The organism is Terrabacter lapilli (assembly GCF_039531305.1).
GTDB classification, from domain to species: Bacteria; Actinomycetota; Actinomycetes; order Actinomycetales; family Dermatophilaceae; genus Terrabacter; species Terrabacter lapilli.
On sequence record NZ_BAAAPU010000009.1, the window covers coordinates 209684 to 438269 of the forward strand.

At 71.7% G+C, this 228586-nt stretch carries 201 protein-coding genes, 6 tRNA genes, 1 other RNA gene, 2 pseudogenes and 1 riboswitch (1 of these 211 only partly in view); of the genes and pseudogenes, 84 read left to right on the forward strand and 126 right to left on the reverse strand.

The genetic code is table 11. The annotated features are described in order from the left end of the window. Positions 1-30 precede the first annotated feature (30 nt). From ABD241_RS15875 to ABD241_RS15930, 12 genes are all read right to left on the reverse strand, one after another. A complete protein-coding gene (locus ABD241_RS15875; protein WP_425580798.1) occupies positions 31-1692 on the reverse strand; it encodes a solute symporter family protein in 1662 nt (553 codons plus the stop codon). Continuing rightward, positions 1689-1976 (reverse strand): DUF485 domain-containing protein, encoded by a 288-nt coding sequence (locus tag ABD241_RS15880; RefSeq protein WP_142222073.1) that lies wholly within the window; start codon positions 1974-1976, stop codon positions 1689-1691. The genes ABD241_RS15875 and ABD241_RS15880 overlap by 4 nt, the downstream gene beginning before the upstream one ends. Before the next feature lie 205 nt (positions 1977-2181). Next, positions 2182-3891 (reverse strand): sodium/solute symporter, encoded by a 1710-nt coding sequence (locus ABD241_RS15885; RefSeq protein WP_344064731.1) that lies wholly within the window; start codon positions 3889-3891, stop codon positions 2182-2184. 13 nt (positions 3892-3904) lie between these two features. After that, entirely contained in the window at positions 3905-4315 is a 411-nt protein-coding gene (locus ABD241_RS15890) for a hypothetical protein (protein ID WP_344064734.1), read from the reverse strand. Continuing rightward, positions 4312-5076 carry a LytR/AlgR family response regulator transcription factor gene (locus ABD241_RS15895; RefSeq protein ID WP_344064737.1) on the reverse strand — a complete coding sequence of 255 codons (765 nt, stop codon included), beginning with the start codon at positions 5074-5076 and terminating at the stop codon, positions 4312-4314. Before ABD241_RS15895 ends, ABD241_RS15890 begins: the two co-directional genes overlap by 4 nt. Next, the gene (locus tag ABD241_RS15900; RefSeq protein WP_344064739.1) at positions 5073-6197 is read right to left on the reverse strand and encodes a sensor histidine kinase; all 1125 of its coding nucleotides are present in this window, start codon (positions 6195-6197) and stop codon (positions 5073-5075) included. Before ABD241_RS15900 ends, ABD241_RS15895 begins: the two co-directional genes overlap by 4 nt. A 123-nt stretch (positions 6198-6320) precedes the next feature. After that, positions 6321-7850: a GTPase ObgE gene (obgE, locus tag ABD241_RS15905; RefSeq protein ID WP_344064742.1), complete on the reverse strand. Its 1530-nt coding sequence runs from the start codon at positions 7848-7850 to the stop codon at positions 6321-6323. Between the two features lie 128 nt (positions 7851-7978). Then, positions 7979-8248 carry a 50S ribosomal protein L27 gene (rpmA, locus tag ABD241_RS15910; protein ID WP_030200289.1) on the reverse strand — a complete coding sequence of 90 codons (270 nt, stop codon included), beginning with the start codon at positions 8246-8248 and terminating at the stop codon, positions 7979-7981. 47 nt (positions 8249-8295) lie between these two features. Continuing rightward, complete coding sequence (rplU, locus tag ABD241_RS15915) at positions 8296-8604, reverse strand: 50S ribosomal protein L21 (protein WP_142186173.1); 309 nt, start codon at positions 8602-8604, stop codon at positions 8296-8298. A 121-nt stretch (positions 8605-8725) separates the two neighbouring features. Then, on the reverse strand, positions 8726-12184 hold the full coding sequence (locus ABD241_RS15920; protein ID WP_344064745.1) for an Rne/Rng family ribonuclease: 3459 nt from the start codon (positions 12182-12184) through the stop codon (positions 8726-8728). Positions 12185-12378: 194 nt separating this feature from the next. After that, positions 12379-13167: a TIGR03936 family radical SAM-associated protein gene (locus ABD241_RS15925; RefSeq protein ID WP_344064748.1), complete on the reverse strand. Its 789-nt coding sequence runs from the start codon at positions 13165-13167 to the stop codon at positions 12379-12381. Between the two features lie 48 nt (positions 13168-13215). Beyond that, positions 13216-13989, reverse strand: coding sequence for a lysophospholipid acyltransferase family protein (locus tag ABD241_RS15930; protein WP_344064751.1), 774 nt, complete (start codon positions 13987-13989; stop codon positions 13216-13218). A 79-nt stretch (positions 13990-14068) separates the two neighbouring features. Between ABD241_RS15930 and ABD241_RS15935 the strand changes: the two genes are divergently transcribed. The 7 genes from ABD241_RS15935 (at position 14069) to ABD241_RS15965 (ending at position 22631) form a co-directional block, all read left to right on the forward strand. Then, a complete protein-coding gene (locus tag ABD241_RS15935) occupies positions 14069-15382 on the forward strand; it encodes a DUF2207 family protein (protein ID WP_344064754.1) in 1314 nt (437 codons plus the stop codon). Positions 15383-15489: 107 nt separating this feature from the next. Then, positions 15490-18144, forward strand: a complete 2655-nt coding sequence (valS, locus tag ABD241_RS15940; protein WP_344064757.1) for a valine--tRNA ligase — start codon at positions 15490-15492, stop codon at positions 18142-18144. 111 nt (positions 18145-18255) lie between these two features. Beyond that, positions 18256-19038 carry a DUF4129 domain-containing protein gene (locus ABD241_RS15945; RefSeq protein WP_344064760.1) on the forward strand — a complete coding sequence of 261 codons (783 nt, stop codon included), beginning with the start codon at positions 18256-18258 and terminating at the stop codon, positions 19036-19038. Continuing rightward, positions 19035-19625, forward strand: a complete 591-nt coding sequence (locus tag ABD241_RS15950) for a hypothetical protein (RefSeq protein WP_344064763.1) — start codon at positions 19035-19037, stop codon at positions 19623-19625. Before ABD241_RS15945 ends, ABD241_RS15950 begins: the two co-directional genes overlap by 4 nt. A gap of 2 nt (positions 19626-19627) precedes the next feature. Beyond that, the gene (locus ABD241_RS15955; RefSeq protein WP_344064766.1) at positions 19628-20719 is read left to right on the forward strand and encodes an AAA family ATPase; all 1092 of its coding nucleotides are present in this window, start codon (positions 19628-19630) and stop codon (positions 20717-20719) included. A 6-nt stretch (positions 20720-20725) separates the two neighbouring features. Next, on the forward strand, positions 20726-22039 hold the full coding sequence (locus tag ABD241_RS15960; protein WP_344064769.1) for a DUF58 domain-containing protein: 1314 nt from the start codon (positions 20726-20728) through the stop codon (positions 22037-22039). A gap of 1 nt (position 22040) precedes the next feature. Further along, positions 22041-22631 (forward strand): hypothetical protein, encoded by a 591-nt coding sequence (locus ABD241_RS15965; RefSeq protein WP_344064772.1) that lies wholly within the window; start codon positions 22041-22043, stop codon positions 22629-22631. Between the two features lie 10 nt (positions 22632-22641). Here ABD241_RS15965 and ABD241_RS15970 read toward each other — a convergent pair whose 3' ends face one another. The 8 genes from ABD241_RS15970 to tig form a co-directional block, all read right to left on the reverse strand. Next, the gene (locus tag ABD241_RS15970; RefSeq protein WP_344064775.1) at positions 22642-23286 is read right to left on the reverse strand and encodes a hypothetical protein; all 645 of its coding nucleotides are present in this window, start codon (positions 23284-23286) and stop codon (positions 22642-22644) included. A 51-nt stretch (positions 23287-23337) separates the two neighbouring features. Continuing rightward, a complete protein-coding gene (gene clpX, locus ABD241_RS15975) occupies positions 23338-24615 on the reverse strand; it encodes an ATP-dependent Clp protease ATP-binding subunit ClpX (RefSeq protein ID WP_344064779.1) in 1278 nt (425 codons plus the stop codon). A gap of 317 nt (positions 24616-24932) precedes the next feature. Further along, a complete protein-coding gene (locus ABD241_RS15980) occupies positions 24933-25565 on the reverse strand; it encodes a hypothetical protein (RefSeq protein WP_344064782.1) in 633 nt (210 codons plus the stop codon). Between the two features lie 131 nt (positions 25566-25696). Beyond that, complete coding sequence (locus ABD241_RS15985) at positions 25697-25951, reverse strand: acyl-CoA-binding protein (RefSeq protein WP_344064785.1); 255 nt, start codon at positions 25949-25951, stop codon at positions 25697-25699. A gap of 115 nt (positions 25952-26066) precedes the next feature. Then, complete coding sequence (locus ABD241_RS15990; protein ID WP_142221916.1) at positions 26067-26720, reverse strand: ATP-dependent Clp protease proteolytic subunit; 654 nt, start codon at positions 26718-26720, stop codon at positions 26067-26069. A 33-nt stretch (positions 26721-26753) separates the two neighbouring features. Next, complete coding sequence (locus ABD241_RS15995) at positions 26754-27356, reverse strand: ATP-dependent Clp protease proteolytic subunit (RefSeq protein WP_344065332.1); 603 nt, start codon at positions 27354-27356, stop codon at positions 26754-26756. A gap of 265 nt (positions 27357-27621) precedes the next feature. Further along, positions 27622-27918: a hypothetical protein gene (locus ABD241_RS16000; protein WP_344064790.1), complete on the reverse strand. Its 297-nt coding sequence runs from the start codon at positions 27916-27918 to the stop codon at positions 27622-27624. A gap of 162 nt (positions 27919-28080) precedes the next feature. Next, positions 28081-29451: a trigger factor gene (tig, locus tag ABD241_RS16005; protein WP_344064794.1), complete on the reverse strand. Its 1371-nt coding sequence runs from the start codon at positions 29449-29451 to the stop codon at positions 28081-28083. 139 nt (positions 29452-29590) lie between these two features. Between tig and ABD241_RS16010 the strand changes: the two genes are divergently transcribed. Then, positions 29591-30106: a hypothetical protein gene (locus ABD241_RS16010; protein ID WP_344064797.1), complete on the forward strand. Its 516-nt coding sequence runs from the start codon at positions 29591-29593 to the stop codon at positions 30104-30106. 56 nt (positions 30107-30162) lie between these two features. Here ABD241_RS16010 and ABD241_RS16015 read toward each other — a convergent pair whose 3' ends face one another. Continuing rightward, positions 30163-30459, reverse strand: coding sequence for a DUF2087 domain-containing protein (locus tag ABD241_RS16015; RefSeq protein ID WP_344064800.1), 297 nt, complete (start codon positions 30457-30459; stop codon positions 30163-30165). Positions 30460-30585: 126 nt separating this feature from the next. Here ABD241_RS16015 and ABD241_RS16020 point away from each other — a divergent pair, with 126 nt between their 5' ends. Further along, entirely contained in the window at positions 30586-31536 is a 951-nt protein-coding gene (locus tag ABD241_RS16020) for a DUF1996 domain-containing protein (protein WP_344064803.1), read from the forward strand. A gap of 112 nt (positions 31537-31648) precedes the next feature. Here ABD241_RS16020 and ABD241_RS16025 read toward each other — a convergent pair. After that, positions 31649-31719 (reverse strand) — tRNA-Gly (locus ABD241_RS16025). 147 nt (positions 31720-31866) lie between these two features. On the opposite strand from ABD241_RS16025, the gene ABD241_RS16030 reads away from it, so the two are divergent. Further along, positions 31867-31940: transfer RNA gene (locus ABD241_RS16030), tRNA-Pro, on the forward strand. A gap of 81 nt (positions 31941-32021) precedes the next feature. Here the strand turns inward: ABD241_RS16030 and trmB are convergent. From trmB to ABD241_RS16050, 4 genes are read right to left on the reverse strand one after another with little or no spacing between them, the layout of a single operon-like run. Then, positions 32022-32792, reverse strand: coding sequence for a tRNA (guanosine(46)-N7)-methyltransferase TrmB (gene trmB, locus ABD241_RS16035; RefSeq protein ID WP_344064806.1), 771 nt, complete (start codon positions 32790-32792; stop codon positions 32022-32024). 52 nt (positions 32793-32844) lie between these two features. Beyond that, positions 32845-33960: a PP2C family protein-serine/threonine phosphatase gene (locus tag ABD241_RS16040; protein ID WP_344064809.1), complete on the reverse strand. Its 1116-nt coding sequence runs from the start codon at positions 33958-33960 to the stop codon at positions 32845-32847. Positions 33961-34006: 46 nt separating this feature from the next. Continuing rightward, positions 34007-34492, reverse strand: a complete 486-nt coding sequence (locus ABD241_RS16045; RefSeq protein ID WP_344064813.1) for a ribose-5-phosphate isomerase — start codon at positions 34490-34492, stop codon at positions 34007-34009. Positions 34493-34521: 29 nt separating this feature from the next. After that, on the reverse strand, positions 34522-35157 hold the full coding sequence (locus ABD241_RS16050; RefSeq protein WP_344064816.1) for a mycothiol-dependent nitroreductase Rv2466c family protein: 636 nt from the start codon (positions 35155-35157) through the stop codon (positions 34522-34524). Between the two features lie 150 nt (positions 35158-35307). Here ABD241_RS16050 and pepN point away from each other — a divergent pair, with 150 nt between their 5' ends. From pepN to ABD241_RS16070, 4 genes are all read left to right on the forward strand, one after another. Then, complete coding sequence (pepN, locus tag ABD241_RS16055; protein WP_344064819.1) at positions 35308-37881, forward strand: aminopeptidase N; 2574 nt, start codon at positions 35308-35310, stop codon at positions 37879-37881. A 208-nt stretch (positions 37882-38089) separates the two neighbouring features. Further along, positions 38090-39013 carry a mechanosensitive ion channel family protein gene (locus ABD241_RS16060; RefSeq protein WP_344064822.1) on the forward strand — a complete coding sequence of 308 codons (924 nt, stop codon included), beginning with the start codon at positions 38090-38092 and terminating at the stop codon, positions 39011-39013. 34 nt (positions 39014-39047) lie between these two features. Further along, the gene (locus ABD241_RS16065) at positions 39048-39434 is read left to right on the forward strand and encodes a globin (protein WP_344064825.1); all 387 of its coding nucleotides are present in this window, start codon (positions 39048-39050) and stop codon (positions 39432-39434) included. A gap of 82 nt (positions 39435-39516) precedes the next feature. Then, entirely contained in the window at positions 39517-40170 is a 654-nt protein-coding gene (locus ABD241_RS16070) for a hypothetical protein (RefSeq protein ID WP_344064828.1), read from the forward strand. Between the two features lie 53 nt (positions 40171-40223). On the opposite strand, the gene ABD241_RS16075 is transcribed toward ABD241_RS16070, so the two are convergent. Further along, the gene (locus ABD241_RS16075; RefSeq protein ID WP_344064831.1) at positions 40224-40631 is read right to left on the reverse strand and encodes an NUDIX hydrolase; all 408 of its coding nucleotides are present in this window, start codon (positions 40629-40631) and stop codon (positions 40224-40226) included. Between the two features lie 126 nt (positions 40632-40757). Between ABD241_RS16075 and ABD241_RS16080 the strand changes: the two genes are divergently transcribed. The 6 genes from ABD241_RS16080 to ABD241_RS16105 all read left to right on the forward strand — a co-directional run bounded on the left by ABD241_RS16080 (position 40758) and on the right by ABD241_RS16105 (position 47804). Continuing rightward, positions 40758-42560 (forward strand): glycoside hydrolase family 13 protein, encoded by a 1803-nt coding sequence (locus ABD241_RS16080; protein ID WP_425580800.1) that lies wholly within the window; start codon positions 40758-40760, stop codon positions 42558-42560. Positions 42561-42696: 136 nt separating this feature from the next. Then, positions 42697-43047 (forward strand): hypothetical protein, encoded by a 351-nt coding sequence (locus ABD241_RS16085; protein WP_344064833.1) that lies wholly within the window; start codon positions 42697-42699, stop codon positions 43045-43047. After that, positions 43044-45857 (forward strand): hypothetical protein, encoded by a 2814-nt coding sequence (locus ABD241_RS16090; protein ID WP_344064836.1) that lies wholly within the window; start codon positions 43044-43046, stop codon positions 45855-45857. The genes ABD241_RS16085 and ABD241_RS16090 overlap by 4 nt, the downstream gene beginning before the upstream one ends. Then, positions 45854-46423, forward strand: a complete 570-nt coding sequence (locus ABD241_RS16095; RefSeq protein ID WP_344064839.1) for a DUF2247 family protein — start codon at positions 45854-45856, stop codon at positions 46421-46423. Before ABD241_RS16090 ends, ABD241_RS16095 begins: the two co-directional genes overlap by 4 nt. A gap of 101 nt (positions 46424-46524) precedes the next feature. Then, positions 46525-46944 (forward strand): hypothetical protein, encoded by a 420-nt coding sequence (locus tag ABD241_RS16100; protein ID WP_344064842.1) that lies wholly within the window; start codon positions 46525-46527, stop codon positions 46942-46944. Between the two features lie 68 nt (positions 46945-47012). Continuing rightward, complete coding sequence (locus ABD241_RS16105; RefSeq protein ID WP_344064845.1) at positions 47013-47804, forward strand: glycerophosphodiester phosphodiesterase family protein; 792 nt, start codon at positions 47013-47015, stop codon at positions 47802-47804. Between the two features lie 16 nt (positions 47805-47820). On the opposite strand, the gene ABD241_RS16110 is transcribed toward ABD241_RS16105, so the two are convergent. Further along, positions 47821-48459 carry a DUF8185 domain-containing protein gene (locus ABD241_RS16110; RefSeq protein WP_344064848.1) on the reverse strand — a complete coding sequence of 213 codons (639 nt, stop codon included), beginning with the start codon at positions 48457-48459 and terminating at the stop codon, positions 47821-47823. Next, entirely contained in the window at positions 48456-48986 is a 531-nt protein-coding gene (locus ABD241_RS16115; RefSeq protein ID WP_344064851.1) for an acyl-CoA thioesterase, read from the reverse strand. The genes ABD241_RS16110 and ABD241_RS16115 overlap by 4 nt, the downstream gene beginning before the upstream one ends. A gap of 122 nt (positions 48987-49108) precedes the next feature. On the opposite strand from ABD241_RS16115, the gene ABD241_RS16120 reads away from it, so the two are divergent. Both ABD241_RS16120 and ABD241_RS16125 read left to right on the forward strand, forming a co-directional pair. Continuing rightward, positions 49109-51250, forward strand: a complete 2142-nt coding sequence (locus ABD241_RS16120; RefSeq protein ID WP_344064853.1) for a RecQ family ATP-dependent DNA helicase — start codon at positions 49109-49111, stop codon at positions 51248-51250. A 95-nt stretch (positions 51251-51345) separates the two neighbouring features. Beyond that, on the forward strand, positions 51346-52314 hold the full coding sequence (locus tag ABD241_RS16125; RefSeq protein WP_344064855.1) for an acyl-CoA thioesterase: 969 nt from the start codon (positions 51346-51348) through the stop codon (positions 52312-52314). 112 nt (positions 52315-52426) lie between these two features. Here the strand turns inward: ABD241_RS16125 and treZ are convergent, their stop codons facing one another. From treZ to ABD241_RS16150, 5 genes are all read right to left on the reverse strand, one after another. Beyond that, positions 52427-54247, reverse strand: coding sequence for a malto-oligosyltrehalose trehalohydrolase (treZ, locus tag ABD241_RS16130; protein ID WP_344064857.1), 1821 nt, complete (start codon positions 54245-54247; stop codon positions 52427-52429). After that, complete coding sequence (gene treY, locus ABD241_RS16135; RefSeq protein ID WP_344064860.1) at positions 54237-56669, reverse strand: malto-oligosyltrehalose synthase; 2433 nt, start codon at positions 56667-56669, stop codon at positions 54237-54239. Before treY ends, treZ begins: the two co-directional genes overlap by 11 nt. Further along, positions 56666-58837, reverse strand: coding sequence for a glycogen debranching protein GlgX (gene glgX / locus ABD241_RS16140; protein WP_344064862.1), 2172 nt, complete (start codon positions 58835-58837; stop codon positions 56666-56668). Before glgX ends, treY begins: the two co-directional genes overlap by 4 nt. Positions 58838-59097: 260 nt before the next feature. Further along, the gene (locus tag ABD241_RS16145) at positions 59098-59874 is read right to left on the reverse strand and encodes an SDR family oxidoreductase (protein WP_344064865.1); all 777 of its coding nucleotides are present in this window, start codon (positions 59872-59874) and stop codon (positions 59098-59100) included. Further along, a complete protein-coding gene (locus ABD241_RS16150; RefSeq protein WP_344064868.1) occupies positions 59874-61019 on the reverse strand; it encodes an acyl-CoA dehydrogenase family protein in 1146 nt (381 codons plus the stop codon). Before ABD241_RS16150 ends, ABD241_RS16145 begins: the two co-directional genes overlap by 1 nt. Before the next feature lie 97 nt (positions 61020-61116). Here ABD241_RS16150 and ABD241_RS16155 point away from each other — a divergent pair, with 97 nt between their 5' ends. Further along, entirely contained in the window at positions 61117-61770 is a 654-nt protein-coding gene (locus tag ABD241_RS16155; protein WP_344064871.1) for a TetR/AcrR family transcriptional regulator, read from the forward strand. A 3-nt stretch (positions 61771-61773) separates the two neighbouring features. Further along, positions 61774-62313, forward strand: coding sequence for a 2'-5' RNA ligase family protein (locus ABD241_RS16160; protein WP_344064874.1), 540 nt, complete (start codon positions 61774-61776; stop codon positions 62311-62313). Between the two features lie 3 nt (positions 62314-62316). Here ABD241_RS16160 and yczE read toward each other — a convergent pair whose 3' ends face one another. Continuing rightward, positions 62317-63033 carry a membrane protein YczE gene (gene yczE / locus ABD241_RS16165; RefSeq protein WP_344064877.1) on the reverse strand — a complete coding sequence of 239 codons (717 nt, stop codon included), beginning with the start codon at positions 63031-63033 and terminating at the stop codon, positions 62317-62319. 61 nt (positions 63034-63094) lie between these two features. On the opposite strand from yczE, the gene yczR reads away from it, so the two are divergent. Further along, the gene (yczR, locus tag ABD241_RS16170; protein WP_344064880.1) at positions 63095-64540 is read left to right on the forward strand and encodes a MocR-like transcription factor YczR; all 1446 of its coding nucleotides are present in this window, start codon (positions 63095-63097) and stop codon (positions 64538-64540) included. A 29-nt stretch (positions 64541-64569) separates the two neighbouring features. Further along, a complete protein-coding gene (locus tag ABD241_RS16175; RefSeq protein ID WP_344064883.1) occupies positions 64570-65589 on the forward strand; it encodes a magnesium transporter CorA family protein in 1020 nt (339 codons plus the stop codon). Between the two features lie 82 nt (positions 65590-65671). Here ABD241_RS16175 and ettA read toward each other — a convergent pair whose 3' ends face one another. The 6 genes from ettA to ABD241_RS16205 all read right to left on the reverse strand — a co-directional run bounded on the left by ettA (position 65672) and on the right by ABD241_RS16205 (position 73189). Further along, positions 65672-67354 carry an energy-dependent translational throttle protein EttA gene (gene ettA / locus ABD241_RS16180; protein ID WP_344064886.1) on the reverse strand — a complete coding sequence of 561 codons (1683 nt, stop codon included), beginning with the start codon at positions 67352-67354 and terminating at the stop codon, positions 65672-65674. Positions 67355-67496: 142 nt separating this feature from the next. Next, the gene (locus tag ABD241_RS16185; protein ID WP_344064889.1) at positions 67497-68099 is read right to left on the reverse strand and encodes a single-stranded DNA-binding protein; all 603 of its coding nucleotides are present in this window, start codon (positions 68097-68099) and stop codon (positions 67497-67499) included. Between the two features lie 147 nt (positions 68100-68246). After that, positions 68247-69947, reverse strand: coding sequence for a GTPase (locus ABD241_RS16190; protein ID WP_344064893.1), 1701 nt, complete (start codon positions 69945-69947; stop codon positions 68247-68249). Next, positions 69944-71653, reverse strand: a complete 1710-nt coding sequence (locus ABD241_RS16195) for an ABC transporter (protein ID WP_344064896.1) — start codon at positions 71651-71653, stop codon at positions 69944-69946. Before ABD241_RS16195 ends, ABD241_RS16190 begins: the two co-directional genes overlap by 4 nt. A 216-nt stretch (positions 71654-71869) precedes the next feature. Beyond that, positions 71870-71942, reverse strand: a tRNA-Arg gene (locus ABD241_RS16200). Positions 71943-71998: 56 nt separating this feature from the next. Continuing rightward, positions 71999-73189 carry a PrsW family intramembrane metalloprotease gene (locus tag ABD241_RS16205; RefSeq protein WP_344064899.1) on the reverse strand — a complete coding sequence of 397 codons (1191 nt, stop codon included), beginning with the start codon at positions 73187-73189 and terminating at the stop codon, positions 71999-72001. A 103-nt stretch (positions 73190-73292) separates the two neighbouring features. Here ABD241_RS16205 and orn point away from each other — a divergent pair, with 103 nt between their 5' ends. From orn to ABD241_RS16220, 3 genes are all read left to right on the forward strand, one after another. Next, positions 73293-73916 (forward strand): oligoribonuclease, encoded by a 624-nt coding sequence (orn, locus tag ABD241_RS16210; RefSeq protein WP_344064902.1) that lies wholly within the window; start codon positions 73293-73295, stop codon positions 73914-73916. A 159-nt stretch (positions 73917-74075) separates the two neighbouring features. Next, positions 74076-74151 (forward strand) — tRNA-His (locus ABD241_RS16215). A 516-nt stretch (positions 74152-74667) separates the two neighbouring features. Further along, a complete protein-coding gene (locus ABD241_RS16220; protein ID WP_344064905.1) occupies positions 74668-75387 on the forward strand; it encodes an SGNH/GDSL hydrolase family protein in 720 nt (239 codons plus the stop codon). Positions 75388-75452: 65 nt separating this feature from the next. Here the strand turns inward: ABD241_RS16220 and ABD241_RS16225 are convergent, their stop codons facing one another. Both ABD241_RS16225 and ABD241_RS16230 read right to left on the reverse strand, forming a co-directional pair. Then, entirely contained in the window at positions 75453-76055 is a 603-nt protein-coding gene (locus ABD241_RS16225; RefSeq protein ID WP_344064908.1) for a DUF1269 domain-containing protein, read from the reverse strand. A 950-nt stretch (positions 76056-77005) separates the two neighbouring features. Continuing rightward, the gene (locus ABD241_RS16230) at positions 77006-77665 is read right to left on the reverse strand and encodes a hypothetical protein (protein ID WP_344064911.1); all 660 of its coding nucleotides are present in this window, start codon (positions 77663-77665) and stop codon (positions 77006-77008) included. A 1-nt stretch (position 77666) separates the two neighbouring features. Here ABD241_RS16230 and ABD241_RS16235 point away from each other — a divergent pair, with 1 nt between their 5' ends. The 3 genes from ABD241_RS16235 (at position 77667) to ABD241_RS16245 (ending at position 81346) form a co-directional block, all read left to right on the forward strand. Then, a complete protein-coding gene (locus ABD241_RS16235) occupies positions 77667-78059 on the forward strand; it encodes a hypothetical protein (protein ID WP_344064914.1) in 393 nt (130 codons plus the stop codon). 209 nt (positions 78060-78268) lie between these two features. Further along, positions 78269-79861 (forward strand): MFS transporter, encoded by a 1593-nt coding sequence (locus ABD241_RS16240; protein ID WP_344064917.1) that lies wholly within the window; start codon positions 78269-78271, stop codon positions 79859-79861. Between the two features lie 228 nt (positions 79862-80089). After that, the gene (locus ABD241_RS16245) at positions 80090-81346 is read left to right on the forward strand and encodes a sugar ABC transporter substrate-binding protein (RefSeq protein ID WP_344064920.1); all 1257 of its coding nucleotides are present in this window, start codon (positions 80090-80092) and stop codon (positions 81344-81346) included. Positions 81347-81421: 75 nt separating this feature from the next. Here ABD241_RS16245 and ABD241_RS16250 read toward each other — a convergent pair whose 3' ends face one another. The 4 genes from ABD241_RS16250 to ABD241_RS16265 form a co-directional block, all read right to left on the reverse strand. Continuing rightward, a complete protein-coding gene (locus ABD241_RS16250; protein WP_344064923.1) occupies positions 81422-82276 on the reverse strand; it encodes an alpha/beta fold hydrolase in 855 nt (284 codons plus the stop codon). A gap of 388 nt (positions 82277-82664) precedes the next feature. Further along, complete coding sequence (locus ABD241_RS16255; protein ID WP_344064926.1) at positions 82665-83051, reverse strand: PLDc N-terminal domain-containing protein; 387 nt, start codon at positions 83049-83051, stop codon at positions 82665-82667. A 118-nt stretch (positions 83052-83169) separates the two neighbouring features. Then, complete coding sequence (locus ABD241_RS16260) at positions 83170-83448, reverse strand: hypothetical protein (RefSeq protein ID WP_344064930.1); 279 nt, start codon at positions 83446-83448, stop codon at positions 83170-83172. 68 nt (positions 83449-83516) lie between these two features. Then, entirely contained in the window at positions 83517-86111 is a 2595-nt protein-coding gene (locus ABD241_RS16265; protein WP_344064933.1) for a winged helix-turn-helix domain-containing protein, read from the reverse strand. 451 nt (positions 86112-86562) lie between these two features. Here ABD241_RS16265 and ABD241_RS16270 point away from each other — a divergent pair, with 451 nt between their 5' ends. After that, a complete protein-coding gene (locus ABD241_RS16270; protein WP_344064936.1) occupies positions 86563-86928 on the forward strand; it encodes a hypothetical protein in 366 nt (121 codons plus the stop codon). Between the two features lie 160 nt (positions 86929-87088). Here ABD241_RS16270 and ABD241_RS16275 read toward each other — a convergent pair whose 3' ends face one another. Then, positions 87089-87346 carry a hypothetical protein gene (locus ABD241_RS16275; RefSeq protein ID WP_344064939.1) on the reverse strand — a complete coding sequence of 86 codons (258 nt, stop codon included), beginning with the start codon at positions 87344-87346 and terminating at the stop codon, positions 87089-87091. Positions 87347-87626: 280 nt separating this feature from the next. Here ABD241_RS16275 and ABD241_RS16280 point away from each other — a divergent pair, with 280 nt between their 5' ends. Continuing rightward, complete coding sequence (locus ABD241_RS16280) at positions 87627-89243, forward strand: alpha/beta hydrolase (RefSeq protein ID WP_344064943.1); 1617 nt, start codon at positions 87627-87629, stop codon at positions 89241-89243. 533 nt (positions 89244-89776) lie between these two features. Continuing rightward, a tRNA-Lys gene (locus ABD241_RS16285) sits at positions 89777-89849 on the forward strand. Positions 89850-89999: 150 nt separating this feature from the next. On the opposite strand, the gene ABD241_RS16290 is transcribed toward ABD241_RS16285, so the two are convergent. From ABD241_RS16290 to ABD241_RS16340, 11 genes are all read right to left on the reverse strand, one after another. Then, positions 90000-90254 (reverse strand): DUF3618 domain-containing protein, encoded by a 255-nt coding sequence (locus tag ABD241_RS16290; protein WP_142186075.1) that lies wholly within the window; start codon positions 90252-90254, stop codon positions 90000-90002. Between the two features lie 25 nt (positions 90255-90279). Further along, positions 90280-90753 (reverse strand): thioredoxin-dependent thiol peroxidase, encoded by a 474-nt coding sequence (bcp, locus tag ABD241_RS16295; RefSeq protein ID WP_344064949.1) that lies wholly within the window; start codon positions 90751-90753, stop codon positions 90280-90282. A gap of 218 nt (positions 90754-90971) precedes the next feature. Further along, positions 90972-91055, reverse strand: a tRNA-Leu gene (locus tag ABD241_RS16300). Between the two features lie 100 nt (positions 91056-91155). Further along, a complete protein-coding gene (locus tag ABD241_RS16305) occupies positions 91156-92721 on the reverse strand; it encodes a molybdopterin-dependent oxidoreductase (RefSeq protein ID WP_344064953.1) in 1566 nt (521 codons plus the stop codon). After that, positions 92718-93338: an RdgB/HAM1 family non-canonical purine NTP pyrophosphatase gene (gene rdgB / locus ABD241_RS16310; RefSeq protein ID WP_142186066.1), complete on the reverse strand. Its 621-nt coding sequence runs from the start codon at positions 93336-93338 to the stop codon at positions 92718-92720. Before rdgB ends, ABD241_RS16305 begins: the two co-directional genes overlap by 4 nt. Continuing rightward, entirely contained in the window at positions 93335-94108 is a 774-nt protein-coding gene (rph, locus tag ABD241_RS16315) for a ribonuclease PH (protein ID WP_344064958.1), read from the reverse strand. Before rph ends, rdgB begins: the two co-directional genes overlap by 4 nt. 102 nt (positions 94109-94210) lie before the next feature. Continuing rightward, positions 94211-95080, reverse strand: coding sequence for an aldo/keto reductase (locus tag ABD241_RS16320; RefSeq protein WP_344064961.1), 870 nt, complete (start codon positions 95078-95080; stop codon positions 94211-94213). A 112-nt stretch (positions 95081-95192) separates the two neighbouring features. Further along, complete coding sequence (locus ABD241_RS16325; RefSeq protein ID WP_344064964.1) at positions 95193-95960, reverse strand: MBL fold metallo-hydrolase; 768 nt, start codon at positions 95958-95960, stop codon at positions 95193-95195. A 57-nt stretch (positions 95961-96017) separates the two neighbouring features. Next, the gene (locus tag ABD241_RS16330) at positions 96018-96728 is read right to left on the reverse strand and encodes a DUF2017 domain-containing protein (protein WP_344064967.1); all 711 of its coding nucleotides are present in this window, start codon (positions 96726-96728) and stop codon (positions 96018-96020) included. After that, entirely contained in the window at positions 96728-97033 is a 306-nt protein-coding gene (gene clpS / locus ABD241_RS16335; protein ID WP_344064970.1) for an ATP-dependent Clp protease adapter ClpS, read from the reverse strand. Before clpS ends, ABD241_RS16330 begins: the two co-directional genes overlap by 1 nt. Before the next feature lie 184 nt (positions 97034-97217). Continuing rightward, positions 97218-97490, reverse strand: a complete 273-nt coding sequence (locus tag ABD241_RS16340; RefSeq protein WP_344064974.1) for a hypothetical protein — start codon at positions 97488-97490, stop codon at positions 97218-97220. 13 nt (positions 97491-97503) lie between these two features. Here ABD241_RS16340 and ABD241_RS16345 point away from each other — a divergent pair, with 13 nt between their 5' ends. From ABD241_RS16345 to ABD241_RS16355, 3 genes are all read left to right on the forward strand, one after another. After that, positions 97504-98175, forward strand: a complete 672-nt coding sequence (locus tag ABD241_RS16345; RefSeq protein ID WP_344064977.1) for a polysaccharide deacetylase family protein — start codon at positions 97504-97506, stop codon at positions 98173-98175. 81 nt (positions 98176-98256) lie between these two features. Further along, the gene (locus tag ABD241_RS16350) at positions 98257-99570 is read left to right on the forward strand and encodes a nicotinate phosphoribosyltransferase (protein WP_344064980.1); all 1314 of its coding nucleotides are present in this window, start codon (positions 98257-98259) and stop codon (positions 99568-99570) included. A 3-nt stretch (positions 99571-99573) separates the two neighbouring features. After that, a complete protein-coding gene (locus ABD241_RS16355) occupies positions 99574-100185 on the forward strand; it encodes an isochorismatase family protein (RefSeq protein WP_344064983.1) in 612 nt (203 codons plus the stop codon). A gap of 105 nt (positions 100186-100290) precedes the next feature. Here the strand turns inward: ABD241_RS16355 and ABD241_RS16360 are convergent, their stop codons facing one another. The 3 genes from ABD241_RS16360 to ABD241_RS16370 all read right to left on the reverse strand — a co-directional run bounded on the left by ABD241_RS16360 (position 100291) and on the right by ABD241_RS16370 (position 103250). Next, a complete protein-coding gene (locus tag ABD241_RS16360) occupies positions 100291-101106 on the reverse strand; it encodes a DUF6299 family protein (protein ID WP_344064986.1) in 816 nt (271 codons plus the stop codon). A gap of 184 nt (positions 101107-101290) precedes the next feature. Next, on the reverse strand, positions 101291-101959 hold the full coding sequence (locus ABD241_RS16365) for an IclR family transcriptional regulator (protein ID WP_344064988.1): 669 nt from the start codon (positions 101957-101959) through the stop codon (positions 101291-101293). Between the two features lie 4 nt (positions 101960-101963). Next, a complete protein-coding gene (locus ABD241_RS16370) occupies positions 101964-103250 on the reverse strand; it encodes a homogentisate 1,2-dioxygenase (RefSeq protein WP_344064990.1) in 1287 nt (428 codons plus the stop codon). A gap of 81 nt (positions 103251-103331) precedes the next feature. Between ABD241_RS16370 and ABD241_RS16375 the strand changes: the two genes are divergently transcribed. Continuing rightward, entirely contained in the window at positions 103332-104192 is an 861-nt protein-coding gene (locus ABD241_RS16375) for a hypothetical protein (protein WP_344064993.1), read from the forward strand. Beyond that, the gene (gene fahA, locus ABD241_RS16380) at positions 104189-105445 is read left to right on the forward strand and encodes a fumarylacetoacetase (RefSeq protein ID WP_344064996.1); all 1257 of its coding nucleotides are present in this window, start codon (positions 104189-104191) and stop codon (positions 105443-105445) included. Before ABD241_RS16375 ends, fahA begins: the two co-directional genes overlap by 4 nt. Before the next feature lie 132 nt (positions 105446-105577). On the opposite strand, the gene ABD241_RS16385 is transcribed toward fahA, so the two are convergent. From ABD241_RS16385 to hppD, 3 genes are all read right to left on the reverse strand, one after another. Further along, positions 105578-107140 carry a DHA2 family efflux MFS transporter permease subunit gene (locus tag ABD241_RS16385; RefSeq protein WP_344064999.1) on the reverse strand — a complete coding sequence of 521 codons (1563 nt, stop codon included), beginning with the start codon at positions 107138-107140 and terminating at the stop codon, positions 105578-105580. A gap of 177 nt (positions 107141-107317) precedes the next feature. Further along, on the reverse strand, positions 107318-108145 hold the full coding sequence (locus ABD241_RS16390) for an RDD family protein (RefSeq protein ID WP_344065002.1): 828 nt from the start codon (positions 108143-108145) through the stop codon (positions 107318-107320). Positions 108146-108233: 88 nt separating this feature from the next. Next, a complete protein-coding gene (gene hppD / locus ABD241_RS16395) occupies positions 108234-109466 on the reverse strand; it encodes a 4-hydroxyphenylpyruvate dioxygenase (RefSeq protein WP_344065004.1) in 1233 nt (410 codons plus the stop codon). Positions 109467-109573: 107 nt separating this feature from the next. Between hppD and ABD241_RS16400 the strand changes: the two genes are divergently transcribed. Then, on the forward strand, positions 109574-110083 hold the full coding sequence (locus ABD241_RS16400; RefSeq protein ID WP_344065007.1) for an Lrp/AsnC family transcriptional regulator: 510 nt from the start codon (positions 109574-109576) through the stop codon (positions 110081-110083). 70 nt (positions 110084-110153) lie between these two features. After that, positions 110154-111464 carry an alpha-amylase family glycosyl hydrolase gene (locus ABD241_RS16405; protein WP_344065010.1) on the forward strand — a complete coding sequence of 437 codons (1311 nt, stop codon included), beginning with the start codon at positions 110154-110156 and terminating at the stop codon, positions 111462-111464. Positions 111465-111774: 310 nt separating this feature from the next. Here ABD241_RS16405 and ABD241_RS16410 read toward each other — a convergent pair whose 3' ends face one another. From ABD241_RS16410 to ABD241_RS16445, 8 genes are all read right to left on the reverse strand, one after another. Beyond that, the gene (locus tag ABD241_RS16410) at positions 111775-113625 is read right to left on the reverse strand and encodes a bifunctional metallophosphatase/5'-nucleotidase (protein ID WP_344065013.1); all 1851 of its coding nucleotides are present in this window, start codon (positions 113623-113625) and stop codon (positions 111775-111777) included. Positions 113626-113689: 64 nt separating this feature from the next. Beyond that, positions 113690-115450, reverse strand: coding sequence for a DEAD/DEAH box helicase (locus ABD241_RS16415; protein WP_344065016.1), 1761 nt, complete (start codon positions 115448-115450; stop codon positions 113690-113692). A gap of 124 nt (positions 115451-115574) precedes the next feature. Then, the gene (locus tag ABD241_RS16420; protein ID WP_344065019.1) at positions 115575-116564 is read right to left on the reverse strand and encodes a zinc metalloprotease; all 990 of its coding nucleotides are present in this window, start codon (positions 116562-116564) and stop codon (positions 115575-115577) included. A gap of 143 nt (positions 116565-116707) precedes the next feature. Next, complete coding sequence (locus ABD241_RS16425) at positions 116708-117019, reverse strand: DUF3039 domain-containing protein (protein WP_142186024.1); 312 nt, start codon at positions 117017-117019, stop codon at positions 116708-116710. Then, positions 117016-117867, reverse strand: a complete 852-nt coding sequence (locus tag ABD241_RS16430; protein ID WP_344065022.1) for a glutamate racemase — start codon at positions 117865-117867, stop codon at positions 117016-117018. The genes ABD241_RS16425 and ABD241_RS16430 overlap by 4 nt, the downstream gene beginning before the upstream one ends. A 2-nt stretch (positions 117868-117869) precedes the next feature. Next, positions 117870-118430 carry a YqgE/AlgH family protein gene (locus ABD241_RS16435; RefSeq protein ID WP_344065025.1) on the reverse strand — a complete coding sequence of 187 codons (561 nt, stop codon included), beginning with the start codon at positions 118428-118430 and terminating at the stop codon, positions 117870-117872. Between the two features lie 28 nt (positions 118431-118458). Continuing rightward, the gene (locus ABD241_RS16440; protein ID WP_344065028.1) at positions 118459-120732 is read right to left on the reverse strand and encodes a DEAD/DEAH box helicase; all 2274 of its coding nucleotides are present in this window, start codon (positions 120730-120732) and stop codon (positions 118459-118461) included. 288 nt (positions 120733-121020) lie between these two features. Further along, positions 121021-121389 carry a VanZ family protein gene (locus ABD241_RS16445; protein WP_344065031.1) on the reverse strand — a complete coding sequence of 123 codons (369 nt, stop codon included), beginning with the start codon at positions 121387-121389 and terminating at the stop codon, positions 121021-121023. A gap of 89 nt (positions 121390-121478) precedes the next feature. On the opposite strand from ABD241_RS16445, the gene ABD241_RS16450 reads away from it, so the two are divergent. Together ABD241_RS16450 and trxA are read left to right on the forward strand one after the other, a co-directional pair. Next, complete coding sequence (locus ABD241_RS16450; protein WP_344065034.1) at positions 121479-122099, forward strand: SIMPL domain-containing protein; 621 nt, start codon at positions 121479-121481, stop codon at positions 122097-122099. A gap of 39 nt (positions 122100-122138) precedes the next feature. Continuing rightward, a complete protein-coding gene (gene trxA, locus ABD241_RS16455) occupies positions 122139-122543 on the forward strand; it encodes a thioredoxin (protein WP_344065037.1) in 405 nt (134 codons plus the stop codon). Positions 122544-122669: 126 nt separating this feature from the next. Here trxA and ssrA read toward each other — a convergent pair. Then, positions 122670-123036, reverse strand: a transfer-messenger RNA (tmRNA) gene (gene ssrA / locus ABD241_RS16460). A gap of 206 nt (positions 123037-123242) precedes the next feature. On the opposite strand from ssrA, the gene ABD241_RS16465 reads away from it, so the two are divergent. Continuing rightward, positions 123243-123503 carry a biotin/lipoyl-containing protein gene (locus ABD241_RS16465; protein ID WP_425580802.1) on the forward strand — a complete coding sequence of 87 codons (261 nt, stop codon included), beginning with the start codon at positions 123243-123245 and terminating at the stop codon, positions 123501-123503. A 30-nt stretch (positions 123504-123533) separates the two neighbouring features. Here ABD241_RS16465 and ABD241_RS16470 read toward each other — a convergent pair whose 3' ends face one another. Next, positions 123534-124373 carry a winged helix-turn-helix transcriptional regulator gene (locus tag ABD241_RS16470; protein ID WP_344065040.1) on the reverse strand — a complete coding sequence of 280 codons (840 nt, stop codon included), beginning with the start codon at positions 124371-124373 and terminating at the stop codon, positions 123534-123536. Between the two features lie 53 nt (positions 124374-124426). On the opposite strand from ABD241_RS16470, the gene ABD241_RS16475 reads away from it, so the two are divergent. Next, the gene (locus tag ABD241_RS16475) at positions 124427-125644 is read left to right on the forward strand and encodes an MFS transporter (protein WP_344065043.1); all 1218 of its coding nucleotides are present in this window, start codon (positions 124427-124429) and stop codon (positions 125642-125644) included. On the opposite strand, the gene ligD is transcribed toward ABD241_RS16475, so the two are convergent. From ligD to ABD241_RS16550, 15 genes are all read right to left on the reverse strand, one after another. Beyond that, positions 125637-127268 carry a non-homologous end-joining DNA ligase gene (ligD, locus tag ABD241_RS16480; RefSeq protein ID WP_344065046.1) on the reverse strand — a complete coding sequence of 544 codons (1632 nt, stop codon included), beginning with the start codon at positions 127266-127268 and terminating at the stop codon, positions 125637-125639. The two genes, ABD241_RS16475 and ligD, sit on opposite strands and share 8 nt — an antisense overlap. 40 nt (positions 127269-127308) lie before the next feature. Continuing rightward, positions 127309-129234 carry a DUF2207 domain-containing protein gene (locus tag ABD241_RS16485; RefSeq protein WP_344065049.1) on the reverse strand — a complete coding sequence of 642 codons (1926 nt, stop codon included), beginning with the start codon at positions 129232-129234 and terminating at the stop codon, positions 127309-127311. A 247-nt stretch (positions 129235-129481) separates the two neighbouring features. Further along, a complete protein-coding gene (smpB, locus tag ABD241_RS16490) occupies positions 129482-129955 on the reverse strand; it encodes an SsrA-binding protein SmpB (RefSeq protein WP_142186001.1) in 474 nt (157 codons plus the stop codon). 145 nt (positions 129956-130100) lie between these two features. Next, positions 130101-131621, reverse strand: a complete 1521-nt coding sequence (locus ABD241_RS16495) for a peptidoglycan DD-metalloendopeptidase family protein (protein ID WP_344065054.1) — start codon at positions 131619-131621, stop codon at positions 130101-130103. Between the two features lie 137 nt (positions 131622-131758). Continuing rightward, positions 131759-132664, reverse strand: coding sequence for a permease-like cell division protein FtsX (gene ftsX / locus ABD241_RS16500; protein WP_344065057.1), 906 nt, complete (start codon positions 132662-132664; stop codon positions 131759-131761). Between the two features lie 24 nt (positions 132665-132688). Then, on the reverse strand, positions 132689-133585 hold the full coding sequence (ftsE, locus tag ABD241_RS16505) for a cell division ATP-binding protein FtsE (RefSeq protein WP_344065060.1): 897 nt from the start codon (positions 133583-133585) through the stop codon (positions 132689-132691). Positions 133586-133801: 216 nt separating this feature from the next. Next, a complete protein-coding gene (gene prfB, locus ABD241_RS16510) occupies positions 133802-134914 on the reverse strand; it encodes a peptide chain release factor 2 (protein ID WP_344065063.1) in 1113 nt (370 codons plus the stop codon). A 342-nt stretch (positions 134915-135256) separates the two neighbouring features. Beyond that, positions 135257-135715 (reverse strand): lamin tail domain-containing protein, encoded by a 459-nt coding sequence (locus ABD241_RS16515; protein WP_344065066.1) that lies wholly within the window; start codon positions 135713-135715, stop codon positions 135257-135259. A gap of 203 nt (positions 135716-135918) precedes the next feature. Beyond that, positions 135919-136401, reverse strand: a complete 483-nt coding sequence (locus tag ABD241_RS16520; RefSeq protein WP_344065070.1) for a pilus assembly protein TadG-related protein — start codon at positions 136399-136401, stop codon at positions 135919-135921. A gap of 23 nt (positions 136402-136424) precedes the next feature. Beyond that, positions 136425-136907, reverse strand: coding sequence for a pilus assembly protein (locus ABD241_RS16525; protein WP_344065073.1), 483 nt, complete (start codon positions 136905-136907; stop codon positions 136425-136427). Beyond that, on the reverse strand, positions 136904-137278 hold the full coding sequence (locus ABD241_RS16530; protein ID WP_344065339.1) for a TadE family protein: 375 nt from the start codon (positions 137276-137278) through the stop codon (positions 136904-136906). The genes ABD241_RS16525 and ABD241_RS16530 overlap by 4 nt, the downstream gene beginning before the upstream one ends. Before the next feature lie 185 nt (positions 137279-137463). Further along, the gene (locus ABD241_RS16535; protein ID WP_344065077.1) at positions 137464-137679 is read right to left on the reverse strand and encodes a hypothetical protein; all 216 of its coding nucleotides are present in this window, start codon (positions 137677-137679) and stop codon (positions 137464-137466) included. Positions 137680-137730: 51 nt separating this feature from the next. After that, entirely contained in the window at positions 137731-138696 is a 966-nt protein-coding gene (locus ABD241_RS16540; RefSeq protein WP_344065080.1) for a type II secretion system F family protein, read from the reverse strand. Then, positions 138693-139562: a type II secretion system F family protein gene (locus ABD241_RS16545; RefSeq protein ID WP_344065083.1), complete on the reverse strand. Its 870-nt coding sequence runs from the start codon at positions 139560-139562 to the stop codon at positions 138693-138695. The genes ABD241_RS16540 and ABD241_RS16545 overlap by 4 nt, the downstream gene beginning before the upstream one ends. Then, positions 139559-140797 (reverse strand): TadA family conjugal transfer-associated ATPase, encoded by a 1239-nt coding sequence (locus tag ABD241_RS16550; RefSeq protein ID WP_344065086.1) that lies wholly within the window; start codon positions 140795-140797, stop codon positions 139559-139561. Before ABD241_RS16550 ends, ABD241_RS16545 begins: the two co-directional genes overlap by 4 nt. 341 nt (positions 140798-141138) lie before the next feature. Here ABD241_RS16550 and ABD241_RS16555 point away from each other — a divergent pair, with 341 nt between their 5' ends. Continuing rightward, positions 141139-145641: an FtsK/SpoIIIE domain-containing protein gene (locus ABD241_RS16555; protein WP_344065089.1), complete on the forward strand. Its 4503-nt coding sequence runs from the start codon at positions 141139-141141 to the stop codon at positions 145639-145641. A gap of 164 nt (positions 145642-145805) precedes the next feature. Here the strand turns inward: ABD241_RS16555 and ABD241_RS16560 are convergent, their stop codons facing one another. After that, a complete protein-coding gene (locus ABD241_RS16560; RefSeq protein WP_344065092.1) occupies positions 145806-146732 on the reverse strand; it encodes a DNA-3-methyladenine glycosylase family protein in 927 nt (308 codons plus the stop codon). A gap of 147 nt (positions 146733-146879) precedes the next feature. Between ABD241_RS16560 and ABD241_RS16565 the strand changes: the two genes are divergently transcribed. Both ABD241_RS16565 and ABD241_RS16570 read left to right on the forward strand, forming a co-directional pair. Further along, positions 146880-147623, forward strand: a complete 744-nt coding sequence (locus ABD241_RS16565) for a DUF3105 domain-containing protein (protein WP_344065094.1) — start codon at positions 146880-146882, stop codon at positions 147621-147623. 111 nt (positions 147624-147734) lie between these two features. After that, complete coding sequence (locus tag ABD241_RS16570) at positions 147735-148181, forward strand: nitroreductase family deazaflavin-dependent oxidoreductase (protein WP_344065097.1); 447 nt, start codon at positions 147735-147737, stop codon at positions 148179-148181. 71 nt (positions 148182-148252) lie between these two features. Here the strand turns inward: ABD241_RS16570 and ABD241_RS16575 are convergent, their stop codons facing one another. Both ABD241_RS16575 and ABD241_RS16580 read right to left on the reverse strand, forming a co-directional pair. Beyond that, positions 148253-149242 (reverse strand): lysylphosphatidylglycerol synthase domain-containing protein, encoded by a 990-nt coding sequence (locus ABD241_RS16575; RefSeq protein ID WP_344065100.1) that lies wholly within the window; start codon positions 149240-149242, stop codon positions 148253-148255. A gap of 33 nt (positions 149243-149275) precedes the next feature. Further along, a complete protein-coding gene (locus ABD241_RS16580) occupies positions 149276-151489 on the reverse strand; it encodes a glycosyltransferase (RefSeq protein ID WP_344065104.1) in 2214 nt (737 codons plus the stop codon). Between the two features lie 160 nt (positions 151490-151649). Here ABD241_RS16580 and ABD241_RS16585 point away from each other — a divergent pair, with 160 nt between their 5' ends. Next, positions 151650-152381 carry a TIGR03089 family protein gene (locus tag ABD241_RS16585; RefSeq protein ID WP_344065107.1) on the forward strand — a complete coding sequence of 244 codons (732 nt, stop codon included), beginning with the start codon at positions 151650-151652 and terminating at the stop codon, positions 152379-152381. A gap of 12 nt (positions 152382-152393) precedes the next feature. Here ABD241_RS16585 and ABD241_RS16590 read toward each other — a convergent pair whose 3' ends face one another. After that, positions 152394-154298, reverse strand: a complete 1905-nt coding sequence (locus ABD241_RS16590) for a peptidoglycan-binding domain-containing protein (protein ID WP_344065110.1) — start codon at positions 154296-154298, stop codon at positions 152394-152396. A gap of 240 nt (positions 154299-154538) precedes the next feature. Between ABD241_RS16590 and ABD241_RS16595 the strand changes: the two genes are divergently transcribed. The 4 genes from ABD241_RS16595 (at position 154539) to ABD241_RS16610 (ending at position 160343) form a co-directional block, all read left to right on the forward strand. Beyond that, entirely contained in the window at positions 154539-155399 is an 861-nt protein-coding gene (locus tag ABD241_RS16595; protein ID WP_344065113.1) for a CoA transferase subunit A, read from the forward strand. Between the two features lie 3 nt (positions 155400-155402). After that, positions 155403-156050, forward strand: coding sequence for a CoA transferase subunit B (locus ABD241_RS16600; RefSeq protein WP_344065116.1), 648 nt, complete (start codon positions 155403-155405; stop codon positions 156048-156050). Between the two features lie 57 nt (positions 156051-156107). After that, positions 156108-158369, forward strand: coding sequence for a hypothetical protein (locus ABD241_RS16605; RefSeq protein WP_344065119.1), 2262 nt, complete (start codon positions 156108-156110; stop codon positions 158367-158369). A 96-nt stretch (positions 158370-158465) separates the two neighbouring features. Beyond that, on the forward strand, positions 158466-160343 hold the full coding sequence (locus tag ABD241_RS16610) for an N-acetylmuramoyl-L-alanine amidase (protein ID WP_344065122.1): 1878 nt from the start codon (positions 158466-158468) through the stop codon (positions 160341-160343). Positions 160344-160442: 99 nt separating this feature from the next. Here ABD241_RS16610 and ABD241_RS16615 read toward each other — a convergent pair whose 3' ends face one another. The 6 genes from ABD241_RS16615 to glf all read right to left on the reverse strand — a co-directional run bounded on the left by ABD241_RS16615 (position 160443) and on the right by glf (position 169378). Next, entirely contained in the window at positions 160443-162467 is a 2025-nt protein-coding gene (locus tag ABD241_RS16615; protein ID WP_344065126.1) for a SpoIID/LytB domain-containing protein, read from the reverse strand. A 144-nt stretch (positions 162468-162611) separates the two neighbouring features. Then, positions 162612-164588, reverse strand: a complete 1977-nt coding sequence (locus ABD241_RS16620; RefSeq protein WP_344065129.1) for a DUF6541 family protein — start codon at positions 164586-164588, stop codon at positions 162612-162614. Between the two features lie 28 nt (positions 164589-164616). Beyond that, positions 164617-165345 (reverse strand): ATP-binding cassette domain-containing protein, encoded by a 729-nt coding sequence (locus tag ABD241_RS16625; protein ID WP_142185929.1) that lies wholly within the window; start codon positions 165343-165345, stop codon positions 164617-164619. Beyond that, on the reverse strand, positions 165346-166230 hold the full coding sequence (locus ABD241_RS16630; protein WP_425580808.1) for an ABC transporter permease: 885 nt from the start codon (positions 166228-166230) through the stop codon (positions 165346-165348). It abuts the gene before it with no gap. A 5-nt stretch (positions 166231-166235) separates the two neighbouring features. Continuing rightward, complete coding sequence (locus ABD241_RS16635; protein WP_344065137.1) at positions 166236-168194, reverse strand: glycosyltransferase; 1959 nt, start codon at positions 168192-168194, stop codon at positions 166236-166238. After that, positions 168191-169378 carry a UDP-galactopyranose mutase gene (gene glf / locus ABD241_RS16640; RefSeq protein ID WP_344065140.1) on the reverse strand — a complete coding sequence of 396 codons (1188 nt, stop codon included), beginning with the start codon at positions 169376-169378 and terminating at the stop codon, positions 168191-168193. Before glf ends, ABD241_RS16635 begins: the two co-directional genes overlap by 4 nt. A 110-nt stretch (positions 169379-169488) precedes the next feature. Here glf and pseI point away from each other — a divergent pair, with 110 nt between their 5' ends. Continuing rightward, a complete protein-coding gene (gene pseI / locus ABD241_RS16645) occupies positions 169489-170559 on the forward strand; it encodes a pseudaminic acid synthase (protein WP_344065143.1) in 1071 nt (356 codons plus the stop codon). Here pseI and ABD241_RS16650 read toward each other — a convergent pair. After that, entirely contained in the window at positions 170543-172132 is a 1590-nt protein-coding gene (locus ABD241_RS16650) for a GNAT family N-acetyltransferase (protein ID WP_344065146.1), read from the reverse strand. The two genes, pseI and ABD241_RS16650, sit on opposite strands and share 17 nt — an antisense overlap. Next, positions 172132-172860: a cytidylyltransferase domain-containing protein gene (locus ABD241_RS16655; protein ID WP_344065149.1), complete on the reverse strand. Its 729-nt coding sequence runs from the start codon at positions 172858-172860 to the stop codon at positions 172132-172134. Before ABD241_RS16655 ends, ABD241_RS16650 begins: the two co-directional genes overlap by 1 nt. Positions 172861-172972: 112 nt before the next feature. On the opposite strand from ABD241_RS16655, the gene pseB reads away from it, so the two are divergent. From pseB to ABD241_RS16675, 4 genes are all read left to right on the forward strand, one after another. Then, complete coding sequence (gene pseB / locus ABD241_RS16660; protein WP_142185916.1) at positions 172973-173956, forward strand: UDP-N-acetylglucosamine 4,6-dehydratase (inverting); 984 nt, start codon at positions 172973-172975, stop codon at positions 173954-173956. A gap of 1 nt (position 173957) precedes the next feature. Further along, positions 173958-175088 carry an aminotransferase class V-fold PLP-dependent enzyme gene (locus ABD241_RS16665; RefSeq protein WP_344065155.1) on the forward strand — a complete coding sequence of 377 codons (1131 nt, stop codon included), beginning with the start codon at positions 173958-173960 and terminating at the stop codon, positions 175086-175088. Further along, the gene (locus ABD241_RS16670) at positions 175085-176566 is read left to right on the forward strand and encodes a lipopolysaccharide biosynthesis protein (RefSeq protein ID WP_344065158.1); all 1482 of its coding nucleotides are present in this window, start codon (positions 175085-175087) and stop codon (positions 176564-176566) included. Before ABD241_RS16665 ends, ABD241_RS16670 begins: the two co-directional genes overlap by 4 nt. Before the next feature lie 73 nt (positions 176567-176639). Continuing rightward, positions 176640-177284, forward strand: a complete 645-nt coding sequence (locus ABD241_RS16675) for a pseudaminic acid biosynthesis-associated methylase (RefSeq protein ID WP_344065161.1) — start codon at positions 176640-176642, stop codon at positions 177282-177284. A gap of 18 nt (positions 177285-177302) precedes the next feature. On the opposite strand, the gene ABD241_RS16680 is transcribed toward ABD241_RS16675, so the two are convergent. Both ABD241_RS16680 and ABD241_RS16685 read right to left on the reverse strand, forming a co-directional pair. Further along, positions 177303-178349 carry a hypothetical protein gene (locus tag ABD241_RS16680; protein WP_344065164.1) on the reverse strand — a complete coding sequence of 349 codons (1047 nt, stop codon included), beginning with the start codon at positions 178347-178349 and terminating at the stop codon, positions 177303-177305. 7 nt (positions 178350-178356) lie between these two features. Beyond that, entirely contained in the window at positions 178357-179499 is a 1143-nt protein-coding gene (locus ABD241_RS16685; protein ID WP_344065167.1) for a glycosyltransferase family 4 protein, read from the reverse strand. Positions 179500-179588: 89 nt separating this feature from the next. Here ABD241_RS16685 and ABD241_RS16690 point away from each other — a divergent pair, with 89 nt between their 5' ends. Genes ABD241_RS16690 through glfT1 form a run of 4 tightly spaced genes read left to right on the forward strand, consistent with a single transcriptional unit; the run spans position 179589 to position 182920 of the window. Continuing rightward, positions 179589-180272, forward strand: a complete 684-nt coding sequence (locus tag ABD241_RS16690) for a glycosyltransferase family 2 protein (RefSeq protein ID WP_344065170.1) — start codon at positions 179589-179591, stop codon at positions 180270-180272. Further along, positions 180269-180826, forward strand: coding sequence for a DUF2304 domain-containing protein (locus ABD241_RS16695; protein WP_344065173.1), 558 nt, complete (start codon positions 180269-180271; stop codon positions 180824-180826). The genes ABD241_RS16690 and ABD241_RS16695 overlap by 4 nt, the downstream gene beginning before the upstream one ends. Next, positions 180813-181985, forward strand: coding sequence for an LCP family protein (locus ABD241_RS16700; protein WP_344065176.1), 1173 nt, complete (start codon positions 180813-180815; stop codon positions 181983-181985). The genes ABD241_RS16695 and ABD241_RS16700 overlap by 14 nt, the downstream gene beginning before the upstream one ends. Then, positions 181985-182920, forward strand: a complete 936-nt coding sequence (gene glfT1, locus ABD241_RS16705) for a galactofuranosyltransferase GlfT1 (RefSeq protein WP_344065179.1) — start codon at positions 181985-181987, stop codon at positions 182918-182920. Before ABD241_RS16700 ends, glfT1 begins: the two co-directional genes overlap by 1 nt. Here glfT1 and ABD241_RS16710 read toward each other — a convergent pair. Beyond that, positions 182899-183708 carry a WecB/TagA/CpsF family glycosyltransferase gene (locus ABD241_RS16710; protein ID WP_344065182.1) on the reverse strand — a complete coding sequence of 270 codons (810 nt, stop codon included), beginning with the start codon at positions 183706-183708 and terminating at the stop codon, positions 182899-182901. The two genes, glfT1 and ABD241_RS16710, sit on opposite strands and share 22 nt — an antisense overlap. Before the next feature lies 1 nt (position 183709). Beyond that, positions 183710-184876, reverse strand: coding sequence for an acyl-CoA dehydrogenase family protein (locus ABD241_RS16715; RefSeq protein WP_344065185.1), 1167 nt, complete (start codon positions 184874-184876; stop codon positions 183710-183712). A gap of 164 nt (positions 184877-185040) precedes the next feature. Then, positions 185041-185160: riboswitch (SAM riboswitch) on the forward strand. 42 nt (positions 185161-185202) lie between these two features. Here ABD241_RS16715 and ABD241_RS16720 point away from each other — a divergent pair. Both ABD241_RS16720 and ABD241_RS16725 read left to right on the forward strand, forming a co-directional pair. Next, a pseudogene (locus ABD241_RS16720) lies at positions 185203-186576 on the forward strand (bifunctional o-acetylhomoserine/o-acetylserine sulfhydrylase); the annotation flags it as partial. Between the two features lie 61 nt (positions 186577-186637). Then, positions 186638-187675: an LD-carboxypeptidase gene (locus ABD241_RS16725; RefSeq protein ID WP_344065188.1), complete on the forward strand. Its 1038-nt coding sequence runs from the start codon at positions 186638-186640 to the stop codon at positions 187673-187675. 40 nt (positions 187676-187715) lie between these two features. Here the strand turns inward: ABD241_RS16725 and ABD241_RS16730 are convergent, their stop codons facing one another. From ABD241_RS16730 to ABD241_RS16740, 3 genes are all read right to left on the reverse strand, one after another. Further along, positions 187716-190163 (reverse strand): exo-alpha-sialidase, encoded by a 2448-nt coding sequence (locus ABD241_RS16730; protein WP_344065191.1) that lies wholly within the window; start codon positions 190161-190163, stop codon positions 187716-187718. Positions 190164-190347: 184 nt separating this feature from the next. Continuing rightward, complete coding sequence (locus tag ABD241_RS16735; protein WP_344065194.1) at positions 190348-192240, reverse strand: Na+/H+ antiporter; 1893 nt, start codon at positions 192238-192240, stop codon at positions 190348-190350. 96 nt (positions 192241-192336) lie between these two features. Beyond that, positions 192337-193356: an LLM class F420-dependent oxidoreductase gene (locus ABD241_RS16740; protein ID WP_344065197.1), complete on the reverse strand. Its 1020-nt coding sequence runs from the start codon at positions 193354-193356 to the stop codon at positions 192337-192339. 74 nt (positions 193357-193430) lie between these two features. Between ABD241_RS16740 and ABD241_RS16745 the strand changes: the two genes are divergently transcribed. Together ABD241_RS16745 and ABD241_RS16750 are read left to right on the forward strand one after the other, a co-directional pair. Beyond that, a complete protein-coding gene (locus ABD241_RS16745; protein ID WP_344065200.1) occupies positions 193431-193895 on the forward strand; it encodes a CoA-binding protein in 465 nt (154 codons plus the stop codon). 7 nt (positions 193896-193902) lie between these two features. Further along, the gene (locus tag ABD241_RS16750) at positions 193903-194589 is read left to right on the forward strand and encodes an alpha/beta fold hydrolase (RefSeq protein ID WP_344065203.1); all 687 of its coding nucleotides are present in this window, start codon (positions 193903-193905) and stop codon (positions 194587-194589) included. A gap of 17 nt (positions 194590-194606) precedes the next feature. On the opposite strand, the gene purE is transcribed toward ABD241_RS16750, so the two are convergent. From purE to ABD241_RS16790, 8 genes are all read right to left on the reverse strand, one after another. Then, on the reverse strand, positions 194607-195155 hold the full coding sequence (gene purE / locus ABD241_RS16755; protein WP_344065206.1) for a 5-(carboxyamino)imidazole ribonucleotide mutase: 549 nt from the start codon (positions 195153-195155) through the stop codon (positions 194607-194609). Continuing rightward, positions 195152-196348: a 5-(carboxyamino)imidazole ribonucleotide synthase gene (locus ABD241_RS16760; protein WP_344065209.1), complete on the reverse strand. Its 1197-nt coding sequence runs from the start codon at positions 196346-196348 to the stop codon at positions 195152-195154. Before ABD241_RS16760 ends, purE begins: the two co-directional genes overlap by 4 nt. 21 nt (positions 196349-196369) lie before the next feature. Further along, positions 196370-197020, reverse strand: coding sequence for a GtrA family protein (locus ABD241_RS16765; protein ID WP_344065212.1), 651 nt, complete (start codon positions 197018-197020; stop codon positions 196370-196372). A 101-nt stretch (positions 197021-197121) separates the two neighbouring features. Then, positions 197122-198141 (reverse strand): sensor histidine kinase, encoded by a 1020-nt coding sequence (locus ABD241_RS16770; protein ID WP_425580805.1) that lies wholly within the window; start codon positions 198139-198141, stop codon positions 197122-197124. A gap of 11 nt (positions 198142-198152) precedes the next feature. After that, a complete protein-coding gene (locus ABD241_RS16775) occupies positions 198153-198830 on the reverse strand; it encodes a response regulator (RefSeq protein ID WP_142185872.1) in 678 nt (225 codons plus the stop codon). A gap of 162 nt (positions 198831-198992) precedes the next feature. Beyond that, positions 198993-199832, reverse strand: a complete 840-nt coding sequence (locus ABD241_RS16780; RefSeq protein WP_344065218.1) for an enoyl-CoA hydratase/isomerase family protein — start codon at positions 199830-199832, stop codon at positions 198993-198995. Positions 199833-199920: 88 nt separating this feature from the next. Beyond that, positions 199921-201120, reverse strand: coding sequence for an adenylate/guanylate cyclase domain-containing protein (locus ABD241_RS16785; RefSeq protein ID WP_344065222.1), 1200 nt, complete (start codon positions 201118-201120; stop codon positions 199921-199923). Between the two features lie 7 nt (positions 201121-201127). After that, positions 201128-202024 (reverse strand): biotin--[acetyl-CoA-carboxylase] ligase, encoded by an 897-nt coding sequence (locus ABD241_RS16790; RefSeq protein ID WP_344065225.1) that lies wholly within the window; start codon positions 202022-202024, stop codon positions 201128-201130. Positions 202025-202048: 24 nt separating this feature from the next. Between ABD241_RS16790 and ABD241_RS16795 the strand changes: the two genes are divergently transcribed. From ABD241_RS16795 to ABD241_RS16815, 5 genes are all read left to right on the forward strand, one after another. Further along, positions 202049-203713 carry an acyl-CoA carboxylase subunit beta gene (locus tag ABD241_RS16795; RefSeq protein ID WP_344065228.1) on the forward strand — a complete coding sequence of 555 codons (1665 nt, stop codon included), beginning with the start codon at positions 202049-202051 and terminating at the stop codon, positions 203711-203713. Then, a complete protein-coding gene (locus tag ABD241_RS16800; RefSeq protein WP_344065231.1) occupies positions 203710-203943 on the forward strand; it encodes an acyl-CoA carboxylase subunit epsilon in 234 nt (77 codons plus the stop codon). The genes ABD241_RS16795 and ABD241_RS16800 overlap by 4 nt, the downstream gene beginning before the upstream one ends. Positions 203944-204012: 69 nt before the next feature. Further along, positions 204013-205863 (forward strand): protein kinase domain-containing protein, encoded by a 1851-nt coding sequence (locus ABD241_RS16805; RefSeq protein ID WP_344065234.1) that lies wholly within the window; start codon positions 204013-204015, stop codon positions 205861-205863. A gap of 60 nt (positions 205864-205923) precedes the next feature. Further along, positions 205924-207618, forward strand: coding sequence for a DUF885 domain-containing protein (locus ABD241_RS16810; RefSeq protein WP_344065238.1), 1695 nt, complete (start codon positions 205924-205926; stop codon positions 207616-207618). Positions 207619-207755: 137 nt separating this feature from the next. After that, the gene (locus ABD241_RS16815; protein WP_344065241.1) at positions 207756-208463 is read left to right on the forward strand and encodes a Maf family protein; all 708 of its coding nucleotides are present in this window, start codon (positions 207756-207758) and stop codon (positions 208461-208463) included. Here ABD241_RS16815 and ABD241_RS16820 read toward each other — a convergent pair. The 3 genes from ABD241_RS16820 to ABD241_RS16830 are packed head-to-tail and all read right to left on the reverse strand — an operon-like array spanning position 208454 to position 212461. After that, a complete protein-coding gene (locus tag ABD241_RS16820; RefSeq protein ID WP_344065243.1) occupies positions 208454-209761 on the reverse strand; it encodes a hypothetical protein in 1308 nt (435 codons plus the stop codon). The genes ABD241_RS16815 and ABD241_RS16820 overlap by 10 nt on opposite strands. Then, positions 209715-211286 carry an acyl-CoA carboxylase subunit beta gene (locus ABD241_RS16825; protein WP_344065247.1) on the reverse strand — a complete coding sequence of 524 codons (1572 nt, stop codon included), beginning with the start codon at positions 211284-211286 and terminating at the stop codon, positions 209715-209717. Before ABD241_RS16825 ends, ABD241_RS16820 begins: the two co-directional genes overlap by 47 nt. After that, positions 211283-212461, reverse strand: a complete 1179-nt coding sequence (locus ABD241_RS16830; protein WP_344065250.1) for an acyl-CoA dehydrogenase family protein — start codon at positions 212459-212461, stop codon at positions 211283-211285. Before ABD241_RS16830 ends, ABD241_RS16825 begins: the two co-directional genes overlap by 4 nt. 59 nt (positions 212462-212520) lie before the next feature. Here ABD241_RS16830 and ABD241_RS16835 point away from each other — a divergent pair, with 59 nt between their 5' ends. The 5 genes and pseudogenes from ABD241_RS16835 (at position 212521) to ABD241_RS16850 (ending at position 215239) form a co-directional block, all read left to right on the forward strand. Then, positions 212521-212910: a MerR family transcriptional regulator gene (locus ABD241_RS16835; protein WP_142185848.1), complete on the forward strand. Its 390-nt coding sequence runs from the start codon at positions 212521-212523 to the stop codon at positions 212908-212910. Positions 212911-212942: 32 nt separating this feature from the next. Further along, positions 212943-213821 carry a sulfurtransferase gene (locus ABD241_RS16840; protein WP_344065255.1) on the forward strand — a complete coding sequence of 293 codons (879 nt, stop codon included), beginning with the start codon at positions 212943-212945 and terminating at the stop codon, positions 213819-213821. Between the two features lie 25 nt (positions 213822-213846). Further along, complete coding sequence (locus ABD241_RS16845) at positions 213847-214302, forward strand: SufE family protein (protein WP_344065258.1); 456 nt, start codon at positions 213847-213849, stop codon at positions 214300-214302. 259 nt (positions 214303-214561) lie between these two features. Continuing rightward, positions 214562-214747, forward strand: a pseudogene (locus tag ABD241_RS20695) (helix-turn-helix domain-containing protein); the annotation flags it as partial. 63 nt (positions 214748-214810) lie between these two features. Next, complete coding sequence (locus ABD241_RS16850) at positions 214811-215239, forward strand: hypothetical protein (protein ID WP_344065260.1); 429 nt, start codon at positions 214811-214813, stop codon at positions 215237-215239. Positions 215240-215271: 32 nt separating this feature from the next. Here ABD241_RS16850 and kynA read toward each other — a convergent pair whose 3' ends face one another. Genes kynA through ABD241_RS16865 form a run of 3 tightly spaced genes read right to left on the reverse strand, consistent with a single transcriptional unit; the run spans position 215272 to position 217573 of the window. Then, positions 215272-216147 (reverse strand): tryptophan 2,3-dioxygenase, encoded by an 876-nt coding sequence (gene kynA, locus ABD241_RS16855; RefSeq protein WP_142185838.1) that lies wholly within the window; start codon positions 216145-216147, stop codon positions 215272-215274. 22 nt (positions 216148-216169) lie between these two features. Beyond that, positions 216170-216691: a DUF3806 domain-containing protein gene (locus tag ABD241_RS16860; RefSeq protein WP_344065264.1), complete on the reverse strand. Its 522-nt coding sequence runs from the start codon at positions 216689-216691 to the stop codon at positions 216170-216172. A 39-nt stretch (positions 216692-216730) separates the two neighbouring features. Further along, complete coding sequence (locus tag ABD241_RS16865; RefSeq protein WP_344065267.1) at positions 216731-217573, reverse strand: aldo/keto reductase; 843 nt, start codon at positions 217571-217573, stop codon at positions 216731-216733. A 118-nt stretch (positions 217574-217691) separates the two neighbouring features. On the opposite strand from ABD241_RS16865, the gene ABD241_RS16870 reads away from it, so the two are divergent. Continuing rightward, a complete protein-coding gene (locus ABD241_RS16870) occupies positions 217692-219473 on the forward strand; it encodes an acetyl/propionyl/methylcrotonyl-CoA carboxylase subunit alpha (protein ID WP_344065270.1) in 1782 nt (593 codons plus the stop codon). Positions 219474-219589: 116 nt separating this feature from the next. On the opposite strand, the gene ABD241_RS16875 is transcribed toward ABD241_RS16870, so the two are convergent. Continuing rightward, complete coding sequence (locus tag ABD241_RS16875) at positions 219590-220084, reverse strand: antitoxin (RefSeq protein ID WP_344065273.1); 495 nt, start codon at positions 220082-220084, stop codon at positions 219590-219592. 106 nt (positions 220085-220190) lie between these two features. Between ABD241_RS16875 and ABD241_RS16880 the strand changes: the two genes are divergently transcribed. Next, positions 220191-220412: a hypothetical protein gene (locus tag ABD241_RS16880; RefSeq protein WP_344065276.1), complete on the forward strand. Its 222-nt coding sequence runs from the start codon at positions 220191-220193 to the stop codon at positions 220410-220412. A 91-nt stretch (positions 220413-220503) separates the two neighbouring features. On the opposite strand, the gene ABD241_RS16885 is transcribed toward ABD241_RS16880, so the two are convergent. Beyond that, positions 220504-221916 carry an NAD(P)H-quinone dehydrogenase gene (locus ABD241_RS16885; protein WP_344065279.1) on the reverse strand — a complete coding sequence of 471 codons (1413 nt, stop codon included), beginning with the start codon at positions 221914-221916 and terminating at the stop codon, positions 220504-220506. Between the two features lie 113 nt (positions 221917-222029). Here ABD241_RS16885 and ABD241_RS16890 point away from each other — a divergent pair, with 113 nt between their 5' ends. After that, positions 222030-222863 (forward strand): purine-nucleoside phosphorylase, encoded by an 834-nt coding sequence (locus ABD241_RS16890; RefSeq protein ID WP_344065282.1) that lies wholly within the window; start codon positions 222030-222032, stop codon positions 222861-222863. Continuing rightward, entirely contained in the window at positions 222863-224548 is a 1686-nt protein-coding gene (locus ABD241_RS16895) for a phospho-sugar mutase (RefSeq protein ID WP_344065285.1), read from the forward strand. The genes ABD241_RS16890 and ABD241_RS16895 overlap by 1 nt, the downstream gene beginning before the upstream one ends. Before the next feature lie 18 nt (positions 224549-224566). Here the strand turns inward: ABD241_RS16895 and ABD241_RS16900 are convergent, their stop codons facing one another. Continuing rightward, positions 224567-225250, reverse strand: a complete 684-nt coding sequence (locus ABD241_RS16900) for a PH domain-containing protein (RefSeq protein ID WP_344065288.1) — start codon at positions 225248-225250, stop codon at positions 224567-224569. A 55-nt stretch (positions 225251-225305) separates the two neighbouring features. Between ABD241_RS16900 and deoC the strand changes: the two genes are divergently transcribed. The 3 genes from deoC to ABD241_RS16915 form a co-directional block, all read left to right on the forward strand. Then, positions 225306-226292, forward strand: coding sequence for a deoxyribose-phosphate aldolase (gene deoC, locus ABD241_RS16905; RefSeq protein ID WP_425580806.1), 987 nt, complete (start codon positions 225306-225308; stop codon positions 226290-226292). Positions 226293-226369: 77 nt separating this feature from the next. Further along, positions 226370-227854, forward strand: a complete 1485-nt coding sequence (locus ABD241_RS16910) for an aldehyde dehydrogenase family protein (protein ID WP_344065291.1) — start codon at positions 226370-226372, stop codon at positions 227852-227854. After that, positions 227851-228586: the 5' portion of an aldehyde dehydrogenase family protein gene (locus tag ABD241_RS16915; RefSeq protein ID WP_344065295.1), read on the forward strand. 152 nt of this gene lie beyond the right edge of the window; the window shows 736 of its 888 coding nt (coding positions 1-736); the start codon lies at positions 227851-227853; its stop codon lies beyond the right edge, outside the window. Before ABD241_RS16910 ends, ABD241_RS16915 begins: the two co-directional genes overlap by 4 nt.

Below are 228586 nucleotides of genomic sequence, written 5' to 3' on the forward strand. Positions count from 1 at the left end.
GCGCCCTCCTCAGGAGCCGGTTGGCTTCGGTCAGTGGTGCGTGGCCACCTCCGCGCCGTGGCCGGTCAGCGAGCGGACCTCCATCTCGGCGTACTTCGCGGCGTTGTACTCCTTGCTGGTCACCGTCCCGAGGTAGCCCAGGAGGAAACCGAGCGGGATCGAGATGATCCCGGGGTTGTCCAGCGGGAACCAGTGGAAGTCGACGCCCTGGAGCATGGACGGGCTCTTCTTGGTGGCCGGGTCGATCGGCTTGCCGGACACGACGGGGCTGAAGATGATCAGCGTGATGGCGCTGACCAGGCCGCCGTAGATCGACCACAGCGCGCCCCTGGTGTTGAACCGCTTCCAGAAGAGCGAGTAGAGGATCGTCGGCAGGTTCGCGCTCGCGGCGATGGCGAAGGCGAGCGCCACGAGGAAGGCGATGTTCTGCCCGAGGGCGAAGATGCCGCCGACGATGGCGACGGCGCCGAGGACGAGGGCGGCGATCCGCGCGACCTTGACCTCCTCCTCCGGCGTGGCCTTCCCGCCCTTGACGACGGTGTTGTAGATGTCGTGCGACAGGGACGCGCTGGCCGTGATGGTCAGGCCCGCGACGACCGCGAGGATCGTGGCGAAGGCGACGGCGGAGATGATCCCGAGCAGGATCTCGCCGCCGAGCTCGAAGGCGAGCAGCGGGGCGGCCGAGTTGACGCCGCCGGGCGCCTTCTTGATCGCGCTGGCGCCGACGAGCTCAGCCGCACCGAAGCCGAGGACCAGCGTCAGCAGGTAGAAGATCCCGATGAGCCAGATCGCCCACACGACCGAACGGCGCGCCTCGCGCGAGGTCGGCACGGTGTAGAAGCGCATGAGCACGTGCGGCAGGCCGGCCGTGCCGAGCACGAGCGCCATGGCCAGGGAGATGAAGTCGACGGGGTTCTTGTACTGCAGACCCGGCTGGAGCAGGTCCTTGCCGCCGGCGCTCTGCGAGACGCTCGTCGCCTCCCCGAGCAGCGTGGACAGGCTGAACCCGAACTTGCCGAGGACCCAGAGCGTCATGACGGCGGCTCCGATGATGAGCAGCACGGCCTTGATGATCTGCACCCACGTCGTGCCCTTCATGCCGCCGTAGATGACGTAGAAGATCATGATGACGCCGACGACGAGGATGACGACGCGCTGGCCCACGGCTCCCTCGATGCCGAGCAGGAGGGCGACGAGGCCTCCCGCGCCGGCCATCTGGGCGAGCAGGTAGAAGAACGAGACCACGAGCGTCGAGATCGCGGCGGCGATGCGCACCGGGCGCTGGCGCAGCCGGAAGCTGAGCACGTCGGCCATCGTGTACTTGCCGACGTTGCGCAGCAGCTCGGCGACGAGCAGCAGCGCCACGAGCCAGGCGACGAGGAACCCGATCGAGTAGAGGAAGCCGTCGTAGCCGTTGACGGCGATGGCCCCGGCGATGCCGAGGAACGAGGCGGCCGACAGGTAGTCGCCGGCGATGGCGATGCCGTTCTGGCGGCCCGTGAAGGCGCGGCCGCCGGCGTAGTACTCCGCGGCGCTGCGGTTGTTGCGCGAGGCCCGGATGACGATCGCGAGCGTGACGACGACGAACAGGGCGAAGATGCCGATGTTGATGGCCGGGTTGCCGACGGTCGTGCCCGCCGCCGGGGCGAGCGACGGCGCCAGCGACGGCACCGACGTCAGGAGCGCGCTCACTGGTCCGCTCCCATCTTCCGGGCGAGGGCCTCGGCCTCGGGGTCGAACACGCGGTCGGCCCAGCGGGCGTAGACCATCGTGATCGTGAAGGTGGAGACGAACTGCAGGAGGCCGAGGATCAGCCCCCACGTGATGTTGCCGACCACCCGCGTGCCCATGAAGTCCTTGGCGAAGACGGAGAGCAGGACGTAGAGGAAGTACCACGCGAGGAACAGCGCGGTCAGCGGGAAGACGAAACGGCGGAACTTGCTGCGCAGCTGGGCGAACTCGGGTGAGTCCTGCATGGCGACGTTGGCGTCGACGACGACGCGGTCTGGAGCCTCTTTGCTCACGGGCCACCTCCGGGGCGGTTCGGGTCGTGCCTGGCGTGCCAGGTGGGCAGCAGGTGCTGCGGCCGGCGACAGCAAAGGTAGGAGCGCTCCCGCCTCCTTGTCCGCCCCTGTCGGCGGCCCGTCGCCCAGCGGCGCAGACCCTTCGCCGTGCGCGGGATCAGCTGCGCCGAGCGGTCGTGCCCGAGCGACGAACGGCACCGTCGGTGCCGTCCCGGCCGGCCGCGCTCTCGGTCGCGCCCCTGCCGTATGCCGTCCCTGTCGGCCGGTGTGCCGGCCCGCTCCCGACGTCGCCGCCCACGCTCCCCTGCTCGGCTGCGCCTGCCCCCACCCTGGCTGCCCCGGCCTCGCGCCGCTCCGGGTGGAAGGAGCCCCGGTTGAGGTGCACGTCCTCGGGCGCGTGCAGCCGCACCATGGTGCGGCTCACGTGGTCGGGGCGTCGCGAGCGAGTCGCGAGCGATGCCGCCACCATCGTCGCGAACGACAGCGGCACGCTCACGGCGGCCGGCTGGGTCATGACGACGCCGAACCAGCCGCCGGTCGCGACGCCGAAGGTGGTCGTCACGACGGCGCCCATGGACAGGCCCCCGCCGACCACCATCCCGGCCACGGCACCGAAGGCGGTCAGCCCGCGCCACCAGATCCCGAGGAGCAGCATCGGGCAGAACGTCGATGCCGCGACCGCGAAGGTGAGCTCCACGGCGTGGGCGACCGGCACGCCGGCCGAGACGACGGTCAGCAGGAGCGAGACGAGCACGACGACCACGGTCGAGAGCCGGAAGGCGCGGATCCCCTGCCGGTGGCCGGCTCCCCAGCCCAGCAGGTCCTGGCTCAGCACACCGGCCACCGAGACGACGAGGCCGGTCGACGTGGAGAGGAAGGCCGCGAAGGCGCCGGCGGCGAGCAGCGCGGTCAGGCCCTCGGCGAGCGGTCCGTCGAAGACCCGGCTGGGCAGCTCGAGCACCACCGAGTCCGCCCGCCCGGCGGCCACGAGGTCGGACGCCACGTAGCGCCCCAGCACGCCGTAGGCGACGGGCAGCAGGTAGAAGCCGGACAGCAGCACGAGCACGACCAGCGTGGCCCGCCGCGCCGCCTGCCCGTCGCGGTTGGTGTAGAAGCGCACGACGACGTGCGGCAGCCCCATCGTGCCGAAGAAGGTGGCGAGGACGAGGGAGTACGTCAGGTAGAGGGCGTGCTCACCGCGCAGTGGCTCGACCCAGTCGGCGACGAGGACGGCACCGGTCCGCGGGTGGCCGGACCGGGCGCCGACTGCTGCGAGCAGGAAGAAGAGGGGCGTGAGGAGCGCGACGAGCTTGAGCCAGTAGTGGAAGGCCTGGACGAGGGTGACGCTGCGCATGCCGCCCGGCAGGACGTTGAGGCCGACGACGGCGGCCACCGCCAGCTGCCCCACCCAGCTGGGGGCACCGGTCAGGGTCCGCAGGGTCAGGCCGGCGCCCTGGAACTGCGGGATGAGGTAGAGCAGGCCGATCGCCACGACGAGCAGGCTCGAGGTGCGGCGGGCGACGACGGACTCGAGCCGGAGCTGGGCGAAGTCGGGAAGCGTGTAGGCACCCGAGCGGCGCAGTGGCGCGGCCACGAAGACGAGCAGGAGCAGGTAGCCGGCGGTCCAGCCGACAGGGAGCCACAGCATGTCGACGCCGCGGGCGAGGACGAGACCGGCGACGCCGAGGAACGAGGCGGCAGAGAGGTACTCGCCGCTGATCGCCGAGGCGTTGAGCACCGGACCGACCCCGCGGGAGGCGACGTAGAAGTCGCTCATCGTCCGCGAGAGGCGCAGCCCGAACGCGCCGACGGCCAGTGAGGTGACGGAGACGAGGACGAGGGCTGCGATGCTCGCCGAGTTGGTCACCGACGCACCCGCCTCACCGTCCGGCGAGCAGGTCGCTGAAGTCGGCCTCGTTGCGCTCGGACCTGCGCACGTAGAACCACCCGAGCAGGATGATCTCCGAGAAGGCCGCGACCGTCAGCAGCAGCCATGGCAACGGCACGCCGAGGAGCCGGATCTCGGCGACCGCCGGGACGGCGCGAAAGGCCAGCGGGAGCAGCCCGAGGGTCGAGGCGAGCACGGCCAGGACCACGACCGCGAGCCGCAGCTGGCTGCGCATGAGCGAGGAGATGTAGACCTCACCCAGCCGGGTCTGCTCGTCGATCTCCGACGCGATCGACACGCTGCGGGTGCGCGCCGCGGACGTGCGTGGGCTCGTCACCCGGACGCGCGCCCCGGCGCGTGCACCGGTGGGGTCGTCCGGCACGGGCCGGTCGGCGGCGCTCACGTCACCGACCGGCCGAGCGGCTGGGCGCGGCGGACGAGCAGGTCGCGCAGGGCGCGGGTGTGGCGGCGGCTGACGACGAGCTCGTGCCCGCCGACGACGACGGTGGTGCGCCCGCCCTCGGTGCGCCACTCGGTGATGTGGCCGAGCGCCACCAGCGAGGAGCGGTGGATGCGCACGAACCCGGCGTCTCGCCACTGGTCGGCCAAGGTGGTGAGGGGCACCCGGACCAGGTGGCTGCCGGTCGCCGTGTGCAGCCTGGCGTAGTCGCCCTGGGCCTCGACGAAGAGCACCTCGGAGCGCTGCACCAGCCGGCTCACGCCACCGAGCTCGACGACGATGCTCTCGTCGGCGGACGCGGCGGCCGGCTCCCGCCCGTGCAGCTGGCGCACGACCCGGCGCACCGCCTGGTCGAGCCGCTCGTCGCGCACCGGCTTCAGGACGTAGTCGACGACGTTGAGCTCGAACGCGTCGACGGCGTGCTGCTCGTGCGCCGTGACGAAGACGATCGGCGGCTGGGTGGTGAAGCGGGACAGCACCCGCGCAAGGTCGAGCCCGCTCAGGCCCGGCATCTGCACGTCGAGGAAGACGGCGTCGACCTGCTCCTCGTGGAGCACGCGGAGCGCCGCCTCGCCGGAACCCGCGGGCACCACCTGCCCGACGCACTCGTGACGGCCGAGCATCCAGGCCAGCTCGTCGAGCGCGGGCGCCTCGTCGTCGACGGCCAGCACCCGCAGCAGCGGGACGGCGGGAGAGGTGCTCACACGTGCACCCCCGGCCGGAACTTCGGCAACCGCACGACCACCCTCGTGCCCGCGCCCGGCGCCGTCTCGACCACGAGGCCGTAGTCGTCGCCGAAGGCCGTGCGCAGGCGCTCGTCGACGTTGGCCAGACCCACGGAGCCGCTGCTCGGGTCGCCGGCCAGCACGCGGCGTACGCGCTCGGGGTCCTCCCCCACGCCGTCGTCCTCGATCGTCACGACGCACTCGTGGTCGGCGTCCTGGGCCGTGATGCTCACCTCGCCGGCACCCGCCCGGCCCTCGATGCCGTGCTGGACGGCGTTCTCGACGAGCGGCTGCAGGCACAGGAACGGCACGACGACGGGCAGCACCTCCGGCGCCACCCGCACGGTCACCCGCAGGCGGTCCCCGAAGCGGGCCTTCTCGATGACGAGATAGGCCTCGATGGAGCGCAGCTCCTCGGCCAGCGTCGTGAACTCGCCGTGCCGCCGGAAGGAGTAGCGCGTGAACTCGGCGAGGTCGAGGAGCAGCTCACGCGCCCGCTCCGGGTCGGTCCGCGTGAACGACGCGATCGCGGTCAGCGAGTTGTAGATGAAGTGCGGGCTGATCTGGGCCCGCAGGGCCCGCACCTCGGCCTCCATGAGCCGGGTGCGCGAGGCGTCGAGCTCGGCGAGCTCGAGCTGTCCGGAGACCCACCGGGCCACCTCGTCGGTGGCCCGGACCAGGCTCGCCGACGCCAGCCCGGTGAAGACCTGCAGGGTGCCGACCACCTTCCCGTCGACGCCCAGCGGCGCCACGATCGCCTGACGCACGACGCACGACGACTCCGCGCAGGCCACGTCCGCCCTGTCCACGACGGTGGTGCGGCCGTGAGCGAGGGTGCTCGCGGCGATGACGCCCGGCTGGCTCGCGTGGTGGGAGCGCCCGCCGTCCCACGCCAGCAGCCCGGAGGTGTCGGTCATGGCCACCGCCGGCGCACCGAGCAGGGCACGCAGGTGTCTGAGGGACTTCTCGGCCGCTGCGGCGCTGAGCCCCATCCGCAGTGGCGGCGACGCCAGCAGGGCCGTGTGCAGGGTGCGGTACGTGGCGCGGTCGGCCTCGGTACCGAGGTGACCGCGACGCAGCAGTGCGCCCCACGAGCTCATGGCCACACCCTAGAGGGCCACCCCCGCGGGCCTCCGGAACGTCGAGTGGGCACTTTCCCGGGGAAAGTGCCCACTCGAGGTGGTGGACGACCGAGAACCCGGCGTCCGATTCGGTGCGTGCCCTCAGGCGTCGCCCTCGTCGGCGGCGTGGTGCCACAGGCCCGCACGGCGCTCGGCCTCGAGCTCCTCCTGCGTGGCAGCCCGGGCGGCGTAGCGGTCGCGCTGCGCCTCGCGCTTCTCGTCGCGGGTCGGGCGGGACGACTCCGACAGGCGCAGGTCGGTGCCGCGCGTGCCGAGCAGCTCGGCACCCGCCTGCAGCGTCGGCTCCCAGTCGAACACGACGGCGTCATCGGTGGAGCCGATGACGACGGTGTCGCCCGCGACGGCGCCGACCTTGTAGAGCTCCTCCTCGACGCCGAGGCGCCCGAGCCGGTCGGCGAGGTAGCCCACGGCCTCGTCGTTGCTGAAGTCGGTCTGGCGCACCCAGCGCACCGGCCGGTCGCCGGTGACACGGAAGAGCACCCCGTCGGGGCCCTCCTCGCGGGTGACCGTGAAGCCCTTGTCGTCGACAGAGCGCGGTCGCAGGACGACGCGCTTGGGCATCGCGGCCTCTGCCTCGATCTCCTTGCGGGCCTCTTCGACGTGGCGCGCCATGGCGAAGGTCAGCTCGCGCAGGCCCTGGTGGGCGACGGCCGAGACGACGAAGACCTCCAGGCCTCGCGCCTCGAGGTCGGGCTTGACCATCTCGGCGAGCTCGCGGGCCTCGGGCACGTCGGCCTTGTTGAGCACGACGATGCGGGTGCGCTCGGCGAGCGGCCGTCCACCGAGGTCGGCGTCGGGGACGTAGAGGGCCAGCTCCTGCTCGATGACGTCGAGGTCGGACATCGGGTCGCGGCCCGGCTCCAGCGTCGCGCAGTCGATGACGTGGACGAGCACCGAGCAGCGCTCGACGTGGCGCAGGAACTCCAGGCCCAGCCCCTTGCCCTCGTGCGCGCCGGGGATGAGGCCGGGCACGTCGGCGATCGTGAAGCGGCTCGAGCCGGCCGTGACCACGCCGAGGTTGGGCACGAGCGTCGTGAACGGGTAGTCGGCGATCTTCGGCTTGGCCGCCGACAGCACCGAGACGAGCGAGGACTTGCCGGCGCTCGGGAAGCCGATGAGGGCGACGTCGGCGAGCGACTTGAGCTCGAGCACGACCTCGACGTCCTCGCCCGGCTCACCGAGCAGGGCGAATCCGGGCGCCTTGCGCCGCGCGCTCGACAGTGCCTTGTTGCCCAGGCCCCCGCGGCCGCCGGCGGCGATGACGTGCTCGGTGCCCATCCCGACCAGGTCGACGATGATGTGCCCGGCGCGGTCCTTGACGACGGTCCCCTCCGGGACGGGCAGCACGAGGTCGTCGCCGTCGGCGCCGTTGCGCTCGTCACCGGCCCCGGGAGCGCCGTTGCCCGCCTTGCGGTGCGGGTGGCGGTGGTAGTCGAGCAGCGTCGTCGCCTGCGGGTCGACCCGGAGGATGACGGAGCCGCCACGGCCGCCGTTGCCGCCGTCGGGGCCGCCGAGCGGCTTGAACTTCTCGCGCTTGACGGAGGCGACGCCGTGGCCGCCGGCTCCGGCGCTGAGGTGCAGCACCACTCGGTCGACGAAGGTCACTGCCATGGGAGGTCACTCTTCCAGATCAGGTGGGCGGACGGCATACGGCGTATGCGGCCGGGCCCGGGAAAGGCGGAAGGGCGGGCCGCGCGGGCCCGCCCTTCCGGAAAAAGCTCAGTGCGTGATCGAGGCGATCACTCGGCGGCCGCGGTCTCCGGCTGCTCGATGTTGACCGTCTTGCGGCCACGCTTGGTGCCGAACTTGACGGCGCCGGCCACGAGGGCGAACAGCGTGTCGTCGCCACCGCGGCCGACACCCTCACCCGGGTGGAAGTGCGTGCCGCGCTGACGGACGAGGATCTCGCCCGCGTTGACCTTCTGGCCACCGAAACGCTTGACGCCGAGGAACTGTGCGTTCGAGTCGCGACCGTTGCGGGTCGAGGACGCACCCTTCTTGTGTGCCATGTCAGTTACTCCTTGAGGACGTTCTGTGCCGAGCCGTCAGGCGTCGATCACGCGGTGATGTCAGTGATCTTGACCTGGGTCAGCGGCTGACGGTGGCCCTGACGCTTGCGGTAGCCGGTCTTGTTCTTGTACTTCATGATCGTGATCTTGGGGCCCTTGGCGGCCTTGACGACCTCGGCCTTCACCGACACCTTGGACAGCTTGTCGGCGTCGGACGTGACCGTGGTCCCGTCCACGAGGAGCAGCGGCGTGAGCTCGATGGCATCGCCGGGCTGACCCGTCACCTTGTCGACGAGCAGGACATCGCCCACCGACACCTTCTCCTGGCGACCGCCAGCGCGAACAATCGCGTACACAGTGAAACTCACTTTCATCGGGGTTGGACACGCCGCTTTCGGCACCGGCCCGTCAACACGGGCCCGGTGGGCGCACCAAGGAACGAGATTACCGGCTGGGAGCTCGCAGCTCCAAACCGAGTCAGTCGGCCTGCGGGCCCTGCCCCTCCGGACCGGAGCCGGCGTGGGCGCGCGGCGGCCCGGCAGGGGCCACCACCCGACCCCGGCGGCGGCGGCCGCGGGCCGCGGGCTGGACCTCGACGGCTGCCTCGACCGGAGCACTGCCGGTGCTCTCGACAGCCACCTCCGGCGTGGGCTCGGGCGTCGGCTCGGGCGTCTGGGGTGTGGCGGGCGCCGCGTCGTCCGACTCGAGCTCGACGTGCGTCCCGCCCTGGGTCGCCTGCCCGTCACCCGGGTCGGTCGCGTGGGCGTCGTCTCCCGACCAGGGGCCGGTGTCCTCGGGGAAGGCGTGGGCGGAGCCCGAGTCCGAGCGAGGCTGGGACTGCGCCTCGGGCCGGGCGTCCGCTCGGGCCGTGGCCCGGACCTCGGCCCGGACCTCGGCCTGGACCTCGGCGACCGCCTCTGCGGCGGCCTCCCCCGCCGGCTGGCCGGACGCGCTCTTGAGCGCGGCGGCATGGGCCGCTGCAGCGATCTGCGCCGCCGTGGGACCCCCGCCCTTGGGCTCGGCGCCTGCCTGCGCAGGCGGGGTCGACGGTCCGGCGTTGGCGTTGGCGGTGCCGTTGCCGTTCCCGGTGCCGCCCTGGCCGCGTCCGCGGCGACGGGACGCGGTCCCGGCCGGCGGCTGGCTCGCCTCGTGGGAGTGGGCACCCTTGTCGACGGGCTCGGTGTGGATGATGAAGCCGCGGCCGTTGCAGTGCTCGCACGTCTCGGAGAAGACCTCGATGAGGCCCGAGCCGACGCGCTTGCGGGTCATCTGCACCAGGCCGAGCGAGGTGACCTCGGCGACCTGGTGCTTGGTGCGGTCGCGGCCCAGGCACTCGAGCAGCCGCCGCACCACGAGCTCGCGGTTGCTCTCGAGCACCATGTCGATGAAGTCGATGACGATGATGCCGCCGATGTCGCGCAGGCGCAGCTGGCGCACGATCTCCTCGGCCGCCTCGATGTTGTTCTTGGTGACCGTCTCCTCGAGGTTGCCGCCCGAGCCGACGAACTTGCCGGTGTTGACGTCGACGACCGTCATCGCCTCGGTGCGGTCGATGACGAGCGAGCCACCGCTCGGCAGCCACACCTTGCGGTCCATGGCCTTGGCGAGCTGCTCGTCCACCCGGTGGTGGGTGAAGAGGTCCTCCTCGGCCGTCCACTTCGTGACGCGGTCGGCGAGGTCGGGTGCGACGGAGGAGATGTAGGGGTGGATCTCGTTCCACGCCTGCTCGCCCGCGACCACGAGCTGCTTGAAGTCCTCGTTGAAGACGTCACGGATCACGCGGACCGTCAGGTCGGGCTCACCGTGCAGGAGCATCGGCGCCTGGCCGCCGTTGGCCGACCCGGTGCCGCCGTTCTTCTTCTTGCCCTTGCTCTTGCCGGCGCGGGGGGACGACGCCGCCTCGGCCTTGGCCTGGATGTCCTCCCACGTACGCGTGAGGCGCTCGACGTCCGCACGCAGCTCCTCCTCGCTCGCCCCCTCGGCCGCGGTGCGCACGATGACACCGGCGGACTCGGGGACGACCTCGCGCAGGATCTTCTTGAGCCGGGCACGCTCGGTGTCGGGCAGCTTGCGGCTGATGCCGGTCATCGAGCTGTTGGGCACGTAGACCAGGTAGCGGCCGGGCAGGGAGATCTGCGAGGTGAGCCGTGCGCCCTTGTGGCCGATCGGGTCCTTCGTGACCTGCACGAGGACCGTCTGGCCCGAGCTGAGCGCGTGCTCGATGCGCTTGGGCTGGTTGGCCTCCAGGCCCGCGGCGTCCCAGTTGACCTCACCGGCGTACAGGACCGCGTTGCGGCCCTTGCCGATGTCGACGAACGCGGCCTCCATCGAGGGCAGGACGTTCTGGACGCGGCCGAGGTAGATGTTGCCGGCCATCGACACGTTCGTGGCCTGGTCGATGTAGTGCTCGACGAGGACGCCGTCCTCGAGGACGCCCATCTGCGTGCGCCCTTCCTTGTTGCGCACGACCATGACGCGGTCGACGGCCTCGCGACGGGCGAGGAACTCGGCCTCGGTGATGATGGTGCGGCGGCGCCCGGCCTCTCGGCCCTCACGGCGACGCTGCTTCTTGGCCTCGAGGCGGGTCGAGCCCTTGACGGCGACCGGCTCGTCGTTCTGCGCGCGCGGCTGACGCACCCGCACCGACACGTTGGGGGTGTCGTCGGCGGAGTCGGCAGCGGACCCCGCCCGACGGCGCCGGCGACGACGGCGGCTCGAGCCGCTCGCGTCGTCCGACTCGGTGTCGGAGTCGCTGTCCGGCTCGGTGTCGTCGTCGGCGTCGTGGTCGGCCTCGCCCTGCGCGCCGCCACCCGCCGAACCACGCGACTCGCCGGTGGACTGCTTCGGCTCTCGTGCGTCGCCCGAGTCGGAGCCCTGCTCCTGCAGGTCGTCCTCGTCGTTGCTGCGGCCACGGCGGCCCTTGCCACCGCGGCGACGGCGTGAGCGGCGCGGGCCGCTCTCCTCGTCGAGCTCCTCGGTGCGCTGGTCAGCGCGGCTCTCGGCGTCCTCGGGCTCGTCGGCGCGCTGCGTCCGCCCGGTATCGGCAGTCGCCGACTCGTCGGCCTCCTCGGTGGCCTCGACGGCCTCGACCTGCGCGCCTCGGCGACGGCGCGTCGGCACCGCCTTGCTCGCGTCGGGAGCCTGGAAGAGGACGCTGAAGCTGGGGACGACCGGCCGGGGTGCCTCGGCATCGACCGCAGACCCCTCCGGCTCGGTCGGCTGGTCCGTGTCAGAGCCCTGGGCCTCGCCGGCGTCCTCGTCGGCGTCCTCGTCCTCGTCCTCGGCGGAGACGTCCGCCGTGACGGACGGCTGGGTCTCCTGGGTCTCCTGCGCCGCGCGGGGCTCGAGCAGCGAGTCGAGGTCCACGACCGCGGTGGCATCGGCAGCCGCGTCACCGCTCCCCGTGCCGGCGCCCGCGGCCACGGACTCGCCGTCGCCGGAGAGGACGTCGGCGACGAGCTCCTCGACGGCCGCGTCGGCGCGCTCGGACTTGGTGCGCGAACCGCGCCTCGGCGTCCGGCCCCTCGCCGGCGCACCCTCTGCGGGCTCGGCCTTCTTGCGTGCGGCGCGCTTGCGGGCGGGCCGCTTGGCCTCCTGCTCCTCGGCGTCGCCGCTGTGCGTTGCACCGGCCGCGCCGGCGCCCGCCTCGTCCCCGGTTGCCGTGGCCGGCTCGCTCGCCGACGCCGTCGCGAGCTCGGTCGCGGGTGCCGTGGTGGGGCTCGTCGTGGACTCGGGCGTCAAGCTCGTGCTGGGCGTCGGGGCGGACGCCTTCTTCGTGACGCGCCGGCTCGCTCGGCGGCGGGGCGCCGGGGCGCCGGTGGCCTCGGTGGCCTGAGTGGTTTCGGTCGCGTCGGCGGCGGGGGCGCCGCCCGCCTCGCTCCCCTGCTCGCCGCCGAACAGAGTCGCTTCGTCGCCGGTGGTGTCGTTGGATGCCATCAGGCAGCCTCCCGTCAGGTGCGGTGTGACCCACACGCGGCCGGGGCCGTCGACACCGCACGAGTGCGGTTGGAGTCGTCGCGCCGCGTCTGCGACGGGACGGAAGTCGTCTCGCTACACCCGAGGCCGGTTCGCGCTGGGCGCGGCCCCGTCCTCGAATGCCGTCGGCGTCCTGGTCGGCAACCGGTTCGCCGTCATGACCTGGCAGGCCATTCCAGCGGGTCGGTCACCCTCACGTTTGCGGTGTCGAGCGGTCCCTGCGCCAGTCGCGTCACCAGTGGGGGGCGCGGAGGCTGCAGGTCGGCGATCTCACGCAGCGCGGTCAGAATGTCGTCGGGGCGTACAGCAGGTGTGGTGTGCCGTACGACCATGCGCAGTATCGCACAGTCCGGCGTACCTGCGGCGGACGCGTCCACGCCCGACGCGCCCTCGCCCGGCTCGAGCACCCGGGCCGACACGATCGAGCCCCGCACGTCGAAGGTCCGCGGGCCGCTCTTGGTCAGGCGGGTCACCTCGGCCGTCTCGCGCTCCAGCAGCGCCGTCACGGCCGTGGCCAGCACGTCGTGCGGCACTCCGGCGAACTCCAGGACCCAGTCGCTGGCCTCGAGACGGTCGGCCAGGGCTCCGGGCGCGGCCTCGACGACCTGGAGGATGTCGATGCCCTCGGGCAGCGCCTCGTGGAGGGCGACCCTGACCGACTCGGGGTCGACGCGCTGCGTCACGGAGATCTCGAAGTACTCCGCCTCGCTCGCCGTGCCGGTGGCCGCCGCGTTGGCGTAGCTGATCTTGGGGTGCGGGTGGAAGCCGGCCGAGAAGGCCATCGGCACGTCGGCTCGGCGCAGGGCCCGCTCCAGCGCGCGCTGGAAGTCCCGGCTCGAGGTGAAGCGCAGCCGGCCTCGCTTGGTGTAGCGGATGCGCAGCTTCTGGACCGCGGGGTCGGGCGCCGGCCCTTCGGGGACGCGCTGACGTGCCTGACGAGCCATGCCGGAAGGGTAGCCGCTGGGCGGCTCGTGGCCGTACCCGCACCGGCCTCAGCGAGCTGCTCGGCCGCGCTCCTCGTCGGCGCGCCGCTGCCGCGCGGCCGCGTCGGCCTCGTCGAGGCGGGTCGCCTCCGCGAGCGTCGGCGCCGTGCCACCCATGCTGGCGGGCAGGTACTTCAGGTCCGCGCCCGTCAGCGGCTCGTAGGCCGCGCGGGCCACGGCCAGCAGGTCGGCCATGACGGTCTTGTACTGCTGCGTCACCTCGGCGGGGTCGGCGTCCGCCGCCACGGGGATCGGCTCGCCGACGTGGATGATGATCGGGATGTTCGTGCGGCCCAGGTGTCGCGGGTGGCCCTTGGTCCAGACCCGCTGCGAGCCCCAGATGACGACGGGCAGGATCGGCACGCCGGCCTCGATGGCCATGCGGGCAGCACCGGTCTTGAACTCCTTGAGCTCGAAGGAGCGCGAGATCGTCGCCTCCGGGAAGACGCCCACGATCTCGCCGGCCCGCAGCGCGTCGACGGCCGCTGCATACGACGCCGCGCCGGCGGTCCGGTCGACCGGGATGTGGTGCATCCCGCGCATGAGCGGCCCGCTGACGGGGTGGGAGAAGACGCTGTCCTTGGCCATGAACCGTACGAGCCGGCCCGAGCGCTGCGCCGCCAGGCCCGCGTAGGTGAAGTCCATGTAGCCGGTGTGGTTCACCGTCATCACCGCTCCCCCGGAGCGCGGGACGTTGTCGTCCCCGACGATGGTGAACTTCAGCCCCTGCATCGCGAACACCGCGCGGGCGAAACCGATGACGGACGAGTAGACGGGCTCCATGGGGGACACTCTGCCCTGCGTCGCTACGCTTCGGCACATCGATGCGCGGGACCGGCCGCGCCGTCGGACAGGGGAACGCGTGGGCACGACCGCAGCAGTGACGTTCGCCATGCCGTATGCCGTCACGCCGGCCCTCCTTCCGGCGCTCGTGGACAGGGACACCTTCGTCGGGGCCTCCGTGCTGGGGCTCGTCCCGCTGCTGCTCGCGGGTCTGGTCGTCCTGGTCAAGTGGTGGCGGGGCCGCGACGAGATGTTCGACGACCTGACCCCGGGGCTGCTGCCGGCGGACCCGGCGACGGCTCCGCGGCACCGGGTGCGAGGTGGCGAGTGGTCGGGCACGGTGGCGCCGGCGTTCTCCCCTCCGCGCGAGGTCCGGCCAGGGGTGCTCGGCACGGTCCTCGACGGCGTCGCCGACCCGCACGACGTCAGCGCGACGCTGGTCGACCTCGCCGTTCGCGGCTGGTTCCACATCGTCGAGGTCCGGGGGCCCGAGGGCGGCCAGGCCCACGACAAGGCCCGCGACAAGGCCCGCGACTGGGAGCTGCGACGCACGTCCGCCGACCCGGACGAGACGCCCACCGACTTCGAGCGGCTGCTCCTCGACCGAGTCTTCGACGGCCGCGACCGCGTGCGCCTGTCGGCCCTCAAGGGGTCCTTCGCGATGACGATGCGCGAGGCCCAGATCGGGCTCTACCGGGAGGTCGTGGACCGCGGCTGGTATGCCCGGCACCCTCGGGCCCGCAACGGCCGAACGCGGGCGGCGGGTCTCGCCGTCCTCGTGCCGCTCGTCCTCGTCGCACTGGTCCTCGTCGTCACCGGCCTGGCGCAGGCCCACGACTGGTCGCTCACCCCCGTGCTCGTGGGTCTCGTGGCGGCGCTGGTCGTCCTCGCCCGCTGGGGCGGGGCCCGCACGCCCCGGACCGCCGAGGGCACCGCCCTGCGCATCGAGGCCCTGGGCTTCCGCGAGTACCTCGCCACGGCGGAGGCCGACCGGCTGCGCTTCGAGGAGAAGCGGGCGCTGCTGTCCGGCTACCTGCCGTATGCCGTGGCGTTCGGGCTGACGGCGCACTTCGCCGACCTGCTCCGCGACCTCGCCAGGGAGAGCCACTGGGCCGACTACGTCGACGGCCTCGACTGGTACGACTTCGGCGGATCCGGCCCGGACGGCGGCGACCTCTCCCTCGGTGACGCGCTCGGCGACATCGCGGACACCTCCTCGTGGTTCACCGACCCCGGCGACGTGTTCGACGGCGTCGACGGCTTCGTCGACGCGAGCGACTCTCTCTTCTCCTTCCACGGGCTGCCCGGCTGCGGCGACGGCTGCGACCTGCCGGGCTGCGACCTCCCGGGGTGCGACCTGCCCGGGTGCGACCTGCCTGGCTGCGACTTCTGAGGGGAAGCGCCGAGCCCGCGGCACGGCATACGGCAGGGGCCCGGCGCACCCGCGGCTCCGCGGAAAGCCGGTCGAGGGCATCCCGACGGCCATGGAAGGATTGGCGCATGACTGATGCACCTGACACCACGACCTCGCGGATCCCCGAGCGGCCCACGCTCGACGGCCTCGAGGAGAAGTGGATGCAGGTATGGGCCGACGAGGGCACCTACGCCTTCGATCGCGAGCGGGCCCTGTCACTCCCCCGCGACCAGGTCTTCGCCATCGACACCCCGCCGCCGACCGCCAGCGGCAGCCTGCACGTGGGTCACGTCTTCAGCTACACCCACACCGACTGCATGGCCCGCTACAAGCGCATGCGCGGCCTCGAGGTCTTCTACCCGATCGGCTGGGACGACAACGGCCTGCCCACCGAGCGCCGGGTGCAGAACTACTACGGCGTGCGCGGAGACGCGAGCCTGCCCTACGAGGAGGGCTTCACGCCCCCGTTCCAGGAGGGCGTCGACGCCAGGGGCAAGGCCATCAAGCCCGCCGACCAGCGCCCGATCAGCCGCAAGAACTTCATCGAGCTGTGCGACGTGCTCACCGTCAAGGACGAGGTGACCTTCGAGTCGCTCTTCCGCCGGCTGGGCTTCAGCCTCGACTGGAACATCTCCTACCGCACCATCGACGAGCGCTCGCGCGCGGTGGCGCAGCAGGCGTTCCTGCACAACCTCGAGCGCGGCGAGGCCTACCAGAGCGAGGCCCCGGGCCTGTGGGACGTCACGTTCCAGACGGCCGTGGCGCAAGCCGAGCTCGAGGCCCGCGACTACCCCGGCGCGTACCACCGCGTGGCCTTCCACCGCGACGGCGGCGACCCCGTCTACATCGAGACGACGCGCCCCGAGCTCATCCCGTCGGTCGTCGCCCTCATCGCCCACCCCGACGACGAGCGCTACCAGCCGCTCTTCGGCACGACGGTCACCTCCCCGCTCTTCGGCGTCGAGGTGCCGGTGCTGGCCCACCGCGCCGCCGAGATGGACAAGGGCGCCGGCATCGCCATGTGCTGCACCTTCGGCGACCTCACCGACGTCATCTGGTGGCGCGAGCTGCAGCTGCCGATCCGCTCGCTCATCACCCGCAACGGGCGCCTGCAGGCCGAGACCCCCGAGTGGCTCGCAGGTGGTCCGGGCGAGGCGCTCTACGCCGAGTCGCTCGCGACGAAGACGACGTTCAGCGCGCGCGAGGCGGTCGTGGCCGCCCTGCGCGAGTCGGGCGACCTCGACGGCGAGCCGCAGAAGACCCAGCGCAAGGCCAACTTCTACGAGAAGGGCGACAAGCCGCTCGAGATCGTGACGTCACGCCAGTGGTACATCCGCAACGGCGGACGTGACGCCGACCTGCGGGCCGCGCTGGTGGCGCGTGGCGGCGAGGTCGACTTCCACCCGGCGTTCATGCGCTCGCGCTACACCAACTGGGTCGACGGCCTCAACGGCGACTGGCTCATCTCCCGCCAGCGGTTCTTCGGGGTGCCGTTCCCGGTGTGGTACCCCGTCGACGCGGACGGTGAGGCCGACTACGCCCACCCGATCACTCCCCCGACCTCGGCCCTGCCGGTCGACCCGCAGGCCGACGTGCCCGAGGGCTACACCGAGGACCAGCGAGGGGTGCCCGGCGGCTTCGTCGCCGACCCCGACGTCATGGACACCTGGGCCACCTCGTCCCTGTCGCCGCAGATCGCCGCCGGCTGGCCCGTCGGAGCGGGCGAGGGCCTGCGCAACGACCCCGAGCTGTTCGAGGCGGTCTTCCCGATGGACCTGCGCCCGCAGGCCCACGACATCATCCGCACGTGGCTCTTCGCCACGGTCGTGCGCGCCCACTACGAGCACGGCACGGTGCCGTGGACCAACGCCGCCATCAGCGGCTGGATCCTCGACCCCGACCGCAAGAAGATGAGCAAGTCCAAGGGCAACGCCGAGACGCCCGAGGACGTCGTCAAGGCCAACGGCGCCGACGCCGTGCGCTACTGGGCCGCCTCCGGGCGCCTGGGCACCGATGCCGCCTACGACACCGGCCAGATGAAGGTGGGGCGCCGGCTCGCGATCAAGGTGCTCAACGCCAGCAAGTTCGCGCTCGGCTTCGGCGACGTCGAGGGCGAGCTGCGGGCAGCCGTCACGAACCCGCTCGACCTCGCCATGCTCGCTGCGCTCGGTGACGTCGTCAACAAGGCGACCGCCGGCTTCGAGGCGTGGGACTACACCCGGTCCCTCGAGGCCACCGAGAGCTTCTTCTGGACCTTCTGCGACGACTACCTCGAGCTCGTCAAGGACCGTGCCTACGGCGGACAGGGCGCCGAGGGTGCCGCGAGCGCCCGCGCCGCCCTGCGCCTCGCGCTCGAGACGCTGCTGCGCCTGCTCGCCCCGTTCCTGCCGTACGCGACCGAGGAGGTGTGGTCGTGGTTCGGCGAGGGCTCGGTGCACCGCCAGACGTGGCCGACCCGCGACGAGCTGCCCTCCGGCGGCGAGCCCGCGCTGCTCACCTCCGTCGGCGCCGCCCTCGCCGGGGTGCGCAAGGTCAAGTCCGAGGCCAAGGTCGGCATGCGCGCCGAGGTGCGCACGATGACCCTCGTCGCGCCCGCCGCCTCGGTCGAGCACGTCCGGGCCGCCGAGGCCGACCTGCGAGCCACGGGGCGCATCAGCGAGCTGGCGTATGCCGAGGGCGAGGCCGTCGAGGTCCGTGACGCCGAGCTCGTCCCCGTCGAGAAGGCGCCCGCCCAGGCCTGAGCACACCGGACGCCGGCCGACGCCCGGTCGTTGCCGTCCCCCACGTCGCGGGACGGCAACGATCGACCGTCAATCCCGCCTGCGGCGACGTCCCGGGCATAGGGTCCTCGCATGTCGAGACGGGGGCTGGGCGTGACCATCGCGGGCGGAGTCCTCGTCATGGCCGCACTGGTCGTGGGAGCGACGGCGCAGCCCGTGCCCCTGATGTCCCGGTCCGTCGACACGGAGACCCGCCTCCCCATCCCGACCTTCACGTCGCTGCCGACGAGGACGGGCACATCCGTGCCCACCTCGACCGGCCAGTCGGCGCCCTTCCATCCCTCCCCGCTACTGGTCGTCCTGGTCCAGGTCGTCCTCGTCGTCACGGTGCTGATCCTGCTCGCCGTCCTGGCCCAGCTCGCCCGCTCGCTCCTGCGGCGCCGCCCGCACCTCGAGCTGCGCGAGGAGCCCGACTTCACCATCCCGCTCGTGCCCTCCGAGCTGCTCGAGGCCGCTCGCGACCGGCTCCGCGACCTCGAGACCGGGGAGCCGCGCAACGCCATCGTCGCCGCCTGGCTGGGCCTCGAGAGCTCGGCGGCCGCCACGGGGCTGGCGCGCCTGCCGGCCGAGACGTCCACCGAGTACACGCACCGCGTCATCCGGGTGTGGCCCGTCGACTCCGAGCGGCTCGACGACCTCGCCGCGCTCTACCGGGAGGCGCGCTTCTCGGTGCACGACCTCGGCGAGAGCCACCGCCGGCGCGCCGTGGAGGACCTCGGCGTCCTGATCGCCGACCTCGAGCACGTGGCGGCCCGGCAGGCGGCAGAGCGTTCGGCCGCGGCCGATGGACACGTCGCCGGTCGTGGTGCCGTGGCCGGCCGTGGGGGCGGACGGAACCGGGAGGAGGGGGCATGACCGGCCAGCCGGACGGCATACGCCCTCGGCCGCTGGCCCCGGGGTCCGTCCCCCAGGAGCCCACGCGCGTGGACGCGATGGGTGCGGCCCTGCGGCCGTGGCGCCGACGCCTCGTCGGACTCCTGCTCACGTGGGCCGGGCTGTCGCTGCTGACCGCCGTCCTGGGCCTGGAGCCCGACGTGCCCGTGCTGCTGGCCATCCTGCTGGCCGTGGCCGCGTTGGTCTGGCACCTCCTCGACCACACCGGGCCGCAGCACCTGACCGTGTGGCCGCTCGTGGACGGCGACTTCGACGGTCCCCGTCGGGGCAGCGACTTCCGCGTCACCAATCTCGCCGGCCGGCTCGAGGCCGCCGACACCCGCCGGGAAGGACGCGAGAGCCTCGTGCACGACCTCCACGTGCAGCTGCAGGTCCTCATCCGCGAGCGGCTCTTCGCCAAGCACGGCATCGTCGCGGAGGAGGAGCCCAGGTGGGCCCAGTCGGCCACCCCGCCCGAGCTGTGGGAGCTGCTCGTCGGCCTGCCTCCGCCCGACCTCTACCGCCCGCAGGTCCTCGACCCCATCCTCCGACGAATCGAGAAGTGGTAAGCATGACCGACCTGAGCCTGCACCAGGTGAGCGAGCTGAGCAGCGCCGTCCTCGACGAGGTCGACCGCGCCGTCGTGGGCAAGCGCGAGTCGCTCCGGCTCGTGCTCTCGGGCATCCTCGCCGGCGGGCACGTGCTGCTGGAGGACTTCCCCGGACTGGGCAAGACCCTCGCCGCCCGCAGCTTCGCCCAGACCCTCGGCCTCGAGTTCAAGCGGGCGCAGTTCACCCCCGACCTGCTGCCCGGCGACATCACGGGGTCGTTCATCTACGACCAGCGGGTCGGCGAGTTCGAGTTCCGGGCGGGCCCGCTCTTCACCGGGCTGCTCCTCGCCGACGAGATCAACCGCACGCCGCCCAAGACGCAGGCGGCGCTGCTCGAGGCGATGCAGGAGAAGCAGGTGACGGTCGAGGGGCGCACGTTCCCGCTGCCGCGTCCTTTCCACGTCCTCGCGACCGCCAACCCGGTCGAGTACGAAGGCACCTACCCACTGCCCGAGGCGCAGCTCGACCGTTTCCTCATGCGCATCTCCTTCGGCTACCCCTCGCTCGACGAGGAGTGGGAGATCCTCTCCAGCCGGATGGCGCGACAGCGAGAGGAGCAGCAGCTCGAGCGCATCGTCGATGCCGAGCAGCTCCTGGCGATGCAGGCGGCGGTCGAGGCCACCGTCGTCGACGAGTCGGTCGGGCGCTACTGCGTCGCGCTGACCGCCGCCAGCCGCACGCACGGCGACGTGCTCATGGGGGCCTCGCCCCGTGGCGCGCTCGGACTGCTGCTCTGCGCGAGGGCGTATGCCGTCGTCGACGGCCGCGACTACGTGACCCCCGAGGACGTCAAGGCCGTCGCCGTCCCCGTCCTGGCGCACCGGGTCACGGTCAAGCCGGAGCTGTGGATGAGCAACGCCTCCGGTCGCAGCGTCGTGGAGAGCCTGCTGCGCATCGTGCCGACGCCATCCGCCCGTGAGCACCTCGGCGTCCACCCCGTCGGGGCTGCAGCGACGGGACCCGGGCTGGGCTCGACGGCGGGTGAGGCAGGTCCGGCGGGCCAGGGCGGCCCAGCCGGCGCCTCGGGTCCGGCGCGTCCGGCGGCGGGCTGAGCCCCCATGCCCAACTGGAGCCCGCGACGGTCCGTCACCCGTGGTCTCGGGGAGTGGGAGCCGACGGCTGCCCACCAGCGGGCCGTCGTCCTGGCCGCCGCCGGCGCGATCGCCGCGGTCCTCGGCAGGCGACCCGACCTGCTCGTGATCGTGACCCCGCTCGTCGTCGCCGCGGCCTGGGGCCAGCTGGCACGTCCGCGCACGGACGTGACCGGGACAGCACGTCTCGGCGAGACGACCCTGCGCGAGGGAGGTGTGACAGGCCTGGAGGTCAGCATCGAGCCGCCGCTCGACGACGTCCACGGCATCGTGACCGTCGCGCAGGCCCCCTGGGTCGAGCGCAAGCCGGCGAGCGGGATCGTCCCGCTCGACGACGGCACCGCCTCCCTGGGACTGCGCACGACCCGGTGGGGGCGCCGGCGCGTCGGCACGGTGAGCATCGCGCTCGCCAGCACCTGGGGCGCCTTCCGCGCAGGACCCGTCGACCTGCCCGACCTCCTCACGGCCACGCTCCCGGTACCGGCCGCGTTCGACGCCCAGGCGCCCACCCCGCACCCGCGCGGCATCGTCGGGCTCAACCGCTCGAGCCGGCCCGGGTCCGGCACGGAGTTCAGCTCCATCCGGCCCTTCCATCCGGGCGACCGGCTGCGGCGCATCCACTGGCCCATCTCCATGCGCACCGGCGCGCTCCACGTCACCTCCACCTACGCAGACGAGGACGCCCACGTCTTCCTGCTCGTCGACTGCTTCAGTGACGTAGGCCCGCGCGAGGGGATCGACGGGCGACCCACGAGCCTCGACGTCACCGTTCGCGCCGCCGGCGCCATGAGCGAGCACTTCCTGCGCACCAGCGACCGGCTCACGTTGCGGACCGTCGGCGCGGCGAAGGTGCCCGTCCTCGGCACGGGCTCGGGCACCAACCACCTGCGCAGGGTCCTCGACACGCTCGCGGCCATCTCACCAGCCACCGACCGTCGCGACACGGGCGAGCAGGCCGTTCGCGGCATCGACCCGATGGCGCTGTGCCTCGTGCTCTCGCCGCTCATCGAGCCTGCGACGGTGGGCCTGGCCCACCGACTGGCCTCGCGAGGCATGACCGTCGTCGTGGTGGACACCTTTCCCGAGCACCTCGTCACCGACCCGACGAACGTCTACGAGTCGCTGGCCTGGCGCATCCGGCTGCTCTCGCGCGACGCCGAGGTGCACAGCCTGCGCCTGCGTGGCGTGCCCGTCGTGCCGTGGCGAGGCCCCGGTTCGCTCGACCTCGTGCTGCGCGACATCGCCCGCCGCGCCTCGGCGCCCCGGATGACAAGGCGATGACATGGACGGTCCCCGACGTCAGCAGGATGCCTCGACCCACCCCGGGGGCCCCGTGCGACGCACGCTGCACTTCGGCGCAGGTCCGGAGTGGTCGTTCAGCCAGCTCGGTGCCGCCGCAGCCGCGATGGGTGGGGTGCTGCTCTTCCTCGCGAGCCTCTACCTCGCGGCGGGCGGCTTCGCCGGTCCGTGGTGGGCACTGGTGCTGCTGCCCCTCGTCACGATGTCGTGGGCCGGCTCGGCCGCACCGCTGGTCTACTGGGCGCTGCTGCTCTACGGGTGGTTCACGCTCACCCCTGCCGGCAGCTTCTCCTGGTGGTCGCTCCCGGCGGCAGCCGGGTGCATCGTCGCGCACGCCGCGACGTCCGCGGCGGCGACCTCGCCGCCGGCTGGCTCGTTCACGGCCCGTGCCGTGTCCCGGTGGGGGCGCCACACCGCGGTCGCGTTCGCCGCGGCCGTGCCGGTGGCGGCCCTGACGGGGCTGCTGGCGACACGTTCGCTGGGACCGGCGCCCGCGGCATACGTGCTCGGTCTCGGTGGGGTCGCGGCAGGCCTGTGGCTCGTGCGCACGAGCCCGCCCGCCGAGCGGCAGTGACCGGCGGCAGTCAGCCGGTCGAGACGTCCCAGACGGCGGCCCACGGCTGGTCCCATCCACCGACGGCCAGGCGCCGGGCGACGAAGGGCTGCCGCGGCAGGTCCACCACCTGCCCGGCCGAGGGCTCGTAGACGTCGAGCTGGTGGTCCGCGGTCGGTGGCAGCACCAGCACGACGTGCCGGGGCAGCCAGGCGCTTCCGACGTAGAGCAAGGCAGGGCGGCCCCTTCGCACTCGGGCGCGGAGGGCGGCATACGCGTGCTCGAGGGAGGGACCGCGCAGCCGGCGCAGCCAGGCAACCCGGTAGTCGGCTCCCGGCTCGGAGGCCCCCTGCTCGAGCTCGGCCCGGGCACCCCACGGCGGCGTGCCGAGGGCCCGCGGCCACGGCAGCTGGAGACGGTGGCCGGGGCCGCGCAGCGTGTTGGTGCGCGACATCACCACCTGCTCGTAGGCGGCGAACCGCTGGGCCGGTGTGTGGCGGTCGGGCGCGGGCGCGCCGTCGTCGCGGGCGTCCTTCGGTATGCCGTCCCGGACCCACCGCGCGAAAGCGGGGTCGATGAGCATGCGGGCGACGGTCAGGGAGGCCGACCCGCAGGTCGTGCCCGACTGCTGCACCGGAGCCTGCTCCCCGGCAGAGAGCCGGAAGGGTTCGGTCATCCGTTCAGACACGCGTCACGGGTCGAGGCCCCGGCTGGGTGCCGGGCTCGGTCAGGCCGACTCCTTGCGGGGACGCCGGGCCCGGGGCTCGGCCTCGCGGCGCACGATGGTCGGGTTGACGTTGTCGAGGACGACCTCGCGGGTCACGACGACCCGGGCGATCTCGTCGTCGCTGGGCACGTCGAACATCACGGGGAGCAGGACCTCCTCCATGATGGCGCGCAGCCCGCGGGCGCCGGTGCCGCGCAGGAGCGCCTGGTCGGCGACGGCCGCGATGGCGTCCTCGGTGAACTCGAGATCGACGCCGTCGATCTCGAACATCTTCTGGTACTGCTTGACGAGCGCGTTGCGCGGCACCGTGAGGATGTTGACCAGGGCCTGCTGGTCGAGCGGCGTGAGCGTCGTCAGGACGGGCAGGCGGCCGATGAACTCGGGGATGAGGCCGAACTTCAGCAGGTCCTCGGGCATGACGTCCTGGAAGCTGTCGCCGAGGTCCTTCGGGTTGTGCAGCGGCTGGCCGAAGCCGAGACCCTTGCGGCCCGAGCGCGACTCGATGATCTTCTCGAGGCCGGCGAAGGCGCCGCCGACGATGAAGAGCACGTTGGTCGTGTCGATCTGGATGAACTCCTGGTGCGGGTGCTTGCGCCCACCCTGCGGGGGCACCGAGGCGGTGGTGCCCTCGAGGATCTTCAGCAGCGCCTGCTGCACGCCCTCGCCGGAGACGTCACGCGTGATCGACGGGTTCTCGCTCTTGCGGGCGATCTTGTCGACCTCGTCGATGTAGATGATGCCGGTCTCGGCCTTCTTGACGTCGTAGTCGGCGGCCTGGATCAGCTTGAGCAGGATGTTCTCGACGTCCTCGCCGACGTAGCCGGCCTCGGTCAGCGCCGTGGCGTCCGCGATGGCGAACGGGACGTTGAGCATCTTGGCGAGCGTCTGGGCGAGGTAGGTCTTGCCGGATCCGGTGGGGCCGATGAGCAGGATGTTGGACTTGGCGATGTCGACGTGGTCGTCGTCGCGCTTGACGCCCTCACCGGCCTGGATGCGCTTGTAGTGGTTGTAGACGGCGACGGCGAGCGACTTCTTCGCGACGTCCTGCCCGATGACGTAGTTCTCGAGGAAGGCGAAGATCTCGCGCGGCTTCGGCAGGTGGTCGAGGCCCAGCTCGCTGCTCTCGGCGAGCTCCTCCTCGATGATCTCGTTGCAGAGGTCGATGCACTCGTCGCAGATGTAGACGCCCGGGCCGGCGATGAGCTTCTTGACCTGCTTCTGGCTCTTCCCGCAGAAAGAGCACTTGAGGAGGTCTCCGCCTTCTCCGATGCGTGCCACCGATTCGCTCCTGGTTCGTCGGCGCCGAACGCTGGGTGCACCCGGCCGGCCCCGGGTGGGGCCGACTCCTATTAGACGACGGAGGAAGGGGCCCCCGCTCGCGCAACGCCGTTTGTCCGCTGATGGCTGACAAACGACCGGCGTGTCACTTGGACCGCGTTCCAGCCGACTCGGCCGGCCGCCGTGCCCTCCCGCAGCCGCCTCCCGCGCCCGCTCGGAGTCCGTCGAGGCCCAGCAACGCGCCACGTGGCGGGTTGTCGCGGCGAGAACCCGGGATCGGACACGACAGTCCGCGCGTGGCGCCGCGCCGAGGTCCGTCACGCCGGCACCGCCACGTCCTCGGGCAGGCGCGGGAAGTGCCGCCGCCACTCGTCCGACAAGCGCGGAACGCGCATCCCCCGGGCGCGCATGGCGGCCACGATCCGGCCCAGGGTGCGAGCCGGCGTCCGGTACACGTCCTTGGACCGCACGACGACGAGCACGCAGCCGGCCCGGACGAGTGAGTCGCCGAGGACGACGAGGTCGACGAGTCCGAGCTCGTCACTGAGGTCCACGAAGGTCGAGGCCGGCGTCGTCACGGGGATGCCGCGCACCGACGTGCCGCGCTGTCCGGGCTTCGGGCGGTGGGACTTCATTCCACTGCCTCTGGGGCGGCGGGGACAGGTCACGTGGACGAGGCCGTCGTCGGGCACGACACCGCCCCAGACCCGGGCCGCCGTCTGTTGCGAGACGACAGAGTCCGGCCCCGCGACCAGCAGACCGGCCTCGTCCATGACCAGCGGTGTCACCGGCGTTGTCGCCCCGACGTAGACGCCGCGGAGCAGGCGGCGGTAGCGACCCGAGCGCAGGTCCCAGGCGGTGATGCACAGGGGTGGGTCGACCGTGCGCCGACCCGTGGCGGGATCGGTCACGGTCCCGACGCGGAACGGTCGGCGGCTCGGAACGGGCACGGTACAGATCGTGGCTCAGTCGCTGGCGTGGCGTCGTCGCTCTTCCACAGGCCTGGGCGACCCGCCCGTTGCGGCAACCAGCCGGATGGTCAGTTGTCGTGCCGGGGTCGACCATCGCGACCGGGGAGACGTCAGCTGGAGGTGAGGTCGCGGACCAGGGCGACGTACTGCTCCTGCGCCGCCTCCCGCGAGGTGCCCTCGAACGTGGCCCAGGCGTCGTACTTCTGGCGCCCGACGGGGTTGGTGAAGCCCGGCCGCGACCCGCTCACGTCGCCCTCGGTCGCCTGCTTGTACAGGCCGTAGAGGCGCAGCTTCGCCTCGTTGCCCGGGTCGGTCGTCAGCTGCTTGACCGTCTGCGCCGCCTGCTCGAACTCCGCACTGGCCATGACTGCACCTCCACGCTCGATGTCGGGTTCGGAACCCATCCAAGCAGGTACGCCGAGGGCCGGGTCCCAGCGGAACCCGGCCCAGCGGCATACGTGCTCGAGAGCGAGCGGGACGTCAGACCTCCAGCGACGCCTTGCGCGAGGCGAGGACCTGGTCGATCAGGCCGTAGTCCTTGGCGTCCTCGGCGGACAGGATCTTGTCGCGCTCGATGTCGTTGCGGACCTGCTCCGACGTGCGGCCCGTGTGGTTCGCGAGCGTGTCCTCGAGCCAGGTGCGCATGCGCAGCACCTCGTTGGCCTGGATCTCGATGTCGGAGGCCTGGCCGTAGTCGCCGCCCGAGAGCGCCGGCTGGTGGATGAGGATGCGCGCGTTGGGCAGGGCGAAGCGCTTGCCCGGGGCGCCGGCGCCGAGGAGCACCGCCGCGGCCGAGGCCGCCTGCCCGATGACGAACGTCTGGATGTCGGGCCGGACGAACTGCATCGTGTCGTAGATCGCCGTCATGGCGGTGAAGGAGCCACCCGGGCTGTTGATGTACATGAGGATGTCACGGTCGGGGTCGAGCGACTCCAGCACGAGCAGCTGCGCGATGATGTCGTCGGCCGACGCGTCGTCGACCTGCACGCCGAGGAAGATGATGCGGTCCTCGAAGAGCTTGTTGTAGGGGTCGGACCGCTTCATGCCGTAGGAGGTGCGCTCCTCGAACTGCGGCAGGATGTAGCGGCTCGACGGCGCGGGGACCGCAAGGCGGTTGGTGGGTTCGATGTTCATGTCTGTGCTCTCCAAGTCCTGTTCAGGCCGCGGTCAGTTGTCGCCCTTGGCGTCGGCCTGGCCGACACCCGTGCCCTCGACCGCCTGGTCGGACCGGCTGAAGACGTGGTCGACGAAGCCGTACTCCTTGGCCTCCTCCGCGCTGAACCAGCGGTCGCGGTCGGAGTCCTTCTCGATCTGATCGACGGTCTGGCCGGTGTGCTCGGCGATGAGCTGGGCCATCTGCCTCTTGACGTAGAGCATCTGCTCGGCCTGGATCTTGATGTCGGTGGCGGTGCCGCCGATGCCGCCCGAGGGCTGGTGCATCATGACGCGGGCGTGGGGCGTGGCGTAGCGCTTGCCCTTCGTCCCGGCCGACAGCAGGAACTGGCCCATCGAGGCGGCCATGCCCATCGCGACGGTGGCGACGTCGTTGGGGATCCAGTTCATCGTGTCGAAGATGGCCATGCCGGCCGAGATGGACCCACCGGGGCTGTTGATGTAGAGCCAGATGTCCTTCTCGGGGTCCTCGGCCGAGAGCAGCAGCAGCTGCGCGGCGATGGCGTTCGCGTTGTCATCGCGGACGTCGGACCCGAGGAAGATGATCCGCTCCTTGAGCAGGCGGTTGTAGATGTGGTCGTCCAGACCACCCGGCATGCCGTTGCCGTTGGCGGAGGTCTCCGAAATCACCGTGTCTCCATCGTCGAAGTGGTCCAGCCTTCTGCCACTCGAGGTGGCGCCGGCTGGCTCGTCACTGACCCTAACGCCCGACCCCTCGGGCTGATTTCCCGAACCGCGCCGTGTTCGCCGTGAGCGCACAAACCTGAGCCGGTCCGACGCAACACCACGCATCCGCACGCGGGCCGACCGCCGAGAACCCCGCCCGCGTATGCCGCCGGGCGGGGTCCGTGGTCGGGTGCGGTCACTCGTTCAGGCCGTTGTCCTGCCCGGCGTCGGCCAAATCGGACTCGGCACCGTTCGACTGCTGCGTGGCGTCGTCGAAGGAGCCGTTGCCGCCAGTCTCGGAACCGGCCTGGTCGAGGGAACGGTCGCGCGGCTCGGCGACGGGGTTGCTGCCGTCGAGGTTGCCGCGACCCGCGTCGTCACCCGACGCGTCCTCGGCAGCGCTCTGGGGGTCGACACTGCCCGAGCCGTCGGGGTGAGTGCTGTTGATGTCGGTGTCAGCCATGCCGGTGCCCGACTCTTCGGTGTTGCTCATCCGTGGCTCCTCGCTCGTCGTGCGTGACGTCGTCGTACCGACGACGTCAGGTCCCTACCCGGGTGGCACGGCCGACAACCCGGGACAGCGGCCGGGCCCACGGATGCACGAAGGCCGGCTCCCGAGCGGGAGCCGGCCTCACGGCATTCGTGCTGATGACGCTCAGGCGTCGGCCTTCTCCGCCGAGGCCTCGTCGGTGCTCTCGTCGGTGCTCCCGTCGGTGCTCGCGTCGGCACCCTGGGGCGCCTCGTCCTCGTCGCCCTCGGTGCCCGGGACGGCCTCGTTCAGGTCGACCACGTTGCCGGCGGTGTCCTTGACGACGACCTTCTCGAGGACCGTGGCGAGCGCCTTGCGGCGGGCGACCTCGGCGACCATGGCGGGGATCTGGCCCTCGCGGTCGAGGGACTGCGCGAACTGGTTGGGGTCCATGCCGTACTGCTGCGAGCTCATGACGAGGAACTCGATGAGCTCCTGCTGCTCGACCTGGACCTCTTCCTTCTCGGCGATGGCGTCGAGGAGGAGCTGGGTCTTGAGGCCCTTGCGGGTGCTCTCGTCGACCTCGGCGCGGTGCTCGTCGTCCTCGAGGCGACCCTCGCCCTCGAGGTGGCTGTGCACCTCGGCCTCGACGATGCTCTCGGGGATCGGCACCTCGACCTTCTCCAGGATGGCCTCGAGGAGCTTGTCGCGGGCGGCGACGCCCTGGGCGAACTTGGCGTCGACCTCGGCCTTGGCGGTGAGGTCGGCCTTGAGCTCGTCGAGCGTGTCGAACTCGGAGGCCAGCTGGGCGAACTCGTCGTCGAGCTCAGGCAGCTCGCGCTCCTTGACCGCGGTGACGGTGACGGTGCAGTTGGCGTCCTGGCCCTGCTGGTCGCCGCCGGCCAGGGGCGCGGTGAACTGCTTGGTCTCGTCGGCCGTCATGCCGATGAGCGCCTCGTCGAGGCCATCGAGCATGTTCTTGCTGCCGACCTCGTAGGAGACGCCGGTGACCTCGTCGATCTGCTCGCCGTCGATCTCGGCGGACAGGTCGATGGAGACGAAGTCGCCGTCCTGGACGGCGCGGTCGACGCCCTTGAGCGTGCCGAAGCGGGCGCGCAGCTCGTCGAGGCGGCTGGTGACGTCCTCGTCGGAGACGGTGGCCTCGTCGACGGTCAGCTCGATGTCGCCGAAGTCGGGAAGCTCGATCTCGGGGCGCTTGTCGACCTCTGCGGTGAAGACGAAGTCCTGGCCGTCGGAGGCCGGGACCTGCAGGTCGGTGATCTCGGGCTGGCCGAGGGGGCGGACCTCGTTCTCCTCGAGCGCCTGGCCGTAGAACGTCGGGAGGGCGTTGTTGACGGCCTCCTCGAGGACGGCCGCGCGACCGACGCGCTGCTCGATGATGCGGGCGGGCACCTTGCCCTTGCGGAAGCCAGGCACCTGGATGTGCTCACCGATGTGCTTGATGGCCGCATCGAGGCTCGGCTTGAGCTCCTCGAACGGGACCTCGACGGTCATCTTGACCCGGGTCGGGCTGAGGGTCTCGAGCGCACTCTTCACTGCGGGTTACTCCATTGGGTGGTGCCGACGTGGTCGTCGACGGTGGACGGACGGGCCAGCGCACCATGCTATCGGGCCCGCGCCTGATGGCTAAATGCGCGGATCGGGGGTGGGCTCCCGGCGCCTATGCTCAGGCCCCATGAGCAGCCTGCCCGGCCCCTTCGCCTCGCCCGAGCACGCGACCCTCCGGCCGATCCAGCTCGTCTCGATCGCGGTCGGAATGGGGGCGCTCATGCTGAGCGCGGTGCGCATCCTCGTGGACCCGTCGGTGGCCATGCCGTCGCCGTGGGCGGTCGGTCTCGTGCTGGCTGCGCTCGTCGGCTCGGCGGCCCTCATCCGGTGGGTGGGGTATGCCGTCCCGTCCCTGCCACACGGCCTGCCGCGCGAGAACGCGGAGGCCACGAGTCTGCGCTACTTCACGTCGACGACGACGTTGCGCACAGCCCTCGCGGAGGCGCCGGTGCTCGTGGCGTTCGCCTGCTCGTTCGTGTTCGAGCCTCACTCGTGGCTGCCGCTGCTCATCGCGCTGCCCGGCGGCCTGGCGCTGTTCTGGGTCCACGGCTGGCCGTCTCCGCGCACGGCCGCCGCCGTCGAGGCGGGGCTCGAGGCGGACGGCGCAGAGAGCTGGCTGAGCGAGTCGCTCGGCTTCCGCTGACCCGGCGGCCCCCCGGGCACCCGACCTCTGCCGTATGCCGGGTGGCCGCCTCCCGGTCAGTCCACCGTGCCGCCGGCGCGCCAGTACTGCCCCTCGCCGCGGTCGAGGAAGCCCTCCTCGACGAGGTAGCGGCGCAGCGCCGCGACGTCGGGGTGGAAGGCCCGCAGGCGGTTGTTGACCTGGGTCTCGTCGTACCTCTCCCCCGGCTCGAACTCCTGGGCGAGCAGGTCGAGGACGACGAGCCGCTTGCGGATCTTCGTCGGGATGCTCGTCAGGGTGCCGTCGGCGGCGAGGAAGGAGCGCAGGACGGCGTCGCGGTCACGGAGTGCGTCCTGCAGGTCGGGGCGGAACATGCACCCCACCGTAGGAACGCGGAAGCCGCGGGTCCAGCCGTTTCCGTCCCGACAGGCCACGCCGTCACTCCCGGCCCAGACGCCACAAATCACCCGTTATCACACCATGTCGGGTAGCCTCCGCCCATGTCCCCTGCAACACCACCCACCTCCACTCCCAGCCGGCGAGTGCTCCTGCCGATCGGCCTCGTGCTCGGTCTGCTCGTCGCACTGGTGCTGCCCGCCGGCCAGGCATCCGCCCTGGGCAAGGTCAAGTGCGACGTGTCCGGGCAGCCGGCGGTGGCGGTCGGCTACTACGACCCCATCGTCAACCACAACGCCGCCGGCCCCTCGATGCACGAGCACCAGTTCTTCGGCAACATCGCCTGGCACTCCTTGGCCAACCCCAACGCCGCGAACTACAGCGACCTCGCCGGGAAGGCCAACAACTGTCGCAAGGTCCTCGACCTGTCCTACAGCGCCGACTCGGCCGGCTACTGGACCCCCACCCTGCGCTACGTCTCGGGCCCCAAGGCCGGCCAGCTCATCCCGGCGCAGCAGTTCACGGCCTACTACCGCAGCGCAGCCGGCACGACCTTCGGGGCGGCGCAGCCCATCCCCGCCGACACCCGCCTCATAGGCACTCGCTACAACTGGTCGTGCGGGATGAAGTCCGGCGCCCGCTCCGCACCCGTGCAGAGCATTCCCGACTGCACCGGCCTCTCGGGCAAGCCCGGCCTGACGCTGACCGCCCACATCGACTTCCCCTCCTGCTGGGACGGGGTGAGGCCGAGCCACACGGCAACCGAGAACGGCGACACCCGGGACAACGCGCACTACGCCTACGCGGTCGCGAAGAAGTGCCCGGCAACGCACCCGATCGGTGTGGCCGAGCTGCGGGAGACGATCCAGTTCCCCTACGTCGGCAACGGCACGGACGTGGCCCTGTCCTCGGACAAGATGATGGGCACCAGCGACGGCCGCTCCCTGCACGCCGACTTCTGGCAGACGTGGAGGGACAAGGAGTTCGGCGACTTCCTCAAGACGTGCGTCGTCTCCCAGACGGCCGCGTACAGCACCTCCAAGTGCGACCCGTGACCTGACCTCGACACGCACAGAGCCCCGTCCACCTCCGGGTGGGCGGGGCTCTCGTGTGCACGTCGCGTGGCGACTGCTGTGGCGCTGAACCACCGGGTGCTCGGCAAGTCGGAGCGGGCGACGAGAATCGAACTCGCGTGATCAGTTTGGAAGACTGAGGCTCTACCATTGAGCTACGCCCGCACGGCGCCGGTCGTGCCGGCGGCCCGCGGCGCTACCCTACTGGTTCGCGCCCGCTCCGCTGAAATCGGCCCGCTGGTGAGCGCCGACGGCGTCGTCGCTCCGCACGGACGAGAACCTGGCGACTCGTCCGCTACGATTCCGAGGCCACGGGGTGTGGCGCAGCTTGGTAGCGCATTGCGTTTGGGACGCAAGGGCCGCAGGTTCAAATCCTGTCACCCCGACCGTGTGATGTCGCAAGACATCGGGATGGGCCGGACTCGCCGAAGGCGGGTCCGGCCCAGGTGTGTGCAGCAGGGGTGTGGTCAGTCGGCAGCCGCCGGGTCGACCCGGGGCAGCAGGTCGAGGCGCAGCTCGTTGATCGTGCGTCCCGCAGCGATCCCCTTGGCCTCGAACCCGTTCCGCGGCCGCCACTGCGGCCGCTCGACCCGGTGCGCCTCGAAGCGCCGGTGGGCGGCGACCTCCTCGAGCACGTGGTCGGCGTAGAAGTCCTGGTCGGTGGCGACGAGGACGTGGCCACCGGGCTTGAGCACGCGCGCCAGCAGGTCGAGGTTCGAGGGGCTCACGAAACGGCGCTTGGTGTGCTTCTTCTTGCGCCACGGGTCGGGGAAGAAGAGGTGCACCGCGTCGAAGGTGGCATCGTCGACCCGCTCCTCGAGGAAGAGCACGGCATCGCCGATCTCGACGCGCAGGTTGGGCACACCCGCCTCGTCGGCGTTCGCCAGCATGCGGGCGACCCCGGGGGTGTGCACGTCCATGGCCACGACGTCGCGCTCGGGGAAGGCGGCGGCATACGCGATCGCGGCGTGGCCGTGCCCGCAGCCGATCTCGAGGACGACGGGGGCCGAGCGCCCGAACGTGGCGGCCGCGTCGAAGCGCCCCTCGGGCAGGGCACGCGACGGCGCAAGGCGCTCGACGCGGTCCTTGGTGAGCGAGGAGAGGCGGCCGCGGCGCACGAAGGAGCGCACCCGGGCGGGCGTCACGCCCGGCGGCAGGTCGGGCACGACGTGCTGCCTGCGATCAGCGGTACGGGTCGGGACGGCCGCAGAGTCGGCGGGGTTCGGCTGGTCACTCACCCCGGCATCGTAGTGAGCGCTGCGAGCCGGCCCCACCTCGGCGGCAGACGGCTCAGGTGCGCCAGATGGTCACGACGGCACGGTCGTCGCCCAGGCCCGCGGCCGCCTGGTCGCACAGGCGCTGGGCGAGCCCCTCGAAGCCGGTGCGCACGAACGACTCGGCGCGTCCGAGCATGCGGTCGATGCCGTCGCCGAGCGTCTTGTCGGGCGACTCGATGACGCCGTCGCTGTAGAGCACGAGGGCGTCGCCGCGGCGCAGGGTGCCCAGCTCGCGGGGGTAGACGGCGTGGTCGATCACACCGAGCAGCGGCCCCCGGCCACCCGAGAGCATCCGCCAGCGACCCGAACCCGCGGCGAACTGGGCCGCCGCCGGATGGCCGGCGTAGCCGATGGTGAAGTTCCCACTCTCGAGGTCGAGCGCGACGTGCACCGCCGTCGCGAAACCCTCGTGCCAGCGCAGGCGCAGCAGGTGGTTGTTGGCCGACTGCAGGAAGCTGTCCTCGCTCATCTCCCCGAGCAGGCCGCCGAGCGCGCCCGAGAGCAGCAGGGAGCGGGTGCCGGCGTCGCGGCCCTTCCCCGACACGTCGACCAGTGCTATCTCGAGCGTGCGGCCGTCGGTGGACCGGCTGGCGACGACGAAGTCACCCGCGAAGCCGTCGCCGTACGCGGACTCGAGGGCCACCTCGGCCTGCCACGACGGCGGCAGCGGCGGCAGCTCGCCCTGGGCGCGGAGCCGGTCGCGCATGTCGACGAGCATCGACTCGCCGCTGACTCCGACCACCCCGACCTGCGCCCGAGCGTGGGAGAGCCAGATCATCAGCAGCATCATCAGCACCGTGACTACCTGCGCCCCCGTGGTGGCGACCTTGCCCTCACCCAGGGCTGCGCCGGTGACGGCAAGGGCGAGGAAGAGCCCCACGTAGACGACGAGGAGGAAGCGTGGCTCGAGGAAGAGCCCCGCCGTGACCACGATGAGGCCGTACACACCCCACGGGACGGCGTTCGGCCAGGCGACGATGGCCGCGGTGGCCAGCGCGACGAGCACCAGGAAGCCGCCGACCATGGCCCAGGGTGCGCGGATGAGCCACGGCCCCAGTCGTCTGAGCCGGCGGATCGGCCCGGGAGCGTAGCGTGAACGGCGAGAGACGATGCTCTCGTTCAGGGCCACAGGCCTCCCTTGCGGCGGTAGGAACAGGGGGAGAGGGGCGGACGGCTCAGTGCACGTCGTCGGCACCCGGGATGTCCGGAAGCTCCCCTGTGCTCTCGTACGCGGTGACCATACCCAGACGGCGGGCGTGTCGCGGCTCCTCGGTGAAAGGGGTGGCCACGAACGTGTCGACGATCTGCTTGGCGACCTCGTCCGTCGTGAACCGCGCTCCGATCGAGACGACCTGCGCGTTGTTGTGCTCACGCGCCAGGCTCGCGAGCTCCGCGCTGTAGGCGAGTGCCGCCCGGATGCCGGTCACCTTGTTGGCGGCGATCTGCTCCCCGTTGCCGGAGCCGCCCAGGACGACACCGAGGGAGCCCTCGTCGGCAGCGACGGCCTCGGCCGCGCGCAGCACGTAGACGGGGTAGTCGTCCTGCGCGTCGTAGCCGTGCGGGCCGTGGTCGACGACCTCGTGCCCGGCCTCGCGCAGGTGGGTGAGGAGACTCTGGTGGAGGTCGTAGGCCGCGTGGTCGCCGCCGATGTGGATGCGCATGTCCGTCCTTGCTCGGGTAGTGGGGTGGGTCAGTCGAAGATGGGGCCCTCGGTGCGGCTGCGCTTGAGCTCGAAGAAGCCGGGCGTCCCGGCCACGAGCACACAACCGTCCCAGAGTCGCGCTGCATCCTCCCCCTTCGGCGCCGGCGTCACCACCGGACCGAAGAACGCGACACCGTTGACCGCGATGATCGGGGTGCCGACGTCGGTGCCCACGAGGCTGATCCCACGCTTGTGGCTCCGGTGCAGGGCCGGGTCGAACTTCTTGTGGTGGGCCTCCTTGGCGAGCGCCCCGGGCAGGCCGACCTCCTCGAGCGACTCACGGATGACCTGGTCGAAGTCGTTGATCCGGCGCAGGTGGATGCGGGTGCCCATGGCGTCGTAGAGCGGCTTGACCACGGCGGGACCGTGCGCCTCGGCGGCGGCGATGATCACGCGTACGGGCCCCCAGGCCTCGTCCATCCGGGCCCGGTAGGCGGCGTCGAGGTCGTGGCGGTGCTCGTTGAGCACCGCGAGGCTCATGACCGACCACGTCACCTCGATGTCGCGCAGCTTCTCGACCTCCATGAGCCAGCGCGAGGTCATCCACGCCCAGGGGCACATCGGGTCGAACCACATCTCGACGGCGTCGCGGCTGGTCTTCGGGGTGTCGTTCGCATCGGCCATGCCGCCCATCATGGCACTGTCGCCGGACGGCCGAAGACGGGGCAAATCCGGTGGTGGACCGTCCGGCCTTCCGTGCGAGGATGGCCCGCGACGACGCCGTCCGACCGATGCTGCGTCGCGCCCACAGCACCCTTCCCAGGAGGTCTCTACGTGCCCGGCAAGAACCTGACCCGCGACGAGGCGGCGGCCCGCGCCAGCATCCTGCGCGTCGACTCCTACGACGTCCGCCTCGACCTGACGACGGGTCCGGAGAACTTCCACACGGTCACCACGGTGCGGTTCACCTGCTCCGAGGAGGGCGCCGACACCTTCATCGACCTCATCGCGGACTCCGTCGAGCGGGTCACGCTCAACGGCACCGACCTCGACCCGGCCGAGGTGTTCGCGGACTCCCGCATCACCCTGCCCGGCCTCGCGGCCGAGAACGAGCTGACCGTCGACGCCACCGGCCGCTACACCAACACGGGCGAGGGCCTGCACCGCTTCGTCGACCCGGTCGACAACGAGGTCTACCTCTACACGCAGTTCGAGGTCCCGGACTCCCGGCGGATGTATGCCGTGTTCGAGCAGCCCGACCTCAAGGCCTCCTTCCGCTTCACCGTGACGGCGCCCGCGCACTGGAAGGTCATCAGCAACTCCCCCACGCCGACCCCGGAGGCGGCGGGCGTGGCGGACGGCATCGAGCGCGCCACGTGGACGTTCGAGCCCACCAAGCGCATCTCGTCCTACATCACGGCCCTGATCGCCGGTCCCTACGACGAGGTCCGCGACGAGGTGCAGACCCGCGGCGGCGTCGTGCCGCTCGGCGTCTTCTGCCGCAAGTCGCTGACGCAGTACCTCGACGCCGACAACATCTTCGACTGCACGAAGAAGGGCTTCGCGTTCTTCGAGGCGGAGTTCGACCAGCCCTACCCGTTCGAGAAATACGACCAGATCTTCACGCCCGAGTACAACATGGGCGCGATGGAGAACGCCGGCGCGGTGACCTTCGTCGAGGTCTACGTCTTCCGCTCCAAGGTCTCCGAGGCCAAGATCGAGCGTCGCGCCCTGACGATCCTCCACGAGCTGGCCCACATGTGGTTCGGCAACCTCGTGACGATGAAGTGGTGGGACGACCTGTGGCTCAACGAGTCGTTCGCCGAGTGGGCCTCGACGACCTGCCAGGCCGAGGCCACCGAGTGGACGAGCGCGTGGACCACGTTCGGGACCGCGGAGAAGGCGTGGGCCTACACCCAGGACCAGCTCTCCTCGACGCACCCGATCGCCGCCGACATGCGCCACCTCGAGGACGTCGAGGTCAACTTCGACGGCATCACGTACGCCAAGGGCGCGTCCGTGCTCAAGCAGCTCGTCGCGTACGTCGGTCGTGAGCCCTTCGTGGCCGCGCTGCGCGAGTACTTCAAGAAGCACGCGTGGGGCAACACGACCCTGGCCGACCTGCTCGGCGAGCTCGAGAAGGCCTCGGGCCGCGAGCTGACCGAGTGGAGCAAGCTCTGGCTCGAGACGGCCGGCGTCAACACGCTGCGCCCCGTCTTCGAGGTCGACGGCGAGGGCCGCTACAGCGCCTTCGCGATCACCCAGACGGCGACGGCGGAGCACCCGACGCTGCGTCCCCACCGCATCGGCATCGGGCGGTATGCCGTCCGCGCCGGCGAGGGCGGCGACGTGCTCGAGCGCATCGGCTACGACGAGGTCGACATCGCCGGTGAGCGCACCGAGATCGGCGAGCTCGTCGGTCAGGAGCAGCCCGACCTGCTCCTGCTCAACGACGACGACCTCGCGTACGGCAAGATCCGCCTCGACGAGCGCTCGCTGGCGACCGCGCTGGCGCTGCCCCGGGGCTTCCAGGAGTCCCTGCCGCGCTCGCTCGTGCTCGGCGCGACGTGGGACATGACGCGCGACGGCGAGATGCCGGCCCGCGACTTCGTCCGCTTCGTCCTCGAGTCCCTGCCCGGTGAGACGGACTCCACCCTCCTGCGGGTCCTGCTGGGCCAGGCCTCGACGGCCGCACGTCTCTACACCGCGCCCGAGCACCGCGCCGAGGTCTCGTCCCTGCTCGCCTCGTCGCTGCGCTCGCTCGCCGAGTCGGCCGAGGCCGGCAGCGACGCGCAGTTCCAGCTCGTCGAGGCCTGGGCGGGCACGACGGCCGACCCGGCCGACGAGGCGCGCCTGCGCGCACTCCTCGCCGGTGACGAGTCCCTTCCCGGGCTGACCGTCGACACCGAGCTGCGCTGGACCTTCACCAAGGCGCTCGCCGCGCTCGGGGCGGCCGACGAGCTCGAGATCGAGGGCGAGCTCGACCGCGACCCGACCGCCACGGGCAAGGAGCGGGCCGCCGAGGCCCTCGCGGCGCGCCCCACGGCCGCGGCGAAGGCCGACGCGTGGGCCAAGGCCGTCGAGCGCAACGACCTGTCCAACCAGATGGTCGAGGCGGTCAGCGCGGGCTTCCGCCGGAGCACCGACCTGTCGCTGCTCGAGCCGTACGTCGAGAAGTACCACGCTATGCTCGTCGTCGCGTGGGCCGAGCGCAGCGTCGCCATCGGCGAACGCGTCGTGGGCGGCTTCTACCCCTTCGCGCTCGCCAGCCAGGAGCTCAAGGACGCCTCGGACGCCTGGCTCGCCGAGCACGCCGACGCGGCCCCCGGGCTCGTTCGCACGGTGGCCGAGAACCGCGACACGATCGCCCGTGCGCTCGTCGCCCAGGAGCGCGACCGCCGCGGCTGACCCGGTGGGGGCGGCGCACCGGCGCCGCCCCCACCAGCCCGCACCAACGCCCCCGAGCACCGTGGGGGCCCGTTCGCCGCCTGACCGAAGAACCGACCACACCCCGATAGCTGTGAGCCACATCCTGACGAACCTGACTGCCCTCCTGTCCCCGGCCTCGACGAGCCCCACACCGCCTCCGAGCCCGTCCCCCACACCGGATCTGCCCGTGAACGTCTCCATGTCCGAGCTGCGCCAGCTCACGTGGAGCGGGGTCGGTGACTGGCTCGTGGGCACCCCGCTGCTCGTGCTGATCACGATCGTCATCGGCTTCGTCGCACTCTGGGCGCTGCACCGGCTCATCAACCGCGTCGTCGCGACCGCCGCCTCGAAGCGGGCCGAGCGTCTCGCGGGCCTCCTCTCCAACGGCCGGCGCGCCCCCACCTCGGTGGGCGCGGCCACCGCCCGTCACGTCCAGCGCACCCAGACCATGGGCGCACTGCTGAAGAGCATCACGACCTTCATCGTCTTCGGCGTCACCGCCCTGACCGTGATGTCGCTGGTCGGCATCCCGCTGACCCCCATCCTCACCTCTGCCGGCGTCGGCGGCGTCGCCCTGGCCTTCGGCGCCCAGAGCCTGGTCAAGGACTTCCTCTCCGGGGTCTTCATGATCGTCGAGGACCAGTACGGCGTCGGGGACGTCATCGACACCGGCGAGGTCGTCGGCACCGTCGAGAACGTCTCGCTGCGGGTGACCCAGCTGCGCGACGGCACCGGCATGACGTGGTACGTCCGCAACGGCGAGATCGTCCGGATCGGCAACAAGACGCAGGGCTGGTCCACGGCACTCGTGGACATCCCCATCGCCTACGACCAGGACGTCGAGAAGGCGATCTCGGTGATCCGGGAGGTCGTCAGCGCGATGGACGACGACGAGGCGTACAAGGACGTCCTGCTCGAGGAGCCGACCGTCGCCGGGATCGAGTCGATCGCCAACGGCGCCATCACGATCCGGATCACCGCCAAGACCGTGGCCAACGAGCAGTTCGGCGTCCAGCGCGAGATGCGCGAGCGGGTCAAGGTCGGTCTCGACCGGGCCGGCGTGCGCAGCCCGCTGCCCGTGATGCCGCCGTACGGCGGGGCACCGGTGTGACGAGCGCCTCTGCGCGCTCTGGGAGACTGAGCCGGTGACCTACTACGACGACTTCGGCGGCCGCGAGACCTTCACGAAGCTGGTCGCCGAGTTCTACCGCGGCGTCGCCGAGGACGAACCGCTGCGTGCGCTGTACCCGGAGGAGGACCTCGGGCCGGCCCAGGAGCGTCTGCGCATGTTCCTCGAGCAGTACTGGGGCGGGCCGACCACCTACTCGGAGCAGCGCGGACATCCCCGCCTGCGGATGCGTCACATGCCCTTCCAGGTCACCCCGGACATGCGCGACCGCTGGATCCTGCACATGATGAACGCCGTCGACACCCTCGGGCTCTCCCCCGAGGACGACGACCGGCTGCGCGACTACCTCACGCGGGCGGCATACTCCCTCGTCAACGCGCCCGGCCCGGACGGCACCTTCTGAGCGAACAGGCCGCCAGCGGACGTTTCTCACAGCAACTCACAGGTGGTTCACGGCCGGTGGCCCGGCGCCGTGGTGTTGCCTGATGGTGTCGTCCGAGTCGGTGACGGCGGCACAGCCGCCCGACGACGGGCGTCCCGACGACTCGACAGGGAGGACCCGCATGCTCTCGGCCAACAAGAAGGTGGTCGCCGTGGCTGCCGCCGGCGCGGCGGCTGCCGTCATCGGACTCGGCGTGTCCCAGGTCGCCCGCGCGGACGACGCCGGCAGCACGACCCAGACACCGACGTCCACGTCGACCACCACACCCGGAGGACCCGGGCAGGGCTGGGGGCCCGGCGGGCGCCACGGCGGCCGCGGCCTGGCGGGCATGCACGACGACCTCTCGGCCCTGGCCACGAAGCTCGGCGTCGACCAGGCGAAGCTCGCGGACGCGCTCAAGGCGGTGCGCGACGACCTGCGGTCCGGCCACGCCGCCAAGGGCACGGGCGCCAGGCCGGACCGGGCGGCCCTGCAGGACGAGGTGGCGACCAGACTCGCGGCCAAGCTGGGCATCGACGTTGCCAAGGTGAAGGCCGCGCTCGCCGCGGTCCAGGCCGAGCGCGAGGCCGACCGGCAGAAAGCGCTGGACGACCGGCTCGCCCAGGCCGTCAAGGACGGCACGCTCACCCAGGCCGAGGCCGACGCGGTGAAGAAGGCCGCCAAGGCGGGCGTCATCGGGATGCGAGGCGATCACTGACGCGGGCGCCGCAGCCCACCGGCTGACGCCGCGGGAGCAGACCGTCCGGTCGCTCAGCGGCGGGCCAGGAGCTCCCGCAGGTGCGGCACCACGTGGTTCGTCAGCAGCGGCGCGAGGTCGTCGGGCAGCTCACCCTCGATGCGGAGCCAGCGCTGCTCCGCGATCTCGGCGAGGGGCGCCGGCGCGTCGTCGTCGGCCAGGTGGGCGACGTAGACCATGGCGTCCACCCAGGCGCCCTCCTCGTTGGCGGCCACGTCCAGGAAGCGACCGAGTGGTTCGCCGGCCCCGGAGACGTCGACGCCCACCTCCTCCATGACCTCGCGGACGGCGGCCTCCTGGGCCGTCTCCCCGGGGTCGATCTTGCCGCCCGGCAGCATGAAGCGGTGCGAGCCCGCCTTGCGGACCGTCAGCAGCTGCCCGTCACGCAGGAGGCAGTAGGCGGCCGTCACGAACGTCGTCATGCCCGCACCGTAGCGCCAGGCACGAGGCGTGCCCCCAGGCCCCCCGAGCCGCCCCTGCGGCACGCGCTGCAAGAAGTTGCAGAACTTGCTTTGAGTTTTCGACTCGATGAGGAACGATGGTGGCTCGTGACGCCATCAGCAACCCAGACCTTGAACCACCCGGCGCAGGCCACGCAGATCCGCGAGGAAGCGACCCCCGTGCACGCCGCCGACAGCCCCGACGCCGCGTGGTGGCGCCAGGCCGTCATCTACCAGATCTACCCGCGCTCGTGGGCCGACGGTGACGGCGACGGCATCGGTGACCTTCCCGGCATCACCTCCCGGCTGCCCCACCTCCGGGCGCTGGGCGTCGACGCCATCTGGCTCTCGCCCTTCTACACCTCGCCGCAGGCCGACGCCGGCTACGACGTCGCCGACTACCGCGACATCGACCCCATCTTCGGCTCGCTCGCCGACGCCGACGCCATGATCGCCCGGGCCCACGAGCTGGGCCTCAAGGTCATCGTCGACATGGTGCCCAACCACTCCTCCGACGAGCACACGTGGTTCCAGGCCGCGCTCGCAGCGGGACCGGGCAGTGCCGAGCGCGAGCGCTACATGTTCCGCGAGGGGCGCGGCGAGGCCGGTGAGCTGCCGCCGAACAACTGGCAGTCCGTCTTCGGCGGCGCCGCGTGGACGCGGGTCACCGAGGCCGACGGCAAGCCCGGGCAGTGGTACCTGCACCTCTTCGACCCCAAGCAGCCCGACTTCAACTGGGAGCACCCCGAGGTGCGCGCCGAGTTCGAGTCGATCCTGCGCTTCTGGCTCGACCGGGGCGTCGACGGCTTCCGCGTCGACGTCGCGCACGGCCTGATCAAGGAGCAGGGCCTGCCCGACACCGAGGAGGAGCGGACCGTCATGCTCGGCCACGCCGAGCACGAGGACGAGGACCACCCGCACCACGGCCTGGCCGAGGACTCCCCTCGCATCGACCACACCAAGCGCAGCCCCATGTGGGACCAGGACGGCGTGCACGAGATCTACCGTGCGTGGCGCAAGATCCTCGAGTCCTACGGCACCCCGGACCGCATCCTCTGCGCCGAGGCGTGGGTCGAGCCCCAGGAGCGCGCCGTCCAGTACGTCCGAGCGGACGAGATGCACCAGGCGTTCAACTTCGACTTCCTCACGTCCTCGTGGGTCGCCGAGGACCTGCGGGCCGTCATCACCTCGTCGCTGCACGCTGCCGACTCGGTCGGGGCGCCCTCGACGTGGGTGCTGTCCAACCACGACGTCGTCCGCCACGCATCGCGTCTGGGCTTCGCTCCGGGCACCCCGCGCATGAACGGCATCTCGGCGACCGACCCGCAGCCCGACCGTGCGCTGGGCCTGCGCCGGGCCCGCGCCGCCACCGCCCTCATGCTGGCCCTCCCGGGCGGCGCCTACATCTACCAGGGCGAGGAGCTCGGGCTGCCGGACTCGACCGACATGCCGGCGGAGTACCGCCAGGACCCGACGTTCGCGCGGACCGACGGCGCGGAGACCGGCCGCGACGGGTGCCGCGTGCCGATCCCGTGGTCGGCCGACGGCCCGTCGCTCGGCTTCGGCCCGAGCGCGAGCACGTGGCTGCCGCAGCCGGCCGTCTACGCCGAGTACGCCGTCGACCGGCAGGAGGGCGTCGCCGGCTCGACGCTCGAGCTCTACCGCTCGCTCCTCGCCGCGCGCCGCGAGCTCTCCCTCGGGACCGGCTCGCTCACGTGGGTCGAGGGCTATGGCGCCGACGTGGTCGCGCTGACCAACGGCGCCCCGTCCCGCGACCGGGTGCTCGTCGTGGCGAACCTCGGCCCCGAGGCGGTGGCCCTGCCCGAGGGTGCAGAGGTCATCGTGTCCTCGGGCCCGCTCGAGGACGGCCTCGTGCCCACGGACACGACCGTCTGGGCCCGCTGGTCCTGACCCTCGCGGGCGGTCCTGAACCGCAGCGCACGTGAGGCCCCTGTCCCTCGGGACGGGGGCCTCACGGCATACGGCGCCCGGAAGGGCCTGTGGATGACGGGCGCTCCCTTCCGGCCTGCTTTCCTACCGTCGAGGCATGACGCGCTACTCGATCGACACCGAGGGGGTGTCGCGCGAGCGTCTCGCGCTGGCTCACGACCCGGATGAGCTGCGGCAGTGCGCGTCGGCCGTGGCCTCCGCGACGGCGGCTGCCATGGCAGCGGTGGGGTGCGAGGGCGCGGTCATCCGCACGGCCCTGGAGCGCTTCCGCCTCGTGCACGCACATGCTCTTGATGCCGTCGCCGACGCGGTCGGCGCCCTGGGGGACCGCCTCGACCGGTCGACGGCCGAGACCCGCTCCGTCGAGCTCCTCGTCACCGCCGGGCTCGCCCAGGTGGCACCTGTCGGGTCGGCCGGGTCGCCGCCGGTCCTGCCCGGTGCCCGATGAGTCGGGCGGAGCCGGGCGGGCACTCGGCAGCGGCCATTCCCGGGGAGGTGGCGCTGCCGCTGCCGTCGGGGGACCCACAGGCCCTGCGCCTCGCGGCCGGCTCCCTGGAGCGGGCGGCAGCCTGCGCTGGTGCGACGACGACGGTGCGCGGGACTCTCGCGCCCCGTCTCGACGCCGTCTGGTCCGGAGCGGCCGCCACGGCGGCACGCGACGAGGCGGACGAGCTCGGTCGGCGGTCCCGTCGGGTCGTGGAAGGGCTGTCCCCCACCGCTCGCTCGCTGAGGACGTATGCCGCCGCCCTGGAGCTCGCCGTCACGCGAGTGCGCTCCCTGCAGCGCCAGTGGGACGGCCTCGACGCCGAGCGGGCGCTGGCGTGCCTGCGCCTTGCCACCCTGCCCGACCCCTCCGGGGTGCTGGCCGCGCACGGGATCGAGCGCGCCCGGGCGGAGCAGGCGCTGGGTCGCGCCCGGCTCAGCCGGAGCTACGAGCAGGTGCTGGCCGAGCTGCGCGGATCGGGGCGCCGCTGCGCGCAGCTGGTCGCCGGCGTGACCGACGTGGTCTTCCCGTCCGCGGCCTCCCCCACCGGCGCGAGAGTGCGCTCGGTGGTGGCGGGTGGACTGTGGTTCGCCGAGGGGGCGGTCGCGGCGCGAGCCTCCCGTGACGCCGCCCTCTCGGACGGCGTCCTCGTCCGGCGTGTGATCGCTGCGAGCGCGGCACCCGACCCGTCGCTGGACGACGCTGCGGTCACTCAGCTGGCGGCACGGGTCCGCGCGGGGGCCCAGGACCCGGTCTACGCGCAGACGTTGCTCTCGGAGCTGGGCGCCGACGGGCTCGTATCGGTCCTCATGGCCGCCGGCGTGGCCCGCCGTGGATCCGGCGCACACGTCGACACCGTGCGCGACCTGCTCGGTGGGTTCGGCTCGCTGCTCCTCACCGCGACGAGCCACTCCACGCAAGCCGAAACCGACCCGCGCACCCGCGAGCAGCTCGCCTCCGGCGCCGCCCTGCTGGCGGACGACCTGGTCGCCGGCCTGGGACGCGTCCACGGTGGACCCGAGGAGGCTCGCGCCACCGGCGCATGGCTGCTCGGCCAGCTCCTGTCAGGCGCTCGTGCGGCCGGCGACGGTCGGCGGCTGCCGCCGCGACTCGCGAGACGAGCCGCCGCCGCAGCGGCGGCGGCCGAGGTCGCCGAGACCCGCGATGCAGATGCGCGGCTGCGGCACGGCACGACGCTGCCTGCCGGCGGCGACGACGCCTTTGCCTCGTGGTTCGACGACGCCTCGCGCACCGGCGATGCCCTCCATGTCCTCCTCGACCAGGTCGGCGACGACCCGGCCGAGCAGGCAGCGCTGCTCGCCGAGCCGCTACCGGACTCCGCGGTCGCGGGAGAGGCGCTCGCGAACTCCCGCGGCGACCGCCTGACTGTCGGCGAGCACCTCGTCCGTCGGTGGGTCACGCTGGAGGCCAGTGGGGTCGAGAGCCACCCCGACCTGCGGCTCGCGACCGACACCGACCTTCGTCGCCTCCTGCAGAGCGTGTCGAGCGATGCGTCCGGTGGTGCGGCGGAGAGCCGCGCCCGGGTCATGCTCGAGGTGTCGCGCACCAGCGGCCACGCCATGCGCGAGGCGTCGACCACGCAGATCTACTCGCGCGCCACCGCTCCCCTCGAGGGACACGTCGCCGACTGGCTCACCGCCATGCGCGAGAACGTGGACCGGGCTCTGGCACAGAGTCATCCGGTGCCCGCCGACGAGCCGTCGTACGCCGCCGCGACCTCCCGCGGGATGCAGCCGTGGCTCGATGCTCCGGAGCTGAACGCGGTCGTCGGGACGCTGGCCGCCGACACCGGCATGGGCCTGCACGCCAAGGATCCCGGCGCTGCCTACAACCGCCTCGTCGAGACCGAGCTCCGTGCGACGCGAGAGTCGGTGCACGCGGGTCACGATGCGGAGCCCGGCGTGGTGCGCATCGGGTTCTTCGACCAGGCGGCCTCGGCCGAGCTGGTCGCGTTGGCGAGGCGCCAGGACGGCCTCAACCGCTCCGCCCTGCAGTCGCTCGCGGAAGCGGGTCACGTCGTCGCAGAGATCCGCAGCGGCAACCTGACGGGGCTCGCCTCGACGGTCAAGACGTACGTCGACGGGGGCACGACGCGTACCGCGGCCGACGACCTCGTGATCGCGATGGTCCGTTCCGACGTGGAGCTGGCCCAGACGGAGCGCGACGACTCTCGTCGGGCCGAGCTGGCGGCGCGCCTCACCGCCCTCACCGGGGGCAGCACCGACGTGCGTTCATCTCTGGCCGCCGGCGCCCGGCGTGGGCCCGCCCTTCCTTCTGCGGAACAGCTGCGCACGGCGCGCCACGACGAGGTCGAGGCGGCCGTCATGGCGCTGCGCGACGAGAGGATCCAGTCCGTGGCCGAGTCCCGGATGGACGGCCTCAAGGACCGTGCCGGCGCACCGTACCCCTCGCACGTGATCAAGGCTCACTCCCCTGTCCCTGATCCCTCACCCGGCACGAGCCTGACGCCGGGGCAGGCGGCAGAACGTCTTCGTAGGAGCACGCCCACAGGAGCCGCCCTCAAGGCCGACGTGTTGCACCGCTCCGGCTCATGGGTTCTCGAAGATGTCCCCGAGAGGGGAAGGGTCTTCCCTCTGGTGGGCGGCGACGGTGTTGAACGCACCCTTGTCCAGATGCCGGGTAGCGTGAACGGCGTGGAGGGCCGGTTCGAGTGGATCCTCGAAGGCGATCGGATCACACATCAGCTGTTCGTACGCAACGGGAAGATCACAGGGGTGCCCATCAAGCCATGAACAGCGAATCCATCCGCCCGCTGCCCTTCTCGTTCGTCGACAGCCATGTCCACCTCCTACCTGCGGAACTCGCTGCCGGGTACCGCCTGGGGTACCTCGACGAGTGGACAGTCGTCAAGCTCGCCGAGCGTGTCTTTGCTGCGGGCAACTGCCAGGTGGCCGCCGTCGAGGAGCTGGCCCTGCTCCTCAGTGACGACCTCGATCGGGTGCCGGCACTCGTGGCAGAGGTCGAGGCCGATACGAACAGGACCCGTGCGGAGGAGCGTCGCGTCTGGCTGTTCCTGGTGCTTCAGTGGGTCTACGAGCATCGCGAGATCTCGGCAGATCCCATGGGCGATCTCGAAAAGGTGTACGCGGGCTTCGACTACCCGCAAGAGATGGAACCCTTCGTGCCCTTCCTGCCGGCGCCTGCCGGGAAGAGCAGCGGTCCTGAGGCGATCGAGGAGCGGTTGCGGGCCTATCTCGACAGTCGCTCGCGCGACTACTCGCAGCGCGCGAGTCGGACTCGGCCCCGAAGGCCGCCCACTGATTCGCGCACCGCTGGTGGCTGCAGCGATCAGCCTTGATCGGCCGTGAACCGGTGGGGCCGCAATCGCGTCGCGTACGAGGCAGTTCACGGAGCGAGGTCCCACATCCAGTGACGCCCACAGAGCCCAAGCGTTCCATCGTGGAAGAGCTGCTCGTCTCCACGATCTATGACTGGATCGATCTGGGATATGTCCGGTCGACGGTCCGCGATCTCACCGGCGCACAGCCCCCGGAACTCCATGCGGCCACGATGAAGGTGGTCGGAGCGCTCATCGCCGACGGTCTGGTGGCTGCCGGCGACGTGACGGACGGGGCCTTCCAGGAGTGGGACTGCACACGTGACGAAGCCATCGCTCGCATCGACCAGGAGTGGCGCGCGGCGTCGGATCCCGAGCTGTGGCCATTCCAGGTGGCAGCCCTCGCCCCCACTCAGGACGGCTTCCGCGTCATTGCCGGGGTCATGGCTCGCGAAGGTGAGGACGACTCCTGGCGACGGCGCCTGGCGCAGGGCTCCTTGGCGCAGGCGCAGCGTCCGGACAGCAGCCCGGGCCCGACCTGAGGGCCGGCCTGATGACGCTCGCCCGCGGCTCCCGGACCCGGACTGACGCGCCAGCTAGCCTCGCGCATGTGGTGACAACGCGGCTCTACCTCGACCGGACTCCCGTGGCACTGGCCCATCGGGGCGGCGCGACCTACCCGCCGAACGTCGGGCTCGAGAACACCATGACCGCCTTCGGCAACGCGGTCGCCATGGGCTACACGCACCTCGAGACCGACGTCCACGTGACCCGGGACGGGCGGCTCGTCGCGTTCCACGACACCGTCCTCGACCGGGTCACCGACGGCAGTGGCCGCATCCGCGACCTGCCGTGGTCGGAGGTGTCGGGCGCCCGGATCGGCGCCGCCGAGCACGTGCCGCTGGTCACCGAGGTGCTCGACACCTGGCCCGACGTGCGGCTCAACATCGACCTCAAGGCGCCGGGAACGGCAGAGCCGCTGTGGCGTCTCGTCGAGGAGCGGAGGCTGCACGAGCAGATCTGCGTCGGCTCCTTCTCCCAGCGCAACATCTCCGAGTTCCGCAGGCTGTCACGAGGGACCGTCGCCACGGCCGCGGCACAGGCGGGCACCGCGCTGGCCCGGTTCGCGCCTCGGTCCCTCACGGCGCTGCTACGCACACCCGCCGACGTCTTCCAGGTCCCGGTGTCGGTCGCCGTCCGCGGCCGTGTCGTGCCGGTGGTCACCGCACCCCTGCTGGCGGCAGCCCACCGCTATGGCAAGCAGGTGCACGTCTGGACGATCGACGACGCCTCGCAGATGCACCGACTGCTCGACCTGGGCGTCGACGGCCTGGTCAGCGACCGGATCGACGTCCTCAAGGACGTGCTCGTGGCGCGGGGGTCGTGGACCGGCCGCGGCTGACGGCATACGGAAGGGTTCAGCGCACGAGCACGTGCCCACGGGACGTGCTGAGGCGCGTCCACCGGCCCTGGGCCGCGACCGCGGCCGGCTGTCCCGGCACGGTGAAGCCCAGCACGTGGGCACCGAAGGCGAGGCCGGCCGGTATGGGCGGCACCGTCTCGCTCATCCGAGCCCAGACCCGTCGCCGTAGGGCGTCGACCGCGTGGCCTCCGGCCCCCTCCGGAGCGCCTTCGGCGACCTGCGAGATCCCTTCTCGGGCAATGGAATCGACGATCGCGCCATCGAGCTGGCCGACGGGCTCCCAGCCGTCACGCGGTGGTGTGAGGCCGCTCCACGGCACACGGACGGTCATCGGGGGCACGCTGAGCACCGCGCCGGCTCCGTCACGGGCGAGCCGGTCGTTGACGGCGGCGAACGAGACGGTCGTGTCGAGCTCGTCGGCTCCTGCCACCCTGACCACGCGCATGCCGAGCACCGTGCCCTCGCCGAGCAGGCCACTGCCCTCGATCACCGCGACCGTCGTCACGAGCAGGCCGCCGAGCACCTGCAGCCGCACCGCACCGCCGGGGTTGGCCCGGCCGGCGCGGGCCAGGAAGGTGCCGAGGTCGGACATCCCGCGCGGGTCCCCGAAGTCGACGTGGACCGTGCCCGTCATCGACGCCGCCTGCGGAACGGAGCCGGCTCTCCGATGTGGGCGCGCAGTGCCGCACGCTCCTCGGGGCGCATCCGTCGCGGCGATGCGGTGGCGAAGTCGTAGAGCGCTAGCTCGGTCTCCGCGACGGCATAGACGGGGCGCTCGCCGGCGGCGTGCCCTCCCTCGATCCCGTCGGGGTCGGTGACGATGTAGGCCACGTCGAAGCCGGCCCCGCCGACCCGCGACACCCACATCTGCACCTCCACCGGCGCGTGGCGGAAGCCCAGGGGTCGGCGGTACTCGATCTCGTGGCGCGACACCAGCACTCCCTCGTCGAGCAGCGACTTGTCGCCCGCTCCCCCGCCGTCGAACCAGTCACGGAAGCCGATGACGCGGGCATCCTCGAGCAGCCGCAGGAACTGGACGTTGTTGATGTGCGCGTAGGCGTCCATGTCGGACCAGCGCAACGACACGTGCGCGGCGTAGGGCCCGACACGGGCCTCGCCGGCCTCCTGCGGGGTGTCGGTGGCGTCCGGGGTCTGGCTCATGCCGCCATCCTCCCAGCCGCGGCGCTCGTCGGTCGTCCACACCCCCTCCTCGCGCCCCCGCGCCCTCCACAGCGGACGTATGCCGGTCGGCGCGGTCGGTGGGGCCGCGTACGTTGGGTGCCATGCCCTCCACCCCGACCGCACTCTCCCCTGCTGACGTCGACCCAGGCCTGCGCGAACGCGCGACGGTCGCCTTGCGCCGGCTCGTGGGACGCGACGACGTCGACTTCCGCGACGGCCAGCTCGAGGCGATCAACGAGCTCGTCGCGGGACGGCGACGGGTGCTGGTCGTGCAGCGCACCGGGTGGGGCAAGTCGGCGGTCTACTTCGTCGCGACGGCGCTACGACGGGCCGAGGGCGCGGGGCCGACCGTCATCGTCAGCCCCCTGCTCGCGCTCATGCGCGACCAGATCGCGGCGGCCGAGCGGGCCGGGATCAAGGCCGTCACCCTCAACTCCACGAACGCCGACGAGTGGGGTTCGGTGTCCGGGGCGCTGGCCCGGGGCGAGGTCGACGTGCTGCTCGTGAGCCCCGAACGGCTCAACAACCCGCGCTTCCGGGACGAGCAGCTGCCTGCCCTGGCCGAGTCCTGCGGCCTGCTCGTCGTCGACGAGGCGCACTGCATCAGCGACTGGGGCCACGACTTCCGTCCCGACTACCGCCGCATCCGCGACCTGCTCACCACCCTTCCTTCGCGGACGCCCGTCCTCGCGACGACGGCCACGGCCAACGCCCGCGTCGTCACCGACGTCGTCGAACAGCTCGGGGCCGGCGGACGTGACGTGCTGACCCTGCGAGGGCCGCTCGCACGGGCATCCCTACGTCTCGGCGTGCTGCCACTCGCGGCTCCCGAGCAGCGGCTCGCCTGGCTCATCGCCCACCTCGAGGAGCTGCCCGGGTCTGGCATCGTCTACGCGCTCACCGTGGCGGCCGCGGAAGACGTCGCCGTCGCGCTGCGGGAGGCGGGGCACCAGGTCGTCGCCTACACCGGCCGCACCGAACCGAGCGAGCGGATCCGCCTCGAGGAGGCGCTCCGCGACAACCAGGTCAAGGCTCTCGTCGCCACCTCGGCCCTCGGGATGGGCTTCGACAAGCCCGACCTCGGCTTCGTGCTGCACCTCGGCGCGCCGTCGTCACCGGTCGCCTACTACCAGCAGGTGGGTCGTGCCGGGCGAGCGACCGAGCGGGCCGACGTGCTGCTCATGCCGGGACCGGAGGACAAGGACATCTGGCGCTACTTCGCGTCCGCCTCGATGCCTCGCCAGGACCAGGCCGACGGCGTCGTGCGGGCCCTGTCCGAGTCGGCCAAGCCGCTGTCGACCGTCGCCCTCGAGACCATCGTCGACGTCCGGCGCACGCGCCTCGAGCTGCTCCTGAAGGTCCTCGACGTCGACGGTGCCGTGCGCCGCGTCCCGGGTGGCTGGACGGCCACGGGTGAGCCGTGGACCTACGACGCCGAGCGCTACGGCCGGGTCACCGAGGCCCGCGAGCGCGAACAGCAGCTCATGGTCGACTACGAACGCACCGACCGCTGCCGGATGGCCTTCCTGCAGCAGACCCTCGACGACGACTCCGCCGAGCCCTGCGGCCGCTGTGACCGCTGCGCGGGGCCGTGGTTCGACGCGACGATCCCCGAGGCCGCCGTCAACACGGCCCGCTCGCGGCTCGAGCGGCCCGGTGTCGTGCTCGAGTCCCGCGCGCAGTGGCCGTCGGGCATGGACCGCCTCGGGGTGCCGCTCAAGGGGCGCATCGGACCCTCGGTGTCGATGGAGGAGGGCCGCGCCGTCGCCCGTCTCAGCGACCTCGGCTGGGGGCAGCGGCTGCGCGAGCTGCTGCGCGGCCCCGACCGCGACGTGCCCGCCGAAGCCCTCCGGGCCTGCGTCGAGGTGCTGGCGGGCTGGGGATGGGAGCAGCGACCGGCGGCCATCGTGTCGGTGCCCTCACGCCGGCGCCCCCTGCTCGTCGGCTCCCTGGCCGACGGGCTCGGGCAGCTCGGTCGGCTGCCCCACCTCGGCTCCCTCGACCTCGTCGAAGGCGGACCGATCGGCGACTCCGGCGGCAACAGCGCGTTCCGGCTGGCGAACGTGTGGGGGCGGCTCGCGGTCGGTCCAGAGCTCGCGGCCTCGCTCGACGGCATCCCAGGACCCGTGCTCCTGGTCGACGACGTCAGCGACTCCCGCTGGACCCTGACGGTGTGCGCCGGGTTGCTGCGTGAGGCGGGCGCCCCGGCTGTCCTGCCGCTGGTCCTGGCCATGGAGGGCTGAGGCCGGGACTCGCCGCCCCGCGAGGTGCCTGCGCACGACTCCGGGCCGCCCGAGGAGGGGCAGCCGCACGGAAGCGGTCCCACTAGGGTCGACCTGTGACTGCTGACGCGACCGCCGTGCCGAGCCCGCTCCCTCCGCTCGAGGACCTCCTCGAGGTGCTGACCCTCCGCGACGTCGGCACCGCCCACATCGCCGTCACCGACGTCCAGGGCAAGGACGCCGCCGAGTCGATCGGAGCCGCCTCCGCCCGCGTCTTCGAGGGCCGGAGCCAGAAGATGCCGCACGGGCGCGTCTTCGGCGGGCAGGTCCTCGCGCAGTGCGTCATGGCTGCCGGCATCACCGTGCGCGATGCCAGCGAGGCCGGGGCGGCCCGTCCGATCCACTCCCTGCACGGCTACTTCATGCGGCCCGGCGACGACACGCTCCCCATCCGTTTCGCCGTCGAGGAGATGCGCGACGGCAACTCCTTCTCGACCCGCCGCGTCCACGCGGTCCAGAAGGGCGCACCCATCATGTCGATGGTCTGCTCCTTCCAGCAGCGTGCCGGAGGTCTCGACCACCAGGACACCATGCCGCCGGTCCCCGGACCGGACGGGCTGGCCTCCCTCGCCGATGCCTTCCGCGGCGTCGACCACCCGGGCGCCCGCCACATCGCGGAGTCCCGGCCCATCGAGCTGCGCCCCGTCGAGAGCAACATGTTCCTCGACGCCGGCCCCGAGAAGGTCGCCACCAACCACGTGTGGATGCGCGCCGTCGACCGGCTCCCCGACGACCCGCTGCTGCACGCCGCCGTCCTCGCCTACTCCAGCGACTACTCGCTGCTCGAGCCCGTGCTGCGTCGCCACGGCCTCGTCTGGACCGACCGCCGGCTGCGGGTGGCCAGCCTCGACCACTCGATGTGGTTCCACCGCGACGCCCGCGCCGACGAGTGGCTGCTCTACGCCCAGCAGTCGCCGTCGGCGGTGAGCGGCCGGGGCCTGTCCGTCGGCGAGATCTACAGCCAGGACGGCACGCTCGTCGCCACCACCGCCCAGGAGGGCATGGTGCGCGTCAAGGAGTCATGACGCACGCCGAGGCCCCGGTCGACGGCGTCACGCCGCCGACCGGGGGGTCACGACCTCGAACGACGCGTGGGCCGGTCGCGGTCGAGTCCGGGCCCCGTCGAGCCCGAACGGATCAGCGGGTGCGAAGGACCGCCACGTCGTGGCCGTCGAGCAGCACGCCGGTCCCATCGACGATCGGCGCGCGGGCCCACGAGGCGAGCACGTGCTCGACCTCGCCCTCGAACGGCACCAGCTGGGACCGTCCGGCGAAGTTGGCCACCACGTGCACCGCGCCCCGGGACAGGACCATCCACCGCGCGTCCTCGTCGAACCTGACCGACGTGGCACGCAGGTCGCCCGATGCCACGTCGGGCTGCGTGCGCCGCACGCGGATGAGCTGCCGGTAGAAATGCAGCATCTCGTTGTGGCCGGGGGCGTAGGGCTCCTGCCAGTCGAGCACGCTGTTGGCTCGCGTCGCCGGGTCCTGCGGGTCCGGCACGTCGGCCTCGTTCCAGCCGTGCGCCGCGAACTCGGCCCGCCTGCCGGAACGGACCGCGTCGGCCAGCCAGTCCTCGTCGAAGGAGGTGAAGAACGCGAAGGGGGTGCTCGCCCGCCACTCCTCACCCATGAAGACCATGGCCGTGAACGGGGACAGCAGGTAGAGAGCGGCCCCCACGGCCTGCTGCCCCGGAGAGACCTGGTCGCTGATGCGGTCGCCGGTGGCGCGGTTGCCCACCTGGTCGTGGGTCTGCAGGTAGGCCAGGAACTGGTGGCCCGACCGGGTCTCGCGGTCCAGGGGCGCACCCCACTCGCGGCCCCGGAAGGTGGACATGCGGCCGTCGTGGAGGAACGCGTCGGTCAGCGTCTTGGCCAGCACCGACAGCGGACCGCCGTCGGGCCAGGCCTCGGTGCCGCCGGCGAAGTCGGCGTAGTAGCCCTGGTCCTCGCCGGTCAGCGCCACGTGCAGCGCGTGGTGGATGTCGTCGTCCCACTGGGCCGTCATGCCGCGGCCGCCCTCGCTCGTCGGCGTCACCATGATGGCGTCGTTGAGGTCGCTCTCCGCGATGAGGTCGAGTGGCCGACCGAGCTCTTCTGCGAGAGAGGCGGTCTCGTCGGACAGCTGCGCGAGGATGTGCGGCTGCGACTCGTCGCGCAGCTCGTGCACCGCGTCGAGCCTCAGGGCGTCGACGTGGAAGTCGCGGAACCACCGCAGGGCGTTGTCCACGACCCAGCGCCGCACCTCCCGGCTGCCGTCGGCGTCGAGGTTGACCGCGGGCCCCCACGGCGTGGAGTGGGTGTCGGTGAAGTAGGGCCCGAAGTCGGCGAGGTAGTTCCCCGTCGGCCCGAGGTGGTTGTAGACCACGTCGAGGCAGACGCCGAGTCCCTGACCGTGGCACGCGTCCACGAAACGCTGGAAGGCAGCGGGCCCCCCGTAGGCCTGCTGCACGGCATACGGCGCCACCCCGTCGTAGCCCCAGCCGTGCGTGCCGCCGAAGGCCGCGACCGGCATGACCTCGACGACGTCGATGCCGAGGTCGACGAGGTGCCCCAGGTGGGCGATGGCGGCATCGAAGGTGCCCTCGGGCGTGAAGGTGCCGATGTGCAGCTCGTAGACGACACCACCGAGGACCCCACGGCCCTCGCGGGTGCCGCGCCAGTCGCCGTCGGTCCAGGCGTGCGCGGCCTCGTCGAAGGTGCGGCTCGGACCGTGGACGCCGTGCGGCAGCCAGGCCGAGCGCGGGTCGGGCCTCGGCTCGCCGCCGTCGATGCTGAAGGAGTAGTCCAGCGTGGCGTCGTCGGGCCGCGGCCACGTCCACCAGCCGCCCTCACCGGCGCTCATCGCGTGCCGGTCCGGGGCCGTCGTCGGCTGCGTGCCTGCGGGGTCGATCCGGGTGACGAGCACGTCGACGTGGGATGCGGCCGGCGCCCAGACGCTCAGCGTGTCACGAGTCATGGTCGGCCCGTACCCGCAGCAGCAGGGCAACCGGCAGCCCCTCGCCCACCAGCTCCGTCAACGGCTGCGGTCCCCCGTCCACGGCAGTGCCGGACAGCGCGTCGCGCCACGAGCCCTCGGGCAGGTGGACGGTCGCGTCGCCGAAGCCACCGGCATCCTGGAGGCGGCCGGCAAGGCGCGTCACCACCGTGACGACGTCGACGCCCTCGGTCGTGCCGCGCCCGAACGCGACGGCGTGCGGGGACGTCGACTCGAGCGGCACGTACGTGGCGTGGGCCCCGGTGAAGCTCTCGGGGTGCGCCCGGCGGGTGCGAAGCGCCGTGGCGGTGACGAGCAGCTTCTCGTCGTCCAGTCCCGAGGGCGCGGCGCCGCCGTCGAGGCGTGCCAGGCGCTCGCGCCGCCCGCCGTAGTCGACGAGGCGGCGGTTGTCGGGGTCGACGAGCGACAGGTCGACGACGTCGGTGCCCTGGTAGACGTCGGGGACGCCGGGCATCGTCAGCTGCACGAGCTTCTGACCGAGCACGGTGGCCCGCGTCTCGACAGCCGACTGCTCCACCCAGGTCTCGACGTGGCGCACCACGTCCGGGGTCGTGACGACACCGGACACGAACCGCTCGACGGCCGACTCGTACGCCTCGTTGGGCTCGGTCCACCGGGTGTAGAGCTTGGACTCGCGAATCGCCTTGAGGGCGTAGGCCTGCAGCCGCTCCTCCTCGATCGGCCACGCGCCGACGACGGTCTGCCACAGGAAGTACTCGGTGAGCGGGTCGAGCTCCTCGGAGCGGAAGGGCACCGCGAGCTCGCGGGCCTCACGCACCCACCGCGCCCAGGCATCGTGACGCTCTGCGAGGACGAAGAGGCGTGCGCGTACGTCCTCGGAGCGCTTGGTGTCGTGGGTCGAGAGCGTCGTCATCGACTGCGGCCAGGTCTCGAGGAGCCGGCCGGCGAAGTCGTGGAACTCCTCGGCGGAGACCCCCACCCGCGTCGGGTCACCGCCGACCTCGTTGAGCGCGACGAGCCGCACGTAGCGGTAGTACGCCGTGTCCTCGATGGCCTTGGCCATGGCCGGACCGCACGTCTGCTGGAACCGGACGAGGAACTCGTCGGCGGCCGACCGGTCGACGGGCTCGCCCTGGCCCAGCGCCAGGTCGAGGACGGCCTCGGCCACGCCGGCATCGAGAGGCGCGGAGCCGCTCTGCTCGCCGCGCTGCGCTGCAGCGCGGAGCTCCTCGGCGTCGTCGACACCCGCAGGCGTGTCGGGTCGCAGGTAGACGCGGTAGCGCTCCATCCCGACCAGCATCGCCTCGAGGACCGGGCGCACCGCGTCGGGGTCGAGGTCGGGACGCGCGCGCGCCACCAGGCGCAGCAGGCGGCTCACCTCGGTCGCCAGCATCACCTGCACGACCCAGCGCTTGGACTCGGTGACGATCTCGTGGAGGTCCTGGGTCGTGCCGAGCACCTCCGCGGACAGCTCGTCGAGCGGCTCGGCACCCGACGGGTCGACGAAGAGCCCGCCGACCCGGAGCAGGGCGTCGTAGCCGGTGGTGCCGGCGGTGCGCCAGGTCTGCGGCAGCGGCTCGTCGCCCTCGAGGATCTTCTCGACGACCACCCAGCTCTCGCCAGTCGCGCGAGCCAGCCGGTCGAGGTAGCCCTCGGGGTCGGCGAGGCCGTCCGGGTGGTCGATGCGCAGGCCGTCGATGGCCCCGGACCGGACGCCGTCGACGAGGAGCTGGTGCGTGGCGTCGAACACCTCGGGCTCCTCCACGCGCACGGCGATGAGGGAGGTGACGTCGAAGAAGCGCCGGTAGTTCAGCTCCGAGTCGCCGACGGTCCAGGGCGCGAGCCGGTAGTGCTGGGTGTCGAGCAGCTCACGCAGCGGCTTGTCCGTGTCGCTGCCCGGGGCCAATGGGAAGACGTGGTCGTAGTACGTCACGACCGGCTCGCCCTCGTGCTCCCCGAGCGTGATCTCGCCGGCGGCGAGCACCTCCTCGAGCGAGGAGCCCAGCACCGGCAGGAGGATCCGCCCCTCCTGGGCGTCCCAGTCGACGTCGAACCACGACGCGTACGCCGACTGCCGGCCCTCGCGCAGCACCGACCAGAGCGGCTGGTTCAGCCACAGCGGCGTGGGCGTGGTCATGTGGTTGGGCACGACGTCGACCACGACGCCGAGCCCGGCCGCGTGCGCCGCCTCCACCAGCCGCGCGAAGGCGTCGTCGCCCCCCAGGCCCTCGGCCACTCGGGAGTGGTCGACGACGTCGTAGCCGTGTTTCGAGCCCGAGGCGGCCTGCAGCACCGGGGACAGGTAGAGGTGCGTCACCCCGAGCCTGGCCAGGTGGTCGACCTGCGCCACCGCGTCCTCGAGGGTGAAGTCGGGCTCCAGCTGGAACCTGTGCGTCGAGACGGGGGCGCTGGCATACCTCACGCGGTGAGCTCCTCACTGAGTCCGGGGACGATGGTCGAGCCGTTCTCGCGGGGGCACCGCAGGACGACGATGCTGCGCGGCTGGACCTGGATCTGCCAGGTCGGCTCCAGCGTGGTGTCCTCCACCTCGTGCAGCGCGGTGTCGATGACCGGCACCCAGTGCGCGCCGTACTCCTCGTCGGGCAGGGTGAAGGTCAGCGGCTCGTGGTGGGCGTTGAACATCACGAGGAACGAGTCGTCGAGGATCTTCTGCCCGCGCGGGTCGGGCTCCGGGATGGCGGAGCCGTTGAGGAAGACCATGAGCGACCTGGCCATGGCGTCGCTCCAGGCCTCGTCGTCCATGTGCTGCGCCTCGGGGGTCAGCCACGCGATGTCACCGAGCTCGCTCTCGCCGCCGTGGTCGGCGCTGCCGGCGAAGAAGCGGCGGCGGCGGAACACGGGGTGGTCGCGGCGCAGTCGCACCAGCAGTTGGGTGAAGGCGAGCAGCTTCTGGTCGTCCTCGTCGAGCATCCACTGGATCCAGGAGATGTCGTTGTCCTGGCAGTAGCCGTTGTTGTTGCCGCCCTGCGTGCGGCCCAGCTCGTCGCCGTGCAGCAGCATCGGCACGCCCTGCGAGAAGAGCAGGGTCGTGAGGAAGTTGCGCTGCTGGCGCAGCCGCAGGTCACGGATCGCGGGGTCGTCGGTCGGGCCCTCGACGCCGCAGTTCCACGAGCGGTTGTGGCTCTCGCCGTCGTTGTTGTTCTCGCCGTTGGCCTCGTTGTGCTTCTCGTTGTAGGAGACGAGGTCGCGCAGCGTGAAGCCGTCGTGGGCGGTCACGAAGTTGATCGAGGCGATCGGCTTGCGGCCGGAGTGCTCGTAGAGGTCGCTGGACCCGGTGAAGCGGGAGGCGAACTCGGCCAGCGCCCCGCCCTCGCCGCGCCAGAAGTCGCGCACGGTGTCGCGGTACTTGCCGTTCCACTCCGTCCACAGGGGCGGGAAGCCACCGACCTGGTAGCCGCCCTCGCCGACGTCCCACGGCTCGGCGATGAGCTTGACCTGGCTGACCACCGGGTCCTGCTGGATGAGGTCGAAGAACGCCGACAGCTTGTCGACCTCGTGGAACTGACGGGCCAGGGTCGCGGCCAGGTCGAAGCGGAAGCCGTCGACGTGCATCTCGGTGACCCAGTAGCGCAGCGAGTCCATGATCAGCTGCAGCACGTGCGGGCTGCGCATGAGCAGGCTGTTGCCGGTGCCGGTCGTGTCGTAGTAGTGCGACAGGTCGTCGCTGACGAGCCGGTAGTAGCTGTTGTTGTCGAGGCCGCGGAACGCCAGCGTCGGGCCCATGTGGTTGCCCTCGGCGGTGTGGTTGTAGACCACGTCGAGGATGACCTCGATGTCGGCCTCGTGCAGGGCCTTGACCATGGCCTTGAACTCGAGCACCTGCTGCCCGCGCTGGCCGCCGGCGGCATACGCGTTGTGGGGTGCGAGGAAGCCGATGGTGTTGTAGCCCCAGTAGTTGGACAGGCCGCGGTCGACGAGCGGGGCGTCCTGCACGAACTGGTGCACCGGCATGAGCTCGACCGCCGTGATCCCGAGGTCGCGCAGGTGGTTGATCATCGCGGGGTGCGCGATCCCGGCGTAGGTGCCGCGGATCTCCTCGGGGATCTCCGGGTGCAGCATCGTCAGCCCCTTGACGTGGGCCTCGTAGATGATGCTCTCGTGGTACTCGTGCCGCGGCGGGCGGTCGTCGCCCCAGTCGAAGAAGGGGTTGATGACGACGGAGTGCATCGTGTGGCGCACGCTGTCGTCGGTGTTCATGTCGGTGGTCGTCGCGGCGTCCTCGTCACCGAAGGTGTACGAGTAGAGCGACTGGTCGTTCTCCGCCTGGCCCTCGATGGCCTTGGCGTAGGGGTCGAGCAGGAACTTGCTCGGGTTGCACCGGTGGCCGTTCTCCGGGTCGTAGGGCCCGTGCACCCGGAAGCCGTAGCGCTGCCCCGGCTGGATGTAGGGCACGTAGCCGTGCCAGACGAAGCCGTCGACCTCGGGCAGGTCGAGACAGGTCTCGTTCAGGTCCTCGTCGAGCAGGCACAGCTGGACGCGTTCGGCGACCTCGGAGAACACGGCGACGTTGACTCCGGATCCGTCGTACGTCGCTCCGAGGGGGTAGGGCTTGCCCGGCCAGATCTCCATGGACCTTCTTCCGTCGTTCGGTCGCGGCTCGGGGCCGCGGCGCCACGGCGTGTGGCGACAGGCGGACGACCCTGGCCGCACAGCGCATTCTTCCCTGTCGTGGCCGGTGGAGCGCAAGACGGGCCGTATGCCGGTCGGCGCGCCGCCGGGGCGAGGCGCCGACCGCACGCGGCCGAGAAGACGCTGCCGGGTCGGGCGTCCCTGTCCCCTGTACCCGATGGTGGCGGGCCGGAGACACCGGCCGCGCGGCCGGATCGGCGCTAGAGGGCGCCGCCCAGGGTCACGCCGCCGTCGATCGTCAGGGTCTGCCCCGTGACCCAGGACGCGTCGTCGCTGAGGAGGAAGCTGACGGCGCCCGCCACGTCCTCGGGGAGCCCGAGGCGCTTCATCGGGTACGCGCGTACGACCTTCTCCTCGCGCCCCTCGTAGAGCGCCTCGGCGAACTTCGTCTTGACGACGGCGGGAGCCACGGCGTTGACGCGCACGTCGGGGCCGAGCTCGTAGCCGAGCTCGGTGGTGAGGTGGATGAGCGCGGCCTTGGAGACGCCGTACCAACCGATGACCCCGCTGGCGCCCTGGCCCGCCACCGAGGCGAGGTTGACGACGGCGCCGGGGTGGTCGGCGTCCCCGAGCCCCGCGGCGACGGCCTTCTTGATCCACGAGAAGGCTGCCACGACGTTGACGTCCAGCACCTTGCGCGCGATGTCCAGACCGGAGTCGAGCATCGGCCCGTAGACAGGGTTGATCCCGGTGTTGTTGACGAGCAGGTGCAGCCCGCCGAAGGCCTCGCGTGCGGCGGCGATAACCTCGTCCTGGTGCTCCTCGTCGGCCGCGTTGCCGGCGATGCCCATGGCGTGCTCGGGGCCGCCGAGCTGGTCGACGGCCTCGGCGAGCGCCTCGGACTTGCGAGCCGTGATCACGACGCGGGCGCCCTCGTCGATGAGGCGCTGGGCGATGCCGAGGCCGATGCCCCGGCTGGCACCGGTGATGATCGCGACGGCGCCCTCGTGGCGTCCGCCGCTGCGGTGAGCCCCCATCAGAAGCCGAGGTCCCGGCCGATGAGCTCCTTCATGATCTCGTTGGACCCCGCCCAGATCTTCGTGACGCGGGCGTCGCGCCAGGCGCGGGCCACGCGGTACTCGTTCATGAAGCCGTAGCCGCCGTGCAGCTGGACGCAGTGGTCGAGCACGTCGTTCTGCACCTGCGAGCTCCACCACTTGGCCTTGGCGGCGTCGACGGCGGAGAGCTTGCCCTCGGCGTGGGCCGCGACGCAGTCGTCGACGTAGGCCTCGGCGACCTCGATCTTGGTCACGAGCTCGGCCATGAGGAACTTGTTGTGCTGGAAGGCGCCGATCGGCTGGCCGAAGGCCTTGCGGTCCTTGGCGTACTGGATGGTCTCCTCGAGGATCGCCTTGGCGTGGGCGACGTTGGACACGGCCGCCCCGACGCGCTCCTGGGGCAGGCGCTGCATCATCGCGATGAAGCCCATCCCCTCCTCGCCGAGGCGGTTCTCGTCGGGGACGCGGACGTTCTCGAAGAAGAGCTCGGCCGTGTCGGACTCGTCCATGCCGACCTTGTCGAGCTTGCGGCCGTTGACGAAGCCCTCCATGCCGCGCTCGACCATGAGCAGGGTGATGCCCTTGGCGCCCTTGGACGGGTCGGTGCGGGCCGCGACGATGACGAGGTCGGCCTGGTAGCCGTTGGTGATGAAGGTCTTGGAGCCGTTGAGGATCCAGCTGTCGCCGTCGCGGACCGCGGTGGTCTTGAGGGCCGCGAGGTCGGAGCCGCCGGAGGGCTCGGTCATCGCGATCGCGCAGATCAGCTCACCGCTCGCCATGCCGGGCAGCCAGCGCTGCTTCTGCTCCTCGGTGCCGAGGTCGACGATGTAGGGCGGGCAGACGTCGGAGTGGATGCCGAAGCACGAGCTCGTCGCGGCGTTGAAGCGTGACATCTCCTCGGCCACGACGGCGTTGAAGCGGTAGTCGTCGACGCCGGCGCCGCCGTACTCCTCAGGGATGTCGAGGCCGAAGAAGCCCTGCTTGCCGGCCTCGAGCCAGATGTCGCGCGGGATCGACTTGCCCTGGATCATCTCCTCGGCGCGGGGGGCGAGCGTGCGGGCGACGAACTCGCGCGCCGACGCGCGCATCGCCTCGTGGTCGTCGTCGTAGATGTTGCGGGGCATCGGTCCTCCATCGGGCGTGCTCACGGGTGCGGCGCGCTGGTACCCGCCGGTAACTAAGCGCTTGCTTAGTCTCCCTCCCCTGCGGCATGCTGTCAACGTGCGACAGCCCACCTCGACGCCGCGCCCGACCGAGCGCACGACCCCGCCCGCCGGCCGGACCTCCGACCCCGACGCGTCGACCGTCGAGCGGCTCCTGCAGGCCGCCGCGCAGGCCTTCGCCGACAAGGGCTTCCACGCCACGACGACGCGCGACATCGCCTCGGGCGCGGGCCTGTCCCCCGCCGGGGTCTACGTGCACTTCGGCTCCAAGGAGGAGCTGCTCTTCGCCCTGAGCCGCAGCGGCCACGAGTCCGCGCTGCGACTGCTGCGCGCGGCGATCTCGGAGGGACACACCCCGGCGGACCAGCTCGCCAACGTCATGGCGCGCTTCTCGGAGTGGCACGTCGAGCAGTACCAGGTCGCTCGCGTCGTGCAGTACGAGCACCACCACCTCACGCCCGAGCACCACGCCGATGTCCTCGCCCTGCGCAAGGAGATGGACGCCCTGGTCCGCGACGTGCTCGACCGCGGGGTCGCCGACGGCACCTTCTCGGTCGACGAGAGCGCCGGCAGCGCCGCCACGGCCCTGGCCCTGCTGTCCATCGTCGTCGACGTGGCGCGCTGGTACTCCCCGACGATCCGCCGGACGCCCACCGAGATCGGTGCGACGAACGCCATGCTCGCGCTGCGCCTCGTGGGCGCCGGGCACTGACCGGTGTCGTCCGGTGTCGCCGGGCACTCGGTGCTCCAGGTGCCGGTGCCGCAGCTCGAGCCCTTCGTCCTCTCCCGCACGCGCCACTACGACACGGACTACGTCTCTGCCGACCCCCGCTTCGTGCATGCGCACGTCACGGCGCTCGGACCCTTCCTCGACACCGTCGCCCTGACCGACGAAGCGCTCGACCTGGTCGGTGGGATCGCCTGTGCCACAGGACCATTCGAGTTCACCCTGGAGTCGGTCGACACCTTCCCGAACGGCATCATCCACCTGCTGCCCGAGCCGGCGCACCCCTTCGCCAGGCTCACCGGAGCCCTGTGGGACGCCTTCCCTCAGTGCCCTCCGTATGCCGGCGCCTTCGCCGACGTCGTCCCGCACCTCACCCTCGACGCCCTCTCGGACGACGTCACCGAGGAGTCGACGCGGGCACTCGTCAGCGGCCACGTCCCGGCGCGCTGCCGGGCCGACCGGCTCGACCTCGCCTGGTACGAGCCGGGCGGCTGCCGCGTGCTGCGGTCCTGGCCGCTCGGCGCGTGAGGGTCAGCAGCTCGTCGACCCGAGGGCGTCCGCAGGCGTGACCTGCGCAGCCTCGCGACCGGCGGGCACAGTCCGGCCGGCGGCCCCGAGGTCGACGGTCAGCCGCGGAAGGAAGAACTGCACGAGCGGCCCGATCGACACGGCATACACGATGGTGCCGAGACCGACGGGGCCGCCGAGCAGCCAGCCCACGGCGAGGACGACGAGCTCGATCGTCGTGCGGACGAGCCGGATCGAGAGACCCGACCGGCGGGCGACGCCGGTCATCAGGCCGTCGCGCGGGCCGGGACCGAGCTGGCTGCCGATGTAGAGGCCGCCGGCCACGCCGTTGAGGACGATGCCGGAGGCCAGGAGCAGGACGCGGGCCCACAGGGCCTGCGGCGGCGCGATGAGGGCGAGGCCGGCGTCGGCGGCGAGGCCGATGACCACGACGTTGGCCACTGTCCCGAGACCCGGCCACTGCCGCAGCGGCACCCAGAGGAGGAGCACGAGGGCGCCGACGATGATCGTCACCTGGCCGAAGGTCAGCGGCACGTGCGTGGCCAGGCCTGCGTGGAAGACGTCCCAGGGGTCCAGGCCGAGCGTCGAGCGGATCATCATCGCCATTGAGACGCCGTAGAGGACCAGTCCGACGAGCAGCTGCCCGGTGCGACGCGGCAGGCGGCCGGCGCGCAGCTGCTGCCGGGGGCTGAGGTTGGCCAGGGGCACTCGACGTCTCATGGGGCCAGTCTGCCGCTGACTGGACCTGGATTTGAGGGCCAGTTGTGGGACGGTGGACCTCATGCGCACCATCTCGGCCCGGTCACTGGCCCTGCTCCTCGGCACCGACCCGCTGCCCCGCCCTGCCTACCGGGCGCTCGCCGACGGCATACGCCGGCTCGTCTGCGACGGGCGGGTCCTCGTCGGCACGCGGCTGCCGAGCGAACGCACCCTCACGACGGAGCTGGGCCTCAGCCGCACGACCGTCGGCGCTGCGCTCGACGCCCTGCGCGACGAGGGGTTCGTCTCGACCCGCCGCGGGTCCGGCAGCGTCGTGTGCCTCCCCGCAGGACCCTCGGGACTCGCGCTCTCGCAGGCAGGCCTCATCCCGACCGACGTGCCGCCCGACGTCATCGACCTGACGTATGCCGCCCTCCCGGCCGCCGCCGGGGTCACCGCCGCCTACGAGCGTGCGCTGCTCGAGCTGCCGCGCTTCCTCGCGACCGCCGGCTACGACCCGCGCGGCCTGCCCGAGACCCGGCGGGCGGTCGCGGGGTGGTTCGAGGGGCGAGGGCTGCCGACCACGCCGGACCAGGTGGTCATCACCTCAGGGGCCCACGGCGGGCTCTCGGCCGTCCTGCGGGCCCGGCTCGAGGTCGGTGACCGCGTCGTCGTCGAGAGCCCTACCTACCCCAATGCCATTGTGGGAGTGAGGCGTTCGGCCTACCGCCCCGTCGCCGCCCAGCTGACGCCGACGGGCTGGGACGTCGACGCGATCGAGGTGGCGGTGCGCCAGAGTGGTGCTCGAGCGGCCTACCTCATCCCCGACCACCAGAACCCGACCGGGCTCGTCATGGACGACCCGACCCGGGCGGCGCTCGGGGCAGTCCTCGCCCGGTCCCGGGTCGTCCCGGTCGTCGACGAGACCTTCGTCGAGCTCGGCCTCGACGAGCAGGTTCTCGGTCCGCGACCGGCGCCGTTCGCGGCCTCGTCGCGCGACACCCACACCCTCGGCAGCGCCGGCAAGACGTGGTGGGGCGGCCTGCGCGTCGGCTGGGTCCGTGCACCGGCGGGCGGGGTGGAGCCCGTCATCGAGGCGCGCCACAGCCTCGACCTCGGCACGGCGATCCTCGAGCAGCTCGTCGTCGCCGACCTCATCACCCGGGGCGAGGCGCTCCTCGCCGAACGACGCCGGGAGGCCCGCGCCCGGCGGGACGCGCTCGTCACGGCCTTGCGCCGGCACGTGCCCGACTGGCGCTTCGACGTGCCCACCGGAGGGCTCAACCTCTGGTGCGAGCTGCCCGAGGCCCGCAGCGACCAGCTCGCCCGGGTGGCCGAGCAGGCCGGCGTCCGCCTGGCCCGGGGCGGCCAGTTCGGGGTCGAGGGCGGTCTCGCGCGGTGGTTGCGGGTGCCCTTCTGCGTCGCGCCGGACGAGGCCGACGAGGTGGGCCGGCGACTCGCGACGGCCTGGCAGCTGGCGCTTCGCGAGCGTCCGACGACGCGCGAGGTCACTCCGCTCATCGCGTGATTCGAGGGCCCGGCTGCGAGACTGGCGCGGTGAGCAACGACGCGTCCCGGCACGTCACCTCGTGCCGGTGGGAGCAGGGCGTGCTGGTGGAGCAGGGGTTCGCCCTCGAGGACCTCTCGGAGCACCTGGCGCGGGACGGTTCGCTGGTCTGGGTCGACGTCTGCGAGCCCGACGGTGCCGTGCTGGCCGTCCTCGCGGACGAGCTGGGCCTCGACCCGCACGCGGTCGAGGACGCCGTGTCGGCCGGCGAGCGTCCCAAGGCGACGCGGCACGCACGCCACACCTTCCTCACCGTCTACGCCACCCGTCTGGAGGCTCCGGGCCGCGACCCGACCGACCCGACGTCGCGGCTGCGCCTGACCCGCATCTCCGCCTTCGTGCTGCCCCGCGGCGTGATCACGGTTCGCCGGAGCGCCGACTTCGACATGGACCCGGTGTTCGAGCGCTGGAACGAGGACCCGGAGCTGCTGCGGCTCGGCGTCGGAGCCCTCGTCCACGGCCTGCTCGACACCGTCGTCGACGGCCACTTCGAGGCGATCCAGCAGCTCGACGACGCCATCGAGGGGATCGAGGACCTGCTCTTCGACGAGCGGGGCCAGATGCACGCGGTGCAGGTGCGCACCTACCGGCTGCGCAAGGAGCTCGTCGAGCTGCGCCGCGTCGTGCTGCCGATGCGTGACGTCGTCAACGCCGTGCTTCGCCACCGGGGCGAGCTCGACCAGCGCCATGCCGAGCTCGACGGCTTCTACGACGACCTCTACGACCACGTCCTGCGCGCTGCCGAGTGGACCGAGTCCCTGCGGGACATGGTCACGACGGTGTTCGAGACCAACCTGTCGCTCCAGGACGCGCGGCTCAACACCGTCATGAAGAAGCTCACCGGCTGGGCCGCGATCATCGCGGTGCCCACGGCGGTCACCGGGTGGTTCGGCCAGAACATCCCCTACCCCGGCTTCGGCCGCCCGTGGGGCGTGCTGTTCAGCGCCGGCATCATCGCCGCAGTGGGGATCACCCTCTTCGGCGTCTTCCGCCGCAAGGGCTGGATCTAGCGCACGGCCACCGCGCCAGGGTCTGACACGGTGGCCGTCTTCGGGTGCTCTTGCCTCTCTGGGCTGGAGCGGCGCGTGACCGTCAGTCGCGCGTCAGCTTCCGGTAGGTGACGCGGTGGGGGCGCGCGGCCTCGGGGCCGAGGCGCTCGACCTTGTTGGCCTCGTAGGACTCGAAGTTGCCCTCGAACCAGTACCAGCTCGACGGGTTCTCCTCGGTGCCCTCGTAGGCGAGGATGTGGGTCGCCACGCGGTCGAGGAACCACCGGTCGTGCGAGATCACGACGGCGCAGCCCGGGAAGTCGAGCAGGGCGTTCTCGAGCGAGCCGAGGGTCTCGACGTCGAGGTCGTTGGTCGGCTCGTCGAGCAGGAGCAGGTTGCCGCCCTGCTTGAGGGTGAGCGCGAGGTTGAGGCGGTTGCGCTCACCGCCGGACAGCACGCCCGAGAGCTTCTGCTGGTCAGGACCCTTGAAGCCGAACTGCGAGACGTAGGCGCGTGACGGGATCTCGACCTGTCCGACCTTGATGTAGTCGAGGCCGTCGGAGACGATCTCCCACAGGTTCTTCGTCGGGTCGAGGCCCTCGCGGCCCTGGTCGACGTAGGAGATCTTGACGGTCTCGCCGATCTTCACCTCGCCGGCGTCGGGCTGCTCGAAGCCGACGATCGTCTTGAAGAGCGTCGACTTGCCGACACCGTTGGGGCCGATGACACCGACGATGCCGTTGCGCGGCAGGGAGAACGAGAGGTTGTCGATGAGGACGCGGTCGCCGAAGCCCTTGCGGAGGTTGTTGACCTCGATGACCGTCGAGCCCAGGCGCGGGCCCGGCGGGATCTGGATCTCCTCGAAGTCGAGCTTGCGGGTCCGCTCGGCCTCGGCCGCCATCTCCTCGTAGCGGGCCAGTCGCGCCTTGCTCTTGGCCTGGCGGCCCTTGGCGTTGCTGCGGACCCACTCGAGCTCCTGCTTGAGGCGCTTCTGGAGCTTCTGGTCCTTCTTGCCCTGCACCTGGAGGCGCTCGGACTTCTTCTCGAGGTAGGTCGAGTAGTTGCCCTCGTAGGGGTAGAGCCGGCCGCGGTCGACCTCGGCGATCCACTGGGCCACGTTGTCGAGGAAGTAGCGGTCGTGCGTCACCGCGATGACGGCGCCGGCGTAGGACTCGAGGTGCTGCTCGAGCCACTGCACCGACTCGGCGTCCAGGTGGTTGGTGGGCTCGTCGAGCAGCAGCAGGTCGGGCTTCTGCAGGAGCAGCTTGCACAGCGCCACCCGGCGGCGCTCGCCGCCGGAGAGGGTCGTGACGGGCGAGTCCGGCGGCGGGCAGCGCAGCGCGTCCATCGCCTGCTCGAGCTGGCTGTCGAGGTCCCAGGCGTCGGCGTGGTCGATGTCCTCCTGCAGCTTGCCCATCTCGGTCAGCAGCGCGTCGTAGTCGGCGTCGGGGTCGGCCATCTCGGCGGAGATCTCGTTGTAGCGGTCGAGCTTCGCCTTGATCTCGCCGGCGCCCTCCTCGACGTTGCCGAGGACGGTCTTCTCCTCGTTGAGCGGCGGCTCCTGGAGCAGGATGCCGACGCTCGCGCCGGGCGCCAAGCGTGCCTCGCCGTTGCTCGGCTGGTCGAGTCCGGCCATGATCTTGAGGATCGTGGACTTGCCGGCGCCGTTGGGGCCGACCATGCCGATCTTCGCGCCGGGGTAGAACGACATCGACACGTCGTCGAGGATGACCTTCTCGTTGTGTGCCTTGCGCGCACGGGTCATGGTGTAGATGTACTCGGCCATGCGCAGAAGGCTATCTGTCGGCGAGCGCGGCACCGAATCGGTGTCCGCGCTCGCGGACGTGCGGCGGTCAGCCCCGTAGCGGGGCCCGGTGCCGCGCCAGGTGGGCGGGCTCAGGTGGTCGGGCTCAGGGGTGGGCCCGTGCTCAGGCGCTGAGCCTGTCGATGACCTCGTAGTCGTCCGTCTCGGGGTCGCCGGTCGCGAGGACCCCCGCGCCGTCGCTCGGCCCCTCGTCGGACAGGTCGTGCTGCGGGTCGTAGTCGTCGTCGACGACCCCGTCGGCGTCGACGTGGGCGGGCCGCTGCTCGAGGGAGTCGCCCTCGGCGAGCGCCCGCACCGTCGCCTGGACGTCAGGGTCGGCCGTGCGGTCGTGCCCGAGCGCTGCCGCCCGGCTCACCCGCTCGAAGCTCGCGCGGCCCCACGAGAGGTCGTGGCCGATGTGGTCGGCGTCGATCTCGGGCGAGGTGCGCGGCTGGCCGTCGTTGCTGACGTAGTTCTTGATCGCGAGCTTGCCCTCGACGATGACGGGGTGGCCCTTGCGCAGCGCCGTGGCGGCGTTGGCGGCGAGCGCGTTGAAGGCGATGACGTTGTAGAAGCTCGTCTCACCGTCGACGAAGCGGCCGTCGGCCGTGCGGCGGTAGGGCGTGGTGGCGATGCGGAAGGTCGTGTAGGGACTGCCGTTGCGGGCGCGCCGCTCGACGGGCTCGGAGACGACGTTGCCGTGCACGGTGATGCGGGTCTCGTTCATGAGCTGCTCCTGGGAGTGGGTCCGGGCGGCCCTGCGCCGCCTGGACCCACCCTCGGCCCGGACCGCCCCGAGCGGCAGTGGTCACTCGCGCCCTGTGGACAGCGCCACGTCCTGCCGGGTGGGTGTGGACGAACGCCACCGGCGTCGTCAGCCGGCCGCTGCCTCCAGGTGCACGCGGGTCTCTCGGTGTCGCCCCAGCACTTCGTCCACCGGCACGAGCACGTGCTGGTCGGCGACGGTCGCCACCGACTCCGCCAGGCGCTTGCCGATCAGGCTCCGGCGGTGCCGCGCGCCGACGCGGGCCCACCACCGTGAGAGCACACCGAGTCCGATGCCGAGCAGCAGTCCGACGGCCAGCATGACGAGGGGCGCGGGCAGGATCCCGACCGACGGGGTCTCCGGCCGAGGCAGCTGCAGCAGCCCGAAGGCCCAGAGCACGACGTACCAGACGAGGCCCGCCACGGCGACGAGTCCCAGAACCCACTGGAGCACGTTGACGACGAACCACCACACGGGCCGGCGTGCGCGCAGGGAGGTTCCGATGACGGCGCGGTCGAGTGAGTCGCCGAGGGCCCCGTCTCCCCGGTCGACGGCGTCCTCGACCGCCTGCACCCAGCGCACCGGCAGCCCCTCCGAGGCCTGGCGCACGAAGGTGCGGGTGGCGAGCTCGACTGCGGACGCGGTCGACACGCTGGGGGCGGGGATCGAGGAGCGGCCGAGGACGGCTCGGACGTCGGCACCGTCTATGTCGACGTGGATCGGCGGCCGGCCGCCCGTGCGGTCCAGCCGCAGGCGGCGCAGCGGGTCGGCGGCGAAGCCCTTGGTCCAGCGCGCGAAGAGCCAGCCGGTGTGCGCGAAGGCCTCGCGGCGGTAGTCGCGCGCCACGGCGTCGAGCACGATGGGTACCCCGGCCGCGCGCCCCAGTGAGGTGTCGAGCTCGGCGCGTGGCACCTGCCCGACGTCAGGCTCGGTGTCGGCCACACCGGATCGCAGCCGCGTCGCCGCCCCGACGACGTCGGCCCTCAGGCGCTGGCGCGAAGCGGCATGTCCCGCAACGGCATTGGCAATCCGCTGCCGCAGCTCCGGGATGCCCTCGCCCGTCACGGTGGACGTCGCGAAGACCTTGGCGCCGCGGACGCCATCCGCCACGAGCAACGCCGTGAGGTCCTCGGTGATCGAACGGACGCCGTCGCGGGTGAGCCGGTCGGCCTGGTTGAGCACGGCGATCGTCACGGCGTCGTGCTGCGACAGAATGCTGACGAACTCGTCGTGCAGGCGTGCGTCGGCATACTTCTGCGGGTCGGTGACCCAGATGAAGACGTCCACGAGCTCGAGCACCCGCTCCGCCTCCTGGCGGTGCGCCACCACACGCGAGTCGAAGTCCGGCAGGTCGAGCAGCACCAGCCCGTCGAGGGAGCCGACAGCCACCGGGCGCCTGGGTGCGTCGGCCTCCTGCCGCTCGGCCGTGGCCTCGACGACGTGCCGCGAGCTGACCCCGAGCCAGTCCAGCAGCTCGGAGGCGTCGTCGTCCCCCCAGATGGCGGCGGTGGGCCGGGAGGTGGTGGGACGCCGCGCGCCGATCGTCGAGACATCCGCGCCGACCAGCGTGTTGAAGAGGGAGGACTTGCCACTGCCCGTGGCGCCGGCCAGCGCGACGACCGTGTGGTCACCGCTCAGGCGCGAGCGCTCCTCGGCCTTGTCGACGACGCGCCGCGCGCGCACCACGCCGTCGGGGTCGAGCTCTCCGGAACCGGAGAGGAGCGCGAGCGACAGCTCGGTCGTGCGGGCACCCAGCTCCGCCGCCGAGACCGTCTCGAGCTTGGCGCTGCCCATCCTGATGGGGCTCATCGGGCCGCCCTCAGCCCCGCCACCGCGGCGGTCAGCTGCTCGGTCTGGTGGGAGTCGACGTGCAACGTCGTGACAGCTCCTTCGTAACGGGCTCGCTCTGCGGCATACAGCTCGTCGACGCGGGCCGACAGCTGCTCACGGGCCTGGCGGGCCAGTGCCCGGACGGCCTGGTCGCCGAAGACCGCCTCGAGCAGCTTCTGCCCGACCACTGCCGTGCCGCCGGCGATGCCGAGTTCGGCGCCGGTGAGGCCGGCCGTGCTCGCGAAGGTCACGAGCATGAGGACGACGCCGAGGCCGTTGACGCCGTACGCCATGATCCGTGCGGTGGTGCGCCGGTCGCGGCCCTCGTCGCGGACCATCTGGAGGATGTCGCCCTGCCAGTCGCGCACCAGGCGCTGGATCCGCCGGTCGACGTCCTTGCCCGACCGAGCGAGGCCGGGGTCGGCCTCGAGCAGCTGGTGACCCCCGGGAAGCGCCCGCCAGGCGCGGCTGATCGCGCTCGCGGCGAGCTCGGCGTGGTTGACGACGAGCGACTCGACGCCGGACTGGAGCGCCTCCCCGAGGTGGTCCGCGCGGGCCGGCTCGCCGCGCAGGAGCGAGGTGAAGCGGTCGCGCACCCGGGAGACGGTGGACTCGACCTGCCGGAAGAACTCTCCCGTGCCGACGAACTCCTGCCAGCGCGCCAGCACCTCGCCGCGCAGCAGCGTGCCGTCGACCATCCCCTCGTGGACCTGCTCCTTCGCCTCGTCGTAGGCGTGCGTCGCCACCTCGACGAGGGCCTCGCCCGCGGCCGTCTGCTCCTGGGAGGCCGCCACGAGCGCCGAGGTGCGAGCCTCCATCGACGTCAGCGCCCCCTCGAGGGTCTGGCGCACGACGTCGGCCCGGGCGGCAGCGTCACCGGCGAGCGCCGCCAGCCACCCGGTCAACCGCTCCGTCTGGCTCGGCGGCAGCAGGCCCTCGACGAGGTCTGACTCGACGACGGTGAAGATGGGCGCCCGGTCCAGACCCTGCTCACGCAGCATGGCGGCCAGGTGCGTGCGGATCTCGTCGACCGCCGACGGCGGCACCCGGTCCAGGACCACCGCGACCGCGGTGCCCCGCTCGGACGCCTCGCGCAGCAGCTCCCACGGCACCGCGTCGGCGTAGCGCGCTGCCGTGGTGACGAAGATCCAGAGGTCCGCCGCGGCGAGCAGCTGGGCCGCGAGGCCACGGTTGGCCTCGACCACGCTGTCGATGTCGGGTGCGTCGAGCAGGGCCAGGCCGGCCTCGACCTCGGGCGTCGAGACGAGCCGCACCGCCCCGGGACCGTCCGAGGACGAATGCCGTCCGGTGATGCGGGCGAGACCGGGAAGGATGCGTGGCCCGGAGAACCAGGCCGCGTCCGAGGGGTGGTGGATGAGCACCGGGGACCGCGTTGTCGGGCGCAGCACACCCGGCAGGGAGACCTCGCGGCCGACGATGGAGTTGACGAGCGTGGACTTGCCGGCCCCGGTGGAGCCGCCCACCACCGCAAGCAGCGGCGCGTCCAGCGCCGTCAGCCGCGGGATGACGTAGTCGTCGAGCTGGTCGAGCAGGCGCCCACGCGCGGAACGGGCAGCGCCGGCACCGGGGAGGTCGAGCGGCAAGGTGGCGTCGGAGACTGCAGAGCGAAGTGCCTTGACGCTGTCGAGGAGCCGGGCACTGCCCGCCCCTGTCTTCCCTGCCACGCCCGTATCCTTTCGTGTCGCACCGGCACAACCAAACCCATCGGGCGGCGCGCCCCCACCTCGTACCCCGAGTCGGCTGGAGAGCACGCCACGGGAGTCGGTGGCGCCCTCGACGGCCGACCTCACCGCATACGGCCTCGGTGGAAGTCACTGGGCCACGGACGTTTCGGCGGTGACTGCCCGCAGCCCCGGGACCGTGCGCACGGCGTCGGCAGGCGCCCCCGGCAGGACTCGAACCTGCGACCAAGAGATTAGAAGGCTCTTGCTCTATCCGCTGAGCTACAGGGGCCGGTCGCCCGATCCGGGCGCCGTCCAATGATAGGCACGCGGCGGGGCCGCGCCCGCTCAGGTGACGGGCGAGCCGAGAAAGCCCCGGCGGTGGGCCGTGATCGACTGGAGCAGCACCATCTCGCGGTCGGTGGCACCCTCCTCGGCCGTGCCCCGGACGAGCCGCGAGCGCAGCAGCGCAAGGTCGCTGGCGCTGTCCTGGAAGGCGTGCATGGACCGCTTCGCCGGGCGACCACCGTTCTGAGCGGCCCAGGCCAGCGCCGCGCGTCGCAGCCTCAGGTGGGAGAGCATCACGACCTCGGCGTGGGTCAGCCACCCGGCGTCGGCGTACGGCGAGAGGTGGCGACCGATGAGGCGCCCTTCCCTGCGGCGCAGCCAGAGCAGGAAGCCGATGAACGCGAGGAAGATCGGCACCTGGTAGGTGATGTAGGCCTGGAAGAAGCCCGCAAGGCCGGCGATCGCCGAGAGGTTCCACAGGTGGTGCAGGAGCATGGCGCAGCCCCACCCGACGAGGATGGCCACGACCCGGACGGCGGGCCGGCGCGCCGACACGGCGATGCCGATCCCGATCCCGGTCATCGACGTGAAGAGCGGGTGCGCGAACGGGCCCATGAGCCCCCGCACGAGGAATGTCGACGTGAGGCCCTCGCTGCCGTACTGGTTGAGGGCCTGCCCCAGGTAGAGGATGTTCTCGCTGAAGGCGAACCCGGCGCCAATGAGACCGGCGTAGACGATCCCGTCGATGATGCCGTCGAACTCGCGGCGGCGCAGCAGGTAGATCAGCAGGATGCCGAGGCCCTTGAGCGTCTCCTCGGTGACCGGTGCCAGGTAGACGGCACCGGTCTCGAGCGGGTCGGTCCAGCGAGCCTGGACGAGCAGCTGCAGGCCGTAGGTGTTGAGGAAGAAGGCCCCGACGACGGCCACCAGCGCACCCCAGAGGAACGCGAAGACGATGTAGCGGACCGGCTCGGCCTCGTAGCGGTCGAGCCACAGGAACGTCGGGACGATGACCAGCAGCGGGATGACCGCGGCCAGGGCCGCAGTCACGAGCGTCTGGGTCGTCAGCCGCTCCCCCAGGATGCCGAGCAGCACGAGCAGGCACAGGAGGAACACGGACGCGGCCACCCCGACGCTCAGCGCCCGGCGCAGCATCGGTCGTCGGGTCGGGTTCGGCCTCGTGCTCCACTGCTGCACATGACCGCCCGGGCTGCCACCCGGGCCCTGCGTCGACACGTCCCCTGAGGTCATGCAAGGCAGGCTAGTGCAGCCGGCGACGCGAGCCCCTGCCCTGGCCTGAGACCTCCGACGCGCTCGACCGGGCGCGTGCGCACCCAGCCTCTATGGTGGAGCGGTGAGCGACACCAACCACCGAGCCATCGCCGACCGGATCATCTGGATCGACTGCGAGATGACCGGCCTGTCCCTGAAGTCCGACGCCCTGGTCGAGGTGGCCGCGCTGGTGACGGACTTCGAGCTGAACCAGCTGGGCGACGGCATCGACGTCGTCATCAAGCCCCCGGCCGAGGCGCTCGAGCAGATGGACGACTTCGTCCGCGACATGCACACCACCTCGGGACTGATCAACGAGCTCGACTCCGGCGTGACGCTGCAGGAGGCCGAGCACATCGTCCTCGACTACGTCCGCACCTTCGTGCCCGAGCCGCGCAAGGCGCCGCTCGGCGGCAACACCGTCGCCACCGACCGAGGGTTCCTCTCGCGCGACATGCCGGTGCTCGAGTCGTACCTGCACTACCGGATCATCGACGTCAGCTCGATCAAGGAGCTGTCGCGTCGCTGGTACCCGCGCGTCTACTTCAACGCCCCGAAGAAGTCGGGCGGCCACCGCGCCCTGGCCGACATCCGCGAGTCGATCGCGGAGCTGCGCTATTACCGCGAGGCGGTGTTCGTTCCCCAGCCCGGCCCCGACAGCGCCACGGCCAAGGCGCTGGCGACGCCGCACGTCATCGAGCACTGACGCACCCCAGCAGGTCCCGGGAAGGCACCGGACGGCATATGACGAAAACGGACGTATGCCGTCGGGCCGGGGTGGTCACGAGCACCGCGCAGGAGCCTGTAGCATTGTCGACGCCGTGACACGGCGCCGAGCCCTCGGGCCCGGCTCGTGTTGTGCATGGTGGGTGTAGCTCAGCTGGTAGAGCACCTGGTTGTGGTCCAGGTGGCCGCGGGTTCAAGTCCCGTCACTCACCCCATGGTTCCCCGCTTGTGTGGGGCGTAACTGTGGCCCGTGCCCCCTCCGGAGGGGGCACGGGCCACAGTGCGTTTCGGCGTCACCCCGTTCAACGGGGCCCGCCTGTGACGCAGGTCTTGCGCGGGGTGACTGCGCCCGTGGGGTGGCACGTGACGGTTCGCCGTGTCCGAACAGGCACGACACCCAAGAACACGACATGCCCCCAGACGAGATGAGCTACCGCCGGATCCAGCGGCGTCGCAGCCGAGAGCGCCAGGATCGTCATGAGGCCGACCACAGGTCGAGCGAAGCACCAGAGTGTCCGGCCCGATGATCAAGCGCGCATGCAACCGAGTACATCGCCGTTCGAGCACGGCCCGCTGGGACAGCGCGCAAGACTGGTGTGGTGACGGTTTCCGGTCCGCTCCTAGGCCTCTGGCGGCGGGGCGGTCTCCTGATGATCGTCGTCGTCACCGCCGCCTGTTCGGGGTCTCAAGGGGCGGCGACGCCGTCTTCGAGCGAGAGACCCGCCACGGTGATGACTTCCGCTCTGTCCACGTCGAGCACTCCTGGGGGCGGCGCCGGGACGCTGCAGGGAATCGCCGCGATCTCGGCGCTCGGGGACTCCGTCCCGTACGGAACGGCCTGCGACTGCACCCCGTACCCGCAGCTGGTCGGTGCCGACCTCGCGCGTGTGACCGGGCACCCGGTCGAGACGGCCAACGACGCAGTCGCCGGCTTCACCAGTGGTGATGTCCTCACGCAGGTCCGGTCGGACACCTCCGCGGCCGAGCACATCCGGAAGAGCCAGGCGGTCACCCTCGAGGTCGGCGCCAACGACGTCCCCTACTCCACGGCGTGTGCGACCGAGATCGCCTGCTACGAACAGAAGCTGCCCGAACTGCAGAGCAACCTCGACGCCACCCTCGCCCGCATCCGTGAGCTGGCAGGTGGGGACCACGTCGCGGTGGTGCTGTTGGACTACTGGAGCGTCTGGCTGGGTGGCCGGTACGCGACTGCACAAGGCCCCGGATATGTCGATGCAGCCTCGGCCGTCACGTCCGAGGTGAACGGCCTGATCCGCGAGACGGCTCATAGGACGGGCTGCTTGTACGTCGACCTGCGCACTGCCTTCCGTGGCCCGGATGACGCTTGGGACGAGACCCACCTCCTCGCGCCCGACGGTGACCATCCGAACGCGGCTGGTCACCAGAGGATCGCGGAGGCAGTCGCCGAGACGGTGCGTTCGGAGCAGTAGGTAGCGACCACACTGCCCGTTCGAACCGATCCTCGTCTCGCCTCCGTGGTGGAAGCGCCCGCTGACTACTGTTCCTCGCCGCCCTTGGGTCCGGCGGCCTGCTCTTCGGCCTTTTCGGCTTCCTTGGCGGCAGCCTTGACGTCCTTGGCGACAACATCGTCAATGGCGGTCATGACGATCGCGTTGGCCATCTGAAGGGCTTGCCGGAGTTCGACGGCTGCAGGGTCGGAGACCAAGGCCACGATGCCGGAATGACCCGGCTCGATCGCGGGCTCAAGCTCGTCCGCCAGCTCGTGCCGGTGGTGCAGCTGTCCCACCTTGCCGGCCGCAGCCCCGGCTGCCCCCAACACCGCCGCGCTCCCGAGGATCGACGGGGGGAAGATGAGTCCGAGGGCTGCGCCTCCAACGACTCCCCAGGTGAGGCCGCGACGGGTTGTGTGGTCGGTGGCGCGCTGTACTTCGAGCTTTCCGTCCGTCTCGCGTTTCACCACGATGACGCCCTCGATCTCGACGTGTCGGCCGTCCTCCGCCTCCTTGAGGGCGGCGTAGGCCTCCTGCGCACTGGACGTGTCTGCGAAGTCGGCGATCAGCAGGGTGTATGCGCCATCTGACACGGCGCCGACGACCGTGACCGGGGGTTCCGCGTCCTTACTGACGTCTTCTGACATGGGCGTCTCCTCATCAGAGAAGAGTTCGGCGCGGGCGCCGAACACGTGCTGCTAGGCATTCCGCACGCTACTCCTTGCCTCCGGCAGGCGACGCCCTCTTGAGGATTGGACCTGCACCCGCTGCTGCCCGCCACGGAGGAGGTGGCCCGCCTCACCGGTCGGAACGGCTGGGGACGGCCGGCAGCCCTCGTGCTCAACGTGGTCTGGAGCTGACCGACCGGCGCCACCGGTCCGCGCAGGGTCACGAGCTGACCTTCGCGATCAACGTCCTGGCCCAACACGCCCTGCTCATCGGGCTCACGCCGTTGCTCGTCCGCCGCGGGCACGCCGTCGTCATGGGCTCCTCGACTCACCGGGGACGGCGGGCCTGCTACGGTCTCGTGCCCGACCGGGTCTGTTCAGGCCCCGTCGGCTCTGGCCCGGCCGGACGACGTGCTCACGCCGCGGGACCCGTCCAGGCACTACGGAGGCGTTGCCTACGCGACGAGCAAGCACGCCCTCGTCACGCTCACGCACGAGTGGGCCGCTCGACTGGGCCGCGCAGGGGCAGCGGCTCAACGTCTACGACCCCGGGCTGGTGGCCGGGACCGGGCTCGGCCGTGACATGCGCGCCTACGAGTACTGGGCTTGCCGCCGGATCATGCCCGCCATGAGTGTTCTCCCCGGCGCGGAGGATCTATCGGACGGTCGCCACTCCGGTCGACCTCTCAGGCACGGCACCCCGGCGCCAGATCTTCGATCTACAACTTCTTCGGGTCGCAGCCAGGCGTCGCGACGGCCACGGCGAGCGACGCGGGTTTCAACGGCGGCCGGTGGCAGATTCACAAGGTCTCGGCGCCCGGTGGGTACGTTGCGGCACTGGCCGTAGGAGTCATGACTTCGACGGTGTGCTGGACTCGACACAGGCGCTCGATGGGCCCGCGCCTTGCGTTCGTGGGCCGAGGGCCGGCTCAACGTCCGACTTCTGCAGGCCCGTCCACCGGACCGGCATTCGGGTGCACCGGCCCCAGTGCCGCCCGCAGCCGCTGGCGCGCGGAGTCGATGGCGGCACGGCGGGCCCTGAACTGGTCTGGCCCTGTGGCAACTTCCGTCGCGGGCACCGTGGTGAGGTCCGAGCCCACCGCCTCAACGAGTTCGCGCACGAGGGCCCGCACCTTCGTGGCGCGCGTCGATCGTGCCTCGTCCGGCGCATCCCCGGTCAGATTGTGCAGATCCTCGTCGACCTGCAGCACTCGCGGTTGGGCGGCGACCCAGATCGTCTGCGCCTCAGCGGTGCTCGCCCGTGCGAGCACCTGTGCGGTCAAGGAATCCTCGACCCACGACGCCTCGTCCTCGCACACCTCGAGTCGCCGGTCCCATGCGTCCACCACGGCCTGTTGCTGGCGCCGACGCAGCAGCCACCATCCCAGGCCGCCGAGCACCACCAGCGCGAGGAGGACCCACGGCCACCACACGGTTCCCGCGTCCGAGGTGGCTGCCGCCGCTGCCTTGGGAGGAGCGGCCCCGTCGGCGGCAGCGGGGCTCGGTGTCTCGGTCGGGGCCGCGCTGGGATTCTTGGACGGCGCGGCCGTGGGAACCGCGCCGGCGGGTGCGGTCTGGGTCACCGTCACGGTGCTCGTCAACGTCCGTGTCTGCGTGTCGGTCTGTGTGACCGTGGGCATCACGGCCGGCGACTGCGTCGGAGTGGGTTCGGTCGGACTCGTCGGCAGCGTGAGCGTGGGCAGCCGCCCACTGCTGGGCTCGATGCTGGGCAGCGCCGCACCCGAGGGCGCCGCTGCAGTCGGCGTGGCACTCGGCGACGCGGCCGCACTGGACTCACGGGCGCTGGGCAGAGACGTGGGCAAGGAGACCGAACCGGTGCCTGAGCATGCCGTCAGGGGGCCCAAGGCTGCGAGTAGGAGCAGGCTGAGGACGGCGCCGTCGGTGGCCCGGGAGCGTGTCATGACTGATCGCCCCCGTGAGGAACCGGTCAGGGCGTCACTCACCCGGGATGATCTGCCATGAACCCGGACTGCCGCAGGTCCCCGCGCCGCCCCGGACACCGACGGCAGGCCGGCTCCGCGGTCGGGTGCGGCACGCCGACGCGGGCGACGCTTCATCCGGCAAGGCTGATGCTCCGCGAATGCCGGGTTCCGTAGCCTTCTGGGACCCGCCGGCAGTGCTCCCTTCGGGGATCCTCGCCCACCGGCACGAGGTGACGCAGGAGAGAGCACATGAGCGAAGCAGGATCCCAGAGCCCTGAACCGGTCGCATCGGGCAGCCGGCGCCTGATGGTGCTTCTCGCGATGGCGATGTTCGTCCTCGTCGTCGACACCTCGCTGATGAACGTGTCGATCTCCGCAGTGATCAAGGACCTCGACACCACGGCGAGTGGCGTCCAGTCGGCAATCGCCCTCGAGGCTCTCGTGTCCGCCGCGTTCATCCTGATCAACAGCAAGGTCGGGGACCTCATGGGTCGCAAGCGTGCGTACGTCGTCGGACTGCTGGCGTACGCCGTCGGCGCCCTCGCGATGACGCTGGCGCAGAGCCTGACCGCGATCGTGGTCTTCTGGGCCATCATCGGTGGTCTCGGCGCCTCCCTCCTCCTCCCAGCGATGCAGTCGCTCATCCACGGCAACTTCATCGGCGCCACCCAGAAGCAGGCGTACGCGATGGTCGGTGCTGCGGCCGCGATAGCCGCGGCGGTCGGTCCGTTGCTGGGGGGCTTCGTCACCACCTACCTCTCGTGGCGGGTGGGGTTCGCCCTCGAGGTCGTCATCATCGGGGTCGTGCTCAGCCAGATCCGGCTGGTCAAGGACGTCCCCTACACCGGGTCACGGGAGGTCGACGGGGTCGGCGCCGTCCTGTCGGTGGTCGGCATGGGCGGCATGGTCCTCGGCATCCTCGTGTGGCAGGAAGGCGGCGACTTCGTCCTCCTCCTCATGGCGATCGGCGCCGCCGCCCTGCTGTCGCTGTGGCGTTGGCTGAACCGGCGCAAGCGGGAGCAGCGGGTGACCCTGCTGGACCCCGAGCTGTTCCACAAGCCCAACTTCACGGCTGGGGTAACCGGTCAGATGCTTCAGCAGGTGGCGCTCGGTGGCGCGATGATCGTGCTCCCGCTGTTCTTGCAGATGACCTTGGAGTACAACGCGATGCAGGCGGGTCTGGCCTTGGCACCACTGTCCCTGACGATGTTCGCCGTCGCTCTCCTCGTCGGAAAGAGCGCCGGTCGGCGGCGGCCCGCCGCCATCATCCGTGCCGGTTTCGTGCTGGCGGCCGTGGGCATCCTCGTGATCATCCCGATCGTCCCTCAGGTGCACAGCGACTGGTACCTCGTGGTGCCCCTCATCATCACCGGTGCCGGCCTGGGCCTGCTCGTCTCCCAGTTGAACAACTACGCCCTTGCCCCGATCGAGGAGGAGCGGGTCAGCGAGGCGGCGGGCGTCAACTCCGCTGCAGGGTCCTTCGGCCTGTCGTTCGGGTTGGCCATGGCCGGCGGCCTCATGCTGGCCGCCCTGGCGTTCAGCTTCACGACGCAGGTGGCCGCCAGCACCGTGATCCCTGCCGCGCAGCAGCAGCACATCTCGGAGGTCCTCGAGAACGATGCCGAGATCATGAGCAACACGGCGCTCGAGCAGGTCATCGTCGGGCAGCCACCACAGGTCGAGGCCGAGATACTGGCCATCAACGACGACGCCAGGGCCCGCTCGCTGCAGTTCGCGCTCCTCGTGCCACTCTTGGCCACTCTGCTCGGAGTCGCCAACTCCTTCAGGATGTTGCGGCTGCCCGACGTCGCGCCGTCCACCGAGGGGCTAGGCCTCGCCTGATCGGTGCCCAAGGATCTGTGGGCGGCCCCGCTCTCTGCCGCGAACCGTCTTTTCGGCCACCCCGAGCGCACCGCCCAGGTCGCCACAAGCGCGAAGAATCGCTCGTTCAGGATGATGCGAAGGCACTCCGCCGGGTCCAGTGTGGGCGTGACGGCGATGAGACTCCTCGCCGATTTCGATGGACCACCCCGGGCCCGGCCCCCGTGGTCCTTGGAACAGGAGGGATCGATGCCACCCACGACAAAGCACGCCACCGCCGTCCTCGTGGCCTGCCTGACCGGAGTGCTCGGCCTCGTGGCTTGCGGCGCGAGCGAGGGTGGCGAGGTTTCGGGCGGCAGCTCTGTCCAACCGGCCGCCTCGGGACCAGTCACGATCAGGATGATGATCACCTCGAACGGCGCCGCCGACACCAAGCTCCAGCAGGACACGGTCAAGCCGTGGGAAGCCAGGACCGGCAACACGGTCGAGGTGATCGCCGCCTCTGACATCGACCGGCAGCTGTCCCAAGGCTTTTCGACGGGCTCGCCTCCAGACCTCTTCTTCACCGACGCCAAGGTGTTCCAGTCGTACGCCAAGGCTGGAGACCTCGTCCCGTACGGCGACCAGCTCGACATGAAGGGTGACTTCTACGAGAGTCTCGTCAGCACCTTCACGTACGACGGCAAGTTCTACTGCGCGCCGAAGGACTTCTCCACGCTGGCCCTCCTCATCAACACCGACCTGTGGGAACAGGCCGGTCTGGGTCACGTCGACTGGCCGCAGAGCTGGTCGGACCTGGAGACCGTTGCCCGGAAGCTGACGAGTGGCAAGGTCAAGGGCCTTGTCGTCGATGACACGCACGACGGCGTGGGACCGTTCCTGAAGCAGGCGGGGGGCTGGATCGTCAACCCGGACCAGACGAAGATGACCGCCGACACCGCGAGCAACCTCGCGGGCCTGACCGAGGTGCAGAGGCTGCTGGCCAGCGGAACCACCTCATACCCCAAGGGCGTCGGCGCCGCTTCGGGCGTCGAGGCACTGGGCCAGGGCAAGGCCGCCATGGCGATCGAGGGCAACTGGGTCAAAGGCGTCTTCCGGAACAGCTACCCGACGCTGAGGTGGCAGGCGGTCGAGCTGCCCGCGGGGCCGGCCGCCCGGGGAACGCTGCTGTTCACCCAGTGCTACGGCATCGCAGCCCAGAGCAAGAAGCAGGCGGCGGCGATCGACCTCGTCAAGTACCTCTCGACCGAAGAGCCGGCACTCGCGCTCGCCAAGGGTCTCGGTGTCATGCCCCCGATCAAGTCGGCAGCGGCCGCCTACAAGGGCGCCTACCCCAGCGACGCCGCCTTCATCACCGGGGCGTCGTACGCGCAGGGCCCGGTCACGGTCGCGGGCATGGAGCCGGTCCTGGCGGACTTCGACAGCCAGCTGCAGACCCTGCCCGGCGGAGACCCTCAGGCGATACTGACGCGTCTGGAAACCAAGGGTGAGGCCGTCCTCAAGTAGCGGGAGCACCTCTTACCGCCTCGGCCGACACCTGCCCCCGACTCCCCCGCGACACCGCCGGTCCTCAGCTCCAACTCATGGCTGGATCGGTGGTAGGTGAACCCCCCGGTGGATCTCGTAGGCGCGGGCCTGCCCCGGCGAATCGGGGTCGTCCGCGATGGGCAGGTCGGCCATGAAGAGACGGGTGACGTTGGCCAGCTCCCCGGGGTGGCTGAAGTTGATCGCGTGGGCGGCGCCGTCGATCACGACCACGAGCACATGCGTCTCGAACCGGCCGGCGACCTCCTTGACGCGAGGCGGGGCGGGCATGAGCGGGTCGGCGCTGCCGAGGACCACCAGCGTCGGGATGTGCAGCGCCAGCAGCCGGTCGAGCGCGGGATAGCGCGTCAGGGCTCGGAACATCCGCATCGTGCTGGGCACCCCGAACCGCACGTAGTCCGGCACCGCGACGCGGATGAGTCCCAGAGGCTCGCGTACGCCGTCCCGTGCCAGCTGCTGCACCGCCCGACGCAGCGGCTGGTTGTGCAGCCCGCCAGCCGGGGCCACAAGCACGGCACGCTCCAGCCGCGCCGGAAAGAGGTGCGCGAACTCGCAGATGACAGCGCAACCCATCGAGTTGCCCACCAGCGTCACCGTCTCGATCCCCCGGTCGTCGAGGAACGCCGCCGCCGCCTCGGCGAGCTCGGGCACGTCCAGCGGGGCACGTGGGCGGCCGCTGCGTCCGAAACCAGGCAGGTCAGGCACGAGCGTGCGGAACTCGTCGGCGAGCCGCTCGGCCGTCGGCAGCAGGTACCGACCGGAGAGGCCGAAACCGTGCAGGTGCATCATCGTGGCGGCACCCGGTGGGCCTGGCGACTCCCGGTAGAAGACCTTGACGCCGTTTACCGAGGTCCAGCGCTCGGCCACGGCCGAGCCAGCGGAGGGGGTCACCACGCGAGCAGCCTCTCCACCGGAGGAGTGCTGGGCGTCACCCGGCGAGGATGAACCGCGACGGACATGTCCGGGGCCCGGCCGTCCTCTGAGCTTGCGCCGCGAACAGGTCGATCTCGCCCCGACACCTGGTCTACCCGTCGGGAGGGGCTCGGCGGCCGAACACCTTTCCGGCGCGGTCGGGCGGGCCGAGGAGCAGGTCGACCACGAGCGCCGTCGGCCGTCCACCCGGTCTGGTGGCTGGTCGTGTCCGTTCCAGAACGCCCGGGCGAGGCGCAGCTCGGGGCGGATATCCAAGGTCCCCGCCATGCCGTCCCTGTTCCAGCGGTCCCACGCCCTGTAGTCCCGGGCGTGCTCGCCAGGCATGCGCCGGGCTGGACGGCAGCGTTCAGGCAAGCGCCCGGGCCTTGATGGCGCTGTACTCCTCGGGAGAGATCGCGCCGTTCTCCAAGAGCGATCGGGCCTGGGTGAGTGTTTCGGTGGGCGACGCCGGAACTGAGGTCGCGGCGACACTGCGGATGTACTCCGATTGTGCGGCCATGCGGCGCTCGGCACGCGCCATCTCGCGGTCAGCCATGCCGTGGCCTCGGACGATCAGGTAGACGAGAGCGGCCAGCAGCGGGAAGACGAAGAACGCGACCACCCACAGGACCTTGGCGAACCCGCCCAGCTCCTTGTCCCCGAAGAGGTCTCCGAAGATGTGGAACAGCATGATGAGGTAGGCGACGAAGAAGAAGGACCACACAAGCAACCAGAAGAAGCTCCAGAAGTCCATCGTTGGCCAGTCCTTTCATAGTGCTTCGGCAAGGATCACCGCCAGGAGACCGTCTCCCCCACTCAACGTGCCGTCTCAGTTCCCCACCGACATCGCACTCCACGAGGGAGATGAGAGGTCACCGGGTTTGCGGCCCCGCAGGACCATCGGGTTCATCGACGAGGTGACTTGACGTCACTTCCAGGCCCAGGGCGGTGAGGCTGCCGAGCACCGCCACCAGCTCTTGGCTGTCGTGCACCTGAACCGTGAGCGTGGTGCTCATCCCGTCGGTGAAGCACCAGGCGGCATACGGCCAGATGTCCCGCTCGTCCACGTCTCCGGTCACGGTCACGACGGCGTGCATGGTCATCTCTCCCTTGCGAAGTTCGCGTAGAGACATGGTCGCCGCGACAGGCACGGCCGCACCTCGCCCCCTCCGAGGGAGATCGCCGTGGTCACAGTGCGTCCAGAGCGCACGCGGAGCGGCTAGTACAGCTCGAGCTCCGCGGCGCGGCGGATGGCCGCCCGACGGCTGCTCACGCCCAGCTTCTGGTAGATGTGCGAGATGTGCGTCTTGGCCGTGTGCACGGAGATGTACTCGGCCTCGGCGATCTGGGCGGCGGTGAGGTTGGTGGCGAGGTAGTGGAGGATCACACGCTCGCGCTGGGTAAGGCGCTGACCTCGGGTCGTGACGCCGCGCGCCTGTCTGGAGGAGATGCTGCCGAGGATCTGCGTCACCGTCGTCGCGTGGGAGGTGCCGTGGCGCAGGTGGGACTTGAGCAGCTCTCGCAGCTTCCCGCCAGCGCCTAGGAAAGGACCGTAGAGCTGGTCCGGCTCGGCCGCCGCCAAGGCGAGCTCCAGCGATTCGCGGGCGTCCGGACGCCCCAGTGCTGCGCGCGCCTCTGCCTCGAGGCAGCGACAAAGGCACTCGACGTGGATGAGCCTGCCCTCCGTCGGCACCCGGGCCAGCTCGGCGAGCGCTTCGACGGTCAGACCCGCGTGCAGCAGGACCGTTGCGCGGTGCGGCCGGGCCATGGGGTACTCAGGCTCCGTCACCGGGCCCATCGCCAGTGCCACCGCCTCGCGCTTCCTTCCCTCGGCCAGGAGGACCAGACTCTCGAGGGCGGCGAGCATGGACGTCCACGCCGGGGTGGTCCGTCCGGACCCGATCAGCTCGTCGAGCCGCGTCATGGCCCGCCTCGCCCCGGCGACGTCCCCCAACGACAGGCACGTCTTCGTGAGGAAGTTCAAGGTGAGGCCGCGCAGCTCCCAGTCGAAGGGCAGGATCATCGACAGGCTGCGTTCCAGCTCGGCCCGTGCCTCGTGCAGGTTGCCCCGCCAAAGGTCCAGCCAGCCGAGGAAGGCGACGGCTGGGGCGAGTGTCGCAAGGCCCACCCAGCCGCGTTCCTCGGCCCGCGTCAGCACGCTCATCGCCAATGCGCCGATCTCACTGAGCCGCCCCTCAGCGACGGCCGGGATGCACGACTCGGCCAGCGCCGACAGCTCGAGGGCGACGAGACCTGCGTCGTGGGCCGTCGCGGCGGACGACTGGAGCATGTCCAGGACCGGGCCCCGCCGATCCTGCAGCCGCGCTTCGCCCATGCCCACGAACATCTGCACGGAAGCCAGCACCGCGGGTTCGGTCGGATGCCGGCTCTGCCCGAACCTCTCGAGCAGGGCCTCCGCGGGCTCGATCGCCGCGCTGAGGCCGAGCCCGTAGCCGGTCCGGAACAGCTCGACGACGGCCATCCGGTCCCGGAAGCCGTCATGGTCCGGCTCTGGGACCTGCCCGGCGCCCGCGCGAGCAGCGTCGATCTCGAACCGGGCCTCGTCCGTCTTGCCCTGCTGCACCAAGATCATCGCCCTCGCCAGGCGGGCGTCGGCGCAGTACACCGAGCTCCCGGGCAGCTCCTCGAGGGCAGCGAGCACGGCGTCCTCCCGGCCCTCCATCAGCATCTCCAGCCAGTGCTCGGCGAAGATGTTCGAGGCCAGCTCGCCGTCGTCGGCGGCCAGGGCGTGCCGGATCGCCGCATGCGCGTCGACCGCGCTCCACCACGCCGCGGCCGCCCTGTGCTGGGTGGTGGCGCGCCCGGGATGGTCCGTGACCAGGCGACGGTGGACGTGTGCCGCGAAGAGGGGGTGCCAGGAGTACCAGGGCTCGTCCGTGCTGCTCGCGCGGGACAGGAAGAGCCCGTCGGCGAGGCACTGCTCGAGCAGCGCCTCCGCGTTGTGCGTCCCGCGGACGGTATCGATCAGGGACGCGCAGACCTGCTCGTCCAAGGTGCCGTCGAGGACGAACTGCCGCACGTCCTCGCTCAATGACGCGAGAACCTCCGTCGCCAGGTACTCCGCCAATGCTTGGTCGCGTCGCAGCTGGGTCGGCACCTGTTGCCGCAGGCCGTACTGGCGGGCGGCAAGGATCGCCATGCGTACGCCCGCTGGCCATCCGCCGGTGGTGTGGTGGATGGAGTCGACGGTCTCGAAGTCGAGGTCGAGACCGGCGACCCGGACGGCTTCGGCTGTCTCCTCGGAGCTGAAGGCCAGGTCGTCGTGGGTGAGGTAGGTGAGCCGGTCGTCGAGCCGCAGGCGTTGCAGCCGGAGGGGAGGGACGATGCGGGCGGCGATCGCGATGCGCATGTTCGCAGGAGCCCATCGCAGGATGTGGTCGACCAACGACGCCGAGGCCGGTGCCCCGGTGAGGTGCTGCACGTCGTCGAGCACCAGCGTCAACGGGACTGCGGCGTCGTAGAACACCTCGAGGAGCGAGTCGACGAGGCTTTGTGGCTCCGCACGCATGGTCGACTCACGCAGCGGCGTCAGGTCGGCACCGGCCTCCTCGAGCCCCGAGATGCCGGCCGCACTGACCAGGTCGGACACCAGGCGCGCAGCCGCACGGTCGGAGTCGTCGAGGGTGAGCCAGATCGCCACCCCGTGCTCCTGCCGGTGCCGCGTAACCTCAGCCAGCAGAGTGGACTTGCCGTAGCCCGCCATGCCCGAGAGCACTACCACCGGCCGCTGGTCCACGAAGAGTGCGAACCGAGGGCGGCCGATGGTGTGGGCAGAAGGCAGTGGAGGGGTCATCCGCGCCTGCCGTAGTCCGACCATGTCCACCCTGTCGGTCGATGTGGGGTCGCACGTCCTTTGTCAGCGTAGGCATACGAACGGCCCGCTCGCGGTACTTCTCGGACTTCGGAGGTGAATCCGCTGGGCATCGGCGTGACCGCAGTCCACACCGTCGAGGACGACGTCGATGAGGTCCGCTATCCCACACGCCGAAGGCTGACGCGGTCCCCGGGCAGTGCTCGTCGAGGACTCGATCCAGCCCCGCCCGTGGCGGCCGGGATAGGTCTTGGCCGCAACTTCAGCGCGGCCCCCCGTCGTGCGAGTCCCCGTCGAGAATGGGCTTCCGAGCGCCCGGCATCTTGGCAAGCGTCCTGCCCGCGCCGTGTCTGAAATCAGCCCGTCCTTCCGGGATCGGTGGGTATGGAGGCAGCAGAACGAAAGCCCCGACCGCATGGAGAGGTGAGTCCGCGTGACCGCTGACGAGCTAGCCCATTTCCTGGTGACGGCCGCCGCAACGGTGGGACGGCTCGGACTCACGTTGGGGCCCGACGAGGGAAACTTCCGCGACCTGGCGATCGCCGACATGGTCGACGGCATTCCACTCTTCCATCCGCTCGACGGCGTGCGCGAGCAGTTACTCGCCGGCGCCGACCCAGGGGCGGCCCTGTCCGAGGCCTTCGCGCGGCAGGCGGTCGTGTACGTGGAATCCGCGGCACTTGCGACGGTTGCCGTGGTCGAGCGGGCCCTGAAGCATCTTCAGGCGTCCGGCGGTGACGAGGTCGTGGCTGCCTTCCTCGACGACCTGGAAGGCGTGGGCGAGCAGCCGGCGGCCTAGCGCACCGCCCGGGTGGACCGCGACGACCCGCGGCGATGATCCTCGAGGCCACCCGAAGAAGTCACGGAGGGGATGTCCCTATTCCTCCGAGGCCAACGCGGGAGCCGGCCTGCGGCCCTCGCGATCGCCTCCTACCGCACGGCTTCCCGTCGAGCGCCAGTCACCTGGCTGGGGCCGGCTCCGGCTCGGGGACCGCCATCAGTTGAGACGACCTCAGTGCGGCGCAACATCGGCCTGCGAGGTGGGTCCTTGGGGGACGAAGGACGAAGTCCTCGGAGCGGGTCAGGCCGAAGGACAGCACGCCCGCGACGATGCTGACCACCGCGGAGACCAGCAGGATGTGGTCGAGCGCGGTGGTGATGCTGCCGCGCACCACGACGGCGAGCACCCCGCGCTCCTGGCGGCGCGCACAGGCCACGACACGAGACGGTGGGATGTGTAATCGGACGGCGGCGTGCTGGCGACCGCCGAGGTCGTTCGTCGTTTCGGGGACCGGGGCGCTGGTCGTGTGGGAGCGTTCCGATGAGGAACCTGCATCGCGCTGACCGGATCGAGCTGAGATGGCGACTCATGCGGAGGGAACCGACGCGCCGACCGTCCGTGCGGGCGCAACGGCAGATGCACCGGGGCCGCTTGCACCGGCATCCCCGCAGGAGCCGGCGCCGGCGACGACACCACCCGGGCGGATCCGTCGGCTGATGCACGTCACCCTTCCGGGGTGCTGGGGTGCCGCCGTCTTCGCGGCACTGTCGTTCACACCATCCCTGCTTCCCCGCGGTGGCTTCATCCAGGGCCTCATCTGCGGGATCACCGCGGCCATCGGCTACGGACTCGGCGTCCTGGCCGCGTGGCTGTGGCGCGCCTACGCCGACCGGGAGCCGCGCCCGGCCCGACCCTCCTCGTGGCGCCTCTTCTTCATCGGCGCCGGGATCCTCCTCGCGGCCGCGTTCGCTCTCGGGCAGTACTGGCAGGCCCAGATCCGCGACCTGATGGGCGTCACGGAGTACAACCTCGCCCTCGTCGTCGCCTCGCCCCTCGTCGCCGCATTCTTCGTCGCCGTGTTCCTGCTCATCGGGCGCGGCATCCGACACGTCTACCACTGGGCCGCCGACCTGCTCGCCCGAAGGTTCGGGCGCCGAGCCGCGAACGCGACCGGCTGGGTCCTGGTGACGGCCGCGGTCTACCTCGTGATCAGCGGCATCCTGCTCGACGGCCTCGTCGGCGCCATGGACGAGGCGTTCTCCGTCGCGAACCTGAGGACCGAGGAAGGGGTCGTCCAGCCGACCAGCGCGCTCAGGTCGGGTGGGCCCGGCTCGCTGTTGCCATGGGAGTCCCTCGGGCGCGAGGGCCGGACGTTCGCCGCGTCCGGTCCCACGGCCGACGAGATAGCGGCGGTGGTGCACCACCGGGCGAAGGAGCCGATCCGCACGTACGCCGGCCTCGACTCGGCAGACAACGCCGAACAACGCGCGGCGCTGGCCGTCGACGATCTCGAACGGGCAGGCGGATTCCGGCGGGCCAACCTCCTCGTCGTGACCACCACGGGAAGCGGCTGGGTCGACCCCGCTCTTGTTGCGCCCTTCGAGTATCTGACCGGCGGCGACTCGGCGACGGTCTCGATGCAGTACTCGTACCTGCCGTCGTGGTTGTCCTTCCTCGTCGACCAGTCCAAGGCCCGGGAGGCCGGGCGCGCGCTCTTCGACGCGGTGTACGACCGCTGGTCCAAGCTCGCTCCGGCCACGCGGCCCAGGCTCTTCGTGTCTGGCGAGAGCCTCGGGACCTTCGGCGGCGAGACCGCCTTCAGCGGTGAGTACGACCTCCGCAACCGCACCGACGGCACGGTCTTCGCGGGACCGCCCAACTTCAACACGCTGTTCCGGGAGTTCAGCGACCACCGGGACCCGGGGAGCCCCGAGATCCAGCCGGTCTACAAGAACGGTCGGACGGTGCGGTTCGCGACCGACGCCGCGACGTCCATCCCGCCGCAGGGCCAGCCGTGGGATGGCACCCGGGTCATCTACCTCATGCACCCCTCCGACCCGATCGTGTGGTGGACGCCTCGTCTCATCCTCACTGCACCGGACTGGATCGGCGAGACCGCCGGAAAGGACGTGCTGCCGACCATGTTCTGGATGCCGTTCGTGACCTTCTGGCAGGTCACGGCCGACCTTCCGTTCTCCACTGGCGTTCCTGCAGGTCACGGCCACAAGTACACGACGGAGTACGTCGACGTCTGGAACGCCGTGATGCGCCCACCGGGGCTCACCGAGGACCAACTCGCAGCCATCCGAACAGCGGTCGCCGCGCTTCCCTAGCGTCGACTGGTCCTGCCAAGCCGCCCGTCACACAGCGCGGTCTGTCCGAGGGTTCCTGGCCCCGAATCGGCTGGCCCGCCGACCCCTGCCGAGGACGTGACGGGGTGTCGCGATCGACCGCACTCGCTGAGGGGTGTCAGGAGGGGGCATGAACGGATGCGATCCGTCTGAGCAGGGCCGAGATCGACTGACTCCGACGGCCTGCGATGGACCCCACGACGCCCCGGGCAGCGCATGGCCCAGAATGGGTCGCATGCTCATGGGCAAGAAGCGGACGCAACGGATCACTGTCGGCGTCATCCTCGGCGTCATAGTCGTCAGCCTCGCGCTGTCGCTCATCACGTCGGCCACGGGGCCCTGAGGGGTCGTGTGACGGCCCTCCTCAGTGCGTCCGGCTGGCGGGTCGATCCCGCGAATCAGCCCGGCGCGCATGGCCGCTCACGTCTGGAGCGGGCCGGAGCGCACGTCGCCGCCCCGGGCTCGGACCCCGATTTTGTCCCAGCGCAGGACGGCTGATAACGTTTCTCCTCGTTGCGCCGTTAGCTCAATTGGCAGAGCAAGTGACTCTTAATCACTGGGTTCGGGGTTCGAGTCCCTGACGGCGCACTGGACAGGCCCCCGTTCGGAGAGATCCGGACGGGGGCCTTCGCCGTGCTCGGGCTGGTGGACGTCATCGGCCCCGGGAACGCCAGCAGGCAGGGACGCGGCGACCGCGTCCCTGCCCGCTGCTAAGGCCCGGGGTTCCTGCGAGCCGGGTCAGCGCCGCCTGCGGCGGAGCAGCCCGACGGCGACCACGACGACGACCGCGGCCGCGATGACGGCTCCGATGCGCTCGATGCGCAGCTCGCCGTCCTCCGTGTGCGTGGCGGCGTCCAGGCGCAGCCGCAGGCCCTGGACCTGGCGTTGCGCGATGACCTGGGGCTGGGCCCGGTAGGCCAGCTCGTTGACCGTGCCCTCGAGCCGGGCCCTCGCGGCCTCGATGTCCTGCTCGATGCGTGCGGTGTCGCTCATCTGCTTCCTTTCGGGGAGGGTGCGACTAGTCGGCGATGCCGAGGTCGCGGCGGAGCTTGGCCACGTGGCCGGTCGCCTTGACGTTGTAGAACGCGTGCGAGACCTTGCCCTCCTCGTCGACGACGAAGGTCGAGCGGATGACGCCCTCGACGGTCTTGCCGTAGAGCTTCTTCTCACCCCAGGCGCCGTAGGCGGTGTGGACCGTGAGGTCCTCGTCGCTCAGCAGCGGGATGGTGAGGTGGTCGTGCTCGCGGAACGTGGCGAGCTTGGCGGGCTTGTCCTTGGAGATCCCGACGACCTCGTAGCCGTCCTTGCGGAGCGACTCCAGGGACTCGCTGAAGTCGCACGCCTGCTTGGTGCAGCCGGGGGTCATCGCCGCCGGGTAGAAGTAGACGATGACCTTGCGGCCGGCGAAGTCCGAGAGGGTCACCGTGCGCCCGGTGTCGTCGGGAAGACTGAACGCCGGGGCCTGCTCGCCGGGCTCGAGTCTCGAGGTCACAAGTGCTCCTTGGTGGTCGGCGCGTGCCGGTCGTGCGGGTGTCTGGTCCCTCTGCTCGCCCGGATCGCGCAGGACGAATGCGTCTCGCGCATCGTATCGGTAGGCCTCGTACCCACCTCGGGCGCTCGGTCGGCGCGGCGGCCCACCCCGGGCCCGCGTCGCCTCGCTGGGAGCGGGGCGCAGAGGTCGGTCTCGGCCGGCTACGGGCGTGAACGGGATGGTGCGGACGGCGGGACTCGAACCCGCACACCTAGGGCACAGGAACCTAAATCCTGCGTGTCTACCAGTTCCACCACGTCCGCTCGCGGGGTGCGCGGGCCCAACTCTAGACGGCCGTTCAGCCGGGTCGGTGCCGTGGGCACTCCGTCGACGGACGAGCCCTCGACGCAGCGCCCTCCGGCCTCACTGGACCCGGACGGTGACGACGTGGATGCCGGTGGCCCCGTCGGGCGCTGGGGGCGCCTCCAGCGGCGACTGGACCTGGCCCTTCGCGTCGTAGGCGCGCACCCGGATGTCGTGGCTGCCCGGCGTCGCGTCCCACTCGAAGACCCACTGCCGCCAGGTGTCGATGCTGGCGTCGGCTGCCAGTCTCGCCGGGGCCCAAGGCTGCTGGTCGACCTGGACCTCCACCTCGGAGATCCCGGTGTGCTGGGCCCAGGCGACGCCCGCGACGGCCACCGTGCCGGCCTTGACGACGTCGCCCGCCTTCGGCACGTCGATGCGCGATGCCGTCTTGATCGGCCCCCTTGGCGACCAGCCGCGCGGCGTCCAGTAGGCCACGTCGGCGGCATACGTCGTCACCTTGAGCTCGGTCACCCACTTCGTGGCGGACACGTAGCCGTAGAGGCCCGGCACCACGACCCGCACCGGGAAGCCGTGCTCGAAGGGCAGCGGCTCGCCGTTCATCCGGATGGCGAGCAGCGCGTTGCGGTCGTCGGTCAGCGCGGACAGCGGGGTCGAGGCGGTGAAGCCGTCGACGCTGGTCTGCAGGACCATGTCGGCACCCGGCTTGGGGCCGGCCATGGCGAGCAGCTCGCGCACGGGCCAGCCGGTCCAGACGGCGTTGCCGATGAGGTCTCCCCCGACCTCGTTGGAGACGCAGGTCAGCGTGATCAGCGCCTCCTGCAGCTGCTTGGACTGCAGCGTCTTCCAGTCGATCTCGACCTCGCGCTCGACCATGCCCGTGACCTTGAGCCTCCAGTCGTTCGCGTCGAGCCGCGGCACGACGATGGCGGTGTCGATGCGGTAGAAGTCGGAGTTCGGGACGATGTAGGGAGTCAGCCCGGGGACCTTGAGGTCGGCACCCGCCGGCACGACGAGCTTGGTCCCCCTGACCGGGGTGCGCGCGACGGCGTCACGCGACACCGTCGCGGCAGCCGACCCTCCTCCGAGCAGGCTGCCGGCGTATGCCGCCACGGCGCCCACCGCTCCCCCGAGCAGCCAGCGACGCCCCGGGCCCACGGCGCCCGCAGGCCCTGTCGCGGGACGAGACGTGCGGCTGAGGAACCACAGGCCGGCGGCCGTGCCGAGGACCGTGGGGATGGCGTCGGCGGCTGCGGCACCGGGACGGCTGAGCACGGCGGCCGCACCGACCGCCCCGACGACCGCGAAGGCGACGAGCCCGGCGGTGAGCCGGCGGGCCGCCAGGATGCCGATCGCGGCACACGCGAGGGCGAGGACCACGACGGTCCCCACGAGCAGGGCCCTCTTGTCGTTGGTGCCGAAGGTCGCGATGGCGAAGTCCTTGAGCCACGGCGGCGTCCGGTCGATGAAGGCACCGCTCACGGCCGCGATCGGCGCCGGCTGGCCCGACGACTGGCCGATCGCCGTGAGCACCGCGGCGGCGAGCGTGGCCAGACCGACCGTGAGCAGCCCGGCCACCACCCCGTCGAGCGCTCCCCACCACAGCGGGCGCGCCGGCTGTTCGGGTGACGTCTCGGGACGGGTGACCGGGCTGGTCGTGGTCATGGCCTCAGGTGCTCCTTCAGGTGCGGCACGAGTGCGCGGAAGGCGAGTGCGCGGTGCGACACCTGGTTCTTCTCGTCGGCCTCGTACTCCGCCAGTGTGCGTTCGTCGCCGACCGGTTGGTCGGATGGCACGAAGATCGGGTCGTAACCGAAACCATTGGTCCCGCGTGGCTCCCGGGCGACGGTCCCGGGGAACCGGCCGAGCTCGGCCGCGGAGCGGCCGTCGGGAAGGACGAGCGCTGCCGCGCAGACGAAGGCCGCGGCGCGGTGCTCGTCACGGACCTCGGCGAGCTGGGCCAGCAGGAGCTCGACGTTGGCGTGGTCCCCGCCGCCGCCGGACCAGCGGGCGCTGAAGATCCCGGGGGCACCGCCGAGCACGTCGACGGCGAGCCCGGAGTCGTCGGCCAGGGCGGGCAGACCGGTGACGTGCGCCGCCGAGGCGGCCTTGAGGATGGCGTTCTGCTCGAACGTCACCCCGTCCTCGACCACCTCCGGCGCGTCGGGGAAGCCGTCGAGCCCCACGATCTCCAGGCCCAGCTCGGTGCTGACGTCGGCGAGGATCTCGCGCAGCTCCTCGACCTTGTGCGCGTTGCGGGTGGCCAGGACCACCTTCGTCACGCGACCACCCCACCGGTCGTCGGCTCGTCATCCCGGGTCGGGGTGGCGGCGAGCGCGGCCCGCTGGCGCTCGGTGAGGTCGGCGCAGCCCTTCGTCGCCAGATCGAGCAGCTGGCCCAGCAGGTCGCGGTCGAACGGCGCACCCTCGGCGGTGCCCTGGACCTCGATGAACCGCCCGTCGCCGGTCATGACGACGTTCATGTCGGTCTCGGCCGTCGAGTCCTCCGGGTAGTCGAGGTCGAGCACCGCACGCCCGCCCACGATGCCGACCGAGACGGCCGCGACCGAGCCGGTGAGCGGCTGCGCCTTCTTGGCGACGAGGCCCTTGCCGCGGGCGTTCTCGATGGCGTCGGCGAGCGCCACGTAGGCGCCGGTGATGGCCGCGGTGCGGGTGCCGCCGTCGGCCTGGAGCACGTCGCAGTCGAGCACGATGGTGTTCTCGCCGAGGGCCTTCGTGTCGATGACGGCGCGCAGGCTGCGGCCGATGAGCCGGCTGATCTCATGGGTGCGGCCGCCGATGCGGCCCTTGACGCTCTCCCGGTCGGAGCGGGTGTTGGTCGCACGCGGCAGCATGGCGTACTCGGCAGTGACCCAGCCGGTCCCCTTGCCCTTGAGCCAGCGTGGGACGCCCTCGGTGAAGGAGGCCGCGCAGAGCACGCGCGTGCGCCCGAACTCCACGAGCACGCTGCCCTCCGCGTGGTCGAGCCAGTTGCGCGTGATCCGCACCTCGCGCGTCTGGTCGGGGGCACGGCCGTCATGTCGGTCAGTCATGCCACGAGGCTAGCCATGACAGCGGTCCGGTCCCCAACCGCGGTGCGGAACGCCCGTGCGCCCGGCGGCACGCGCCGGGCGCACGGGCGCGTTCGCGGGCGCTCAGTCCAGCGTCTCGGCCGAGAGCCGCTCGACCTCGTCGGCGCTCAGCTCGAGCGTGTCAGCCTGCACGGAGTCCGTGATGCTCTCGGGGCGCGAGGCGCCCGGGATCGGCACCACGACCGGCGCGAGGGCCAACTCCCAGGCGAGCGCGACGCGCTGGGGGCTCACGTCGTGGGCCTCGGCGACCTCGGCGAAGGCGTCGTGCCGTCTGCCGAGGTCACCGGCCTTGCTGATGCCGCCGAGCGGGCTCCACGGCAGGAACGCGATGCCGAGCTCGGCGCAGAGGTCGAGCTCGGGCCGGCTGCTGCGGAAGGCCGGCGAGAACTGGTTCTGCACCGAGACGAGCCGGCCTCCGAGGACCTCCTGCGCCTCGCGGATCTGGTCCGGGTTCGCGTTCGAGATGCCGGCCATCTCGATGACGCCCTCGTCGAGCAGGTCGGCGAGTGCGCCGACGGACTCGGCATACGGCACGTCGGGGTCGGGCCGGTGGAACTGGTAGAGCCCGATCGCGTCACCGCCGAGACGCTGCAGCGAGGCCTTGGCCGCCTCCTTGAGATAGTCGGGCCGGCCGTTCAGGGTCCACGAGCCGTCGCCGGGGCGCAGGTGGCCGCCCTTCGTGGCGACGAGCACCTCGGACCGGTCGCCCTGCCAGGACGAGAGGGCCTTGGCGATGAGGGCCTCGTTGTGTCCCACCTCGCCGGCGTCGCGGTGGTAGGCGTCGGCCGTGTCGATGAGGGTCACGCCGGCGTCGAGCGCGGCGTGGATGGTGCGGATGGAGCGGTCCTCGTCGGGGCGGCCCTCGATCGACATGGGCATGCCCCCGAGGCCGATGGCGCCGACCTTCCTCGTTCCGATGGTGCGCTGCTGCACGGTGCCTCCTTGGCTGGGTCGTCGGACGGTGGGTTCGCGCGCCGACCGGTGCCGGGCGCGCGGACCGCACCGGAAGACTCCATACCCGGGGCCCCTGCCCGCGGTACCTGCCTCAGAGGCAGTAGGTCTCGCCCGGCTCGGCGAGCTCGACCTCGCCGGGCCACACCTCCGACGCCTGCTTGCGGCACACCTCCGGGTCGTTCCAGGCAGGGATGTGGGTCAGCATGAGCCGACGCACTCCCCCGGCGCGCACGGCCGCCTCGGCGGCGCGGCTCCCGGACAGGTGGATGCCGGTCACGGTGTCGCGGCCGTCGACGAAGGCGGAGTCGGCCAGCACGAGGTCGGCGCCGGTCATCAGCTCGGTGAGCTGGTCGCACGTGTCGGTGTCGCCGGTGTAGCCGAGCACGCGTCCGCCCGCCTCCACGCGGAAGCCGTACGCCTCCAAGGGGTGGTTGACGCGCACCGGCGTGATGGTGAACGGCCCGATGGTGACGGGGTCACGGTGACGCAGGTCGTGGAAGTCGAAGACGCCGAGGACGTCCTCGCTCTCGCGGCCGCCGTAGGCGCGGGCGAGGTGCACGGCGGTTCCGGGCGGGCCCCACACCGGCATGGCCGACCGGCCCGGGCCGCCGGGGACGTAGCGCATCATCACGTAGAGGCCGCACATGTCGATGCAGTGGTCGACGTGCAGGTGGCTGAGCAGGATGGCGTCCACGGCATACGGCTCGATGTGGCGCTGCAGCGCCCCGAGTGCCCCGCTGCCCAGGTCGAGCACGACGCTCCACGTGCGGCCCTCGTGCTCGGCGCGCACGAGGTAGGACGAGGCGGGCGAGCGCGGCCCGGCGAAGGACCCCGAGCACCCGACGATCGTGACGTTCACGGGATCGAGCCTAGGTGCCACCACCGACGCGGACCGGGCACCCGGGCGTCGGCTGCGTCACAGTGAGCCGGAGCGGGCCGGCCCGCTGTCCCCGTCGTCCTCGTCGTCCTCGTCGTCCTCGTCGTCCTCGTATGCGGCCAGCGCGTCCCCGAGGTCGGTGCCCATCACGGCGTGGGTCAGGGTCTCCTGCAGCCAGGTGAGGAAGTCGTACCACGCCACCGCGTAGCCGAGGGGGTCGTCGTCGTCGAGGTCCTCCAGGGCGGCATACAGCGCCTCGGCGTCGTCCTCGGTGCGCATGCCCATCCGCTCACCCAGCAGCAGCCGCACGTCGGTGAGGGCCATGAGGAACGCCGGCGCCTGCGACGCGTCGAGCTCGACCCGGTCGCCCTGCGCCGCCTCGAGGCACTGCAGCGACACGTCGAGGTTGCCACTCTTGCGCTGGCGCAGACCCTCCTCCGTCAGCCTGCGGAACTCGGCGGCCACCTGGTCGTCGCCCCGGTGCGCTGTCGGCAGGAGGCGGTCCAGGGCAGGGTCCCTGTCGACGCCGGCGCCCGACGGGCCTTGGGCCGCAGGCGAACCCGGCTCAGCCGGTCCGCCCAGGGAGAGTCCCATCGAGGCGACGAGGTCGTCGAAGGTGTCGCCCGTCGACTCGACCTCCGGCGAGAGCAGCACGCGCGTCTGCTCCATCAGCCCGTGGAGGATGGTGCGCTCGGTCGGGTCGAGGATCCCGACGTAGCGACCGTCCTCCCGCAGGAACGCGCGCGCCATCACTCGTCCTTCTCGAAGGTGGCCCAGAGGCCGTAGCCCTGCAGCGCCTCGGCGTCACGCTCCATGGACTCGCGCGGCCCGTTGGAGACGACGGCACGGCCCTTGACGTGGACGTCCATCATGAGCTTCTCGGCCTTGGGCCTCGGGTAGCCAAAGTACGTCTCGAAGACCCACGTCACGTAGGTCATGAGGTTGACGGGGTCGTTCCAGACGATCGTCACCCAGGGAACGTCGGGCGCGACCAGCTCGTCGGCGGAGGTCACCTCCTGCTCGACGGGAGCAAGGGAGAGCGCGGCTGTCGTCACAGGGCAACCCTAGGCGCACGCCGGGTCACCGGGGGACGCGCGCGGATGGCCCTGGGGACATCCTCTCTGTCCGGCACGCCGCGGGCAGGCCGCGGCCCCGCTCCCCGGTCGCGACGCCCCATTCAGCCGGTCACTCGTGCAGCGCGGACCCGGGCGACGCACAGCCACCGTGCGGCGTGGAGCACTAGCGTGCCGCCGTGACCACGGTGCGACGCCTCCGGATCCCCGCCGTCCTGTCCACGGGCCTGCTCGTCGCGCTGCTCACGACCGGGTGCTCGGGCTCCCCCGCCTCACCGGCGGCCGGGTCCTCGTCCCCGGCCTCCGTCGCGTCGTCCCACGCGACCTCGCCTGCGTCGACTGCTGCGGGAACCAGCACCTCGGGGAGCAGCACGCCCGCCATCCCGACGAGCACCGCCACCTCGACCGCCGGCTCGACCGCCACCTCAAGCTCCACCACGGGTTCGGCCACTTTGGTCCCGGCGCTCGGGTGCCCGCAGCGTCCGTCGACGTTCACGGCGGCGCCCGGCACCGGCAGGACCGTCGCCCTCACCTTCGACGACGGGACCTCGTCGTGGACCCTGGCCATCGCCCGCGTGCTACGGGCGAAAGGGGTCACGGCGACGTTCTTCGACGTGGGCCGCGAGGACGCCCCCCGCGCCGCCGTCGTGCAGGAGGTCGCGGCGTGGGGCTTCCCGGTCGAGGACCACTCGTGGGACCACCGGTACCCCGCCATGGTCCCCGGCGGGTGGACGGTGCCGTACCTGCGCCAGCAGATCACCCGGACCGCCGACCTCCAGCAACAGCTGACCGGCCACCGGCCCTGCTTCTTCCGACCGCCCGGCGGCTTCACGACGAACGTCAGCCAGGCGGCATACGGCCTGGGTGTCTCGGTCGTGCTCTGGTCGGTCGACACCCTCGACTGGCGCCAGCCGGCGGTGACGACGGCTGCGGCGACATCGGCAATCGTCGCCCGCGCCACCGCGGTCGGCAGCCAGCAGCACCCGATCGTCCTCCTCCACGCCGGCAAGGCCTCGTCCGAGCCGGACAGCGTCGTCTCCCCGAACCGGAGCAACACCGTCGCCGCGCTGCCGGCCATCATCGACTGGTACGCCGCGCACGGCTACCGCTTCGTCGCCTTCTGAGCTCGCACCCGCCGGCTCGCCTCCGGGGCTCCCGCCCGTCGCGCCGACACATCGCGGAGGTCGTCGGCCTAGGGTGGGCGGGTGAGCCCGACGAGCCCTCGCGCCGCGAGCACGGCGCTGCTGACCGACCACTACGAGCTGACCATGCTGCAGGCGGCCCTGGCCTCCGGCGAGGCACACCGCCGCTGCGTCTTCGAGGCCTTCGCGCGGCGGCTGCCGGAAGGACGGCGCTACGGCGTCGTCGGCGGGACCGGCCGTGTCCTCGAGGCGCTGGAGCAGTTCCGCTTCGGGGACGACGAGCTGCGCTTCCTGCGCGACAACGACGTCGTCGACCGGGCGACCGTCGACTGGCTGGCCGACTACCGCTTCACCGGCCACATCAGCGGCTACGCGGAGGGCGAGTGCTACTTCCCGCAGTCGCCGGTGCTCGTCGTCGAGTCGACGTTCGCGGAGGGCGTCGTCCTCGAGACCCTCGTGCTCTCGATCCTCAACCACGACACGGCGATCGCGTCGGCAGCCTCGCGCATGACCACCGCCGCGATCGGCCGGCCCTGCATCGAGATGGGCTCGCGACGCACGCACGAGGGTGCTGCCGTCGCTGCTGCGCGAGCCGCCTACATCGCCGGGTTCGACGCCACGAGCAACCTCGAGGCCGGTCGCCGCTACGGCGTGCCGACGACGGGCACCGCTGCCCATGCCTTCACGCTCCTCTACGACTCGGAGAAGGAGGCCTTCACGGCGCAGGTCGAGTCGCTCGGCAAGGGCACCACGCTGCTCGTCGACACCTACGACGTCCGGACCGCCGTGGCGCTCGCGCTGGAGATCGCCGGCCCCGAGCTCGGAGCGGTCCGCCTCGACTCCGGCGACCTGCTGATCCAGGCCACCGAGGTACGCGCCCAGCTCGACGCCGCCGGCAACACCGACACGAAGATCATCGTCACCTCGGACCTGGACGAGTACGCCATCGCGGCGCTGGCCGCCGGACCGGTGAGCGGCTACGGCGTCGGCACTGCACTCGTCACCGGGTCGGGCTCCCCCACTGCGTCGATGGTCTACAAGCTCGTCTCCCGCGAGGACTCGTCGGGACAGATGCAGCAGGTGGCGAAGAAGAGCAAGGACAAGGCGTCGGTGGGCGGGCGCAAGTGGGCGCTGCGCCGGCGCGGCGAGTCCGGCATCGCGCAGGCCGAGGTGATCGGCATCGGCGAGCAGCCCCGTGACGACGGCGACGACCGGCCGCTCATGGTCGACCTCGTCAGGGCCGGCGAGGTCGTCGGCCACCAGGACATCCATGCGGCCCGGGCTCGCCACGAGGCCTCGCGCGCCGAGCTGCCGCGTGCAGCCGGGCAGCTGTCACGGGGCGAACCGGTGATCCCGACCATCTACGAGGAGGACTGAGCCATGGCCGAACCGGCTCCCGACGGCGCACGCGCCCTCGTCATCGTCGACGTGCAGAACGACTTCTGCGAGGGCGGCTCGTTGGCCGTCGCCGGAGGTGCGGAGGTGGCGAGCGAGGTGAGCGAGCACGTGAGCCGCCACGCCGCCGACTACGACCACGTCGTGGCGACCGCCGACTGGCACATCGATCCGGGAGTGCACTTCTCGCAGACGCCCGACTACGTCGACTCGTGGCCGGTCCACTGCGTGGCCGAGAGCGAGGGCGCGGAGTTCCACCCGCGGCTCGCCGGGGCGCTCGGGCACGTCGAGGCCGTCTTCCGCAAGGGTGAGCACGCCGCTGCCTACAGCGGCTTCGAGGGCCGGGCCGACGTCGACGGGCGGACCTCGCTTGCCGACTGGCTCAAGGAGCGCGGCGTCACGCACGTGGACGTCGTGGGCATCGCCACCGACCACTGCGTCCGGGCCACCGCCGCGGACGCGCAGCGCGAGGGCTTCCACACCACCGTGCTGCTCGACCTCACGGCGGGGGTGGCCCGGTCGACGACCGACGCCGCCCTCAGCCAGCTGCGCGAGGCAGGCGTGCACCTGCTCGGCGTGCCCCGCGTGGCCGGCTGACGGCATACGTGGGCCGCGTTGTCCGACAACGCAGCTCGCGTCGGGCGACGACCGCCGGATGCGTCGCGGCGGATATCGCCGCGACGCACCGTCTCGACGGGCGACTCACTTGCCGTTGCGCGACACCTGGATGCGCTGCTCGACCGGCGTGAACGCGCACTCCAGCACGCCGCACGCGATGGCCAACGTGACGTTGGCGGCCTTGCCACCTGCGAACAGTCCGTTCTCGCTCGTCGCCACGGCTGACCAGGTGTGGACGGCGCCGTCGCACTCGAGCGGGAAGGCGAGGAACTGGCCCGTGATCTTCGTGCGACCGACCGTCTGGACCACCTGGCCCTCGATGTCGCTGCTGTACCCATCGGCGTTCGAGCAGGAGTACGTGCCCGTGAGCCGGAGGCTGCCGTCCTTGTATGCCGTCGCCCGCCGGTCCACGGTCGCCGAGATCTCCGGAGCCGGCGGCGCGACGTCGAAGCTCGCCCGAAGGGTGCCCCCCGTCACGCCCGGGGTGTCCGAGAAGGCCATCACGTAGTACGTGGTGCCTGGGTCCCCCCGGACCGCCGACACACCTGGACCGCACGAGAGGACCTGGCCGCCCGCGGTCGGGTCCCCGGCGACGATCATGACGCCGGCGGAGTAGTCGGAGGCAGACACGTCCGCGACGAGGCCGCTGCCCGTCGTGTCGGTGTAGGTGAACCAGACACTCCCGTTCGTGGCCGGCGCTCCGCAGGAGGCGTTGAGACCGGCGTCCAGCGCGTCCGTGGTCGCGTCCGTGGTGCTCTGCGTGATGGTGCTCGGCAGTGTGCTGATGACCGTGGCGCCGCCCGGCGAGTCGTTGCCCGGGGCCGCGACGGCCGCGGTCGCACCGAGTGGCGCGAGGAGTGCGGCCGCGGCGAGCGAGACCAGAAGGCGAGTTGCTCTCATCGATGTCCCCCATCGCTGTGGGCGCTCCCCGTTGAGCGCCTCACAAGCACTAGACCGCGCACCGAGCGCAGCAGGGTGAGGAGTCGGCCTTCTCCAGACGAACTCTTTACGTTGGCGCCCTGATTGCCCGGTTTGCCCAGCCCACTTCGAGAGGGTCGCGCGCGTGAGGGGCTGCCCGTGTCAGTCAGCGCAGGACGGCGCGGAGGGCCTCCGCTGCGCGCTCGAGTCGGGGGCCGACGGAGTCCGGGTCGAGAGGCTCGAGCGACACCACGCCGACCGACGCCTCGACGGCGACGCGCGTCGACTCGGTGCCGAGGGACAGCGGCACGGCCAGGCCGTGGGCCCCTGCCTGCAGCTCGCCGTCGGTGCTGACGACGCCGGACCGCCCGGCGCGCCCGGCGAGGATGGCCCGCCCCGCGGCGCCCTGGTCGAGGCGGTGCCGCGCGCCGGACCGGTACGCCACGTGGAAGTCGGTCCACGTGGGCTCGACGACGACGAGCGCGAGGGCCTCGTCGCCCTCGGCGATCGTCAGGTGGGCGGTGGCACCGACGTCGTCGGCCAGCTGCCTCAGCACGGGTCGGGCCTCGCTGCGCACGATCGGGGTCACCGCCGACGCGAGCCGGCTCAGCCCCAGCGCGAGACGCACCCGCCCGTCGGTGGGGCGGGCGACGAGGTGGTGGTCCTCCAGCGTGCTGACCAGGCGATAGACGACCGGGCGACCGACGCCCAGGCGGCCGGCCAGCTCGGTGATGGTCAGCCCCGCCGACTCGCCCTCGGCCAGCGCCTCGAGGACGCGGAGGCCGCGGTCGAGCGTCTGGGACGACTCGCCACGCTGCCGCGGCTCCGCGGTCACCGCCTCAGCCCTCGGAGTGGGCGCCGCCGGCGGCAGGTGCCCCGGCCGCCCCCCTCGACATCCCCTTGGACCACGACATGGCATAGGCGCCGTCGTCGACCGCCAGGCCGCCCTCCCCCAGCTCCAGCGGGCGGAAGGTGTCGACCATGACGGCCAGCTCGTCGAAGCGCTCGACCCCGAGCGACCCCTCGGTGGCACCGGGCTGCGGCCCGTGCGCGTGGCCGCCCGGGTGCACCGAGATCGACCCCTTGCCGATGCCGGAACCCTTGCGCGCCTCGTAGTCGCCGTCGACGTAGAACATGATCTCGTCGCTGTCGACGTTCGAGTGGTAGTACGGCACCGGGATGGCCAGCGGGTGGTAGTCGACCTTGCGCGGCACGAAGTTGCAGATGACGAAGTTCCAGCCCTCGAAGACCTGGTGCACGGGCGGCGGCTGGTGGATGCGCCCGGTGATCGGCTCGAAGTCGCGCACGTTGAAGACGTAGGGGTAGAGGCAGCCGTCCCAGCCGACGACGTCGAGCGGGTGGAACGGCAGCGTGTGGACGGTGCCGACGACGCCGCCCGGCCCGTTGCCCCGGTGCTTGATGTGGACGTCGGTCTGCGCGTCGGGGCTCTCGCCGATGTCCTCGGCGAGCAGCGGGCCCCGCGGCTGGCGCAGGTCGCGCTCGCAGTAGGGCGCGTGCTCGAGGAGCTGGCCGTACTTGCTGAGGTAGCGCTTCGGCGGCGCGATGTGGCTGTTGGCCTCGATGCAGTAGGTCCGCAGCGGCTCGTCGGCGTCGGCGACGGGGAGCCACCGGTGGGTCGTCGCGCGCGGGATGATGACGTAGTCGCCCTCGCTCACGTCGAAGGCACCGAAGACGGTCTCGACCCGCGCGGCGCCCCGCTCGACGTAGACGCACTCGTCGCCGATGCCGTTGCGGTACCACGGGCTCGCCTGTGCGGCAACGGCATACGAGATGCGCACGTCGCCGTTGCCGAGGACGAGCCGGCGACCCGTGACGACGTCGGTGCGCGCCACCGAGTCGGCGTCGAAGAGGTCGTGGAGCCTGAGGTGGCGTGGCGTCAGCGGGTGGTTGGGGGTCGTGGACTGGTCGGGCAGCTCCCAGACCGTGGCGGCGACGGTCGTCGACGGGATGTTGCGGTGGTAGAGCAGGGAGCTGTCCGAGCTGAACCCCTCCTCACCCATGAGCTCCTCGTAGTAGAGCTCCCCCGGCGCGTCGCCGTTGCCGGGTCGACGGTGCTGCGTGTGCCGCTTCGGCGGGATGTTCCCGACGGCCTGGTAGTGCGCCATGGGCGACTGCCTCTCCTCAAGCGCGTCCGTTCAACGGACGCTGGTGTATCACTATCGCCACAGTGGAGTACGCTCCCGGTCATGTCAAGGACGCCGTTCGCGCCCCTCTTCGACCGGCTCGTCGACGACGCCGCGGTCTTCCCTCCGGGGCTGGCTCCCCTCGACGAGGCAGTGCGCGGCCACCTCGACCGCCGCACCGGGCCGTATGCCGCCTCGCTGGGTCCGCTGCTCGTCCCCGCCACCTCGGCCGGCGAGCTCGCACGCCTCGCCACCGACGACCCGCGCACGGCCGTGGAGCCGTTGGCGGTCGGCCTCGTCGTCCGGCCCGGGGCTCCCGTGCAGCCGCTCGTCGACGCGCTCGGCGCCCTGCAGGACGACGAGCGGGTCCTCGTCACGGCTGTCGAGCTCGGCTGGTCGCCGCAGTGGCGCGAGCTGCTCGCGGCGCAGGTGCCCGCCGTCGTCGAGGTGGGGCTCGGTGCCGAGCAGGAGCGGGCGCTCGACGACATCGCGGACGCCGTCGACGACGAGCACGACGTGACGGCCAAGTTCCGCACCGGCGCGACCCCGACCTGGGCGTGGCCGGGCGAGCACGTGCTGGCCGGCTTCCTCGACGCGGTCGTGCTCCACGGGCTGCCGTTCAAGCTGACGGGCGGCCTGCACCATGCCGTCCGGGGAACCCACGGGGGCGAGCCGATGCACGGCGTCCTCAACGTGCTCCTGGCCACCCACGAGGCGCTGCACGGCGCCGAGGCGCACGAGCTCGCCGGCGAGCTCGCGCGCACGGACACCGAGGTGCTCGTGACGGCGGTCTCGAGCCTGGGCGCCGAGGATGCGGCCCGGATCCGCAGGAGCTTCACGGCGTTCGGCTGCTGCGGCGTCCTCGACCCCCTGCACGAGCTCGAGGCCTTCGGCCTCGTCACCGCCAAGGAGACCCACCCGTGACGAACGCTCCCACGCCCTCCGCCACCTGGGTGGGCGTCCCGGCCGACCACCTCTTCGGGATCCACAACCTGCCCTACGGCGTCTTCAGCACGTCCGCCGACCCGACGCGGCGGGTCGGGGTGCGCATCGGCGACCTCGTCCTGGACGCAGGCGCCGTCGCCGCCGTCGGTCGCGACGCCGGGCTCGTCGGCGACGGCCCCGACCTCGCGACCGCCTGGCAGACGCCCAGCCTCAACGCCTTCCTGGCCCTGGGTCGCTCGGCCTGGGGCACCGCCCGCGCATGGCTCACCGAGATCCTCACCGACGAGGTGCACCGCGACGGGGTCTCGCCGCATCTGCACCCCCTCGCCGACGTGCGGCTGCACCTCCCGGTCGAGGTCGGCGACTACGTCGACTTCTACGCGAGCGAGGACCACGCGAGCAACGTCGGCAAGATCTTCCGTCCCGACAACGCCGCCCTGCCGCCGAACTGGAAGCACCTGCCCATCGGCTACCACGGCCGCTCGGGCACCGTCGTCGTCTCCGGCACCGACGTCGTGCGCCCCACCGGTCAACGCAAGGGCCCGAACGACCCGGCGCCGGTGTTCGGCCCGAGCATCCGCCTCGACATCGAGGCCGAGCTCGGCTACGTCGTGGGCGGGGCGACCGAGCTCGGTTCGCGTGTCTCGGTGGACGAGGCTTCCGACCACCTCTTCGGGGTGGTCATCCTCAACGACTGGAGCGCCCGCGACATCCAGGCGTGGGAGTACGTCCCCCTCGGCCCGTTCCTGGGCAAGTCGTTCGCCACGACCATCTCCGCGTGGGTCACTCCCCTCGAGGCGCTGACGGGTGCACGCGTGCCGCTGCCCGGCCAGGAGGACCCGGAGGTCCTGCCGTACCTGCGCGGCGACGCCTTCGGGCTCGAGGTGCACGTCGAGGTGGCGCTCAACGGCACCGTCGTCTCGCGCCCCGAGCACCGCGTCATGTACTGGTCGCCGGCCCAGATGCTCGCCCACCTCACCGTCAACGGCGCCTCGCTGCGCGACGGCGACCTCTTCGGGTCGGGCACCATCAGCGGCGCCGAGAAGGACACCCGCGGCTCGCTGCTCGAGCTGACGTGGAACGGCACGGAGCCGCTGACCCTGGACGACGGCTCGACCCGCGGCTTCCTCGAGGACGGCGACACCGTCACCATGACAGCCTGGGCACCGGGCCCGGACGGGACGCGCATCGGCCTCGGGGAGGCGACCGGGACCATCACCGCCGCCCGCTGACCTCGCGCACGGACTCGGTGCAGCCTCCCCCGACGCGCTCCTGCGAGATCGCGGGCGCCGTGGTCCTGCGGTTGGCGCCCGAGGGCAGGCGCGAACTACTCAGGTGGTCGTCCCAGGAGGTCGCCCGAGGGGTCAGTGGACGATGGCGGGCGCCGCCTTGGACTGGTCGTCGAGGAAGTGCGACTCCTCGTGCTTGCGCGGCAGGAAGGCCGCCGGGATGAGTGCGAGGGCGAGCAGGACAGCGGCCACGAGGAAGGTGCTGCCGAAGGCGTCTGCGGCTTCGGTCAGGCCCTTCTGGACGGCAGCCACACCACCGACGGAGTTGACGAGCGCCGGGTTGTGCGTGGCCGCGATGGCCGGACCCGCCAGTGCCGAGGCGCTGAGGTAGTTGGTGAAGACCACCGAGATGACCGCGACGCCGACCGAGCTCGCGATCTGCTGGGTGATGTTGAGCAGCGTCGAACCGCGCGCCACCTGGTGGCTCTGCAACGTCTTCAGTGCCGACGTCATGAGCGGCATCATCGTGCCGCCCATGCCGAGACCCATGACGAAGAGCACGGGGATCATGAAGCCCCAGTAGGACGTGTCGGTCCCCACCTGCGTCAGTGCGAACATGCCACCGGTCATCAGCAGCAGCCCGAAGGGCACGATGCGCCCCACCGGGATCCGGTCCGTGAGGGCACCTGCGATCGGCATCGTCACCATCGCGCCCAGGCCCTGCGGGACCATGAGGAAGGCCGCGTGCAGGGTGTCGAGCCCTCGGACCTGCTGGTAGTACGTCGGGACGAGGAGCAGCCCACCGAAGAACGCGGCGGCGAAGAGGAACATGGTGATCGTCGCCGTGCTCAGGCGACGGTTGCGGAAGAGCCGCAGGTCGAGGAGCGGATGCTTCGGACGGAAGCTGTAGACGACGAAGCCGGCCAGCATGACCAGTCCGATGACGAGCGGGACCAGGACCTTCTTCGACAGGACGGTCCCCTCCCCCGGGATCGAGCTGATCCCGTAGAGGAAGAGCGCGAGGCCGGGCGACATGAGCAGCATGCCGATGAAGTCGAAGGACTCCGACGGCTCAGGGGCGTCGGAGGGCAGGGCCCACCAGGCGTACAGCACCGCGACGACGCCGATCGGCACGTTGATCAGGAAGATCCAGTGCCATGACGCCACCTCGATGAGCCAGCCTCCGAGGATCGGCCCGAAGATGGGGCCGAGCAGCATGGGCACGCCGAGGATCGCCATGAGACGGCCCATCCGCGCCGGACCGGCGGCGCGCGTCATGATCGTCATGCCGAGCGGCATCAGCATCCCGCCGCCGAGCCCCTGCACGACGCGGAAGCCGATGAGCATCTCGATCGACCCGGCGGTGGCGCACAGCGCCGAACCGGACGTGAAGAGGACGACGGCGAGCATGTAGAGCCGCTTGGTGCCGAACCGGTCGGCCGCCCATCCGGTCAGCGGGATGACGGTCGCGAGGGCAAGCGTGTAGGCCGTGACCGTCCACGCCACCGCGGAGTAGGCCAGTGCCTTGCCCGGGCTCTCCGCGAAGACCGTCTGGAAGGTCGGCAGCGCGATGTTGACCACCGTGATGTCGAGGATCGACATGATCGCCCCGAGAACCACGACGCCGGCGATCTTGAGCACCGGCCCGTCGATCTTGTCGGGGTAGGCAGGCGGTGCGGCAGCAGCTGGAGTGGACACATGGACCCCGGTTCGGACGGTGGTGGGTGGAGGAGCGACGACGACCTCGCCGCTGGACTGACCGACAGCCCTCATTGTCACGCCGACCACCGGGGCCGGCGCAAGCGACTTAGGCCACCCGCCGCCTCGTGTCCCACCTGGTCGCGGAAGGGATCCGGGGCAGACCGCTCAAAGGGTTCACGGCTGCTTGCGCGGCTGCTTCCCCTCGACGACCTGCGTCCTCGCGACCTTGTCGTGCAGGGCCTGGCGCTTGTCGTCCCACAGCGGCCACAGTCCGTCGAGCAGGAAGACGATGAAGTAGGCACCGCTGACGAACGGCACGAGCTGGAGCGCCGAGAGGAGGCGGCGGCGCAGGGCCGTCACGAGGTCGAGGGGACCTTGCACGTCGGTCCTGCGGACGCTGATCCCGAGCGCCATCTTGCCCGGCGTCTGGGCGGTCGTCGTCCAGAAGGCGATGCAGTAGAGGGTGGCGAAGAGCCACGTCACCAGACCGGCCTTGACCGCCTCGCCGGCGAGGTCGGTGATCATCGAGTTGATCGCGGCCTGGTCGTTGGCCGAGGCGGCGTCGATGAGCCGCTGGAACGAGGCGAAGTAGTCCGGCACGAAGAGGCGCAGCAGCAGGTAGGACGCGATCGCGAGGATGATCCCGTCGATGAGCCAGGCCGCGAACCGCTTGCCCCAGGGGGCGAGCGGCACCCCGTCGGCCGTGGTGCGGATGTTGTGCATCCACTGGGCCTGGGCCGGGGTCTGGTAGTAGCCCTGCTGGCCCTGCTGCGGCAGCTGGGACCGCGTCTGCCAGCCGCTCCCCTGCGGCACCGGAGCCGTTGCGCCCGTGCGGTCCGCCGACGCCTGTCCCTGTTGGCCCTGCGGGAGGCCGATGGTGCTCTGCGAGGCGGTCGGCGACTTCCTCGGCGCGGTGTGGTTGGTCCACGACACCCCGTCCCAGTAGCGGAGCAGGTCGGGGTTGCTCGGGTCGTCGTACCACCCGGAGGGATGCTGGCTCATGCTCCAACTCTCCCACGCCGTATGCGGTGTGGAGGGTCAGCGCCCCGCGTGGCGCCACTCTGGTGCGCCACGCGGGGGCTCCGGCGGCTCAGAGGTTGCCGCGCTTGTCCTGCTCGCGCTCGATGGCCTCGAAGAGGGCCTTGAAGTTGCCCTTGCCGAACCCGAGGGAGCCGTGCCGCTCGATGAGCTCGAAGAACACCGTCGGGCGGTCACCCAGGGGCTTGGTGAAGATCTGCAGCAGGTAGCCGTCCTCGTCGCGGTCGACGAGGATCTTGCGCTTCTGCAGCTCCTCGATCGGCACGCGGACGTTGCCGATGCGCTCGCGCAGCTCGGCGTCCTCGTAGTAGCTGTCGGGGGTGTCGAGGAACTCCACGCCGTTGGCGCGCAGGGCGTCGACCGAGGCGAGGATGTCGTTCGTCGCGACGGCCAGGTGCTGGGCGCCGGCGCCCCGGTAGAACTCGAGGTACTCGTCGATCTGGCTCTTCTTCTTGGCGATCGCCGGCTCGTTGAGCGGGAACTTCACGCGGTGGTTGCCGTTGGCGACGACCTTGCTCATGAGGGCCGAGTAGTCGGTCGCGATGTCGTCGCCGATGAACTCGGCCATGTTCACGAAGCCCATGACCCGGTTGTAGAAGGCGACCCACTCGTCCATGTGGCCCAGCTCGACGTTGCCGACGATGTGGTCGAGCGCCTGGAAGAGGCGCTTGGGCTGGCCGTCGCGCTTCTCGTAGGACGAGCTCGTCGGGACGTAGCCCGGGAGGTACGGGCCGGCATACGTCTGCCCGTCGACGTGCCGCTGGACGAGGGTGTGGCGGGTCTCGCCGTAGGTGGCGATGGCGGCGGTGCGCACCGTGCCGTGCTCGTCGGTGTGGTCTGTCGGCTCCTCGAGGACCGTGGCGCCGGCCTTCTTGGCCTGGGCGATGCACCGGTCGACGTCGGGGACCTCCAGGGCGATGTCGACGACGCCGTCGCCGTGGCGGCGGTGGTGGTCGGCCAGCGGGCTGTCGGGGTCGACGGCGCCCTTGATGACGAAGCGGATGGAGCCGCTCTTGAGGACGAACGCCTTGTGGTCGCGGTTGCCGTTCTCCGGGCCCGAGTAGGCGACGAGCTCCATGCCCCAGGCGCTCTGGTAGTAGTGCGCGCTCTGGGTGGCGTTGCCGGCGACGAAGACGATGGCGTCCCATCCGGTGACGGGGAAGACGTCGGTGTTCTCGTCGTACTCGACGAGACCGACGAGCTGCTTGAGCTGGTCGAGGTCGAGGTCGGCCTCGCGCTCCTGGTCGGTGAGGTCGGTGGCCGCAGGCGGCATGGTGTCGGTCATGGAGCGAGGGTGACGGAGTGCGACAGGGTGTGCAAGAGCAGAGGTCTTCGCTGGGCACAGTGCACAAAGTGTTGCCCGTATACCGGGTTGTGCTGGACACTCTGCCCATGACCTCGTCTGGGGCACCTTCCTCCCGCACACCGGTCGACGCGCTCGACTGCCGGATCCTGCTCCTGCTCCTCACCGAGCCGGGCATCGGTGTGCTCGGCGCGTCCCGTCGGCTCGGCGTCGCCCGCGGCACCGTGCAGGCCAGGCTCGACCGGCTCCAGCGCACCGGGGTGCTCCGGTCGATGGCTCCTGACGTCGACCCTGCGGCCCTCGGCTACCCGGTGACGGCGTTCTGCACGCTCGAGATCCGCCAAGGCCGCGGAGGCCACTCCCCCGTCGTCGAGCACCTCGCCGCCATCCCGGAGGTCCTCGAGGCGCACACCATCACCGGCTCCGGGGACGTCCTGATCCGCATCGTCGGGCGCGACAACGCCGACCTGCAGCGCGTCATCGACCAGGTCGTCGACGACGCGCACGTGACGCGCGCCTCGACCGTGATCTCGCTCGCGACCCGCCTCGACCACCGCACGGTCCCGCTCGTCGAGCACGTGCTCGAGGCCTCGTCGTGACCGGGTAAGACCGCAGCATCCCCTCCATCGCCACTCACGCCCGCCCATCGCCCCCGGACCAGGAGCCCCCGTGACCGCCGACCCGTACGCCCCCCGGCCCGCCGTCGAGCTGACCCACCCCGAGTGGAGCCGCAGCGCGACGATCTACCAGATCAACCAACGGCACTTCACCCCCGAGGGCACCTTCCGCGCCGCCGAGGCACACCTGCCGCGCATCCGCGACCTCGGCATCGACATCGTCTGGCTCATGCCCGTGCACCCGATCGGCGAGCGCAACCGCAAGGGCGTGCTGGGCAGCCCCTACGCCGTTCAGGACTACCTGGCCGTCAACCCCGAGTACGGCACGCTGGAGGACCTGCGCCACTTCGTCGACACCGCCCACGACCTGGGCCTGCACGTCATCCTCGACTGGGTCGCCAACCACACCGCGTGGGACAACGTGCTCGTCGAGGAGCACCCGGAGTGGTACGCCCGCGACTGGAAGGGCGACTTCCGGCCCACCCCGTGGTGGGACTGGGACGACATCATCGACCTCGACTACGACAACCCCGACCTCCGCCGCTACATGACCGAGGCGATGAAGTACTGGGTGCGCGAGGTCGGGGTCGACGGCTACCGCTGCGACGTGGCCGGGTTCGTGCCCGTGGACTTCTGGGACAACGCCCGCCGCGAGCTCGACGAGATCAAGCCGGTCTTCATGCTCGCCGAGTGGGAGTCGCGCGACCTGCACGTGCGCGCCTTCGACATGACCTACGGCTGGAGCTGGAACGAGACGCTGCACAAGATCGCGCACGGCAAGGCCGACGTCGAGGCGCTCAAGGTCTACTACGCGTGGAACGACCGCTTCTACCAGCGCGACGCCTACCGGATGCTCTTCGTCAGCAACCACGACAAGAACGCGTGGGAGGGCACCGAGTACGAGCAGTTCGGCGACGCCCTCGTCCCCTCCATCGTGCTGTCCGTGATCAGCGAGGGCATGCCGCTGGTCTACAACGGGCAGGAGGCCGGCAGCGACCGGCGGCTCGTCTTCTTCGACAAGGACGAGATCGAGTGGCGCGAGGACGAGCAGGGCGAGCTCTACCGCACCCTCTTCGCCCTGAAGAAGCAGCACCGGGCGCTGTGGAACGGCGCCGCCGGCGGCCGGATGGTCCGGGTGCCCAACTCGGCGGAGTCGGCGGTGCTGAGCTTCGTGCGGGCCGTGGACGACGACCGGGTCTTCGGCGCCTTCAACTTCAGCGCCGAGGAACAGACCGTCAAGCTCGGTGACGGCCCGCAGGCCGGCACCTGGCGCGACGCGTTCACCGGCGAGACGGTCGAGCTGAGCCAGGGACAGGAGTACACCCTGCCGGCCTGGGGGCACCAGGTCCTGGTGGGAGCCTGAGCGCCCGCGAAAGTCGGTGAAAGTCCTCGAGGAACCGCGCGAAAGCGACCACACGGTCCGCCCCGATCCGACAGGATGAGAGGTGCGTACCCGTCGGTGCTCCCCTGTCCCGGCGGGTACGCCTTTCGTGCGCCGGCGTCCCACCGCCTGGTCGGCCCGAGAGCTCGGGCGTCCCGTCGTGTCCCAGACGACGGGACGCCCTCCACGCGTACGGACGTCCCCACTCCGCGCGTGCGGAAGTGCCTGCCCGGCGTGCGACAGTGCCCACCCGACGTGAGCACGCCGGGTGGGCACTTCGGGGCGGAGGCCGTCAGGCGGTGACGGAGATCGGGCTGCCGTTGCTGACGAGGCGCCAGTCGATGCTGGAGAAGGTGGTCGGGTCGATCACCTTGTTGGCGGTGGTCCAGTCGATGAGCAGCTGGCGGATCTCGATCTGCCGGTTGTAGACCACCGGGGCGGTCGTGACGCCGGGGAAACCACCGCCGCCGGACTGGCGGTAGTTGTTGATCGCCACGACGAACTTCGCATCGGCATCGACCGGCGCGCCGCCGTAGGCGAGGCCCACGATCCGCGAGCCGACCGGCTTGGCGATGTCGATGTCGTAGGTGAGCCGTGCGTCGAGGCCACCCATGATGTCGTAGTTGTAGTCCGGCGTGCCGCCGGCGTTGGTGATGGAGTCGGCCGCGACCGGGCCGGTGCCGGAGTACGCCTGGAAGTACGAGGCGCTCTTCTCGAGGTAGTCCTTGACCTGCGCACCGGTCAGGACGATCCCGAGCAGCGTGTTGTCGTAGATGTAGAGGCCAGCGACGTCGCGGATGGTCACCTCGCCCTTGGGGATCGAGGCGAGCTTGTTGAAGGGCGCCGCGATGGAGAGCATCGGCAGGGCGCCCTCGGGGGTGCCGGCGAGCGCCTTCTTGACGGCGTCGGCCTGGACGTAGTTGATGAAGTCCATGGCCGGGGTGTCCTCGTAGCGCGACGTGGCGGCCGACATCGCCTGCGTGCACGTCCCGACGACCCCGTTGACGTAGGCGAGGACCTTCTCGTGCGCGGCCTGGACCGCGCCGGTGACGGCCGGGTCCTCGGGCACGGCGTTGGCGTTCCAGAGCCGGCCGGCCGAGTCGACGACCTGCCACTGGCCGCGGACCTTCTGCAGGCTCAGGGTCATCTCGGCCACCCGCATGCCCCAGTAGTACGGCTCGACGAGCAGGACCTGCTTGCCGGTCTCGGCGTTGGTCGTCTTGGTGATGACCTCGACGTGCGAGTGGCCGACGAGGACGGCGTCGATGCCGGGGACCTGCTCGGCGAGCAGCTTGCTGGCGTTCTCGACGTACGGCAGGGCATCTCCCCACGACGACTTCCCGTTGGTGCCCGAGTGGCACGAGACGATGACGACGTCGGCGCCGGCGGCCTTGAGGCGCGGCACGAAGACCTTGGCCTGCTCGATGATGCCGGGGAACCTCAGCTTGCCCTCGACGTTGGCCTTGTCCCAGATGGCGACGCCGGGGGTGACGAGACCGAGGATGCCGACCTTGATCGGCTTGCGGTCCTCGAGCTTGACCGTCTTGATGATCCACGGCTTGAACGCCGGGGCGCCGCTGCTCCAGTCGACGGTGTTGGCCGACAGCAGCGGGAAGTTCAGCTGCTTCTCGAAGGCGCGCAGCGTGTCGATGCCGTAGTTGAACTCGTGGTTGCCCAGGGCCGCGGCGTCGTAGCCGACCTGGTTCATGGCGGCGGCCATCGGGTGGGTGGCGCCGCCCGTGATCGGGTCGATCTTGGCGTAGTAGTACGCGAGCGGGGTGCCCTGGATCGTGTCGCCGGCGTCGAGGGTCAGGGTCGAAGCGGCGCCGAGGTCGGCGCGGCGCATCTTGATGATCGAGGACGCCTTGGCGATGCCGATGTCGTTGTGCGCCTTGTCGTCGTACTCGTGGTTGTTGAAGTAGTCCCAGTTGAAGACGTTGCCGTGCAGGTCGGTGGTGCCGAGCACGGTGAGGGTCACGATCTCCCCGTCGGTGCCCGCACCCTTGCCGGCCGTGCCGGCCGCTGCGGACGGGGAGGCGGCGGCCACGGTGGCGATGCCGGCGCCGCCGACGGCGGCCATCGCGAGCAGCTGGCGACGGGTGGCCGGGGAGGTGAGGAAGTCAGGCGTGGAGTCGTTCGTCATGGCGCAGACCCTAGCGGCACGAACCGACACGAATGGGGACAGGTGAGGTCGCTTCCGGAAACGTTCAGCGGCGTCCGACGAGCCAGAGCCGGATCTTGTCGATCCGCTGGGACACCTGCTCGGAGGAGGCGGCCGCGAGGTCCGGTCCGCCACAGACCCGCCGCAGGTCCATGTGGACGTTGGCGTGCGGCAGGCCCTTCTGGCGGGCATAGGTGGAGACGAGCTTGTTGAGCTCCTTGCGCTGCGCCGCCAGGGCCCGGTGCGCGGCGACGGGCATGGGCGCCTCGGCGCCCTTCGGCGCCTTCTTGACCTGTCGGCTCTGACGCTCGCGCAGCAGCGCCGAGACCTGGTCGGGCTCGAGCAGGCCGGGGAGCCCGAGGTACTCCTCCTCGTCCTCGGAGCCGACCTGGGCGTGCATGCCCCACTGCTGCTTGTCGAAGAGCACGTGGTCGAAGTGCGCGTCGGACTCGAGCGCCTCGAACCGTCCCTCGTCGAGGGCGCCGCTCGCCTTGTCGGCGCGGTTGGCGTCGTCGATGAGCGCCTGCTCCTCGGCCCACATCTGTCCGACGTCGTCAGGGTCGGGCTTGCGGTCGAGGGCGTGGTCGCGCTGCTCCTCCAGACGGGAGGCGTGGTCGAGGACCACCGGGACGGAGGGCAGGAACACCGACGCCGTCTCTCCGCGCCTGCGGGCCCGGACGAAGCGCCCCACGGCCTGCGCGAAGAAGAGCGGCGTCGAGGTGGAGGTCGCGTAGACGCCGACGGCCAAACGTGGCACGTCGACGCCCTCGGAGACCATCCGGACGGCGACCATCCACCGCTCGTCACTGGCCCCGAAGTCCTCGATGCGCTTGCTCGCGCCGAGGTCGTCGGACAGCACGACCGTCGGGGCCTCGCCGGTCAGCGTGCGCAGCATCGCGGCATACGCCCTGGCCTGGGTCTGGTTGGAGGCGATGACCAGGCCGCCGGCGTCCTCGACGTGCCGGCGCACCTCGGTGAGCCGGCGGTCGGCGGCGGCCAGGACGGCTGGGATCCACTCGCCCTTGGGGTCGAGGGCCGTGCGCCAGGCGTGGGCGACGAAGTCCTTGGTCATCGGCTCGCCGAGGCGGGCCTCGAGCTCGTCGCCGGCCTTGGTGCGCCAGCGCATGCTGCCGCCGTAGGCCATGAAGAGGACCGGCCGGACGACCCCGTCCCGCAGGGCCTCGGCGTAGCCGTACGTGTAGTCGCTGGAGCTGACGAGCGTGCCCTCGGCGTCGAGCTCGTAGGTGACGAACGGGATCGGCGAGGTGTCGGAGCGGAACGGGGTGCCGGTCAGCGACAGGCGGCGGGTGGCCGGCTCGAACGCCTCACGGATGCCGTCGCCCCAGCTCTTGCTGTCGCCACCGTGGTGGATCTCGTCGAGGATGACGAGGGTCGAGCGGGAGGTCGTGAGCTCGCGGTGCAGCGAGGGCCGCGACGCGACCTGGGCATAGGTCACGGCGACGCCGTGGTAGTCGTCGCTGTGCCGGCCGACGCTGTTGCTGAACTTCGGGTCGAGGCTGATGCCGACCCGGGCAGCGGCATCGGCCCACTGCGTCTTGAGGTGCTCGGTGGGAGCCACCACGGTGACGCGGTGCACCACGCCCGCGCTCAGCAGCTCGGTGGCCACGCGCAGCGCATACGTCGTCTTGCCTGCGCCGGGGGTGGCGACGGCGAGGAAGTCGCGCGGCGACTTGGCCAGGTAGAGGTCCAGCGCCTCCTGCTGCCAGGCGCGCAGCTTGCTGGCGGTACCCCACGCTGCCCGCTCCGGGAAGGCGGGTGGGAGGTGGAATGCGGCGCCGGAACTCATAGAGGGACCACCGTAACGAATCCCCCGAGGCGACATGCCGAGGGCCCCGCCTGCCGACGGGGCCCTCCGCGAGGTGGTATGCCGCCCGGTCGCGCCGCGTCGGGCAGCCGCTTGGGCGCGTGGCTCAGCGGCCCGCGCGGTAGGCCGTCCACTGGGCCTGCATGCGCGCCACCTGGCCGCTCGTGAAGGTGTTCATGCACGAGTCGTAGGTGTAGTCCATGTAGTTCTTGATCGGGTCCAGGCCCGGGCTCGAGCACGTGTCACGCCCGGTGGGGCACTGGTAGGCGGCGCTCGCCTCGGCGGGAGTGTCGTCGACGTAGTCGCCGTTGCCGCGGCACCCGCCCTGGAAGGTGTGGTAGAGCCCCACCCAGTGCCCCACTTCGTGCGTGGCGGTGTCGCCCTCGTTGTAGTGCGTGGCGCTGCCCCCGGGCAGCGAGCCGGTGAGGACGACCACGCCGTCCATGACGTCGTAGCTGCTCTTGGGGAAGGTGGCCCAACCCAGCAGCCCCTGGCCGATGTTGGCCGAGTAGAGGTTGAGGTCGGCCATGGTGCCCTTGCGCAAGGCCTTCTTCATGTCCCTCTCGGCGGTCGAGCCCGGCGTGACGGTGTACCAGGACGCGTTGCTCGTCGAGTCGGAGCCGGCCAGGGAGAAGCTGAGGCCGGTGCCCGAGTAGGCCTTGTTGAGGACGCTGACCTGGCTGCTGATCGTGCTGGCGCTCACCGCGCCCTTCGAGCCGTCGGTGATGGTGTGCCAGTAGACCCTGACCGTCGTCGATGCGAAGGCGGATCCCTGGCTCTGGGTCGTGAGGGTCCACGAGTCGGCGGGGCTCTGGCTGGCCTTGACGACCCTGCCCGCCAGGTCGCGGGTCAGCCCCTTGGCGGCCAGGGCGCGGGTCAGGGCAGCCTCGTTGGCCGCGACCTGGGCCTGCGACAGCGCGTGGGGGTCCTTGGCCGTGGTGTGCGTGCTGCGGGCACCCACGGCGCCCACGGCAACTGGGTCGAGGCAGGAGGAGCTGCCGTGGCCGTCGGCCGTGGGCGAGGCGTGGGCCGGGGCACCGAGCGCGACGGCGGCGAGCAAGAACGGAGCGGCGATAGTCAGCGAGCGAAGCTTCATCGGAGGCCTCCTGGTGCGGCGCGACCCCCGGAGCAGAAGTCGATCACAGCGACTTTAGGTATACCCCAGTCAACGGCGCAGCCCCGGCAGTTCAAGAAATCGCCAAAAATCCCGGAGTGACCGTCGGCACCCGGACGAAGCGGTCAGGAGTCGCCGTTGTCGCCGTCGCCGCCGTCCTGCGGGTCGCGCAGGCCGTCGTAGATCTCCTTGCAGACCGGGCACACGGGGAACTTCTGCGGGTCGCGGCCGGGCACCCAGATCTTGCCGCAGAGGGCCACCACGGGCTCACCGGACAGGGCGCTCTCGAGGATCTTCTCCTTGCGGACGTAGTGCGAGAAGCGCTCGTGGTCGCCGGGCTCCTGCAGCTCCTCACGGACCTCCTCGCGCTCGATCGTCGCCGTGCTCGTGCCGCGCAGCGGCTGGGGCTCGAAGGGGTCCGGAGGCATCGTGCTCATGTCGAGAGTGTATGCCGCCCTGCCGCCGCGCGAAGGAGCCGCTCCCCCGCCGGGTAGGCCCTCCACGACTCCGGCAGCGAGCCGGTGCGGCCGCTGAGGAGCACCCCGTCGACGCCGCCCTCGGGCGCCGCGGCGTCCGGGGACAGGCCGATGCGCCGCAGGGTCTGGCGTGCGACGGCGACAGGTGAGTCGAAGACGGTCACGTCCTCCCCCACCGCCGCCACGATCCGCTCGGCCACGAGGCCGTAGTGGGTGCAGCCGAGCACCAGGGAGCGCACCCCCGCGGGGGTGTGCTCGGCGGCATACGCGATGGAGTCGTCGATGGCTGCGTCGTCGCCGGCCTCGATGGCCTCCGCAAGGCCCAGGGCTGCGACGGCATGGGTCTCGACGTCGGAGGCGAAGGCGTCGACGAGGCCACGCAGGTAGGCGCTCGACGTCGTCGCCGCCGTCGCCCAGACGGCGACCGGCCCGCCCGCCACGGCCGCCGGGCGGATGGCCGGCACGGTGCCGATGACGGGCACATCGGGCTCCAGCTCGGCTCGCAGCGCCTCGAGGCCGTGCACCGAGGCGGTGTTGCAGGCCACGACGATGGCATCGGGCTCGAACGGGAGTGTCGCCCGGGCGGACGCCAGGATGAGCCTCTGGACGTCCTCGGGGGTGCGCGGACCGTACGGCATGTTGTCGGGGTCGAGCGCCAGCACCAGACCGAGGTCGGGGCGCAGCGCGTGCAGCGCATCGGCATACCCGAGGAGCCCGAGCCCGCTGTCGACGAAAGCAACTCGCCTCGTCGAACCGGGGGCATCGGGGTTCTCCTCGGCCACGCGGCCGGGGGCGTCCAGGGGGTCCACGCTCAGTTCATCGACGGGTCGTCGGGGAAGTTCGCGACGTAGGCGAGGCTGTCGCGCTGGCGGCGCAGCACCTCGCGCCAGAGTCCGTCGGGGTGCGGGGTGAAGGCGTCGCGGACCTCTGCGTCCACGACGTACCAGTCGCCCCGGAGGATCTCGCCCTCCAGCTGCCCGGACTCCCAGCCGGAGTAGCCCGCGAAGATCCGCAGGCCCGCGAGCTCGGCTGCGACCACGGGGGTGGGTGCGTCGAGGTCGACCAGCCCGATGGAGCCGAAGAGGCGCTTGACCCCGAGCGGCTCCGGCTCGTCGCCCGGCACGGTGACGAGGCCCAGGGCCGACGACGTCGACACCGGGCCTCCCTGGAAGATCACGTGCGGCGCGGTGACCACGCGCTGCCATCCCGGCAGCACGGAGTCGACCTCGGCCGACAGCGGCTTGTTGAGCACGACTCCCTGCGCTCCCCCGTCGTCGTGGTGCAGCAGGAGGATGACCGACCGGTGGAAGACGTCACCTCCGACGGAGGGCGTGGCGACCAGGAGGCGGCCGGTGTGGAAGGTCGGGCTCACGGGCCCAAGCCTTCCACACCGGGACGACTCAGAAGCGAGCGCCGCGACGACCGCCACGCTCGTCGTCGCCCCAGCGGCTGACGAGTCCCTCGCCACGCTCGCCGCGCCGGCCGCGGCGGTCGTCGCGACCTCCGCCGTGGTGCGGGCGGGAGCCACCGCGCTGGCCCTGACGGGGGCCGCGCGGGCCGGCAGGACCGCGCCGGTGCTGCTTCGGGCCGGCGATGAGCCGCTGGAAGTCGTCCTCGGCGATGGCGACACCACTGGGCGTGGTCGCGCCGGTGGCGGCGATGATCGCGTCGCCGGGCGTGGCCCGGACGGGCGCGATGTCCAGGCCCGCGTCCTTGAGCTGGCGCTCCATGGTGCGGCGCTGGTGCGGCAGGGCGAGTGTCACGACGGTGCCCTTGTCGCCGGCGCGAGCCGTGCGACCGGAGCGGTGCAGGTAGTCCTTGTGGTCGGCCGGCGGGTCGACCTGCAGGACCACCGAGACGTCGTCGACGTGGATGCCGCGGGCGGCGACGTCGGTGGCCACGAGCACCGGGAGGGTGCCGTCGCGGAAGGCGCCGAGCACGCGGTTGCGCTGGCCCTGGTTGAGGCCGCCGTGCAGGGCCGCCGCCATGACTCCCTGCTCGCGCAGCTGGAGCGCGATGCGGTCGGCGCCGAGCTTGGTCCGGCAGAAGACGACGGTGCGGCCCTCGCGGTTGGCGACCTCGGCGGTGATGACCTTCTTGTGCTGCGGGTCGATGAGCAGGACGTGGTGGTCCATGCCCTCGACCGAAGCCGTGGCGTCGTTCGTCGAGTGCGTCACCGGGTCGGTGAGGTACTTCTCGACGAGGGCATCGATGCCGCGGTCGAGCGTCGCCGAGAAGAGCAGCCGCTGGCCGTCCGCCGGGATCTTGTCGAGGCTCGTCGTGATCTCGGCCATGAAGCCCATCTCGGCCATGTGGTCGGCCTCGTCGAGGACCGTGATCGCGATGTCGTCCATCTCGACCGCGCCGCGCTCGAGCAGGTCGTTGAGGCGGCCGGGCGTCGCGATGAGGATGTCGACGCCCTTGTTGAGGGCGCTGATCTGCGTCGTGTAGCTGAGGCCACCGGCGACGAGCTTGTGGCGCAGGCCGGCCACGTGCACGAGCGGCTCGAGCGCGTCCGAGATCTGCATCGCGAGCTCGCGCGTCGGGGTGAGGATGAGTGCGTGCGGCCGGCGGGGGCGACGCTTGAGGTCGGCCTCGAGCAGCCGCGTGATGAGCGGCAGGCCGAAGGCGAGCGTCTTGCCCGACCCGGTCTGGCCGCGCCCGAGGACGTCCCGGCCCGCCAGCGCGTCGGGGATCGTCGCGGCCTGGATCGGGAACGGGGAGGTGATGCCCTCGCGGGCGAGGCGCTCGACGAGCCGCTCGGGCAGCCCGAGCGCGGCGAAGCCGTTGTCGGCGGCGACCTCGACGGGCCCGTCGGACACGTCGGCGCGGGTCGCCTTGGTCCAGTTGTCGGCGTCCATCCGCTCGGCCTCGGCGTCCTCGAAACTCATCGGCGCCGCGTCTACGAAGCGGTCGCCGCTGCTGGTACGGCGGTCGAACGAGGGACGGTCGTCGCGGCGCTGGAAGCCACGCTCGCCACGGTCGTCGCGGCGCTGGAAGCCACGCTCGCCACGGTCGTCGCGGCGCTGGAAGCCGCGGTCACCGCGGTCATCACGACGGTCGTAGGACGGACGCTCGTCACGGCGCTGGTAGCCACCGCGGTCATCACGGCGGTCGAAGGACGGACGGTCCTCGCGGCGCTGGAAGCCACGGTCGCCACGGTCGTCACGGCGCTGGTAACCACCGCGGTCATCACGGCGGTCGAAGGACGGACGGTCCTCGCGGCGCTGGAAACCACGGTCGCCACGGTCGTCACGGCGCTGGTAGCCACCGCGGTCATCACGGCGGTCGAACGACGGACGGTCCTCGCGGCGCTGGAAGCCACGCTCGCCACGGTCGCCACGGTCGTCACGGCGCTGGTAGCCACCGCGGTCATCACGGCGGTCGAACGACGGACGGTCCTCGCGGCGCTGGAAACCACGGTCGCCACGGTCGTCACGGCGCTGGTAGCCACCGCGGTCGTCGCGACGGTCGTACGAGCGGTTCTCGTCACGTGAGGGGCGCCACTCACGGCCGCCGACGTGCGAGGAGCCGGACGAGGCCGGGCGGGAGCTCTTGGGGCCGGAGAAGGAGCCGGCGCCCTGCCCGCGGTGGGGCTTCTTGGTTGCGGCGGCCTTCTTCTCGGTGGACCAGCGGGCCTTCTTGGGCGCGCCGGAGGAGGTGTGCTTGGGCATTGCGTATTCAACTCTCTGACTCGAGCAGACTTCGTCTCGAGCCGCGAGTCACCACGACCATGCAGACGAGCCTCAGGCGCAGCACGGTCGTGCGCCCACGTGTACCGGTCCCCGGCATCTGTGCCGTCCGGTGTTCGGATCCGCTCCGCGTCGGTGTCGGGCCGCACCTGTCTGGCGCGATCTTCCGGTGGGGTGTCACCTCGTCGGGTGAGCCTGCCCGCCGGGCATCACCGGCGCCATCTCTCCCGTCGTGATCCGAGGAGACCTCGGAGTCGGATATCGCCCAGTCTACCAGCGCCTCGCGGGGCGCCTGACCACGAGGGCGGCCGCGGCGATCGCCACACCGACCAGGTCGACGGCCGCGTCCCACGGGTCGCCGGAGCGTCCGGGCAGCGCGAAGTGCTGCACGAGCTCGCTCACCGGGGCGTGCAGCGCGAAGATCACGACGGCGGTGCGTACCGAGCCGAGGGCCCGCCCCACGGCATACGTCGGCACCGCGAAGACCAGCAGGTGGACGACCTTGTCGGTCCAGCTGACCGGGCCCTCGACGGTGACGACGGGCCAGTAGAGGACGAGCAGCTGCGCCACGACCGCGATGACCGCGACGCCGGTGACGAGCCAGGTCGGTGGAGCAGATCGTCGCGGAAGGCTCGTCATGGGACGGCAGTCTAGGTAGGTTCGAGCCCACCCTCATCCGCTCCCGTCGATCTGCAGCGACGACGATGACGCCCACCGGGAGGACCGCCATGGCCGAGCGCACGGTCACCGTCACGGGCACCGGGAGGGCCGCGGTCTCCCCCGACGTCGTACTCCTGGACCTGCGCGTCGGGCAGGACGCCGAGGACGTCGCGGCTGCCCTGGCCGGCGCCTCGGAGGGCATCGCCCGGGTGGGGTCGATCGTGCGCGGCGCGGGCGTCGCGGACGCCGACATCCGCACCCTCGACGCGACGGTGAGCCAGCGCTGGGACAACACCGGCGCCGCGGTCGGTTTCACGGCGCAGCAGCGGCTCACGGTGACGGTGCGCCGGCTCGAGTCGGTCGGCGAGATCCTCGCGTCCGCCGCGTCCGCCGTCGGCAACGCGCTGCTCGTCGACCAGGTGCGGCTCGACGTGTCGGACCGCAGCGACGGGCTCCGCCGTGCCCGGGACGCCGCCTTCGCCGAGGCCCGGGAGAAGGCGCAGCAGTATGCCGGCCTCTCCGGCGCTCAGCTCGGCGTGGTCCTCGGGGTGGCCGAGGCCGGCGCCGTCCCGGTCCAGGGTCGCCAGCTGACGATGATGGCAGCCGCCATGGACTCCGCCGGCATGCCCGTCGAGGGTGGCAACCTCGACCTCGCCGCCTCGGTCACGGTGACGTGGGAGCTGCGCTGACGGCGGAATACCCGTCGGGCACCATCCGTTGGTAGGGGCATGGCTACCACTGACCTGACCGCGCAGTCCTTCGAGAAGACCGTCCTCGACAACGACATCGTCCTGGTCGACTTCTGGGCCTCCTGGTGCGGCCCGTGCCGCCAGTTCGCGCCCGTCTACGACGCCGCCTCGCAGAGCGGCGACAACGAGGGCATCGTCTTCGGCAAGGTCGACACCGAGGCCGAGCAGGCGCTCGCGTCGGCAGCCAACATCACCTCGATCCCCACGCTGATGGCCTTCAAGGAGGGCGTGCTCGTCTTCGCCCAGCCGGGCGCCCTCCCCCAAGCGGCGCTGCAGGACGTCATCCAGCAGGTCAAGAACCTCGACATGGCCCCGATCAAGGCGCAGATGGCCGCCGAGGCCGCCGGCGCCGCGCCCGCCGAGGCGCCGACCGAGCAGGCCTGAGCAGCCGGCCAGGACGGCCCGCACCGACGCGCAGTGCACGCGTCACCGCATACGAAGGAGGGCGTCCCGCGAACGGGACGCCCTCCTTCGTGCTGACGAGCAACAGCGTGACGTGGCCACCACGAGTGGTGGAGGTGGCGGGAATTGAACCCGCGTCCGATGACGAGAAACCAGGGCTTCTCCGGGTGCAGTGCGCTATGGCTTTTCTCGGCCTCAGGGCTCGCACGCACACGTCCCCTGACAGGCCCAGTTGAGTAAGAGTCCCGCACAGCCCCCCAACATGACTGCGCAGCAAGTTTCCTAGCTGATGCCAGGCACTGAGTCGGAAACTAGCTCAGGCTGACAGACTTCGAGGCTCGCTCAGGCGGCGAGGGCGAAGTCGGTGCGCTTGGAATTGGCACCTATTGTTTTGCAAGGAGCGTTAACGAGATAACCCTGCATCCTCGACCCGCTTCCCCTGGTGCGTCGACCACCGTCGAAACCGATCACCCCCATGGGGGTGTCCACGTCACGCTGTTGACTTGTCAAGCTGCCCTGCACACCAGCCCGTGACCGGGTGGAGTGAACAGTATGCAGGAGGAACGCTCGAGCGGTCCAAGGCATTCCCGATGCCGGCCCGCCGCCCGGGCCTCTGCGCCCCTCGCCCCGCTAGGCTGCGGGCGTGGTCGGTCCAGGCCACGCGCGCACCCCGGAGGTCCGATGTCGAGCAAGGTCCCCGAGCCGGACGCGACGCCCGTCGTGTCCAGCGGGAGCGGGCAGGTCGCCGCGCCCTTCGCCGGGGTCGTCACGCTCGCCGTGGCGCCGGGCGACGAGGTCGCCGCCGGGGCGGTGGTGGCGACGATCGAGGCCATGAAGCTCGAGGCCGGGCTCACGGCACCGTGCAGTGGCACCGTCCGTCGGGTCGCCGTCGGCCCGCAGCAGCAGGTGGAGGGCGGCGACGTGCTCGTCGTCATCGGCTGAGCCCCCGGCGCCGCCGCGCGGGGACCTTCGTCAGGCGGCGAGGCCGCGCACCAGCCGCAGCGCCTCCTCGACCGACCCCGTGACGTCGGGGATCGGGAACAACGTGGCCCGCACGACGCGGTGGTGGTCGACGACCAGCGTCAGCCGGCGCAGCCGCGTCGTGCCTCCTGCCCGGAAGGTGGGCAGGCGCAGGGCGGTCGTCAGCTCGAGGTCGGCGTCCGACAGCAGCGGGAAGCGTATGCCGTTCGCCGCGGCGAAGTCCGCCTGCTCGCCGGGGCGCTGGGTGGAGACCCCGACGACCGCCGCGCCGAGCGCGGCGAACTCGCCGAGCCGGTCGCGGTAGGTGCACGACTCGAGGGTGCAGCCGATGCCCCCGGGGACCTCGTCGGCGCCCGGGAAGGCATTGCCCGGGTAGCAGTAGACGACGGTGAACGGCTGGTCGGCCACGGGGTCGAGGGTCTGCAGCAGCGGGATCTCGGCCCCGACGAGCGAGCCGACCCTCGCCACCTCGTTCGAGTCGGGGTCGGCGCCCGCGTCGGGCCGGCCGTCGCCGAGCAGCCACGTGTCACCGAACTCCTGCAGCGCCGTCAGGACCGGCAGCGCGCCCCGACCCAGTGCCGTGAGGAGGTACTCGTGACGAGGCGGCCGGTCGGAGTACGCCCGGCGCTCGAGCACCCCGTCGGCGACGAGGGCCTCCAGCCGCTGGGCCAGGACCTTGCGGGAGATCCCGGTCTCGTCGACGAGCCGGTCGAAACGCGTACGGCCACCGGCGACCTCGCGCAGGACGAGCAGGCTCCACGGGTCGCCGATGACGCCGACCGCCTGCGCGATGCCGCACGTGTCGTCAGCCGGAGGCCTGCGTCTGGTCACACCGCCATCCTATGTCGGTTTCTTTTGGGAACTCACTGTGGTCTGATGTGCGGGTGCGAGACCTCCGTGACCTCCCCCGCGTCGTCTGGGTGCTGGCCGCCGGCCGCTTCGTCAGCTCCGCCAGCTCCTTCCTGATGCTCTTCCTCGTGCTCTACCTGACCGGACCACGCGGCCTCGAGGTCGTGCCGGCCGGTCTCATCGCAGGCTCGAACGGCGTCGGCGCCCTCCTCGGCAACTTCACGGGCGGCCGGTTCGCCGACCTGTACGGGCACCGCCGCGCCCTCCTCGTCTCGGCCACGGTCGTCGGCGTCCTCACCGCCCTCATCCCGTGGCAGCCCACGTGGCTGCTGGCCGTGACGATGCCGATCACCGGCTACCTCGGGGCGCTGGCCTCGCTGTGCCAGGGAGCGCTGGCGGCCCTCGCCGTGCCGGCCGGGTCGCGGCGCTCCTCCGTGGCCGTCGGCCGCGCAGCGTCCAACGCCGGCTTCGTCATCGGTCCCCCTCTCGGGGCGCTGCTCGCCAGCCGTGGCTACGACACCCTCTTCGTCCTCGACGGCGTGCTGACGCTGGTGCTGCGACACGCGACCTCCCGCCTGCTGCCGCCGGGTGGGCCCGTCACTCGCCGGCCGGGCGCGCCGACCGGCCTGTGGCGGGCCGTGCGTGCCGACCGTTCGCTGCTGCTGCTCCTGCCGGGCGTCGTGCTCGTCGACCTCGTCTACCGGCAGCTCTACTCCACCCTGCCGCTCTACCTGCGCGACCACGGGCAGCCGCTCGCCCTGTACACGCTCCTCGTCGCGCTGGGTTCGGGGCTGATCCTCGCGCTCGAGATCCCCGTCGCCCTGTGGCTGCGGCACCGCCCGGCCCTACCCGTCGTCGCCACCGGCTACGCGCTGGTGGCCATCGGGTTCGTGACTTTCGGGGCCACCTGGTTCGGGGTGGCGGCTGCCGCGGTGTCCGGCATGGTCGTGCTCACCGCCGGCGAGATCCTCTACAAGACCACCGCCACGGCGCACGTGCTCGACTCGGCCCCGGGGCACCTCGTCGGCCGGTACCAGGGGCTCTACACGGGCGCGGCCACGAGCGGCACGATGCTGTCGGCGCCCCTCGGGGGCATCGTGTACGCCGCCGCGCCGGGAGCGTTGTGGCCGTTCTGTGGCGTCGTGGCCGGCCTCGGCGCCGTCCTGGCGCTCGCCTCCGCCCGGACCCCGGCGTCCCCGGCAGCGGGAACCGAGGGCGTGGCGCCCGAGGCCGCGGCAGGTCAGGTCAGGTGATCGCCGGCAGGGTCTGGGAGTGGTCGAGCACCCCGCCGAAGAGGTCGCCGCGCTCGTCGATCCGGTCGAGCACCGTGCGCATCGTCCAGCGGTCGGGCCGCAGCTCGGGGTCCTCGAGCTCGTCCCAGGTGATCGGCGCGGACACGGGGGCCCCGGGAGCCGGCCGAGGGCTGTAGGGCGCCACGAGGGTCTTGTTGACGGCGTTCTGGGTGTAGTCCAGCCGCGCCAGACCCGACCGGTCGCGCTTCTGCCACCTCCAGCTCACCAGCTCGGGCAGCACCGCTCCGACGGTCCGTGACACCCGCTCGACCCACTCCCGCGTCTCGTCGAAGCCGGGGCCGCGGGCGATCGGCACCCAGACCTGGATGCCGCGGCGCCCCGTCACCTTCGGGTAGGCCCGCACCTGCAGGTGCTCGAAGGCCGTCCGGTGGAGCCTGGCCAGCTCGACCACCTCCTCCCACGAGGTGTGCTCCCCGGGGTCGATGTCGAAGAGCGCGTAGTCGGGACGGTCCGGAGCCCGCGTCGAGGAGGTCCACGGGTGCCACTCGAGCGCGCCGAACCCGGCGGCCCAGACCAGCGCGGCCGGCTCGTCGACCACGAGGTACGTCTTCGTCTCGCCGGGGTCGGCGTCGGGGTTGTCCCACCGTGGCAGCCACGCCGGCGCGCGCGGTGGCACCTCCTTGTGCCAGAAGCCCTTCTCCTGCGCCCCGTCGGGGTAGCGGTGCAGGTTGAGAGCCCTGCCACGCAGGTAGGGCAGGAGCACGGGGGCGATGCGGGCGGCATACGCCAGCAGCTCACGCTTGGTCACCGGCGGCTCGCCGTCGCGCCCCGGGAAGAGCACCTTGTCGAGGTTCGTCACCCGCAGGGTGCGGCCGTGGACCGTCCACCGGCCCTCGCCACCGAGCTGCGCCAGCTCCTCCAGGGCGGCCAGCTCGGCCGCGGAGGGCGCCGGCACCGCCTGGCCGCCGACGGGGACGGCCGCGCGGTCGGCCGGCAGGTCCGAGTGCCACACCAGCTGCGGCTGCGCCCTGACCTGCTCGTTGGTGCGGCCGCTGCGCACCGAGGTGGGGTGGTCCTCGGCGTCCCAGCCGGCCTGCGCCCACCGGTCGTGCTTGTGCAGCAGCAGCCACTGCTCCTTCCCCGAACCGGACGTCCCGCCGCCGTCCCGGTCGCTGCGGACGAGGACGAAGCGCCCGCGCAGCCGCTCGCCGGCCATGTCGAGGTGCAGCTCACCGTCACGGACCGCCTGGCCGGGGTCGTCCGTGCCGTGCGGCGCCCACAGCCCGGCGTCCCACACGATGACGTCGCCACCGCCGTACTCGCCCGCGGGGATGACGCCCTCGAAGGTCTCGTACTCCAGCGGGTGGTCCTCGACGTGGACGGCCAGGCGCCGCACGCCGGGGTCGAGGGTCGGGCCACGCGGCACGGCCCAGCTGACCAGGACGCCGTCGATCTCGAGGCGGAAGTCGTAGTGCAGGCGCCGGGCGCGATGGCGCTGGACGACGAAGCGCCGCCGGCCGTCGGGCGCCGGAGGGGCCACGGCTCCGGCCGGTTCGGCGGTACGCGTGAAGTCGCGCTTGCGCCGGTACGGCTCCAGCAGGTCGGCGGTCGTGCCCGTGGCCATGCCCGGTGCTTACCCACTGCGGTGCCGGCAGGCGGTCAGCTCACCACGAGCCGGAGGACGAGCCGCCGCCACCGCCGCCGGAGAAGCCGCCGCCACCGAAGCCGGATGAACCCGAGGAGCCGGGCGTGGACGTGAAGGTGCCGGTCGAGGTCGTCGAGAAGGACTCGACGCCGGAGGCGATGCTCGTGAAGTCGGGGAACGCGGTGCCGCTCCAGACGTACCACGTCGGCATGAGCAGCGGCTGGTTGGCGGCCTCCGCGGCCCTCGCGACGTCGGCGAACGTGCGGGCCCACCGGTCGGCGACCCCGAAGACGACGGCATACGGCAGGTAGCGGCTGAAGATGTTCGACGCCTCCTCGAAGGCGATCTGGCCGGCCTCCGCGGTCGTGAGGTACTCCTTGAACCCGAGCGACTGCGCGAGCACCGCCGACCCCTCGGCCGTCTTGGCGGCCATCCGGCCGCCGAGCACCCACACGATGACGCCGGCCAGCAGCAGCCCGACCCCCAGCGCCACTCCCCCCGAGAACCCGCCGCCCAGGATGGCGCTGATCGCGGGCCGGCCGTAGAAGAGGAGCAGGCCGCCGAGCACGGCGATGACGATGCCGAGGGCCTGCCAGGCCCCCCGCTGGGTCTGCGGCGACGAGCGGAACCAGCCCCGCGTCACGACCTCCTGGTACATCTGGCGCTGGATGGCCTTGAGCGTGGACGCGAACGTGTTCTTCAGCTCCGAGAGCTGCACGACGTCGCCCCGCGTGGAGAAGATGCCGTCGAGAAGGCTCTGCTCGTAGGGCAGCAGCCGCTCACGGGCCGGCGGGTCGAGCCGCGTCAGCGTCCAGTCGGTGCGGCTGAACATGCCGCCGCCCTCGTTCTCCTCGATGCGCAGGAACCCGCGCACCGCGAGGTCGATGACGGTGGCCGACACGTCGATGGGGTTGGCCGTCTCGTCGATGATCGTGCCGACCATCCCGGGCTGGACGCCCTTCGGCGGCTGGAACTGCACGGCGACGGTCGGGGAACCGCCGCGGACGATGCCCGGGCCGCCTGGCCCGTCCGGGCCGGCGCCGCTGCCGCCGGCGCTCGGAACCGGCGACAGGCCGGGGGTCAGGCCGGCGTAGCGCTCGTCGCGGCCGCGCGTCCAGACCAGCGTGCCCATGACGGCGAGGGCGAGGATCGGGGCTCCCACGCCGCCGATCCAGGCCGCCGCGTTGACGGCTGGTGCGGCCTCGGACCCGACCGTGGAGTCGGCGCCGCCGTTGCGCACGTCGGGCCGCACGTCGCCGAACGCCGAGGCCGGGTAGGAGGCGACGACCGTCATCGCATCACCCGACGCGAGGGGGCCGGCAGAGAAGCGGGAGGGATCCCCCGGGCTGCTCGAGCACTCGGTCGTGGACCCGGTCGGGCCCGAGAAGCACAGCACCTTGGTGGCGGCGGCGGGCGCGTTGACCGTGACGGAGACGCGGTCGCGCTCGGTCAGCTCGTTGCTGCCGAACACGTTGTAGTTGAGCTCGACCGTGGCGGGCGGTGTGGTGCCCGTGGCCGGCTTGCCGTCCGCGGTGATGGGGTTGAGCACGTTGTGGAGGGTGTAGGAGACCTTGTAGACCTGTGTGCCGCTCGTGTACTCGCTCGCCGAGCCGATGCGGATCTGCTTGGCCGCGCCGTTGTCGATGACCCGGAAGGTGTCCGGCGCACCGCTCGGGCTGCTCACCGCGACGTCGGTCAGGTCGAAGTAGCGGTAGCGGTTCTCCTGGTTGTCGTAGCCCATCCGCACGACGATGTTGCGGAAGATGCCGTGTTGCTGCTGACCGGTCGGGAACCGCCAGGTGATGGTCTCGGTGACCTTCATGCTCCCGTCGGACTGCAGGTCGTACGCGGCCACGAAGGCGTCCATGCCCTCGCCACCCGCGGCGCGGGCGGAACCGGCCGGGCCCGCCAGCACCAGCAGGAGGCCCACGAGGACGGCGAACATCCCGCCTGCTCGGCGGCTTCGCAGCCCGCGGGCTCGGGTCGGCCGGCTGGGTCCGTCAGGTCCCGTCATCGGAGTCCTTCCACGTCATCGCTCCCTTGCATCCTGACACCGGACGCTGCATGTGGGGGTGCGGTTCCCGACGGTGGGCGCCGGCTCGCGCTCAGCGCCCCCGAGAGGGAGTCGGTGGCGGCTCGGTGGCGGCTCGGTGGCGGCTCGATGGCGGCTCGGTGGCCGGCTCGATGGCGGCTCAGTGGCGGCGGTTGGCGGCAGCCATGGCGCGGGCAGCCTCGCGGTTGTCCTGGCGCTCGCGCAGGGCGTGGCGCTTGTCGTACTCCTTCTTGCCGGTCGCGATCGCGATCTCCACCTTGGCCCGGCCGTCCTTGAAGTACAGGGCCAGCGGCACGATGGTCCGCCCGCTCTCGCGCGTCTTCTGCGCGATCTTCTCGAGCTCGGCACGGTGCAGCAGCAGCTTGCGCTTGCGCCGCGGGGCGTGGTTGTTCCAGGTGCCGTTGAGGTACTCGGGGATGTGGACGTTCTCGAGGTAGAGCTCGTCGCCCGTGAACATCGCGAAGCCGTCCACGAGCGAGGCGCGCCCCATCCGCAACGCCTTGACCTCGGTCCCGGACAGCACGATGCCGGCCTCGAAGGTGTCGCCGATCAGGTAGTCGTGTCGGGCCTTGCGGTTGCTCGCGATGAGCGACCGCCCCTTCTCCTTGGGCACCGGACCATCCTTCCGAGTCGGTCTGCAGCGCGTCCTCAGGTGCGGGCCGGCTGCTCGTGGTGCGACCGCGCGGCGCGGTCGACCTGCCAACGCTACCCCGAAGCCCGGCTGTCCTCCGAGCCGGTTTCGCGGCCCGCCCCGACGGTCAGAGCCAGTTGCGCGGGTCGACCGGTGTGCCGTCCTCGTAGACGCCGAAGTGCAGGTGGCAGCCCGTCGAGTAGCCGGTCGTGCCCGAGTAGCCGATGAGCTGGCCGCGGTTCACCGGGCCGCCGAAGTCGACGATGCTCGTCAGGTGGTTGTAGGTCGTCACGAGGTCCACGCCACGGTGCATCCCGTGGTCGATGACGACCTGGTTGCCCCAGCCGCTCTCACGCCAGCCGGCACGGATGATCTGACCCGGCGCGGCGGCATACACGGGGGTGCCGCAGGGAATGCCCCAGTCGAGACCGTCGTGCAGCATCCACTTCTGCAGGATCGGGTGCCAGCGCATGCCGAAGCCGGAGGTCGTCGGGCCGTTGGCGGGGTAGGTCAGGTAGTTCGACGGCGTCGAGTCGACGGGCACGACCACGGGCGGCGGCGGCTTCGGGGTGTACGTCCTACCCGCCTTGGCGGCGGCGGCCGCCTTGGCGCGCTCGGCCCGGATCCTGGCTTGGCGCTGCGCCTCGAGCTTGGCCCTGAGAGCGGCGATGCGCTTCTGCTCGGCGATGCGAGCCTGGCGGGCCCGCTCGACCAGGATGCCCTGCAGGCGCGCCGACTCGGCCTGCGCTGCGGCCAGGTCGGCCGCCTCGCTCTGCTTCTGGGCGGCGAGGTCGGCTGCGGCCGCGGACTGCTTGGCCTTGAGCTGGTCGAGCTGGGTCTTGGCGGCTGCGGCGTTCTGGGCCGCGGTGACCGCGTTGTTCTTGGCGACGATGGCCTGGTTCTTTGCCTGGGTCGCGGCAGCGGCGGCGGCCTCGGCGCCCTTCAGCGCGATCTCGGCCTGGCGCTTGAGCTCGGCGATCTCACCGCGGACGGAGGTCAGGTAGGCGCGGGTCGAGGTGTTGTCGACCGTCATCGCCGCGAGCTTGTCGATGGTGTCGCTGGCGACGGCGCTGGCCGTGTCGGCCATGACGAGGCGGTTGGCGAAGTCCTCCGGCGACGTCGAGCCGAAGACCAGGCCGATCTGCGACTCCTGGCTCGAGCCCTGGAACACCTCGGCGGCATACGAGTCGAGGGCGTCCTGGCTGCTGACGAGGTCGGTCGAGCTCTTGGCGAGCTGCTCCCTGGCACGCTGCTCGTTGGCCTGCGCGACGGCGAGCTTCTGCGCGACGTCGTCGTTGTGGGCCCGGGCCTTGGCCTCGGCGGCGATGGCACGCGCCTCGGTCGCCTCCGCCGCGACCTGCGCGGCCTGGGCGCGCGCCTGGGCGGCCTGGGCCGAGGCCACCCGCTGCTGCGCGAGGGGCAGGGCTGCGTTGGTCCGCTCCAGGTTGACGTACGCCCGGGCGAGCGAGGCGTTGGTGCCCTCGAGCTGCTGCCCCAGGGCGGCGATCCGCTGGTCGTTGCGCTTCTTCTGGTCCGAGACCGAGTCAGCCCGCGCGCCCAGGGCCGACCCCAGGGAGACGGTGCAGGTCAGCGCGAGCCCAGCGGCCGTGAGTCGGGTCGCGGTGCGATTGCCGCGGAAGCGCCACATGTGCCACATAAGCTCCATTGGTACCACAGGTCACAGCGGTAGGAGTGGGTTCGAGGCTTTTCTGCCGCGCACAGCATGCCGCCCCGGACGGGCCGGGCGGGCGAGAACGCAGCAGATCGGGACGCCGGGCGGGCGGCTCAGACGCGCAGGTAGCGGCGGAGCGTCACCCACGAGGTCAGGCTCGAGAGCACCACAACGCCGACGATGACGAAGGGAGCGACGTAGTAGACGTCGGTCACTCCGATGAACGCGGTGTCGGTCAGGGTCTGGCTCAGGAAGCCGACCACGCCGTAGCGGACGGTGGCCCACAGCATCGCCATGGCCAGCACCGCGCCGAGCACGCTCGACAGGACCGTCTCCATGACGAACGGGAAGCGGATCGTGAAGTTGGAAGCGCCGACCAGCCGCATGATCCCGGTCTCGCGACGCCTGCTGAACGCGGTCTGCCGGATGGTGGTGGAGATCAGCATGACCGCCGCGAAGACCATGAGCGAGGACAGCGCGATGGCCGCCCACGACACGGTGTTCATGAAGGTGAAGAACTTCTCGAGGAGCTTCTTCTGGTCTTGCACGTCGGCCACCCCGGGCATGCCCTTGATCGAGCTCGCGACGACGTCGAACTTGCTCGGGTCGCCCAGGTTGACCCGGTAGGAGTCGGCGAAGTACGACTCCCCCGCACGCGCCAGCGGCGAGTTCTGGTACGTCTGCTTGAAGCGGTCGTACGCCTCGTCGCGCGACTCGTAGAAGACGTCCTTGACGGTGGGGCGCAGCGAGTCGAGCTCGGCCTTGATCGCCTCGCGCTGCGCATCGGTGGTCGGCTCACCGGCGCAGTTGGTGAAGCGGGTCTTCTCGGCGCAGAGCAGGACCGTGACCTGGACACGGTCGTACCAGTAGTCCTTCATGGTGTCGACCTGCCGCTGGCCCATCAGGCCCAGGCCCAGCAGGTACATGGAGATCATCGTGACGATGACCACCGAGACGGCCATCGAGAGGTTGCGTCGGAGGCCGTTGCCGATCTCGCCGAGCAGGAACTGGAATCGCATGTCGTGTCTCGCTCCGTCTCGGGCTCAGCGGCTGCTCGTGTGGACGGCCCTGGACCGACGGAAGAGCCCGCTCCTGGGACGCGGCTCGTCGGCGTCGCGGCCGATGGGCGGCAGCGCGTCCGGGTCGTCGCCCTCGTAGGCCGCCGGGTCCCCGTCGTCGTAGCCGTCGGGCACCTCGGGCTCGTCGGCACGGCGGGGGGCGGCGGACTCCTCGTCCAGCCGGATGCGCGGGATCGAGCCGGTGGTGTAGTCCCCCGCCTCAAGGTCGCTGACGAGCACGCCCCGGTCCAGGCGGATGACGCGCTTGCGCATCGCGTCGACGGTGACGGTGTCGTGGGTGGCCATGACGACGGTGGTGCCGGTCCGGTTGATCCGGTCGAGCAGCTGCACGATGCCGAGGCTCGTGTCGGGGTCGAGGTTGCCGGTGGGCTCGTCGGCGAGCAGGATCGGCGGCCGGTTCACGAAGGCGCGGGCGATGGCCACGCGCTGCTGCTCACCACCGGAGAGCTGGTGGGGCAGGCGCTTCTCCATGCCGGCGAGCCCGACGAGCTCGAGGGTCTCGGGCACGGTCTGGCGGATGCGGGCGCGGCTGCTGCCGAGCACCTGCAGGGCGTAGGCGACGTTCTGGAAGACGGTCTTGTTGGGCAGCAGCCGGAAGTCCTGGAACACGCAGCCGATCTCGCGGCGCAGCGCCGGCACCTTGCGCTCGGGCAGGCGATCGAGCTCGCGGCCGGCCACGAGGACGCGGCCGCTCGTCGCGTCCTGCTCCTTCATGACGAGCTGCATCATCGTCGACTTGCCGGACCCCGACGTGCCGACGACGAAGGCGAACTCGCCTCGCGCGATCTCGAGGCTCACGTCCTCGAGCGCCGGACGAGTCGTCCGAGGGTAGGTCTTCGTGACGTTCTCGAAGAGGATCATGCGTCGGGCCTCGACTCGTGCTGGGGGCTACTGCTGGGAACTACCGGACTGCAGTGCTCACTGGGCTGGAACCGCACGGGCGCCGGGTCGGCACGTGACGGCATACGCAGGGCGCGTCCACGCGAGCGCTACGAGGCTACGTGGACGCGGACAGATCCCCCGGAAAGGCGTCGATCCCGGCGTGGCGGACCTTCCGGCCGGCCGGCGTCGCCGCCCTCAGTCCTGCTGGCGGTTCTGGCCGATCTGCCAACGGATGCCGGCCTCGATGAAGCCGTCGATGTCGCCGTCGAAGACCGCGCTCGGGTTGCCGGTCTCGTACTCGGTGCGCAGGTCCTTGACCATCTGGTACGGGTTGAGGACGTACGAGCGCATCTGGTCGCCCCAGCTCGCCTTGACGTCGCCGGCCATCTCCTTCTTGACCGCGGCCTCCTCGGCCTTGCGCTGCAGGAGCAGGCGGGACTGGAGCACGCGCAGCGCGGCGGCGCGGTTCTGGATCTGGCTCTTCTCGTTCTGCATCGAGACGACGATGCCGGTCGGGATGTGGGTCATTCGCACCGCCGAGTCGGTCGTGTTGACGCTCTGGCCGCCCGGGCCGCTGGAGCGGAAGACGTCGATCTTCAGCTCGTTCTCGGGGATGTCGATGGAGTCGTCGGACTCGATGAGCGGGATGACCTCGACCGCCGCGAAGCTGGTCTGGCGACGGCCCTGGTTGTCGAACGGGCTGATCCGCACGAGCCGGTGGGTGCCGCCCTCGACGGAGAGGTGGCCGTACGCGTACGGCACGTTGACCTCGAAGGTGGCCGACTTCAGGCCCGCCTCCTCGGCGTACGAGGTGTCCATGACCTTCGTCGGGTAGCCGTGGCGCTCGGCCCAGCGCAGGTACATCCGCATCAGCATCTCGGCGAAGTCGGCGGCGTCGACGCCACCCGCACCGGCGCGGATCGTGACGACGGCCTCGCGCTCGTCGTACTCGCCCGAGAGGAGCGTGCGGACCTCGAGCTCGCCGACGTCCTTCTTGAGCTTGGCGAGGTCGCGCTCGGCCTCCTCCATGGTGGCGGCGTCGTGCTCCTCCTGGCCCATCTCGACCAGGGTCTCGAGGTCCTCGATGCGCGCGTCCATGCCGAGGATGCGGTCGCGCTCGGAGTTGGCGCGGCTGAGGGCGCTCGTCACCTGCTGCGCGGCGTCGGGGTCGTCCCACAGGTCGGGCGCCGACGCCTGCTCCTCGAGCTCCTTGATGGTGCGGGCCAGCTCGTCGAGGTTGGTGACCCCACGCACGGAGTCCATCGTCGCGCGCAGGTCTCTGATCTCTTGCGTGAAGTCAACAGCCACGATCGAACAGCCTACGGCAGCGGCGCCGTGCGGGCGCACGCACGGCGAGCGACCGGTGCTCCGGCGCCGCGGGGACGACGTGCGCCCCCCGACCGGCGGCCCTCGCCCGGCTTGGGCGGCCGCGTGACGGGGAGCCCACGGCCGCCGGGACCGGATCGGTCGTGTGGGCGGCGCAACGCTTCGCCACGGTGAGATACGGGCTCGACTGGGACGGTGGCGGGGTCGAAGGTCCCGACGACGTTCCATCGGGACTCGGGGGTGGCCGCCTCGGGCGCCGACGGTTATGCCGAAGGCCCGACCCCGAGGGACCGGGCCTTCGGCGGCGTGCTGGCCCCGGGGCGCTCAGCAGTAGGTCGCCGTGCCGCCGCCCCTCCAGCTGCACGTGTCCACGGTCGTCCCGGACGCGTTCTTGAGGTATGCCGTGTCGCCGGTGTTGTTCCAGACGTACCAGGACTTGTTGTAGTAACGGTGGGCCGCCGTGGCGCTCCCACGGCCGGTGTGCACCGTGACCGTCGCCCCGGCCTTGAGGGCGAAGGCCGGGAACCGGTAGGTGTAGCCCGTCTTGTCGCGCAGCGTCCACCCGGTCAGGACTCGGTCGCTGCGAGTCGTGTTCTTGATGACGACGTACTCGGCGTTGAGGCTCGTGTTGCTCCCGGTGTCGGCGCCGGGCGAGTCGTACTGGACCTTGTAGATCATGATGGCCGGCAGCGCTTGGGCGGAGCTCGCCGCTGCGATGGGCGCGGCCACGCCCAGGCCCAGACCTGCTGTGGCCACGAGCGCCTTGGTGACGAAGGTGCGCATCTTCTCCCTGTCTGTCGTCGCGGCCGGTGCGAGCCGCGACACGTGTGGACGGCGCCGCCCGGGCGGCGGCGCGCGATCTCTCCTGAGGACGACGCACCACGCCACCGCGCATGGACGTGCTCCGGTGGCGTGGTGCGCCGGGACGCAGGTTAGGGGCACATCGTTGCGTGCGTGACCGGTTTGGGAGATTTTGCGCGGTTCGGCTAACCGAGTGGCGCCCGAGCCCTGGAGGTCACGGTGATGGTGACGCTGCTACCGAGCGAGTCGAGCACCCAGCCCGTCATCGGAAGGGTGGCCGTGCCCTGGAGCGTGACCACCGCGGTGTCGCCACCCTCGGCGCCAGTGTCGGGCACAAGCGACCACGAGGTGATGCCAGGTGGCCTCGGCGTCCGGGCCAGGTGCGCCGCAGCGGCGCTTGATACGGACTGGTCGGTGAGGGCCAGCCTGTCGAGGACCCCGTTCTGGTAGGCAGAGCTCTCGTCGAGCGAGTCGGCAGCATCGAGCGCCGCGGAGTCGGCCGTGTCGAGCAGGCGCATGCGTGCGAGCTGAGCCGCCGTCACGTCGACCGTGCCGAGCACGAGCAGGGTCGTCAGCACGAACAGCCCGAGGGCCAGCACGCCGATCTGGCCCTCCTCGGGAGCATGCCGTCTACGCAGCCCGGCGCGCACCCGGCGGACGAGCCTCACGCGGGACACGGCATACGTCGGTGTCATCGCGCCACGAACCGGTCGACGGACGCGACGTGCGTCGAGGAGACCGTCACCGACGCCGGCACGTGCGCGGCGATGAAGTCGGGCACGAGCGGCAGCGCGACGGCGATGGTGGCCGTCGCCGTCACGGTGCCCTCGGGGCGCAGGCAAGGCGAGCCGTCGCAGGAGACCGCGACCTCGGCAGCGCGGTCGAAGGCGAAGTCGGTGAAGGCGAGCGAGGCTGCGGCGCGGGCCCGCGCGAAGCCCTCGTCGTCGGACCGCGCCGTCACGAACGCCCGGCCGGCCTCGCGACCGGCCAAGGATGCCGAGAAAGAGGCCGCCTGCAGCCGGGCAGCCGTGAGGACAAGGTAGGTCAGCGGGAGCAGGAGCAGCATCCCGAGGAAGATGAACTCGAGGATGGCGCGGCCGTCCTCGGCCCCCGGGGCCCGGTGCGCGCCGCCTCCCCTTGTGGCTCGTAGGACCAGCCGTCGCGCCGGGTTCACGGGCCGGCTCCGGACACGACCTGCTCCTCGCTGAAGGCCCGGCCCGACACCGTGAGGCGACCGGATGGGCCGATCGGGCCGATGAGGGGCAGCGGTGCCGAGACGTGCACCTCCACGACGCGCACCCCGGAGGGAGTGACCGACCGGCTGGCCGTGACGTCCTGGGCGAACGAGGCGCTCAGTGCGGACGTCACCAGGGCGCGGGTGCGCGCCGTGCCGTCGCCGGGCTCGGCGTCCGCACGGGCTCCGTAGCGCGCTCCCTCGGAAGCCGCGGAGATGAGCGTGTTGCGGACGTAGAGGGCCAGGCCCAGCTGGAAGACGCCCATCGCGACCACGAGAAGCAGGGCGGCCACCATCACGAACTCGGCGATGGCAGACCCACACTCGGCCCGATAGCGCTGCTCGCGCGCGTCGGCCGCCGGCGAGGGGGCACGCCCTGCGACGCCGTCACGTCGCGACGGGTGTCCCTCGCCCCCGCCCCGTGGTCGAGACCGTGACCGTTCGGCGATGCGGAGGAGGAGCGATCCCGGGCCCGGCGCGACCGGGGCCAGGCGCCTCACGGGCCCTTGACGCTCGAGATCGCGTCGCTGAACAGCTGCCCGAGCTGCGGGCCCGCGAGCGCCCAGAGGGCGGTGACGAGTCCGGCCGTCATGATCGTGATGAGGACCCAGCCCGGGACGTCGCCACGGTCGCGCGGTCCTTTCACGCGACTGGACACAGCCGCAGCGAGCGCCGCTCGTGCCCGGGCCTGGCCGATGATGATGCGGTTCATTCCTGTCTCCCTGTGTTGGTGGTGCACTGGTGGTGGACCCGTCGGAGTGGGTCAGAGCTTGAGGTGGAGGAAGCTGAGGCCGGGGAACAGCGCGAAGAGGACGGTCACGGGCAAGGTCAGGAAGACGATGGGGACCATCATGTAGATCTCCTTCTTGCCACCCTCTTCCATGAGCGTCCGTCGGCCGTCCTCGCGGACGTCCTGGGCCTGGGCTCGCAGGACCTCCGCCAGCGGCGTGCCGCGCTCGACCGCGACGACGATCCCGTCGACGAAACGAGTGAGGCTCATCAGCCCCGTCCGGTCGGCCAGGCCCTGCAGTGCCGTGGGCAGGTTGGCACCGGCACGGGCGTCGGCGAGGCACCTGCGCAGCTCGTCGGAGAGCTCGCCGCGCGACAGTCGGCAAACGCGTTCCAAGGCGCCCACCGCCCCCTCGCCCGCACTGACGGCAAGTGCGAGCAGCTCTGCCACCGTGGGGAACTCGGTCAGCATGCGGGCTTCGCGCCGCGCGGCCGAACGGCTGAGGGCATAGTCGCGGGCAGCGATCCCGCCCAGCACGCCCACCATCACCATGACGACGAGCACCGGGACCGGGAAGCGCCGCTGGGCGGCTGCGACGAGGGCCGTGAAGGCCATGCCGGCGAGGCCGCCGAGCGCGCCCCACATCACCTGCTCCGCGCGGAAGGCCTCGATGTCGGCGGGCCGGCCCGCCCGCAGCTGCCGTCGAGCGACGGATGGAGCGCCGCCGAAGACGGCCCCCACCCCGCGACCGAGGCGGGCGACGTACGGCGCGAAGAGCTCACCGAAGCCGAAAGGGCCCCTCGGTGGCGCGGGCCGGGCCAGCAGGGTCGACGGTCGAGGGGTGTCGCGAAGATACGGCTCCAGCCGGTCGTCGAGGGTGGGTCGCCGACGTGCCGGGAGCCCCGCGACGACGAGGACGACTCCTGCGAGCAGGAGTACGCCTGCACTGGCTCCGGCCCAGGACCAGCCGGCTCCGAGGTCCCGCAGGGGGCCGCTCATCGCAGCACCCGCTCTTCCTCGGGAAGGCGTCCGATCCAGACCATGGCGCGGTAGGCCAGGGCGCACAGGGCGGCACCGACCGCGAGCACGACCCACCCGGTGGGTGAGGAGTAGGCGGTCAGAGAGCTGCCGTTGAGTGCGAGCAGCCCGAGGATGACCCAGGGCGCGCCGGCTGCCAGTCGTGCGGCGTTCACCGTCCAGCTCTGGCGTGTCTCCAGCTCGGAGCGGGTGCGGGCATCCTCGCGCAGGAACGAGGAGAGGGTGCGCAGCAGCCTGCCGAGGTCGCTGCCGCCCACCTCGCGGGCGATGCGCAGCGACTCCACGATGCGGTCACCGACGGGATCGCTCAAGCGGTCCTTGAGACGGTCGAGGCAGTCCTGGAACCGACCGGTCGTGCGGTAGTCCTCGGCGAAGGCCTCGAACGCCGGACGAAGCTCGGCCGGACCCCGGATGGCCAGCTGCGACAGCGCCTCCGGCAGTGCCAGACCTGCGCGGACGCCCGAGGTGATGTTGTCGACGACGTCCGGCCACAGGTCCCGCAGCTTGTTGCGACGCTTGCGCGCTCGCATCCGCACCAACGACAGCGGGAGGGCTCCTGCCATCAGGGCGAAGCACAGCGCGATGGGCAGGACGCGGGTGAGGGCGAGCACGAGCACCAGTGCCACAGAGAAGAGGACCACGGAACCGAGGATGACGTTGCCCGGGGTGACCGACGAGTAGCCGGCCTGTGTCAGGTGGTCGCGCAGGTTGAGCATGAAGCCGGCACGAGCCGCCCTCTTCGGCGCGGGCTGCTGCGGCCAGAAGGACCAGTAGACGAAGAAGACGCCGACGCCGAAGACCAGGCCGACGAGCAGCGGCGAGATCATGAGTCACCCTGCGCGAGAAGGGCGGCCACGTCGTAGCCGGCGCGTTCGAACGCTTCGCGGTGCGGCGGGAAGCCGTCGGCCCGGCGAAGCTGCCCGTTGCGCGTCACGAACAGGTCGGCGATCTCGATGACATCGCCCTCGGCCCGTCCCGGGACGGCGACGATCTCGCGCACCCGGCGCCGGCCGTCGCGCTCCAGCGCGACGTGCACCACGATGTCGATCGCCGCCGCGACCGTGGGCACCACGAACCGGCTCGAGACGTTCTCCCCCGCCAGCAGTGGCAGGGTGCACATCTTCGTCACGGCCTCGCGGGCACTGTTGGCGTGCACCGTGCACATGCCCGGCACCCCGCTGTTGAGGGCGATGAGCAGGTCGAGGCTCTCCTCCTGGCGCACCTCACCCACGATGATCCGCGAGGGCCGCATCCGCAGGGCCTCCTTGACCAGACGACGCAGCGGCACCTCCCCCGTGCCCTCGAGACTGGGCTGTCGGCACTGCATCGCAGCGACGTCGCGCTGCGGGATCTTGAGCTCGAAGACCTCCTCGCAGGTGACGATCCGCTCGCGCGGAGGGATCGCGGCGGCGAGGCAGTTCAGCAAGGTCGTCTTGCCCGCCTGGGTGCCGCCGGCCACGAGCACGTTGAGGCCGCTGGCGACGGCGGCCTCGAGGAACGTGGCCGACTGGCGATGGATCGTGCCGAGTCGGACGAGGTCGTCCAGATGATCAGCCTTGACGACAAACTTGCGGATGTTAACCTGCCAGTGGGCGCGGCTGATGTCGGGGATGACGACATGCAGGCGCGAACCGTCGGCCAGCGTCGCGTCGACGAAGGGACTGCTGAGGTCGACCCGGCGGCCGCTGGACCTCAGCATCCGCTCGACGAGGTCGCGCACGTCGTCGGCCGACAGGATCGTGGGTGTCAGCTCGGCGATGCCGCCTCGGGCGACGAACACCTTCGAGGGCTCGTTGATCCAGATCTCCTCGACGGCAGGATCGTCGAAGTACTGCTGGAGCGGGCCGTAGCCGGCGACGACCGCAAGGATGGAGTGGACGGCGAGTCGCTGGTCTCCCAGCGCGGGCAGGCCGCCGTGGAGGGAGCGCTGGTCGTAGTCCTGCACGGCATCCTGCACGAGTCGGCGGACAGCGTTGGTGTCGGTCGACGGGTCGAGCCCCGAGCGTCGGATGAGCTCGCGCACCTCGCCCTCGACGTGGCGTACCGCTTCATGCGTCGACATACGTTTTCCTGGACCCCTGTGAGCTGCTTGCGGACATCCTGCCCGGATAGTCCGGTTCTGGCGCGTCCAAGGTAGGACGAATCCGATCCGCTCGGCGAGCCCCATCCACAGCCGTCCGGCCGCGCCGTTGCTGGGGCAGCCGGTTGCCCGTGTGTGATGCGGTGCCTGGCTCTGCCGGCGAGCGCACCGTAACGCCCCGCCCGACGTCCGCCGGGCGTCGTCCACAGCTGTGCACGGCGCAGGAGGTGCGTACGGAGTCGGCGGTCTCATGGAGCCTCACGAGAGGAGGAGCCGTGCGCTTGACCTTTTCGGTGCTGGACCGTCGAAGGACCGATCAGCCCGTGCGTCATGTGACGATCGACGCTGCCACAGGAACGGTGTTCGGTGACCTCCGTGCTCGTCTCGCCGTGGCAGCGGGTGTGGCCGCGTCCGACGACCTCCACGTCGACGGCCGGCTCGTGGAGGACCGCGACGTCGTCGGCGAGCCGCCGCTCCTGCGCGGCGCACTTCTCGTCGCCGGCGCGCGCGTCCAGGAGGATGCCCGCTCCGCGGTGCCGCCGCAAGGCGCAGGCGCCGTGGAGCTACGGGTGGTCGGAGGTGTCCAGGCGGGCAACCTGGTCGTCCTCGGACGCGGCGAGCACATCATCGGCCGTGCGGCCTCCGCACAGGTCCGACTCGAGGATCCGGGGGTCTCCCGGGCACACGCGGTCCTGACCGTGTCGGCCGAAGGCCTGCACCTGAGGGACCTCGAGCCCACGAACAGCTCGCGCGTCGAGGGGTCGGCCCTACCGGCGCAGGGAGGGATGATCACCGCGGGCCAGCACGTGCGCATCGGCTCGACGTCCTTCGTGGTGGGACCCGTCGACATCCGTGGCGGACACCACGAGGTCGTCGACGGAGAGGTCCTCATCCACCGCCCACCACGCCTGCGCGGGGCTCGGGACGAGGTGACCGTGGCCTTCCCGGAGGCGCCGCGAGGGCCCGAGCACGGGCGCCTGCCGCTGCTCGCGTCCCTGGCGCCGCTGGTCCTGTCGGGCGTTCTGGCCGTCGTCCTCTCGTCACCCGCCCTGCTGCTCTTCGCCCTCATGTCGCCGGTCCTGCTGCTCGGGCAGTGGTGGAGCGACCGGCGGGCCGGTCGGAGCTCCCACCGACGGCAGCTCAAGTCGCATGCAGTGCAGCTGGCACAGGCCCGGGCAGAGCTCGAGAAGGCGGCGGACGCCGACGCGTCGAGGCGGCGCAGCGACCACCCCGACCTCGCCCACGTCGAGACGCTCGTGAGCCGGCGAGGCAGCCGTCTCTGGGAACGCAGGCCGACCGACAGCGACCATCTGGTCCTTCGGGTGGGCACCGCGACCCAGAGCGCCGAAGTGAACACCGAGGGCCCGGCTGACCCGCGACCACTTATGGACGAGCTGCCGGCCCTCGTGGACGTCGGCAGGTCAGGGGTGGTCGGCGTTGCGGGCCCCCGCGCGCACGCCTGCTCACTGGCTGGTGCGCTCCTGGTGCAGCTGGCGGCCTGGCACACACCTCGAACGCTGTCCCTGCACGTCCTCGCCGACACCGAGGACCACGGTCGCGAGTGGGAGTGGGCGGCCCACCTGCCGCACCTCGCCGACCGGGAGGACCACACCGGGCGCGTGTTCGCGGGTGCGGCCAGCGTGGTCGCACACGTCGCGTCGTTGCGCACGCTCGTGGAGAGCCGCCGCACCGCCCGGGAGGGCCTCGGCGTCATCGGCGAGCGCCGTGCACCCGATGTCGTCGTCCTGGTGGACGGTCCCAGCGCGCTGCGTACGCTGCCAGGCGTTTCCGAGCTGCTGAGGGAGGGTCCGCAGTCGGGCGTGGCTCTCATCTGCCTCGATCGTGACGTCGTGTCCCTCCCGCCGGAGAGCCGGGCCCTGCTCGAGATCGACGCGACCCGTCTCGAGGTCACCATCCGAGAGGACGGCCGGGTCCTCAGCGGCGTCGTCCCCGACCTTCCGTCCCCGGGCTCGCTGGAGGCCGTCTGCCGCACGATGGCGCCCTACGTGGACGCGACCCCGCAGGAGGGCATCGGCGCCCTCGATGGGCGTGTCTCCTTCGTCAGCCTCCACCGTTCGACGGGGAACGATCCGACCTCGGCCGCCAGCCTCGCCTCCGCCTGGAAGCGAAGCGAGGGCCGGCCCGTCGCCCTGCTCGGCCTCGCCGTCGAGGGCGCCGTCGTGGTTGACCTCGCTGCCGACGGTCCCCATGCCCTCGTCGGAGGTACCACCGGCTCGGGCAAGTCCGAGCTGCTGCAGACCCTCGTCACGGGACTGGCCGTCAGCAGCCCTCCCGACGAGCTCGCCTTCGTGCTCGTCGACTACAAGGGCGGCTCCGCGTTCAGCGAGTGCGCTCGCCTGCCCCACACTGTGGGACTGGTCACGGACCTCGACGCCCATCTCACCTCGCGGGCGCTCACCTCTCTCGACGCAGAGATGAAGCGTCGTGAGCGCCTCCTCGCGCAGGCGGGCGCGCGTGACCTCGACGGCTACCGCGTCGCCGCTTCCGTATGCCGTGACCTGCCTCCTCTGGCCCGGCTGGTCATCGTGGTGGACGAGTTCAAGGCGCTCGCCGAAGAGTTCCCCGACTTCGTCGAGGGGCTCGTGCGCGTCGCCGCCCTGGGCCGGTCGCTCGGCCTGCACCTGGTGCTGGCGACGCAACGGCCGGCCGGGATCGTGACGGCCGACATGCGGGCCAACATCGCCCTGCGCATCGCCCTACGCGTTCGCGACCGGGCCGACAGCGACGACGTCATCGACTCCGCGGACGCCGCGACCCTCGATCCGCGCACCCCGGGAAGGGCGTGCCTGCGGACCGGCGACCACACGTTGCGCACGGTGCAGACGGCCTACCTCGGCGCCAGCCTGCCGTCAACGGTCCCGGGACCCAGCGCCATCCGCGTCGTCGCCCGCGACCTCCTGGCCGCCCTACCTGTGGAGGACAGCTCCGGGGGCGTGGAGGACAGCACCGAGGGCGCACCCGACAGCGAGGAAGGCGATGGCGACGACACCTGCCGCGAGGAGAGGATCGGCGGTCGGGGATGCACCGAGCTCCACACCGTCGTCCAGGCGGCACGCGCAGCCGCGGAGGCCCTCGACCTCCGGCCCGCACCCCAGCCCTGGCTGCCGCCGTTGCCGAGTCTGCTGACCGCCTCGGACCTGGCGAGCGCGACGGACCGTGCGGCGGCGGAGGACGCGGCGGCGGACGGCGACGAGGGTGCCCTTCTCGGCCTCGTCGACCTCCCGCGAGAGCAGCGACAGGTTCCTCTGCGCTGGCGGCCCGAGCGGGACGGTCACCTGGGCCTGGCGGGCGGGCCGCGCTCGGGTCGCACCACGGCGCTCATCACGACTGCGCTCGCCCTGGCCGGCCGGCTCTCGCCTGACCAGCTCCACCTCCACGTGGTGCAAGGCGTCGCAGGCCCGGCCGGCGTACTCGCAGGCCTCCCCCACGCCGGGACCGTCACCGACGCCACCGAGCCCGGGCTCACCCGGCGCCTGCTGACCCGCCTGTTGGAGCTGGTCGACGGCCAGGTGGAGGGACCCCGGGCCGTGGTCGTGCTCGTGGACGGTTGGGAGTCCGTCGAGGAGTCGTTGACGGCAACCGACCACGGCACCGGCATCGACGACGTGCACCGTCTGCTGCGCGACGGCCCCTCAGCGGGCGTCTGGTTCGTTGTCGCCGGAGGGCGCGCCGTGCTGTCCGGCCGGCTGCCCGGACTGCTGCAACGTCGGCTCGTGCTCGCGATGCCCGACCCCCTCGACCTCACGCTCGCCGGAGTCGCTCCGGACCAGGCTCCGACGCATCTGATACCCGGGCGCGCCATCGACCTGACGACGGGGAACCACGTCCAGCTCGCCGTTCCCGGGACCGACGCGTCGACCTCCGCCACTGCCGTGGCCGTTGAGCGCGCCGGCTCTCGCCCCACGCCGGAGCCGAGCTGTGGCACCCCCCACCACAGGGCGTCTGACCCCGGGGCGTGCCACCCCGGCGTGGCCGACCTCGGACCTTCGGACTCTGCGGCGCGACCGTCGACGCCCTGGCGGATCAAGGCCTTGCCGGCCCACGTGGTCATCGACCACCGGGACCGCGACGACCAGGAGGGCGACAGCGACCGGCTCGTCCTCGGCGTCGGCGGTGACGAAGCGCGCCCGGTGGGGCTGACCCCGGCCTTGGGGCACCGCAGGTTCCTCGTCGCGGGTCCCCCGCGGTCCGGTCGGTCGACCACCCTGACGACGCTGGGTGAGCGACTCGTGCGGCAGGGCCGGCACGTCACCGCGCTCTGCGCGCGTCGGTCACCGCTCGCGGCCTGGGCCGGGGCACGCGGCGTCCGCGTCCTGGCTCCCGACGACGCCACCGAGCTCATCGAGCTGCGCCGAGGCGATCCTGACCTCTGCGTCCTGGTCGATGACGTCGAGGTGGTCGAAGGTAAGCCGGTCGAAGCCGCTCTCGTGGAGACCGTTCGACTCGTCGGCGAGACCGACGGGCTCGTCGCGGTCGCGGCCGAGCTGGCTCGGGCCAACAGCGCCTTCCGAGGGCTGGTGCCGGAGGTCGCCCGCGACGGCTGCGGGCTCGTCCTCGGCGCCACGATCCCGGCGGACGGGGACGTGCTCGGCGCGCGGCTGGACCCAGCGATGGCACGCCGCCCCGGACGTGGCCATCTCGTCGTCGATGGTCAGGCGGTGCCGGTCCAGGTGGCCCGTCTCGATCTCGAGCGCCCTCTCCCCGACCTGCCTGCCACGTCTTCCACCCCTGCGATGCCTGCTGGACCGTCGCGCTGTCAGTCCCACGCCCGTCCGGCACGAGGAGATCAGGCGACGCTCCTCTGACGTCGACGGCCTCCTGCCCGTGCTCCCGCCAATGCCGGATCCTCCGCGCTCGCAGGCCCCGACAGGTCAGGTCTCAGCCCGCCGCCTTGGGTGGCAGAGGCCGCGGGTCGGCCGCGCCGTTGGCCGTCACGGACCAGCCACCCCGGAGCCAGCACGCGCGCGGCTCAGCGGACCCGGGTCGGCAGGTGGGTGCGCGGTGCCATCCGAGCGCCGCGGCGCGGCCGGCGCTGACCCGCGAGCCCAAGCAGCTGCTGCACGCGGTACCGGTGGCCGCGGTAGGGCTCGAGCAGCTCCGCCAGGCCCTCGTCGTCGACAGGCGTTCCGGTCAGCGCCCAGCCGATGTCCTTGGCGACGTGGTAGTCGCCGAAGGAGACGGAGTCGGGGTCACCCAGGGCTCGCTGCGCGACCTCAGCCGCGGTCCACACCCCCACCCCGGGCAGGGCCCGGAGGCGACGGTGCGCCTCCGCGAGCGACAGGGACGCGGCCTCCTCCAGCCGGCCGGCATACCCCGCGGCCCGGACGGCGGTCTGCGAGCGTGCCCCGTCGACGGAGGCCTGCAGCCACGCCCAGGACGGGATCGCCGCCCACCCGGCGGCCGTCGGGGGCGCCATGAGTCCCGGGAAGGGACCGGGAGCCGGGGTTCCGAAGCGGCGAACCAGCCTCCGGTAGCCGGCGAAGGCCTCCTGGCCCGTGACCTTCTGCTCGATGACGGCCGGCACGAGCGCATCGAGGACCAGGCCCGAGCGCGGCACCCGCCAGTGCGCGAAGCGCCGCCACGCCTGCGCCACGACGTCATGGTGGGTCACGAAGCCGGAAGGATCGTCGTACGCGCCCAGGAGGGCCGGCACCGACTCGAGCAGCCACTGGGCCCCCGGACCCCAGGCCTGGGCGTGCACCACGGACTCCCCCACCCGGCAGGCCAGGTGGAGCGTGCCCACACCCTCGGGTGTCTGGGCCGCCCTGGTCACCGTCCCGTCGACGCCGAAGCGCGACGTTGGGTCTCCCGAGCCCCTGCGGAAGACGCCGAGCTGGGCCCGCAGCGCGATCTCGCGGTCGCTGCGCCACCGTCGGGTCAGGGGTCCGGGCACCACAACATCCTCGCCTACACTCGGCACCGTCGCCGCACGGGTCACCGCCCCGTCACGGCGACCGCGACTCACACGCACGGCCGGCCCGCCCGGGCATCCGGCCCCGGACCCGCCACCCGGCACCCGGCACCTGGACAGGAACGAGGAACGATGGCCCGCGAGACGACCCGAGACCGCCGCGAGCGCGTCGCAGCGATGCAGGCCGCCCAGAAGAGGTCAGAACGCCGCCGCCTCCTCGTCGTCATCGGCGCCTGCGTCGCCGTCATCGCCATCATCGCCGCGGCCGTCACCTGGGCCGTCGTCGGCGAGCAGAACAAGAAGAACCAGGCCATCGCCGGCATCAGCGGGGACGCCACCGCCGCCGCGTGCGACCCCATCACCAACGACCCGGCCAGCGGCAGCAGCGACCACGTCGGCCCCGGCACCAACCAGCCGGGCGTCACCAAGATCCAGTACTCCACGGTCCCCCCGTCGAGCGGCAAGCACTTCGCGGTGCCGGCCGTCGACTCGCGCCGGGTCTACACCGTCGCGGACGTGCCCGCCGTCGAGACGCTCGTGCACAACCTCGAGCACGGCTACACGATCCTCTGGTACGACCGCTCCGTCGAGAAGGAGCAGGCGGCGGCCTTCCAGGCGCTCGCCACCAAGGTCAACGCCATGAAGGAGTCGGCCAACAAGTTCCTCATCGTGCCGTGGAACCCGGCCTACGGCAGCTTCCCGGCCGGCAAGAAGTACGCGTTGTCGCACTGGGCCGCGGACGTGGACCAGAGCACCGGCAAGGTCGGCAAGCAGACGGGCCACCGCCAGCTCTGCGGCGGCCTCAGCACGACCGTGGTCGAGGACTTCGTCAAGAAGTTCCCGTGGAGCTCGGCGCCCGAGCCGGGCGCGGCCTGACCCAGCGCGTCACCCCGGCGCGCGACCCCGACGCGGCGCACGCGATCGGCCCCCGGTGGACCCACTGGACCCCCGGGGGTCAACAGCGTCGCGCCGGGTTAGCCTGCGGGAATGGCCATCATCGGTGAGTACGTCCCCAGTCCCAGCCAGTGGGTGCGCGACCAGGTCGAGACGATCGAGCGCACCGGCACGACCGACTCCGTCGACATCATGGGCCTGCCCGTCGTCCTGCTGACGATGCGCGGGGCCAAGAGCGGCGCGATCCGCAAGGTCCCGCTCATGCGCGTCGAGCACGAGGGCTCGTTCGCGGCGGTGGCCAGCCAAGGCGGTGCCCCGGCGCACCCGCAGTGGTACCACAACCTCCTCGCGCACCCCGACATCGAGCTGCAGGCCGGCACGGAGACCTTCCCCGTGCACGCGCGCGAGCTCGAGGGCGAGGAGCGCCGGCAGTGGTGGGAGCGCTGCGTCGCCGCGTTCCCGTCCTATGCCGAGTACCAGACGAAGACGGACAGGCTCATCCCGGTCTTCGTCCTCGAGCGCCGCGACGCGACCGCCTGACGCCGACCGGGGTGTGCCCGCCGCCCCGCACGTCGGCACCGCACGTCAGCACCGCACGTCAGCACCGCACGTCAGCCGCGCAGGTCGGCCTCGCTGAGATCGGCCTCGCCGGCGGCCTCTCCGGCGGCCTGCCGCTCGCTGACGAGGTGGTGCGAGCGGGCATAGAGCCAGCCGCCGCCTGCGCACACCACGTCGACGACCGTGACGATGAAGCGGGACATGATGGCGACGGCCGCCGCGGCCGGCGTGGGGATCGCCGTGGCGAGCACCAGCGTGAGGAGCCCCTCGCGGGCGCCCAGGCCCGCGGGCAGGACGACTGTCAGCATGCCGAGCGACACCGACAGGGCGTAGCCGGTCATCGCCGCCGTCGTGAGGTCCGGGTGGGGAACCCCGTTCGGGGCCACCGCGCGGGCCAGCAGGAGCGTGTGGACGCCGAAGGCCAGCCACACCAGGACGAAGGTCCCGACGGCGCGCAGCACCGCCCCGCCCGAGAGCTGCTGCTCGAGCGGGCGGCGCTTGAGCAGGCGCAGCCCCCGGTCGATGATCGCGTTGAGCAGCCGGGGCACGCACAGCACGACGAGGATCGGCAGCCCGAGCAGCAGCCACCAGTCGAAGCCGTCCGAGTCGCGCGTGAGCAGGAACGAGGCGGCGGGGAGCCCCACGAGCAGACCGGTCAGCAGGGACAGCCCCAGGGCGAGCAGGCCCGTGACCGCCGTGCGGCGCCGCGGCACCCTCAGGTGGCTGCCGATGTCGGCCTGCACCAGCACCGACCAGAGCGAGCCCGGGAGGTACTTCCCGAGCTGCCCGACGAAGTACACGCCGGACGCCGGGGCCACGTGCAGGTCGGAGCCGAGGTCGCGTAGCAGCGTCCTCCACCCGATCATCGTCAGCCACGTCCCGACGGCCGCGGCCAGCGTGGACCACAGGAAGGTGGACCACGAGATCTTGCCGAGCTGCACCGACATGTCGGCCCAGTTGCGGGCCACGGCGTAGCCGACGGCGGCGAGCGTGATGAGCGCGATGCCCACGCGGAGGACGGTGAGGATCTGTGAGCGCTTCATGTCCCCACCATCATCGCAGCCTCGCGGGGGTGCTCAGCGCCGCCGCAGGGTGAGGCGCACGAGGGCGTATGCCGCGTCGTCGGCGCGGGCGCGCGAGGCTGCCTCCCGCATACGCGCGTTGACGTCGCCGTCGAGGTCCCCGACCAGCACGAACCCGAGGTCGTGCGCACGAGCCAGCACACCCCTGACGTCGGCCGGGCCGACGGCGCCCTCGGCAGCTCGCGGTCCGACGGGGACGGTGACGACGAGCAGTCCGCCGGAGCGCAGCGCCCAAGACGCCTGCTCGAGCACGTGGTCGACGTCGTCGCCGTCGCACCCGTGCGGGTGGATGCGCACGATGACGTCGAGCGAGCCGGCGTCGACGTCGAGCGCCGCGACGCTCGGGTGCTCTCCGGTGAAGTCGATCTCGACCGGGGCGAAGCCCACGGCGCGGGCCCACCGCGAGAGCAGGGAGCGCGAACCCCCCTCGTCGACGATGACGGCACTGCGCCTGCCGTCGTCGCGCACGCGCAGGACGGCTGCGAGCGTGCCCAGCGCCGCCCACGCCGAGACGCTGTCGAGCGAGCGGGGCAGGCCGAGGATGCGCGAGAGTCGGCGCGCGTCGTCGGCCTGCTCCGGCTCACCCAGCACGTCGGTCGCAAGGACCCAGTCGGGAAGGTCGTCCGGGCGCAGGGTGACGAGCGGCCGCCTGCTCGCCACTGCGCGTGCGACGCTGCGCCGGGCCCGGCCAGCGACGCGACCGGCCACCTGGCTCCCGGCCGCGACGACGGCACGTCCCGCGGCCGTGCTCGTGACGAGGTCGGCCGTGCCGCGAACGCGTGCACCGACGGTCCCGCGAGCCTGCCGCAGCCGGCCACGCGCGGCGCCCTGGAGGGACGCCCGGACACCGTCCGGGGAGACCCTCACGGGGTCGTGCAGCAACTCACCGGCGTCCGCGCCGCCGCCCGTCGGTCCCGTCTCGCCCTCCAGGGTCTCGTCGTCCGGGGTCTCGGCAGACAGGTCTCCGCCCCCGCCGAGCAGCGCGTTCTCGTCGACCGACAGCGCCTCGATGGCGCCGAGGTAGTGCGCCCAGGGCCCCGAGAGGTCGGGCGTGTGCACGCCGTCGGCCAGCCGTCGTCGCACCTCCGGGTCACCGAGCCGACGCAACACTGCGGCGAGCGCGTCCTCGTCGTCCGCCGGGACGAGCAGCCCGTCGACACCGTCGGTCACCTGCGCCGAGATGGGCGGGACATCGGGCGCGAGCACGGGAAGACCGTGCGCATGCCCGAGGAGCACGTCTCGCGTGGCGGCTGGGGACCGGAATGGCAGGGCCAGGACGTCGTGGCCGGCGAGCAGCGCCGCCAGCGCATCGGCGGGCACGTGGCCGTCGCGGAGCGCGACCCGTCCGGTCACCGCCGGGTCGGCGGCCAGCCGGTGGACGAGCTCGCGCTCGCGTCCGGCCAGGTCTGCGGCGATCGTCAGCGTGATGTCGGGCACCGACGCCATGGCGCGCAGGAGGACGGCGACGTCCTCCACGCCCTCGATGCGTCCGAGGGCAAGCAGCCGGGTCGGGCCCGGGCGCGAGGCGCGTGGCAGCGCGAGGTCATCCGGGCCGGTCGGGAGGGCGGCGACGGAGACGTGCGCGGCGCCCAGCCCGAGGGCGCGCGCCCGCTGGCCGTCGTCGTGCACGAGCACCGAGTCGACACGGGAGAGCAGCACGGACACCAGCCGCCCGTCGAGGGCGCGACCGTGGACGGGCAGCTCACCGAGGCACACGACGACGGACTGCGGACGTGGGCCGGCGCCGCCCGGCACCGCCCCGGCAGCCCGCAGCAGCGCGACGTGGCCCGGCGCGAGGCCGGGGTCGACGTGGAGCACGAGGATGGCGTCGACGTCCCGCAGCCGGCGCCCGGCCCGGAGCCAGCTGTCAGGTCGCGCCCGGTTCAGCGCCCGGATCGTGCGCGGGAAGGGGGGCACCCCAAGGCGTGCACCCGGGCCCGGCTCGGCCTCCTCGCGCGGGCGCGAGGCGTGCGCCCACGACAGCAGCGTGACCTCGTGCCCGGCGTCGGCAAGGTGGTGGGCGAGCATCGTCGCGTGCGCGGCCGCGGGTCCGTCGTCGGGGTGCGCCGGTCCCACGACGGCGATGCGCAGCGCCGCAGAACCCGCCAGCGGGGTCTCGTCGGCGACGGCGTGGCCCAGTGCGGCGTCCGCGTCGTGGGAGGGAGCGGCGATCGGCACCTGCGAGTCGTGTGGCAACGCGTCCGTCATGGTGCTCCGACTCTAGTTCCAGCGGATCCTCTCGGCCTCGACGTCCGGGCTCGCGTGTCGGACGGTCGGTGGCGAGGGGCGCGGTCCGGGTGACGGACCAGGAGACGGCATCATGGGACCACCGGCGGCCGACGGACCGCCGACCGACGGGAAGGACCCGATGACCCAGCCCCTGCTGCCCCCTGACGTGCTCGGGCGGATGGTCGCCTCCGACCCGGGACGGCCGCGACTCACGTGGTACGACGACGAGCCGGGTCCCACGTCCGGTGAGCGCATCGAGCTGAGCGCCCGCGTGCTGGCCAACTGGGTGGCCAAGGCCGCGAACCTGCTGCAGGACGACGCCGACGCCGGACCCGGGACCACGGTCGGCATCGACCTGCCGGCGCACTGGCGAGCCCTCTACTGGGCCCTGGCGACCTGGTCGGTGGGGGCGACCGTGGTCGTCGGCGACGGCGCGCGCGAGGCCGATGTCCTGGTCACCGACTCCCCGGCAGCCGCAGCGGACCACGGCGGCGACGCCGTCCTCGTCTCGCTGCCGGCTCTGGCCCGCAGCCACCCCCAGGCCGGTGCGGCGCCGGGAGCGGTCGACGAGGCACGTGAGCTGTCGACGCACGGCGACCGGTTCTCGCCGATGTCCGACCCGGAGGCCGGCGACGTCGCGCTGGCCGTCGACGGCCACGACACGGCATACGGCGATGTCGTCGTGGCCGTGGACGGCTGGGGCGGCTCCCCGCGGGTCGCGCTCGACGGCCCGCTCGACAGGGTGCTGCGCGACGCGCTCGCCGCCTGGGCGGCCGACGGCTCGGTGGTGCTCGTACGCGGAGGGCGGGCCGACCTGCAGGACCGCTTCGCCTCCGAGGGCGTCACTGCCGACGCCCGGCGGATGGCCTGAGGGGTCAGCGGATCACGCCGAGAGGCGGTCGAACAACGTCCAGGTGCGCGAGGCGACGACACCGGTGCTCGCGAGCCCGGCGCGGGCCTGGGCGGCCTTGACGGCCTCGCGCGTGGCGAGGTCGAAGATCCCCGTCTGCCGGACGCCGAGCAGGCGCTGCACGGCGAGGACCTGCGGCCCGGTGTCACCGGCGCGCAGGACCGTGGACCGGTCGGCCACGAACGGGAAGTCGCGGGCCTCGAGCACGTCCCACAGCTCCGGCGTCACGACCCCGGTCTGGGGCTGCGCGAGGGACCGCTGCAGCAGGACGACCTTGTCGCGGGTGACGGTGCCGAAGACGCCGTCGACGGCCACGCCACCGAGGGCGCGCTGCAGCGCCCGGACGGCCGCGCCGCGCGAGCCCATGGCGATGGTGAGGCTCTTGTAGGGCGTGTAGCTCGTGGCGACGTCGACCCGCGCGACTCCGGCACTGGTCCGTGCCGACGCGCTCGCGTAGGTGGTCATGGCGAGGTCCTTCCCGCTGGAGGTCGTTCGCAGGTCTGCCGTGATGGCGGTCGGTGTGCTCGGCGTGACGGGCGTGCCCACCAGCGCGGCCGGCGAGGCGGTCGCAGCGCGCGCGGTCCAGCCGCGGGTGAAGAGCGCCTGCTGCGTCCGTGAGTCCGCGATGCCGGTCTGCGGCAGCCCCACGAAACGCTGGTAGGCCGTCACCCGGGCCAGCGTCAGGGGGCCGTAGAAGCCCGTGGTCGGCAACGACCCCAGCCTGGCCTGCAGCGTCCTGACGGCCGTGGAGGTGGTGCCCGGCCGGAGCGTCGGATGGGTGCTCACGGCGGCGGTCGCCGAGGAGCCGCTCCAGCCCCGGACCCACAGCCGGGCCTGGGTGACGGGGTCGGCGACGCCGGTCTGGGGCAGACCCACGAACCTCTGGTAGGCCGTCACCCGAGCCTGCGTCAGGCTGCCGTAGAAGCCGGTGGTCGGCACCGACCCGAGCTTGGCCTGCAGGGCCCTGACGGCGTTCGAGGTCATGCCGGCGCGGAGGGTCGGGTAGGCGGCCGTGGTGCTGCGCCACCCCCGCGTCGCGAGCACCTCCTGCGTGCGCAGGTCCGCGACGCCCGTGCGCGGCAGCCCCACGAACGACTGGTACTCCGCGACCCGGGCCCTGGTGTGGTCGTAGTAGTAGCCGGTGGTCGGCAGGTTGCCCAGCCTGGCCTGCAGCTGGCGCACCGCCTCCGAGCGCATCCCGAAGGAGAGGACGGCCGGCGGCGTGCCCGCCGACGTGGCAGGCGCCGGCGTGCGCGGCTGGCTCGGCTGGCTCGGGTCGGCCGCCGGCAGCGAGGTCAGGTACGTCGTGGTCGGGACGCCGGTCCACCATGAGGTGCGGCCGGCCGCTCCGTCGAAGTTGAAGCTGAAGTGGATGTGGTCGGTGTGGGGCGACGAGCCGTAGTAGGGCGCCCAGCCCCGCTCCGTCGCGTACGAGCGCCACATCTTCCGGTTGTGGATGATGTACATGATCCCGAAGCGGCGGGCCATCGCTCCCTGGACGCCGTTCTTGTCCGGGCCGGTCAGCCACGCCAGCACCGACTGCGCGACGGCCTCCTGCGCCGGGTCGTTCACGTTCAGCATCCAGTCCCAGGCGCGCCCGTCGTAGTGCTCGGAGACGTCGCTGCCGCAGGTGCGGCCCATCAGCGCCGTGGACCCCATGCGGTAGTGGGAGATCATGAGACGCGCGAACGCGAGCACCCCGGGCCGCGGCCTCGGGTCGCACACCGACTGCCCCTGATAGGGCACGTACGCGTCGAGCCCGCCCGGCAGCGGACGCGTCGGAGGTGCCTGGGCCGCGGCCGCCGGCGACACGACGGCCGGCACGGCGAGAGCCGGTAGCGCGAGGGCGAGCCCCAGGTGGCGGCGGCGCAGTGCCATGGCGGACCTCTTGTCAGGGGTGGGGCGAGTGGACGGGCGGGTTCCCCGGCCGGGACAACGGGTTACTTCCACCCCATTTATGCACTGCTGTCACATCCATCACAACAGCCTCACGGGAATTACAGATCTGTACTTTCCGGACGGGCCGGATGGCATACGTGGGCGGGGACCACAGGTCCACCGGTCCTGTGGGCTCACCCCACGGCCCGGCGGCCCCACGGCGCGGATAGAGTCCGCCCCATGGACAAAGTCGTCTCCACACCCCAGGAGGCCATCGCCGGGATCCGCGACGGAATGTCGCTCTCGGTCGGCGGTTTCGGCCTCTGCGGCATCCCCTCGGTCCTCATCGCGGCGATCCACGACGCCGGCACCAGCGACCTCGAGGCCGTCTCCAACAACTGCGGCGTCGACGACTGGGGGCTCGGGATCCTGCTGCGCGACAAGCGGATCCGCCGCATGGTCAGCTCCTACGTCGGTGAGAACAAGGAGTTCGAGCGGCAGTACCTCTCGGGCGAGCTCGAGGTCGAGCTGACGCCGCAGGGCACGCTGGCCGAGCGACTGCGCGCCGGCGGATCGGGCATCGCCGCCTTCTTCACCATGACGGGCGTCGGCACCCAGATCGCCGAGGGGGGCCTGCCCTGGCGCTACGACGACGCCGGCAACATCGCCGTGGCCTCCCCGGCCAAGCACACGCAGGACTTCGAGTGGATGGGCGAGACGAAGACCTTCGTCCTCGAGCAGGCCATCACGACCGACTTCGGGCTCGTGCGTGCCGCCAAGGGCGACCGGCACGGCAACCTCGTCTTCAACCAGTCGGCTCGCAACTTCAACCCGCTGTGCGCGATGGCCGGGCGCATCACCGTCGCCGAGGTCGAGCAGCTGGTCGAGCCGGGTGAGCTCGACCCCGACGAGATCCACCTGCCCGGGATCTTCGTCCAGCGCGTGCTCCCCCTCACCCCGGAGCACGCGGCCGACAAGCGGATCGAGCGTCGGACCGTTCGTCCACGACCCGACAGCCCCGCCACGACCACCGCCTCGGAGGTCGGACCCGGCGCCGGAGCCGGCAGCGAGACCCCCGCGACCGACAGCAAGGAGGCCTGAGCCATGGCCCTGACCCGTGAGCAGATGGCCGCGCGCGCCGCGGCCGAGCTGTCCGACGGCGCCTACGTGAACCTCGGCATCGGGCTTCCGACCCTCGTGCCGAACTATGTCCCGGACGACGTCGAGATCGTCCTGCAGTCCGAGAACGGCATCCTCGGCGTCGGCGCCTACCCCTTCGACGGAGACGAGGACCCCGACCTCATCAACGCCGGCAAGGAGACCGTGACCCTGCGCAAGGGCGCGGCGTTCTTCGACTCCGCGACGAGCTTCGGGATGATCCGCGGTGGCAAGGTCGACGCCGCGATCCTCGGCGCGATGCAGGTCTCGCAGGGCGGCGACATCGCCAACTGGATGATCCCCGGCAAGATGGTCAAGGGCATGGGCGGCGCCATGGACCTCGTGCACGGTGCGAAGAAGGTCATCGTGCTCATGGAGCACAACGCCCGGGACGGGTCCTACAAGATCGTCAAGGAGTGCTCGCTGCCCTACACCGGACGCGGCGTGGTGCAGCGCATCATCACCGACCTGTGCGTCCTCGACGTCACGGCCGACGGTCTCGTGCTGCGCGAGCTCGCGCCCGGCGTGACGGTCGAGGAGGTGCGCGAGCGCACCGAGCCGGAGCTGCACGTGGACCTGTCCAGCGTGAGCTGAGCCCGACCGGCGGCGCGGTGCAACGGGGGCTCAGGACGCTCATCTAGCCTCCACCACATGGCCCTTCCCCTCGCACCGGCCGGCGTGACCGGTGACGAGGTCGTTCCGCGCCGCCGGGCCATGGCCGTCGCCGTCGCCACCCCCGTGGTGGTCCTCGGCATCGCCGTGCTCGTGGCGCTCGCCGGCCAGGTGGCCGTCCTGGACCTGCTGAAGCAGCTCGCCTACCTGGTCCTCGGCCTCCTCCTGCCCGGCACCCTCGTGCACCGGCTCCTGCGCGGCGTCCAGCCGTCGTGGGTGGCCGACCTGGCGCTGGGTGCCGCGACGGGCCTGGTTCTCGAGCTGATGGCGTGGGCAGCGTTCACGAGCGTGCACCTCCAGCGGGCACTGTGGGCCTGGCCCCTGCTCACGCTTCTCCTCCTGCTCGATCGCACGGCCCGCGGCAGGCTCCTGGCGCGGCCCACGCAGTCGTGGGGGCACTGGCCGGTCATCGCGCTGGGCGCCGCCTGTGCCCTCATGGTGCTGCTCACCTACGGCGGCTACCTGGCCCGCTACCCGCTGCCGCCCTCGGGCGCGTCCTACTACCCGGACCTGCTGTGGCACCTGGGACTCGTCCACGAGGCCACCCGGTCGGTACCACTTCTCACGCCGCAGTCCACGGCCGACGGCGTGCTGCGCTACCACTGGTTCTCCGATGCCCACATCGCAGCCGACTCCCTGATGACGGGGACCGACGCGGCAGTCGTGCTCCTGCGCCTCTGGATCGTGCCCGTCCTGGTGCTCGTCGTGCTCCTCACCGCCGTTCTCGCCCAGCGCATGTCGGGTCGCCCCTGGGTCGGCGCCCTGGCCGGCTGGCTCGTGATCCCCACGGTCAGCTACACCTTCTGGCCGGGCACCGTCGACGCACTCGACCACCTGAGCCCGCTGTCGCCGTCGCAGGTGTTCTCGAGCGCTCTTGCGCTGCTGCTCGTCATCACCCTCGCCGACCTCGTGCGCGCGACGGGGCGGCCGGGGCGCGGGACGATCGCCATGGCGCTTCTGGCCGCCCTGGCGACGAGCGGGAGCAAGAGCTCGGCCCTGCCTGTCGTCCTCGGTGGCGTGGGGGTGGCCTTCGTCGCTGCGCTCGTGCTGCGGCGCAACCGCCTGCTGGTCCTGGGCATCGGCGTGGTGGGCGCGGCTCTGACCGCGGCCGCCTATCCCGTCGTGGCCGGCGGCGACGGGGGCTCGAGGCTGCACCTGTTCTCCGCCCTCTCGCTGTTCCCGTTCTTCCGTCAGGTGGTCACCCCGGACCCTGACGTCTCCACGCCGGTCGTGCGGGACCTGCTGCACACTCCCGGGATAGGGCCCGTCCTGCTGGTGGCGCTCCTGATGGTCGTCCTGCTCAGCTTCGTGCGGTTGTTGTCGGGGGTCCTCCCCTTCTTCCAGCGGAGCCTGCGGAGCGACCTCGCAGCCTGGTTGACGGCCGGCATGTGCCTGACGTCGTTCGTCCCGTTCCTCGCCATCGCGCACCCCGGCTACAGCGAGTTCTACTTCCTCTACGGGGCGGTACCCGTCGGCTCCGCCCTGTGGGCCTGGAGCATCGGCGAGCTCGTGGGAGACTCCAGAACCCGTGCGCGGGCCGCCGCGACGTCCTTCGGGGTCATGGGGGTCCTGTCGTCGATCGCGGCCGTCGTGGTGCACAGGAGGCCCGCGCCGGCCGACCAGGCCGCACAGTCGGCCCAGCTGTGGGCGTTCACGCTCCAGGTCGGCCTCTACGTCCTGGTCGTCCTGTCCCTGCTCGCCGCCGCCCGCGTGCTCCGCCGACCCGGGAGGGACTGGCTCCTGCCGGCCGCAGCCGGTGTCGTCGTCGGCCCCCTCCTCGTGACCGGCCTGTGGGGTCTGGGGGAGCCCCGCGACCACGAGCCCAGCTCCTCGGACCCGCAGCTGAGGTCACTGAGCCAGGCGGCGGCCTGGATCGACCGGAACGTACCGCTCTACGACGTCATGGCCACCAACGACCACTGCCTCTGGGGCACCGGCACCGACACCAGTTGCGACGCCCGCGAGTGGTGGATCTCAGGGCTCGGAGGCAGGCGCGTGCTGCTGGAGGGCTGGGCCTACCTGCCCGGGGTCGCCAAGGGCGCCTACCACGACCTGGCCCTGTACGCGCTGAACCAGGCGGCCTTCACGCAACCCGACGCGAGCACTCTCGGGGCCGTCCGCGCCCGGGGAGTCCGTTGGCTGGTTGCCGACACCTCCGCCGGTCCGGTCTCACCCGACCTCGCCGCCGTCACGGACAAGGTCTTCGAGTCGGGGACGGTCTCGGTCTACAGGCTGCGCTGAGCCGTCGTCAGATCCAATGCCTCATATCGGACTCCAGTCACTTCTGTCACATGTAGTCTCGTTCGCGTCCCTGCCCCCGTGACGACGGATCTGCCCATGACCAAGCGCTCGAAGTACTTCTCGTCAGGCGGTGCGGTCGCTTCGACTCGTGTCGTCGTGTTGTCAGGCATCATCTCGCTGGGAGCTCAGCTCCTCCCCGCGGCGCTACCCCAGCTCGGCGCCGAGGCAGCCCCCGCGCCACACCCCGTCCGCCCCGTGCTCCGCCAGCACGACGTGCAGACCCTCCGTGAGGTCACCCCGGCGGCCCCCGCCGATCCCTCCCTGACTGCACGCGCGGCCAGCACCGCCGGCGCCCGAGCGGTCGCTCTCGGCGGGAAGGACCGAGTCGTCGAGGTGCCCGTCGAGGGTCGCCTCGTCGGCCTCTCGTGGCCGGCCAAGACCAACGGCAACGAGCCGGTCGCGGTCGCCTGGCGCTCACGTCAGGCCGACGGCTCCTGGACGGGGTGGACTCCGGTGACCGCCACCTCGCAGGCCGACCCGTCGGCGCGGGGCACGGATCGCGTCTCGACCGACCCCTTCTGGGTCGGCGGCGCCAAGGCCATCGAGCTGCGCTACCCGGCGAGCGACCCCCGCATCAAGGCGGCCCGCGTCGAGGAGGTCGAGCCGGGGACCTCCCCCGCCGACCAGCCTGCGACGGCGAGCGGCAACAGTGCGGTCGCCCTGCCGAGCCGCCCGACGATCTTCTCCCGAGCTCAGTGGGGCGCCGACGAGTCGCTGCGCCAGGGTTGCGTGCCCACCATCGGCAACAGGATCAACGGCGTCGTGGTCCACCACGACGCCGGGTCCAACTCCTACACGGCGGCCGACTCCGCCGCCATCGTCCGCTCCATCTACGCGTACCACACCCAGGTCAACGGCTGGTGCGACATCGGCTACAACGTCATCGTCGACAAGTACGGCCAGGCGTTCGAGGGTCGCTACGGCGGTCTCAACCTCCCGGTGCAGGGGGCCCACGCGCTGGGCTTCAACGAGGACAGCTTCGGCATCTCCATGCTGGGCAACTACATGACGGCCACACCGACCTCTGCCGGCCTCGACATCCTGGCGCGGGTCATCGCCTGGCGCCTCAGCGGCGTCTACCGCAACGGCACCGGCACGACCCAGTGGCACGGCGGCGCGGCGACGACTCGCTACCCCAACGTCGGCACCTACACCCTCCCGATGATCATCGGGCACCGCGACGTCAACTACACCGACTGCCCCGGCACCAACCTGTATGCCGCCCTGCCCAGCGTGCGCACGCGCGTCTCCCAGCTGATCTCGTACACCTCCAGCCCGATCTACTCGCGCTACAGCGCCACGGGTGGCTCGGCGAAGTGGGGTCCGGTGTGGATGGCGGAGACCCCCGTGGGCGCCGGCATGAACGAGACGATCGCCTCCGGAGGCGCGCGCTTCTACTCGACGCCGAGCTTCGGGACGCGATGGATGGGCCCGGGTCTCGACGGCATGTGGCGTGGCCTCGGCTGGACGAGCTGGGGCGGCTACCCCTGGACCGACGAGATCACCACACCGCCGGGTTGGTACGTCGAGCTGGAGAAGGGCAAGACGCTGACGATGACCCGTGAGGGCGCGGGCACGTGGACCGAAGGAGCCGTGCGCAACTACTGGGTGTCACGGGCCAACGGTTCCTACGGGGTGCTGCGCATGCCCGTCGAGCGGATGACCCTGGTGGCGGGCTTCTGGCAGCAGCGCTTCGAGGGCGGCACCGTGTACTTCAACACGGCCAACGGCCAGACGGTCCACACGGAGGGCGGCATGGACACGTACTACCGTGACCACGGCTTCCTCACCGGCAGCATGGGCACCCCGACGACCGACGTCGTCTCGACCACGACCGGGGCCCAGCAGGGCTTCAGTGCAGGTGTCCTGCGGTGGGACCGAGCGTCGGACGCCATCACCTTCAGCGCACGCTGAGACGCGAGAGAGGGCGCACCCCATCGGGGGGTGCGCCCTCTGCGCCGTCCCAAGGCGTCCACCCGCGGCGTGGGAGGACGGAACAGGCGCGTCGGGGTCTCAGCTGAGCCCGACGTAGCTGGTCGGCGGCAGCGACACGGCGCTGCGGCCCTTCCAGACTCCCCCGCCCAGGTCCTGGTAGAGCCACGCCTGCCCGGACGTGTCGCGCGCGAGGACGTCGGCGCCCCCGAGGCCGTCCGCGTCGCCGGCCGGAACGAGATCGGTCATCGCGTTCCACCCTGGTCCGAGGTTGACACGGGAGGTCCACCGCGAGACGCCGTCGCGCGTGTAGAGCCAGAGGATGCCTGTGCTTCGTTCACGGGCGATGATGTCGGCGTTGCCGTCACGGTCGGCGTCACCGACCCCCATGATCCCGTCCATGGCGTTCCAGCCCGGTCCGAGATCCTGGGAGGCCGTCCACCCACCACACGTGCCGTCGCCCTGGAAGAGCATCAGGCGCCCGTCGTTGCGCCGGGAGATGAAGTCGGGTCGCCCGTCGGACGTCATGTCGCCCACCCCGATGAGCTCACCGAAAGCCGACCAGTCCCCGGCGACCGGCACTCGCGTGCCGATGGCGCCGGCCGCTGACACCGGATAGCACACCCGCTGGCCCGTGGCCCGAACCCGGCCGAAGATGTCGGCCCGGCCGTTGCCGTCCAGGTCACCTGCCGTCCTCAGCAGGTCGAGCGTCTGCCAGCCGGGGCCCAGCGACGTCGGCGCGCCGAAGCCCACACCGGTCGCCGGCGCCTTGCCCGGCAGCCGCATGAGCAGGCCACCGGGGGTCACTCCGAGGACGTCCGGTTGCCCGTCGCCGGTGAGGTCGCGGCGCAGGTGGTCGGTGTCGGCCAGGGTGAACCACGTCGAGCGGATGCCCAGGATGCTCTGGAGCCGGGCGCCGGACACGCCCGACGCGGTGCCGGTGGTCCCGATGAGGTCAGCCGAGACCACCCGGCCTCCCCAGAGGCCGCGGCCGTCGCGGGTGACCACGAGCTGGCGCAGTGAGCCGATCGCCGGGTAGGCACTCTCGAGCTTGCTGCGGAAGCCTGTCGAGCCGCTGATCGACCAGCTCGATCCCGACGTCGAGGCGTCGTAGGGGTCCGCCTTCGCCACGAGGTAGGGGACGTTTCCGGCGACGGTCCAACCGCCGTTGGAGGAGCCGAACATGGTCAGCGCGGGCGCCTGTCCGTAGCGCACCGTCATGCCGGCCGTTGCGGTGATGGCGGCGTCGACGGACGCGTACCGGTAGTCGGCCACCAGCGTGCCGTCCGCCCGGTAGTCGGCGAGTCCCCGGTAGACCTGGCACGACGTGGAGTCGCACACGTCGTACGCGGAACCCCAGCGTGGGTGCGCCTGCTCGTATGCGGCATACGTCCGCGCGGCGACCGCCTGGCTACGGAGCGCCTCGCCGGCCCAGGAGGGCGGCATCTCGGCTCCGACGACCCCCCTGAGGTAGGGCTCGAAGGTGGTGTCGTTGTAGCTGCTCAGGCCGGTGCCGTTCACGACCGCGCCGATGCGGTCGGGGTAGTCCCGCTGCACGCCGCTCGGCAGGACGAGCCGGGTGCGGTGCGTGGTGGGGTTGTCGAAGACGGCGGGACTCGGCAGCGTTGCCCCGCTGGTGTAGCCGGGCGGGGTGTACTCCACCCAGGCTGCTCGCGTGGTGTCCCAGGAGCTGACCGTGAGGCCGGTGCCTCGCCGGGTCACGCGCCAGGCCGTCGTGGTCGCGTCGGAGGGCAACGCCGTCGCAGCGCCGGCGCCCAGTCGGAGGGTCTGGCCCGCTGTCGAGACGACCTCGGTGGCCCCGTCGCTGTCGACGGTGACGCCGATCCGCAACGCAGGATCACCCTGGGCCCCGACCGTCGTGCCGGGGAAGTAGAAGGCGATGATCTGCTGCCAGGTGAGGCCCTGCAGCGCGGCTCCCTGGGCGCCCCACTGCGACAGCCCCATGCCATGCCCGAACCCGCGACCGCTGATCTCGACGCTGCCCGTCAACGGCACGGACAGCGTGTCGGCGCGGCTCTCGGCGGCCGGTAGCGCGACCAGCAGGGCCGCCAGGGCCGCTCCGGTCCAACCCCTGACGCGTGGCATGACTCTCCTTTGGCTGGCAGGCAGGTCGGGTGCCCGTTCAGGTCATTGGACCCGATCGGTCTCCCTGCTCTGCCCGCAGTATCCCGATCGGGATGCAATCGTGACAAACGTGCCGCTGTCGGCACATGTCAGGGCTGCGAGCGGTCAGGACCGGCAGGCGCCGACCTTCCACGCCTTCGCGGTACCGCCCGACCCGATGGGCGTCAGACCCGGGACGCCGCTGAGGTCGGTCAGCCCCGGATAGGACCTGGTGCGGTTGTCGCGGTCGGCCCAGAAGAGGTGGCTGTCCTCCACGACGATCCCGATGTCGAGCTTCTTGACCGCGGCACACACGGCCGGGTCGGTGGTGAAGTCCTTGAACCTGGCTGCGAGCAGGCTGCGCTCGGGAGAGGCCGGCACGACCATGTGTCCGAAGACGACGCGGTGACCACTCAGCACCCCCGCATAGACCTCGCCGCTCCACGGGTTGCCGATGATGGTGGCGTTCGCCGGCGCCCGGCTCGCCAGCGATTCGTAGAGGGTGCGTTCCGGATCGGAGACCAGCTGGTCACCGGCCCCGGCGTAGGACCCGGACAGGGCCCGGCTGATCCTGCCGAGCCCCGACGTGCCCGGCACCAGCACGACGATGATGAGGCCCACGACCACGCTCGCCACGGCTGCCTGGCTGCGCAGCACGCGAGCCACTGGTTCCGGGCCCGACACCGGGTGCCTCGCCAGCCAGTTCGCCCAGGAGTCCCGCCATGCGAGTGCACCGAAGGCCGCGAGCGGGACGGCCGTGACGGCCAGTGGCGCCATGATGCGGAACGGGTCGTTGTACCAGAAGCCGGTCAACGTCTGCGACAGGTCGGTGTCGTAGGCGATCGCCAGGATGGCCAACCCGGCCAGCAGCACGTGCGCGCCCGCGAGCCACCAGCTGCGAGTACGGGCGACCGCGATCACACCCAGCACCACGAGCAGCCCGTAGATCCACAGGTCGGGGTTCAGCGGTGAGGCCAGGGTGAGCACCTCGCCCAGGGCGGCGCTCGGGCTGGCCTGTGCCGGCCACTGGAACCGCCGCACCGACGCGAGCCCGGGCACGTAGTCGAGCGCCCGCCAGAAGACCACGCCCGCGACCACGGTCAGCGCGATCAGCACCAGCACCCGCGTCCGCCCCTGCCTCGAGGGCAGGCGCCGGGCCAGCAGGGCCGCCTCGGCGGCCACCACCATGGGCACGGCAATCGCGATGACCACGAACGCCGCCCCTGGGTGCGCGTAGTAGAGCCCCGGCATCACCACCAGCCCTGCCACCAGCACGAGGGGTAACGGGACCCGTCGGCTCCGCACCAGACCGAGTGCCATGGCGATGAGCGCGATGACGGCGGGGACGACCGAGATGCTCAGGGCGTTGGGCCACAGCACCCCGAAGAGCAGCAGCAGGACGGGGAACACGCTGATGAGCACCGACCCCAGCATCGCGACCGCGAATCCGAACCGGGACGGACCGACGACCGCGGAGACGAGCAGTGCGATGGACAACGGCCACATGACACCGGCGATGACGAGCGCCACGATGTTGGCCGCGACGATCGGGCTGATCCCGGTGACGATCACCAGCAGCCCCGCCACCGCGTGGAAGAGCGGCGGGTAGAAGGCCGTGCCACCGGAAGCCGACGAGACCGTCGACGGCGTCGCCGAGTGGGTCTGCGCCACGATCGAGATGGCGTTCACGTGGAAGGGCGCATCGAAGGTCTGGTTGATCGCGCCGGGGGCGCCGATTCCGGCGGCGACCACGTACGCGCCGCCGAGCATGGCGAGGACGAGCACGACGGCATTCGTCCAGGGCAGGCGACGGCCGGTCCTGAGATCCGGCGCCAGCAGGTGCGGCCACCGATGGCTCGCGCGCCTGCACCCGAGCCCCACGGCGGCGTTGAGGACTGCCACGGCCAACGTCCCGACAACGATGACCGGAAGCCCCCACTGCATCCCGAGGAACGAGGCGGCTGCGTCGGCGATGGCCAGGATCCCGAGCGAGAGCGCCGGGGCCAGGCCGATCGCGACGTCGAAACGGATGCCGCCTGCCAGGGCGGCGGCCAGGCCGGGGACGGTCACGACGAGCGCCGCGAGCGCGATCGGACCCAGCATGGAGAACCATTCGCTCAGCACGGTCTGCTCACGCTCTCAGGAAGTCGACGGCACCGTCGATCGGGCCGTCGTGCACCAGCACGCCCTGACGCAGGACGACCCCCCGATCGCACACCCGCTTCACCATGTCGAGGTCGTGGCTGACGATCACCAGCGTATGTCCCTTGGCGCGCAGCTCGGCGATCCGCGCCAGGCACTTGCGCTGGAAGGGCTCGTCCCCGACCGCGAGGATCTCGTCGATCAGGAAGACGTCGGGCTCGGTGTGGACGGCGACCGAGAAGGCGAGCCGCAGGAACATGCCCGAGGAGTAGAACTTCACCTCGGTGTCGATGAACTTCTCGATCTCGCTGAAGGCGACGATGTCGTCGAACTTCTCGTCGATCTCCTTCTCCGTCATCCCGAGGATGGCCCCGTTGAGGTAGACGTTCTCGCGACCGGTGAGATCGGGGTGGAAGCCGGCCCCGACCTCGATGAGTCCGGCCACCCTGCCGCGCACACCGATCGACCCGCCGTCCGGGAGCATGACGCCCGAGATGAGCTTGAGCAGCGTGGACTTGCCCGAGCCGTTGAAGCCCAGGAGCGCCACCGACTCGCCCTGCTCGATGTCCACGACGACGTCGTCGAGCGCCTTGAACGTGTCGGCGGCGAGCTCGGTCCCGCGTCCACGCAGGGTCCACACCACCAGCTCCTTGATGGAGCGCGTATGCCGCAGGGTGAACTCCTTGGTCACACCGCGGACCTCGATAGCCGTGGACATCTACAGCTCCTGAGCGAATCGGCCCTCGAGCCGACGGAAGGCGAACTGACCGATGACCAGGATGAGACTGCTCGACACGAGGGCAATCAGGGTCCACATCATCAGCGACGGCGCCACGGGCCCCGGATCAGGGTGCGCGGCGTAGTACTGCTGCACGGGCTCCGCCGGCACCCAGAAGGCGTAGTGCGCCAGCTGGACCGCGGTGGTGCCCGGGTTGAGCTGGTAGAGCGTCCACAGCCCGGGTGGCAGCGCGTCTCGGACCCTGCTCCACTGGTAGAGCACGGGTGAGAGCCACGTGGCCATCATGAGGATGAGCTCGACGAAGTTCTCGGAGTCGCGGAAGAGCACGTTGAGCCCACCGAAGAGCAGTCCGAGTCCGAGTCCGCTGGCCATCGTGATCAGCAGGGCGAGAAGCCCCGCGAGGATGTTGAGCGGCCCCGGGCGCCAGCCGCCGAACAACGCGGCGATCATCAGCACCACCAGCTGTGGCAGCAGGTGGACGACCGCGACCCAGAGCGACGCGACGGGGAAGAGCTCGCGTGGCATGTAGATCTTCTTGACGAGGTCGCCGTTCCACACGATCGAACGCGTCGTGTTGTTGAAGACCTCGGAGAAGAAGTTGACGATCACGATGCCGCTGAAGAGGTAGATGACGAAGTTCGGCACCGCCTCGTCGAGGCGCAGGAACTTGCCCATCGCCACGTAGAAGACGAGCAGCTGCATCCCGGGCTTGACGTAGCTCCAGAAGAGACCCAGGACCGAGCCGCGGTAGCGGACCCGCAGCTCCTTGCGCACGAGGAGGCTGAGCAGGAACCTCCACCTGAAGACGTCGAGCAGGCCGTTGCTGCGTCCCGGGGTGTTCAGTTCGTCGAGCTCCTCGGCCACTCTGCTCACTCGGGCTTCTGTCCTGGCTCGATGCCGAAGGTGCGCTCCCACGCCTCGATCGAGGTGATCTCGTCGCGGGCGCTGCGGTAGACCTCCCGCAGGTGCTTCCACTGGCTGAAGACCTGGGCGCTCAGCGCGGCCGACCGGCTGGCCAGGTGGCGCATCTTCTTGGGGTTCCTCTGGTACCAGGAGGCGGCGGTCCCGTCGGCGGTGCTGACGATCGCACTGTCGTACTTGGCGAGCCGGTACCAGCGGTTGTCCTTGTGGGCGATGCGCACCTGGGGGTGACGCCGCGCCTCCTCCGAGTCGCGAGCCGCGAAGGCCCGTCCGAGAGCCAGAGCGCCCTTGACGGCGAGGAGGGCACCAGTGTCAGGGGTGTCCTTCTTGCGGGGCTTGACCGGCTTGCCGTGGCGCAGGTCGGGGAACGCGTCGACCTCCTTGCGCATCTGCGCGTCGGGGTACTCCGTCGCCATCGCGCGGATCTCCGGGAGCCGGGTGGGCAGCAGCGAGTGGAGCCGCTCCGGGCCGCCGAGGACGTCCTCGAGGGCCTGGATGCGTCCTGCGCCGGTGTAGTACTGCATCGACACGAGGTGCTTGAGGTCGCTCGCCATGGCCGTGCGCAGCATGTAGCCACCGTGCTCGAACGGCGAGTACATGATCGCGGTCATGAGGCGGTTGCGGGCGTGGAAGTAGGCCTGCCAGCCGACGAGGTCGTCCTTGTCGATCCAGCTGACGTGCCACACGGCTGCGCCGGGCAGCGAGACCGTCGGGATGCCGGCCTCCTTGGCACGCAGGCCGTACTCCGCGTCGTCCCACTTGATGAAGATGGGCAGGGAGAGGCCGAGCTGCTTGATCACCTCGACCGGGATCAGGCACATCCACCAGCCGTTGTAGTCGACGTCGACCCGCTGGTGCAGCCACTTGGCGGCGCGCAGGCCGGTCCGGTCGAAGTCGTGGCCGAGGTACTGGTCGGCGCTGGGCAGGCCGGGGACCCAGTAGAAGGGGTCGACGACCTCCCCGAACGTGTGCAGCACCGAGCGGTTGTTCATGTCGAACATGTGACCGCCGACGATCGTCGGACGGCTCGTCATGTCGGCGAAGGCCGCCAGGCGGATGATGCTCTCGGTCTCGAGGATGATGTCGTCGTCGAGGAGGATGACGTAGTCGCTCCGACCCGCCTTCACCGTCTCGTACATCCCGCGGGAGAAACCACCGGAGCCACCGAGGTTGGCCTGCTCGATCATCGTCAGCTGGTCGCCCAGCGCGGTGGCGACCGCGTCGAAGCCGTCCTCCTGGGACACGAGCTGGGTGCCCTGGTCGACGATGAACACCTCGTCGAGCACGTCCCGCAGGTTGGGATCGGCCGCGATCATGCCGAGCGTGCGCACGCAGTAGTCGGGCCTGTTCATGGTCGTGACGCCCAGGCTGACGCGACCGCGCTTGCCGTTGTCCGGGACGCTCCAGAGCGCTGACTCGATCACGACCGCGCCGGAACCGGCGACGATGTCGAACCAGTACCACCCGCCGTCGCCGAAGGAGTCCAGCGACAGGTCGAGGGTGGTCGTGAGCTCGTCGCCCGAGATCATCTTGGAGTCCACGCGCTGGCTCGCGCCGCGCGCGTTGCTCTTGTAGACGATCAGCGTGCCTGCGCCGCTCGTCGTCACGGCGAGCCGGACATGGTCCACGCTGGTCCACCGTCGCCAGTAGCTGGCCGCGAACGCGTTGAAGTACGAGCCGAACGAGACACGGTCACCCGGGCGGATCCGGAAGGAGTGGCGCCCCAGGACGTCCTCGGGGTGCATGGGCGCGCGCGCGGCGCTCTTGGCCGGCTTCCCGTCGATGTAGAGCGGCAGGACGTCGAGGTCGGCGTCCGGCGGCAGGATGAGGCGCTGGGCGACGCGGTACGGCGTCTCGGCGCTCTTGTCGGCCGTCGTGTCGACCGGCGCTGGCAAGGTGGTGCTCACTCGTCCACTCCTCCGCTCTGGATCGCGGCACCCACGGTGAAGTGCTGCTCGAGCTTGTTGTCGACCATGCTCAACGCGGCGCCGATCGCCATGTGCATGTCGAGGTACTTGTACGTGCCCAGACGACCTCCGAAGAGGACGCCCTTCTCCGACTTGGCCCGGTCACGGTACCGGAGCAACCCGTCACGGTCGGCCGGCGTGTTGACCGGGTAGTACGGCTCGTCCTCGCCCTCCGCGAAGCGCGAGAACTCACGCATGATGACGGTCTTGTCCTTCGGGTAGTCCCGCTCCGGGTGGAAGTGGCGGAACTCGTGGATGCGCGTGTAGGGCACGTCGGCGTCCGGGTAGTTCATGACCGGGGTGCCCTGGAAGTCACCGACCGGCAGGACCTGCTCCTCGAAGTCGAGGGTGCGCCAGCCCAGGCGCCCCTCCGAGTAGTCGAAGTAGCGGTCCACGGGTCCGGTGAAGACGACGGGGACGTTGCCGACGACGTTGTCCTTGTTGAGCGGCTGGCTCGAGTCGAAGAAGTCGGTCTCGAGCTTGACCTCGATGCGGTCGTGGTCGGCCATGCGCTCGAGCCATGCGGTGTAGCCGTCGACCGGCAGGCCCTCGTAGGTGTCGTTGAAGTAGCGGTTGTCGTACGTGTAGCGGACCGGCAGGCGGCTGATGATGTCGGCCGAGAGCTTCTCGGGGTCGGTCTGCCACTGCTTGGCGGTGTAGTGCGCGATGAACGCCTCGTAGAGCGGGCGCCCGATCAGGGAGACGCCCTTCTCGACGAAGTTGGCGGGCTCCTTGCCGTCGAGCTCGGCGGCCTGCTCGCGGATCAGCGCCCGGGCCTCGTCGGGCGTGTAGGCCGCCCGGAAGAACTGGTTGATCGTGCCGAGGTTGATCGGCATCGGGAACACCTCGCCGTTGTGCGAGGTGTAGACCCGGTGGACGTAGCTCGTGAACTTCGTGAACTCGTTGACGTAGTCCCAGACACGCTGGTTCGAGGTGTGGAAGAGGTGCGCGCCGTACCGGTGCACCTCGATGCCGGTCTCCGGCTCGTTCTCGCTGTAGGCGTTGCCTCCGATGTGCGAGCGCCGGTCGATGATCACGACTCTGCGACCGAAGCGCTCCGCACACTGCTGGGCGACGGTGAGCCCGAAAAGCCCGGATCCGACGACGACGAGGTCCGCGTCCACACATGCTCCTAGTGATTGAGGTCCGGGACAGGTTATCCGATCTCGAACAGGCCCCTCGACGCCCGGACGCCCCCCGCAAGCGTGCTCCCGGGCGGTTTAGGCTGGCGGCCATGCAGCGACCCCGCCCCATCACCATCGCCGGCCACCAGGTCGGTCCCGGCCACCGTCCCTTCGTCATCGGCGAGGTCTCGGGCAACCACAACGGCTCCCTCGACCGGGCCCTCCAGCTCATCGACGCGATCGCCGACTCCGGCGCCCAGGCGGTCAAGTTCCAGACCTACACCGCCGACACGCTGACCATCCGGTCCGACGAGCCTCCCTTCCGGGTGGACGCCGAGCACGGGCTCTGGGGCGGGCGCCAGCTGTACGACCTCTACGAAGAGGCCCACACCCCCTGGGAGTGGCACGAGCCCATGTTCGCCCGGGCCCGTGAGCGCGGGCTGGTCCCCTTCTCCAGCCCGTTCGACCCGACCGCCATCGAGCTGCTCGAGTCGCTCGACACCCCCTGCTACAAGATCGCCTCGGCCGAGCTCGTCGACCTGCCACTGATCCGCAGCGTCGCGGCGACCGGCAAGCCGATGATCATCTCGAGCGGGATGGCCACCCTGGGTGAGATCGACGCGGCACTCACCGCCGCACGCGAGGGCGGGTGCGAGGAGATCGTCCTGCTCGCCTGCACGGCCGCCTACCCCGCCTCCCCCGACGACGCGCGTCTGCTGTCGGTGCCGACGCTGGAGCAGGCCTTCGGCATCCCGATCGGCCTCTCGGACCACACTCCCGGGATCGGGGTCTCGGTGGCGGCCGTCGCCCTCGGCGCGTGCGTCCTCGAGAAGCACGTGACGGTGCGTCGCGCCGACGGTGGTGTCGACTCCGACTTCTCGCTCGAGCCCGAGGAGCTGGCGGCGCTCGTCCGCGAGACGGATGCCGCCCAGCGGGCGGTCATGCCGCCGCGGTTCGGGCCCACGGACGCCGAGAAGGCCGTGCTGGCACTACGGCGGTCGCTGTACGTCGTCGCCGACGTCGCCGAGGGCGACCCGGTCACCAGCGCGAACGTCCGCTCGATCCGCCCGTCCGGCGGCCTGGCCCCCGACATGATGTCGACCGTCTCGGGCCTGCGGTTCGTGCGCGCCGTCAAGCGCGGCACGGCGCTCAGCTGGGACCACCTCAGCGCGCGAGCTTGAGGTAGCGCGCGAAGCCCTCGCTGGTCGCCGGGGTGTCGGGCAGGTAGCCGGCGCGGGTGAAGAGCCGAAGGGACGCCGTGTTGTCCTCGTGCACGACCGCCAGGTAGACCGACAGCTCGTCGACCTGACCCTGCCCCGCAGCGTCCGACAGCCACTGCTCGCCGGCCAGCAGGAGGGTGCGGGCCAGGCCTGACCGGCGGCGCGAGGCGGCCACGGTGATCGAGACCTCCCACTCCCCCGGGGCCTCCCGGTCCCAGCGCACGGTGCCGACCGGACCCGCGTCGTCGGCGGCCACGAGCAGGTGGCGGTCGTCGCGCGCCAGCGTCGACCGCAGCCAGCGCAGGTGCTCCTCGAGGGAGATGGGCTCACTCGATCGAGAGGCGGCGCGCGTGGTCGCGTCGTTGCGCCACTCGAGGAGCAGCTCCGCGTCGTCGACGGTGGCCGGCCGCACCGACAACGTGGTCGCGTCGCCGCCGTCCGAGGACGTATGCGGTCCCCCACCTCCCCGACCGGGGGACGGCTCCGGCGCCGGCCGGGCTCCCGCCACGACCGTCTCCCAGGCCGACACGATGCGCCAGGCGCCCAGCCCGTCGACGACCTCGTCCGCGGTCCGGGCGAGCTCCCCACGCACGCCGTGGTCCGCGAGGAGGTGCGCCAGCCTGCCGATGGCATCGGCCCCGCGCAGGTCGGCCGGCGTGCCGAGCCCGCACGCCATCCCCCGGCGCAGCACCTCTTCGTAGCCTGCGCGCTGGTTCTCCACGACGCACACGAGAGCCATCGGGACCCGCATGGCGCACAGCTCCCAGACGGTGGTGCCGGCGGCGCTGACGACGAGGTCGGCGCGGGCCAGGTGGGGCGCGAGGTCCGGGGTGGGTTCGATGACGGTGACCGCCCCGTCCGACTGCGCCGCGAGCGCGTCGAGCCGGTCCCGTGTCCGGGGGCTCGCCACCGCCGTGACGTCCACGTCGACGTCGAGGCTGGTCGCGGCTGCCTGCACCGCGGCCACGGCGTCGGGTGCACAGCCAGCCGGGTCGGCGCCTCCCATGACCACGACGACCCGCAGCGGCCGGGAGGGCGCGGGCCCGTCGAGCCGTTGCAGCGTACGGACCGAGGGACGCAGCGGCACCCAACGGCTGCCCCGCAGCGACCACGTCGCGCCGGCCGGCCGGGGCGTGCACTCTGCGCCCAGGGTCGGGTCGACCGCGATGTCGCACGGACGTCTCCCGTCACGCCCGTCGTGCATGACGCTGAGCGTCGGCCGCGACCCGCGCCCGAGTCCGTCGAGCACGTCGAGCAGGTCGGTGGACACGGTGTAGCTGTCGACGTGGACGACGTCCTGCGCCGTCCAGACTGCCTCGTCCGGCAGGTCGCCGGCAGCGCCCAGCCGGCCGGGCACCGGGTGCACCGTCACGCCCACGCGGTGCAGGGCTGCCGTCAGCAGCTCTCCCTCCACGATCCCGGCCAGTGACACGTCGTGGCCTCGCGCCGTGGCCTCCTCGGCGATCGCGAGGCAGCGCATCACGTGGCCCACCCCGATCCCCGGACCGCCGTCGCACCGCAGCAGGACGCGCATCAGCCGGCCTCGAGGGGCTTCTGGACGACCTGCCCGTTGAGCTGCGCGATGTGCGGGTGCTCCGCCATGACGCGGATGATCTCGCTGCGACGGGCGATCGCGTCCCCGCGCACCGCGACCAGGGCGCGCAGCGCCTCGAGGTCCTCCGGCGTGTCGAGGGTGATGCGCAGGTCGGCCGCCGGCGGCGCGAAGACCAGGCCCACCACGTCGAAGTCGTCGGGGTGCGTGTAGATCGCGGAGGTCACGTGCGCCCGGTGGTGCCCGGTGGCGACGGCATCGGCCCGGCGCAGCGCCTCGACGGTCGCGAGCTCCACGTCCATGCCGTGCGGGAGCGTCCGCACGAGCACCGACGACACGTAGTCGAGGTGCTGGGCGCCGAGCCACGTCGACACGACGAGGTCGATCACGCCCGGGTCGAGCATCGGGCAGTCGGAGGTCAGCCGCACCACCGCGTCGCACGGATGCTTCTCGACGGCCAGCAGGTAGCGGGACAGCACGTCGTCCTCGCTGCCTCGGACCACGTGTGCCCCCGCGGCCTCGGCGACCCGGACGACCGCGTCGTCCACGGGCTCCACGGTCGTGGCGACGACGACGTCATCGACGAGCGCGGCCGCCCTGGCGGCACGGATCACCCACTCCAGCACACTGAGGCCGCCCAAGGGCTCCAGCACCTTCCCCGGCAGCCGGCTCGACCCGGCCCGGGCCTGGATGACGGCGTTGACGCGCATTCTCCTCCTCCGTGACGTCTTGCGGGTGCAGATGCCCCACCGAGCAGACGGTAGCCTGCTGTCGGCGCGCGCTCAGGCGCGCCTCCCGTCCCGTGCTGCCCAAGGAGGCCACATGTCGTTGCTCACCGGTTCGTCCATCCTCGTGACCGGAGGCACCGGATCGTTTGGCAAGGCGTTCATCACGGAGCTGCTGGCAACGCACGACCCCAAGCGCGTCGTCATCTTCAGCCGGGACGAGCTCAAGCAGTACGAGGCCCGCCAGATGTTCGACAACGACCCCCGCCTCCGCTGGTTCATCGGAGACATCCGGGACGAGCACCGCCTCCGTCGCGCCATGCACGGCGTCGACTACGTCGTCCACGCGGCAGCGCTCAAGCAGGTCGACACGGCCGAGTACAACCCCTGGGAGTTCGTCAAGACGAACGTCGTGGGCTCGCAGAACGTCATCGAGGCCTGCATCGACACCGGCGTCAAGAAGGTCGTGGCGCTCTCGACCGACAAGGCCTCGTCGCCGATCAACCTCTACGGGGCCACCAAGCTCACCGCCGACAAGCTCTTCATCACGGGCAACCACTACGCGGCTGCCTACCCCACCCGGTTCTGCGTGGTGCGCTACGGCAACGTCATGGGGAGCCGCGGCTCGGTCATCCCGTTCTTCCGGCGTCTGGCCGAGGCCGGCGAGTCGCTGCCCATCACCGACCTGCGGATGACCCGCTTCTTCATCACCCTGCCCCAGGCCGTCCGGTTCGTCACCGACTCCTTCGAGATGATGCAGGGCGGCGAGCTCTACGTGCCCCGCATCCCGTCGATGAAGATCACCGACCTCGCCCAGGCCGTCGCCCCCGGTGCGGCGATGCACGAGATCGGTCTGCGCCCGGGCGAGAAGCTGCACGAGGAGATGATCTCGGCCGAAGAGGGTCGCCGCGCCCTGCGCATCGGCGACCGCTTCGTGCTGCAGCCCGACATCGCCTCCTGGGGCTACACCGCGCCGCAGGGCGGCGAGCCCGTCCCCGCGGGCTTCCACTACACCTCCGACACCAACGACCAGTGGTTCACCGGCGAGGAGATGGTCAAGATCCTCGAGACGGAGGTCTGAGGTGCTGCCCTACGGCAGACAGTCGATCACCGAGGACGACATCACCGCCGTCACCGAGGTGCTGCGGGGCGACTGGCTGACCACCGGTCCGGCCGTCGAGCGCTTCGAGGCCGACATCGCGTCGGTGGCCGGGCTGTCCGGACGCGCCGTGTCGGTGACGTCGGGCACCGCGGCTCTCCACGTCGCCTACGCCGCTGCCGGCGTGGGTCCGGGCGACGAGGTGGTCACGACGCCGCTGACGTTCCTGGCCACCGCGACGTGCGCCTCCGTGCTCGGTGCCACCATCCGGTTCGCCGACGTCTCGCCGGACACGGGCAACCTCGACCCCGACGCCGCGGCCGCCGTGGTGACGGACCGCACGAAGGTCGTCTCCGGGGTCGACTACGCGGGACACCCGATCGACGCCGTCGGGCTGGGGCGCGTGGCTCACGAGGTGGGGGCGATCCTCCTCGAGGATGCCGCGCACTCCGTGGGCGGGTCCCTCGACGGGACGCCCGTCGGGTCCCTGGCCGACGTCACCACGTTCTCGTTCTTCCCGACCAAGAACCTCACCACGGCCGAGGGAGGTGCCGTCGTCAGCCGCGACCCGGAGATCCTCGAGCGGGCCCGCACGTTCAAGGGCATCGGCATGGTCCGCGAGCCGGAGCGGCTGCGGCGCCCCGACGAGGGAGCCTGGTGGTACGAGATGCCGGAGCTGGGCCTGAACTACCGGCTCCCCGACGTCCTCGCCGCCCTCGGGTCCAACCAGCTGCGTCGGCTCTCCTCGTTCGTCGCGCGGCGGCAGGACATCACCGACCGCTACAACGCCGCGTTCGCGGGCATCGAGGAGCTGCAGCGGCCGGCCCACCGTGCCGGTGCGGTTCCGGCCTGGCACCTCTACCCCCTGCGCATCCGCGACGGGCGCCGACGCGAGCTCTTCGACCACCTCCGGGACAACGGCATCGGGGTGCAGGTCAACTACATCCCGGTCTACTGGCAGCCCTACTTCGAGGACCTGGGCTACCGGCGTGGCCTGTGCCCCATGGCCGAGGAGTACTACTCCCAGGAGATCTCGCTCCCCCTCTTCCCCGACCTCACCGACAGCGACGTCGACCGCGTCATCGACCTCGTCCGCGGTTTCGTCGGCGCGTGAGCGCGCCGGTCGAACGGCCCGACGGGATGGAGTCGTCTGACGAGGCAGGCACCGGCGAGCACGGCGCGCAGGCCAGCCGCGCCGTGCTCGGACGCGGGTCGCTCTACACGCTGGGCACGGCGGCGCCGATCCTGGCGCAGGCTGCGGTCACGCCGCTGGTGACCCGGCTCCTCGGCCGGGACGCCTACGGCCTCGTCGCGCAGGCGGTGGTCGTCATCCAGGTGACGATGATGCTGGCGAGCCTGGGCCTGCCGTCGGTCATCACCAGGCAGGCGCTGATGACCAGCAACGGGACCGCGCGCGCCCGCTCCATCCTCCTGCGTGGGTCCCTCGCCACCCTGGGGCTGGCTGCCGTGGCGGTGGCCGCGACAGCCGTCGTGCTCGGCGGGGCCTCCTCGGTCACCCGACAGGCCATGGTGCTGGCGGTGGCCGCCGGAGCCTGTTTCGTGGTCGTCGAGAACGCGCAGGCGCTCATGCGCGCCCTGGACCGCCCCGTCGCGTTCATCACCATCTCCTCCGTGGCGATGCTGGGCGGGCCGCTCCTGGGACTTGCCGCGGTCCTCGCGTTCGGCCGGTCGGCCCAGCACTACGTCCTGGGCCTGCTGGTGGGCTACGCGGTGGCTGCGCTCACCGGCGCCGCGCTCTCGCTCGGCGTCCGGCTGTCCCACGAGCGCTCCCACGCCCCGCGCGACATGCGGGAGGCGTACCGGCTCGGCCTGCCCATGCTGCCGCACATGGTCTCCCTCTACCTGGCCAGCATGGCCCTCGTCTTCGTCGCGGGCGCCCTCTACGGCACCGCCGACAGCGGGCGCCTCCAGCTCGCCCTGCTCATCGGGACGGCCCCCAACGTCATCACCTCGTCGTTGAACAACTCGTGGGCGCCGGTGGTCTTCGCCGCCCCACCCGAGCGCCGGGCCGCGGTGCTGGAGCGCACGGCCGCCGACGTGGCGATGGTGGCCGCCCTCGTCGCGGGCGGGGTAGCCCTGCTGAGCCCGTGGTTGCTCCGCCTCGTCGCCGACCCCCGCTTCACGCCCGACCTGCTCGTGCCGGCCGTGTGCCTCACCACTGTCGGGGCCATGGTGTCGGTCGCCTACCTGGCCAACGTCCACCTCGTGTTCGCGCAGGGACGCCCCGCCGGCCTCTCCCTCATCACCCCCGTCAGCCTGGCGCTCGGGCTGGCTGCGGCGTGGAGCCTGGGGCACCTCGGCCTCGTCTGGGTGGCCGTCGGCTTCCCGGTGGCCTACGTCGCACTCGCCGTCGGCGCGGCAGCCCTGCGGCGCAAGGTCGGAGGTCCCGCCTGGCACGAGCGCGGCCTGGTGGTCCCCTTCCTGACCGGATCGCTCTTCATCCTGTGCGGGTTCGTGCTCCCGACCACGGGACCGTGGTCGCCGAGCCGTTGGGCGGTGGCCGCGCTCGCCGGCGTACTCGTGCTGCGCCACGGGCGCCAGATCCTGCGCCCGGCGCGGCCCGAGGCCTGAACCCGGACTCGACGGACGATTCCGGGGCGTCGCAGCCCATAACGGACAGCCCCGCTGTGGTGAGATGGGCATCGTGACTGACGCCCTGAACCCCAGAACCCTGACCCGCCAGGAGGCCCTCTGGGCCGGTGACTTCGGCAGGGAGTACATCGACCGCAACCGCGACGACCAGCTGATCGAGAACAACGAGGCCCTCTTCGCCAAGGTGCTCGCCGCCAGCGGGGGCACGATCGGCTCGGCCATCGAGTTCGGCGCCAACATCGGCAACAACCTCCGGGCGCTGCGCAACCTGCTCCCGGAGGCAGAGCTGGAAGCCATCGAGATCAACGAGGAGGCGGCCTCGCACATCGCGGCCTGGGGCGGGGCGACGGTGACCGTGGCCTCCATCCTCGACCACGAGCCGGCCGCAGCGAGCCACGACCTCGCCTTCACCAAGGGCGTGCTGATCCACCTCAACCCCGACGCACTGCCGGAGGTCTACGACAAGCTCGTCGCGGCCTCGCGTCGCTGGGTCATGGTGTGCGAGTACTACAACCCCACGCCGGTGGAGGTCACCTACCGCGGGGAGACTGCTGCGCTCTTCAAGCGCGACTTCGCCGGCGAGATCCTCGACCGGCACCCCGGGCTGCGGCTGGTGGACTACGGGTTCACCTACCACCGCGACCCGCAGCACCCCCTCGACGACTCGACCTGGTTCCTGCTCGAGAAGACCGGCTGAGCCACCGAGCTGGTCCGATCAGGACGGACGGCACCAGTCGAGGGCGTCGCGCGGATCGACGACCCTCGGCAGGCGCCGTGGCAGGTGCGAGAAGGGGTGCCGGAGGAAGTCCAGCGGCCGGGGCCCACCCTGCACGGTCGAGGCTGCCACGCTCGCGTCGGACCGCTCGCGCTCTCGCAGGCCCAGGACCGTCATGGCCTTGGCGACCGGGCCGCCCAGCCAGTAGCTGCCGGCGGCTCGGACCGACAGCGGGTGCGACCACCCGAGGACCCGCGCCAGGTCGGCCGGCCCCAGCAGGTGGGCCGTGCCGAGCTCGGCATCGGCGAGCGGCTTCGTCTCGGACAGGGGCGCATCCTCTGCGTGCAGCTCGGGCCAGAGGCCGGTGAGCCGGTCGAGGGCCTCACGGCTCTCCCCCTCGATCAGCGGCGCGGGCCCGAACACCGTGGCGCTCACACCGGCGGCCGCGGCGTACCAGACGATGGTCGAGAGGCGGTTGCTCACGACCCGTGACGAGGCGAGCACGCCTCGGGCGAGGCGAGGCAGGAAGAGCGGGTCGAACCGGTCGCCGGCACTGACGACCTCGTGGCCACCACGGCGCCAGGCCTGCACGGTGCCCGGTTCCTTGAGGTCCTCGGAGTGGAGGCACACGGTGGAGGGGCCGAGCAGGTCCCGGTAGAAGCGCGAGAGCCCCTCGGGGTCGCTGTCGGTGGCGCGCACGTGGGTCCGGTGCAGGGGGACGACCAGGGGACGCCTCTCGCCCGCGGTGGCCTCGGCCTCCGGCTGCTCGGCCAGCAGGCGCAGCAGGTAGAGGAACGGCGCACCGATGGGTGTCGTCGTGCGGTCCTCGTCAGCGGGCGACCAGGCGCGCGACGAGTGGGTCCACACCAGCAGACGGCGGTCGTCCTGGCCGCGACCGACCTCGGGGAAGTCCCCGAAGTTGACGGCGAGGGGTGAGCTCGCCACCCAGCCGTGCTGCAGCAGCCCGTCGATGTGCCGGGGGCGCGGCTGGCCGGCGTAGCGCGCCAGCGTCCCGGAGTGCCCGTAGAAGTGGTTCTGGATGTCCATCGCGCTCCTAGCGGGATCCGGTCGAGGTCAGCAAGGCAGCATAGTCATCCGCGACGGTGCCCCAGTCCCAGCGCATCACCTCGGCGCGGGTCGGTGGGGAGGGCGCCCGACCCACGGCCGCGAGAGCCGCGTCGGCCAGGCCTCCGCGGTCGCCCCGCGGCACCACGACGACGTCCCCGACCGCTGACGCCTCGAGCTCCCGGGCGACGCCGACGTCGTAGCCCACGACCGCAGCCCCGGCCAGCAGCGCCTCCAGCTGGGTGAGCTGGAAACCTTCGGCGGCGACGGACGGGTTGACGTAGACGGTCCCCTCCAGCACACGACGGATCGCATCGGGGCCGAGCCGCCCGTGCCAGCGCACCTCCAGCCCCGCGGCCTGAGCCACCTGCCGGGCTGCAGGCAGGTCGGGGCCGTCACCCACGACGTGCACCTCTCGCGCGACACCCGTGCGCTCGCGCACCACGCGGGCCACCTCGAGGAAGTCCTGCCACCCCTTCTCGGCCACCACGCGCCCGACGAAGACCAGCGGCCGCGGTCCTGCCGTGGTGCGAGCCCCCGGTTCCGCCCCCAGCCACCGGTCGACGTCGATGCCGTTGGGGATCAGGAGCGGGTCGACCCCGGCGAGCTCCCGGACGAAGCCGGCCGCCTGGGCGGAGACGGCGACCACCCGGTCCGCGTTGCGCAGCACCCACCGGCCCATGGTGGCGTCGACGCCGCGGCTGCCGAGCTCGAGCAGCGGCGACCCCGTGACGACCGACCCGGCCCCGTGCTCGGTGTGCAGCACGGGCACGCCCAGGCGACGTCCGAGCCGGACACCGAGCGCGCTCATCGGGAAGAACCGGGTGTGCGTGGACACGGCTGTGACCGGGCCCGCGGGCAGACCGCCGCGCTTCACCTGCCTGACGAACGCCGCCCACTGCAGCGGCCCGGGCAGCCCGATGACGTCCTTGAGGTCGACCCGGCGTCGCAGCGGCACGGCGGTGACACCGTCGAGCGCGTACGGCTCCGTGCGGTCGCCGAGGTAGGCGACCGTCACTGCCACCCCGCGTCGTACGAGCCTGGGCAGCAGCTCGGCCAGGTGGGCCTGCACCCCGCCGTGGGTCTCGGCGAAGTTCGTCGCGACGACGAGGAGGTGGGGCGGAGCAGCCATGGGAGGACCCTATCCGCGCTCCGGGTGGGGCCGGACGCGCCCGTGCGACGCACGCGGTGCGCTCGCTCCTCCCCTATTGTGGTGTCCCGATGAACGACGACACGTGGCTGGTCATACCGCTCTACAACGAGGCAGCGGTCATCGGGGAGGTCGTGCGGCACACGCGCGAGACCTTCTCGAAGATCGTCTGCGTCGACGACGGATCGAGCGACGACTCCGCACGTCAGGCGGAGGCAGCCGGGGCCGTCGTCGTGCGCCACCCGGTCAACCTGGGCCAGGGGGCGGCGCTGCAGACCGGCTTCACCTACTCCCTGACCGACCCGACGATGCGCTACGTCGTCACCTTCGACGCCGACGGTCAGCACCAGATCGACGACGTCCTGGTCATGCTCGAGCGCATCCGCCGCGGCGACGTCAAGGTCGTCTTCGGGTCGCGCTTCCTCGACGAGCGGACCCGGCCCAGCGCCCTCAAGAAGCTCGTGCTGCGGGCGGCCGTCGGCTACACGAACGTCACGACCCACACGAAGCTGACCGACGCGCACAACGGGCTGCGCGTCCTCGAGCGCCCGGTCGTCGAGCGGCTCGACATCACCCAGAACCGGATGGCCCACGCCTCCGAGATCGTCGCCCAGATCGGCTCGATGGAGTTCGACGGCAGGCAGGTCACCTACACCGAGGAGCCGGTCCACATCCTCTACACCGACTACTCGATGTCCAAGGGCCAGTCCCTCTGGAACTCCATCAACATCCTGGCGGAGCTGATCTGGCGATGAGGCAGCTCGTGGTCCAGGTCGTCCTCATCGTCGGCACGCTGGCGGTGTCGTGGCGGCTGCTGCTCGGCTACGGGCAGCGGGCGCAGGCCCTGCGTCGCCTCGGCCTGCTGATCTTCGCCGCCTTCGCGGTGTGGTCCATCCTCGACCCCGGGGTGTGGACACGGCTCGCCAAGCTCGTCGGGATCGGCCGCGGCGCCGACCTGATCCTCTACGGCCTCGTCGTCGCCTTCTTCAGCTTCGTCGTGACCACCTTCAAGCGGTTCCGCGACATGGAGATCCGCTACACCCGTCTCGCCCGCCGCATCGCGATCGACGAGGTGCCGTCGGCCACGCAGCACCCTGCGGTCGTCGGGGGCCAGCTGCGCAAGGCCACCGGTGCCATCGAGCCCGGTGAGCCCGGTGAGCCCGCACCTGAGACCTCCGGCGAGCTGCCCGACCGTCCCGAGCCGGCGCTCAGCCCCTCCCTCCCCACGCACGAGGTGGGGCTGCCCACAGCCGCCTCACACTCGTCGACGGTGACGCCAGAGAGCGCACGAGCCGATGACGCCCCCTGAGCGCCCCGCACGCGCCGACGACGACGCGTACGTCGTTGACACGCGCAACCGGCCGTCCGGGCAGCGAGGGGGCCGCCCCAAGCCCGACGCCGATGACGCGTACGTCGTCGACACGCGCCACCGTCCACCGGCCCGGCGGGGAGGCGTCCCGGCGGCCGATCCGGATGCAGAGCCCGCCCGTCGGCCACGGCGCCGCCGCGGCCGGCTCGTCGCTCTCCTGGTGGGCCTGCTGGTCCTCGCCTGGCTCGCGTTCATGGTGTGGGTGCCCTACAACGCGTGGAACGACATCGCCCGCGTGGACGCCACGCCCAGCGGCGACCGACCGACCGGTGGCAAGGGAACCAACTTCCTGCTCGTGGGCTCCGACTCGCGCCAGGGCCTGACCGAGGCGCAGAAGAAGGAGTTCGGCGCCACGAACGCCGCGGGCGCGCGCACTGACTCGATCATCCTCGTGCACGTCTCGGACAGCGGCAACAAGCCGCTGGTCATCTCGCTGCCGCGCGACTCGTACGTCCCCATCCCCGGCTACCGCAAGAACAAGATCAACGCCGCGTACGCCCTGGGTGGGCCCAAGCTGCTCACCGCGACGGTCGAGAACGCGACGGGCCTGACCATCGACGGCTACCTCGAGATCGGCTTCGGCGGCTTCGCCTCCGTCGTCGACTCCCTGGACGGCGTCGACATCTGTGTGCCGTTCAACATGAAGGACCCCGAGGCGGGCATCAACCTGAAGAAGGGGTGCCAGACCCTCGACGGTCACAACGCCCTCGGATTCGTGCGGACCCGTCACACCGACCCGCGCGGCGACCTCGGGCGCGCCGACCGCCAGCGCCAGTTCCTCGCCGCCGTCATGAAGAAGGCCGTGTCGCCCGGCACCGTGCTCGTGCCATGGCGGTACAAGGGCTTCGCCGACTCGATGAGCCGCGGGCTCATCCTGGGCAGGGACACGACGATGGGCGAGGCGCTCGCGATCTTCCAGGCCATGCGGTCGGTGTCCAACGGCGACGGCATCTCGGCGACCGTGCCGATCGCCGACCCCAACTACACGACGTATGCCGGGTCGTCGGTCAAGTGGGACTCGGCGAAGGCGAGCGAGCTGTTCCGCATGATCAAGGACGACGAGTCCCTGACGTCGGTCCCCAAGGGCGCCGGCAACTGATGCCGCCGGCGCCAGTGACCGGGGACGAGCTCGCCGCCCGGGCGGCCGACACGGTGGCCGTCGTCGTGACCCAGAACCGGGTCGAGCTGCTCGAGCGCTCGCTCGCGGTGCTGGCTGCACAGCGACCGCCGCTCGGCCACGTCGTGGTCGTCGACAACGGCGCCGACGAGCGCGTGCGCGCGCTCGTCGAGGCGCTCCCCGTGCCGGCGACGTGGCTGCCGTCGCGCCGCAACCTCGGAGGGGCGGGCGGCTTCGCCTACGGGATGCTGCACGCCCTCGCCCTGGGCTCCGCCTTCGTGTGGCTCGCCGACGACGACGGGCGCCCGGGTTCCGACACCACCCTGGCCACGCTGCTGCGGCACGTGGGCGAGGGCCGCCTCGCGATGGCGTCCCCGGCGGTCGTCCACGAGGACCTCCAGCAGCTGGCGTTCCCGACGCGCCGCTCGCTCCGGCGCGTCACCACGGTGGGCGAGCTGGCAGCCGAGGGCGCGGCCGGCGTGCTCGAGGGCTTCGCGGCGCTCTTCAACGGCGCGCTCTTCACGGCCGAGTGCATCGAGGCCGTCGGGGTCCCCGACCTGCGCCTCTTCCTGCGCGGTGACGAGATCGAGATGCACCGCCGGCTGCAGCGCTCCGGGCTGCGCTTCGGCACGGTCACGGACGCGACGTACGTCCACCCGAGCGGGGCGGCGGAGTTCCACGGGCCGCTGGGGGTGGTGCTGCCGCCCGACGGCGCCAAGCGCTTCTACACCTTCCGCAACCGCGGCTACCTCACCAACCAGCCGGGCAAGCGCCTCAAGCGGCCCCTGGAGTATGCCGTCTACACCGCCTTCCTGCTCGGCGCCCAGCGGTCGCCGGAGCAGTGGGCGCAGTGGCGCCGCCTCATGCGCGAGGGCCGCAAGGAGCGGTTCGAGCGCTACGACGCGCGGTCGGAGTGAGCCCGCCGGCGTGACGCCGCTCGATCGCGCAGGAGCACGGCCCCGAGCTGCACGGGCTCGATGAACACACGGCGCGCGTTCCTGCTCGGGCTCGCCACCAGGCGGTAGAGCCACTCCAGGCCGGCACGCCCCACCCAGCGTGGCGTGTGCACCTGCTCGCCGGAGACGTAGTCGATGCAACCGCCCACGTTCGCGATGACGCCGTGGGTCATCCGCTGCTGGTGCTCCTCGATCCACCGCTCCTGGGCGCCCATGCCCATCCCCACCAGGACCAGGTCGGCCTCGGGCAGCACCGCCTCGATCGTCGTGGCCGGCCCGGCGTCCTGCTGCGAGAGTCCGTAGCCGTCGAAGGCGACCCACCGGATGTTGGGGGCGCGCTCGGCGACGACGGCGGCTGCCCGTGCGCTCGACTCGGGAGAGGCACCGACGGCGAGCACGGTCAGCTCGGGGTCGCGTTCGAGCAGACGGAAGAGCCAGTCGCTGCTACCGACGCGGTACGACGCATCGAGCGTCGGATCAGCCGTGCGCAGCGCCCGCCAGACCGGCCAGCCGTCGGCCAGCACGACCTCGGCCCCGTCCGTGTAGCGGCGGAAGTCCGGGTCCGTCAGGTAGAGGTGCACGCCATGGAGGTTGAGGTTGCCGAGCCGCACCACCGGTGTCGGCCGGGCGAGGACCAGGTCGACGACGGCCGGCTCGGCCATCGGCGTCGCGCTGGTGCGCAGGTAGGGCACCTCGACGCGGGCGGGGATGCCGAGGCGCCCGCGCGCCGCGTGGTCGGCTCCGGACACGTCAGCCCTTGAGGAGCTGGCGGGCCATCACGAGCCGCTGCACCTGGTTGGTGCCCTCGTAGATCTGGGTGATCTTGGCGTCGCGCATCATCCGCTCGAGCGGGAAGTCGCTCGTGTAGCCGGCGCCCCCCAGCAGCTGGACGGCGTCGGTCGTGACCTTCATCGCGACGTCCGAGGCGTAGCACTTGGCGGCCGCGCCGAAGAACGACAGGTCCTTGTCGCCGCGCTCGGACTTCGCTGCCGCGACGTAGACCATCTGGCGCGCGGCCTCGAGCTCCATCGCCATGTCGGCCAGCATGAACTGGATGCCCTGGAAGTCGGCGATGCGCTTGCCGAACTGCTTGCGCTCCTTGACGTAGGCCAGCGCCTGGTCGAGCGCGCCCTGGGCGATGCCGACCGCCTGCGCCCCGATGGTGACGCGGGTGTGGTCGAGGGTGCGCAGCGCGATCTTCAGGCCGTCGCCGACCTGGCCCACGACGCGGTCGGCGGGGAGGCGGACGTCGTCGAAGTGCAGCTCGCGGGTGGGGCTGCCCTTGATGCCGAGCTTGCGCTCCTTCTCGCCGAACGTGAAGCCCTCGTCGGACTTCTCGACGACGAAGGCGGTGACGTTGCCGCCGCGCGGGCCGTCGGGGTCCGTCACGGCGAGCACCGTGTAGTACTCGGAGACGCCGGCGTTGGTGATCCACGACTTCTGCCCGGACAGGACCCACCCGTCGCCGTCCTGGCGCGCCCGGCACCGCATCGACGCGGTGTCGGAGCCGGCCTCGCGCTCGGAGAGGCCGTAGGAGAAGGTCGTCTCACCCTTGGCGAGCGGCGGCAGGTAGCGGGACTTGACCTGCTCGCTGCCGTCGAGGATGAGCGGGAGCGAGCCGAGCTTGTTGACGGCCGGGATGAGCGAGGCCGACGCGTCGACGCGGGCGACCTCCTCGATGACGATGCAGGTGGCGAGCGCGTCGGCCCCCACGCCGTCGTACTCCTCCGGCACGTGGGGGGCGAAGAAGTCCGAGGCGACGAGGGCGTCGTGCGCCTCCTGCGGGTAGCGCGCCTCGGCGTCGACGGCAGCGGCGTACGGGGCGATCTTGTCCTCGGCGACCGCGCGGACGGCCTCTCGGAGGGCCTCGTGGTCCTCGCTGGTCCGGAACAGGTCGAAGTCGGCGTTCGTGCTCACGGACGGTGATCCTACTCGCCGGTTCGGACGACCCGGGCCGCCTCGTGAGCGACGCCACGGGCGACGCAGCGTCAACTGCGGGGCCGAGCCGTATGCCGTGTCGGCGTCCACGATGAGGACACCCGCTCACTCTCGGTCGCGACGCATACGTACACTCCCCGGTAGGTCATGAGCGCCAGCGACAAGCCCCGGCTCGCTGGCCGGCAACCCTCCAACCGCGGTGGGGTGCCCCGGGTGAGGACCTGGCCCGTCGACGCCACCCGGCGCGCGGGCAAGCGCGGAGAGACCTCCCGAGAGTCGCTCTCCCGCACCGACCCGTCGGTGCGCCGGCTGCTGAACCCGCAGCCCCGGTCACCGACACGACCGAGGAAGAGCACCGAGCGATGACCGAGCCCAACTGGTCCTTCGAGACCAAGCAGATCCACGCCGGACAGTCCGCCGACGGCACCACCGGAGCGCGCGCACTGCCGATCTACCAGACGACGAGCTACGTCTTCAACGACACCGACCACGCCGCAAACCTGTTCGGGCTCAAGGAGTTCGGCAACATCTACACGCGGATCATGAACCCGACGACCGATGTCGTCGAGCAGCGCATCGCCGCGCTGGAGGGCGGGGTCGGGGCGCTGCTCGTGGCCTCCGGGCAGTCCGCCACGACGCTGGCGCTGCTCAACCTCGCCGAGGCCGGCGACCACATCGTGGCCTCCCCCAGCCTCTACGGCGGCACCGTCAACCTGCTGAAGTTCACCTTCCCCAAGCTCGGCATCGACGTCAGCTTCGTCGAGGACCCGACCTCGATCGAGTCCTGGCGGGCGGCCGTGCGGCCCAACACCAAGGCCTTCTTCGGCGAGACCATCGCCAACCCGAAGGCCGAGGTGCTCGACATCGAGGCCGTCGCCGCGCTCGCCCACGAGCACGGCGTGCCGCTCGTCGTCGACAACACCATCGCCACGCCCTACGTCATCCGGCCGATCGAGTGGGGCGCCGACGTCGTCGTGCACTCCGCGACGAAGTACCTCGGCGGCCACGGCACCTCGATCGCCGGGGTCATCGTCGACGCGGGGCGCTTCGACTACGCCCAGGACCCGGAGCGGTTCCCGAACTACAACACGCCCGAGGAGAGCTACCACGGCCTCGTCTTCGCGCGGGACCTCGGCGTCGGCAGCCCCCTCGGGGCCAACCTCGCCTACATCCTCAAGGCGCGCGTGCAGCTGCTGCGCGACCTCGGCCCGTCCGCCGCGCCGTTCAACGCCTTCCTCATCGCCCAGGGCCTCGAGACGCTGTCGCTCCGCCTCGAGCGCCACCTCGAGAACGCCGCGAAGGTCGCAGCCTTCCTGCAGGGCCACGACCAGGTGGAGCGGGTCGTGTGGGCCTCGCTGCCCGACAGCCCGTCCTACGCGACCGCCCAGAAGTACGCGCCCCGCGGCGCCGGTGCGGTGCTCTCCTTCGAGATCACCGGCGGCCTCGAGGGGGGCAAGAAGTTCGTCGAGGCGCTGACGCTGCACAGCCACGTCGCCAACATCGGCGACGTGCGCTCGCTCGTCATCCACCCCGCGTCGACGACGCACTCGCAGGGCCCCGAGGCCGACCGGCTCGCCGCCGGGGTGACGCCCGGGCTGGTGCGCCTCTCGGTCGGCATCGAGCACATCGACGACATCCTCGCCGACCTCGAGCAGGGCTTCTCCGCCGCGAAGGCCTGAGCGTCCCGGACCGGCGGAAACCGGGCTGAAGCGGATCGGCACGGCTGGCACGATGTCAGCCATGCCGATCCGCTACCCCGCCCCGCTCCGCCCCGGCGACCGGATCGGCGTCACGTCGCCGAGCTCCGGCGTCCCCGACCCCCTGTGGGGGCGGTTCACGTATGCCGTCTCGTGCCTCCGCGACCGCGGCTTCGAGGTCGTCGTCGGCGAGCTCAACCACGCGCCGTCCCACGTCAGCGGGCCGCGCGAGGCGCGCGCCGCCGAGCTCATGGCGATGCTCCTCGACCCCACGATCCGGGCCGTCGTGCCGCCGTGGGGCGGCGAGACCGGGATCGACCTGCTCGACCTGCTCGACCTCGACGCCGTGGCGGCCGCGGATCCGACGTGGTGCGTCGGCTTCTCCGACACCTCGACGTGGATCACGCCGCTGACCCTCACGACCGGCATCGCGACGATCCACGGGCAGAACCTCATGGACACCCCCTATGCCGTGCCGGACGGCATACTCCACTGGGCCGACGTCGCGGCTGGGGAGCCTGGCGGCGAGCTCGCCCAGCACTCACCGGGCCGCTTCCGCTCGGGCGGCTGGGACGACTACGCCGACAACCCGACGGTCTCGACGATGACGCTCGAGGACCGAGGCACGTGGGCGCGCATCGACCCGGGTCACGAGGGCGAGCCGGTCACGTTCGGCGGACGCCTGGTCGCCGGCTGCGTCGAGACCCTCGGCTTCCTCGCCGGGGGACCCTTCGCCGACATCGCTGCCTTCGCCCGCGACCACGCGCCGGAGGGTCTCGTGGTGGCCCTCGACATCGCCGAGTGGAGCTCCTACGACATCTGCCGCGCGCTGCACGCCATGCGGCTGCGGGGCTGGTTCGACGCCGCCAACGGCATCCTCGTCTCGCGCACCCGGGCGCCCGAGCCGGACGGCTTCACCCAGCACGCGGCGGTCGTCGACGCCCTCGGGATGCTGGGGCTGCCCATCGTCGCCGACGTGGAGTGCGGGCACGTGCAGCCGATGCTGGCGCTCGTGCAGGGCGCGGCCACGACCGTCGTGCACGACGGCGAACGGCACACGGTGACGCAACGTCTGGTCTGAGTCCCGCACCCCGCTCCGGCGTCCACGCCTGTCGCCCGCGTCAGGACGAGGTGTACACCTGGTCCATCATGACGTCGTCGCCCACCGGAGTCGTGCCGCCGGAGGACACCTCCACCCCGGTGAACGCGGTCGTGCCCGCGGTGACCGGCACCCGCCCGAGCAGCACACCGTTGACGTACACCGACGCCCCGGACGTGGACGCCTGGATGCGGACCGCGCTCCACACGCCGGGGCGCACGCGGCCGGCACCCGCCAGAGGCCGCCACGCGGTGCCGTCCCAGCGCTTGACGCTGCCGTCCGGCCAGACCGACACCACCAGGCCCTTCTGGAAGGCGGTCCCCTTGCGGGCGTTCAACGTCATCACCACGGCGCACCGGAGCGTGATGGGCTTGAGAAGCATCGAGAAGGTCCGCGTGGACGTCGTCGGCAGGCTCTTGGCCAGGATGGCCGTCGCCGCGGAGGACCGGTCCGTCAGACGCACGGCGCGGTCGCTCCACCAGCCCGAGCCGTTCGCCTGGACCGTGATGCTCTGGCTGCCGGCGCTGACGGAGACATAGCTCGAGGGCGCCGCGCCGACGGTGTCCTGCTCGAAGGTCGAGGGCAGCGTCCGCAGCTGGACCTCGGCGAGCTCGACCAGGGCCTGCGGGCTGCCCACGTTGAACCGGACGTAGCGCGCCACCACTCCCGCCGGGAAGGCCCGGTCGGTCACCGAGAGGTACCGGCCACTGCTGTACCACTGGGCGACCGGGCGCCAGCTGACGCCGTCGCTCGACACGGAGACGTTGGCGCTCGAGGCGGCAACCGGCAGCACCACCGAAGCGCCGCTCAGGGTGTTGGCCGCGCCGAGGTCGATGGTCCACGTCCCGGTGCCGGCCCGGCGCACGGCGCCTGCGTCCGGCTCGACGCTGCCGTCCACCGCCGCGGCCGGCCCCGATGCGGAGGTCAGGCTGTCGGTCATGTTCGTGGAGATCCGGGCCAGGCCTCCCGCGACCATCGCGCGCAGGTCCATCCGACGCGGGTCCGGAGGCAGGAGGTTGACCTCCTTGGACCAGATGCCCACGGGGCGCGGCGAGGTCCCGGTGAAGCACCAGTTGCTCCCCATGTCACCGAGCTGCAGCAGCCGGTTGTCGCCGAGGTTCACCACGCTCGTGTACCCGCTCGTCCGGGCCGTGTAGGTGGTGGTGAGCGGCGCCCAGCTGCGGCCGGTGCCGTCCTGGGACACCAGCACCCGCGCCGCCGGCCGGCCGAAGCTCAGTGCCAGCTGACCCCCGGGCGTCATCACGAGGGCGGGGTCGGCACTCGAGATGAGCGCGGGGTCGACCCCCGGCGCATCGAGGGGCGCCGGGGTGGACCACGTGAGACCGTCGTCGCTCGACCGGGTGATGAGCAGAGGAGCGCCGACCAGGGCTCCGGTGCACACGGCGGGGTAGATCGGCGCGTCCGTTCGCAGCACTGCCACGAGGCTTCCGTCGGCAGCCCGGACCATGGCGGCCTCGTCCCGCCCCTCGTCCCCCGCCGAGTCGTTGCCGCGCGCCATCGTGGACAGCCAGATCCAGGTCCGGCCGCCGTCGACGCTTCGAACCACGTGCACGTCGTAGGAGCTGCGGCCCGCCCCGATGGCATACGTCGTCGCGAGGAGCGCTCCGTCGCGAGCCTCGACGATGCTGCGGTGGAAGACGAGCAGGTCCACCTCGAAGGGAAGCGCCACCGTGGCCGTGAACGCGCTCCAGGTGGCTCCGCTGTCCCGTGAGACCCAGCTGGACACCTCGAAGTCGGTCGCACCGGTGGACGTCAGCACCTGGACGTGCGGGGTCGTCAGGGCATTCGACGGAACGGGTGGCGCGGCCTCCGCTCCGGAGCTCCCCGACGGCTGCGGCGTACCGGTGACGCCGGTGGTCCCGGCCGCCGTGCTGGTTGCGCTAGCGGTGGGCGTCGCCGTGTCGGTGGGCGTCGCCGTGTCGGTGGGGGTCGCCGTGTCGGTGGGCGTCGCCGGGGCGGTCGGTGTCGACGTGTCGGTCGCCGTCGCCGTCGTGGTCGGAGCCGTGGTCGGAGTCGTGGTCGGCGTCACCGTCCCCGTGTCGGTCGGCACCGGCACCGACTTCGGGCGCGTCCGGAAGTCGACGGCGAGGATGGAGCCGTCGCTGCGGCGGATCGCCGAGGTGAGGGGCACGTTGCCCACGGTCGTCCAGCTCCGGCCGCCGTCGGTCGAGCGCAGCGTGCGCGGAGGCGTGTCCACGGCACCCGAGTCGATGTCCTGGTTGTAGCTCGTCAGGATCGTTCGAGGTGACCGCCCTCCGTCGGACGAGGGCACCGACAGCGCCATCGGGAAGTTCATGTACGTCGACCCGGCCGCGGTCGCCCGGCCGGTGGAGTCCGGGATCACGGTCCCGGACACCACGAGGTTGTTCGTCGGCGCGGCCGCCATCGCGACCAGCCCGTCGGCCTCCTGGGGAACAGCCCCCACTGCCGAGCCGATCAGGGCAAGCACCACCAAGGACCTGGTGAGACGACGCACGACAACCCCCCATACTCGCGCAGATCACGCCCCCTGTGAGCAAACCGCGCAAGCGCACGCTATTACGCCAGGCCCTCCAATGTTGTGCTAACGGTAAAAAGATCACCAAGTGACGGTCAGCACAGGCAAAGCGCCCACCGTCGCAGGCACGTGCCGCTCAGCCCACGACCTCGTCGACGTAGCACCAGCGCCAGACCTCCCCGGGCTCGATCGAGCGCATCACCGGGTGCTGCGTCTCGTGGAAGTGCGCCGTCGCGTGCTTCCTCTCGGAGGAGTCGCAGCAACCGACGTGCCCGCAGGTCAGGCACAGGCGCAGGTGCACCCAGGTGGTGCCCTCGCGCAGGCACTCCTCGCACCCCTCAGGGGTCCGCGGCTCGAGGCACGCGTCGGTCACGCGCAGGTGCTCGCACGGCGCCTCGATGGTGTCGACGGGCAGCATCTCGCTCTCTTCCAGACGGCTCTCCTGGTCCTCGATCCGGTCCAGCATCGTCTCCTCGAGGTCGAGGGCGCCCAGCACGACGCGGAGGACGGCGTGGTCCGCGCGACCCTCGTCGCGCAGCCGCAGGACCTCCGTGCGCTCCGCCTGGAGCATCTGCATCCGGGCCCGACGGTACTTGGCGCTGGGGGTCTCGTCCGCGTCGCCGCTGCGCGGGCTCAGGCGCTCCCACATCTGGTTCAGCCGGTCCTCCGAGCGGGTCCGGAGCAGCTCGCGGGTGGCCTCGTCGACCTCCGGCATGCCGTCGAGGACGTCGAGCCCCGACCGGGTGGCCGACTGCATCACGGTGGCGGCCTGCAGGGCGTCCTCGCGTGGGTCGGGACCGCGGACGCCCAGGCGCCGGGCGAGGGCGGGCAGGGTCGTGCCCTGCAGGAGCAGCGTGCCGACCACGACCACCACGGCGATGAGCACCAGGACGTCACGGTGCGGGTTCCGCGGGTCCTCCGGCAGCAGCAGGGCGGCCGCGAGCGTCACGACGCCACGCATGCCCGCCCACGACAGGACGACGGTGTGGCTCCACGGCGCTTCCGGGTCGTTGTGGGTCACCTTGGTGCGCAGGAAGCGGAACGGCACGATCCACAGCGGGCGGAGCACCAGCACGGCCAGGAGCGTGCCGAACGAGGCCAGGGCGATCTGGCCCGACGAGAGGTCGGAGCTGCGCACCTGTTCGAGGACGTAGAAGACCTGCAGTCCGATCAGCAGGAAGACGGCGTTCTCGAGGAGGAACTGGATCGAGATCCAGTTGATCCGCTCGCTGAGGCGCGAGGCGCCCGACTGGGTGCGCGGCGAGCGGTGGCCGAGGACCAGGCCGGCCGTCACGACCGCGATGACGCCGGAGGCGTGCAGCTCCTCGGCGGGGATGTAGGCCGCGAAGGGCACCATGAACGACAGGATCGTGTCGAAGGCAGGCTCGGTCGAGAAGTGCCGGCGCAGCACCCCGACGAGCAGCGCCACGGCCACCCCGACTGCGACCCCACCGGCCGAGGCCCAGAGGAAGTCGAGGGCGACCCCGCCGACGCTGACGCCCCCGGACGAGACGCCGGCGGCCAGGCCCGCCGCTGCCAGCGCTGTCCGCAGCGAGACGAGCGCTGTCGCGTCGTTGACCAGGGACTCGCCCTCGAGGATGAGCACCAGGCGCCGCGGGAGGCCGATGCGCCGCCCGACGGCCGTGGCCGCCACCGCGTCCGGTGGTGCGACGACCGCGCCGATGGCGAAGGCGACGGCGAAGTCCAGCCCGAGCGCCCACTGGAGGAAGAGCGCCACGCCGAGCGCCGTGAAGATCACGAGCCCCACCGAGAGGCTGAGGATCACGCCCTTGTTGTTGCGGAAGTCGACGAGCGAGGTCTGGATCGCGGCGGCATACAGCAGCGGCGGCAGGATCCCGAGCAGGACGACCTCGGGGCTGAGCGCGACCTCCGGCACGAACGGCAGGAACGAGCCGAGGATCCCGACGAGGATCAGGACGAGCGGCGCCGGCAGGTCGAACCGGTCGGCCAGCCACGACCCGGCAAGGACGGTGGCCGCGATCGCGAGCAGTCCGATGGCGATCTCCACGGCGACATCCTGCCGTAAGCCGCGAGGTGCGGCATCGGCTGTCCGGCTCGAGAGCTCGGGTGTGCGCGAGCCGGACAGCCGTTGGGTGAGGGAAGCTCAGTCCTTGAGCTGGGGGGCGACCGTCTGCTCGAAGAGCTCGATGCCCGAGCGGTCGTAGGCGGCCTCGGCGAAGTACGTGATGGCGTACGTCATGCCGCGGCCCTCCATGTCCTTGAGGGTCGAGACGATCTTGTCGGGCGTGCCGACGGCCGGCTGCTTGCGCAGGTCGTCGACGGCGCCGGCGGCCTTGTCGTGGGCGACGCCGCCCTTGCGCAGCAGCTCGCCGTAGAACTGGAGGCGGTCCTCGACGTCGGCGTCGGTCTCGCCGATCACCACGTTGTAGTTGGCCGAGCGCACGATGTCGCCGAAGTCGCGGCCGAGGTCGTCGCAGTGGCCCCTGAGGATCTCGCTCTTGTGGTCGAACCCCTCGGGGCTGCCGTCGAAGTTGGTGTAGTCGGCGTACTGTGCCGCGATCTTGAGGGTCACCTTCTCGCCACCACCGGCGATCCACATCGGGATGCCGTTGGTCGCGCTGCCCGGGTGGCTCGTGCCCTGGAGGGGGCGCGGGGCGCAGATGGCGCCGTCGACCTGGTAGTACTTCCCGTCGAGCGTGGCCTCGCCCTTGGTCCACATGTCGCGGAAGACCTGAACGCCCTCCCGGAGGGCCCCGAGCCGGTCACCGGCCTTGGGGAAGCCGTAGCCGTAGGCGCGCCACTCGTGCTCGTACCAGCCGGCGCCGATGCCCATCTCGGTGCGCCCGCCGGAGATGACGTCGACCGTCGCGGCGACCTTGGCGAGGTAGGCGGGGTTGCGGTAGGCCATGCACGTGCACATCTGGCCGAGACGCACCCGGTTCGTCACCGCGCCGAAGCCGGCCATGAGCGACCAGGCCTCGTGCGTCGCCTCGCCCGAGGGCTGCGGGACCGTGTGGAAGTGGTCGTAGACCCAGATGGACTCGAAGACGTCGCCGTCGTCGGCGTGCTTGGCGAGGTTGACCATCGCGTCCCACTGCTGGGCCGGCTCGATGCCCACGAGGTCCATCCGCCAGCCCTGGGGCACAAACATTCCGAATCGCATCCGTCCATCCAACCACGACAAGCTGCAGGAGGGTTGGACAGAACGGATCGGGCCGACCGTGTGAGGATGGCGCCATGACCGCGCACCGCAACGACCCTGCCGTCATCCGGGACCTGCTCCACACCCCGGCCACGTGGGCCGTCGTGGGCCTCGGCGCGAACCCCGACCGGACGGCATACTCCGTCGCCCGGTGGCTGCAGCGGGAGCTGGGGCTGCGCATCGTCCCGGTGCACCCGAGCGCGGCGACGGTGCACGGCGAGCAGGGCTACGCGCGCCTCGCCGACATCCCGGACGGCACGGTCGTCAAGGTCGTCGACTGCTTCGTCAACAGCGCCCGGGTCGGCGAGGTCGTCGACGAGGCGATCGCCGAGCGTGAACGGCTCGGCATCGAGGCGCTCTGGCTGCAGCTCGGCGTCGTCGACGAGGACGCGGCCGCCCGCGCGGAGGCTGCCGGCCTCTCCGTCGTCATGGACACCTGCCCCAAGATCGAGTTCCCCAGGATCCAGCCCGGCGACGGCGCCAACGCCGTGACCGACTGAGTGCGCCGTGGCGGCCGTCGCGCTGCACACGCGGCGCTGGGGTGCCCCCGGCGCCCCCGGTCCCCTCCCGCCGGCCCTGCTCCTGCACGCGACGGGTGAGACCTCCGCGGACTGGGCACCGGTCGCGGAGGGTCTCGCGACCGACCGGCTGGTCGTCGCCGTCGACCTGCGCGGTCACGGCTCGAGCCCGTGGCCGGGCAGCTACGCCCTGACCGCGCTCACGGACGACGTCGAGGCGGTGGCCGCCGACGTCGCCACCAACCACGGACGGCCCGTCGACCTCGTCGGCCACTCGCTCGGCGGGCTCGTGGCCTGCCTCCTCGCGAGCCGCCGACCCGAGCTCGTCCGCCGCCTCGTCCTGGAGGACGTGCCGGTTCCGCACCCCCGCGAGCCGCGGCCACCGGCGCGGCCGGAGGGCGACCTCGCCTTCGACTGGGAGGCGGTGCTCCAGGTGCGGGCCCAGATCGACGAACCGGACCCCGGGTGGCCGCAGGTCGTCGCCGGTGTCCGAGCCCCGGCGCTCGTGGTCTGGGGCGGTCCGAGCAGCCCGATGCCCGTCGAGCACGTCAGGGAGATGGCCGAGACGGTCGTCGACGGCCGGCTCGTACGCATCGACGCGGGGCACCTCGTCCACGCGGCCCAGCCCGCCGCCTTCACGGCCGCCGTCCGAGGCTTCCTGTCACTGCCCGACTGAGGGCCGTGCCGACCGGCTCAGTCGAGGCCGCGGGCGACCTCCTCGCGCAGCTTCGCTCCCTTGGCGTGCGCCTGGTCGCGCAGGTCGTCCTGGAAGGCGGTCATCTGCTCGCGGACCTCTGCGGCGAGCTCGTCGCTGCCCGTCCCGACGATCCGCGCGGCGAGGAGCCCGGCGTTGCGTGCCCCACCGATCGAGACCGTGGCGACCGGGACGCCGGCAGGCATCTGCACGATCGACAGCAGCGAGTCCATGCCGTCGAGGTACTTGAGCGGCACGGGCACGCCGACCACGGGCAGCGGCGTGACCGAGGCGAGCATGCCGGGCAGGTGGGCGGCTCCGCCCGCGCCGGCGATGACGACGCGCAGCCCGCGCCCCGCCGCGCCCTGGCCGTAGGCGAGCATCTCGTCGGGCATCCGGTGCGCCGAGACGACATCGGCCTCGTAGGGGATGCCGAACTCCTCGAGGGCCCGCGCCGCCTCGCGCATGACGGGCCAGTCGCTGTCGCTGCCCATGACGATCCCGACGACGGGGTCCGCGGCCGGAGCGGCCTGCCTGCTCTCGGTCATTCGGTGATCACTCCTCGCAGGTAGTCGGCCGCGTGACCGGCGCGCTCGCGGGCGTCGCCCAGGTCCGCGGCGCTGACGTTGACGTGACCGATCTTGCGGCCGGGCCGCACGTCCTTGCCGTAGACGTGCACCTTGGCGCCCGGGTCGCGCGCCATGATGTGGCGGTATGCCGGGTAGAGGTGCTCGTAGTCCCCGCCCAGCACGTTGGCCATGACGGTCCACGGCGCCCGCGGCCGCGGGTCGCCGAGCGGCAGGTCGAGCACGGCGCGCAGGTGCTGCTCGAACTGGCCCGTCACGGCGCCGTCCATGGACCAGTGGCCGCTGTTGTGCGGTCGCATCGCGAGCTCGTTGACGACGTAGGACGAGTCGCCGCCACGGGCCGAGCGCACCTCGAACATCTCCACGGCGAGCACGCCCGTGACGCCCAGCTCACCGGCGATGCGCAGCGCCGCCTCGGTGGCCACGGACGCCAGGTCGGCGTCGAGCCTCGGTGCGGGCGCGAGGACCTCGGTGCAGACGCCGTCGGTCTGCACCGTCTCCACCACCGGCCACGCGGCGGCCTGGCCCGAGGGGCTGCGCGCCAGCAGAACAGCGAGCTCGCGCACGAAGTCGACCTTCTCCTCGAGCAGGAGCCCACCCTCGAGGGGGCCCGGCTCGCCGATGCGGCCGATCCAGTCGGCGAGGTCGTCTGCTGACGAGGCCATCGCCACGCCCTTGCCGTCGTAGCCGCCCCGAGGCGTCTTCGCGACGATGGGCCAGCCGACCGCGTCGCCGAAGGCGGTGACCTCCTCGGCGCTCGTGGCGCGGGCCCAGCGCGGGCAGGCGATGCCGAGGGCGCTGAGCCGGTCGCGCATGGCGAGCTTGTCCTGGGCGAAGTGCAGCGCGGCTCGCGTCGGATGCAGGGGCACGCCGTCGGCCTCGAGGGCCTCGAGGACATCCGGTGGCACGTGCTCGTGGTCGAAGGTCACGACGTCGCAGTGCTCGGCGAAGGCCCTGATGGCCTCGTAGTCGGTGTGCTCACCGACGGGCGAGCTCGGCACGACGAGGGCGGCTGCGGCGGTGTCGCTCTCGGCCAGCACCGAGAGCTGGACGCCGAGCTCGACGGCCGGGCCCTGCATCATTCGGGCGAGCTGGCCGCCGCCGACCACGCCGACGACGGGAAATCCTCCGGGGGCGCGCTTGGGCTGGCTCACGACCGCCAAGCGTAGTGGGCGTCAGCGAACGGGGTCGTGGCGGCCCGGTTCACCCAGGACCGCCGCGGTCGGCCGGTCCGTGCCGGCGACCTCGTCGTCCTCCGACAGCACGGCCTCGACGTGGGCGGGGTCGGCCAGCTCGGGGTGCTGGGTGCGCACGGCGGCGAAGGTCCACAGCTTGTTGAGCACGAACGACACCGGCGTGACCACGGCGATGACGATGAGCTGGGCCCAGTACAGCCGGGTGCGGAAGCCGGTCGAGTCGTCGAGCAGGCTCGGCGACAGGTGGATCGGCGAGTCGAGGTGCATGAGCAGGGTCAGCAGGACCAGCCCGACGACCTGGCCCAGCAGGCCCACGGCCAGGAACGGCCAGTACTCGCCCCACCAGCTCGCGTGCTTGCTGGTGCGGAACGTCCACGTCCGGTTGAGCTGGAAGTTCCAGAGGTTGGCCACGAGGAAGGCGATCGTCGAGTAGAGGTGGTACCAGCGGACGTTGAACTGGGTGCCGGGCAGACCCACGATCGCCTCGTCGAAGCTCGGGCCGAGCTTCTTGACGACCACGAGCGTGAGGAGGTTGACGAGCACGCCGGAGGCGCCCACCACCGCGAACCGGAGCAGCAGGACCCAGTTGTGCCGGTGGCGCACGAACAGGAACTCATGCAGGCGCCTCACCGGTGCACCCTATCCCGCGAGCCCGGGAGATCCGGGTCTCTTCGGCACGTCGGTGGGGTCGTCCGTCCGGTCGCCCTCGGGGGGAGCCCGGCAGGAGCGGCTCAGGCCGTCTCGGCCTCGGAGAGGAAGAGCGCGAACCGGGCCGGCTGGGCCTGCACCAGGTCGAGACGCCCGCCGTTGGACTCCGCGAGGTCACGGGCCAGCGCGAGACCGAGCCCGGTGCTGCCACCCGCTCCGCTGCTGACCGAGCGCTCGAAGATGTGCGGGGCCATCGCAGCCGGGACGCCGTCGCCCTGGTCGCTGACCTCGACGATGACGGAGGGGCCCGAGCGCCTCGCGTGCACGTCGACGGTGCCGCGGCCGTGGACCAGGGAGTTCTCGAGCAGGGTGGAGAGCACCTGGGACAGCGCGACCGGGGTCGAGCGGACGAAGAGCCCGCGCTCGCCGCGCACGCGCACCGACCGACGGGCCTGCTCGAAGGCCGGCTGCCACTCGCGCTGCAGGGCGGCGATGACCGAGTCGAGGGACACGGCGGGCGCCGGGCCCCCGGAACCACGGGTGCGTCCGAGCAGGTCGTCGACGACCCTGGTGAGGCGCTCGACCTGCGCGATGGCGATCGTGGCCTCCTCCTTGACCACCTCTGCGTCGTCGGTCTCGGAGATCTCCTCGAGGCGCATGAGCAGCGCCGTCAGCGGCGTGCGCAGCTGGTGCGAGGCGTCCGCGGCGAAGTCGCGCTCGGCGGCCAGCGACTTCGTCATGTCGTGGGCCCGACGCGTCATGACGCCGGAGACGAGGTCGATCTCCTCGATGTCGGAGTGCACCGGGGTCAGGCGCGCCTCGCCCGCCCCGAACCGGGTGGCCAGGTCGACGAGCTCCCGGGAGGACCGCTCGACCCCCGCGCGGCCGCGCGCCGTGAGGACGTATGCCGCGAGGCCGCTGAGCGCTCCGACGACCAGCATCGCAGCGCCGAAGCGGGCCACACCCGTGGAGGGCTGCGAGGCGAGCATCTCGCCCACGGCGCCGGGACGCTGCGTCAGCGCCCAGGCCACGACGGCGGTCGAGAGCAGGACGCACAGCCCGGCGCAGACGGCGGCCGCGACGAGGGCCATCCGGTCGAGCACGCCCCGCACGGTCAGTCCGCCTGAGGTCGCTCGAAGCGGAAGCCGACGCCGCGAACGGTGGCGATGTACTGCGGGGAGGTGGCGTCGTCCCCGAGCTTTCGCCGCAGGACGGAGATGTGCATGTCGAGCGTCTTGGTGGACCCGAACCAGGCGGTGTCCCAGATCTCGCGCATGAGCTGCTCCCGTGAGACGACCTTGCCCTGCTCGCGCACGAGCACCCGGAGCAGGTCGAACTCCTTGGCCGTCAGCTGCAGCTCCTGTCCCTTGAACCAGGCCCGCCGGCCGTCGGAGTCGATGCGCACCAGCTCGCCGGAGGCGACCGGCTCGGTCGGCGTGCGCCGCAGCAGCGCCCGCACGCGCGCCAGCAGCTCGGCGAGCCGGAACGGCTTGGTGACGTAGTCGTCGGCGCCGGCGTCGAGGCCCACGACCGTGTCGACCTCGTCGGCGCGGGCGGTGAGGATGAGAACCGGGATGGTGCGCCCCTCGGCGCGGATCCGGCGGCACACCTCGAGCCCGTCGATCTTGGGCAGCCCGAGGTCGAGCAGCACGAGGTCGGGGTTCTCCTTGGCGCCGTCGAGCGCAGCGAGACCGTCCTCGCGCACGTCGACGTCGTAGCCCTCCCGCCGGAGCGCGCGCGCCAGCGGCTCGGAGATGGCTGTGTCGTCCTCCGCCAGGAGCACTCGGGTCATGTCACCGTCCTCATGGGTGTGCCGGCCCGGGGCGCGCCGACCGTCGTGAGCCTATCGACAACCGCCCGTTTTGCACCTTGGCGGCACCGCGACGATGCCGACTGGCTTCGAAACCCCGGGCTGACGCGGGTGCGGACCGCGATGCGGAGGTGGGCACGGAGCTCAGCGGCCCGGCCACACCGGCCGGCGCTTCTCGGCGAAGGCGGCCACTCCCTCGCGCCGGTCACCGGAGAAGGCGGTGGCACGCCAGCAGGCGTCCTCGATCTCGAGCCCGGCCGCGAGGTCGACGTCGGCCCCCAGGCGCATGGCGCGCTTGGCGCTGCGCAGGCCGACCGGTGAGTTGCCGGCGATGGTGGCGGCCAGCTCGAGCGCACGGTCCCGGGCCGCCCCGGCGGGCACGACCTCGTCGACGGCACCCAGCTCGAGCGCCTCGCGGGCCGGCATCCGGGCCGCGGTGAAGATGGCCTTGGCGGCGCGGGACCAGCCCACCCGGCGCACGAGCAGCTGGGTGCCACCCCCGCCGGGGATGACGCCGACGCCCACCTCGGGCAGGCCCACCGTCGCACCCTCGCCCGCGACGACGACGTCGCACGAGAGCGCGAGCTCGAAGCCGCCCCCGAGGGCGAAGCCGTCCACCGCGGCGATCGACGGCACCGGGAGCCCCAGCACCCCGCCGTAGGCCGCCCGCGCGACGGGACGCTGCTCCATGAGCTCGGCGTCGGTGAAGGAGTTGCGCTCCTTGAGGTCGGCGCCGACGCAGAAGGCCCGCTCGTGGGTCGAGCTGAGCACGACGCAGCGCACCGAGTCGTCCGCCGCCACCTGCGCCGTGGCTGCGGCGATCGCGCGGGCCATGGCCGTCGAGACGGCGTTCATCGCCTGCGGACGGTCGAGGACGATCTCCGCGACGTGCGCGAGCTCGGGGCGCTCGAAGCGCTCCACCCGGACGAGGGCGTCGTGGGGAGGCTGCCGGCCGGTGGTGGGCTCGATCGGCGTCGACGGCATACGGCGTTCTCCTCGTGGGTCAGGGGGTCGGGGGGTCAGGGGGGTCAGGGGGGTCAGGGGGGTCAGGGGGGTCAGGGGGGTCAGGGGGTCAGGGGTGGCTGTGCGGCTCGGGGTCGGAGCCCCGGGTGCGGATGGAGCCGGTGGTGGCCTCGGGCGTCGTGGGCGACGTGGACCTCCGCGCCGGCGAGGTCGCGCGCCGCAGCAGCGACGGCGTGACCGGGCCGACGCCGCGCAGGATGCGCCGCCGCTGGCCGGTCAGCTCGAAGCCCGAGAGGCTGGCGAGCTCGCGGGCCATCGTGGCATCGACGAGCACGGTGCCCGCCTGCGCGACGGCGGTCAGCCGCGAGGCCCGGTTGACCGTGGTGCCGAAGACGTCACCGAGGCGGGAGATGATCGGGCCGCGGGCCATGCCGCAGCGCACGTCGGGCAGCACGTCGTCCTGCGCCATCGCCTCGACGAGGTCGAGGGCGATGGCAGCGGCCGGAGCGGCGCCCATCGTCGTGAAGAGCACCTCGTCGCCCACCGTCTTGATGAGGCGACCGCCGTGGGCGGTGATGACGTCGGCCGACAGGGCCTCGAAGCGGGAGACGAGCCGGGCGAGGTCCCGCTCGGACATGCGGCGCACGAGCGCGGTGAAGTTCACGAGGTCGGCGAACCCGACGGAGCGCATCTTCGTCATGCCGTAGGACTCGGGGTCTGCGTCGGCGAGCATGCGCGAGACCGTCGCCGAGAGGTGGCGGCGCCACGCGTAGACGAGGAGCGGCTCGAGGCGGTCGGTCAGTGCCGAGAGGCGCCTGGCCGTCTCGGTCGCGGTCTCGATGCTCGGCACCGAGCGAGTCTCGCCCTCCGCGGCCTCGCCCTCCTCGCCGAGGGCAGCCGTCATGTGCGCCTCGACGGCCTCGGCGATCAGCTGCGACTGCCAGCCGGCCAGCCGGTCGGCAGAGCGCGCGAAGGCGCGGGTCATGGCCAGGGCCGTCGGCTCGTCGAGCAGGCCCTCGCGCACGATGTCGGCAACCGCGGTGAGGGCGTTCTGGTCGGCCTCGGTGAACAGCTCGTCGTCGGTGTCGACCACGGGGAAGCCGAGCGCGTGCCAGAACTTGCGCGCCGACAGCAGGGACACCTCGGCGCCGCGGCTCACGTCGCGACGGCGCAGCTCGAGCGGACGACCGAGCAGCTGCTCGGTGTAGTCGTCGCTCGGTCGCCGCGTGGGCCCGCTGGTGGGCCCTGTGGTGGGCCCTGTGGTGGGCCCCGGGGTGTGCTCTGGGCCAGGGGTGCCCGGCTCGGTCATGCCCCGATCATGCCAGCCCTCCGGCGGCCCGCCGGACGTGGACGACGTCCCCCGCCGCGAAGGTGCGCCGGCCGTGCGGAGTGCCCACGACGAGCCCCCCGTCGCCGTCGACGTCGAGGGCCGTGCCCTCGACCGCCTGCCCCGTGGGCAGGTGCACGCGCACCTCCAGGCCCAGCGTGGAGCAGGAGTCGCGGTATGCCGTCCGCACCGCAGCCACCTCCCGCTCCGTCGGGCGCCCGGACCCCACCGAGACACCGGCACCCGGCAGCACCGCGACGAGGTGGTCGAGGTAGGCCAGCAGCACGTCCTCGCGGCGCACCACCGCACCGGCGAGCGCGAGGGACGTCGCCGTCTCGACCGGGAGCTCCTCACGCGCCTGCTCGACGTTGACGCCGGTTCCCACGACGACGGCCTGTCCGGCAGGGTGGGTGACGAGCTCGCAGAGGATCCCGCTGACCTTGCGGTCGCCGTCGTCCGCGAGGAGCACGTCGTTGGGCCACTTGAGCCGTGGGGTGAGCGGGTGCCCGGCCGACTCGGCCACCTCGCGCACTGCCTCGGCCAGGGCCAGGCCCGCGAGCAGAGGCATCCACCCGGCCTGCGAGGCGTCGACCACCGGCACCGCCACGCTGACGGCCAGGGAGGCCCGGTCCGGCACGGTCCAGGCCCGGCCCAGACGGCCGCGCCCGCCGGTCTGGTGGTCGGTGAGGACGACCCACCAGAGGCCGGGGGGCTCGTCGGCCCGCCCGGCGGCATACGTCCTCGGAGAGGCGGAGGGCGTCGTGAGCACCTCGCGCAGCCGCGTGTTCGTCGAGCCGAGGGCGGGATGGAACTCGACCTCGCGCCACGGCCGCCCGGACGTGACCAAGGCCGCACTGACACTGTCCGAGTCGAGCGGGTTGCGCACCCGCACAAGGCTAGAGTGCCGAGCATGGCAACCGATCACGCCGTGGCAGAGCAGCCTCCCATCGCCCCGGAGCAGAGCAGGACGCCGGACCCGGCCGCCGCACCGGGCCCCGACCTCAGCACCACCGCCGGCAAGCTCGCGGACCTCAAGCGCCGCGTCGCGGAGGTGGCGAACGCCGGGTCGGAGCGGGCCGTCGAGAAGCAGCACGCGCGCGGCAAGAAGACGGCCCGCGAGCGCATCGAGATGCTCCTCGACGAGGGCACGTTCATCGAGATGGACAAGTACGCCCGGCACCGGTCCAACAACTTCGGCCAGGAGAAGAAACGCCCGTACGGCGACGGCGTCGTCACCGGCTACGGCACGGTCGACGGCCGCCAGGTGGCCGTCTTCGCCCAGGACTTCACCGTCTTCGGCGGCTCGCTCGGCGAGGTGTTCGGCGAGAAGATCGTCAAGGTCATGGACTTCGCCATGAAGATCGGCTGCCCCGTCATCGGCCTCAACGACTCGGGTGGGGCACGCATCCAGGAGGGTGTCGTCTCCCTCGGCCTCTACGGCGACATCTTCTTCCGCAACGTGCGCGCCTCGGGGGTCATCCCGCAGATCTCCCTCGTCATGGGCCCGTGCGCGGGCGGGGCGGTCTACTCCCCCGCCATCACCGACTTCACCGTCATGGTCGACCAGACCTCGCACATGTTCATCACCGGGCCCGACGTCATCAAGACCGTCACCGGCGAGGACGTCGGCTTCGAGGAGCTCGGCGGCGCACAGACCCACAACAGCAAGTCCGGCGTCGCCCACTACATGGGCACCGACGAGCAGGACGCCATCGACTACGTCAAGGCGCTGCTGTCCTACCTGCCGAGCAACAACATGGAGACGCCCCCGGCCTACGGTGCGGGCGAGGCCGACCTCACCGTCACCGACGACGACCTCTGGCTGGACACCTGCATCCCCGACTCGCCCAACGTGCCCTACGACATGAAGCAGGTCATCGAGCACGTCGTCGACGACGGTGACTTCCTCGAGGTGCAGCCGCTCTTCGCGCCGAACATCGTCACGGGCTTCGCACGCATCGACGGCATGTCGGTCGGCGTCGTCGCCAACCAGCCGCTGCAGTTCGCCGGCTGCCTCGACATCGACGCCTCGGAGAAGGCGGCCCGCTTCGTGCGCACGTGCGACTGCTTCAACGTGCCGGTGCTGACCTTCGTCGACGTCCCGGGCTTCCTGCCGGGCACGAGCCAGGAGTGGGACGGCATCATCCGCCGCGGTGCCAAGCTCATCTACGCGTACGCCGAGGCGACCGTCCCCAAGATCACCGTGATCACCCGCAAGGCCTACGGCGGCGCCTACGACGTCATGGGCAGCAAGCACCTCGGTGCCGACATCAACCTCTCGTGGCCCACCGGCCAGATCGCGGTCATGGGAGCCCAGGGCGCCGTCAACATCCTCTACCGCAAGGAGCTCGCGGCGACGGCCGCCGCGGGCGGTGACGTCGAGGCCCAGCGCCAGGAGCTGATCACCCACTACGAGGAGACCCTGGCCAACCCCTACATCGCGGCGGAGCGCGGCTACATCGACACCGTCATCAGCCCGTCCAACACGCGGATGAACGTCACCCGGGCCCTGCGGGCGCTGCAGAACAAGCGCGAGACGCTGCCGCCCAAGAAGCACGGGAACATCCCGCTGTGAGCACCGACGCGACGCCGGCCGGGGACGCCATCCCGGCCGCGGCCGCCATCCGGGTGTCCGGCAGCCCCACGCCGGAGGAGCTCGCCGCGCTCGTCGTGGTGCTCTCGGCCCTCGGTGACGAGGAGGCCCCAGCGGAGCACGCCCGGTCGGCCTGGTCGGACCCGTCCTGGCGACTGGTCGGCCCGTCGGCGCGGCACGGCGGCTGGAGGAGCACCGGCCTGCCGCGGTGACCCTGGCCACGTCGCCAGGGCGCCGCTCGGCTGGCCCAGCCGCAGGTCGCTCCCTTAGTCTCGTTACCCATGTCCGTCGACTCCTCCCCCTCCGTCCGCCTCGCCCAGCGCTACCTGCTGCTCGAGCGCATCGCCGTCGGGGGCATGGGTGAGGTGCACCTCGCGACGGACGAACGGCTCGGTCGCCGCGTCGCCGTCAAGGTCCTCGCGCCCGTGTATGCGGACTCCCCCGACTTCGTCGAGCGCTTCCGCCGTGAGGCCCTGACGGCAGCCGCGCTCTCGCACCCGAATATCGCCCAGGTCTACGACTACGGCGTCGACGGCTCCTCCCACTTCATCGTCATGGAGCACGTCGAGGGCTCCGACCTCGCCCGGCTGCTGCGCGAGCGCGGACGGCTGACCCCCGCCGACGCCGTTCGCGTCGCCGAGCAGGTCTGCGCAGCGCTCGCGGCCGCCCACCGCGCCGGCGTCGTCCACCGCGACATCAAGCCGGGCAACGTCATGGTGCGTCCCGACGGCACCGTCAAGGTCACCGACTTCGGGATCGCCCAGGCCCTCGGCCAGGCCTCGCTCACCGAGACCGGCACCGTCATGGGGACCGCGGCCTACGTGTCCCCGGAGCAGGCCCGGGGCCAGGCCTCCACCCCGGCGAGCGACCTGTACTCGCTCGGCATCCTGCTCTTCCAGATGCTGACGGGCGCGGTCCCCTTCGAGGGCCCGACCCCGGTCGCCATCGCGATGCGCCACCTCGACGAGCCGGTGCCGCTGCCCAGCTCGCGGGTGGCCGACCTGCCGGCCAACCTCGACGAGGTCGTGACCCGCGCGACCGCCAAGTCGCCCGCCGACCGCTACCCCGACGCCGACGCCATGGCCGCCGCCCTGCGCGGCCGCGAGCGCCTCGCCGAGGAAGCGACCCGGGCCCTTCCCCTGGCCGAGGCCACACAGCTGCTCGATCCGGCCGAGGACGACCACGCTGCTGCCACGGGCAGAGCAGGCGCCGCTGCGGCGGGCGCGGCAGGCGCGGCAGGCGGTGGCACCGCAGTGATGCCGGCCGTCGGCGCCCTCGGCGCCGGCAGCGCCGCTGGTGCGGGAGCCGTCGCCGGCGCCCGCGGCGCCTCGTCCGGTCCTCTCCCGCCGTCAGCGCCGTCCGGGCGCCCGGCCACCTCACCCACTGGGCCGGACTCGTCGCGCTCGGCCGGGCGGCCCCGTCGACGCCGCGGACCCAGCCCGCTGGTCTGGGGTCTGGGCGCCCTCGTGGTGGTGCTCGTCGCCGCGCTGGTCTTCGCGCTGCTGAGGCAGCCGGGCACCGCGACGACGCCCACCGCGGGCGCCCGACCGTCCCCCACCGCGTCAGCGCCCACGTCGTCCGCGCCACCCACGACCGCCGCGCCCTCCGACGGCAGCACCGTCCCCGCCGACCTCGTCGGGCAGTCGAGGTCCGTCGCGGTGTCCGAGCTCATCTCCCGCGGCGTCAACGTCCGGTGGGTGCTCGTGCGCTCCTCCCAGCCGAACGACGCGGTCCTGGCCAGCTACCCCGCCCCCGGGCAGCCGGTGGCGAAGGGGGAGACGGTCGCCCTGGTCGTGAGCCGGGCCAACCCGCCCGACCGGGTCAACTCCTCCTTCCTCGTCCCCGACGGCCTCGTGGGCGCGAACGCCGACGCGGCCATGTCACGCATCGACGCCACGGACGTACGCGTCACGCGGGTCACGATCCCCTCCCAGTCCCCCGATGGCCAGGTCATCGCCACGTGGCCCTCGGCGGGGCAGCCGACGACCGAGGGCGTCGTCGTCCTCGTCGTGTCCGGAGGGACGACGAACGGCGCCGCGAGCAGCACGAGCTCCACCACGAGCAACCCGGCGGGCAGCGACACGAAGGGTGCCAAGAAGGGCGACAAGGGCGGCAAGAAGCAAGGCGGCTGAGGTTCCGGGGCACGCCCGAATGCACTGGCACGCGACCGGAGGCTCGACTACCTTCGCCGGGTGACGACCAACACCCAGACCCCGCGGCCGCAGACCGACGTCGACCGCATCGCGGAGGCGCACTTCGACGCCGCCGTCGCCCTGAGCCCCATCAACGCCACCTACCTCGGCGTGCCCGGCCGTGACGAGGAGCTCGACGACCTCTCCCCCGCCGGCAACGCCGCCCACTCCGAGCTGCGGCGCCGCACCCTCGCCGAGCTCGCGTCGGCGACTCCGGCCGACGACGTCGACAGGGTCACCGTCGCCGCGATGACAGAGCGCCTCCAGCTCGCCGAGGACCGGTATGCCGCGGGGCTCGAGGAGATGTCGCTCAACGTCCTCGCCTCGCCGCTGCAGGGCGTCCGCGACGTGTTCGACCTGATGCCCCAGGACACGGCCGAGCACTGGCGCACCTTCGCGGTCCGACTCGGCAAGATCCCGGCCGCCCTCGAGGGCTACAGGGAGTCGCTGCTCCTGGCGCGCGAGCGCGGCCAGGTCTCGCCGCGTCGCCAGGTCGTGGCCTGCGCCGAGCAGACGCGCGACCTGGTCGCCGACGACGGCTACTTCGCCAAGCTCGTCGCCGACGCCACCGTCGACGGCGCGCCGCTCGAGGGCGAGCTGCGGGACGCGCTGGCCACGGGCGCCAAGGCGGCCGCGACGGCATACGGCGACATGGCCGACTGGCTGGAGCGGGAGCTGCTCCCGCACGCCCCGGAGGCCGACGCGTGCGGCAGGGAGCGCTACGCGCTCGAGTCGCGGCACTTCCTCGGCGCCACCGTGGACCTCGAGGAGACGTATCGCTGGGGGCAGCAGGAGGTCGCGAGCCTGCACGCCCAGATGGCCGAGATCGCCGAGGGCCTCGAGGCCGGCGCGAGCGTGGCCCGTGGCGTCGAGCTCCTCGACGCGGACGAGAGGTACCACCTGCACGGCACCGATGCACTCCGCGCCTGGATGCAGGAGCGCGCCGACGAGGTGATCGCCGACCTCAAGGACGTCCACTTCGACATCCCGGGGCCGGTGCAGCGGATCGAGTGCATGATCGCGCCGACGCAGACCGGCGGGATCTACTACACCGGTCCCTCCGACGACTTCAGCCGTCCGGGCCGGATGTGGTGGTCGGTGCCCAAGGGCAACACCGAGTTCCGCACCTGGAACGAGCTGACGACCGTCTACCACGAGGGCGTGCCGGGCCACCACCTGCAGGTCGCCCAGACCGTCTACCGCTCGCAGCTGCTCAACCGGTGGCGCCGCCTCGAGTCCTGGGTCTCCGGGCACGGCGAGGGCTGGGCCCTCTACGCCGAGCGCCTCATGGCCGAGCTCGGCTACATAGACGACCCGGGCAACCGGATGGGCTGGCTCGCCGGGCAGTCCCTGCGGGCGGCGCGTGTCGTCATCGACATCGGCGTGCACTGCGGGTTCGACGCCCCCGAGGAGGTGGGCGGCGGCGCGTGGGACTACGACAAGGCCTGGACCTACCTCACCCGCTACGGCTTCATGGACGAGAAGATCCTGCGGTTCGAGCTCAACCGCTACCTCGGCTGGCCGGGGCAGGCGCCGAGCTACAAGATCGGCGAACGGCTCTGGCTGCAGCTGCGCGAGGAGGTCAAGCAGCGCGAGGGCGACTCGTTCGACCTCAAGGCCTTCCACCGCCGCGCGCTGGACATCGGCAGCGTCGGGCTGGACACGCTGCGTGCCGCGGTCCTGCATGAGCTCTGAGCGCGACGGACGTCCCGAGCACCACCTGACGCGACGCCCGGCGGCGCCGGTCCCACTGGGAGCGGCGCCGTCATCGCGTGGGCCCGCTGCCGCGGCGCGCCGCATGGCTCGCAGCTCCCGGCGCCTACGATGGCGTCATGCCGACGAGCCCTCTCCCCGTTGTGCCCGCCGTCCAGCTCGTCCTCGCCTCCGCCTCGCCCGCCCGCCTGGCCACGCTGCGCGCCGCGGGCATCGAGCCGGTCGTCGTGGTCAGCGACGTGGACGAGGACCTCGCCGTCGCGGAGGCCACCGAGCGCTACGGTCCCCTCGAGCCCGGCGACATCGCCCTGCTCCTCGCCCGGGCCAAGGCCGAGGACGTGGCCGCTCGGCTCGAGGACCGCATGGTCGTGCTCGGCTGCGACTCGGTCCTCGAGCTCGACGGTGAGGTGCACGGCAAGCCGGTCGGGGCCGCAGAGGCGGTTGCCCGTTGGCGCCGCATGCGGGGTCGCTCCGGGGTACTGCACACCGGTCACTGGCTGGTCGACGACCGGGGCCCGGGCGGTGCGACGCTGGGCGCCACCGCATCCACCACGGTGCACTTCGCTGATCTGTCCGACGACGAGATCCAGGCCTACGTCGCCACCGGCGAGCCGCTGACCGTCGCGGGCGCCTTCACCATCGACGGCCTCGGCGGCGCCTTCGTCACGGCGGTGGAGGGCGACCCCCACAACGTCGTGGGCCTGTCACTCCCCCTGCTGCGCGAGCTGCTCGCGGATGCGGGCATCGGCTGGTTCGACGTCGTGGGCAGCCTCGGCTCGCGCCCGGAGGCATCTCACTCGTCCCTGCGTCGGACCGGTCAGGGGTAGAGGTCGTCGGTCAGGTTCTCCACGACGAGGTAGTGCTCGGTCCACCACCACATCTGCCCGGCGCCGACCAGCACGATGAGCCCGAGCAGCCAGTAGCGGTAGCGCCGCCACCAGCGCAGCTTCAGGAACCACGCGATGATCAGGGTCATCGGGAACGCCAGCAGGGCGTAGCGCACCCGGCTCGGCGTCGTGCTCGTGACCAGGATGATGTACGCCGGGTAGGCGCCGGCCCAGCCCCAGATCTCGGGTCCCCACCGCCACGAGTTGCGGCTCAGCATGAACCACGTGAACGCGGCGACGCCGAGCACGCCCGCTACCTGGCCGACCACGCCCCAGTAGTTGTAGAGCAGGTTCCACCAGAGGTAGAGCTTGATCTTCGTCTCGATGTTCCACGCGAGCATCGTGTCGTTGTACGCGTTGGGCGTGTCGGTCGCGATTGTGACGACGGTGGGCCACAGCCACGTGAGCGCGCCGGCGTAGACGGCGAGCGCGCCGAGGCCGACGCGCAGCCGCACGGGGTGCTCGCCCTCGTCGTGCTGTCGCCAGCGGACGACCGCGTGGGCGATGATCACGGGGACCATCGCGATGACGACGTTGCGGCTCAGCGACAGCACGAGCAGCGCGAGGACGACCCACCAGTAACGACGCTCGCGCAGCAGCCACAGGATGGTGACCACGCCGAGCAGCGCCGTCGACTCGGTGTAGGAGGCCGAGAAGGCCGGGGACGCGATGAAGAAGCACGTCGCCACGACCGCGACGATGGCCTCCCAGCGTCCGACCGCCTGGTCGACGAGCTTGAAGAGCACGTGCATGGCGGCGAAGCCGATGGCTGTCGACAGCAGCGGAGCGACGAGGGCGAAGGGCAGGCCCGTGACCTTCATGATGAGGCCGGCCGTCATCGGGAACACCGGGAAGAAGGCCCACGGGTTCATGTCGATGCCGCCCCAGCCGGTGCGCGGCAGCACCGCCGGGTAGCCGTGCTCGGCGATAACGCGGTACCACTGGCCGTCCCACCCCGTCATGACCGTCAGGTAGCCGGGGTCGGCCGGCGAGGGGTAGAAGATGCGGATGTTGGGCATGCCGATCGGCAGCGCCATCTGGTAGCGCGACAGGTAGGTCGTCGAGGCCCAGACGAACAGCCGCGAGACGGCGAAGACGGCGAACGGGAACCACACCGGGAAGCGGCGCCAGAAGGGCTGCTTCGCCTCGAGCTCCCGGTCGGGGTTCTCGAGCCGGTGACCGCGCCCTTCCTCAGACGGGCGGGACGGCGCGTCGGCGCTCGCTGAAGTGGCGGTCACGCCGGGAAGCATAGGCCAGCCGCTTGGTCAGGTCCGAGCGGAGCTCGTCGGCCTCGATGACGGAGTCGAGCACCAGGTCCGCGGCGAGCCGCTCGATGTCGACGTCCTCCTCGTACTCGCGCCGCCGGTCCGCGACGAAGCGTGCGCGTTCGTCCGGGTCTGCGATCTCGGCGATCTTGTTGGCGTAGACGGCGTTGACCGCGGCCTCCGGGCCCATGACGGCGATCCGGGCGGTGGGCAGTGCGATGGTCGCGTCCGGGCCGAAGCCGGGACCGCCCATGGCGTAGAGGCCGGCACCGTAGGCCTTGCGCACGATGACGCAGAACTGCGGCACGGTCGCGGACGAGACGGCGCTCACCATCTTGGCGCCGTGCCGGATGATGCCGCCGCGCTCGACCTCGGAGCCGATCATGAAGCCGGGCACGTCGGCGAGGTAGACCAGCGGGATGTTGAAGGCGTCGCACAGCCAGATGAAGCGCGCGGCCTTGTCGGCGCTGTCGGTGAAGAGCACGCCGCCCTTGACCATCGAGTTGTTGGCGACGATGCCCACCGTCTGGCCCTCGAGACGACCGAAGCCGATGACGAGCTCGGCCGCCCACAGCGGCTTGAGCTCGAAGAAGGAGTCGTCGTCGACGAGGCCCTCGATGACGTCGTGGATGTCGAACGGCACGGACTCGCGCTCGGGGACGGTCTCACGGGTCAGCGGCACGGCCGGGGACTCGGCGGCATACGTCGGCGGGTGGTCGCGCCAGCTGCCGGGGACGTAGGAGAAGTACAGCTTGGCGAGCTCGATCGCCTCGGCGTCGTCGTGGGCGAGCAGGTCGCCGACGCCCGAGACGGTGCAGTGCATCCGCGCGCCGCCCATCTCCTCGAGCGAGACCTTCTCACCGACGACCATCTCGGCCATGCGGGGGCTCCCGAGGTACATGGAGGCGTTGCCCTCGACCATGATGATGAGGTCGCAGAAGCTGGGGATGTAGGCGCCGCCGGCCGCGCTCGGGCCGAACAGGCAGCAGATCTGCGGGACCTTGCCCGAGAGCGCCACCTGGTTGTGGAAGATGCGGCCCGCGCCACGCCGTCCGGGGAACATCTCCACCTGGTCGGTGATGCGCGCGCCCGCGGAGTCGACGAACCAGAAGACGGGCAGCTCCTCGCGCAGCGCCATCTCGGTGGCCCGGACGATCTTCTCGACGGTGCGGGAGCCCCAGGAGCCGGCCTTGACGGTCGGGTCGTTGGCGATGACGACGGCAGCCCGTCCGTCGACGGTGCCACGCCCGGTCACCACTCCGTCGGCCGGCAGCCCCGGCTGCAGCGCGTTGGCGTAGCGGCCGTCCTCGACGAAGGAGCCCTCGTCGAAGAGCAGGGCGATGCGGTCGCGGACGTAGATCTTGCCCTGGGCGTCGAGCTTGGCCTGGGCCTTCTCGGGCGCGCTCGCGGAGGCCGCGTGGGCGGCTGCCAGCCGGGTGCGGACGTCGGCGACACGGGGGTCGGCCAGCGGGTTCGAGTGGGTCGCGGACCCGGTCATGCCGGGAGCCCCAGTCCGCGGGCGATGAGCATGCGCTGCACCTCGGAGGTGCCCTCGCCGATCTCGAGGATCTTGGCGTCGCGGTAGAAGCGCGCCACGGGGTACTCCTCCATGAACCCGTTGCCGCCGAAGACCTGCGTGGCGATGCGGGTGGCGGTGACGGCCGCCTCGGTGGAGTAGAGCTTGGCGATGGCCGCTGCCTGCTTGACCTCCTTGACGGAGCGCTTGCCCGCGTGCAGCTCGTCCTTGAGCCAGGCGGCCTTGTAGGTGAGCAGGCGAGCGCCCTCGACCATGACGGCGAGGTCGGCGAGCTGGAAGGAGACGCCCTGGTTGACGCCGATGGGCCGACCGAACGCGGTCCGCGTCTTGGCGTAGTCGGTGGCGAGCTCGAGGCAGGCCTGGGCGCAGCCGACGGCGAGCGCGGAGATCGCGATGCGGCCGTCGTCGAGGGTCTTGAGGAACTGCTTGAAGCCCTCCCCCTCCTGGCCCAGCAGGTGGTCGGCCGGGACGCGGCAGTCCTCGAAGGTGAGGCCGTGGGTGTCGGAGACGTGCCAACCGAGCTTGTGGTAGGCGGGCTCGACGACGAAGCCGGGGGTGCCGGCCGGCACCATGATCGCCGAGATCTGCGCCGAGCCGTCCTCGTTGCTGCCGGTGCGGGCCGTCACGGTGACGACGGAGGTGATGTCGGTGCCGGAGTTGGTGATGAAGGCCTTCGCCCCGTTGACGACCCACTCCTCGCCGTCGCGGACGGCGCGGGTGCGGGTGGCGCCGGCGTCGGAGCCGGCCTCGGGCTCGGTGAGGCCGAACCCGGCGAGCGCGCGCCCGGACACGAGGTCGGGCAGGAAGCGCTGCTTCTGCTCGTCGGTGCCGTAGGTGAGGATCGGGTTGATGCCGAGACCCACGCCGGCGGAGAGCGTGATGCCGATCGACTGGTCGACGCGTCCGAGCTCCTCGATCGCGACGCACAGGCTGGTGAAGTCGCCACTGTCGCCGGCGCCGCCGTACTCCTCCGGGACGACGAGCCCGAAGAGCCCGAGGTCACCCATCTTGGGCACGAGGTCGGTCGGGAAGTACGCGGCGGCATCCCACTTGGCGATGTTGGGGGCGACCTCCTTCTCGGCGAAGTCGCGGACGACTCTGCGGAAGTCCTCGTGGTCCTGGCTGAGCTCGAACATCGGTGTTCTCCTCGTGGGATGGCTTGACGCTTACGTAAACGTAAAGCACGATCGGGAGCATGACAAGCGCTCCGACGTGGACCATCGCGCAGATCGCCGACGAGTTCGGGGTCACCCATCGCACGGTGCGCCACTACGAGGACCTCGGCCTCATCTCCCCCGAGCGTCGCGGCACCCAGCGCGTCTACCACCGGCGTGACCGGACCCGGCTGGCGCTGATCCTGCGCGGCAAGCGGCTGGGCTTCCCGCTCGAGGAGATCCGCACGATCATCGACCTCTTCGACGCCCCACGCGGTCGGCGCACGCAGCTCGAGTACGTCCTCGGCCAGATCGACGAGCGCCGCACCGACCTGGAGCAGCGGCTCCGCGACGTGCAGGACGCCATCGCCGAGCTCGGGGAGTTCGAGCGTCGCTGCCGGGAGGACCTGTCCCGCCTCGACCACGTGTGAGAGCGTCCGGCTCGCGTGACACGATGGTGCTCATGAGCGCTGAAGACACGAAGATCTCCGCGTACGCCCACCCCGAGCGGCTCGTCACGACCGAGTGGCTGGCCGACCAGGTCGCCGCCGGCAGGATCGGCGCCCCGGACGGCATCGCGCTGCTCGAGTCCGACGAGGACGTGCTGCTCTACGAGACCGGTCACATCCCGGGCGCGCTCAAGATCGACTGGCACGTCGACCTCAACGACCCGGTAAAGCGGGACTACGTCGACGGCGCGCGCTTCGCCGAGGTGATGGGCGCGCGCGGCATCAGCCGAGACACGACCGTGGTGATCTACGGCGACAAGAGCAACTGGTGGGCCGCGTATGCGCTCTGGGTCTTCAGCCTGTTCGGCCACGAGGACGTCCGCCTCCTCGACGGCGGCCGGGCGAAGTGGGTCGCCGAGGGCCGCGAGCTGACTCGCGAGGTCCCGCAGGCCAAGGCCGCCAGCTACCCCGTGGCCGAGCGGGACGACGCCCCCATCCGTGCCTTCAAGGACGACGTCCTGGCGCACCTGGGCAGGCCGCTGGTCGACGTCCGCTCCCCCGGCGAGTACTCGGGCGAGCTGCTCCACATGCCGGACTACCCGCAGGAGGGCGCCATGCGCGGCGGCCACATCCCTGGCGCCAAGTCGGTGCCGTGGGCGCGCGCCGCCAACGAGGACGGTTCGTTCAAGTCCCGCGACGAGCTCGAGGCGATCTACCTCCAGGAGCAGGGCCTGACGCCCTCCGACGACGTCGTCGCGTACTGCCGCATCGGCGAGCGCTCGTCCCACACCTGGTTCGTCCTGACCCACCTGCTGGGCTTCCAGTCGGTGCGCAACTACGACGGCTCGTGGACGGAGTGGGGCAACTCCGTACGCGTCCCGATCGAGAAGTGATCGAAGCGACCTCGAGGAGGTTCTCGTGACCGACACTCCCCTGCCGGCGTCGCTCGCCGAGATCGCCGAGGACTTCCGTTCGGCGACGAAGGACCTGAAGCTCCAGCTGCTGCTCGAGTTCAGCGACGAGCTGCCGCCCCTGCCCGAGCGGTATGCCGGCCGCCTCGACGAGCTCGAACGGGTCGACGAGTGCCAGTCGCCGCTCTTCCTGACCGTCGAGGTCGGCGACGGCACGTCGCTGGAGCAGCGGCCCGTCAGTCTCTTCTTCGACGCGCCTGCTGAGGCGCCGACGACGCGCGGGTTCGCCGGCATCCTCCACGAGGGGCTCGACGGCCTCTCCGCCGCCGAGGTCCTCGCTGTCCCGGACGACGCCCCGATGCGCTTCGGTCTGGCGGAGGCGGTCTCACCCCTCCGGATGCGCGGCATGGTCGCCATGCTCGCCCGGATCAAGCGCCAGGTCCGCGCCAAGACCGCCGCCTGACCTGGATCAGCCCACTCGCATGCGTCACTGACCCACTTTGCGGGTCACTGACGTAAGACCCGGCACGGAACCACCCAGGCGACGATCCCTGCGTCACTGACCCACTTTCCGGGTCACTGACGCGTAACCCCAGCACTAACCACCCCGCGGCCCACCCCTGCGTCACTGACCCACTTTCCGGGTCAGTGCCGTGGCGTCCTTCCGAGCACGAATGGCCCGGGGGCCGGCATTGTCGGCGGTCGCTGGAAGCCTCCGTGGCATGTCAACATCGCACGACGAACTGGACTGGTCGGACCCATCGCTGACCGGCCGCTTCATCGTGCGCGCCCGTCGGCTGGCGGACCTGAGCCAGCGGGACCTCGCGACAAGGGTCGGCACATCGCAGTCCGCGCTTGGGCGCATGGAGCAGGGGCGGTCACGCATCAGCATGGGGACCTTCACCGGAATCCTGCGGCAGGCGGGACTGCGGCTGGCCGTCGTTGACAGCGAGGGATGCGAGGTCCGTCCAGTGCCGACTGACACCGTTCGGGACAACCAGGGGCGCCGGTTCCCGGCGCATCTCGACGTGGCTCCTCCGGACGAGGTGCCCAAGGACCGTTGGACCCGTCCGCGCTACGACCGTCCGGAGGCACGTGGCTGGTACCACCTGCGCGACGCTCGCGACGAGGTAGCCGAGAGCTCACCGGTCCGGGAACGACCGGACGACCACCCCACAAACGCGGAGCTGCGCCGACGCCGTCGCCTCATGCGTGGACGCCAGCCGCGGGTGGACGTGCCGCCTCCCCCGGACATCGTGTGCGAGTGCCCGGACGCGTGCTTCGAGGAGCTGTGCGTCCCGGAGTGCCCCTGCCAGTGCGAGGCCCGTGTCGGGGTCGACCGCCTGCGCCACCATCTCCTCCAACGGTCGCCGCAACGCGACCACCCCGGCGAGCCCTGACCAGCCCTGACCAGCCCTGACCAAGCCTGTGGTCAGCCGCCGATGCGGGTGCGCACCTCGTAGAGCTCCGGGAAGAAGGTGAGGTCGAGCGCCCGTCGTAGGAAGTCCACACCGGTCGAGCCGCCCGTTCCGGTCTTCTGGCCGATCGTGCGCTGGACCACCTGCAGGTGCCGGAACCGCCACTGCTGAAAGTTGTCCTCGAGGTCGACGAGCTCCTCGCACGTCTCGTACACGCCCCAGTGCTCGTGCGGCTCGGCGTACACCCCGGCGAAGACGTCGACGAGGCCGTCATGGAGGCGGTAGGGCTGCGTCCAGTCACGGTCGAGCAGGGCGGCCGGGACGGCGTACCCCCGCCTGGAGAGGTAGGCGAGGAACTCGTCGTAGAGGCTCGGCTCGTGCAGGAGCTCGTCGAGCGCCTCCCGTGCCGCCTCGTCGTGCGAGAACACGGCCACCATGTCGGCGTTCTTGTTGCCGAGGAGGAACTCGACCTCCCGGTACTGCGCCGACTGGAAGCCCGAGCTCGTCGCCAGGAACGGCCGGATCTGGGCATACTCGCTCGGCGTCAGCGTCGCGAGCACCGACCACTGGTCGGTCAGGGTGTGCTGGATGTGCTTGACGCGGGCGAGGCGCTTGAGCGCCGGCGCCAGCTCGTCGTCCTTGAGAAGGCTTCTGGCAGAACGCAGCTCGTGGATCATCAGCTTCAGCCACAGCTCGGACGTCTGGTGCTGGATGATGAAGAGCAGCTCGTCGTGCTGCGGTGGCTCGCTCAGCGGCTGCTGGGCACTGAGCAGCGTGTCGAGCCGCAGGTAGTCGCCGTAGGACATCCTCCGCGTGAAGTCGCGCTGGATCCCCTCCTCGAGCTCGCGCTTGCTACGCCGGTCGAGCCCACCGGGGGCGGCACTGTCCATGTCGGCGATCCTAGGCGGCAGGTCAGTGGGCCTTGGGGCGGATGCGGACGAGGTGCGAGACGACGCCCGGGATCCAGCCCGTCTCCCCCCGCATCCACCGGGCGCCCACGAGGTTGTGCGGCACGACCACGGTGTCGGCACGTGCGGCCACGAGCCCGAGGTCGGTGCCGAAGACGTCGGTCACGACGGCCCACTCCCGAGCGCTGTGGCGCGCGAGGTACTCGCCGATCGCAACGGCGTACGTCTCGACGACGACCTCGGGGCCACGCCCGGCGCCGCCGTCCGCGGACCAGAGCCGATAGGCCTCGTCGTAGTGGTCACCGATGGAGTCGAGGTCGTCGACGTCGACCCCGTCGGCGCTCGCCTGCTCGAGCGCGCGGGCGATGCGCTCACGCTCGTGCTCACCCAGCGGCTCGGCCACGGGACGTCCCGTGACGTCGGCGGCGAGCCCGTCGCCCGCCTCGGAGTCGCCCGGCTCGACGACCGGTTCCGGCTCCGAGGAGCCCGCGGCCTCGCCCCGACCCTTGCGCGAGAACAGTCCCATGGCCGCCAATCTAGTGGCTGGCCGCCGAACCCTGCGGGGTCAGCCGAAGGTGTCGGGGTCGGGACCGGTCCGAGTGCCGCGGTCGAGTCCGGCGAGCGCCTGCAGGTCCTCGTCACCGAGTGAGAAACCGAAGATCCCGAAGTTCTCGGCGATGCGGGCGGGCGTCACCGACCGGGTGAGGACGACGTTGCCCAGCTCGACGTGCCACCGCAGAACCAGCTGCGCGGGGGTGACGTCGTGCTTGCCGGCGAGCTCGACGACGACAGGGTCCTGGAGCAGCCCTGCGCGCACCGCCAGCGGGCTCCACGCCTCGGTGACGATCCCGTGCTCGGTGTGGAAGGCCCGCAGCTGCTCCTGCTGGAGGTAGGGGCTCAGCTCGACCTGGTTGACCGAGGGCAGGACGCCCGTCTCGTCGAGCAGGCGCTGCAGGTGCGGCACCTGGAAGTTGCAGACCCCGACAGAGCGCACGCGCCCCTCCCGCTGCAGCTCGAGCATCGCCTTCCACGCCTCGACGTAGGAGTCCTGCGCGGGGGCAGGCCAGTGGATCAGGTAGAGGTCGAGCACATCGATGCCGAGACGCTTCATCGAGGCGTCGAAGGCAGCTGGCACGTTCTCGTGGTCGTCGTTCCAGACCTTGGTGGTCACGAAGACCTCGTCGCGGTCCACGTCGTCGCGAGCGAGGACGCGCCCGACTCCCTCCTCGTTGCCGTAGATCCGGGCCGTGTCGACGTGGCGGTAGCCGACCTCGAGGGCCTGGCCCACCGCGGCGTCGACCTGCTCGTCCGGGACCTCCCACACGCCGAAGCCGATCTGCGGGATCGCGAGGCCGGGCGTGGACGCGTGGCCGAGGTCGATGACAGGAGCTGCTTCGTGAGTCGTCATGTCCTCCACGCTAGGCGGAGGCGTGTGGACGCGATGTGCCCGACCTCACTTCGAGACGCGCGGGAATAGAACGAATGACACCGAATCGCCGTGGCGTCAGCCCGATAGAGTCCGAACCATGGCATCCATCAGCAAGGTCCTGATCGCAAACCGTGGTGAGATCGCCGTCCGCATCGCGCGGGCGTGCACGGACAGCGGGATCGCCTCGGTGGCGGTCTATGCCGACCCGGACCGCGATGCCCTGCACGTGAAGGTCGCCGACGAGGCGTACGCCCTCGGCGGCTCCACCCCCGGCGAGAGCTACCTCGTCCAGGAGAAGCTCCTCGAGGTCGCCCGCCAGTCCGGAGCCGACGCGGTGCACCCCGGCTACGGCTTCCTCGCCGAGAACGCGTCCTTCGCCCAGGCGGTCATCGACGCCGGCCTCATCTGGATCGGCCCAGGCCCCGAGGCCATCGACTCGCTCGGCGACAAGGTCAAGGCGCGCCACATCGCGACCAAGGCTGGTGCACCCCTCGTCCCGGGCACCAAGGACCCCGTGTCGGGCGCCGACGAGGTCGTCGCCTTCGCGAAGGAGCACGGGCTCCCGGTGGCGATCAAGGCGGCATACGGCGGCGGCGGCCGTGGCCTGAAGGTCGCGCGCGACATGGAGGAGATCCCGCACCTCTACGAGTCGGCGGTGCGCGAGGCGGTGACGGCCTTCGGCCGTGGCGAGTGCTTCGTCGAGCGGTTCCTCGACCACCCGCGGCACGTCGAGACCCAGTGCCTCGCCGACCAGCACGGCAACGTCGTGGTCGTCTCGACCCGCGACTGCTCGCTCCAGCGCCGCAACCAGAAGCTCGTCGAGGAGGCACCTGCGCCGTTCCTCACCGAGGAGCAGCACACCGAGCTCCTGCGCGCGAGCAAGGCGATCCTCAAGGAGGCCGGCTACGTCGGCGCCGGCACCTGCGAGTTCCTCGTCGGGCCCCAGGGCGACATCAGCTTCCTCGAGGTCAACACGCGACTGCAGGTCGAGCACCCGGTCTCCGAGGAGGTCACCGGCATCGACCTCGTGCGCGAGCAGTTCCGCATCGCCAACGGTGAGTCGCTCGACTACGACGACCCGGAGCCGCACGCCCACTCCATCGAGTTCCGCATCAACGGTGAGGACGCCGGGCGCGGCTTCCTGCCGGCGCCGGGCACCGTCACCCGCATGGTCGTGCCGCACGGCCCGGGCGTGCGCTGGGACGCCGGCATCGTCGAGGGCGACACCGTCGCCGGCGCCTTCGACTCCATGATCGCCAAGCTCATCGTCACCGGCCGCACGCGTGCGCAGGCGATCGAGCGCTCCCGTCGTGCGCTGGACGAGCTCGTCATCGACGGCATGCCGACCGTCGTGCCCTTCCACCGCGCGGTCGTCTCGGACCCCGCCTTCGCCCCGACCGACCACACCCCTTTCACGATCCACACGCGGTGGATCGAGACCGAGTGGGACAACACCGTCGAGCCGTATGCCGGTGGGGCGGCCGACGGGGCCGAGGCCGAGGAGCGCCAGACCGTCGTCGTCGAGGTCGGCGGGAAGCGCCTGGAGGTGTCCCTGCCCGGAGGGCTCTCGCTCGGTGGTGGCGGCGGCTCGGCGGCCAAGAAGAAGGCGCCCAAGCGCTCGGGTGGCGGCAAGTCCGGTGGCGCTGCGTCCGGCGACTCGCTGACCGCCCCCATGCAGGGCACCATCGTCAAGATCGCGGTCGAGGAGGGCGCCACCGTCGCGGCCGGTGACCTCGTCATCGTCCTCGAGGCCATGAAGATGGAGCAGCCGATCACCGCCCACAAGGCCGGCGTCGTCTCCGGGCTCAAGGCCGCCGTCGGTGAGACCGTCACGTCCGGCGCCGTCCTCGCCGAGATCAAGGACGCGGCCGAGGGCTGACGGACCCCCGCACCGCGGCACCACCTGCTCACAGGCAGGAAGGGCCGACCCGCCGTCTGGCGGGTCGGCCCTTGCTCGTTCGCCCGTGGCCCAGCGGTGCTCGGCTCCGGTGGACCTCAGTGCTGGTCCGGAGGCGGGTCGCCCAGGGTGATCCGCCCGGTCCCCGTCTGCGGCAGGTCGGGATTCGGCACGCCGGGCAGGTCCTGCTCGCCGGCGGGCTCCCCCGTGGGCGGGATCTCCGACGGCCCCGGTCCGCCGGGGAGGGTGGGGTCGACCGGCGTGGGGTCGGTCGGGTCGACGGGTGGCATCGGCTCGGCGGGTCCGGGCTGCGGTGTCGGTGCCGGTCCGGACTGCGGGGTGGGCGTCGGCCCGGGCTCCGGTGAGGGGGTCGGTGAAGGGCTCGGGGTGGGACTGGGCGTCGGTGGCACGCCGGCCTCGTCGGCCGGCAGCCCGAGGCCCTCCTTGAGCTTGTCGGAGCCCTGGTCGATCTGGTCGGCGTACTTGCCGCCGGTGCGCTCGTTGAGGAGGTCCTCCACCTTGTCGAGTCCCTGCTGGGCCTGCTCCGGGTGCCCCTTGACGAAGTCCTTGGCCTTCTGGATCCAGTCGCTCACTGCGTGTCCTCCACGGTCGACCTCCCGGCGACGAGGCGGGGCCTCGCGCCGGCGCGACGACGACGTCGCCACGGGCCCGACGCTACCCCTCTGGCAGACTGGTCCGGTGCTTGCGTCTGTCCCTGCTGCGGCCCAGCAGCCCGTCTTCTCGTTGACGAACCTGATCATCCTCGGGGTCGTGGTGGCGGTCGTCTACCCGCTCCAGAAGAAGCTGCGCGAGACCGTGTCGCGCCGGCGCCTGGAGCGCTGGGCCGAGGAGGACCGCCAGGCCGAGCTGGAGCGGCAGAAGCACGACGCCCCCCCGCCGTCCGACGACGAGCCGAGCTGAGCCGGCTGAGGTGAGCCCGGGTCGAGGTGAGCCGGGCGGACGGCGGGCGTATGCCGTGTGCGCACCGGGGCGCCAAGCCTGAGTCGAACCCTCAGTCGGACTGGTGCAGCTGTCGGGCGGCCTCGGCGATGGAGCCGGACAGCGACGGGTAGACGGTGATGGTGCTCGAGACCTGGTCGACGCTGAGCCGGTTCTGCACGGCGAGGGCCACGGGGAAGATCAGCTCCGAGGCCTTGGGCGCGACGACCACGCCGCCGAGGACCGTGCCGACCACCTTGCGGCAGAAGAGCTTGACGAAGCCGTCGCTGATGCCCTGCATCTTGGCGCGGGGGTTGCGGGCGAGTGGCAGCACGACGGAGTCGACGTCGGCTGACTCGTCGGCCGCGTTCTGGCTGATGCCGACGGTGGCGATCTCGGGCTCGGTGAAGATGTTGGCGGCAACCCCACGCACGTTGAGCGGTGCCACCGCGTCGCCGAGCGCGTGCCACATGGCGATGCGGCCCTGCATGGCGGCGACGGAGGCCAGCGGCAGCACGCCGGTGCAGTCGCCCGCCGCGTAGACGCCGCCGACGCTGGTGCGGGAGACCCTGTCGACCTGGATGTGCCCGGAGGGGCTCAGCTCCACCCCGACCTCGTCGAGGCCGAGACCCACGGTGTTGGGCACGGAGCCGACGGCGAGCAGGGCGTGCGAGCCCTCGACCGTGCGGCCGTCGACGAGGGTGACGACGACACCGTCGGCCGTGCGCTCGACGGAGGCGGCGCGCGACTTGTTCAGCACCTCCATGCCGCGCTTGCGGAACACGTCCTCGATCACGGTCGCGGCGTCGGCGTCCTCGCCGGGCAGGACCCGGTCGCGGGACGACACGAGCACGACCTGCGACCCGAGGCCGAGGTAGGCCTGGGCGAGCTCGGCACCAGTGACACCCGAGCCGATGACGATGATCCGCTCGGGCAGCTCACGCAGCGAGTAGATCTGCTGCCAGGTCAGGATCCGCTCGCCGTCCGGGCGCATGGTGTCCATGACCCGGGGCGCGGCGCCGGTCGCGAGGAGCACGACGTCGGCGGGCAGCTCCTGCGTGGCGCCGCCGGCGAGCGTGGCCACGACGAGGTCGCGGCGGGCGAGCCAGGCGGTGCCGCGCAGCACGGTGACGCCGACCTGCTCGAGGCTCCCCTGGATGTCGGCGCTCTGGGCGGCGGCGAGCTCGAGGATCCGGCCGTTGACGGTCTGGGCCTGCGCCACGGCGTCGGAGACCTCGTCGCCGTCGTCGTCCTGCAGCCGCACGCCGAGGTGCGAGGCGGTCTCGAAGTCTGACATGTAGTCGGCGGTCGCGATGAGGGCCTTGCTGGGGACGCAGTCGGTGAGCACCGCCGCGCCGCCGAGCCCGTCCTTCTCGACGATGGTCACCTGCGCGCCGAGCTGGGCGGCGACCAGGGCCGCCTCGTAGCCACCGGGGCCCCCGCCGATGATGACAACCGACGTCTCGCGCGTGATCACGGGCTCCATCCAACCACTCCGCGCGACGGGGGCCGGGCGCGCCCTCGGGCCGGCGACCGCCGCCGGCGGACCGGGCAGGCCGTGGCCGTCCGCCCGGCGGCGACCTCGCTAGAGTCCTCAGCGTGACCACCAGCCACCGTGATCTGGACGATCCCGCCACCGACCCCTTCGACGTCGCGGCCGAGGCCGCGGCCGTCATCGCCGAGCGCACCGGAGCGCCGCGCCACGACGTGGCGCTCGTGCTCGGGTCGGGCTGGGGCCAGACGGCGGACCTCATCGGCGAGACCCTGGCCACCGTGGACAACGCGGACGTGCCCGGCTTCCACCGCGCGGCCGTGGCCGGGCACTCGGGCACCATGCGCTCGGTCGCCATCGGTGACACCGGGCGGCGCGCCCTCGTCTTCGGCACCCGCACGCACTTCTACGAGGGCCGTGGTGTCCGCGCGGTGGTCCACGGGGTGCGCACCGCGGCAGCGGCCGGGTGCTCCACCATCGTGCTGACCAACGGCTGTGGCGGCCTCAACCCCGCGTGGGCCCCCGGCACCCCGGTGCTCATCCGCGACCACATCAACCTCACCGCGCACTCGCCCGTCGAGGGCGCGAACTTCGTCGACCTCACCGACCTCTACACCCCCCGCCTGCGCGACCTCGCCCGCGAGGTCGACGGCGACCTCGACGAGGGCGTCTACGTCCAGTTCCGCGGCCCGCACTATGAGACCCCGGCGGAGGTGCGGATGGCCAAGGTCCTGGGCGGCGACCTCGTCGGCATGTCGACCACGCTCGAGGCCATCGCGGCCCGCCAGTGCGGCCTCGACGTGCTCGGCATCTCGCTCGTGACCAACCTCGCAGCCGGCATCTCCGACCAGCCGCTCAGCCATGCCGAGGTGCTCGAGGCGGGCCAGGCCGCGGCCGAGCGCTGCGGCCGCCTGCTCGCCGCCGTGGTGGGGCGCCTCTGATGCCCGACCTCGACAGCACCGAGAGCCTGTATGCCGCCGCGCGGGCCTGGCGTGACGACGACCCGGACGCGACGACGCGGGCCGAGCTCGACGCGCTGCTCGGTCGCGCCTCCGAGGGCGACGCCGCCGCGCAGGCCGACCTCGCGGACCGGATGTCCGGCCTGCTCGAGTTCGGCACGGCCGGCCTGCGCGGCGCCCTGGGCGCCGGCCCGAACCGGATGAACCGCAGCGTCGTCATCCGAGCGGCCGCGGGCCTGACGGCATACCTGAGGAACGAGGGCCGCGCGGGCGACGCGCCGACGGTCGTCATCGGGTTCGACGCCCGCTACAACTCCGACGTCTTCGCCCGCGACACGGCCGCGGTGGTGGTCGCCGCAGGTGGACGGGCGCTGCTGCTGCCCCAGCCGCTGCCGACCCCGGTCCTGGCGTTCGCGATCCGCCACCTCGGCGCCGACGCGGGCGTCATGGTCACGGCGAGCCACAACCCGCCGCAGGACAACGGCTACAAGGTCTACCTCGGCGACGGCAGCCAGATCGTGCCGCCGGCCGATGCCCAGATCGCCGCGCACATCGCGCGGGTGGAGCGGGTCGCCGACGTGCCGCGGGCGGCCGACGGCTGGGACACGCTCGGCGACAACCTGCTGCAGGACTACGTCGACGCCGTGGTCACGGTCGTCGACCCCGCCTCGCCGCGCGAGCTCCGGATCGTGCACACGAGCCTGCACGGCGTCGGCCACGGCACGGTGCACACCGCCTTCGTGCGGGCCGGCTTCGAGGCACCCACCGTCGTCGACGAGCAGGCGGTGCCCGACCCCGACTTCCCCACCGTGGCGTTCCCCAACCCCGAGGAGAAGGGCGCCATCGACCTCGCGCTGGCGCGCGCCCGGGCCGTCGGGTGCGACCTCGTGATCGCCAACGACCCCGACGCCGACCGCTGCGCGGCCGCGGTGCTCGACCCGGCACTCGGTGACTGGCGGATGCTGCGCGGTGACGAGGTGGGGGCGCTGCTCGGTGCCCACATCGTACGCCGCGGCGTCTCACGCAAGGACGTCTTCGCCTGCTCCATCGTCTCCTCGCGCCTGCTCGCGTCGATCGCCCGCAGCGCGGGCATCGCGCACGAGGAGACGCTCACCGGGTTCAAGTGGATCTCCCGCGTCGACCGCCTGCGCTACGGCTACGAGGAGGCGCTCGGCTACTGCGTGGCGCCGCAGCTCGTGCGCGACAAGGACGGCATCAGCGCAGCGCTCCTACTGGCCGAGCTGGCGGCCACCCTGAAGGCCGAGGGCCGCCGTCTGACCGACCTGCTCGACGAGCTGGCCGTGCAGCACGGCGTCCACGCGACCGACTCGTTCTCGGTGCGCGTGTCGGACCTCGGGCAGATCGACGAGCTGATGGGGCGGCTGCGCGCCGATCGTCCGGCCACGGTGGCCGGCATCTCGGTGGCGCGCACCGACGACCTCAGCCGCGGTGACGGTGGTCTGCCGCCCACCGAGGGCCTGCGCTACCACCTGGCCGACCGCTCGCGCATCATCGTGCGCCCCAGCGGCACCGAGCCCAAGGTCAAGGTGTACCTCGAGGTCATCGAAGCCGTGGCCGACGCGGCCGCCCTCGGTGAGTCGCGGGCGATCGCGGAGACGCGGCTCGCCCACATCCGCGCCGACTTCGAGCGCCTCACCGCGCTCTGACACGGCACACGGCCGCGGTCAGACGACGAAGGTGCCGATGACGAAGAAGGCGGCCGCGGCGAGCAGGAGGCCGACCGACACGGGGTCCCAGGCCTGGGTGGCGATGCGCGGCGTGCGGCCGTCCTTGCGGCTGCGGTCGGCGGCGATCCGCTCCTCGACCTCCGCGGCGACGACCTGTGCCTCGACCTTCGACTTCGTGGGCAGCTCGGTCGTGCCCTTGCCACGGACCTTGTTGGACCCGACGGTCAGCAGGTTGCGGCCGTACCTCGGCCGACCCGGATCCGCCGGCACGCCCCAGGCGGTGTAGCGCCGGCCGCCGGCCACGAGCTCGAGGGCCCAGCGCGAGCGCACCTCGGTGATGACGGGCCAGGTCAGGTCCACCACCCGCATCGGGTTGACGAGCCGCACCCCCTCGGCGTGGATCACCACCGACGGCCGCACGACGAAGAGCCACAGCAGCACGAGGGCGAGCACGACGGTGGAGACGAGGGTCCAGCTGCGTTGGTCGGAGAGCAGGGCGGACGCGAGCAGGGCCAGCCCGGCCACGGCCGCGATGACGCCCACGACGACCGACGACCCGGGCCGGAGCGTCCGCGCCTCCCGCAGGTCGTGGCCGTCGTCGACGCCGGGGGCCGCCGGCGGCGGCGAACCGGGGCCCGGATCTGGTGAGTCGGGCGGCGGCTGGGACACGTCTGGGCTCACCCTCCGACTCTCTCACGCGTCGTGGGCCGTCTCGACAGGTGGATAGACTCTCGTGGTGACCGTTAGCACCACGACACGCACCGCATCCGACGTCGCCGCGCAGGCGCGGGACGTGCTGGGGGTGTCGCGCCTGACCAACCGTGCCCTCACGTCGTGGCTGCACGGCCTGCCCGGCGTCGACCAGGTCGGCAACGAGGCCCGCGCCGCCGGCCTCGGCACCCGCTCGGTCAAGACGACGAGCAAGGCCTGGGCCATCGACACCGCCATCGGGATGATCGACCTGACCACCCTCGAGGGCTCCGACACCGTCGGCAAGGTCCGGTCCTTGTGTGCCAAGGCCCTCGTCCCCGACCCGCTCGACCCGAGCACCCCGCGCCCGGCTGCCATCTGCGTCTACGGCGACATGGTGGCCACCGCGAAGGAGGCCCTCGGTGACAGCGGGATCCACGTGGCCGCCGTCGCGACGGCCTTCCCGTCCGGCCGGGCGAGCCTGGCGGTCAAGCTGGCCGACACCCGCGACGCGGTCGAGGCCGGCGCGGACGAGATCGACATGGTCATCGACCGCGGCGCCTTCCTCTCGGGCGACTACCTCACCGTCTTCGACCAGATCGCCCAGGTGAAGCAGGCCTGCGGCGAGGCGCACCTGAAGGTGATCATGGAGACGGGCGAGCTCGTCACCTACGACAACGTCCGCCGCGCCTCCTTCCTCTCGATGCTCGCCGGCGGCGACTTCATCAAGACCTCGACCGGCAAGGTCTCCCCCGCCGCGACCCTGCCCGTGACGCTCGTGATGCTCGAGGCCGTGCGCGACTGGCGCGAGCTGACCGGCGTCCAGGTGGGCGTCAAGCCCGCCGGCGGCATCCGCACGACCAAGGACGCGATCAAGTACCTCGTCATGGTCAGCGAGGTCGCCGGTGACGACTGGCTCACGCCCGAGTGGTTCCGCTTCGGCGCCTCGAGCCTGCTCAACGACCTGCTCCTGCAGCGGCAGAAGCTCACCACGGGCGCCTACTCCGGTGCCGACTACGTGACGCTCGACTGACGAGCGTCGCCCTCGCCCACCGCGACCGACACCCATCGCGCCCGCGAAAGCCCCCGAAAGCGCACGAAAGACATCTGATGCCGAAGTTCGAGTACGCCCCCGCTCCCGAGTCGCGAGCCGTCGTCACGATCGAGGAGTCCTACGGCCTCTTCGTCGACGGCGCCTTCACCGAGCCGACCGACACCTTCCCCACGCTCAACCCCGCCGACGAGACGGTGCTGGCCCAGGTGAGCCAGGCGGGCACCGAGGACGTCGACCGCGCCGTCGCGGCCGCCCGCCGCGCCTTCGAGGGCGTGTGGGGCCGGATGAGCGGTGCCGAGCGCGGCAAGTACCTCTTCCGGATCGCCCGCATCCTGCAGGAGCGTGCGCGCGAGTTCGCCGTCCTCGAGACGCTCGACAACGGCAAGCCGATCAAGGAGACCCGCGACGTCGACGTGCCGATCGCCGCGGCCCACTTCTTCTACCACGCGGGCTGGGCCGACAAGCTGGAGTATGCCGGCCTGTCGGCTTCCGGCGCCGGCGTGCCCCGCCCGCACGGCGTGGTCGGTCAGGTCATCCCCTGGAACTTCCCGCTGCTGATGCTGGCCTGGAAGATCGCGCCGGCCCTCGCGACCGGCAACACGGTCGTGCTCAAGCCGGCCGAGACGACGCCGCTGTCGGCGCTGCTCTTCGCCGAGGTGTGCCAGCAGGCCGGGCTGCCCGCCGGCGTCGTCAACATCGTCACCGGCGACGGCCGCACCGGGCAGGCGCTCGTCGAGCACGCAGGTGTCGACAAGGTCGCCTTCACCGGCTCCACCGAGGTGGGCAAGGCCATCGCCCGCTCCATCGCCGGCACGCCGAAGAAGGCGACCCTCGAGCTCGGCGGCAAGGCCGCCAACATCGTCTTCGACGACGCCCCCATCGACCAGGCCGTCGAGGGCATCGTCGGCGGGATCTTCTTCAACCAGGGCCAGGTCTGCTGCGCGGGCTCGAGGCTGCTCGTCCAGGAGAACGTCCACGACGAGGTCGTCGCGAGGCTCAAGCGCCGGCTCGGGACGCTGCGGGTCGGTGACCCGATGGACAAGAACACCGACCTGGGCGCGATCAACTCGCGGGCGCAGCTCGAGCGCATCACCTCCCTCGTCGAGGCCGGTGTCGCCGAGGGCGCGGAGCGCTGGAGCCCCGAGTGCACCCTCCCGGGCAAGGGCTTCTGGTTCCCGCCGACCGTGCTGACCGGCGTCTCCCAGACGCACCACGTGGCCACCGAGGAGATCTTCGGCCCGGTGCTGTCGGTGCTGACCTTCCGCACGCCCCAGGAAGCGGTCGCCAAGGCCAACAACACGGCATACGGCCTCTCTGCCGGCGTCTGGACCGAGAAGGGCTCGCGGATCCTCTGGATGGCCGACCAGCTGCGTGCCGGCGTGGTGTGGGCCAACACCTTCAACCGCTTCGACCCGACGTCGCCGTTCGGCGGCTACAAGGAGTCCGGCTACGGCCGCGAGGGAGGCCGTCACGGCCTCGAGGCCTACGTCACCACCGCCACTTCGACTGCCCCTTCGACCCTGACGGGAGCCGCCCGATGAGCCGCCTCGACGTGCGCAAGACCTACAAGCTCTACATCGGTGGTGCCTTCCCGCGCAGCGAGTCGGGCCGCTCCTACGAGGTCGTCTCCGCCTCCGGTGAGTTCCTCGCCAACGCGTCGATGGGATCGCGCAAGGACGTGCGTGACGCCGTCGTCGCTGCCCGCGGTGCGTTCGGCAAGTGGTCGGGCGCGACGGCCTACAACCGCGGTCAGGTGCTCTACCGCGTCGCCGAGGTGCTCGAGGGCCGTCGCGCCCAGTTCGTCGAGGAGGTCGCGGCCGGTGAAGGCCTGTCGGCGCGCGCTGCAGGCGCCACTGTCGACGCCGCGATCGACCGGGTGGTCTGGTACGCCGGGTGGACCGACAAGATCGCCCAGGTCCTCGGCAACCTCAACCCGGTCGCCGGACCGTTCTTCAACGTGTCGGCGCCCGAGCCGACGGGAGTCGTGGGCGTCCTTGCGCCGCAGGCGTCCTCGCTGCTCGGCCTCGTGTCGGTCGTCGCGCCCGTGATCGCCACCGGCAACACCGCGGTCGTCGTGTCGTCGGCGGACCGGCCCCTGCCGGCCGTCACGTTCGGCGAGGTGCTCGCCACCTCGGACGTCCCGGGCGGCGTCGTCAACATCGTGACCGCACGGACGGCCGAGGTCGCGACGTGGCTGGCGGCGCACCGCGACGTCAACGCCATCGACCTCACCGGCGTGGCCGGCGCAGACGGCGTCGACTGGGCCGCGCTCG

Excerpts from the sequence above, each read along its gene's own strand:
- ABD241_RS15880 (WP_142222073.1), bottom strand. The coding sequence starts at position 1,976 with ATGCAGGACTCACCCGAGTTCGCCCAGCTGCGCAGCAAGTTCCGCCGT.
- ABD241_RS15900 (WP_344064739.1), bottom strand. The coding sequence starts at position 6,197 with ATGAGCTCGTGGGGCGCACTGCTGCGTCGCGGTCACCTCGGTACCGAG.
- obgE (WP_344064742.1), bottom strand. The coding sequence starts at position 7,850 with ATGGCAGTGACCTTCGTCGACCGAGTGGTGCTGCACCTCAGCGCCGGA.
- rpmA (WP_030200289.1), bottom strand. The coding sequence starts at position 8,248 with ATGGCACACAAGAAGGGTGCGTCCTCGACCCGCAACGGTCGCGACTCG.
- ABD241_RS15920 (WP_344064745.1), bottom strand. The coding sequence starts at position 12,184 with ATGGCATCCAACGACACCACCGGCGACGAAGCGACTCTGTTCGGCGGC.
- ABD241_RS15925 (WP_344064748.1), bottom strand. The coding sequence starts at position 13,167 with ATGGCTCGTCAGGCACGTCAGCGCGTCCCCGAAGGGCCGGCGCCCGAC.
- ABD241_RS15930 (WP_344064751.1), bottom strand. The coding sequence starts at position 13,989 with ATGGAGCCCGTCTACTCGTCCGTCATCGGTTTCGCCCGCGCGGTGTTC.
- valS (WP_344064757.1), top strand. The coding sequence starts at position 15,490 with ATGACTGATGCACCTGACACCACGACCTCGCGGATCCCCGAGCGGCCC.
- ABD241_RS15945 (WP_344064760.1), top strand. The coding sequence starts at position 18,256 with ATGTCGAGACGGGGGCTGGGCGTGACCATCGCGGGCGGAGTCCTCGTC.
- ABD241_RS15950 (WP_344064763.1), top strand. The coding sequence starts at position 19,035 with ATGACCGGCCAGCCGGACGGCATACGCCCTCGGCCGCTGGCCCCGGGG.
- ABD241_RS15955 (WP_344064766.1), top strand. The coding sequence starts at position 19,628 with ATGACCGACCTGAGCCTGCACCAGGTGAGCGAGCTGAGCAGCGCCGTC.
- ABD241_RS15960 (WP_344064769.1), top strand. The coding sequence starts at position 20,726 with ATGCCCAACTGGAGCCCGCGACGGTCCGTCACCCGTGGTCTCGGGGAG.
- ABD241_RS15965 (WP_344064772.1), top strand. The coding sequence starts at position 22,041 with ATGGACGGTCCCCGACGTCAGCAGGATGCCTCGACCCACCCCGGGGGC.
- ABD241_RS15970 (WP_344064775.1), bottom strand. The coding sequence starts at position 23,286 with ATGACCGAACCCTTCCGGCTCTCTGCCGGGGAGCAGGCTCCGGTGCAG.
- ABD241_RS15985 (WP_344064785.1), bottom strand. The coding sequence starts at position 25,951 with ATGGCCAGTGCGGAGTTCGAGCAGGCGGCGCAGACGGTCAAGCAGCTG.
- ABD241_RS15990 (WP_142221916.1), bottom strand. The coding sequence starts at position 26,720 with ATGAACATCGAACCCACCAACCGCCTTGCGGTCCCCGCGCCGTCGAGC.
- ABD241_RS15995 (WP_344065332.1), bottom strand. The coding sequence starts at position 27,356 with ATGCCGGGTGGTCTGGACGACCACATCTACAACCGCCTGCTCAAGGAG.
- ABD241_RS16000 (WP_344064790.1), bottom strand. The coding sequence starts at position 27,918 with ATGAGCAACACCGAAGAGTCGGGCACCGGCATGGCTGACACCGACATC.
- ABD241_RS16010 (WP_344064797.1), top strand. The coding sequence starts at position 29,591 with ATGAGCAGCCTGCCCGGCCCCTTCGCCTCGCCCGAGCACGCGACCCTC.
- ABD241_RS16015 (WP_344064800.1), bottom strand. The coding sequence starts at position 30,459 with ATGTTCCGCCCCGACCTGCAGGACGCACTCCGTGACCGCGACGCCGTC.
- ABD241_RS16020 (WP_344064803.1), top strand. The coding sequence starts at position 30,586 with ATGTCCCCTGCAACACCACCCACCTCCACTCCCAGCCGGCGAGTGCTC.
- ABD241_RS16045 (WP_344064813.1), bottom strand. The coding sequence starts at position 34,492 with ATGCGCATCCACATCGGCGGCGACCACGCGGCCTACGACCTCCACCAG.
- ABD241_RS16050 (WP_344064816.1), bottom strand. The coding sequence starts at position 35,157 with ATGGCCGATGCGAACGACACCCCGAAGACCAGCCGCGACGCCGTCGAG.
- ABD241_RS16070 (WP_344064828.1), top strand. The coding sequence starts at position 39,517 with ATGGTGTCGTCCGAGTCGGTGACGGCGGCACAGCCGCCCGACGACGGG.
- ABD241_RS16075 (WP_344064831.1), bottom strand. The coding sequence starts at position 40,631 with ATGACGACGTTCGTGACGGCCGCCTACTGCCTCCTGCGTGACGGGCAG.
- ABD241_RS16085 (WP_344064833.1), top strand. The coding sequence starts at position 42,697 with ATGACGCGCTACTCGATCGACACCGAGGGGGTGTCGCGCGAGCGTCTC.
- ABD241_RS16090 (WP_344064836.1), top strand. The coding sequence starts at position 43,044 with ATGAGTCGGGCGGAGCCGGGCGGGCACTCGGCAGCGGCCATTCCCGGG.
- ABD241_RS16095 (WP_344064839.1), top strand. The coding sequence starts at position 45,854 with ATGAACAGCGAATCCATCCGCCCGCTGCCCTTCTCGTTCGTCGACAGC.
- ABD241_RS16110 (WP_344064848.1), bottom strand. The coding sequence starts at position 48,459 with ATGACGGGCACGGTCCACGTCGACTTCGGGGACCCGCGCGGGATGTCC.
- ABD241_RS16115 (WP_344064851.1), bottom strand. The coding sequence starts at position 48,986 with ATGAGCCAGACCCCGGACGCCACCGACACCCCGCAGGAGGCCGGCGAG.
- ABD241_RS16120 (WP_344064853.1), top strand. The coding sequence starts at position 49,109 with ATGCCCTCCACCCCGACCGCACTCTCCCCTGCTGACGTCGACCCAGGC.
- treZ (WP_344064857.1), bottom strand. The coding sequence starts at position 54,247 with ATGACTCGTGACACGCTGAGCGTCTGGGCGCCGGCCGCATCCCACGTC.
- glgX (WP_344064862.1), bottom strand. The coding sequence starts at position 58,837 with ATGGAGATCTGGCCGGGCAAGCCCTACCCCCTCGGAGCGACGTACGAC.
- ABD241_RS16145 (WP_344064865.1), bottom strand. The coding sequence starts at position 59,874 with ATGGGGGCTCACCGCAGCGGCGGACGCCACGAGGGCGCCGTCGCGATC.
- ABD241_RS16150 (WP_344064868.1), bottom strand. The coding sequence starts at position 61,019 with ATGCCCCGCAACATCTACGACGACGACCACGAGGCGATGCGCGCGTCG.
- yczE (WP_344064877.1), bottom strand. The coding sequence starts at position 63,033 with ATGAGACGTCGAGTGCCCCTGGCCAACCTCAGCCCCCGGCAGCAGCTG.
- yczR (WP_344064880.1), top strand. The coding sequence starts at position 63,095 with ATGCGCACCATCTCGGCCCGGTCACTGGCCCTGCTCCTCGGCACCGAC.
- ettA (WP_344064886.1), bottom strand. The coding sequence starts at position 67,354 with ATGGCCGAGTACATCTACACCATGACCCGTGCGCGCAAGGCACACAAC.
- ABD241_RS16185 (WP_344064889.1), bottom strand. The coding sequence starts at position 68,099 with ATGAACGAGACCCGCATCACCGTGCACGGCAACGTCGTCTCCGAGCCC.
- ABD241_RS16190 (WP_344064893.1), bottom strand. The coding sequence starts at position 69,947 with ATGAGCCCCATCAGGATGGGCAGCGCCAAGCTCGAGACGGTCTCGGCG.
- ABD241_RS16205 (WP_344064899.1), bottom strand. The coding sequence starts at position 73,189 with ATGACCTCAGGGGACGTGTCGACGCAGGGCCCGGGTGGCAGCCCGGGC.
- ABD241_RS16220 (WP_344064905.1), top strand. The coding sequence starts at position 74,668 with ATGACTTCCGCTCTGTCCACGTCGAGCACTCCTGGGGGCGGCGCCGGG.
- ABD241_RS16225 (WP_344064908.1), bottom strand. The coding sequence starts at position 76,055 with ATGTCAGAAGACGTCAGTAAGGACGCGGAACCCCCGGTCACGGTCGTC.
- ABD241_RS16240 (WP_344064917.1), top strand. The coding sequence starts at position 78,269 with ATGAGCGAAGCAGGATCCCAGAGCCCTGAACCGGTCGCATCGGGCAGC.
- ABD241_RS16245 (WP_344064920.1), top strand. The coding sequence starts at position 80,090 with ATGCCACCCACGACAAAGCACGCCACCGCCGTCCTCGTGGCCTGCCTG.
- ABD241_RS16255 (WP_344064926.1), bottom strand. The coding sequence starts at position 83,051 with ATGGACTTCTGGAGCTTCTTCTGGTTGCTTGTGTGGTCCTTCTTCTTC.
- ABD241_RS16265 (WP_344064933.1), bottom strand. The coding sequence starts at position 86,111 with ATGACCCCTCCACTGCCTTCTGCCCACACCATCGGCCGCCCTCGGTTC.
- ABD241_RS16280 (WP_344064943.1), top strand. The coding sequence starts at position 87,627 with ATGCACGTCACCCTTCCGGGGTGCTGGGGTGCCGCCGTCTTCGCGGCA.
- ABD241_RS16290 (WP_142186075.1), bottom strand. The coding sequence starts at position 90,254 with ATGAGCGACACCGCACGCATCGAGCAGGACATCGAGGCCGCGAGGGCC.
- ABD241_RS16305 (WP_344064953.1), bottom strand. The coding sequence starts at position 92,721 with ATGACCACGACCAGCCCGGTCACCCGTCCCGAGACGTCACCCGAACAG.
- rph (WP_344064958.1), bottom strand. The coding sequence starts at position 94,108 with ATGACTGACCGACATGACGGCCGTGCCCCCGACCAGACGCGCGAGGTG.
- ABD241_RS16330 (WP_344064967.1), bottom strand. The coding sequence starts at position 96,728 with ATGGCGCGCGCGTTCCTGCGGGAGGACGGTCGCTACGTCGGGATCCTC.
- ABD241_RS16355 (WP_344064983.1), top strand. The coding sequence starts at position 99,574 with ATGGCCGAACCGGCTCCCGACGGCGCACGCGCCCTCGTCATCGTCGAC.
- ABD241_RS16360 (WP_344064986.1), bottom strand. The coding sequence starts at position 101,106 with ATGAGAGCAACTCGCCTTCTGGTCTCGCTCGCCGCGGCCGCACTCCTC.
- ABD241_RS16370 (WP_344064990.1), bottom strand. The coding sequence starts at position 103,250 with ATGGCGCACTACCAGGCCGTCGGGAACATCCCGCCGAAGCGGCACACG.
- ABD241_RS16375 (WP_344064993.1), top strand. The coding sequence starts at position 103,332 with ATGTCAAGGACGCCGTTCGCGCCCCTCTTCGACCGGCTCGTCGACGAC.
- ABD241_RS16390 (WP_344065002.1), bottom strand. The coding sequence starts at position 108,145 with ATGAGCCAGCATCCCTCCGGGTGGTACGACGACCCGAGCAACCCCGAC.
- hppD (WP_344065004.1), bottom strand. The coding sequence starts at position 109,466 with ATGACCGACACCATGCCGCCTGCGGCCACCGACCTCACCGACCAGGAG.
- ABD241_RS16400 (WP_344065007.1), top strand. The coding sequence starts at position 109,574 with ATGACCTCGTCTGGGGCACCTTCCTCCCGCACACCGGTCGACGCGCTC.
- ABD241_RS16410 (WP_344065013.1), bottom strand. The coding sequence starts at position 113,625 with ATGACGAACGACTCCACGCCTGACTTCCTCACCTCCCCGGCCACCCGT.
- ABD241_RS16415 (WP_344065016.1), bottom strand. The coding sequence starts at position 115,450 with ATGAGTTCCGGCGCCGCATTCCACCTCCCACCCGCCTTCCCGGAGCGG.
- ABD241_RS16420 (WP_344065019.1), bottom strand. The coding sequence starts at position 116,564 with ATGAAGCTTCGCTCGCTGACTATCGCCGCTCCGTTCTTGCTCGCCGCC.
- ABD241_RS16425 (WP_142186024.1), bottom strand. The coding sequence starts at position 117,019 with ATGAGCACGATGCCTCCGGACCCCTTCGAGCCCCAGCCGCTGCGCGGC.
- ABD241_RS16440 (WP_344065028.1), bottom strand. The coding sequence starts at position 120,732 with ATGCCCAAGCACACCTCCTCCGGCGCGCCCAAGAAGGCCCGCTGGTCC.
- ABD241_RS16445 (WP_344065031.1), bottom strand. The coding sequence starts at position 121,389 with ATGACGAGCCTTCCGCGACGATCTGCTCCACCGACCTGGCTCGTCACC.
- ABD241_RS16450 (WP_344065034.1), top strand. The coding sequence starts at position 121,479 with ATGGCCGAGCGCACGGTCACCGTCACGGGCACCGGGAGGGCCGCGGTC.
- trxA (WP_344065037.1), top strand. The coding sequence starts at position 122,139 with ATGGCTACCACTGACCTGACCGCGCAGTCCTTCGAGAAGACCGTCCTC.
- ABD241_RS16465 (WP_425580802.1), top strand. The coding sequence starts at position 123,243 with ATGTCGAGCAAGGTCCCCGAGCCGGACGCGACGCCCGTCGTGTCCAGC.
- ligD (WP_344065046.1), bottom strand. The coding sequence starts at position 127,268 with ATGGCCACGGGCACGACCGCCGACCTGCTGGAGCCGTACCGGCGCAAG.
- ABD241_RS16485 (WP_344065049.1), bottom strand. The coding sequence starts at position 129,234 with ATGTTCGCCGTCCTCGTGGGCCTCCTGCTGGTGCTGGCGGGCCCGGCC.
- ABD241_RS16495 (WP_344065054.1), bottom strand. The coding sequence starts at position 131,621 with ATGTGGCGCTTCCGCGGCAATCGCACCGCGACCCGACTCACGGCCGCT.
- ftsX (WP_344065057.1), bottom strand. The coding sequence starts at position 132,664 with ATGCGATTCCAGTTCCTGCTCGGCGAGATCGGCAACGGCCTCCGACGC.
- ftsE (WP_344065060.1), bottom strand. The coding sequence starts at position 133,585 with ATGATCCTCTTCGAGAACGTCACGAAGACCTACCCTCGGACGACTCGT.
- ABD241_RS16515 (WP_344065066.1), bottom strand. The coding sequence starts at position 135,715 with ATGCGCACCTTCGTCACCAAGGCGCTCGTGGCCACAGCAGGTCTGGGC.
- ABD241_RS16535 (WP_344065077.1), bottom strand. The coding sequence starts at position 137,679 with ATGAACCGCATCATCATCGGCCAGGCCCGGGCACGAGCGGCGCTCGCT.
- ABD241_RS16540 (WP_344065080.1), bottom strand. The coding sequence starts at position 138,696 with ATGAGCGGCCCCCTGCGGGACCTCGGAGCCGGCTGGTCCTGGGCCGGA.
- ABD241_RS16545 (WP_344065083.1), bottom strand. The coding sequence starts at position 139,562 with ATGATCTCGCCGCTGCTCGTCGGCCTGGTCTTCGGCGTCGGCGTCTTC.
- ABD241_RS16550 (WP_344065086.1), bottom strand. The coding sequence starts at position 140,797 with ATGTCGACGCATGAAGCGGTACGCCACGTCGAGGGCGAGGTGCGCGAG.
- ABD241_RS16565 (WP_344065094.1), top strand. The coding sequence starts at position 146,880 with ATGGCCCGCGAGACGACCCGAGACCGCCGCGAGCGCGTCGCAGCGATG.
- ABD241_RS16570 (WP_344065097.1), top strand. The coding sequence starts at position 147,735 with ATGGCCATCATCGGTGAGTACGTCCCCAGTCCCAGCCAGTGGGTGCGC.
- ABD241_RS16575 (WP_344065100.1), bottom strand. The coding sequence starts at position 149,242 with ATGAAGCGCTCACAGATCCTCACCGTCCTCCGCGTGGGCATCGCGCTC.
- ABD241_RS16580 (WP_344065104.1), bottom strand. The coding sequence starts at position 151,489 with ATGACGGACGCGTTGCCACACGACTCGCAGGTGCCGATCGCCGCTCCC.
- ABD241_RS16585 (WP_344065107.1), top strand. The coding sequence starts at position 151,650 with ATGACCCAGCCCCTGCTGCCCCCTGACGTGCTCGGGCGGATGGTCGCC.
- ABD241_RS16590 (WP_344065110.1), bottom strand. The coding sequence starts at position 154,298 with ATGGCACTGCGCCGCCGCCACCTGGGGCTCGCCCTCGCGCTACCGGCT.
- ABD241_RS16595 (WP_344065113.1), top strand. The coding sequence starts at position 154,539 with ATGGACAAAGTCGTCTCCACACCCCAGGAGGCCATCGCCGGGATCCGC.
- ABD241_RS16600 (WP_344065116.1), top strand. The coding sequence starts at position 155,403 with ATGGCCCTGACCCGTGAGCAGATGGCCGCGCGCGCCGCGGCCGAGCTG.
- ABD241_RS16605 (WP_344065119.1), top strand. The coding sequence starts at position 156,108 with ATGGCCCTTCCCCTCGCACCGGCCGGCGTGACCGGTGACGAGGTCGTT.
- ABD241_RS16610 (WP_344065122.1), top strand. The coding sequence starts at position 158,466 with ATGACCAAGCGCTCGAAGTACTTCTCGTCAGGCGGTGCGGTCGCTTCG.
- ABD241_RS16615 (WP_344065126.1), bottom strand. The coding sequence starts at position 162,467 with ATGCCACGCGTCAGGGGTTGGACCGGAGCGGCCCTGGCGGCCCTGCTG.
- ABD241_RS16620 (WP_344065129.1), bottom strand. The coding sequence starts at position 164,588 with ATGCTGGGTCCGATCGCGCTCGCGGCGCTCGTCGTGACCGTCCCCGGC.
- ABD241_RS16625 (WP_142185929.1), bottom strand. The coding sequence starts at position 165,345 with ATGTCCACGGCTATCGAGGTCCGCGGTGTGACCAAGGAGTTCACCCTG.
- pseI (WP_344065143.1), top strand. The coding sequence starts at position 169,489 with ATGCAGCGACCCCGCCCCATCACCATCGCCGGCCACCAGGTCGGTCCC.
- ABD241_RS16650 (WP_344065146.1), bottom strand. The coding sequence starts at position 172,132 with ATGCGCGTCCTGCTGCGGTGCGACGGCGGTCCGGGGATCGGGGTGGGC.
- ABD241_RS16655 (WP_344065149.1), bottom strand. The coding sequence starts at position 172,860 with ATGCGCGTCAACGCCGTCATCCAGGCCCGGGCCGGGTCGAGCCGGCTG.
- pseB (WP_142185916.1), top strand. The coding sequence starts at position 172,973 with ATGTCGTTGCTCACCGGTTCGTCCATCCTCGTGACCGGAGGCACCGGA.
- ABD241_RS16680 (WP_344065164.1), bottom strand. The coding sequence starts at position 178,349 with ATGGACATCCAGAACCACTTCTACGGGCACTCCGGGACGCTGGCGCGC.
- ABD241_RS16685 (WP_344065167.1), bottom strand. The coding sequence starts at position 179,499 with ATGGCTGCTCCGCCCCACCTCCTCGTCGTCGCGACGAACTTCGCCGAG.
- ABD241_RS16690 (WP_344065170.1), top strand. The coding sequence starts at position 179,589 with ATGAACGACGACACGTGGCTGGTCATACCGCTCTACAACGAGGCAGCG.
- ABD241_RS16695 (WP_344065173.1), top strand. The coding sequence starts at position 180,269 with ATGAGGCAGCTCGTGGTCCAGGTCGTCCTCATCGTCGGCACGCTGGCG.
- ABD241_RS16700 (WP_344065176.1), top strand. The coding sequence starts at position 180,813 with ATGACGCCCCCTGAGCGCCCCGCACGCGCCGACGACGACGCGTACGTC.
- glfT1 (WP_344065179.1), top strand. The coding sequence starts at position 181,985 with ATGCCGCCGGCGCCAGTGACCGGGGACGAGCTCGCCGCCCGGGCGGCC.
- ABD241_RS16725 (WP_344065188.1), top strand. The coding sequence starts at position 186,638 with ATGCCGATCCGCTACCCCGCCCCGCTCCGCCCCGGCGACCGGATCGGC.
- ABD241_RS16740 (WP_344065197.1), bottom strand. The coding sequence starts at position 193,356 with ATGCGATTCGGAATGTTTGTGCCCCAGGGCTGGCGGATGGACCTCGTG.
- ABD241_RS16745 (WP_344065200.1), top strand. The coding sequence starts at position 193,431 with ATGACCGCGCACCGCAACGACCCTGCCGTCATCCGGGACCTGCTCCAC.
- purE (WP_344065206.1), bottom strand. The coding sequence starts at position 195,155 with ATGACCGAGAGCAGGCAGGCCGCTCCGGCCGCGGACCCCGTCGTCGGG.
- ABD241_RS16775 (WP_142185872.1), bottom strand. The coding sequence starts at position 198,830 with ATGACCCGAGTGCTCCTGGCGGAGGACGACACAGCCATCTCCGAGCCG.
- ABD241_RS16780 (WP_344065218.1), bottom strand. The coding sequence starts at position 199,832 with ATGCCGTCGACGCCGATCGAGCCCACCACCGGCCGGCAGCCTCCCCAC.
- ABD241_RS16785 (WP_344065222.1), bottom strand. The coding sequence starts at position 201,120 with ATGACCGAGCCGGGCACCCCTGGCCCAGAGCACACCCCGGGGCCCACC.
- ABD241_RS16795 (WP_344065228.1), top strand. The coding sequence starts at position 202,049 with ATGGCAACCGATCACGCCGTGGCAGAGCAGCCTCCCATCGCCCCGGAG.
- ABD241_RS16805 (WP_344065234.1), top strand. The coding sequence starts at position 204,013 with ATGTCCGTCGACTCCTCCCCCTCCGTCCGCCTCGCCCAGCGCTACCTG.
- ABD241_RS16815 (WP_344065241.1), top strand. The coding sequence starts at position 207,756 with ATGCCGACGAGCCCTCTCCCCGTTGTGCCCGCCGTCCAGCTCGTCCTC.
- ABD241_RS16825 (WP_344065247.1), bottom strand. The coding sequence starts at position 211,286 with ATGACCGGGTCCGCGACCCACTCGAACCCGCTGGCCGACCCCCGTGTC.
- ABD241_RS16830 (WP_344065250.1), bottom strand. The coding sequence starts at position 212,461 with ATGTTCGAGCTCAGCCAGGACCACGAGGACTTCCGCAGAGTCGTCCGC.
- ABD241_RS16835 (WP_142185848.1), top strand. The coding sequence starts at position 212,521 with ATGACAAGCGCTCCGACGTGGACCATCGCGCAGATCGCCGACGAGTTC.
- ABD241_RS16840 (WP_344065255.1), top strand. The coding sequence starts at position 212,943 with ATGAGCGCTGAAGACACGAAGATCTCCGCGTACGCCCACCCCGAGCGG.
- kynA (WP_142185838.1), bottom strand. The coding sequence starts at position 216,147 with ATGGACAGTGCCGCCCCCGGTGGGCTCGACCGGCGTAGCAAGCGCGAG.
- ABD241_RS16860 (WP_344065264.1), bottom strand. The coding sequence starts at position 216,691 with ATGGGACTGTTCTCGCGCAAGGGTCGGGGCGAGGCCGCGGGCTCCTCG.
- ABD241_RS16865 (WP_344065267.1), bottom strand. The coding sequence starts at position 217,573 with ATGACGACTCACGAAGCAGCTCCTGTCATCGACCTCGGCCACGCGTCC.
- ABD241_RS16870 (WP_344065270.1), top strand. The coding sequence starts at position 217,692 with ATGGCATCCATCAGCAAGGTCCTGATCGCAAACCGTGGTGAGATCGCC.
- ABD241_RS16885 (WP_344065279.1), bottom strand. The coding sequence starts at position 221,916 with ATGGAGCCCGTGATCACGCGCGAGACGTCGGTTGTCATCATCGGCGGG.
- ABD241_RS16895 (WP_344065285.1), top strand. The coding sequence starts at position 222,863 with ATGCCCGACCTCGACAGCACCGAGAGCCTGTATGCCGCCGCGCGGGCC.
- ABD241_RS16910 (WP_344065291.1), top strand. The coding sequence starts at position 226,370 with ATGCCGAAGTTCGAGTACGCCCCCGCTCCCGAGTCGCGAGCCGTCGTC.